Source organism: Fervidobacterium riparium (genome assembly GCF_025370035.1).
GTDB classification, from domain to species: domain Bacteria; phylum Thermotogota; class Thermotogae; order Thermotogales; family Fervidobacteriaceae; genus Fervidobacterium; species Fervidobacterium gondwanense.
Genome location: NZ_CP009277.1, coordinates 1,472,501 through 1,703,186 on the forward strand (window position 1 = coordinate 1,472,501; position 230,686 = coordinate 1,703,186).

Sequence of the window (230,686 nt, forward strand, 5' to 3'; positions counted from 1 at the left end):
TACCTTTAGTTAAAGTACCTGTCTTATCGAAAACAACTGTTTCCACATTGTTCAACGCGTCAAGATAGTTACTGCCTTTTACTAATATACCTCTCTTCGCTGCTCCACCAATCCCTCCGAAGAAGCCCAATGGTATTGAAATTACTAACGCACATGGACAAGATATAACTAAGAACACTAAGGCTCGATATATCCATGTAGAGAAAGTTGCACCGGGGATCACCAATGGAGGTATGATTGCTAAGGCTAATGCTCCAAAGACTACAATCGGAGTATAGAAACGGGCAAATTTTGTTATAAATTTTTCTGTAGGAGCCTTCTTACTGCTGGCATTCTGAACCAGATCCAAAATTTTAGATACAGTTGAATCACCAAAATCCTTTGTTACCTCTATTGTCAAAACGCCATTTTTATTAATGAATCCGCTCAATGCATCGTCTCCTGGCCCGAGTTCACGAGGAACAGATTCCCCTGTTAACGCTGCAGTGTCAACCATTGAGTTTCCTTCTATAACCTTGCCATCGAGGGGAACTTTTTCTCCTGGCTTAACAATAATGATGTCACCTATGTTTACCTCTTCAGGAGATACTTTCCTGATCTCATCGCCAACTTTAAGATTTGCATAGTCAGGACGAATATCCATCAAAGCACGTATTGATTTTCTGGAGTGACCTACAGCTATATCCTGAAACAATTCACCTACCAGATAGAATAGCATAACTGCTACACCTTCTGGATACTCTCCAACGAAGAAAGCACCAATGGTAGCAATACTCATCAAAAAATGCTCACTGAATACCTGACCGCGGGCAATACCTTTTATTGCTCTTAAGACAACCTCTCCACCAACTATGATATAACTAATAATAAACAAGGTAAGCTCAAGCCAATTTTGGAAATTAAAGATGATTCCCACGGCAAATATTGCTCCACCGACCACAAGTCTTATGATTTCTTTTTTGTTGACACCTTCTTCTTCCTCTTCATTATTTTCGTTTATTTTGGTCTTGGAGTTGTTCTCCTCAAAAATGACCTTTACATCTGGCTCTATTTTCTTTACTATGCCTTCAATCTTCTCATTTAACTCAGAGCGGTTGACTTTCGGACTTATTTCCAGTGTTAGTTTCTTCGAAACAAAATCTACTGCAGCAAATTCAACTCCTTCTAGACCGCTTATTTCTTTTTCCATTTTAGCTGCACAATTCGCGCAGCCAAGTCCTTCAAGTATTAATACTTTTTTATTGCTCTTGTTAACGGATTTTTCTTTCACTACCACATCCGGTTCGTGCTTGTGCACTATGGTTTTAACTTGCTGTAATATATTCTTATACTCTTGCTCTGATTCAATTTCTAAAGTCAATGTCTTGTTCATGAAGTTCATATAGGCTTTGACTCCATTTAATTTATTAACCTCTTCTTCAATTTTAGCTGCACAATTTGCGCAATCTAAACCTTCTAAAATTACTTCCTTCTTTAACATTACTGACCCTCCTTTACTTACTTTCTTCTGAAATATGAATTAATCCCTGGTCAAATATTTGCTTTACATGTTCATCTTCAAGAGAGTAGAATACAATCTTTCCTTCTCTTCTGCTCTTTACTAGTCCAGCCTGCTTTAAGACTCTTAGCTGATGTGAAATTGCTGATTGGGTCATATTTAATAAGAATGCAATATCGCAAACGCACATCTCTGATTCATCTAATGCCCAGAGTATCTTAATTCTTGTTGAATCTCCAAAAACTTTAAATAGTTCTGCTAGATCATATAGAGTTTCTTCTTGAGGCATTTTTTCTCGCACTTTATTTACAATTTCCTCATGTATTACATCACAGTCGCATCTTTCAATTGGTTGAATTTTTTTTGCCATATTTATATCACCTCCTTATCATTCAATTGAACACTTGAATAAGCTTTCATATGTATTATAAACCTCAATTCTCCGTTTGTCAATAAAAACATATGAGTAATTGTTCAAGTGTGTTTATCTTTTAGCTTTACGGTCAAGACCGCCACCTCTAAGCGCAGCGTAGGTGGGTTTTAATCAGGTGGAGTAGACTCTCCATCTGATTCCCCGATGTTTCAGCTTGCTGAAACGAGTTCACTTATTAGATTATCCCCAAGTATAAATAGAAAAGAACCGCCCATCAAGAAGTATTTCTCCTCAATCGGCGGTCAAATTCGTTTTATTTTTCTATATCAATTTCTACACCAGATTTAAATTCAATAGTTAGTTTGTCATCATAAACCGTTATTTTCTCTATAAGTCTCCTTACTAGTTGCTCATCATACTCCTCAAGGAGGGTGGATTGTTCATTTAGGAACTTTTCCATATCTTCTAGTCTTTGCTTGGAGCCTTTTTTGCCAGCTTCTTCTGCTAAAGCCTTATGTCTTTCCTCTCTGAGCCTGTAAATCTCATCGGCTATATCGTTATAATCCTCTTTGGAATTGGCCAGTCTCAAAAGGTCTTTTTGTAATTCCTCTAGCTTTTTATCTATCTCGGAAACAACATTATTGCCCGTTTCACTTATCACTGTTTCTATATTTTCCTTTAAGATAGTTAAAAAGCCATCCTTTTGCCCTATTAGTTTATTAATTGCCTCTACCGTAGCAATACCTATCATATCCTCCAGCACGGTTCGGGAATGACAAGTTAACCCTGTATTCTCAAGTCTACTGACGCATCTCCAAACAATCGATTTTTTACCTCGATTATTCCAATGAACTCTACGGTATATTTCGCCACACTCACCACAGAAGATAATTTGCGAAAATACATGATTTGAACTAAAGTTTCTTTTCTTTCCACTAGTACTTATATGTCCTCTACTTCTACGAACTAACTCTTCTTGTACCTGCATGAAAATTTCACGCGGGATAATGGCTTCATGGTTATTCTCTACATAATACTGAGGTACGATTCCGTTATTCACAACCCTCTTTTTTGTAAGAAAATCTACCGTATAAGTTTTTTGGAGCAATGCATCACCAATGTATTTTTCATTGCTTAATATTTTCCTTATAGTACTGGTATGCCACCTTTTTTTCCCCGCTCCCGTAAGTATGCCATCAGTTTCAAGTCCTTTTTTGATTTTATCCATACTGGAGCCTTCAAGATACTCTCGGTAAATCCTTTTAACAATTTCAGCTTCCTCCGGCACAATTACTAATCGCTTATTTTCATCTTTGGTATATCCTAAAAACCTAGAACAATTGACCATTACCTCTCCCTGTTGGTATCGGTATTGGTAACCAAGCTTTACATTCTGGCTTAGTGACTGGCTCTCTTGTTGCGCTAAGGATGCCATAATGGTAAGCATAATTTCACCTTTGGCATCCAGTGTATTGATATTTTCTTTCTCAAAATATACCGCAACATTTTTATCTTTAAGTTTTCTGATGTATTGTAGACAGTCCAAGGTATTTCTAGCAAATCGGCTTATTGATTTGGTAATAACCATATCAATTTTCCCAGCCATACACTCATCAATCATTCGATTAAATTCATCACGATTTTTTGTATTTGTACCGCTGATACCATCATCAGCAAAGATCCCTGCAAATTCCCACTCTGAATTTTTCTTAATAAATTCAGTATAATGTTCAATCTGCACTTCGTAACTACTAGCTTGTTCATCGCTGTCGGTAGAAACTCGACAATAAGCAGCAACCCGAAGTTTTGGTGTTTCATCTTCTTTTCGATTGTTGCCCATGCGTTTTATTGCAGGTATAATCATTACATTTTTACTAACTGCCATCTTACTGTCCCTCACTTTCTATTAAGCTATAAACATACTCCGCTTGTGTAAAAGGATTTGTATACTTCTGAATTACTTGTCCTATGGTAAACTTCTTAGAAATAGTAGGTTTGTCTTCTTTCTTGGGTTCAAAGATTCTACCTAGCTTTTTCGCTCTCTTTACCCTCTCTGCTTCTGCTTTTTCGTAGGTCTCTTTATCAATGATGGCAGGGTAATAATCATCACCAAGATAACGTTCGTTTCTTAGCATCCTTCCAGCAGTTCCATGATAAGCATCTATTCCAGCAGTCTTTGCTGCGACCGATAAAGAAAGGCCTGATAAGTATCCCCTATACAAACTCCTAACCTTTTCAGCTTTTTCTTCATCGATAACTGCTCTACCATTCTCTATCCTATAGCCGTAAGGCGTATGTGCCACTTTTCTCACATCCTTTCCCTTAGTGTGATTCCGCATTTTAAAATGAAACCTATCTCTACTCTTGAGAAGACAATTATTTTTTCAACATAATCATTAAAAAGTTGGTCGTTAAAGTCACTTAACATTTCAGCCTTATTTGTAAATTTTATTAAGTTACTGACTTCCTGCACCTTTGATAATTCTCCATTTAAGGCATGAATTAATGCTTCTTTTTGCTCCATATAGTTGTTTGCTTCCATTTGCAGTTCATTGTTTTCTCGATTAAAAAGGGCAGGTTCTAGATATCCCTTCGCCATAAGCTTTACAAGCAGTTCTCTCTGTTCCGCGTTTTTTTCAATTTGCTTCTCTAATTCCTGAATTCTTGAAAGGTTATCAGACTTGTTCATTCCACGTAAAGCCTCTAATAGTGGTTGTAGAATAAGTTTTCTGCCGAAAATCAGCTTATTCATCATCGTAACAAATGCCTTCTTTATATCCTCATCTCGAATAAACTGCATGGAACATTCTGTTATCTGCTTTAAGTGTTTGCTACAACACCAGGCTACGTATTTTCTTGCACCAGATGAATGAATTCGCCTTTTAAAGGTACTACCACATTCCGAGCAAATAATTTTTCCAGAGAAAGAATACCGGTTTTGGTATTTATTGTTACGCTTTTCTATGCCCTTTTCTTTTGCCCTTTGATTTAAGGCAGCTTCTACTGCTTCAAATACTTCATGGCTGATAATTGCCTCATGGTGATTTTCTATTAAATATTTATTTTTCTCACCATAATTGGTGCGCTTATTAAATCGGGAATCTGTATAAGTTTTTTGCAGTATAGCATCCCCAGTATATTTCTCATTTTTTAATATCCCTCGAATTGTAGTAGCAGTCCAACGAGCACCTCTTTTAGTAGGTATACCCATTTGATTAAGATCATCTGCAACTTTCTGTGTACCTTTGCCCGATAATACTTCTGCGAAAATATACTTCACGATTTCTGCCTGCTCAGGGTTTACCACCAAAGGTTGATTGACTTGTTCACACCGATAGGTAAAGGACAAAGGGGAATGATCGTCGCTCCACCGAAGACCGGTAAGACCACGATACTCAAAGAAATTGCCAACGGAATTGCAACTAACCATCCTGATACAATTAGAATCGTATTACTCATCGATGAACGACCTGAAGAAGTTACAGATATCAAAGAATCGGTAGATGCAAAGGTTATAGCAGCCCCGTTTGATATGCCTTCCGATAAGCAGATAAAAATTGCTGAACTTACGCTTGAAATGTGCAAAAGACTTGTTGAATATGGAAATCACGTTGTTGTGCTCCTTGATAGTCTTACACGACTTGGAAGGGTTTATAACATAACCGTTCCACCAAGTGGTAAACTGTTGACTGGTGGTGTTGATCCGGCTGCACTTTACAAACCCAAACATTTCTTCGGTGCTGCAAGAAACACAAGAGAAGGTGGAAGTTTAACCATCATCGCAACCGCACTCATAGAGACTGGATCGAAGATGGATGAAGTGATATTTGAAGAATTCAAAGGTACAGGTAATATGGAACTTGTGCTTTCAAGACAGCTTGCTAACAAAAGGATTTTCCCAGCCATCAATCTTGCACTTTCGGGTACAAGAAAAGAAGAATTATTGATTGGGCAAAACGAATTGAAGAAAGTGTGGATCCTTAGGCGTATGTTGAGCTCTATGTCTGAAGAAGAAGGTCTCAAACTCATACTTTCAAAATTGAAAGAAACGAAATCGAACGAAGAGTTCTTAGCTTTAATAGACGCCCAGAAAACAGTATAACAATACATTTTTTTCTTTGCTCACCTAAGTATAGGAGGAATTATCAATGAACCAAGAAGAGCTTAACAACGTGATATTGCGTAAGCGTAAATTAGCCTACGGAGTTCATGATGTCTGGATTAAAAATGATCTCATTGGTAGACAAGCTAAACCTGGTCAGTTTGTTATAGTGAGGATAAGTGAAAAAGGCGAACGCATACCTCTAACGATAGCCGAGTCCAATGGTGAAGCGTTCAGAATCGTTGTCAAAGCGGTTGGGAAATCCACATACGAACTGTGCTCGCTCAACGAAGGCGATATACTTTACGATGTAGTTGGACCACTCGGTAAGCCAAGTGAAATTAAGTATCATGGAAACGTACTAATAATCGGTGGTGGAGTTGGAATAGCCGCTATATTACCAATTGCAAAAGCGCTAAAAAGTGCAGGCAACAACATAACAGTTATAATTGGAGCAAGAACAATCCAAGATTTGATATTAAGAGATGAATTCACATTTGCCGATAAACTTTTACCAACAACAGACGATGGAAGTTTCGGATACAAAGGTAACGTGATAGATGCCATGAAAATCGAGCTTGAAAAAGAAAATTACAACGTAATTTGGTCGATAGGACCAGCTATCATGATGAAACTTTCAAGTGAAATTGCCACAAAATACAACATTCCCATTTGGGTTTCGTTGAATTCTATCATGATAGATGGTACTGGTATGTGTGGTGGTTGCCGAACGGTGATAAAAACTGATAATTCCGAAAAGATACAGTACGTATGCGTTGATGGACCAGAATTCGATGGTAGATACGTTGATTGGGATAGCTTCATCAAAAGGCTAAACCAATACAAAGAACAAGAAAAATTGGCTCTTGAAAGATATCTGAAAGAAGTTGGTGAACCTACATGGCTGTGAAAGACAGAGTCCACGTGCCAGAACAACCTGCTGAAATAAGAAAAACTAACTTTTTGGAAGTATCGCTCGGTTACACACCAGAATTGGCGCAACAGGAAGCCTCACGATGCTTACAATGTAAAATACCAACGTGTATATCCGGTTGTCCGGTCGGTATCGATATACCGGGCTTTATTAAAGAGATAGCTAAGGGTAATTTCGAAGGTTCGTATAAGATTTTAAAATCTTACAATTATCTGCCAGCAATATGTGGACGTGTATGTCCACAAGAGGTACAATGCGAGGGGTTATGCATTTTAAATAAAATTGGAAGATCAATCAACATAGGTGCACTTGAACGATTCGTCGCAGATTGGGCGGATGAAAACAACATCGAATACGAAAATGAAAATACTAAATTTCAATTCAACATAAGCAAAGCAAAAGATAAGAAAGTGGCTATAATCGGCTCTGGACCAGCCGGATTGACGGTTGCATCTGAACTTGGTAGATATGGTTTCACCGTGGATATATACGAAGCCCTGCACGAATTCGGCGGTGTATTGACGTACGGTATACCAGAATTCAGATTACCAAAATCGATAGTCAAAAAAGAAATTGCCGCACTTGAAAAACTCGATGTGCGATTTTTCAAGAATATACCAGTTGGATACGCTATATCCGTTAAGGAAATCCTCGAATCTTACGATGCCGTTTTCATCGGTGTCGGTGCTGGCACACCTAAATTTATGGGCATACCCGGAAGTGAGTTGAACGGTGTGTATTCTGCCAACGAATTTTTAACAAGGATAAACCTTATGAGAGCGTACAAATTCCCGGAGTACGATACACCTATACGAATCGGCAAAAAAGTGGCTGTAATCGGTGGTGGAAACACCGCAATGGATGCAGCAAGAAGTGCTCTAAGACTTGGTGCAGACGTCACTATAATATACCGTCGAACAGAAGCAGAAATGCCAGCGAGAAAAGCGGAAATCGAACATGCGAAAGAAGAGGGTGTTAAATTTTACACACTCGCAACACCTGTCAAGTACATCGGTGATGAAAATGGTAATTTGGTAGCTATCGAATGTATCAGGATGGAACTTGGCGCGCCTGATGAAAGTGGTAGAAGACGACCTGTTGAGATTCCAAACAGTAACTTTATCTTGGAAATGGATACAGTTATCGAAGCGATAGGTACTGAAGCGAATAAATTTCTGCTCAGTCAATTTCCAGATTTAAAGACAAACAAATACGGTTACATAATAACAGACGAATACGGTCAGACAAGTAATCCGAAAGTCTTCGCTGGAGGAGATATTGTAACAGGTTCAGCAACAGTTATCTTAGCCATGGGAGCTGGTAAAAAAGCTGCGCAAGGTATAATGAAATTCCTATCAGAAAACAGATGAAGGTGAAGATGATGTGATTTACATCGAAATACTATCTGCGATAATTGTTCTTCTAATACTCGTTGCAATAGTCTTATCAACTATCCCCATGCAAAGAAACATGCTTGAAGAAGCACTAAGGCAAGAGAAAGCCCAATTAAAAGCGGAAAATATCTTTTGGGAAACGATCGATGACACGGTTTTGAAAAACCTACCTGATACTTTTTCGATAAATTACCAAGTTGAAGTTGATGGCAACAAATACATCGTCACCATCAGTGCGGAAAAATTTCAAAGGCAAAAGTAATTGAGAAATGAACATCCCCCGGAAACACATTTAACTTCGTCGGGGGATTTTTTATATCTTATAGGTGATTTTATTTCTATTCAACGAATATGGTGTTACAGTATTGACTTTTTTTTTTGATATAATTAAAATAACTCTGCGCAGAGTAAATCGTGTTAAAAATTATTGATTCTTACAAGGAGGTATAACAGATGAATATTTTGAAAAGATTAATCAATGGTAATGTTCCACTTGGTGGTTGTATAAATAGAAGTCAAAGATGTGCGAGCATTGAGATTAGTAAAAAATAACCTAATGGTTTAATGTTACTAGACCCGGGTCTAATATTTTATTGGATCGAATTAGAAGACTTGAATTTCAGAATAAATAACTGAAATTCGAAATAGGGAGGAACCGAAATGAGTAGATTTGTTGTAAAAATTGATAAATATGATAAGATAATATATTATGATCTTTTAATGCGTGAAATTAAGATAGTAAATAAGAACTCATTGAACACAAAATTCGAAAGTTATGATTCAGATGAAAGAATTGCATTAATGAATTATATTAATAATAAGATAAAATATTCAAACGATACTTTGTCAATAACAGATGCAATTACCTATGATTGTAATTTAAGTTGTGTATATTGCATGCAAAATGGACCAAAAATAGACAAAACCCAACTGGAAATTGAAACTGTGAAGAAAGTGGAACTTTACAGAAAACTTCTCAGTATCTTCAATCCAAAATCATTTATTATTACATTTTTTGGCGGGGAACCTTCGCTAAAAATTGATTATTTGCAGCAGGTTCTTGAACAAATTGAATCTGAAGAAAAGTTTAAACAGTTTAATATAATATCAAATGGAAATTTTGTTTTTGATGATTTGTTTTCAATATTAAACCACAGAAAATTTGGAGTTATTCAGTTGACATTAGATGGTCCAAGAGAGCTCCATAATGCAAGACGTCCACGAAAAGATGGGGCAAGTAGTTGGGACAGAATAATGGATAACATGAGTAAAATATTTTGTTATTCAAATTCAACTGTGGTGATTCATACCGTTTTAGATGAGACAAACTCTAATTTTTATTACAAGAAGATGCTAGACGAGCTCGTTGAGATATTCGGAGTGAAAGTATTATCAGAAAGGGTTATTTTTAATATTGGTTTATTAACGAATCCAGAAAATGGTGGATTATCATTAAAAGGAATCAATATTTGTCAAAAAGAGTACGCCGAAAAATACGTTGAAGCAGTCAAATCTGTGATTAATTTTGGCTTTAGGATCATCGATTTTCTAAATGTTTGGCCTTGCACATACAAAAAAGAATCCGACCTTGTCTTAGCTCCGAATGGTGATGTATACAATTGTATTTCTGGAATTGGAGTAAGTAATTTCAAAATCGCAAATTACGAAGAGATAATGTCTAACGAAGAGATATTCATTAAAAAATATGCTAATTTCTTAGAATCCATTTCTCATGATAAAACTTGTATGAGTTGTACTTTTCTTCCAATTTGTGATGGTGGCTGTAAATACAACTCATTTTTAAAGCAAACTCCGAAAGATTGTTGGAAAGAATTTTTAGAAACATTGTATAGTTCAGATTTAATTGAATTATATGTATTAAATCAAGAAAGGGTGATCGTTCCTTGAGTCTTGTTTTATTGAAAGGTGTTAGTAAATCCTTTGGAGACCAAAGAGTGCTTGAAAATGTAAGTTTGAACATTTCAGAAGGTGAATTCACCGTATTGGTAGGTCCAAACGGCGCTGGTAAGAGTACGCTTTTGCGAATCATGGTAGGTTTACTTTTACCAGATGAAGGTGAAGTGAACATCTTAGGTTTTGACGTAAAAAAGCACTGGAAAAAACTCGCAAGGTATATCGGTGTTGTGCTTGCTAACGAAAGAAGTTTATATTGGAAGCTAACGGCTTGGGAAAACCTTGACATATTCGGTGGAATTTACAATGTTCCAAAAAAGAAGCGAATAGAACGTGCCGAAGAGTTACTTAACTTTTTTGGTTTATACGATGACAAAGATAAGCTCGTTGAAGATTATTCAACTGGAATGCGTAAGAAATTGTTACTTTGTAAAGCTTTAATTCATCAACCAAAGATTCTCTTCATAGATGAGATTTTGAATGGTCTCGATGTTAACGCCGTCATTCAGGTTAATTCTTTTTTAGAAAAGTCGAGCAAAGATGGTGTGACTGTCGTTATGGTAAGTCACATACTGCACAATTTGAGTGAGGATGCAAAGATAGTACTTCTGAAAAATGGAAAAATTGAGCTTATTTCAAGGTACGGTGATATTTTCGCAAGTAAAGATGTTTACAACCAGCTTTCTGAACTCTTTTTGCAATCTTCCGAATATGCTGAAAACGAATGAAGGTGAAGAACGTGCTGGATACTTTAAAAAGTGTGTTTATCTTAGCGATGAAAGACTTGAAAGTGCGTAGGAAGTACAAATTTGTCTGGATAAATATGGCGCTCACTCCATTTTTTATGATTGCACCGTACGTTTTCAGTGCAAAGATAACAACTCAGCAAGATATAGTAAACAACATACTTATTGGTACACTCCTTTGGTATTGGTTGAATCAATACTTTTTCGGTGTTGGTGATGGCTTTTCGGAAGAACGTATGGAAGGAACACTTGTAACAATTGTTTTATCACCGATTTCCACAGTTGCATTTTTATTTTCAAAAGCAATTGATACATTCATTATGAATTTGTACATAACACTTTTCACACTCTTGTTTTTTTGGTTGCTTGGCATAGATATTTATTTATCGTTCTATTTCTTTTTATTGTTACTTGTGAGTGGGCTTTATATTACTTTCTTTTCGATATTTTTTGCTGGTTTGAATCTTCTGTACAAACGCATCGGAACTTTAAATTATTCGATTCAGTACGGAATAGGTCTTCTATCTGGTATGGTAAATCCTGTTAGCAATTTCCCGTTCTATATTCGTATAGCAAGTTACTTACTGCCATTAACGTATTTAATCGAAGCTGGAAGGGTAATCTTAAACTCCAACGATGTTACGAAGTTTTTCTTTAATTTACTTACAGTGAGTATCATTAGTGTAGTGTATCTTGTTGTCGGTGTTGCGATGTTGAAAAAAGCAGAACACTTGATAAGGCAAAAAGGAGAATGGGAAGAATGGTAAGAGGTTTGTACTTGATTAAAGCACAATTTCTTTCGGCTAAAAGGTACAAGATAGATTTTTACGGTTCGTTCTTCGTGCCATTGCTCACAATAATTCCGTTATTATTCTTGTACTATCTTGGTAGTAAATCGAATATCGTAAAGTTTTTCTATGGGACATCGAATACAACGAATATCTTCGGTTACCTTGCGCTTGGTGCTGCCTACTGGAATTACGTTGAAATTCTGTGGGGAGTAATCTTCACATTGAGACGTTACATGAGAATAGGACAATTTGAAGAAATTTTCTTAACACCAGTGAGCGGACTTGAGTACATTCTATCTTGGAGTGTGTTCGGCATTTCAAGAGTAACCATAGAATCTGTACCTATATTAATACTTGCACTTTTGAGCAATTTATTGACAATAAAACCACTAAACTTGTTACTTTTTATATGTTCATTTGTTATTTCCATTATTGCATCGTTCGGATTTGTCTTCCTTTTCTTTGGGTTAACGTTACTTTTAAAGGACGCCGATGAACTGGTAAGCTTGGTAGGAAACGCTGCACCTTTGATAGGTGGGATGTTCTTTCCAGTGACCGTATTACCGAAGTTCTTACGTTACGTTTCGTACGTCTTTCCTTTTACGTGGGGCTTAGATTTATCAAGACATTTTCTGATGGGTACAAAAACGATTTTTGATTTGAAAAGTGAGTTTATGATTTTCACAGTGATATCTTTTCTCTATATTATCGCTGGTTACTTGAGTTACGTTATACTCCAACACAAAGCACGCCAAAAAGGAGTACATGGGTTTTAAAATGTTTGCAAAAATAAACCATCCCCAGAGACTATCAAACAATCTTTCCGGGGATGGTTTTGTTTTCATATGATCACATTATCTTTTTCACAGATTCTCGTTCGATTATTTTTGTGGGTAATATAACGTTTCTTGGTAATCTGAGATGTTTGTCAAGGATACGTTCTATCAAAAGTTGTGCTGCGGTTGTGCCCATCTGTTGATGATAAAATAAAAATGTACTGAAAGTGGAATATAAGGATGTACAAAATTGTACATTGATATGATATCCTTTCTCATAGTGAGGAGGGATATCAAATGCAGAACTTAACAGCACATTTAAACATGATAAGGGCGATGAAAATGAAACCTAACTTTTCAGAACTTGCAAGAATATATGGGATAGACAGAAGAACAGTAAAAAAGTATTATGAGGGTTATGAAGGAAAACCTAAGAATAGAAATAAACCAAGTAAATTGGACAAATACTATGATGAGATAAAATCAAAGCTTGCTATCAAAGGAGTTACAGTCAAGGGTGTTTATGAGTATTTAAAATCAAAAGATGAGACAATAGGAACATACTCAAATTTCAATAAGTATGTTAAGAAAAAAGGATTAAAGCCAGAGAAGAAAGTAAAAGGTCACCCAAGATTTGAGACAGATCCAGGTGAGCAAGCGCAAGTTGATTGGAAAGAGAATATAAAGCTTGTCTCAAGAAATGGAGAGGAGTTTGTTATTAATGTTCTTGATTTTAAATTAGGTTATTCAAGATATTGCTGCTTTGAGATAAACAGGACAAAAACTCAAGAAGAATTAATAGAAAGTCTAATAAGAATATTCAAAGATATAGGCGGAGTACCTAAAGAGATTTTATTTGACAATGCAGCAGCAGTTGTTGATATAACAGGTGAGAAAATTAAAGTAAATTCAAGATTTAAAAGTTTTGCAAAAGACTTTGGGTTTGAAGTGAAACTGTGCAAACCAAGACATTCGTACACAAAAGGAAAAGTTGAAGCAGCAAACAAGTTTATATATTGGATACTGCCATATCAGGGTGAATTTGAAACAGAAGAGGACTTAGTAAGGATAATAAAAGAGATAAACGCAAAGGTCAATATGCAGCCAAATCAAACAACTCAAGTCCCACCTGCTCTTCTGTTTCAAAAAGAAAAAGAGTATTTACAACCCTTGCCAGACAAAAGGTTAATAGAGAGTTACCTAAATTCCTACAAGTCAGTTAAAGTCCAAAAGGACTCTCTGATTTACTACAAGGGAAGTAAATACTCTGTTCCACCCGAATACATAGGAAAGACAGTCCAAGTAAAGGAGGTGGAAAACAAAATTTATATTTATTATAACACAAACCTGTTAAGGATACATGTTATTGATGAAAAAAGTATCAATTATCACGATGAAGATTACAAACAGCTAATGCTAATGAGAGTTGGTCAAAAAGAAGAGCTTAACAAGATATGTGAGGAGAACCTAAAGAAATTTGATAATCTGTTGAAAAACTAAAGAAAGGAGAAAATCTAAAAATGAGCAACTATGTGAAACTACTTAACAACTTAGAAGAGTTAGGTCTTCACAACATAAAGAATAACCTTGACAAATACTTAGATTTAGTGGCAAGCGGAGAAAAGAGTATGACAGATGCATTATATGAACTTAGTAATTTAGAGATAAAAGCCAAAGAAGAAAGGGCGATATTAGGATGTGTGAGGGTAGCAAATTTCCCATTTATAAAAGGTATAGAAGATTTTGATTTTTCATTTCAGCCAAGTATAAACAAGCAACAGATAATGGACTTAATGAGTTTGAGATTTTTAGAGGGTAATGAAAATATACTATTTGTCGGAACACCAGGGGTAGGGAAAACGCATCTAGCCACAGCAATAGGTATAGAGTGTGCAAAACGAAGGTATTCAACATATTTTATACATTTTCAAGAGTTAATAGCTCAGCTAAAAAAAGCACTGTTAGAGAACAGATTAGAGTACAGACTTAAGCATTTTTCGAAATACAAAGTTTTAATAATAGATGAGATAGGTTATTTGCCTATAGACAATGATGGAGCGAATTTATTTTTCCAGCTGATATCAAGCAGATATGAGAAGAGCAGCACAATAATAACAACTAATGTTGTATTTTCAGAGTGGGGAGAGATATTTGGTGGAGCGACGATAGCAAATGCAATTTTGGATAGGCTACTCCATCATTCTTACGTGATTTTCATAAAAGGTCCTTCATACAGATTGCAGTCAAAAACAGTATATTTTAGCAACACAAACCAGCAAAACTAAGTTTATTTTTTGTACATTTTTATTTTCGATTTTTTGTTCATTTTGATATTGACATTTACATTTTATGGTGTAAAATTGTAGACATAACTCACGTTCGCATGGGGGTGATTCTTGTGATGAAAGGTGGCAAGAAAGTTTTTTTGGTGTTTATTTTGAGTACGGTGCTTCTTCTTTCGATTTTCAGTATTTCCAGTTGTACAGCTTTGCAGGGAATCAAACCTCTTCCAACGGAGCCTGTATCTGATTCGACAAAGTTAGAACCGAGTGATCCAAGATACGCTGTCGAATTGCTTGCAGCTACCGAGACCCAGCAAATTTTAGAACAGGCGATGAGTCTTGGATTTGCTCAAAAGAGTTTCGGATTTTCAACAAAACAAGTAAATTTAGACGAGCTTCCGTTCGATCCGAGCGAAGTCTTATCTTTGCTTGACGGTTATGAGGCTTTCGTCAAGAAGATAGAAGAGTATCTAAGAGCAGGTGCAAAAGAGTTTTTCAACCATCCGAATAGGAAGAATTACATAATCGAGGTTCATGGTGCAAGAAAACAAAAAATTTTTGAACTCGCTAAGAAGATTAATCCGTCCATTTCAGAACCAGACAAACTGTATTTTGACTACAGGGATTTCACCATTAGTTATGGAGTGCTTGCAAGTCTATACTATTTCTACAACGTTGCAGTCCAGAACAAGAACTTAGCAAAGGCTTGGGAAGAAGTTGCTGAGAGTTCCGGAACGGCTCTGGTAAATGAAAGTGCAGCACAGCTTATTTCAGAAATCGAGAACGAGCTTGGCAAAGATCCGTTTGCACTCAATTATGAATTGCTGCGCAACAAATTCAACCAGTTGCTTGCGATAGGCAATCCAAAGGATTTCCTGAACATGGTAGATGTATTCAAACTTGAACCTTTCAAATTAACAAACGTCAAGGAAGTTCTTGATAGTCTGAAATGGCTTGTTAACAGCTATCTTGAAATTGGTGACTTTGAGAATGACAACAACATAGTGACCGATAAAGGATTCAGAAAGGACGGAAAGGAAACATTTACAACGCTTATGGCGAAAGCTGCGGAAACTGAGGAGTGTTTTGTAGCAAAGACTGTTTTAGAAGAGCCTGTTGATGCGAATTTCAAAATCAACGGTAAGACACCAATCAAGGTCAAAGATATACTCTCTGAGTTAAATGACGCTCTGCCAAACAAAAAGAAAGTAGATATAACTTGGGAGCTAATTTTACCTGTTGTAACTCAAGAAAGCGAAACAGAAGCAACTACAACGTTGAATTTAATCATGATGTATGACTTCACAAAGATGTATAAGGAATACATTGACTACCGCGACAACAACATCGGTGTAAAGAGAGGGTTCTTCGATGAAGTGTTCAACGATTCGGCAAGTTATATTAAATTTGTTCTTGTATTACTACAAATCTTTTCAGGTCAAGAACCAACGCAAGAGAATTTGGAATGGCTCGCAAACTTGTTCCTCAATAATGTGCCTATGATTAACATAGACAAACAGAACAAGAAAGTAACGCTCAAATTCGCTTATAACAACAACTACACCCTTAACGATGATATGATGAAAATTGAGCTTACAGCGAGTATAGATGATGCTGTTCGTGCGATACCTTCTGAATTTAGAGCGAAGATTCTCAGAGAGTTTGCAAAGAGCAAGATATACGAATATATGGACAAGCTCAATAAAAGCAAATAATTGGAACACAAAAGAAAGCCGGTTTAAGACCGGCTTTCTTTCTTGTTGTCGGCATTTGATTTTGATTAGATGTCGTACATTTTGAAATCACACGTTGTGCTATTTAGTCTTTCCAAAGTTTCTAACACTTCATCCTTCGCCGTAAAGTACACAAACTGCCAGCCTTGTTTGGAGAGTTCTAAGAGTTTCTCGAGTTGTTTGCTTAATCTGTATTTGTCGTATTTTATAAACGGGTCATCAAGTATGAAAAATGCCTTTTCTTGTCCGAAGAGTTGTTCAGCTAACGCAAGACGAATCGAAAAGTAGAGTTGGTCGTACGTGCCGGCAGATAATTGTTCCGGCTTTAAGACTTGGCTTTTTTGATCTTTTACAATAACGTCGGTTGTTTCAGAATTGTACATAAGTTCATACTTATTGTCTGTTAGCTCGTGGAATATATTTATCAATTTGCTATTTTCAAATATTGATGCTATATTCTCTTTTTCTTCCTTCTCAATTTCTTCAAGTATGGCAAGCGCTAATTTGTCTTCTTCACTCAATGTTCTAATCTTTTCGACGTACTTTTTTAGACCCTCTATTATTCTTTCCATATCTGAGATGTAGAGGTTGTTAATATCATCTACAGGAACACATTCATTTAATCCAACGTCAAGAAGCTTTTTAACAATATCTCTCATCTGGTTTTGTGCAAGGTTTTGAATCGTGATAAGTTTTTCGATCGTTTCTGATATGTTTTTGCACTCCGACTTTAACTTTTCTTCAGATAGACTCTGTAAGGATTCCATGTCTTTTTCGTTTAGCTTCACTGGGTAGGAAAATATCGTTTCAGCGGCTTCATTTAAGACATTTTCAAACGTTTCTAAGTTTTCGCTTTCAATAATTCTTTTTTGGTTCAGAATTCTAAGATTTTGCACAAGTTTTCCTCTAAGGTTTTCTTGTCTATTTTTTAATTTGTTCCGAAGTTCTATGTTGTTTTTTAATTCCTCTGTGTTTTCTACATTGAGAGAAAGTTTAATTCTATTTAGCTCTGTTTGTGCCTTGCTTATTGCTTCTATTAATTCAAGTTGCTTTCTTTCATAATCGTTTTTCTTCTTTTTCCACTCGCTTTCTTGAACTTCTAGTTCTGTTATTTCTTTTTCTAATTGTCTGTGTTCGTTTTTGAATTTTGAAATCTTTTCTTCCAACTGGGACTGCGTATCGAATGTTTGGAAAAATATTGTACCACCATGTTTCCTCAAATCCTCTTCTATTTTAGCTAAAAAATGTATTTGTTTCCTGTTGTTTGCAGAAAGTGTGAATGAGACAAGAGAAAGTATAGAAAAAGCGGTCATTAGGGAGAGTTTGAAAAACAGAGGGAGAGTATCAAATCTTAACAGCACAAGTACAGAAAATATAAGAGCAACTGTTAAACTGGTTACGGCAATGCCTTTCCATACTTTAACTTTTCTCTTAGTTTCGGCGCTTTTTCTCTCGTATTCATTTTTGTATTCGTCAATTTGCTTTTCCAGTTTATTAACTTCATCTAGCTTAATCTTAGATTCTCTTAACAAGCTTTCTTTTTTTCGAAGAAAATCTGCCACTGAGTTGAGTTTTTCAATTGCTTTTTCTGTTTCTGATTTGATAAATTGAAGCTGGCTTTCAAGATTTTTTATTTCGTTCTCTTGGTTGATGTATTTTTGAAGAGCTTCGGAAGAATAAATGCTGAGTTTGTCCATGTTTATTTCAATTGATTTTAGCTCTTCAAGAATGGTTTTACATTCTTCGTAAGCAATTTTTTTCTTAAGTTGGTTCAACTTCTCTAATTTTATTTCGCACTCTTCTTTTTGTTTTTTTAGATTGTGAAGTTTGGTTTCTATGTTGTCATATCCTCTTTGGTGTAGATCATTTAGTAACCTTTCAATATCCTCAATTGATTGTTGAGCAGTTTCGGCTTTTTCTTTATAGTTTTGTCCCTCTTTATCCTTAAGTTTCCCTGTTTCTGTTGTTATCGAGCTTTTCAATAGAGCTTTTTTCAGTTCTTGGAGCTTCGAAAGCTTTGTTCCTACCAGTTTTTCTGAAGTCAGTGAATAAAAATTTTTCTTTTCTTTCAGTTCCTTGGCAACGTTTAAGTCGCTGTTTCGAACGACTATGACGCCTCTTAATTCTTCATAGTGTATATTGAGAAGCTCTGTGAATTCTCCTTTGCTTACTTTTAATTCTTTTCCATCGTTTTCTATTATTAGATATCCTTCAGGATGTTCTTCAACTCTGTCGATACTATCGAAAGCTTTGAGGTATCCCTTTTTCTTTCCCAACAAGAACTTCACAATCGCATCTACTACCATCGTCTTCCCGCTTTCATTTGGTCCGTAGAATAGCGTAAAATTACCGAGCTTGTATGACTTGTTTTCGAGAGGTCCGTACTTTTTTATGTTTATTTCCTTTATTTTCATTCTTATCTCCCCCATTTCTATTTGATTTCCAAGAATGCATCAACAAATCTTTTAATGAGGGCATATCGTCGCTCTTCGCCTAATTCCTTACCATTTATTTTTTCAATGATTCTATACAGTAGTCTGTTGCTAGCAATTATATTACCTATATCTTTGGCATTAAATTGGAATTCGATGTTGTACGTTTCTACTAAGGTGTATATGTGTTTTGTTAATAATTGTTCTGTGATAGAAAATTTAGCTCCGTCAAAATATCCGGTTATGTTAACCAAAAGAGAGCAGTTACTGTCTACAAGTTCTTTTTGAACGGCTCTGTTGATCTTGTCAATTGGATTTTCGTTATCATCTATATTCAGACGCACTTCTTTTTCAATATAGTGAAATGAATTTAGTTCCACTGATCTCGGTTTTTCGCCTACTTCGATTACGTTAATTTTCCGCCTGCCTTTTTCTTTTCGAGATATTGAAACGGGTGAACCGGGATAGACAAAGTAACGATTCTCACTCTCTTTGACATCATACCGCGTGTGGAAGTGTCCAGCAAGGATGTAATTGAAGCCTAAGGAATCTAAGATTTCGAATGAAACAGGCATGTATCTACCCTTTTCGTAGAAGTCATTGGTGCTATCGTAAGCTTTACTGAGCAGTTCACCATGAAAGAGCAATATGTTGCATTTGTTGCTTTTTCTTTTCTCAGAAGCTTGCAGCAATCTCGCGTAAACTTTTTCGGGTGTTTGTAAACCGTCTTCGTAAGGTAATCCTATGAACACCACTTCCTCAAAATCTAATACTTCTTCGCCGTTTCTTATTACAGTAACGTTCTTGCCTAAATCCATGCCTTCCCTGTAAGCTTCTTTATCATGGTTTCCAGGTAAGATTACGACCTGTAAGTTGTCAAATATCTCCCTCAACCTTTCGTAAGTTTTTCTGGAGTCTTTGATAGAATCAAACAAATCGCCTACAATTACCAAAATATCGGCTTCTTCCTTCTTGAAAACTTCTACTATTTCTTTTAGCGCATCCCATCTGTGCTGGTATTTTTCATCGTCAGTTAAGTGGATGTCCGAGGTGTGAATTACTTTCATAATATCCCCCCTTACTCGCATCTTTTGAGTTTCTATAGGAATAAAACTGCGTTTTCAGTGATATAATAATCGCACAATATAATGCAAAAGAATTTAAGAAGGGAGATCATATATGAGACACTTATTTATTTCTTTACTTTTTTTAATTATACTACTCGTTTTCCAAATAACGGCATTTTCTTGGAGCTCGCACGGTGTTTTTACTTTTCTCGTTGTCACTTCGATCGATGGCTTTGATTATAGCAAGTTGGTGGAGATTTCAGAATATTCTTATTCTGAATCTCGAAATTACAAAGCCGGAAGGTACATTACTCATGACTTAGTCCAAAAAGGTGAAAAGAAGATTGATAGAGAAGACGACGTACTGCAAGAGACAGATATTGAGATTGTACCAGATTTGGTCCTTTCCGATGGCAAGATTCCAGTTTGGATGATTTTCTTAGTTTATTCCTCACTGCCGGATAATGGTATGGACTTTGTTGAGGACAACTTTCTTGCTTCTCTTTTCCTTGGAGAGACACAAGCAAATAGACATGGATATTTTAAAGTCTCGTTCTTCGAATATTTTGAAGGTGATAAGTCATTCTTGCATTTCTTAAGAATGTCGAAGAATGCTTTTAATAAAGGCGATATGTATTGGGGGTACAGATTCTTAGCTTATGCATTGCACTATTTAGAAGACCTGATGCAGCCGTATCATGTTAGACCCGGGACAGTTCCGGAGATGCTAACTTATCTGTTCGATGGAAGGATGAAAACATTTTTAAGAAATGCACATTTTGCTTATGATGATTATATGACATTTCTTTTATATTTCTCAAAACACAAGTATGCCTTTCGCGAGTTGGTTAAATCTACAAAACCATTGATTCTCCCTGTTTCAGATGATCAACTGATTTATGAGGCTATTGTTTACTCTTACACATCGTTTTTCGCGATACATGAAGAGATAAAGAAAGCGTTTGGAACAATTCTTTCCGAAAGAAGAGTTCGCATTGAAGACTTTCAAAAAGCCGAAGAAGAAGGAAAGCTCGATAATCTGTACAAATTAACAAAAAAGCTTGTGAGCGCGCTCACAAGCTTGGCTAAAGGAATTATTATTACGACCGTCCCAATTCCTAAATAGTGAAAATGTTTATCCCGTTTTCACCGCACATCTTTTTAAACACAGTATCCACCGGACCATTTACGTATACGTTTATTATCTTTACAGGCGTCTTTTCTAATATCTTTTCAAGAGCTTCTGTTGGACTTAGCAGGTCAACTTCGAATTTAAAGAATCCATCCTCTAATTCCGCGATGATGCTATACTTCGGCATTAATGATAACAGAAGTTGAGGTGCGTTGGAAACATTTACTGTTGTTCTTAAAAGTATGTTTTCTAACATCGATGCTGTTTTTATATTTTCAAGGTTATCTAACGATTTTAAGTAAGAGTACGTTATTATCTTCTTATTTTTTAGGCTTTCTCTTGCAAAGTCTATGTCCTCTATTTCCTCACAGGCGATAGTCTTGAACGTACTTTCCTTAAGTTTCCTTGCAATGTCGTTTGTCAACCTTCTGAGCACAACGGTTGTACCTGTTAAATCGCACAACCTACCACCTGAGTTTCGTATGTTTACCATAGAAGTTGGTGTGGAATCGTTGAAACCGACTATAAGGCTATGGTCAAGTGAAACAACGATGGCGCCCAATGTGATAGCTAACGATTCTGATGTGTGCTCACTGAGTTTTATTAATTTGTCATCAACTTTGTCAAGAACCTCGTAATCTACGTGTGGATTGGAAAATCTTTCGAACGTCATGTGTTCAAATTTTTCCGAAGCAAACAGCTCAGATAGCACTCTATGGATTGTCGCATCGTATTTCATAGTATAGTAAAATGCTTTGAGTGCCAAGATTCTTCTATCATGCAACTGCACGTCTCCACATAAGTCAAGTGATTTGATAATTTTCTCGTAGTCTGCCGGATCACAGACAACGACAACGTTTCGATGGTTTTTTGCTGACGCTCTCAGCAGTGCAACTCCACCGATGTCTATGTTTTCGATGAGCACGTCCTCGTCTCTTGTTTGTTTTTGAATTTCTTCAAATGGGTACAGATTAACAACTACCATATCTATTGGGGTTATGTTGTGCCTTTCAAGGTCTTGTATGTGGGATTTTTCGTCAAAATTTGCAAGTATTCCTCCGAAAATGAACGGATGAAGAGTTTTGACCCTGCCTCCCAATATTTCTGGAAACCCTGTTACGTCAGATACTTGCTTGACATTTATTCCAGATTCAGAAAGGAGATGAGCAGTTCCGCCAGTGCTGATTACTTCAACACCTCGTTTCTCAAGTTCCTTCGCAAATTCTACAATACCTGTTTTGTCCGATACGCTTATCAATGCGCGTTTGATATTCATCCATCTGCCCCCCAGTAATGAGTCGCTAACTATCATTTTGTCTTCTTACTAACTAATAGATAAACCGGAACCATTCGTCACCATTCAATAGTATTTCCTTGGTAGTCCAAGAAAACTCCCGTCTTGTTAAGCTTTCGTATTATACTAATTATACCCGATGCTGAGTCCTCAGGCAATATCGGAGCATTTTCTCCTCCCATATCCGTCTTTACCCATCCGGGATGCATAGAAATAACGTACATATTTTTCAACTTGTGAGCCATCAATTTCGTAACCATATTGAGCGCTGCTTTTGAAATCGAATATGGCACGGAAGTCGTGCCCCCGGTGTTCGTGATGCTTCCAAGGATACTTGAGATATTGACAATTTTTGCACCATCTTTCAGCTTGTTCAGCTTGAAGCACTCTTGGATAAGCATATAGGGACCCATCGTGTTGACTTTGAACGACAATAGCATACCTTCTTCAGTGACATCTGGAAATCTTTCCTCAATAAGTATTCCTGCGTTGTTTATTAAAACATCAATAGGATCGTTTATCTTTTCAGCAAATTCCGATATAGAGACAGGGTTTGACGTATCGACTCTTAGAACTGTTAGGTTAACGTGTTCAATAGGCATGGATGTTCTGATGCCCGCAGTAACTTTTTCGCCTTCTTCTAACAATTGTTTTGTAATGGCAAGCCCTATACCACGATTTGCACCAGTTATAACCCAGTGCATCATCACACCCCCAGTACCAAAGAATTACTCTTCTTTATAATTTGGATTCTCATTTTTTAACTGTTCAAGATATTTCTCTGCTGCTTCATCGTCTCCTAAAACTTTATACATCTTGTAGAGATACTCAAGAGCGGTTTGTCTAATTAAGGAATCTGATGAACGACTCAAGCTTTCCAATTCCATGAGGTTGTTGTATATATATTGCATTACAGAGAGTGTGTCTCCATTTTCAATGTAAGAAATAAGTATTTTGGAAAGTTCGACGTTGTATTCAATTGACACCTTTTCTGAATTATCGTACTGCCTTAACCTTGCCAAGATTAAGAAAGATTTGTTGCCCAAATCATAGAGTTTACGGATACCATTTTCGTATTCTTTCGAAAATTCATCTTGAAGTTTTGCGTCCTCTATAACAGTTAGAATCGCAGATATGGTCCAAGGTTCTTCAGTGGTTAAATTACCGGTGGAGTCAAACACATCTTTAATGTGCTGGCTCAATATTTCTTCAGCTGGAACTCCTCGGACTATCTTTGCCCAGATTTCATACTCTTTAGCAGCGACGTAGTTAACCTTCTCACTATTGACCTTTTCTTCTATGTATTTTTGGAACTTATTCTGTGAAAGGTTTGATTGAACTTCCGCATAGAGTGGAGAATTTTTGAATTTCTCAAAGGTTGAAAGGTCGTTCAAATTTCTTATGTAGAAAACAAAGTTCCCATTTTCTGTCGAGTGTAGTCTCACTTTATTTTCGTACTTGCCAAAGAGAATGTCTATGAACGCATCTCCTGTTTCTGATTTTTTCAACCCTTCATATGTATCTGTTTCATGTGTCGAAGTTTCTGGGAGAGACTCCAATGCTTTTTCAAAACCCAGTTTTTGCGCCAGTTCGTAGAATGAGGTCGCTTCTTCTTGTGTTTCGAAAACAGCGTAATCAAAGTCAACATATTGTTCTTTCATGATTTCTTCACGATTTTCATCATAATATGCTGCCATGTCCTCATCACTAACTTCTGAATACTTTTCTTCAAATTCTTCAATGTTTAGTCCTTCCTTTTCTGAAAGATACTTTATAAATCTATCTCTCAAAATTTGGTCTATTACCAACGCTTTAACGTAGGGTTCTTCGAAAATGTGATCGAAAGAACCGTAATAGTCAAGATATGCTTGGTAAATAGCTTCAACGTCGCTTTCTGTTATTTGCGAACCTTCAAGTGCTTTTCCGTCCTTTTCTAAGTACCCAACAATTTTAACTTCATTAGATTGTTGTTCAGAAAGAGCAATGACGGGAAACAAAACAACAGACAAAAGTACTAAAAATGAAAACACTCTTCTCAGATTAAACATACACACACCTCCAGATTTTGAAGTAGTAGCTCAATAAATAATCCCCCGCACTCCTTATGCGGGGGATTTTTTAATTACTTGTTATTCTGTGTTGTCTGCGTTGCTTCGCTGGTTTCTGTTTCTTTTTGTTTTATCATGTCTTCAAGTTCTTTCTCAGCGGTTTCGAAGTTAATACTGTAATCAGGTTTAATCTCTTTAAGTTTTGCAAGGTACTCCTTTGCCGTTCTTGGATCATCGAGTTGTTTGTTCATATCGTATAGCTTGTAGTAAGAATCTGCACGTATCTTTACATCTGTCGAAGTGGATTCAGCAAGGTCTGCGAAACCTTGATAAATTTCAAAGAGCTGGTTCATTACGTAGTATGCTCCACCTACTGAGAGGTATGGTTTTATTTGGTCATAGAGCTTTGAGTAGTAATCATATGCGATATCTTTCTTTTCAGGATAGTATTCCTTCATTCTTCTTAATATCTCGAGCGAAGAACCTTTTATTTGGTCGTATATGGACTGAACGATCTTTTTCTCAAATTCTTTGACATCTGCTTTTACTACTTCTAATGCTGTGTCGGTGCTTGCTGCGATCCTATCAGCAACTACTATGAACGCCGCTTTTTGCTCATATGGAAGATCCGTTCTAACACTTTCATCTTCACTGAAAAGTTCTTCATACAATTTCTTGTAAGCATTTAATAAACCTTTTTCTTCAGAAGATAATGCAGTATACCAGGTCTTGTAAACCGGATCGTTAAATGCTATGTCTACCTTGTTTTCTTCTTTCCATTTGTTTAAATTCTCAGCAAATTTCTTGTTTTGTAATTCTCCGAGCACTTCACTGTAAGCGCTTGAAGCCTTGAAGCTGTCAAATGTGTCGACTTTCTGCACACTCTTTACATTAAAAACGAAATATGTCTCATTGTATGGGAACGAAACGATGGTTGATGTTGCATCGAATATTTGTGATTCAAGTTCTTCTGGCAGAGTACCCTTCGTAAGTGTGTAATCTGTGAACGTAACCGATGCTTCAGAAGCAGCAGCTGTTATGCCTTTATCCATTGCGAGTGCAACAAAATCCTGCATCTTTTCTTTTGTATCAAATGTAGCGTATGCGACTTCCGCTTTTGTATATTTGGTGATTACGTCTTCCTTATTCTCTTCGTAGTATTTCTTCATCTCTTCATCAGAAACTGCGCCGAGTTTATCTTTAACAGCCTGGATTGTTAGTTCTACTTCCTTTTGAGCCTTGAATTCTTTTTCGTAGTTCGATATGCTTCCGTACTGTGTCTTAATCTGCTGAGATTTTGTTTGGTCTTTCTTCACTGCGTCTATTTCTTTTTTCACTTCTTCTTTTACTTTGGCTGGATCAGCTTTGATCTTATTTTGTTCGGCGTAGTAAAGTATAACTTTCTTGTTAAGTAGGTCTACTGCTACAAGCGTTTTAACATATGGCTGTTCAAATGCTGGATCCAATGTTGGATTGTTGTACTGTGCAAGAAGGTCACCGTATGTCTGTTCAACTTCTTCTGGGAAAATCCAATACTTTTCGTTTTTCACTGGTGTACCGTCTACTGTCAGGTACCCGACAGATTCTTCAAACGTTCTTTTTGCTTTCTTTGCACTGGGTGAGTAGTTAACTGCCAAAGCCCAGAGTGCTATACCTGCGATAAATGCGATAGCTATAACCCAGATGAAAATCTGTTGCCACTTGCTGATAGTTTTCCTAAGTTTTACGTCTTTACTTTCCTTGCTCATCTTCTTTCTCCCCCTTCTTTTGCTTCCTCAGAAATTTCGATTTCTTCAATATCTACATCGCCTTCAGGCCTCACAAGCGGAAATGCTATGACGTCTCTGATGTTTGCACTGTCTGTGAGCAGCATAACAAGCCTGTCTATGCCAATTCCCAATCCACCTGTTGGTGGCATTCCGTACTCGAGAGCCCTGATGAAGTCTTTATCCATCATGTGTGCTTCCTCATCGCCAAGGTCTCTCAATTTGAGTTGGTTCATGAACCTTTCAAGCTGGTCAACAGGATCGTTGAGCTCACTGAATGCGTTTGCCATCTCTCTACCGTAAATTATTAATTCAAATCTCTCCGTAACTCTCGGGTCTTCTCTGTGCTTTTTCGCAAGCGGTGAAATCTCAACTGGGTGTTCCAACAAGAACGTAGGCTGCACGACCTTGTCCTCAACAAGGTCCCACAGTTTTTCAATCATATGGCCTCTATCGTTTATGTCTATCTCTACACCTCTTGATTTCAGGAACTCAGCCATTTTTTCGTCGCTATCTTCGAGAATATCGATGCCCAAATTTTCCTTGATGAAATCGCGCATCTTAACTCTGCGCCACGGTCTTGTGAAATCTATTTCTTGTCCTTGGTATGTGATTTTAGTCGTTCCGTAAAGCTTCTCAACAAGGTATGTGATGAGTTCTTCTGTAAGGTTCATCATATCTTCGTAGTCGGCATATGCTTGATACAGCTCAATAGACGTAAATTCTGGATGATGCTTGTAAGAAATACCTTCGTTTCTGAATATTTTTCCTATTTCGTATACTTTATCAAAACCACCGACGATAAATCTCTTCAGATGGAGTTCAGTAGCTATTCTCAAGTACATCTCGATATCAAGAGCGTTGAGGTGTGTGATAAAGGGCCTTGCTGATGCACCGCCAGTCAAATATTGTAAAATAGGCGTCTCAACTTCAAAGAAACCTTTTTGTGTTAAGAATTCTCTTATCATTCTTATTATATCAGAACGCATCCTAAATCTCTTTATTGTCTCATCGTTTGCGATCATATCAACGTATCTTTGTCTGTAAAGTATTTCCTTATCTTTTATTCCGTGCCATTTTTCTGGCATTGGTCTGAGTGGTTTATTGAGCAATTCGAACTTCTCAACAAGGATAGTAATCTCTCCGGTATTACTCTTAAAAACGACGCCTTCTACACCTATTATATCGCCCATCGTTATATGTTCTTTGAAAAATTCATAGTTTTCAGTTTTATCTTTTCTTACGTAAGCCTGTATACGACCAAAAGTGTCCTTTATGTGGAAGAACGCACTCTTACCGTGTTCGCGGATGGACATGATTCTTCCAGCTGTCGATACTTTTTTGTCTGTGACTTCACCATTGGCTAAGTGTTCGAAATCTTTTTTTATTTCCTCTGTTGTGTGTGTTTTGTTATATGAATAAGGATACGGGTTGATTCCAAGCTTCCTGATTTCTTCAATTTCCCTAATTCGCTGCTCCCTAAAGTCCTTTAACAAGATAAATCCCTCCTATGAATTTACTAATTAAAGACGAGATTATTCGGCGGTTATATCCATTATCTGGTACTTCACTATGCCTTTTGGCGCTTTAATCTTTATCGTCTGGCCCTTCTTAGCACCGTTTATTCCTCTTCCGAGAGGTGAATCTATGCTTATCTTATTTGCGAAAATATCAGCTTCCTGAGGATTGACAAGCTGTACTTTCATTTCGCTACCGTTATCAAGATTCTTGAGAAGGACCCAGTCTCCCAATCCCACAGTTGAAGAGTCAAAGTTATCGCTTATTATCTCTGCGTTCATAAGCATCTGTTCGAGTTCATTTATCCTTGAAGCTATTCTTCCCTGCTCGTTTTTTGCTTCTTGATATTCGGAGTTTTCTGACAAGTCTCCTAGCTCTCTTGCCGCTTTGATTCTCTCAGGAATTTCAAACATGAGTTGTCTTTTTAATTCATCGAGTTCTTGTTTGAGTTTTTCATAACCTGCTTTCGTGAGTTTCACTTTTTCCATCCGTAAATCCCTCCTACGCGCTCTTTCGCATTTTAAAACTATTAGAATTTACTTTGATTCTCGTTTCTAAGTTCTTTAATGACTTCTATGAACTGATCAATTTCCCTGAAATCTTTGTAAACAGACGCAAATCTCACATATGCAACTTGGTCTATTTTCCTCAGTTCTTCCATCACTATTTTCCCTATCAGTTCAGTGCTGATTTCTATCGAGCCACTTTTTTGAAGGGCGGAAACTACATTATCAACAATTCTTTCTATATCTTCAGTTGTGACTGGCCGTTTTTCAAATGCTTTCAACAGTCCGTTTAAAATTTTCCTTCTGTCGAATTTTTCTCTTCGACCATCTTTTTTTACAACGGTTATTGGACCTGTTTCGTATCGCTCGTATGTGGTGAATCGCGCATGACAATTTGGACATTCGCGCCTTCTTCGAGTGGCTCTCCCTTCGCTAAGTTCTCTGGAATCTAAAACTCTTGTATCTTCGTAACCACAGAATGGGCATCTCACTTACCTCACCACTCTTGTCTGTATTTATGCTTTTTTATACATCCTTTTCTTTCACAAGATTATCAAGTTGATCGTATATCTTCATCAATTTCTTCACCTTTGTGTACACCATGCTTTTTGTAAGCGGTGGATCATATAATTCGCCAATTTCTGTAAGTGATAATTCTTCGTTTTCTAATCTCAGATGAGCAAATAGTCTTAAATCCTCAGGAAGATTTTCAAGCCCGACAGTTTCTTTGATCTTGTTTATAATCTCTATCTGCTTTGCGTTGCTTTCACCAGTTCTTTTGGCATTAGCGCTTAAAAAATTAAGCGTGCGGTTTATATCCGCCTTTATTTCTCTTGATGTTATTATCTTTTCCATGTGAGCGGCTGCCCTTATAGCTCCCATCAATTCAAACAACTCTTGTATGTCTTGTCCGCTCTTGAGGTAGTATCTATAATTATACCTCAATTTTGTGATATTACCATACACACCAAGAATTTCATCTAAGCTATTTTGGATATAATACAGCAGCTGTTCGCTGTACGAGACGATCTCAAAATGGTAACTTCTCAGCGGATCTGTCACAGAACCAGTTGAAACAAACAGCCCACGCAAAAATGCCCCAAAAAGACCTATATCTTTTTCTATGCCTTCCGGAACAGCGATGATTGAAATCTCAAGTTTTTCAAGAATGTCAGTAGGGATAAAAATCTGCACTCTCTTTCTTTGTAACCGGTTTTTGATTAGTGTAAGTTTTTTCTTGTCTGTCCCAAGTGTATGCATTAAATTCATTATTCTACGAGCTGCTGGAATAAATCCGACTTCTAATGATATATAGCTATCAACAGAAGTTTTTACATATGTTCCCCTACCTTTTAAATAACCACTAAGCTCAGCACGAGCTTCCTCGATGCTGAGTATTTCGACTTGGCACAATTCACCTTTAACTTCCTCCGAAAACGTGTATTTCACATTGTCACCTCTGATTGCACTTTATCAATATTTTCTATTTTGGCTGTGAGCAGATTAAAAATAGCATTTGCTACTGCGAAAGAGTCATGCCTTATCCTGTGCTCTGTCTCGTAAAGTACTCGTGAAAAGTGTCCAACGACAAGTCTTGTGTCATCGATGTCAATCTTTACGGGATACGAGCTCTTCTGTGCATATCTTTCAAGTACATTAGATTCAGGCGGTAATGAATGTATTATATAATCTAAATTTGTACCAAGATATCTCTCTATTTCATAAACGTGGTCTTTCAATGTATAACCTTCTGTTTCACCTGGCTGAGTCATTATGTTGCTCACATAAATCTTCAAGGCTTTCGATTTTTTGACTGCGTTTGAAAAACCGTCCACCACAAAGTTGGCGATGATACTTGTATACAAACTTCCCGGTCCAAAAATAATCGCATCACTTTCGACTATTGCGTGCTCAACTTCAGGATTGATTTCAACAGGATCTTCAAGCGTTAACTTTCTTATTTTCTTTCCTGAGCTCTTGCAGTATTCCACTATATTTGTCTCACCGCAAATTTCTTGGCCATCTTCAAATACAGCCAAAAGCCTTGCCATCTTTAACGAGACTGGCAAGACTTTCCCTTTAATTGCCAAAATGTCTGATACTTTTGAAATGGCTTCGGTAAAACTACCAGTCATCTTTGTTAAAGCGGCCAACAATATATTTCCAACAGTGTGTCCTGCCAAAGATCCGTTTTCAAATCTGTAGTTCAACACTGCGCTAAGTATGTTTTCAGAACTTGCCAGTGCAACAAGATTATTCCTGATATCACCAGGTGGTGGAACGTTTAGCTCTTCGCGAAGTATTCCTGAACTTCCGCCCTCGTCGGTTATAGTAACAACCGCGGTTAGATTGCAATCAAAATTTTTAAGCCCTCTCAGTAGTGTAGAAAGTCCAGTCCCTCCGCCTACAGTAACTATCTTCATCCAAGTGCCACATCCCTATGCTCAACTGTTGTCTCGTATCCTGCATTTTCAAAGGCTTTTGATAATTCCTCAGCAAAGTATACAGACCTATGACGTCCCCCTGTACAGCCTATAGCAACCGTGATTTCTTTTCTGCCTTCGGTTCTGTAACGGGATATAGCAAATTCTAAGATGTTTTTGATCTTTTCTACGTATTCTTTTACCCCATCAATGTTTCTTAGGAACTCTTTCACTTCCTCATCGCGTCCATCTTTTGAGCGAAGTTCTTGAATATAGAATGGATTTGGGAAAAATCTTGCGTCAAAAACAAAATCGGCATCCAACGGTATGCCGTATTTGAAACCAAAGCTTATTACGTGCACGGTGAAACCAGTTGGCTTTTTACTTTCAAGCAACATCGTAAGCTTTTCACGAAACTGATGAGGGTTGAGTTGAGAAGTATCTATAACGATATCGGCGATATCGAAAACATCTTTCATCATTTCAATTTCCAGATCTATTGCTTCAGATATGGAAGTTGTCTGTTTAGAAAGTGGGTGAGAGCGTCTGGTGTGCGCAAAGCGTTGGATAAGGATTTCCTTTTTAGTTGTGAGAAAGACAATCTTCGTGAATGGATACCTATCTTTCACATCTCTTATCGCTTTAATAACATTGCCAAACATGAAACCTCTTACGTCGATAACTATTGCAAGCTTTTCAACACTTGGTATTACAATACTTGCAACTTGATAAACAACTTCCGGTGGAAGATTATCTATGCAGAAAAAACCAAGATCTTCAAGAAGTCCAGCGGCGGTTGACTTACCCGCTCCCGAGTACCCTGTCAATATCACAAGCTCTTTCAAAGTAGATCACCTTCTGTTCAAGTTGAGACACCTCTAAGTGTTTGACTTGGTATGGGTGCCTGAACCCTATTTTCTTCAATTTCTTTTCAAACTCCTCAGGGTTTCCAGTAACATAAAATTCTACGAAAGGTTTTCCACTTCCGACAAGATGTATCACTTCTCTCACCATCTCATCGGCAGGATCTATGATCCTAACATTTTCCATAACCCTTGATATTATGTCTTTCAAGAAAGGAAAATGCGTACAGCCCAAAATTAGCTCATCAGGTTTAAATCTTCTGAAAGGTTCAAGATAGAACTTTACAACAGCCTCTACCATATTTCCATAAAAGATACCTTCTTCAACGAGAGATACGAACAACTGAGCTGGTCTTTGCGATACCTTTTTGCCTCTCTCTTCCAATGCATGTTTGTAGATGCCACTTTGAACTGTTGTGTGAGTACCTATGACTGCAACGCGGTCATATTTAGATGCGTTAACGCCAGCTTGTATTATACTGTGGTATGGTATTTTGAACGCGTGCCTGTATTTTGCTAACGTTGAGTCAGACGTATTACAAGCGGCAAATATCCGCTCGACTTTTCGTTCCACCAAAAAGCCGATTATTTCACGGCTAAAAGTTTCTATTGTCTCTTTTGATTTCGTACCGTATGGGGCACGAAGGGTATCCGCTACGTAAATATAATGGGCCGGTAGCGTCTCAATTAGCTTTTTTAAAACCGAGAGACCACCAATTCCTGAGTCAAACAATCCAATAGTCATCTATCTTATCTTCCCTCCAGAAGCTTTATTTTTTCTTTTACTCGCATGTATAGTTCGTCAATTTGTCTTTGTGAGTTGTATTCTTGTTCAAGCAGGTCACAGACGATTAACACCAAGAGTTCATCAAAAGGAATTTCTTCGTAAAGTGATCTATAAGTCACTTGAAGTTCTCTGAGCCTCTTTTGTACATAATCTATCAATTCATCAGAACCGTCAGTGGCGAACTCATAGTCTTTTCCAAAAACCGATATTTTAACTTTCCTCATGTTCGCTCACTTCCAATATCCTCATCAGGTCTTTAACCCTGACGACCAATTTGTTTATTATTTCCTCATTGTTCCTGAGCAAACTTTCCAGATGATTCTTTTCGCGCTCCAACTCACTTATCTTCTCAATAGCTCTATTGAGCTCATTCCAGAGCTTTTCATTTTCCTTCTTAAGTTCCGTATAACTCGTAACAATACCTTCAACCAATCTCTCGAGTTCTTGCGCTTTTTCATTCATTATACCACGCCCCCTTGCGTTTTACCAGTTTCCAAAAACAATATAGTTTGTAACAGTTGTGATAAAAATGACTAACGGCTGCATTATCAGTGGCAAAATCCACAATACCAGTAGTCCAAGCATAAATATAATACCATAGACATTGAATTTTATGTACCATTCGTACGATTTAGTTGGAAGAAAAGCCAAGAGCAACCTTGAACCATCGAGTGGTGGTACTGGGAGGATAGAGATTAACCCGTAAGTGAAACTCCATAAAGACGCTCTGTATAAGACATCAAAAAATACGGGATTAGCAATCCGTGCTAAAAAACCATACAAGAATGCAAGAACAAAACTTGAAAGTATTCCGAACGAAGCATATGTGAAGAGCTTTTTCTTTCTCATCTTTGTAAAATCTATGAACGGAGCTCTCGTCCAGCCGAAGTTAAAAAATATGAATGCGAAAATTCCAACAGGGTCTATGTAACGAAATGGATTCAAGGAAGGCAATGTTTTTCGGCTTTCCTTAGGTGTTAAAAAATTATAGAACAAGCACCGTAATATCTCTCGAGGTAGGCTGATCAGAACGTAAGCAATTAGACCGTACAGTAAATTCTTAGTAACGGAAAGAAATAATTCTTTCAGAGAATCCCCCTCCCCTTTACATGCTTCTTAATATTTCAATTATTTCCAGCCAAGTTCCTGTTTTTTATTCTTAGCATATTCTTTTACTTCGTGGATTTGTTCGTATGTCATATTATTCCACCAATAAGGCAAGACAGTATTGTTAAGTAACAAGGGATCTTCCAAACCTGTTAACCTTCCAGAGTTCACCAAATCAAGCCAAATATCTGTCCCAACAATTGGCGTAAACTCATTTACGGAGAAATCAATATCGACCGAGGCACAAACATCTATTGCATTTGTAACATCTTCTGGCGACTGTCCCGGCAGATTGATCATTATATACGCGCTCACTTCATTGTGCGTAAATCCGGCTTTGTGAAGAATTTCTGAAGCTCTCACGAGATCTTCATCACGCACTTTTCCGCCAGTGGTTATCTGAAGTTTTCCAGATGTTTCATACCCAAGCTTTATAGTTTTAAAATTCGCTTCGTAAAGCAAATGCGCAGTTTCGTCATCAAGCAATCTTGCATGTATGCCGTTTGGAAGATGGAATCTTAGACGCTTATTCAATCCTTTTTCTAAAATCAACCTGAGAATTGGTTTAAAATGTCTTTCTTTACTTATTAGAATCGCATCATCAAAGAAAACTATATCTTTTACGCCATGCATTTGCGAAAAGGTTTCAATCTCTTCTATAACCTTCTCTGGACTTTTGAATTTCATCTTTTCCCAATTTCTGTGTGCTATACAATAAGTACATCTGTAAGGGCAACCAATCGTCGTCAAAAGCACTACATAACCGATTCGTTGATAAAGTTCATAAGCTGGTGAGAGTTCAGTAAACCAGTCAATATTCGTTTCAGGGATGTTCCAGTCCAAAACATCGTTTAAAAATCTTGGCAAAAACCTCAAATCAGTTTTTGTGAAAATGTAGGCTCCTGAGTTCAATGCTATACGAGGTTGATTTCTGACAAAAAAACCGCCGAAGAATACTGGCACGTCGAGTTCTTCTTTTATTACCCTTATCGTATCGAAATAACCGGGATACCAGTAAGTCAGTGTAGAAGTTACAAAAGCTGAGCCTACTTCTCCTCTATGCTCTCTCAAGATTTTTCTGAATAATTCTTCAGGCATTCCGTATCTTTTGTATCTTCTTGGCATGAAGCTAAGAATTTTTGGTTTTGGTATGACCGTGTGTGGAAACTTACCAGTTCCATAGAACTTATCTCTTGGCACGGTCACTTCACTTTGGAGTAAAGGATCATATCTATTCATCAAATCTATTAACTCAACTTCTATGCCGAGCTTTTTAAGAAAACTCCCAACATACAACAAACCTACCGGTTTGAGCCAAAAGTCGTAAGCTGCAAAGTCCTCTATCCAAGGATTAACGAGTAGGATTTTTCGTTTCCTCATAAAAATAGTACATCCCTTTCAAAGTCAGATCTTTATCGACTATTCCTTCGACAATATCTTTCACAAAAACAGACTGACCGCCCGTATGAATTATAACTGGCTGAGTCTGATATTCTCTCACAATGTTTTCGATAACGTATTTAATAGCTCCCACGGTTGCATTAATTGTTCCTATTTGTATGTTTGATTCTGTATCCTTCCCTATGAACCCTCTGTATGGTTTAATTTCGACAAGAGGTAACTTAGCTGTACCCTTGAAAAGTGCATTTATCATCATTGCAAAGCCAGGTAATATCACACCACCTTCATACGAACCGTCTTTGATAACTTCGATAGTTATTGCTGTACCGTAGTCAATGACGATACAATTTTCTCCATAGTCTTTGTAAGCGGCTATGACATCGGCAACCCTATCAGCGCCAATTTCCTTTGGATAAGACACATTCCACCTTATTTTATCGTAGCCAAGTGCGCTGACGAAATATACCTGCCCGTTTCCGTACTTTTCTGCAAAATACTCAAAAATCACGTTCATAGAAGGCACGACAGAAGAAACAACAATAGGAATGTTTTCAATATATTCTTTGTAAAAGCTCTTCAAGAATGCATACAGCTCATCTTCTGTCTCATAGCGTACCGTTGATAGTCTATATTTCTCAAATTCCTTGCCGTTTCGAGTTAAGGCAACCGTTGTATGAGTATTGCCAACGTCAAAGAGGAGGACCATTTAACCAACCACCTTTTTCAAGATTTTTCCAACTTACCAGCGAGTTGTTATTTCCATAGTTGTCTCTGGCAAGATTTTGTATTTTTCAAGAATTTCCCTTATGTCTTTTGTAACATAAATTCTTATTATTTGAATAAGATTACTCTTCATGAAATTATATGCGGGATATGAACGGACGTACTCTTCAAAAGTCATGAGATGATGTTTCTTGATTATGTATATATTGCTTCTCAAAAATTCTTCCGGATGCACAACTGTGAGTTTGTATGGTGTATCGATTCTGAATATCTCATCGAAATTGCTCATGACATGTTTTATAACTTTCTTGTCCTCTTCATCAGCTATTTCGATTGCTCTTTCAAGCCTTAAACGAATCTTTTGGAGCAAGTCGCTTGCGATTCCTTGACTCACCAATGTTGGATCTACACCCTCAATGGAAAACGGCGTTTCCAGAACAACCTTCCAGAGATTTCTCGATTTTAATCTTTCGATGATTTCATAAGCCATGACTATATCAAGTTCAAGTGGTTGTAGATCGATTTCATACTTTAACAGTGCTTGCTTTGTTTCCTCATCTCCACCGTACTGCTGGACAAGGTTGTAAAAGTTGAATATCACTTCATTGATAATTGTTTGGTCTGTTAGATCGAGGAAAGTTTCCAAATTTGGCACTCTTTCATCTAATCTGAGTGCTTTGTAAGAGAGATCCAAAAGTTCTTGTATCATCATATCTGCGGCTCTGGAAGTCTTATGAAAATAGACATTTTTGTACATCATAAATCTTCCAAAAAGTATTGTATAAATTTCGTCCACAACTTTTGAATCATAGGCCAAAATTTCCTTTCCATCGCGTTCAACTATCATTGAGTTGCGTATCAGCCTATCTATTGCACCAGTGCCAAACCCTCTTGTTCCGGCATAATATGAATCCCTCAGCACAAAATCTAGCCTATCAGCACCGAGTGGTCCTTGGACAATAGCGAAATCTATTGTTCCAGAACTCTCTCCTTCATATACTTTGATTATCTCTTCCATCAATTGTGCGAAGTTCTCTGTCATATTTTCGGAAATCTGCCCGAGTGTTATTTCTAAGTCTTCAACTATTGCTCTCTTTAACTGAGAAGGGGCCTCTTCATACTTTCTTGTCAATTCTTTTGGAAAATATTCTCTCAGGAGTCTCATCCTAAAATCATCATGTCCATCTTTGAAGCCCAACCTTTTGTAAACAACATCATCGAATTGATGGCTAAAAGGACCATGTCCTATGTCGTGGAGCAAACCGGCAAGGCGTAAAACTCTTACTTTGTCAGGTGTGTCATATAGATGCTCAGCATAAACACCGGATAAGTGCATAACACCCAAGGAATGAGCGAACCTCGTATGCGTTGCGCCTGGATACACATATTCAGCTCCAACAAGCTGACTAAGATATCTTAACCTTTGCATCGCTTTGGTGTCTATTGTTATTATTTCAATAGGGTACAGCATGATTTCCGAATAAATTGGATCGCGAGAAACTTTGTAATACACACCCACCACCTCCAATTCACGCTTTTATTTTACCACAAAAGTTGGAAATATAAAAACGTAATGCAATAATTCTTGCTATTTTCTGTATAATATTGTTTGTTCAAGTAAACATATTTGCATTACGGGACGAATTTGTAGTATAATATCACTGTACCAAAAAAGATACGGCTTTGTAAAATTGGGGGGCTACACCGTTTCCACACCATTTAAAAGGAGGGGTTAGCTGTGAAGAAGGTTCTTGTAGCACTTTTTGTATTGGCAGCACTTTCGCTATTTGCAGTTCAGATCAACTACGGTATATTTGCTGACCTAACAACCACCAACATCTGGAACTTGCTCGGTTCAGGTTCTTCCTCTTGGAACTTTGCGGTCCAACTTTGGAAATATCCTTCACTGCTTGGCATGAACAAAGAAGGTCAACTCATTCCATCCGCGGCCGCTGAAATTCCAAAAATCGTTAAAGAAGGAAATATGTACACAGTTACGGTGAAGCTGAGAAAAGACATGCGCTGGTCGAACGGTGCTCCGTTTACAGCAGATGATGTTGTTTTCACATACTCGACAGTTAAAGAAATGGAAATTCCTGGTGGAAACTGGGGCGGAGCGTATGAGCCAGAAAAAGTAGAAAAAATAGACCAATGGACAGTCAAGTTCTACTTCAAAGAAAAGAATACAATGACAATCTACTATGACACGCTCATGACAGCTATTGTATGCAGCAACTACTGGAAGCCAATTGTTGACAAGGCAAAGAAACAAAAAGATCCAGTTCGGTGGCTGCTTTCGCAAGAAGTTATCGACCCAGGTATAACAGCTCTGAACCTTGGAAAAGTTGAAAAAGGCGCATTTGTACAAGTTGTAAAACAAATTGCAAACGATAAATATTGGAGCTATGGAGAAAAGAACATATACTACAAAAACGGAGGATTCTCTATAGTCAATCCAAAGACAGGTTTCAAATGGTCAACAGACAACCCGAAACCAGCTGGAGATGTCGCACTTGAAGTTGTAAACGGTCCATTTGTTGATACGATCGTCTACAAGATCTACGGTAACAAACAAGTTGCAATCCAGGCGCTTATCGCAGGTGACATCGACTACATTTTCAACCCGGTTGGATTGACAGCAGGAGAAGCGGAACAACTCAAAGGGCAGAAAGACATAAAGGTTGTCTCCAACCCACAACTTGGCTTCAGATACCTCGCATTCAACATGAGGAAATTCCCAATGAACGTGAAAGAATTCAGACAGGCGATAGCTGCACTTATCGACCGCGACTTCATCTGTAACCAAGTTCTCCAAGGCAGAGCGATTCCACTTGCAACGCCAGTTCCACCGGCAAACAGCTTCTGGTACAACTCAGCCGTGAAGACGATTGGTGAAGGCTTGAGCATGGGTGAAAGATATCAACTTGCAGTCAGCTTGCTCAAGAAAGCAGGGTTCAAATGGGATACAGAACCAGTTATAGATCCAAAAGATACGAAGAACCCAATTAAAACGCCTGGTAAAGGCTTGAAAGGTCCAGATGGAAAGGCAGTACCAACAGTCACACTTATGTCACCTGGTATGGACTACGACCCAATGAGAGCACAGACAGCTATGTACATCGAACAGTGGGCAAAAAACATCGGTATTCCTCTTAACCTAAAACTCACAGACTTCAACGAAATCGTCACAAAAGCATTTGATGATGTTGACTTTGATATGTACATGCTTGGTTGGGGTATCGGAAGAGTTCCAACATACTTCAAATCATTCTGGCATAGCTCAGAAATGGCACCAGAAGGCTTCAACACACCTGGTTACAACAACCCAGAATTCGACGCACTTGTCGAAGAATTTGAATACGCTGACACATTTGAACAGGCAAGAAAAGCAATATTCGAAGCGCAGAGATTGCTTGCTGAAGATCTTCCATACATAATCCTCTTCACGAATCCAATGATCGAAGCATACAGAACATCGATCAAATTCCCATTCGACAACATGCTTGATGGTATACAAGGTTATTATGGATTCCCAGAAGGAGTAAGAAAAGTTCAATAATCGTCATATAGTTTGAAATTTTTAAAAGCGAAATTGAATACGTTACTGTCCCCCCGTTCAGGGGGGACTATTAAATGAAAGGATAACAAACGTCCTCTAACGACTCTTTAAAAGATAATAGACAAAAAGGAGAGGTGAAGATGAGCGGTCTGGAGTTGTTTATATTCGCTGTTCTTATCCCTGCAGTAGGTGTTTACTTTTCGCTATGGAAGGGTAAAAAGCCGAAAAATTATATTTTCTTAGCAATCAGTATTTTATTGTACTATGGTGCACTTTTCAACATTAAATACCTTTACCTTTTCAGCCCAAGATTTAATTTTATAATCGCACCAATCGTCTATTTTTATGCATTTGACTTACCGGGATTGGCGAAGTTCATTCGAAACAGAGTTGCACAAATAGTGTTGTTACTTGTTATATATGTAACACTTGTCTTCTTTATCTTCCTTGCCATGCCAGGTGACTATACTACTAAATTTTTGGATCCAAAAATCATGAGAAATCCAGAGATGTACGAGAGAATTAAAAAGATGTTCGGAGTAGATGACCCGTGGTATGTTAAGTACTATAAGCACATGAAGAATTTCTTTAACTTGGAAATGGGAATATCGTTTAGCGAATATCCAAAAAAGGTTGAAGAGATAATTGCAGAGAGATTACCACGAACATTGTTCTTGTTCTTGGCAAGTTCTGTTCTTTCGTTCCTTTTAGGGTTTGACCTTGGAAAAAGAATTGCATGGAAACGAGGTGGTTTGGTAGACAAGGCTGCAACGTTTGTAGGTATAGTATTCTGGACAATATTCACCCCGTTTTACATGCTCATAATAATATGGCTATTCGGTGTTACATTAAAATGGTTCCCGCTTTCTGGATTCATAACCCCATCAAAATGGTTTGATGCTCCTTTCAGTGCTCAAGACGTATTCTTGAAGCTTTTGTGGACTGAACTCTTCTTGTTAGTAATGTGGATACTTGGTGTTGCGGTTGCTTCTAAACTAAAAACTATTAAGGCGAAGAAAACAGCAATATGGTCTTTTGTCGCGTTAGGTATTGTTCTGGCGATACTGTATTGGGCAACTAACAAAATGGGAACCTACGCTCTCGATATAGTTTACCATCTCGCACTTCCAGTCATAGCGCTTGTTACACTGCACTTTGCTGGTGATATGTTGGTCATGAGAGACACGATGCTCGAAGTTATTAAAGAAGACTACATAACAACAGCCCGAGCTAAAGGCTTACCAGACAAAGTTATCAGAGACAAGCACGCAGCAAGGACAGCACTATTACCTCTCATGACGAGCTTTGTCATCGGGCTTGCATCGACTGTAAGTGGTGGTGTCATTACAGAAACGATGTTCTCTTGGAAAGGTATGGGACTTACCTTACTTGAAGCGACCACATCGCAAGACACACCACTTGCAATAGGTTGTCTTGTCTTTACAGGTGTTCTCGTACTCTTTGCCCACTTGGTTGCCGATATATTGTATGCATTCTTAGACCCACGAATCAGATATTAAGTGAGGTGAGGATAATGGCTCAAATAAATAATAATCAAGCACGCGAATCAATTGCAAAAATCAAGTTTAAACTATTCATAAAGAATTTCAAGAAGAATTGGGCTCTATTCAGAGAAAGCAAGATGGGAATGTTCGGTCTTTGGGCAATAATAGCATTCGGTATATTCGGCGCACTCTCTCCGATTGTACTAAATATCCTTGACCCAAACATTTACGATCCAGTAACGGGGCTCGATTCAAGGATACTATCGAGTAAATACATCACAGATTACCTTTCAACTCAAAACATCGTAAAAGGTATAGAAATACCAACAGCGCAGATATGGGTCTATTCATTCATGGATAAAGGTGAGGCATTTAAAACTTCAATGGAAAATGTAGCAAGAAACGCGCAGTACGATATAATGACAACGTACGCACCTGACAGTATGAGGCATTTTCTTGATACTATTGCCGACAGCTATATACCCGCAAAGGAAAGACTTTACTTCCAAAATGGTTTATCTGAACTCATAAACGCTGGATTCATAAAGTTCTCATCTATCACTTCCCCAAAAGATGTCGGAAACAGGGACAAATTTTCGTTCCAAAATTTCTCAGAACTTCTGCAGAAGATAGATCATAAAACTTTGGCAATCGCACTATCTCCTTATGTTGATAGCGATGAAGTTTCAAGAGTCCAACTGTGGTACAGAAGTCTTAATAGGGACAATGATCAAGCTGTGGAAGAATTTAACTCAGCTCTCTTTGGACAGTACAGTGAGGATGAAGTAAAAGACGCTCAGCAAAAAGTAATTGAAATAGCCAAGACCATCGCAGGTGGCGATACGACTGCGCAACTTTACGTACAATCAGACCAACAACTGGCCGAAGTAATAGAGAACGGTATCGTCAGCGTTTCTGATCTTGTCAACAGTGCCGTGTTTAGATTACTTCCAGATATTTTGGTTTTGGCAAGAGAAGATGAAAAACTTTTGGAACAGCTTAAAAATTCTAAATTTTCAAACCTTATTGAGATATCTGAGAAAAAGTTATCGAATTTAGATGACAAGAATATATATGACCAAGCCTACAAGAAGGCAAAGACAGAAATTGAGAACATAGAAAATGAAATGAAGACTATAGGAATAGAGCAATCATATGATGATGTTGAAAAGTTTTTAGAAGTATACGCTGGTATGGTTCTGGCAAAGGTATCTGTGGATATTGATGTAAGTACAAGGGCAAAGCTTGAAAATCAAATTGCAGAGTATTCAGACACAGTTCATACGGGTTTCATCTATGAGCTCAACGATATATTCAAGAAGATAGCAATTGCAAGGACCATGATGTCTAAACTCTTGAATGATGAGAATGTACCAGACGTGTACGAAAGGCTCGGAAGTGAAGTGATAAAAGTTCTATCTGACCCAGTTTCATCTTTGATGGCGTATGCTTTTGGAGGTACGAACAAACTTTCCAAAGTTATAACAAATATCGAAAACTCACAACTTGACGATTTCAGAAGATACGACATAGTCGAGAAGCTTAAGGAATACGAGAATAAAGAACCTATCGAAGCAGCAAGTTTCTTAATAGGCGAAGGCGACATCAATGAGAACATATATCAAAGAATGATCGATGAGCATAAGATGAATCTGAATGATACTTCCAAATGGGATGAAATATCGAACAAGACAATTTCGAGTTTAGTAAGTAAGAAGACGACTTGGAACAAAGAATTTGCGGAGAAGAAGCTTGTAGAATTATTCAATACATTGTCTCTCACTAATAAGATAGGTGTCGGTCATCCGCTCCCACCGAGCAGATGGCACTGGCTTGGTACGGATCCAGTTGGAAGAGACATATTCGTACAATTGATGGTCAGTACTCCGAGCGAATTTGTTCTCGGTGTTCTTGCAGCACTCATAACCGTTGTAATCGGAACTATCATAGGAACTGCGGCGGCGTACTATGGTGGAGTTGTTGATGTAATATTCATGAGGATTGCTGATATAATGATGCTTTTCCCATCGATAGCATTTTTAATAGTTCTTTCTGGTTTTATGACGATGAACTTATTCAAACTGGCCCTCATACTTGGTTTGCTCGGTGGTTTTGGTGGAATCACGCTTGTTTTGAAAGCACAGGCACTGACAATCAAAGTGAAACCATATATAGACGCTGCAAGAGTTTCAGGTGGTAGCCATGGATACATCATATTCAACCACATAATCCCAAACGTAATGCCACTTTCATTCCTCTACATGATGTTCAACGTTACAGGTGCAGTCTTTTCAGAAGCTGTGTTGAGTTTCTTCGGATTGATGAAAGTCAGAATGTCTTGGGGATTGATGATAAACACCGTTTGGAGTTCTGGATACCTGGGATCAGGTAACATCGGTGCTTACTGGTGGATGTGGGTACCAGCTGGCGGTGCAATTACGCTCTTGTGTTCAGCCTTCTACTTCCTCGGAAGAGGACTTGAAGAAATCGTAAACCCAAGACTTAGGAAGAGGTGATAACCATGTCGGTGCTAAAAGTTGAAGATTTGAAGATGCATTACAAAACGAAAATGGGCTATGTCAAAGCCGTTGATGGTATATCTTTTGAATTGGAAGCCGGAGAGAGCCTCGGAATCGTTGGAGAATCAGGTTGCGGTAAGACATCGGTTTCAATGACCTTGCTGAGAATACTTCCAGAGAATGCCAAATTCATGGGCGGACACGTGTGGTTCAACGACAACGGCAAGATGGTCGACCTTGTCAGCTTGGAAGAGGAACAGATGAGACACTACAGGTGGAAAGGCATCTCGATGGTCTTCCAGGCGGCGATGAATTCTTTGAACCCAGTTTACAGAATCAGCGACCAAATCGTTGAAGCGATACTCAACCACTATCCAGACACTCCAATTGATGAAGCACGTTCAAAAGTTGCTAAACTCTTTGAACTTGTGACGCTTGATCCAAAGAGGATGGACCAATACCCGCACCAATACAGCGGTGGTATGAAGCAGAGGGCAGTCATTGCTCTATCTCTATCATGTGATCCGAAGGTGATAATAGCGGACGAACCAACGACTGCTTTGGACGTTATAGTACAAGATAAAATACTCAGAGAAATGAAAAAGATACAGAAGGAACTCAACATGGCGATGATTTATATTTCACACGATATTGCCGTTATCGCTGAAGTCAGCGACAAAATAGCAGTCATGTACGCCGGAAAATTCGTAGAACAAGCTGACTCGACAACCGTTTTCAAACGCCCAATGCACCCATACACATTCTTGCTCATGAACGCATTCCCAAGCCACGTTGGAGAAAAGAAAAAGCTCTTCACAATTCCAGGTGAGCCACCTAACTTGTTGAATCCACCGACCGGATGCCGATTTGCACCAAGATGTCCATGGGCAACGGACAAATGTAGAAACGAAGAACCCCCATACCAGGAGGTCGAAAAAGGACACTACTTAGCATGTTGGCATCCGCTTACAGAAGAGGTGAGAAAAGATGCGTTCAGAAAATAAAAATGTACTTCTTGAGATAAAGAACTTGAAAAAGTACTTCCCAGCAGAAAGAACACTGTTTTCAAGAGCCAAACACTTCGTGCACGCAGTCGACGATGTATCGTTTGAAATACTCGAGGGTGAATCTATTGGTCTTGTTGGTGAATCAGGTTGTGGAAAAACAACTACAGGAAGAATGGTTGTAAGACTTGAAACCCCAACTGCGGGAAGTATAAGAGTACTTGGGAAACCAATAGAAGAATACGAAAGAATGGAATATCACGGCATGGTGCAGATGATATTCCAAGACCCGTACGAATCGCTCAACCCGAGGATGACGATATTTGACATAATCGCAGAACCGCTGAACATCCACAATGTTGGCACGCTTGAAGAAAGGGAGGACAAAGTAGCGAGCTTGCTTCAGGAAGTCGGTCTAACGCCACCTGACAGTTTCTTGTGGAGATACCCGCACGAGTTGTCCGGTGGACAAAGGCAAAGAGTAGCTATCGCAAGAGCACTCGTTCTGAACCCAAAACTCATAGTTGCAGACGAACCGACATCGATGTTGGACGTCTCAGTCAGGACTGCTGTTATGGACTTGATGATGGAACTCCAACAGACGCACAAAATGAGCTATCTGTACATTACACATGATTTGGCGGTTGCAAGGTACATGGTCAACAGGATAGCGGTAATGTATCTTGGAAAAATAGTTGAGCTTGCAGAAACCGAAGAGCTTCTTCATAACCCGATGCATCCATACACAAGAGCGCTTATGGACGCAGTTCCAGTGCCTGATCCAGAGTACAAGAGAAACGAACCGAACATCATAGGCAACATCAGTGCACCAATCGACCCACCACCGATATGCAGATTCTACGACAGATGTCCATTCAAAGAAGAAAGGTGCAAAACAGACCCGCATCCTGAACTCAAAGAAGTTTCTTCTGGACACTATGTGGCTTGTTATCCAGTGCAGGAAGGGAAATTGAAATAAAAAGATGTAAAATGATAAAATCCCCCGGAGAAGAAAACCGGGGGATTTTTGTTTGGAAATGGGATTGTAATTGTTCAAATACTCTCAAAAATCATATAATAATAACTAGTCAGAAAAAGGAGGGACAATGCGGATGAAGAAAAATTTCTTGTATCTTATTGTGGTACTTTCCATCATTCTAATATTGACGCATTCGTGTGTGTTACTACAGGTTATAGGAAAGACAGAAATTCCAGAACCGTCTTCGAACACGATGTATTCGCTCCTCATACGTTCCTTCTACGATTCAGACGGAGATGGAATAGGGGACTTTCGCGGGGTAGCTCAGAAAGTTGAGTATTTCAAAGAATTGGGTATCGATACAATCTGGTTTTTGCCGTTTAACAAGGCAAAGTCTTATCACGGATACGACGTAGAAGATTACTATGATGTTGAGCCGGATTACGGAACTTTCGAAGAGTTCAAAGAAATGTTGAAGATATTGAATGAGAATGGAATAAGGGTTGTAATGGACCTTGTTGTCAATCACACAGCAGACACGCATCCGTGGTTCAAAGATGCTATTGAGAACACAACAAGCTCACCATACTGGAACTACTATATAATGACACTTGAGGACAAAACGGGTCAAAGCCACTGGCATTGGAAAATGAACTCAAAAGGTCAGAAAGTTTGGTATTTCGGATTGTTTGATGTGTCAATGCCGGATTTGAATTTCAGCAACCCGGCAGTAATGAAAGAAGTTAAAAAGATAATCGATTTCTGGTATTTGGTTGGTGTTGATGGATTCAGGCTCGACGCTCCAAAGCACTACATGGGGTGGGACTGGGATGATGGAATTACCCAATCCGCTCAAGTAGCGAGGCAGATAGAAAGTTATATCAGAACCAAGTATGGAAACGACGTAATACTTGTGGGTGAAGTCTTCGATGGCAATCCATCTGTTTTGTCACAGTTCGCACCACTGCCAGTGTTCAACTTCACATTTATGTACAACATAAGGTCAAACTACGAAGGACAAGACAACATACTCCGAAACACAACAAGCTGGGTCAATCCAAACAACTACAATCTGTCATCTAATCATTTCCCATTCATCGACAACCACGATTTGGATAGATGGATATCTGTTCTGATGGACCAAAAGTACTCTGGAAACGTCACTAACGGTACCAAGCAATATTTACTAACAAATGCTGTTTTGCTATCTTTGAAAGGAATCCCAACGATCTACTATGGCTGTGAAATAGGATTAAGGGGCTGGAAATGGGGACAAGATCCTTGGGACATGCCAGTTAGAGAACCTATGCAGTGGTACACAACACAATCAGGTACAGGACAAACTTACTGGACAAAGTCCGTTTATCAAGCAAAGAACATAACCTTTGGCAACGCAAATGCAGATGGTGCGATGTACGATGAACCAAACGACGGAGTTTCAGTTCAAGAGCAAGAAACAGGGTATACAATTCTAAACTTCTTCAGGCAGTTCATAAACCTTAGAAAAGAATATCCAGCATTATCGAAAGGGACGATAACGATTGAAAGGGACTGGAAGAATCTGATAGCGATTAAGAGAACTTACGGTTCACAGGAAATTCTTGTGTTAATAAACCTTGACCCGCAATATTCAAACAACTTCTCTGTCCCTGCAGGATACAAATGGATTTGGTATGCGTTCTTCAACGGTAGTAACTTTGAATTTGGTCCGAAAAATGAATTGCCACTGAGCCAAAACACGAACTGGACAGTAAACCCAAGGCAGATATACGTGTTTGTTAAGAACTAAAAATACAGTCACGACATGACTGTGGAAATTGTTCCACAAAAAATTTAAATCCATAATAAAAGTGTTAAAATTCAATTTGGTTGTGAAAATTTGAGTCTTACAACAACTCTATGTATGGGATTTTGAGAACAAGTTTCTTAAAACTTTTGAAAAGGGGAGGTAGAAGGTATGAAAAAGGTACTGTGGGTATTTGCGGTTGTTCTTGTTGGCTTGATGATTGCAAGTTGTGATTTACTGCAAAAACCACCATTGCTCAAGACTGTAACAGTTGACGGAAACTTGTCGGATTGGGAAAGTTACGTTTACACTGACGGTGCGACAGACTCACAATGGGGAGTAAACAAAGAAATACATAAAGCGGGTATACTCTTTGATGCCACGAACTTGTATATTGCCGGAGAGTTTACGAAAGAAGGATATGACAACTTCATGGTTATGGTTGATCTTTCCGGTGTAACAGGCGCAGCCGATACGGAAAAGCATCGATGGATAAGAAAATACAAATTCGAAAAAGGAGACGTAGACTTTGTTCTTGAGACTTGGGGAGATGGACTGGAAGCTTGGAGGTTTACAGCTACAGATTCCGCAACGATAACAAGTAAGGTTACGCAACAATCGCGCACAGTAGATGGTAGAAACGTGGTTGAGATTGCAGTTCCGCTTAAAGAACTTGGGGTGACTGATGCATCTAAGTTGTCTCTAAAAGCTGTTTTTGTCTTGACTGGAGGATTTACTGATAAGGAAAATAAACAATGGGCAGGAGACTTCTATCCGAATCAAGGATTTGAAACGGGCAACGGTGGCTATACTGGACCAATAGTTATAAAGAAGACAATATCAAACCCAACAAAGCAATGAGAAAACAATAAACTGGAATTTGTGATGTTCATCTTTAATCAAGAAGGGGCTTATGCCCCTTCTTTAATAGTAAATGCATACCGTTTATTGAAAAGGGGTGATCTTCTTTGAGAAACCTAAACAAAAATACTAAGAGAATCATATACATGGTTTTGGTTTTTGTACTATTTTTATTTCTTCTTGGAACCGCTTCAAGTTGTATGAGGATTCTCAATTTGCAGTTGCCAGATGGTGTATACGTCGTTGGGGAATGGAACGGCTGGGTTCCAACAGAAAGTGATAGGATGAGTTACAGCAGCACAGAAAATGCATATGTGTTCGAACTGCCTGTAGCGTCCATTACGTTTAACCCAAGCCGATCAGGGAGTGAATTTTCTATTGGTTGGTACAAGGTTATTTATAAATCTGATGGTGTTACGAAGGTTTCTTCCGCAATTCCTGTTTGGAAAGAAAACCTTGGCTCTGATGCAAAACTGACGATATATGCAACACCAACAACAATGGAAAATGGTCTAGCAAAGGGCGTCGGGGATAGCGAAAAGTTCAAAACAATTCAAAAAACTTGGTCAATAGGCGGGGAACTCAATAACTGGACGTTAGCTCAGGGCGTTATGACCTGGGACGATACTAACAAGGTCTTCGTATACGAGAAAACAAACTTCAGTGTGACCAAGAGTGAGTACAAATTCAAGCTTTCGAGAACCGATAATGATTGGAAACCTTGGGAATTGAATTTTGATGGCAAAAAATACGATGCCGGTATGGGGCAGGATGGTTCTGTTACTTTCCCAGAGAATGGCACTTATGATATCAAAATCACATATAACCCGAAATTTTCATTGCTGAAAGTTGAATACACGAAGAAATAATGTAGATAATTTTCTATGAGATTTAAAAGAGATTGAAGAGTGACTTGCTATTTTGCGAGGTGATGATGGCGTGAGAAATTTCAAAGTCATGAGTAAGAAGTTTGCACTGCTTTTGTGTATATTCTTCTCAGTAGTAAGTGTCTTCGCTTTGCAGTCGACGTTTTCTGCTAATTTCTCACTTGGTATTGACTTTTCAAACGGCTTTGGCGCACTGACAACATCTCTTTCAACAGAGTTCAGGATGAATCCAACTGCTTTTGGTAGAGATTTTGACCTTTCGGTGAGTTTGAAGGACGGCAATCTAGAATCTGCAAAGCTTTCGTTAAAGCTGGCCGATGTAAAGCTTAATCTGTACAAGAATGTTGGATTTATTACCACAAATGACCCTGTTGTGTTGTACAAAGTAGACGGGGGTAGGGATGGGATAGATATAAACTCAGCTATTGGCAAGCTTCTTTTAAGTGGAGATGTAATGTATTTAGAACTGCCAGTACCAGCCGTTCAAAATCACAACCTCATTTTCGGTAAAAGGAACAACAAATTTGATGTAGCCTTTGCGGGCTATCAAAAGGTAGTAGGGCTTAATTTGAATTATGAATTAATCCAGCAAGACGTTCTAAATTTCGAAACTAAGAATAGCTTTTTGTTCTTCTCAGTTGCTGAAGGTAATTACAACTGGGGCGTTAGGTACATCCTCGCCGGAGCGCCCGATTCAAGATTAGCTCTCAGCCCAACATATGTGAGCAATCAGAACGTTGTCACTGCGTGGTACAAATTTGGTACCACTCCTGCATTTAATGCTTATTTGAACACGAACTTCGATTTTGAGAATACTTTAGATGATTTACTCAACAATTCTGAAGCAGGTGTTGACATAAGCTATGGAATGTTTTTTATAAACCTTAAAAAGACAGATTTTTCAAGTATTACCGGCTTAATGCCGACCGAGTGGGGTAAGTTCTTAGTTACCTTTGGAAGCACCTTTACTTTGATGGATTTCTCTGGTAAAGCATCATACTCTTTTGGAAAACCTATCCATGGCTCAGTGAATACAATAGGGGAATTGTACTACATTGAGCTTGGCAAATCATTCGGTAACGTCTCTACATTTGCAAAATACCAGAAGATAATCGGATACTACGAGGAAAAAGATTTCTTCTTTGGTGAGCTGAAACTGACAGGATTCCAAAATGCCCAAGTTTCAGTTCAGGTTGGAAATGGAGATTTTGCAGGGAACAATCCTTTCAAACCAGTTCTAAACATCAATATAAATACCTGGTGGTAATCAATAATTATGAGAAAAATCGGGAGGTGTGTTAATTAATGAGGAGTTTGAGGCTGTTGAGAAACCTTATCATTGTTGTCATCTTACTCGCGTTTTCTCTCGTCTTTGCAGCTGTTGAGTACAGAGACGGGAAAGTTGTCTTCACATTTAAAGCACAAGCACAGGTTGTTTATCTTGCAGGGACGTTCAACAACTGGAGTCCAACCGCTTGGCCCATGAAACTTGTTGGTGATACATGGGTTTATGAAGTTGAATTGAAGCCGGGAACGTACCAGTATAAGTACGTTATAGACGGAAAAACCTGGAAAGAAGACCCCGAGGCTCCTGCTTATACAGACGATGGTTTCGGTGGCAAAAATGGGTTGTTCACGCTTACTCCAGAAGGGAAAATATTGGGAATGAGTGGTACTTCTACAGCAGGTAAAGATACTGGTAAGAAATATATTCTCAACGAAAAGCGACAAGATACTATATTTGTAGATGTCGATGGCTATGTAATTATCAGATACTACAACAAAGGTGCAAAGCAACCTTTCATCGCAGGTTCATTCAATAATTGGAAAGCCGACGATATGGCACTCTATTTCATTGAAGATGGCTGGTGGGAAGCTGTTGTTGAGCTCCAGCCTGGTATTTATGAATACAAGTTTGTTGTTGACGGAAACTGGATTGTTGATCCTAATGCGTTTGCTTTTGTAGACGATGGTTTCGGTGGTCAAAACGGTGTCTTTGAGGTTGTAAGAGAAGGTGGAAAATTAATTGTCAGGGCACCGGCGGGTGCCGTATCAGAAAGCGCCGAAAAACCAGAGAAGCCACAAACAACAGAGACCAGAGTAACAAAAGTAGAACAGACGAAACATCAAGTTTTAAAACCGGGACTCTCAATTGTCGATGGTAAGGTTATGTTCGTTGCTAAGAAGGATAACGCGCAGGAAGCCTACCTTGCAGGAACATTCAATGGATGGAATCCAAGAGGCCAGAAAATGCAGCTTATTGATGGTTACTGGGTAACGACACTTGCACTCCAGCCTGGCATCCACAAATACAAGTTCGTTTTTGTTATAGGCGGAAATGATGTCTGGGAAGAAGACCCGTATGCACCAGGGTACGAACCAGATGGATACGGTGGCAAGAACGGTGTTTTCAATCTCGTGCAGAAAGATGGAACTCTAAAAATAGAAGGAGCGGAGGCTCAGACCGATGGACTGCCCGTGAAAGGAAAATACGAATTCTCTTATTCGTTCCAAACAAACTCAACTAACTATCTTGTTTTCACAGGTGCGACAAGTAAGCTTACGCTTTCTTTCAATCCCAACCCAGACTTTTCAATTTCTTTGACCTACGGGGGAGCGGTGATCTCTAATGCATTGCTAACACTCAAGAATAACGGTCTGCTCGTAAGTTTTCACTATAGACAGGCATGGGCACTACCCGTTGAAGGAAAAGATACCGGAATAGTTCTTTCTTATGATCTATTTAAAGACACCAAATTTGTTCTTGGCTTGGGACACGAGAACAACAAACTTCCGTTTATAGCCGGTCTTGAATTTGGCGGCTTGAAGGTTTACGGTGCAAAAGATTATTATACTGATGATTATTCAGCTGTTGGTGAATTTTCTTTGCAATCTCCAGTGAACATCTCAGTAGTTGGACTTTACAGCCTTGACAACAGCTACTATTTTGCTTTCGGCTTGGAAGCAGAACAGTTCGGTTTTTCAGCCGATTTCGATGGTGAAAAGGTTGGAGTTGTCGGAACTTTGGCTCTTGGGAATGAGACTTTAAAGGCGTCAGGTTCATTTGGTATTTTTTCATTAGATATAAGTGCAGAAGTCACGTATATTGCTGAAAATTACAAGATTGGAGCGGGATACGAATCGCCAGCTAAGTTTTACCTGCTGCTCGGTTTATTTAACAAAGAAAAAGGTATCAACCTTAGAATCGAAAATCCAGACATTTCTAACATAATGTCTAATACCATAACTCTTAGCGGTTACGTGAATTTTTAGATTTCTAAGTGCATGCATAAAAGTTAGTAGAATATAAACCAAGATCAGCTCCGAGGGGAAATCCTCGGGGCTTTTGTTTATTCTTTTTCTTTTTATGGTAAAATATCGATAAGTATTTCTGTTCAGAAACTGCAGGAGATTATGGGGGTGTTCGTGTTATGAAAGCTTTGTACGCACAGTCGGGTGGGGTAACAAGCGTTATCAACGCAAGTGCATATGGGGTACTTGATGAAGCTCGCAAGAATGGTCTTGAGATATACGTCGGAATCAACGGCGTCACAGGTATTTTGAAGGAGAAGTTCTTAGATGCCAATGATTTAGATATTGAGTTCTTAAAATACACTCCGGCCGGTGCTTTTGGCTCGTGCCGAAAGAAATTGAAGAATGATGCTGATGTAGAGAAATTATTCGAGATTTTCCGAAAAAACGATATTAGATATTTCTTCTATAACGGCGGTAACGACTCTATGGACACCGCTTGGCGTTTGCAATTGGAGGCACAAAAGCGTGGGTACGAGCTGAAAGTTGTTGGTGTACCGAAGACAATCGATAACGACCTGCCTCACATGGACCACTGTCCAGGATTTGGGTCGGCAGCAAAATACGTAGCTATTGCAATGATGGAAGCAGCACTCGACTTGAGGAGCATGTATGTAGATTCAACTCAAGTTTTCGTCATGGAAATCATGGGAAGACACGCAGGTTGGCTGGCAGCATCAGCAGGACTGGGATGGATTAACGGAATAGGTGCTGATGTGATATTACTTCCTGAGCAACCATTTAACAAAGATGAATTTCTCGGAGCGGTTGAACGCGTAATTTCGCAAAAGGGATACTGTGCGATAGCTGTGGCTGAGGGTATAAAATATCCTGATGGGTTCTTTGTTTCCGATATGGGATTCACCGATAGTTTCGGTAATAGGCAGCTTGGTGGTGTTGGATTTACCATTGCAGGTATGGTTAGGTCAGAGCTCGGCTTAAAGACACACGTTGCGATTCCTGATTATTTGCAAAGAAGCGGTAGGCATATAGCGAGCGCAACAGACGTGGAGGAAGCAGAGATGTGCGGTAGGATGGCTGTCAGATACGCTCTCGAAGACAATTACGGTGTCATGGTCACGATGGAGCGCGTAAATGATGAACCTTATCAGATAAGATATTCATCTGTCCCGCTGAACTTGGTAGCCGAGCAGACGAAGATGTTACCAAAAGACTTCTTTGATAAATATGCGGTGACTGATAAATTCTTCAAGTACGCATTGCCGTTGATAAAAGGTGAGCCATATCCACCATTTAGAAACGGACTACCTGAATACAAGCTATTGAACTTGAAATAATTAAAAACTGGAGAGAAGGTGCAGAAACAATGTGGATATTCACCCTGATAGGTATCTTAGTGGTGTTGCTTGTACTGATAACGTTTTTGCCATTTCTTGCACCGCTATTGGTGTGGGTAATAGGTATAATCCTCTTTTTAATACTTTTGGCAATAGTGTATTTCTTCTTCATTGCGCTCCTTCCAGTAGTGGCAATTGGATTTTTAGTATGGATTATCTATAATGCCGTGAAAGTTTGGAGAAAAAAGAAATAAAATAATTTCAGATGAAGAACTGTTAAAGGGTTCGGATTCTTCCGAACCCTTAATTTTTTATTAAAGTGGGTCCTCGGGGAGATACATCTATTTGCCTGCGCAGGCAAGCGGAACAAGGGAAAAAGGAAACAAAGAAACATAGAGAATCAAAGTGGGGGTGCAAGAATGAAGAGGTTGGTTTTGCGTTGGATAGTCGGATATGATGAACTAAATAATCGTATCTACAGAAGGCAGACAATCAACGTAGATGATTCTTTTACTCAAGAGAATGCTCAAACAGTTGTAGACATTCTTGACAAATACTCAAAGTACGTTTGCGAAAGTGCACAAGTGGTAACAACGGAAGAAGTGGGTGATATTATATGAAAAGACTTACACTGATGTACAGAAAACCAGATGGAAATAGAACAAGAACTTACAGGATAAACATTCCAGAACCAGTAGATGCGATAAGTCCTTCAGAACTACAATCTGATATGCTGTTGCTCAAGCAACTTGGAGTAGTTCCATCAGATTCTGAACCAGACGAAGCAAGGCTCACAGAGACAAACGTGCAAATCCTTGTCAACTTTATTCAGTAATTAGCAAATAGTGGTGAGTCATATGAAATGGGTATGGGACATTCTAAAGCTCTTTATGTACCTTGTTGAAAGACCAGGCGAAGGTGAAAAGAAGAAAGCCGAAGTTATGGAGTTAATGGACGAGTTATACGATGAGTTAAATATTCAAATTCCAAGGGAAGTTTATCACCTAATTGTTTCTTCAGCAATAGATTATCTTGCTATTGTGCTCTTCTGATTTTATCACTAAGCGATTAAAATCGGGGTGTGTTAAAACACCCCGATTTTCATTTTCCAAAATTAGAATATTTCTCTCCACTTTTCCTCTTCTGAAACGTGAATGAACTTTATTCCTACCTTTTCACAAGCCTTGTCAAAGTCAGAATCGCCTATCATAACGCACTCGGCTGGGTGGAGTTTCAGCTTTTCGATAATCTCCTTGAAAAACAGAGGATTTGGTTTCGCGTACGTGCTGTTTTCCATGTGAGCGATGTAGTAGAACATTTCTGGATAGAGTCCGGAAAATTGTATTCGCTTATATGTCGCGATCCTTGGGAACAGTGGGTTAGATGCAAAAATAAGGGACTTGTTTGTCTTGTTAACGACGTCGATCAACTCTTTATTTGGTTGTGTGATTTGCTGTAGCTGGTCAAAATCTGTGTTGTAGAATTCTAAGAATTTATCAATCCAATGCTCTTTCAATTTTCCACTTCTTCTTGAAATTGCATTTCCGAATTTTTCGAATAGATTTGCGGAATTGTTAGGATCGGTGACCGCATCCTGAACAGAGCTCATGACCAAATTGAGAGTCTCTTCAAAACTCATGTTCAGCCTCTTGGATAAAAGGTCAAAATAGTTCTTTAAAAATTCATCTTCAGCGTTTTTGATTATCGTACCATCGTAGTCCAAAAAGATATAATTTATTTGAGAAACCTGCATACAATCACCTCATCTTTTTGAAAAATTATCACACGACCGCCTTTTTCCAATTTGAAAATTTGAAAAACGCATAAGTCACGAAGAAGACAATCAGATTGCTGATGATCATACCTATGAATACACCTTTGAATCCCAAAGTTACGGAAAGTAGAGCGATTATAGGAATTCTTATCGCCCACAATCTAAGTATATCACCTATCATTGTTAAGATGGTCTTTCCTGCACCGATGAGTGCGTTGTTGTAAATCATGTAAGCTGTGAATATGGGCATTGAAAACGATATGTATTTAAAGAAAATATCGCCCATCTCGATTACACCCGGGTCGTTTATGAAGAATTTCGTAACCTCTTTTCCATATATGAATGTGAGGAGAGAAAGCACGCCGATTATTGTGATGTTCCACCAAAAAGCTCGCTTAACAGTCTCTTCTGCGTCTTTGTACCTTCCGGCTCCAACGAATTGTCCAACCATTGCCGATACCGCACCTGCAAGTCCAAACGAAATCATTGAGACAAGGTTGGTCACTCTGTTACCGATACCGTAAGCGCTTATGACTATTGGCCCAAACATTGAAACATACTTCATTATCACCGCAAACCCTGCTGACGTTATAGACATACCAAGGGCGCTTGGTAGACCTAATTTAAGTATGAGTTTTATCAATTTCCAATCTGGCTTGAAGTCTTTCTTTTCAACTTTGATGTGTGCCCTTTTGGAAAAAACATGCCAGATGCTTATTCCTGCCGCAATGAACCTTCCGATATTTGTCGCCCAAGCTGCACCTGAAACTCCGAGTCTTGGGAAAGGACCTATACCGAATATTAATAGTGGGTCAAAAAGCATATTTATAAGATTCATATAAAGTGTGATCCGCATGCCGAATTGCGAGTCTCCAACCGCACGCATTGCCGAAGTAGTGGTGTTTATGACAAAGACGAGAGGAAGACCTATCATATCAACAATGTAATAGCTAATTGCATATGGTATTACTTCAATGCTTTTTTGACCTGCGATACCGTAAATTATTGGCTTGGTGAGAGCTATACCAATACTTGTAGACAATAGCCCAGCGACTATTGTCACCAAATACAATTGCCCCATCGATTTCTTCACTGCATTCAAATCCCGCCTGCCGTAATTTTGCGATACAATTGCTATCCCTGCATGAGAGAATCCCATTGCCAATGATATGAAGGTAAATATCACAGGCCACGTGATAGTTGAAGCTGAAAACTGGACAGGACCAAGCTTTCCAAGGAAATAGGAATCAACAATGTTGTATATCGTTTGAAGCGCGTTTGAAACAACAAGTGGCCAAGCTAAATGAAACAATGAATATTCAATTCTATGCGATAATACATCAACTTTTGCCAATTTCCTCACTCCCGAGAACTATAGTGATAATAATTCGTAATACGAACAATTCTAAGATTATTATATCACCAATTTTTTCCTAATCAACGTTTTTAAAAGCTCCCTGTAGAAAGAAAAAAACTAAAAATCTCTGAATTTCTTGAAAAGTTTGGGAATTATCATATAATTAACACATGGCAGCTGAACAAAGTCAATTTATATTTTCAAGAAAATTTTCGAGGGGAGTGGACAGGCGCGGGCAGTTGCACACGACTGACCTGAGGAAAGTCCGGACTCCGTGGGAAGGATGCTGGCTAACGGCCAGGTGGCGTGAGCCATGGATAGGGCCATAGAAACGGAAACCGCCTGAAAGGTGTAAGCTGAGTAAGGCAAGGGTGGAAAGGTGAGGTAAGAGCTCACCAGCAGTGCAGTGATGCACTGGCTTGGCAACCCACATCCGGAGCAAGGTCAAACAGGGGGTTGGGTGTCCCGCCCTTATTCCCCCGGGTAGACCGCATAGACAGATGCCTGTCGAAACAGAATCCGGCTTACGGCTCCCCTCGAATTATGAATAGAATATTTATAGAAAAATAAAAAGGGTGCCGTGCACCCCGCTTCGACGAGCCCAGACCCGGTCGCACACATCCTGCGTGGCTCCAGCCGGGCACTCCCACGGCACACACTTGCCTACTTAGGGCTGCTTCCTTCCGGACCTGACCCGGTTCGCAGGTAGTTGTTGCGTGGGACCCAACCTTCAACGTCACCGGATGTGCCGATACCGAACCCAGGGAGCCTCAGACGAGGAATTCAGCCCCGCATAAGGTGGGTTTCGGGTATAGGGGACCACCAGCCCCCCGCTTAGCACGGCACCGGAGATATTTTACCACACACTTTTTATTTTTCAATTGTGTAATTTGTGATATAATAAACTCAGGGAACGATTTTTTCTTGTAGGTTCTCTTTGTGCAGATTTAACTAGATTAGAAAATTCGCAAGGAGGGGGTTTTATGGATATAAGAAAATTGTCGGTTGAAGAACTTTGTAATAAAGTTAAAGAGAAGACGCCAGTGCCTGGCGGCGGAGCAGTTGGTGCGGTTGTAGCAGCACTTGGCGCTTCTTTAAATTCTATGGTTGCTAATCTTACTTTAGGCAAGAAAAAATACGAGAACTACGAAGGTTTGATGCAAGAAGTATTGGAAAACATGGAGCTCGTTTTGGAAAGAAGCTTAAGGATTGCTAACGAAGACGTTAAGGCGTTTGATAAAGTCATGGAGGCGTACAAACTGCCGAAAGAAGACCCAACTAAAGAGGAAAAGATACAGGCCGCGCTTAAAGAGGCAGTTGCAACTCCTTTCGAATTGATTGAATGTGCTCGTGATGTTTTGAAGTATGCAGAGATTGTTGCAAAATGGGGTAATCAGAATGCTGTTTCCGATGCGTTCAGTGCGGCCGAACTTGCAAGAGCGGCATGTAAAATAGGCGAATACAACGTTATGATTAACTTGAAATCTATGGTCGATGAATCTTTTAAAAAGAAGATAATGGACGAAATGTATGAAGTGATGGGAGAAGCAAAAGTTTACTACGAAAGAATACAGGAGCTGATAAAAGAAAATGGGTTTACTAAAATTTGAACTTTTGAAAACTGTTGGGCAAGCAAGAAGGGGAAGGATGCACCTTCCCCATGGTGTAGTTGAAACACCGACATTTATGCCTGTCGGTACAAATGCTAATGTAAAGCTTGTAACCCCGCATATTTTGAAAGAGAACGACGTACAGATAATTCTTTCGAATGCTTTCCACCTTTATCTTAAACCCGGTTTAGACGTCATTAGAGATTTTGGTGGGCTGCATAACTTCATGAATTGGGATAGACCGATACTTACAGACAGCGGCGGGTTTCAAGTCTTCAGCCTGAAAAAAGGTCAGAAAATCACAGACGATGGCGTGTGGATAATGTCTCCGCTTGATGGTTCCAAGCATTTTATAACCCCCGAACTTTCGATGGAAATTCAAGCAACTCTTGGCTCAGACATAGTGATGGCTTTTGACTATTGTGCAGACCCGAAAGACGGGTATGAGGAGTCTAAGAAGTCTGTTAAATTGACTACTAAATGGGCAAAGCGCAGTCTTGAACATCTCAGGAGGATATCCCATCAGGCGCTCTTCGGTATAATTCAAGGTGCAATTTATGAAGATTTACGTGAACAGAGTTTGAGTGATATCACGCAGTACGATTTTGATGGATTTGCAATCGGTGGCCTGAGTGTTGGCGAACCTCGTGAAGTAACAATGAAGATAGTCGAATTCACAGCTCCGAAAATGCCATATGATAAGCCGAGGTACTTCATGGGCGGTGGTTCTCCTGATCTTTTAGTCGATTTGGTGGCAAACGGTGTAGACATATTCGATAGTGTATTTCCAACGCGTGTTGCAAGACATGGATTGGCTGTTACGTGGAATGGTAAGTTCAACATACGCTCAGCAAGGTACAAGTACGATAAGACTCCGATAGATGAGAACTGCACCTGTTATACGTGCAGAAACTTTTCGAAAGGATATTTAAGACATCTGTTCGATAGGGAAGAAGTGCTTGGTCAGATATTGCTCACAATACACGATGTCCATTTCATGATGGAATTTGGAAAAAAGATGCGTGAAAGTATCGAGAACGGTACTTTCGAGGTGTTCCGCGAAAGGGTGAAAAAGGCCTATGAGAAAAAAGATAACACTAATAATTAGTGTACTCTTTGTTTTCCTGTCAGTCTCGATAAGCGCATCTTTTTACCAGAATCCGGTTTATATACTGAGCGGTAAAAATTCTCTTGTTTTGTCGTTCGATACGGATGAATCTTTTTATTACAACACAGGCTTTTACTGGCGTCAAAGAGAAGGGAATCTCATTGGAGAACTTGGTTATACGACCGATTCTTCTTACGCTACGGGTACAATCAACTACAGACTTATTGATGTTTCTAAATTGTACTCCGTTAACTTCAAACTTAGGGTGTTACCAGCGGATGCAAAGGCTTTGGTAATTGACGTTGGCGGACTAATGAGGATTCTTGATAAGTTAAATATGAGTTTTTCAGCATATGATGTAATGTTTTACAACGAGAAGAGCGAGAGATTAGCACCTAAATTTCAAGTAATTTTCGACTATGTATTCAATGTATTCGGTATGAATTTTGAAATTCTAAGTTTCGGCGCAGATGTCCTAAGGTTTGGCCTTGGAGTGTCTCTTAATAACCTCGACTCATTAAAAACCTTAGTGGTTTCATATTCTCCGCTCTATGATTTGCGAAGTGCGAAACTCAGCAACGCACTCAATTTTAATGGTACATTTGCAATGTCTAATTACTTTTTTGAAATTAGTGGCTATTACAATTTTGAAACAATAGATAATATCCCTGAGCTATCAAAAACATTTGGTGTCAAAATTTCTGTGGGATTTAATATGTGAAACTGTGAAACATAGAAATATTAGAAATAAGGAAGTGGTATGGTGGTTAAGATATTGGGAGAAGACGATATCCGCAGGTCACTTATGAGAATATCGCACGAGATTTTGGAAAAAAACAAAGGAGCACAAGAGTTAGTTCTTATAGGTATTATTACAAGAGGTTGGTACTTGGCTCAGCGAATAGGTAAGAATATATCGATGATAGAAGGTGTTGAGATTCCAGTTGGTGCGTTAGACGTTTCTCCTTTTCGTGATGATGAGAAAAGAACTCCAAAGGATAGTGACAGGAGTAAAATAGATTTTGATATCACCGACAAGCATGTTGTATTAGTTGATGACGTTCTATTCACAGGCAGGACGATAAGGGCAGCGATGGATGGTATTATTTCGCGCGGAAGGCCAAAGTCTATAAAGCTCGCGGTACTTGTCGATAGAGGACATAGGGAATTCCCAATAAGACCTGATTTTGTTGGTAAGAACATTCCGAGTGCTAAGGATTCTGAAATTATCAAGGTGCGCTTGAAAGAGTTCGACGGAGAAGACGGTGTCTACATCTTGAAAGTGGGTGAAGCTCTGTGAACGGGAACATTGAATTTAAGGGTAGCTACGCGTTGTTAAAAGTTTCTCTCGGACCTGGCGAACAAGTTAAAGTAGAACCTGGAGCAATGGTATATATGAAAGGTCCAATAGAAGTGCAGACATCAACCGGAGGTGTCTGGAAAGCTTTGAAGAGAACGCTTCTTGGTGGCGAGAGCTTCTTCATGAACACGTATGTATCGCGCGGTGATGGCGAAATTGGCATTGCCCCAGAATTGCCCGGAGATATAGAAATTGTTCAAACAAATGGCACACTTTTCGTTCAGTCGACATCATTCTTAGCAAGTGACCCTCAAATTGACATGGACGTCTCGTTTGGCGGTTTTAAATCGTTCTTCTCTGGTGAAGGTATATTCTTGTTGAAACTGGAAGGATACGGACAGGTTGCAATATCTTCTTTTGGTGCCATAAAGATGTTAGAACTTGGACCGGGTGATAGCATTACGATAGATACTGGTCATGTCGTTGCGTTCGATGGAAGTGTTAATTGGAATGTACGAACCTTCGGAGGTTTTAAATCAACTCTCTTCGGGGGAGAGGGTTTAGTTTGCGACTTTAGAGGTCCAGGCAGAGTTTTTGTACAAACTCGAAATTACCCAGCATTTGTTGAATGGATAAGGTCCCTTCTGCCACGAGAAACTGGTAGTCGCTAATATTGAGTAACGCAGAGCGTAAGAAATCAACAAACTTAGGGAGGCATAAATATGCGGCTTTTTGGGACGGACGGTATAAGAGGTGTTGTAAACGAAGAATTGACCGCTGAGATTGCGTTTAGACTTGGAAATGCTGTTGGGAAGTACATAAGCAACAGGGTTTTTATAGCGAAAGACACAAGAGCAAGTGGAGATATGCTTGAAGCGGCGTTAATTGCAGGTGCAACATCGGCGGGAGCAACAGTTTACAGATGTGGCGTTCTTCCGACACCGGCGTTAGCTATTATTACAAAATTGGAAGATGCAGTTGGAATAATGATTTCTGCGTCGCACAATCCACCAGAATTCAATGGATTAAAGGTTATATCAAGAGGGTTCAAACTGCCAGACGAGGTAGAAGAGAATCTTGAAAAGCGTATGAAAGAACTGCACTACGCAAACTACAACGAAATTGGCTGTGTGATAGACTACAAACTCGCTTTCGAAGAATACACAAACTACGTGCTTGAGCAATTCGCAGACTTGGATTTGAGTGGCATGAAGATATTGGTTGATGCAGGAAACGGTGCTGCGTATGAGACAACGCCGTACGCCTTGAAAAAATTGGGAGCCAAAGTTGATGTAATCAACAACTCACCCGATGGATACAACATCAATGTCAATTGTGGTTCTACAGAACCAAACGCTGCAAGAGAGAAGATGACGAACCACAACCTTGCTATCCTCCACGATGGAGATGCTGATAGATGTATCCTTCTTGATGAGAAAAAGAACGAAGTTCACGGAGACAGGATAATGGGAATTTCTGCAGTGTTGATGAAAGAAGAAGGCAGGCTTAAAAACGACACAGTCGTCGGGACTGTACTATCAAACAAAGGCTTGGAAGTATTTTTGAAAGAGAGAGGAATAAACCTGCTAAGAGCCAAGGTTGGAGATAGGTATGTTTTAGAAAAGATGCAGGAAGTCGGAGCTGTTATAGGCGGAGAAAGAAGCGGACATATTATATATCTTGATAAATCCACGACCGGAGATGGATTGATTACAGCACTTGAGGTACTGAGAACAATGGTGCGTGCTGATAAACCGCTCTCAGAACTCTCAGAGAGCATACCAGATTATCCACAGATAATGATAAACGTTAAGTGCAAGAACAAGCTCATTGTTGAGAAGCCAGAGATTCGCGAGCTTGTTGAAAAATACAAACGCGAAGATACAGACATCGTCGTTAGACCATCCGGTACTGAACCTCTTGCAAGAGTATTCGTGCAAGGACCGGACGAAGAATACATCTCTAATGTAGCGTACGAAATAGCTGGAAAGATAGAGGAACTTTCTAAAGAAGAGGAAGGAGAGAAATAAGATGACAAAGGAAGAACTCAGAACGGCGGTTTGGAATAAGCTAAAAGAAGTCATCGACTGGGAAATAGGTCTTGATGTTGTGACGCTCGGGCTTGTTTACGATATAAACATAGATGACCAGAACAATGTCAAGATAACTATGACAATGACAACGCCCATGTGTCCGTTAGCAGGAGGGATTATGGGCGATGCCGAAATGAAAGTAAGGACAGTTGAAGGCGTAAACAACGTCGAGGTTGAACTTACATTCGATCCACCATGGACACCTGATAGGATAGACCCAGTTGTAAGAAAACAGCTTGGAATTTAACAGAATCATTCGGGAACGAAATTGAGCATGAAGATCTCAGAAGTTATCGCTGTTTACAAGAGAAAAGGGCTTCCCGAGCGGGAGGCTCTTATTTTGATAGCTAAGTATTTTGAAAAAACGAAAGAGTACATACTTGCACACAACGATATTGAATGTCCAGATGAAGTACTAAAACTCTTAGATAAAAGGCTCTCAGGTTACCCGCTCCAATATATCTTGGGCGAAGCAGAATTTTACGGTAGAGCATTCTACATATCTGAAGGTGTGCTTATTCCGAGATGGGAAACGGAAGGGCTTGTCGAATTGGCAATTGGGTACATAAAAGAATACAATCTGAAGAACCTGATTGACATTGGGTTGGGCAGTGGAATTATAGCAGTTACATTAGCACTTGAAACGGGTGTATTCATTTATGGAACAGACGTAAGCAAGAAGGCATTAGAAGTTGCTCAGAAAAACGCGGATAGATACGGTATAAAATGTGATTTCCGACTCGGTGCCTTTGCAGATCCGTTTGTGGAAATATGGGATAATATAGAAATGGTTGTCAGCAATCCACCGTATGTTAGAAGCGATGCGAAACTTCAAAAAGAACTTTCTTACGAGCCGCCTGAAGCTCTCTTTGCAGGTCCAGAAGGACTCGACTTTTACAAAGAGTTCTTTAAAAAGTACAATATTGACGGTAAAATAGTCTTGATGGAAATAGGTCATGACCAGGGAAACGCGCTAAGAGAACTCACAGGTGGGCAGATAATAAAAGATCTTGCGGGCAAAGATAGATATCTCGTTGTGAATAGGAAAGAATAGAACTAAGGAGGTATTAGCATGAAAGTAGTATTAATTCAAGATGTTCCAAAACTTGGCAAGAAGGGACAAGTTGTAAATGTGTCAGATGGTTATGCGAGAAACTTCCTAATGCCAAAAGGGCTTGCGAAGGAAGCAACGCCAGAAGTGCTTAAAGAACTCGAAAGACAAAAACAAGAAGAGCAGAGGAAATTCGAGGAACAGAAAAAAGAAAGCGAAGCTCTTCTTTCTGAATTGCACAAGCACGTTTTCAAAATCAAAGCCAAAGCTGGTGAAGGAGGAAAACTCTTCGGTTCGCTTACGAATGCGAATATTGCCGAAGAAATAACGAAAGTGATTGGGAAAGAATTCGACAAAAAATGGGTAGTTCTCGATTCGCCTATAAAGAGTCTTGGACTGTACGACATAGCTGTTAAACTTCCAGCAGGGGTTTCTGGAAAGGTGAAAGTTGAGGTTGAAAAAGAGTAATTTGAAGAGCAAAAAAGCGTCACAAAGGAGTGGAAATTTTGAATATCATCGCATTCTCCAAGGCACTTTACTCGACATGGGTATATTACTCGCCGGAAAGATTACTCTTTGACTCAGGCGAGGGTGTTTCCACGATGTTAAGCAACAAAATATATGCTGTCAGGAGTGTATTCTTGACACATGGACACGTAGACCATATAGCCGGTTTGTGGTCGATAATAAACACCAGAAACAACGCAATGGGGGACAGAGAAAAGCCGTTGACGGTATACTACCCAGCCGGCAACCGTGGAATAGAACTCTACGCAGATTTTCTCAAAAGGGCGAATAATGAATTGAGATTCAAACTTGAATTTGTTCCTGTTAAACAGAATGAGAGAATACCAATCAGAGAACAGAGCTCCACTACTAGATACATAAAACCTTTCAGTGTAGTCCACACTTATAGTGAAACAGCTTACGGATATCACCTGATAGAAGTTCGGAGGCGCTTGAAGGAAGAATACAGGAGTTTACCGAAAGAAGAAATAACAAGACTCGTAAAATCAATAGGAAGTGATGAAATAACAGAAACTTATGAAAAAAAGGTGCTCACAATATCAGGAGACACAGTGCTGTTGAAGAAAGAAGACATAATCGATACGGAGATACTGTTTCATGAGTGTACATTCCTAAAAAAAGAAGATAGGAAATTCAACAACCATGCTTCACTCGATGAAGTTATAGAGCTGGTAAAAGAAGCCAACGTACAAACGCTCATACTTTATCATATATCCTCGAGATACGTCAGATCACTTGAAAGAACATTGAGAAAAGTAAATATCCCAGGCACAAGAATCCTTTTTGTGCATCCGGAAAAAATTTTCGAATACTGAATTTCAGGGGGAAGCAAGTGAGGAACATAATATTTATAAGCGATTTGCACGTGGGTGACGGGACCGGAAAAGACGATTTCAATCAGGATGAACTTTTTGAATCACTTATTGAAGACTGGGGTCGATTTGAAAACCCAGAGCTTGTTATTGTTGGGGATGGATTTGAAATTCTCGAAACACAAGAAGTGCACAAAAACGGATTGAAACCATTCTGGGAACTTGTAAACTCTTTGGATGAACGTGTGATCGAAAGTATTGAAAAAGCACATCCGAAGGTTTTCGATTCGCTTTCAAAATTTAGCGGAAAGGTGCACTATGTTATTGGGAATCACGATTACTATATACTGAAAAATAAAAAGATCCAAGAATTTCTGAAGAATAGATTTCGAAACATCAATATCGTTCCCTACTATTATGATGAAGAAACGGGGATCTTAGCGGTTCACGGAAATCAGTACGATGCAGTAAACAGATTTTCGGAAGTAAATGGAGAAGTAATACCTCCGCTTGGTGACTTCATAGCAAGGTACATGATGATAAATTTCGACAGCACACTTAAAGAATTCTTACCCGAAGAAATTTTAAGCGATTATGATAATATCAGGCCCACTCTTGATGTTTTCCATTGGCTTGAAAAAATATCTGACGTGTACGAAACAAGTGTAAACTTATTAAACCTTTGGATAGATAACTTTATCAAAATGATGAGGGAAGACGAAGCAAAATACTGGATGAAAAAGAACTATCCATTAATGAGTAAGCTTTCTATACTGTTTTTGAACAAACTCGGCGGAATAAAACTCGGAGAGATATTAGTCCGAACGGTGATGAAACTCCGAAAAGTTCGGAAGACAGACTATTTGAAAAGGGCTTCCATCAGAATCTTTGAAAACCCAAAATCCTTTTCTAAATCTCTCCAGGGATACTTAGAAAATGGTCATAGAGAACTTATAAACCTCAAGAATCTGAATGGAATTGTGATGGGACACAATCACCATCCAGGGTTTGAAATACTGAAAGTCCGCAATGAACTTAAATTCTATTTGAACTGCGGTTCTTGGAAACCAGTTGTTGAAAGGAAGCCAAAAGGCATCTTTCAGCGATACTTAGAGATATTCTATGCGATTGCGAAGATAGACAGCCATGGGGAACTGGAAATTGTAACTGGTTCTGTTAACAAACTCAAAAAGCGGGAAGTGATTAGGTGAAAGTTATTACAACTCACATTAATCCAGATTTTGATGGCTTCGCATCATGCATAGGGATTAAAAAGCTATATCCGGACTTTGAAATCGTTGTCTCAGGCGTTCCGCTCCAGAACCTCAAAGAATATCTGCGCATCTACGAGGATAACTTCCTGTACATCACTTCCGAACAACTGAAAAAAATAAACGAGAAAATAGAAGAGCTTATAATAGTCGATACTCCAGGGCTTGAAAGAATTGGCGATGAAATAAAACAGAAACTAAGCAAGAAAGCTAAAATTACAGTGATCGACCACCATCCTGATATACGCGACGAAGTAATTGAAGAATACACTTTTAACAAGATCATCAGGCAAACTGGCGCTGCCACAACAATTGTTGTAAAAATGCTTAAAGAACGAGGAATAAAACTAACTAAAGAGGAAGCAACGCTTCTGGGTATAGCGATATATGAAGATACAGGAAGTTTCTTATTCTCGAGTACTACACTTGAAGATTTTGAGGCAATACACTACATCTACTCGCATGGGCTTTCGCTTGAAACAATCTCAGAATATATACGCTTTGACCTTACAATTGACCAAAAAACTTTACTGCATAACCTTTTGCAGAACAGCAAAACATATAATATAGAGAACCATAACGTAACTATTGCGCATGATGAGACTGAGAAATTTATTGGAAGTCTGTCCGCCGTTGTTTCGAAATATTGGTACGCCCAAGAGCCAGAAACGCTTATCGTTGTCGTGAGAATGGGTAAGAAAATTTTCATTGTTGGAAGAACAAAATCTCAAGATGTAGATATAAGGGGTTTAATGGCCGAGTTTGGCGGTGGAGGTCACAGACAGGCAGCGTCAGCAAGTGTATCGATGGCCTCTGTTGAGGAAGTGATTTACAAGATACTGAATACAATTCCAAAGTACATATCTTCCGGTTTAAAAGCAAAAGACATAATGTCATTTCCTGTTCGAACTGCTCTGGCCTCAGAAACGATAGAACAAGTTAACAGGATAATGGAAGTCACTGGTCACAGTGGGATACCTGTAGTGGAAGAGAACAAGCTTGTAGGCATAGTAACTAAGAAAACAGTAGAGAAAGCCATAAACCATGGACTTGGGAAAAGACCTATTAAATCAATAATGAGCTCGAAACTAATCACAGCAAAGACCGAAACTCCGGTAAATACTCTAAAGAAACTCATGATTGAAAACGATGTTGGTCGAATACCAATACTTGACGAAAATAACATACTTGTCGGTATCGTTACAAGGTCTGACATTATTAGAGCAACACACAGCCAAACAATTATTCGTGAGGCAGAAACCAATCCATCATTTGTCAACATAAAAGACTTGATGAACAAACGACTACCTCGTAGACTGGTTAATCTTCTCAGACTGCTTGGAGCTTATGGCAATGAATTGAAGATGTCGGTCTACGTTGTCGGTGGATTTGTAAGGGATTTGTTGCTTGATATAGAGAACTACGATGTTGATATAGTAGTTGAGGGAAACGGTATAGAATTTGCAAAATACATAGGCCAACAATTTGATGCGATAGTTGTGCCGTACGAAAAATTCTACACGGCATCTGTAATATTCAGGGACGGATTCAAAATAGACGTTGCGACCGCAAGAACGGAATACTATGAAAAACCAGCTGAGCTTCCACAAGTTGACATAAGCACGATAAAAAAAGACCTTTACAGAAGAGATTTTACAATCAACGCGATGGCCATAAAACTCAATCCTTCTGAATATGGCATGTTATACGATTTCTTCAACTGTCAGAAGGACCTTGAGCAGGGAATCATAAGAATCTTACATAACTTGAGTTTCATCGAGGATCCGACGCGTATGATACGCGGTGTAAGATTCGAAATGCGATACAACTTCAAAATGGAAGAACACACGCTCGAGGTTTTGAAACAAAACCTCGAAGGAGGATATTTAGAAAGAGTAACCGGGGCAAGGATAAGGCAGGAGATAGAGAAAATTCTCGAGGAAGACAACCCGATGAAAGCTATAAGAAGAATGACAAATTTGAACATGATAAAACACATCTTTCCGAAAACTTATTACACACAAACAATGGATGAAAAACTTGCAAGACTCTTCAAATTCTTGCCAAAAATAAAAGAAAGATACCAATCAGTCAGTGATTTTTATGCCATCTCGACAATACTATTAGAATACTATGACAAACAAACTCTCGAAACCGTGAGAGCAAGGTACGGGTATCCAAAAAAGTTTATAGAGAGCATTAAGTTCACTGAGAACATAATGCTACCTTTGAAAGAAATGATAGAACTGAGATTAAATTTTTCTGATATATACAAAGTTCTTGGAAAAGCAAATCCTTATGTTTACCTCCACCTATCAGCTTATCTGACAGACGAAGGACAAAGTTATCTACTCCAGTACATAGATACAATCTCGTCAACAAAACTTCAGACAGTAACCGGTAAATACTTGATGGGAAAGTACAGTCTAAAATCTGGGCCGCAGATCAACGAGATTCTTGAAAAACTTTTTGCCATGAAGCTTGACAATCCAAACATCGATGAGGAAAAAGTTGTGAGTGAAATAATAGAGATGTATAACAGTAAATTGGAAAAGGAAACAGAAAATCAACCGGAGCGTGAATAAAAGTGTCCAATAGAACTTCAAGTGTGCGAGCATACATACCTTTTATACTATTTGCCCTCATGTTTGTTTATGTAATCTACGGGTTGATAAAAGTTCAGATTATTGACCAATCTAAACACAAAGTATTTTTTAATGAACTAATGGGAAGAAGTACATACACAAAAGGATTGAGAGGTACGATCTATTCATCCGACGGTACCAAACTTGCGTGGAGTGAAAGAGTACCGACGTTGGTTGTGAAATCCTACACTGCAGACGACGAAAAGATTCTCAGAAAATACATAACCGATGATCAACTTGCAATTTTGAAAAACACAGGCAGTGTGGAGATAACATGGGAACAAGCGTTCTTACTACAGAGCCTCAAGTACAATATTGTTCTAAAAGAAGTGCGCAAATCATACGGCTTTTTGTACCACTTAGTTGGAAGTATCAACAAAGACGGTGAAGGAATGTCTGGGTTAGAATATGTATATAATGAAGTTTTAAAAGGAAGATTTGCAGTGTCGTACGGTATAAAATCACCGGGCGGGGGTTTTGAACAAGGAGTAATAGAGGGAATAGGTGAAAACGGACTCGATTTAGAAACTACCATAAATTTCCAGCTTCAGAAATATACATACGATTTACTCACGCAACTTGCATCACCATCGGTTATAATCGTATCAAAAGTAAAAACAGGGGACATACTTGCAATGGTGTCGTATCCAGCTCCTGAGGTTGATTTAAATAATCTTGATCCAGTTACTTGGGATAAACTGCTAAACGATCCCCTCAAGCCACTTTTAAACAGGGCGATTTCCAGTGTCTATCCTCCAGGATCAACATTCAAAGTCATAACGGCAATAGCTGAGCTTTTGTACGGAGATATCGGCAGTGTTAACTGCGGAGGAATATACTATTATAGAGACTCGAAAGGACGGATAACCGGAAAATACAAAGACTGGCACTTGCCTGGGCATGGTTTAGTCGACCTGAAAAAAGCATTGAGAGTATCGTGCAACGTCTATTTCTACAACGCTGCGCTTGACGTTGGGGTAGACAAGATTGTTGAGGTAGCTAAGGCTTTCTACTTTGATCAAAAAACAGGAATAAAGATACCAGGAGAAGTTGCCGGAACCTTACCTACCCCGCAGTGGAAAGAAGAAGCGCTCAATGAAAAATGGTACCCGGGAGATACAATACTTTACGGAATCGGGCAAGGTTTTCTGTCCGTTACGCCCATACAGATGCTCTTTTTGTACAACACAATAGCAAACAAAGGTTTGTACGTTGCACCAAGGTTAGCACTAAACGAGGAAATTCAAACTAAACAAGTCGAGCTAAAGATAAGCGAAGGACAATGGGATATCATAATTGATGGTCTTGAGCAAGTGACAACGGTACAAGGCAGCGCTGCAAACGGTGGAACAGCTGCATCATCTTTCAAAGGCTTTCCCATTGTAGTTGCTGGGAAAACAGGTACTGCTCAGACACACAGTGGATCACCTCACGCATGGTTTATAGGCTTTGCACCGTCGAGAAACCCAGAATATTCTGTCTTAGTACTTATAGAAAACGGAGAAAGCGGGGGACATTACGCTGCACCGATAGCTCGCAAAGTGTTTGATTTTATGTACCAAAATGGATTTTTCAATAAAAACAACGAAGAAAAGAAGAAAGGAGAGTAAAGATGGCAAAGATAAGAGCTTTGTATTTTAAAAACGACAAATGTGGAGTGTGTGTCGCGTTCTTACCGAAGATGGAAAGAATTGCTCAGGATTACAACCTACCGCTTGAGGTTATAGATGTAATACAAAACCCAGACGTTGCAGGTCAAAACATGGTCTTCACAGTACCGACGATACTCTTCCAAGACGAAGAAGGGAACGAGCTGAAAAGGTTTGCAAGAAATTTTTCTGAGTATGAAATAAGGGAATATATCCAGCGGATGTATGATATACTTGGAATAGAATAACCATTTCCAAGACTTCACAACTTCCGAGGGGGTGAGAGCATGGAAAAAATAATCGGTATTCTGAGGTTTGCTTTAATGAGAGAAATTGAAGGCAGGGAATTCTACAAAGAGAAGGCAAAAAAGGTTTCAAGCAAAGACATCAAAGATATCTTAGAAGGCCTTGCTAATATGGAAAATGATCACGTGCACTTTATTGAAGGACTTATGAAAAAAGCGCAGAACAATATAGAAATAACAATCGAAGACACGGAAGTGGCGATGGCAAAGAGTGACTTCTTCGAAGAAAGGGAAAAAAGCGAAACTGTTACAGGCACGCTCGATGAAATGGCGAACGACTTAGCGATACTGAGAATGGCGTACCTTATTGAAGAAGATTTTGAAAAATTCTACCGCCAAAGCGCTGAGAAAGTAGCAGACGAAGAGATGAAGAAGATACTGAATATCTTAGCAATATGGGAAGAAGGGCACAAGAAAGTACTGCTTGAAGCTTACGACGAGGCAAGGAAGACATACTGGAACCAGCAGGGGTTTGAGCCACTTTTCTAAAGTGAATAGAAAGATAGCAAAAACGGAGGCGGAATGCCTCCGTCTGTTCTTTTATTTTAAGCACTCACATACACTTCACACAATCTCCGCCCATACATTCACAACAAGTGTCTGCGCTCCAAATGCAGCAGAAGGCTTCTAATATATCGTTATCACAGCAGCATCCACCTCTGCGGTAATAGGCGTATCCGGGCCTGTAACCAAGGGGTATATGAGAAACGTTTTCAAAACTTTTAGTTTCCGATTTATTCGATTTAGAGTATTCCTCGTAAGCACGTATAAGTTCATCATACCTTTGCTGAGCGACATTTCTCAGCGGATGGTTTTCGTATTTTGCAGGTGAATATTTTTCGAGAGTTTCCTTATACATTTTTTCAACTTCTTGTTTTGGAGTGTCCTCTGGTATATTCAATATTTCAAAAACACTGCGCATAATAATCCCCCTTTGATATTTGGAAATCGACTACAAGAGTATTTTATCACATAAAATGGAAGTAATAGTTTAGAGCAATTTTATTCTCTCTTTGCAATACTTTTAATCCACTTGTGAGTATATCTCATAACCTTTTCAAAAAGTATTTCATACGCGGTGAAAAAGAGATTTCCAAATACAATTACTGCAATCAGTGCAAAAGTATTACTCATCTGAATGTTTATCGACAATACTTCAAGCAAACGATTTATCGACTTTGAAGTGTCAACTATAATATCTATTCCAAGCAGAGCGCTTTCGATTTTAAGCCACACGAAAAATGCAAAGTTATAGTACGCATATCTTGTTGACCATCCAAGTATCGGATTTTTATTTCTGACAAGCCATCGAACGGGTATGTACAGAGAGATGAATGAGAAAGTAATAACATACGTTAGCCTTGGGATAAATACATAGCCAAGTATGTTGACAGCCAAAACGGTGCTCAATCCGGAGAAGAATGTGTCAGCAAAAAGGTATGGTATGTAGCAACCATATGAGACCAATATCAGAACCGTCCATTCACTTGGAGTTAAATGCCCAACATACAATAGGACAAATAACAAGGCGCTTATCATACCGTTTATGGTTATGATTCTTATTCGTTCAATGTTTTTCATTCCAGATTTCGCAGACATCAAAGCACCACCTTGCATCCAGTTACTTTCATTTTTTGAGTATATCACAAAATAGTGATAAAATAGCTTTGATGTTAGCTAAGAGGAGTGTTCATATGTTCGGATATGTAAAACCGTTGAGGTATGAATTGAAACTAAGAGAACTTGACGAATTCAGAGGATTCTACTGCGGTGTGTGTACGAGTATGCAAAAGATGAAATATATCTCAAAATTCTTTCTCACATATGATGCAGTTTTTTTGGCACTTGTGATTTCCGGTTTGAAAGCGAAGAGGTACGGGTACAATAAAAAGTTCTGCATTGAAACTCTTAAAAGGGTAAAATACTTTTCTGGTGATGACATAGATTTTGCTGCAACAAGATTCTTGAAACTTTTGGAGTACAAACTTATCGATGATTACGAAGACGACAAGAACTTTGTAAAACTCTTACTTGCAAAATCGATTCATAGGGCAGATGATTCAAACGATTTTGAACACCAGCTCGTTGGTTTATTAAAAGAGCTTAGAGATTTTGAAAAGAATAAAGTTGGAAATGTTGAAAGGGCTTCCGATGTCTTTGGAAGGATTTTGCAACTACTTGTATCAGATATAGACGGCATTGATGAGATGAACATGATTGTTCTCAAGAATATGGCGTATAATCTTGGAAAGTGGATTTACGTCCTCGATGCTTTCGATGATATCAAAAAGGATGCAAAGAAAAACAACTATAACCCGATCCTTCTTGAGCATGGGTTTAATAGTGGCGACAGTATTGACGCATTCGTTGACAGAGTGCGACCTAACATTAGAAAAACTCTCTACCGCATTCTGGATGATACTGTTTTATCTTACAATTTGTTAGAAATAAAGAGCTACAAATCCATAACGGATAATATAGTTTACCAAGGACTTTTCAACGAGACAGAGCGTATCTTAATGGGAAATAACAGAACTTGTCCAAAGAAAGTATAGAAGATTTAGTTCTGACTAAATCTGTAGTAACTCTTGCCGTTCTTCGAGATTTTCTTTATCCTGCCTTCTTTCACTAATACGTCGAGCAACTGGACGAACGTTAGTTTTTCTTTGCTTTTCTCGCTTTGCCAGACTTGGTTTTTCTCCACCGTGATTTGCTCTATCTCTTCTGCTGAGAGTGCCTTTTGGTTTTTCGATAGGATATTAACAATAAAGTTCTTATATCCTTGGACGTATACGCTGTTTTTCCTTTCATTATCGCTTGGGTTGTGAACGGTTTGTGGTGTTACATTTTTAATTTCTCTGTAGAAGAAATCCTTTATATCACTGGCTCTGTACTTGTCATCTATCTTTTCCAAAACCCCATACCGGACACTATCATCCAAAAGAATTTCGAGAGGTCTATCCAAAAGTGATTTTGCCTTGTCGTATTTTATCCCGGATTCAGCAATCACTGCTTCTATATCACAAACCCTCCAACAATTATCGGTATTTCTTAATAGAGTAAAAACTTCTTTTAGGTATTCATATTCATGTATGGAGAAAATATGCGATGGAATGTATGCAAAATCGGATTTATTCTGACTGTTGGGTGCACTTCTTAATTCTTGAAAGTTGTTTTGAATTACCGCTCGTTTATTGATTATCTTAAAAATAGCAGAATCAAGTTGGTTGTGAGTTGGATGTTCGTGTCCTTTTACAGTCTCGAATGATACTCTGCAATTCAAGGAGCTAACTATTTCTTTTGCTGATTCTCTACATTTAGAAAAGAAATTTCTTTCTTCATCACTGACGTGATCGTTTTCCTCTTTTTCATTTAATCCTTGGTAAATCCTCTTGCATTCCTCAAGATCACACGCGATTATAACTGTATCCCCTTGTAGGTTTAGGTATAGTTCTTTTAGTTTCCTAAAGGCTGCTAAGACAGCCAATATTTCACCTTCAACGTTCTTAAGAGAAGTCTGCGGACGTCTTACCGTGACGCTTTTTGCTACAAGTTCGACCCCGTCGAATATCATGTAACCGTATCCAACAAGTCCATGTTTATAGCTCCCATCTGTATAAACCTTTATCATACTATCCCCCCATTTTTCTCTTTTAATTACACGCATCCCTACATGATAAATTTTAACATAATCTATCCTTATATAATTAAATATTGGTTATTTTACACAGTGTGTTAAACATAGGGATGCTGTGGTATAATACTAACTGTATCTGCCGAAAATATCGAAAATCGTAGGTATTGTTATGAGTATCTGAGAAAATTGAAAAGTTTTTTCACAGCGCAATAGTTTTACAGGTGATGCGTACAACCAATACCTCTGGTCAATTAACCTTAGATAAATTTCTATTGTCTATCTGAGACATTTAAAGGCGAGTGTACAAAACTTAGGGTGTAAGCTCTTAAAACGTGCGGGGATAATACTCACATATTGATAAGTTTCCTAAAATTAAACAGAAAACCTGAAAATTAAACAGAAAACCTGGCCTCTGAAGTGAAAGCTGTTACCTTCAGGTGGCTGAGAGAAAGTCAAATAGTTTGTATGGGGGGATAGTGATGAATGAATCAATGAAGAATAGAAGAAAAGTTGTATTTTTTCTTTTTTTGCTCTTAGTTATCTTAAACGCAGACCAGATGGTAATGAGTCCGGTTATTGGAATGATAGAAAAGGAATTCAAAGTTACGGACTCACACATCGGTCTTGTTGGCGGTGTTTTTAGCATTGTAGGGGCGCTTGTCAGCCTTGTATGGGGTTATTTGTCTGATAGATATAACAGAAAAGCCTTGCTTGTCGCTTCGATTCTTGTCGGAGAGATTCCTTGTTTGTTGTCGGCAATATCTGGGACTTTCGGGCAGTTGTTCTTCTGGCGTGTGCTGACCGGTATTGGTATTGGTGCTTCGTTCCCGATTTCTTATTCTCTTGTTGGGGATATGTTTGGGCACAAAGAAAGGGGAAAGGTTGTTTCGATTCTTGGGCTCGCTTCAACTGTTGGGGGTATAGTTGGTATGCTTGTGGCGGGTTACAGCGCAGGCATATTTGGTTGGAGAATACCATTTATTCTTGTGTCCGCACCTAATTTGATAATAATCCCATTGATAATTAATTATTTGGAAGAACCGAAAAGGGGCTCACACGAGGAAGGCTTTGTTGAAAGTAGTGCGGAATATGTAGCTAATGTAAAATTATCAGATTATGCTCAGCTTGTGAGAGTTAAGACTAATCTGCTGTTATTCTTGCAAGGAATCGCCGGTACAGTACCATGGGGTGCGATACCTTATTTCATGATTGAATTTTTCAGAAGGGAAAAAATGATGGACTTGAACCAAGCAACGACGATGTTCCTGCTCTTTGCATTGGGGAGCATAGCGGGTAACATCATTGGTGGATTCGTCGGAGAAAAGGTTTACCAGAAGTCTAAAAGGCTTGTCCCACTTCTTTCGGCTATAACAACAATTCTCGGGGTTTTCTTCACAGTCTTAGTGTTTCGATACCCATACTTCCCAACCGGACTGGGAGCGTTTCTTACGTTCGGCTTGCTCGGTTTCATCGCTGCTGCAATGGATTCGTACACAGGTCCTAATGTGAAAATGATGCTCTTAAACGTCAACGAACCGAAAGATAGAGGAAGGATATTCTCTATATTCAACCTTACAGATTCCGTAGGAACAGGAATTGGAAGGTTTTTTGGAGGTTCGATGTCTGTTGCGCTTGGCACACTCGGTGCAGCCCTTGAGGTCAGTGCGTATTTCTGGTTTATCTGCGGCTTCTTGTTGATGCTGTCTGCTTGGTACTTTGACAAGGAAGTCGAAGTGTTGAATGATAAGATGCGAAAATTGGCGGCGGAAGCGTCTGGTGAAGTTAGGAGGCTATAGAATAAAAAATGGCGGAGGCGGTGGGACTCGAACCCACACGGTGGTTTGACCACCACCGATTTTCAAGACCGGCTCCTTAGCCAGTTCGGACACGCCTCCGTCCCGCGTGAAAGATTATACAATATATCTTGAATCTCGTCAATACGTGAATGATATGAAGCGTACGCTAAAGTATAGGAGGTATGTGTATGAAAGAATTGAAGGAACTTAGCAAGTATTTGAAAAAGAAAATCACAGGAAAAACACTTTATGCTATCCCGTCACACTGGCTTATTTCAAATTATTCTGGAAAGCTTTCCATGAAGGATGGAAGATACTTTGTCGATCCATACGAATATTTCGCTGCTGTTATTGATTCGATTTTAGAAAACGATAAGGGACTGGATTATTCCAAGTCACTTGCCCAAATCAACGGTGAGAGCGATGCAAGTTGGCTCAGAAAGGCAAAGATGTATGGAGCGTTGCCAAGAGCAACAGTAGCTTACAACCACAAAGGATTTGGCGCATTCGAACCGGAGGACATTTTTGGCTACAAAGAGTCTGGGACGTTTTTGAAGATGATAGGCTTGCTCCCATATCTTAAAGAATTGGGCATCAATGTTCTGTACATGCTACCGATTTCAAAGATGAGCGATGTTTTTAAGAAAGGCGAGGTTGGTTCACCGTACGCTGTCAAGAATCCTGTTGAACTTGACGAGAGCTACGCAGATCCTCTCTTGGAAGGCATCAAACTTGAAGAACAGTTCAAAGCGCTCGTTCAGGCAGCACACATGCTTGGAATACGCGTAGTCCTTGATTTCATACCAAGGACAGCAGCGAGAGATAGTGACTTGATTAAAACTCACCCAGACTGGTTCTACTGGATAAAGATAGAAGAGGTCGCAAACTATAAGCCACCTCACATACCAGAACTGCCATTCAAAATTCCAGACCCAGAAGACCTTGAAATAATTTATTCTTCGGAAGAAGTGAAACAACACCTTAAGAAATTCACGTTATCGCCTGATAAATTAGACCCTGAAAAATGGGAAAAGGTTAAGAAGATGGAAGGAGATATACTTTCAAATATAGCCAAAGAGTTTGGGATAATAACACCTCCGGGCTTCTCAGACTGGGTAAATGACCCGCAACCGACTTGGGATGATGTTACATTCTTCAGGCTGTACCTCGACCATCCCGAAGCGAGTCAGAAATACGTTTCAAAAGACCAACCACCGTATGTGTTATTCGACGTAATAAAATCAAGCAAATTTCCAGGCAAGAAGCCAAACAAAAGGCTGTGGGAATATATTGCAAACATAGTACCAACTTATCAGAAGAAATTTGGAATAGATGGCGCAAGAATCGATATGGGACATGCATTGCCATCGGAACTTCAAGACATGATAATCTCAGCGGCAAAGGCAATTGACCCAGCATTCGGATTCATCGCTGAGGAGCTTGAGATGAAGAATGATAAGAAAGCTAAGAGTGAAGGGTACGAATGTATACTCGGAAACAGCTGGTACGCTTCGGCACGACCGAGTGAATTTTACAAGTTCATAGAAGAAATAGTGCCAAATTTAGAGGTTCCTTACATCGCATCTTGTGAAACACCAGACACTCCGAGGGTTGTGGCAAGGGAAAATGGAAATAAGTTAAAATACCTTGCACCAGCATTACTGTACTTGTCGCCGAATTCTATACCGTACATCAACAGCGGTCAGGAAATAGAAGAAATACAACCGATGAATCTTGGGTTAGATAACACCATTTATGGTAAGACAGTCCTACCACCCGATGACCAATTCTATGGTAAACTTGCGTTCTTCGACTATTACGCAATGCACTGGGACAAAGCAAGCAAAGATATGTACAACTATTTAAGATGGCTCTTGGGATTGAGAGAAGAGATTGAAAAAGTTATGGATGGAGTATTTAGATATGTTTATCTAAGCTATCAAGATGGCACAACCGCTAACTACAGCTACTGGAAAGGAGATATAGGCGCAATTGTGCTTGGAAATCTTAATCTTGTTCATGAAAAATATGTTGAAGTATTTCTGAAAGAGACAGTTGGAAGAGATATCAAAGCCAAAGATGTAAGACTGATAACAAGGTTCGGTAAGAGAAAGCTTGGCTTTGAGCTCGGAAACACTATACCAGTTAACCTCCAACCCGGCGAGTTCGCAGTTATCTTAGTGAACTGGAAAGATTAATATACTCACATTTTAATGCACATTAATATACAGGCACCCTTTTAAGGGTGCCTATATTATTATGCAAAACTTAGGTTAGACAAAGTAACTAAGTTGTGATATAATAAAACTTAGGAACGGAGGTGATATTTATGAAGATTAGTGTATACGGAGCGGGAAGAGTTGGTGTGAGTGTTGCTTACTCTATACTTCATACGTCTATTGCAGACGAGATAGTACTGATAGACATAGACAAACAAAGAGCGGCAGGAGAAGCATACGACCTTTTTCACGCTTCAGCGATGTTCAAATATTGCAAAATATATGCTGGCGAGCCGAAAGATATTAAAGACAGTGATTTTGTGATTATAACGGCAGGCAGAGCACAAAGGCCTGGTGAGACAAGGCTGGATCTTCTTTTAGATAACGTCAGGATCATTCGGCAGATTTCGGAAGAGATAAAGACTTACGCACCTGATAGCATAGTAATCAATGTTACTAATCCTGTTGATGTCCTGACGTATTTCATTTGGAAATTCACAGGCTTTGATTCGCAGAAGGTAATCGGAAGCGGTACAACATTAGACACAGCTCGACTACGCAGTATATTGTCGCAGCACTGCGGAGTCTCGCCGGCGAATATCCATGCCTATATAATCGGTGAACACGGTGATAGTGAATTTATGCCCGTCTCGAACGCAACAATAGGTGGTGTACTCCTCTCTGATTACTGCGCCGACTGCAAAGTTAGGAGTCAAAAACCGTGTATCGATTTCAATGAAATAGTTAACGAGGTCAGAAAAGCGGCGTACAAGATAATCGAAAAGAAGGGTGCAACAAATCTGGCAATTGGTGCAGTCGTTGCGAGGCTTGTTGAGAGTATGTGGAAGAACGAAAAAAGAGTTTGGACTCCGTCTGTGTTTTTGGACGATGTTTATATAGGATACCCTGCGATTCTCGGAAAGTCCGGTGTTGAGAGAATAATTCAGTTGAAGTTGAGTCCTGAAGAGGAGAAACTATTTGAGTATTCAAAAGGTGTTATAAAATCGGCTATTGAAGAGATAGAACGAGCAATTTAACACGAAAAACAAATAAACCCCTTGACAGAATATCCAATACATAGTAAAATGTGTATCGCTTAGTATGAGTGGGTGCGTAGCTCAGTGGGAGAGCGCTTCCTTGACGCGGAAGAGGTCGTAGGTTCAATCCCTGCCGCACCCACCAACTTTTTGTAGCCAAAGTCACAAATGAAGTCAAACTTAGCGCTGGGGCGTCGTCTAATTGGCAGGACCCTGGACTTTGGCTCCAGTTGTGTAGGTTCGAGTCCTACCGCCCCAGCCAAGATAAAAAGTAGGGCGCATATGCGCCCTTTATTTTGGATTCTATAAACCAATAGTATCTTCATACAACGAACAAAAACGCCCGACTAAGTGTTCGAAACAAAAAATTCACACGGGCTTTATTGTATTTTCGAAAATGCGTGGTTATAATATCTCACGAATGTAGAGTTTGAAGGGAGGGTTAAGATGCCTACGATTAATCAATTGGTAAGACACGGAAGGCAAAAGGTTCAGGAAAAATCCAAATCACCAGCACTTCAAGGACATCCCCAGAAAAGAGGAGTGTGTGTCAGGGTCTCCACAATGACACCGAAGAAACCAAACTCAGCTCTTAGAAAGATAGCAAAGGTAAGACTTTCAAACGGTATTGAAGTTACCGCTTACATCCCTGGCATTGGACACAACTTGCAGGAACACTCAATAGTTCTTGTAAGAGGTGGAAGGGTTAAGGACTTGCCAGGTGTCAGATATAAAATAATCCGCGGTACGCTTGATGCAGCAGGTGTTGAAAATAGACGCCAGAGCAGAAGTAAGTACGGTGCAAAGAGACCAAAAGCAGGTGCTGCAGCAGGTGCGAAGGGCAAGAAATAAGGAGGGAATTGAATGAGGCGAAGAAGAGCCGAGGTTAGAGTAGTTCCACCAGATCCAGTTTACGGAGAAGTGCTCGTAACAAAGATGATCAACAAGATTATGTGGGATGGAAAGAAATCAATAGCACAGAAGATCGTTTACGGAGCAATCGATATTCTTGCTCAGAAAACTGGAAAAGACGGACTTGAAGTTTTCAAACAGGCCGTTGAAAATGTTAAACCAATCGTTGAGGTAAGGCCAAGGAGAATCGGTGGTGCAACTTACCAAGTTCCAGTTGAAGTCCAGGAACCAAGGAAAACAACTCTTGCTATCAGATGGATAGTAGACGTTGCAAGGTCAAAGAAAGGTAAACCAATGCAGGAGAAATTGGCAGAAGAACTTTTGAACGCATACAACAACACTGGTGCAGCTATTAAGAAGAGAGAAGACGTCCACAAGATGGCTGAAGCAAACAGAGCGTTTGCACACTTCAGATGGTAATCTTGATGCATTGACATTTTTATGTCTTCGAGGAGGAAGTTATGGAAGAGATAAAGGCTTTATATGTCGACCTGAATAAGTTAAGAAACATTGGTATAATGGCACATATCGATGCCGGTAAGACGACAACTACCGAGCGTATTTTGTTTTTCACTGGAAGAAAACACAACATCGGTAGCGTCGATGACGGCACAGCAACGATGGACTGGATGATACAAGAAAAGGAAAGAGGTATCACCATAACATCAGCAGCAACAACGTGTTTTTGGAAGGAGCACCGTATTAATATTATAGACACACCGGGGCACGTTGATTTCACTATCGAAGTTGAAAGGTCCTTGAGAGTTTTGGATGGCGCCATTGCTGTTTTTGATGCGACAGCCGGCGTTGAACCACAGTCCGAAACTGTCTGGAGACAAGCAGACAAGTACAATGTTCCGAGAATTGCATTCATGAACAAGATGGACAAAACTGGTGCCGATTTTGAGATGGCAGTTCAGACGATGGTTGACAGGCTTGGTGCACACCCAATCCCTGTCCAGCTTCCGATGGGTGCCGAGAGCGATTTTAAAGGTGTTATCGACCTCATACAGATGAAGGCTATCAGATGGCTTAATTCCGAAGGCACTGACATGGTTTACGAAGAAATTCCAGCAGAGTGGCGCGAAAAGGCTGAAGAAGCTCGAGAAGATATGATAGAAAAGATCGCAGAGGTAGACGATGAAATAATGGAACTCTACCTCGAAGGTGAAGAACCAACTGAAGAACAGCTCCATCAAGCACTCAGGAGAATCACAATCGGAAACCTCGGGACGCCAGTTTTCTGTGGTTCGGCAAAGATGAACGTTGGAATTCAACCTCTGCTGGATGGCGTTGTCAGGTATCTCCCATCACCTCTTGACCTTCCACCAGTTCGTGGATTTGACAAGGAAGGAAATGAAGTTCAAGTTTTCCCAACGGAAGACGGTCCTTTTGTAGCATACGCGTTCAAAATCCAGACAGACCCATACGTTGGAAAACTCACCTTCCTTAGAGTCTACAGTGGAAGGCTCGAAAAGGGAAGTTACGTAATCAACACAACGAAGAATGTAAAGGAACGCGTCTCAAGGCTTATATTTATGCACGCAGACAAGAGGGAAGACGTTGAATACGTCAGAGCTGGAGATATCGTCGGTGTCATCGGAATGAAGAGTACAATAACTGCGGATACGGTTTGTCAAGAAGGAACTCACATCATTCTTGAGAAGATGGAATTCCCGGAACCGGTTATTTCCATAGCTATCGAGCCTGAAACGAAAGATGACGAAACGAAGCTTTCTAAGGCTCTCCAATCTTTACTCGATGAAGACCCGTCTTTGAGGGCTTATGTTGACCAAGAAACAGGTGAAACGATCCTTTCGGGTATGGGCGAGCTTCACCTCGAGATTATAGTCGACAGGCTCAAGAGGGAGTTTAACGTAAATGTAAGGGTTGGTAAGCCACAGGTTGCATACAGAGAAACAATTACAAGAGATGTCAAGATTGAAGGTAAATACATTAGGCAGAGCGGTGGTAGAGGTCAGTACGGTCATGTGGTAATGACATTCGAGCCACTTAGCTTGGATAAGACGTTTGAATTCGAGGACAAGACAGTTGGCGGTGTCATACCGAAACAGTACATACCGGCAATTGAAGAAGGCGTAAAAGAAGCGATGCAGGTTGGAGTTCTCGCAGGTTACCCGGTTGTTGGTGTTAAGGCTACACTGATTGACGGTTCATACCACGAAGTAGACTCCTCGGAAATGGCATTTAAGATCGCCGCAAGCATGGCATTCAAAGATGCTATGGAAAAGGGAAGCCCAGTACTTCTCGAACCGATCATGAAAGTAGAAGTGACGACACCAGAAGAATACATGGGTAACGTCATAGCGGACCTCAATTCAAGAAGAGCACATATCGATGCTCTTGAAAACAGAGGACATTTAAGGGTAATAAGGGCTCTTGTTCCACTAAGTGAAATGTTTGGATACGCAACGACGCTCAGGTCACTTTCTCAAGGTAGAGCGAACTATATAATGGTTCTCTCCCATTACGATAAAGTACCTGACAAAGTTGCAGAGAAAATTTTGAAAAAATAACGAAAACATTACTCCACCACAGGTGAAGAAGGAGGGTCAAAAGTATGGCAAAGGAAAAATTTGTAAGGACCAAACCCCACATGAACGTCGGTACGATTGGACACATTGACCACGGAAAGACAACACTCACAGCAGCTATCACAAAGTACTGTTCACTCTTCGGATGGGCAGACTACACACCATACGAAATGATCGACAAGGCACCAGAAGAAAGAGCAAGAGGTATCACCATCAACATTACACACGTTGAATATCAAACAGAAAAGAGACACTACGCACACATCGACTGTCCAGGTCACGCTGACTACATTAAGAACATGATCACCGGTGCAGCTCAGATGGACGGTGCAATCCTTGTTGTTGCAGCAACAGACGGGCCAATGCCACAAACAAGAGAACACGTTCTTCTCGCAAGACAGGTTAACGTTCCTGCAATAATTGTTTACATCAACAAAGTTGACATGGTTGATGACGCAGAACTTGTTGACCTTGTTGAAATGGAAGTAAGAGACCTTCTCAGCAAATACGAATTCCCTGGCGATGAACTTCCAGTTGTAAGAGGTTCCGCTCTTAAAGCAGTCGAAGCACCAAACGATCCAAATCACCCAGATCTCGCATCAATAAAGGAACTTCTCGATGCAATGGACAACTACTTCCCAGAACCAGTTCGTGAAGTCGACAAACCATTCCTCATGCCAGTTGAAGACGTCTTCTCAATCACTGGTAGAGGTACAGTTGTTACAGGAAGAATCGAACGTGGCGTTATCAAACCAGGTGTTGAAGCAGAAATCATCGGTATGAGCTACGAAACAAGAAAGACAGTTATCACAAGCGTTGAAATGTTCAGAAAAGAACTCGACGAAGCAATGGCTGGAGACAACGTTGGTTGTCTGTTGAGAGGTATTGACAAAGACGAGGTTGAAAGAGGACAAGTCTTGGCAAAGCCAGGATCAATCACACCACACAAGAAGTTCAAAGCAAACATTTACGTTCTCAAGAAAGAAGAAGGCGGAAGACACACGCCATTCACAAAAGGTTACAAACCACAATTCTACATCAGAACAGCTGACGTTACAGGCGAAATCGTTGACCTCCAAGCAGGAGCAGAAATGGTCATGCCTGGTGACAACCTTGAAATGACAGTTGAACTCATCTACCCAGTCGCAATCGAAAAAGGTATGAGATTCGCAGTTCGTGAAGGTGGAAGAACGGTTGGAGCAGGTGTCGTTTCTGAAATAATTGAGTAATTCAGACCTGATTATACAATTATAAAAACGGTAATCGGGGGGGTTCCCCCCCTTTTCTAAGAAGGAGGGTAAGGCATGCCAGGACAAAAGATTAGAATCAGGCTAAGGGCATATGATCATAGATTACTCGATGAATCAGCAAAGAAAATAGTTGAAGTGGCAAAGCAGACAAATGCGAAGGTCTCAGGACCAATTCCACTTCCAACGGAAAGAACGTTATACGTTGTTTTAAGGTCACCATTGAAACATAAGGATTCACGAGAGCAATTTGAAAAGAAAGTACACAAAAGACTTATAGATATAATCGAACCGAACTCAAAAACGATTGACGCTCTGATGAAGATAAATCTTCCAGCAGGTGTCGACGTTGAAATCAATCTGTGAGTCCTCGGAGGTGTTTTGCGATGAAATTTATACTTGCAAGAAAAATCGGAATGACCAGATTGTGGAAAGATGATAAGGTTGTTCCAGTAACAGTTCTTAAGGCAGGACCATGTTACGTTGTGCAAAAGAAAACGGTAGAAAAAGATGGATATAACGCTGTTCAGCTCGGTTTTGAGGAAGTCAGCGAAAAGAAAGTAACGAAACCACTTCTTGGAGTTTTTAAGAAGGCAAACGTAAAGCCAATGAGGGTGCTTAAAGAATTCAGAGTCGAAAATGTTGATCAATATTCAGTTGGTCAAGAAATAACAGTTGCAATTTTCCAAGAAGGCGATAAAATTGATATTACGGGTTGGACAAAAGGTAGAGGATACACTGGTGCAATGAAGAGATGGAACTTCCAAGGTGGTCCAAAAGCACACGGTGCGAAATTCCACCGCGAACTTGGTTCTGTCGGTCAACACACTGAACCAGCAAGAATATTTAAAGGCAAGAGGATGCCTGGAAGGTACGGAAACGAAAGAGTTACCGTACTCAATTCAGAGATTGTTAAAGTAGACACAGAGAACAACCTAATAGCAGTTAAAGGTGGAGTGCCAGGAGCGAGGGGCAGCCTTGTTCTTATCAGAAGCGCTGTGAAGGCATAATTTTTTTTGCTTTCACAGTCCTTGCATGAGATGAAGAACGGGGACGTGCTCCGAAAATGGAGTAAGGGAGGAAGAAGATTATGGCACGTATAGCACTTTTGAATATCAAAGGTGAACAGATTGGCAACATCGAAATAAGCGACGAAGTATTCAACATCGAGCCTAACTATGATGTCATGTGGCGCTATGTCGACATGCAGCTCACAAACTCGAGAGCTGGAACAGCATCTACCAAGACACGCGGAGAGGTAGCTGGTGGTGGAAGAAAACCATGGCCACAAAAACACACAGGTAGAGCGAGACAAGGCTCTATCAGAGCTATCCACTGGAGACACGGTGGTGTGGCACACGGTCCACAGCCAAGAAATTACTTAAAGAGAATGAACAAGAAGATGAAGAGACTCGCTCTTAAGTCAGCTCTCTCGGTAAGATTCCAGGAAGGTAACCTCATTGTCGTAAGCGACATACGATTTGATAAACCTCAAACGAAACAGATGAGGGAAGTATTAAAGGCTCTTGGAATCGCTAACGAAAAGGTATTGTTCGTTATCGCCAAGAAAGAAGAAGCGTACGAGAATGTCAAACTTTCAGGAAGAAACATTCCTGGCGTAAAGGTTATACTTGCTAATAACCCGAATAACAACAACGGAGATAACATCGATGGATTAAACGTTTACGATATAATAAATGCCTCAAAGGTTGTCCTTACAGAGGGCACCGTTCGCAAAATTGAGGAGGTGCTCGGAAAATGAGAAAAGAATACTCCGATATCATAATAAGACCAATAATCAGTGAAAAGTCAATGAACTTGAGAGCAGAAAGAGAATACGTCTTTGAAGTGGACAAGAATGCTAATAAAGAACAGATAAAAGAAGCTGTTGAAAAACTTTTCAACGTTAAAGTAGAAAGAGTAAACACTTTGATTGTGAAGCCAAAACCAAAAAGAGACCTCAGAAGAGGTTACATGGCGAGAGAAGGATACACAAAAGAATGGAAAAAAGCCATAGTCAAGTTAGCAGAAGGCTACACAATTAAAGAACTCCAGGCGTAAGGGGTGAATAATAATGGGTCTCAAGAGATTTAAACCAGCAACTCCAGGTAGACGCTTCATGATTATTCCAGACTTTTCGGAAATTACAAAAACAGAACCCGAAAAGTCACTTGTTGTTCCTTTGAAAAAGACCGCTGGAAGAAACCACCACGGTAGGGTTACAGTAAGATTCAGAGGCGGTGGTCACAAGAGACTTTACAGGATAGTCGATTTCAGAAGATGGGAAAAAGAAAATATCCCCGCTAAGGTTGCCTCAATAGAATACGATCCAAACAGAACCGCAAGAATAGCATTGCTTGTTTACGCAGACGGTGAAAAAAGGTACATACTTGCCCCAAACGGTTTAAATGTTGGAGATACAGTACTCTCTGGACCTCAGGCTGAAATCAAACCAGGTAACGCATTGCCATTGGAAAACATACCAGTCGGTACAATAGTTCACAGCATAGAATTCTACCCAAGAGGCGGGGCAAAAATCGCCAGAAGTGCTGGTATGGCATGTCAATTAATGGCAAAAGAAGGCGACTATGCATTGTTAAGGATGCCATCTGGTGAACTTAGAAAGGTTCACGTAAGATGCTACGCAACAATAGGAGTAGTTGGAAACGAAGATCACAAAAACGAAGTTTCTGGTAAAGCTGGTAGAACAAGATGGCTTGGTAAAAAGCCACACGTTCGTGGTGTTGTTATGAACCCAGTTGATCACCCACACGGTGGTGGAGAAGGTAGAGGAAAAGGTCACCACCCACAGAGTCCATGGGGAGTTCCAGCAAAGGGTTACAAGACCAGAAGAGGTAAGAGAGCAAGCGATAAATTCATCGTTAGAAGAAGAAACGGTTAATCAGGAGGTGTAATAAATGAGCCGTTCCAGTAAAAAGGGACCATTTGTAGACCCCAAACTCTTGAAGAAAATCAGATTACTAAACGAAACTGGCGAAAAGAAAATAATAAAGACATGGAGCAGAGCAAGCACAATAGTTCCTGAGATGGTAGGTCACACAATTGCAGTTTACAACGGAATGAAGCACATACCAGTTTACATCACAGAAAACATGGTTGGCCACAAACTTGGTGAATTTTCCTTCACAAGAAGATTTGGTGGACATACGAACAAGTCAGCCAAAAAAGGTGAGGTAAAGAAATAAGGAGGGATTAAATAATGCAAACCGTCATCAAAAGAGAAGGGCTCAAGAGGTCCAAGTTCCACGCGAAGCGTAAAGAAACACTCGCTACGTTACCAAAATATGAAGCAAGGGCCGTCGCAAGGTTTGTTCGCATATCTCCAAGAAAAGCGAGAGCTGTTGTGAACTCCATAAGGGGTAAGAATGTTTCAGAAGCGTATAATCTTCTTGAATTTTCTCCTAAAAAGGCTGCACGACTCGTATATAATGTGTTAAAATCTGCTGTAGCGAATGCAGTGAATAACCTCGGACTTTCCGAAGAAAATCTTTACGTAGCTGCATGTTATGTAAATGATGGTCCAAGAATGAAAAGGGTATGGCCACGCGGACGCGGAAGAGCTGACATCATTCAAAAGAGGATGTCACATATAACTGTTGTTGTTAGAGACAGAGAAAAGGAAAATAGTGCAAAATAATACGTTGTGAGGTGATATAGGTGGGTCAAAAAGTTCATCCAAAGGGTTTTAGGCTCGGTATAACAACTCAGTGGGATGCTCAGTGGTTCAATGAGAAGAAGTACAGCGAATATATCCTTGAAGACGAAGCGATTAGGGATTTTGTTAAGAAGACTTACAATCAAGCTGGAATTGCAAGAGTTTTTGTACAAAGACCAGACGCAGAGAGAGTTCTTATAACAATCTACGCAGCAAGACCTGGAATACTCATCGGAAAGAAGGGTGCTGGCATTACTGAATTGAGACAGGCACTCGAAAGCAAGTTCAACAGAAAATTCGGTGTCGATATAGTTGAAGTAAAAACGCCCGAAACAGAGGCAAGTCTTGTAGCAGAATCGATCGCACAGAAGATAGAAAAGAGGGCAAGCTACAAGATAGTCATGAAGAGAGCAATAACAGCTGCACTCAAAAGAGGAGCAAAGGGTATAAAGATAATGGTTGCAGGAAGACTTGCTGGAGCAGAAATTGCAAGAACCGAATGGTACCTTAAGGGAAGACTTCCACTCCAGACACTCAGATCAGTTATCGATTACTCAACAGCAAGGGCAGAGACAAAGTACGGTACAATCGGTATAAAGGTCTGGATTTACAAAGGAGACGCCCAACTCTAATTTTGAACACGATGAAGCGATAAAATCAATAAAATGGTAGAAGAGAAGCTCTAAATGAAAAGAAACGTACAAGTTAATCGAGGCATTCTCGAGACGGTCACAAGATAGTGTGAAGAAGGAGGTTAGCAAAACCATGTTGATGCCAAAAAGAGTTAAATACAGAAAACAACATCGAGGCAGAACAAAGGGCGAAGCAAAAGGCGGAGCTTTGGTAGTTTTCGGTGAATACGGTTTGAAAGCCCTTGAACCTGCGTGGATCACAGCTCAGCAGATAGAAGCATGTAGGCTCGCAATCACAAGGACATTGAAGAAAGAAGGAAAACTTTGGATAAAGATATTCCCAGACAAATCATACACAAAACACCCACCTGAAACAAAACTCGGTAAAGGTAAGGGTAACGTTGAAGGTTGGGTTGCAGTAGTAAAACCTGGAAAAGTAATGTTCGAAATCGGCGGAGTTGACGAAGAAACAGCATTGAAAGCTTTAGAATACGCAGCGACAAAACTTCCTATAAAAACGAAAATAGTTACGAGACATCACATAGGTGGTGAAGCAGTATGACACCAGTGGAAATCAGAAATATGAATAATGAAGAATTGGCAAAATTGTTAGAAGAGAAGAAAAGAACGTTGATGAACCTCAGATTCCAAAACGCGATGGGCGAACTCAGAGACTCCAGCTTGATACAGAAGACAAAGAGAGACATTGCAAGAATCAAAACAATCCTTCGCGAACGTGAACTTGGTATAAGGAGGTAATACACATGCCTAAGAAAAGATTAATCGGTGTTGTGGTAAGTGATAAAATGGACAAGACAGTAACGGTCAAAGTTGAACGCCTTGTGAAACACCCAAAATTTGGCAAGTACGTAAAAAGATCCAAGAAATTTTATGCTCACGATGAAAACAACACATGCAAGATCGGTGATGTGGTAGAAATCGAAGAATCCAGACCACTCAGCAAACTCAAGAGATGGGTTGTTGTTCAAATTCTTGAGCACTCAAAACTTGCAGAAACGCCAGAGACAGAGGATATTATCGAAGGGGGTAGTGACCAATGATACAGAACGAAAGCTACCTCGTAGCAGCGGACAATTCAGGTGCAAAAGTACTGAGAGTTATAAGGGTACTTGGCGGTTCACACAAACAATTCGGTTCAATCGGTGATATAGTTGTTTGCAGCGTTAGAGAAGCTGTGCCCAACACAGATATAAAGAAGGGTGACGTAGTTAAGGCAGTTGTAGTTAGAACAAGAAAAGAAATAAGAAGACCAGATGGAAGCTACATCAGATTCGATGATAACGCAGCAGTTGTCCTTGACAAGTTTAATCAACCAAAAGGTACACGTGTATTCGGACCAGTTGCAAGAGAACTCAGAGAAAAAGGTTTCATGAAGATAGTCTCTCTTGCACCAGAAGTATGGTAAGGGGTGGTAATCGATGGCACAGAAGATAAAAAAAGGTGACACAGTGCAAGTTATCTCTGGTAAAGATAAAGGCAAAAGGGGAGAAGTCATCCAAGTTCTTCCAAAAGAAGAAAAGTTGCTCGTTAGAGGTGTCAATGTTGTAAAAAGGCACCAAAGACCGACAGGACAGATGAGACAGGGTGGTATAATCGAAAAGGAATCCCCACTTTACTGGTCAAAAGTAATGCTCGTGTGTCCAAGCTGTGACAAGCCAACGAGAGTAGGATTCAAGGTGCTCGAAGACGGTTCAAAGGTGAGATTCTGCAAGAAATGTGGAGAAATCATAGATAAGAAGTAAGGAGGAGTAAAAAATGGCCTACGAATTCGTACCGCTGAAAGATAGGTATCTGAACGAAGTGGTACCAACATTAATGAAAGAATTCGGATACAAAAACATTCACGAAGTTCCAAGACTCGTTAAAGTTGTTATAAATATGGGTGTTGGCGAAGGTTCAAGGAATAAAGAAATCGTTGAGGCGCATGCAAAAGAACTTACTATGATTGCTGGTCAAAAAGCTTTGATAACGAAAGCGAAGAAGAGTATATCAAACTTCAAAGTTAGAAAAGGCATGACCGTCGGTGTTAAAGTAACTCTTAGAGGTCCAAGAATGTACAATTTCGTCTACAAGCTTGTTAACCTCGTTCTTCCAAAAGTTAGGGACTTCAGAGGTCTCAATCCAAACTCCTTCGATGGAAAAGGAAACTACAGCTTCGGTTTAACAGAACAACTCGTTTTCCCAGAAATCTCTCCAGACCAGATAAAGAGAATACAAGGTATGGATATTGTTGTTGTAACAACGGCTAAGAGGGATGAAGAAGCAAGAAGGTTACTCGAGCTACTCGGTTTCCCATTCAAAAAGCAATAAGGAGGTAATATTAAATGGCACGAAAAGCAATGGTTGAAAAATGGAAGAGGCCAAAGAAATACAAGGTAAGAGAATATACAAGATGCAGCATATGCGGTAGAGTTCATTCAGTCTATCAGGAATTTGGAATATGCAGAGTTTGTTTCAGAAAACTTGCTAACGAGGGAAAACTCCCGGGCGTTAGGAAAGCAAGCTGGTAATAGTGGAGGTGTTAACCGTGTGGAGCGATCCAATAGCTGACATGCTTACAAGAATAAGGAATGCGAATCTTGTTTTCAAAGATCAGATAGATGTCCCTGCGTCTAATTTGAAAAAAGCAATTGCTGATATTCTTGTAAGAGAAGGATTCATTAAGGGATATACATATATCGAAGATGGAAAACAGGGAATTCTCAGACTACAGCTCAAGTACAAAGGCTCAAGAAAAAATAGGGAAAGAGTTATCCACGGAATCGTCCGTGTTTCAAAACCTGGCAGAAGAATCTACGTTGGTTCTAATAATCTTCCAAGAGTTAAAAATGGACTTGGAATAGCGATTATATCCACATCAAAAGGCGTGCTCACCGACAAAGAAGCTGCAGAACATGGAGTCGGTGGAGAAGTAATTGCCTACATCTGGTAAGGAGGTGTAGTCCATGTCTCGTATAGCTAAGAAGCCAGTTGTACTACCTGCAAATGTTCAGTTAACAATCACCGACTCTGAAATAAAGGTAAAAGGTCCAAAAGGCGAGTTGAAACTCGCAACTCATCCATATGTCAACATTAAAGTCGAAGGTAACGAAGTTTGGTTTGAACCAAATCTCGAGGTCGCAAAGAGAAAATCCGACGAAAGAAAGTTCAAAGCAATGGTAGGAACGTACTGGAGACTTGTAAGAAACATGGTTATCGGCGTAACAGAAGGATTCAAGAAAGAACTTGAAATCGTTGGTGTCGGTTACAGGGCGCAACTTCAAGGCAACAAGCTCGTGATGAGCCTCGGTTACGCACACCCAGTTGAAATGGATATACCAGGTGATATAAAAGTCGAAGTTCCCGCACCAAACAAAATAATTGTTAGCGGAATCGATAAACAGAGAGTTGGACAGTACGCCGCAGATGTAAGAAAGTGGAGAGAACCGAACCCATATAGCGGTAAAGGAATCAAGTACGTAGACGAAGTCATCAACCTCAAAGAAGGAAAGAAAGCATAAGGGGGTATAAGACGTGATAAAGAGAGAAGACCGCAAACAATTAAGGCTTGTTAGGCACAGAAGAATAAGAAAGAGAATATCAGGAACGCCTGAAAGACCAAGATTGTCTGTTTACAGAAGCGAAAAGCACATCTATGCTCAGATTATAGATGATGTTGCTGGCAAAACTATAGTCGCCGCTTCCACAGTTGAGAAGGAACTCAGGGAGAAACTCCAGAAGACGTGGAACGTGGCAGCAGCCAAAGAGGTTGGAAAACTCATTGCTGAAAGGGCTATCGCAAAAGGAGTAAAGGAAGTTGTTTTCGATAGAGGAGGATTCAAGTACCATGGTAGAATAAAGGCTCTTGCTGATGCAGCAAGAGAAGCCGGATTGAAATTCTAATTTGGTAATGTTAGGAGGTGCTCACAGTGTCAGAAATTGTTGAAAAGATAAAACAATCAGCTGAAACATTCGAAGAGAGAATTATAGAAATAAGAAGGACGACAAAAGTAACTAAGGGTGGAAAAAACCTTTCTTTCAGAGTTTTAGCAGTCGTTGGAAATAGAGAAGGAAAAGTTGGCGTCGGTGTTGGAAAGGCAAGGGAAGTACCCGATGCAATTAGGAAAGCTCTTGTCAGTGCTAAAAGGAACATAATAGAAGTTCCAGTTGTGAAGGGTACAATTCCTCACGAAGTTGTTGGAAGACAAGACGCAGCAAAGATTCTCATGAAACCTGCAGCGCCAGGTACTGGTATCATTGCAAACGGAACAGTCCGTGCAATTCTCGAGTTGGCTGGTGTTCAGAACGTTCTTACAAAAGCAATGGGTTCAACAAATCCAGTTGTCATTGCTCAAGCAACAGTTGATGGAATAAAGAACCTCTTCTCAATTGAGAAAGTTGCTGCTCTAAGGGACATAACACCTGCTCAAGTAGTACGCGGTGTTAAGAAGGAGGGCTAATGTATGAAGAAGCTTAAGATAACACTTGTGAGAAGTCCAATTGGGTACAAATACGATCAGAAAGATACGGTCAGAAGACTCGGTTTAAGAAAGATGCACCAGACAGTAGTCAAAGATGACAACCCGCAGATAAGAGGAATGGTAGAAAAAGTAAAGCATCTTCTCAAAGTAGAAGAAGTTGAAGAATAAGGAGGGGAAATGAAATGCTTACTATAGACGATCTTAAACCAACCCCTGGTTCAAACAAAAAGTACAAAAGACTCGGTAGAGGTCAAGGTTCAGGAAAAGGTAAGACAGCAGGAAAGGGTCACAAAGGTCAAAAATCAAGAGGAACTGGCAAGGTAAGACCATGGATGGAAGGTGGTCAGACACCACTTCACAGAAGGCTTCCAAAGTTCGGCTTCAATAACTTTGCGAAGAAAGTATATGCTGTGGTAAATCTTGAAACTCTTGAAGCAAAATTTGATAACAACGATGTAGTAACGCCAGAAGCTCTCCTTGAAAAGGGTATAATCAACAAAGTATACGATGGTGTCAAGATTCTTGCAAGAGGAGAAATTACAAAACCTCTCACAGTAAAGGCTCACAAGTTCAGTGAAAAGGCTAAGGAGAAGATCGAAAAAGTCGGCGGTAAAATAGAGGTGATCTAATAATGTGGAAAGCGCTGCGGAATGCAATGAAGATTCCAGAGGTTAGGGATAGGGTTATCTTTACATTCTTAATGTTACTCGTTTTCAGGCTTGGTATTTATGTCCCAGTACCGGGAGTTAACATAAAAGCTTGGGGGGAAGCGCTTTCCAAGCAGGGCACCGGCTTGGCCGGTGGCGTTCTTAGTTTCTACGACGTCTTTACCGGTGGTGCGTTCAGCAGATTTTCAGTATTCTCAATGAGCGTTACGCCATACATCAACGCATCGATTATCATGCAATTACTTGCTTCAATAATTCCTTCTTTGAAAGAACTACTTAAAGAAGGAGAACAGGGAAGAAAGAAATTCCAGCACTATACCAAGAATCTCACACTTGGGCTTGCAGCACTGCAATCGTTCGTTGTTTCTTTCGGTTTGGCAAGGAGCTATCAAGGAATAATTGCTGTCAACGCATGGCTCTTCTCGTTTGTTTCAACAGTATCACTTGTTGCAGGTACGATGTTCCTCCTTTGGATAGGTGATAGAATTACGGAAAAAGGTATCGGAAACGGCGTCAGTATAATGATTTTCGCAGGTATTGTTTCGAGATACCCAGCATATTTTAGAACAGCAGTCCTCGGAAATCTTAACATCTTTGGTTGGATATTCTTAGTTGCAGTTGCAATATTCATGATCATAGCGATAATCTACGTGCAGCAAGCAGAGAGAAGAATAAAGATAGAATACGCAACAAGAATGGTAGGAAGAAGAATATACGGTGGCACAAGCACGCACCTGCCAATAAAGGTAAACCACTCTGGCGTTATTCCTATAATCTTCGCATGGGCAATCGTCAGCATACCGGAAGCGATCGCTCAGATTACTGGTGCGCAGTGGGCAATTAAGCTTTTCGGAATGCAGAACCCACTCATGATAGTCGTATACGCACTCTTAATATTCTTCTTCACATATTTCTACAGCGTAGTTGTGATAGATCCAAAGGATATATCTGAAAACATAAAGAGATACGGTGGATTTATCCCTGGAATCAGGGCAGGTAAGCCAACAGAAGAGTACATCACGTACGTGCTCAACAGAGTTACGTTCCTTGGCGCGATATTCTTGGTTGGCATTTCTCTGCTCCCATACTTGGTTGAAGGCATAACAAGAGTTAACATCTGGCTCGGTGGTACGAGTGCGCTTATCGCTGTCGGTGTTGCACTTGATATAGCACAGCAGTTAGAGGCGCACTTGATAATGAGAAATTACGAAGGTTTCGTTAAGAAGGGTAAAATAGCTGGCAGAAAGTAACCTAAAGTAATCTGCGGCACGAGAAGGTGAAATGCATGAACCTGATTTTTTTAGGACCTCCGGGCGCAGGTAAGGGAACCTACGCGAAGAGGGTAGTAGAAAAGTACAGCATACCACACATCTCAACAGGAGACATATTCAGAGAAGCAATTGCGAAGGGTACGGAGTTGGGTAAAAAGGTTCAGGATATAGTCAATTCAGGAAACCTTGTACCAGATGAGCTCACAAACGCACTTGTGGAAGAAAGACTACAACAGCCGGACTGCGACAAAGGTTTCATACTCGATGGATATCCAAGGACACTCAACCAGGCTCAGGCACTCGACAATATGCTTACCAAGATGGGAAAGGCGTTGACGGGAGCACTATATTTCGAAGTAGATGAAGAGACGGTTGTACAAAGGATATCGACAAGGAGAGTATGCTCAAAGTGCGGTAAGGTCTACAACCTCATAACACTTCCATCAAAGGTAGAGGGAATTTGCGATGACTGCGGTGGACATTTGATACAGAGAGACGATGACAAGGAAGATGTTGTGAGAGGTAGATTCAGAGTCTACATCGAGAAAACATCGCCCTTAATCGAATATTATAGAAATCAAAACAAACTTTTTACCTTAGATGGTAGAAAAAGTGTAGAAGAAGTAATGAAAATGTTGTTTAATATATTAGGTGGTTTGGAATAAGAATGATAAGAATCAAGACAAAAGATGAAATTGAAAAGATGAAGATAGCCGGGCGGGCGGTTGCTGAAATTCTCAAAAGGGCAAAAGACTATGTCGTTAAAGGATCAACCGCTTTCGATATAGAGCTCATGGCAGAAAAGACGTTGAAGGAAATGAATTGCAAGCCCGCTTTTAAAGGGTACGGAGGCTATCCATACATAACAACAGTATCAGTTAACAACGAGGTTATTCACGGTTTTCCGCTCAAGTCGAAAATCTTTAAAGATGGCGACATCGTTTCGATTGACGTAGGCGCTGTTTATGAAGGATATTACGGAGACGGTGCGGTAACCTACGTAGTCGGTGAAACAGATGAACGAGGAAAAGAACTTGTGAAAGTAACTTACGAGTCATTGCTTGAAGCAATCAAGACAGTCAAAGCAGGTGTTAGATTAGGTGATGTATCTTACGCTGTACAGAATTATGTAGAAAAGCACGGATTTGGAGTTGTAAGAGATTTTGTAGGCCACGGCGTTGGAAAGGCTCTTCACGAAGACCCACAAGTACCAAACTATGGAAAGCCGGGTACAGGAATAGTTCTAAAAGCTGGAATGACAATTGCAATAGAACCTATGGTTACTGAAGGCGGCTGGCACGTAGTAATTTTAGATGATGGTTGGACAGTTGTTACGGTTGATGGAAAGAGGTCTGCACACTTCGAACACACGGTCTTAGTAACGGACGACGGTTGTGAAATTTTAACACTAAGTGAGCGTTGTTAAGTGTTTAAGTTTCCTTGGGAATTTGAGAGGTGATTTTTCTGAAAAACAAGGAAGACGTCATACGAATGGAAGGAACAATAGTTGAAGCACTGCCAAATGCTATGTTCAGAGTCCAGTTAGACAACGGATTTAAAGTTTTAGCCCACGTATCAGGAAAGATGAGAAAGAACTTCATCAGGTTAGTTCCTGGAGACAGGGTGGTTGTTGAGTTAACTATTTACGATCTCACCCGTGGGCGCATAGTTTACAGAAAGAAGATAGACGCAAAAGGCGAAGAAGAAATTTTGGACGACGAAGAATAAGGAAAATTGAAATTAATAAATCTCTGAAAGGAGCGATAAACATGAAAGTAAAAGCATCTGTGGGAAAAAGATGTGAACACTGCAAGATTATCAAAAGAAGAGGTAAAGTATTTGTAGTCTGTAAGGTAAATCCAAAACACAATCAAAGACAAGGATAAGTTATAATTAGGAAAAAGTTTGAGGAGGGAGATTAATGGCTCGTATCGTTGGTGTTGAAATACCGAGCAATAAGAAAGTACACATCGCATTGAGATACCTTTACGGTATAGGTCCAACAAGAGCGCTTGAAATCTGTCAAGGAACAGGCGTAGACCCAGATAAGAGAGTTAAAGACCTCACAGAAGATGAAATAAGTAAAATCGCATCGTTCATTCAGCAGAACTACAAAGTTGAAGGTGAACTCAGAACGGAAGTAATGAGGAATATAAAGAGGTTAATGGATATAGGGTGTTACCGCGGCTTAAGGCACAAACTCGGACTTCCGGTAAGAGGTCAGAGGACAAGGTCAAATTCAAGGACTCGTAAAGGTCCAAGACCAAGCAGGATTAAGAAAAAAGGTAAATAAGTAGCACGAACGAGTTGAAGAGGTTTAAAGGAGGGAAAATCAAATGGCGAAAGGTCGTTCAAAAGCAAAGCCAAAAAAGAGAGCTGCCGTTGACCACGGTGTAGTTCACATCAAATCAACGTACAATAACACAATTATCAGTTTAACAGACCCGAACGGTCATGTTCTGAGCTGGGGAAGCGGAGGAACCGCAGGTTTTGAAGGAACGAGAAAAGGTACTCCATACGCAGCACAGCTCGCTGCTGATAAAGTAGCAAAAGACGCAGTTAAGATGGGAATCAAGAGGGTCGACGTAGTTGTTAAAGGACCTGGTGCTGGAAGAGAGACAGCGATAAGAACACTACAAGCAGCGGGTTTAGAAGTTGAAAACATCAGGGATGCAACACCAATTCCATTCAACGGTTGCAGACCACCAAAAAGAAGAAGAGTATAACCTTTTGGTGCTCAATAGGGAGGGAAAATAATGGCACGACATACAGGACCTTTGTGCAAACTTTGTAGAAGAGAAGGAATGAAGCTCTACCTCAAAGGCGACAGATGCTTCGGCGAAAAGTGTCCATTTGACAAAAGACCTTTCGCACCTGGACAACACGGTAGGGAAAAGAAAAAGTTGACACAATACGGATTGCAACTTAGAGCAAAACAAACGATGAAGAGAATATACGGCGTTCTTGAAAAACAGTTCAGAATTTATTATGAGAGAGCAGCAAAACAATCTGGCGACACCCGTGAAAACTTGGTTGCCCAGGTTGAAAGAAGACTTGATAACGTGGTATATAGACTTGGATTTGCCATCAATAGACGCACGGCAAGACAACTTGTCTCACACGGCCACATACTTGTAAACGGTAAGAAAGTTGACATTCCTTCTTACCAAGTAAGACCGGGCGATGTAATATCAATAAAAGACAACAGCAGGAGCATTGAGCCAGTAAAACAGGCTATAGAACTCAACAAAGGCAAAGCAATCGCTCCTTGGCTTGAAGCAGATTACGAACAATTCAAAGGCGTATACGTTAGAAATCCAAAACTCGAAGAGGTTACAGACCTACCAGTCAACGTACAAGCTATTGTTGAATTCTACTCGAGGTGATATTAATGCTTCAAACTTTTGGAAGAAAGTTCAAACTCGAAGAGCAGGCGGAACACGAAGACCATTACTATGCAAGGTATTCCATGTCCCCGCTTGAAAAGGGGTACGCGGTTACTATAGGCAATACTCTCAGAAGAGTCCTGCTCTCATCTATTCCAAGTTTTGCAATCACTGACGTGAGGTTCATCAACCCAGAAAAGTACCACGAGTTCGACACAATCGATGGTGTTAAGGAGGATATAATGGAAATACTCCTTAACCTCAAAAAAGTACAGCTGCGTGTTGAGTCCTACGTCGAATCACCTGTTAAGTTGACAATTAACAAAAAAGGACCGGGCATACTTACTGCGAAAGATATTAACTGCCCAGCCGGTGTCGTGGTGGTAAATCCGAATCATTACTTAGCCACGCTTAATGAAGATGCTGATGTTGAAATAGAGTTGTATGCAACTTCTGGAAAAGGTTTTATTCCGGCAAGCGAAAGAAACGAGAGACCAGAAATAGGCTGGATTGTGCTTGACGGAGTATACAGTCCAGTTATCAAAGTGAACTGGCTTGTGGAAAATGTCCGTGTTGATAAGAGAACAGACTTTGAAAAGCTTGTTCTTGAGATATGGACGAAGAAGAGTGTCAAGCCTTCAGAGGCGCTCAAGCACTCACTTAAGATAATTCTTGACCACTTCAACTTCATAGAACAGAGCCTTAGCGATGTTGAAGAACTGCCAATCCCGACTTATCAAGAGGCAATACCCGTTTCAGAAGAATTTGCATCAACGGAAGACGTTGCGTCTAAGAAAATAGAAGAGCTTGACCTCTCCGCAAGGTCGCTGAACTGCCTGAAGAGAGATAAAATAGAAACAATTGGAGATTTGCTCGATAGAACAGAAGAAGAACTACTCAAGATAAAGAATTTTGGTACCAAATCACTTGACGAAGTAAAAGAAAAACTCCGCGAAAAATTCGGTCTTTCGCTAAGAAAGGGGGACAAATGAAATGAGACACAGGATGAAGAGAAATAAACTGAATAGATACGGTACTCACAGGGTATCGTTGATGAGAAACCTCGCAAAAGAAATCATCGAGCACGGAACGATAATGACCACAACAGTAAAAGCAAAAGTAGGTAAAGAATACGTTGAAAAGCTCATTACAAAAGCAGTTAAAGCGTACAAGATCAAGAATGAAAACAAAGATGAAAGCGTAGCGATCAGAAGACAAATATTTGCAGAACTTGGAGATAGGCAGCTTGTTAACAAACTTGTTGACGAAATAGCTCCAAAATACGCTTCAAGAAACGGTGGATACACAAGAGTTATAAAAGTCGGTGCGAGAAGAGGAGACGGTGCTGAACTATCAGTTCTCCAGCTTGTAGAGGAGTAATCGAGAATAATAGTGAATTGATTAGTCGTATTTAAAAGGAGGGGCTGAACGCCCCTTTTTAAAGTGATAGTGGAAAACGGGAAAATGGAGGTGCAAGAATGGAAGTCAAAGAAATCAGCAAAGAGGAAAATGTTATAATCCGCGAATACACATTCGACAGTGCGGACATAAAAAGACTCGAAGACAAAACAGTTGAAGAATTGAATAAGAGAAAATACCATATCGAAGGATTCAGACCTGGCAGAGTTCCAAAGGAAGTTTACAAACTCAGACTCAAAGAAGCATTCTACGATATCTATGTTGCAGATGAGGCAATCAAAGAAGCAGAAAAGGAACTCGACAAGGAAAGTGTTAGTCTGCTCCTTCCCCCAGTTATAGCAGACGTGAAGATTTCACCAGAAGGTGGCAAAGTCACCGTTGAACTCCACCTCGAGCCAGAAGTTAACTTTGACCCGGCTCAGTTGAAGATTAGAAAAGCCAAGGAAGAAGAAGTACTTGAAGGATATGTCGACATGAGGGTAAAATACGTCATAGAAGAACACGCAATATTGGAACCAAAGGAAGATGAGGCCAAAGAAGGTGACATGGTTAAGGTTAAGGAAACCGTCTTGCTCGGTGAAAAGAAAGTTAGAGACGGCGAAGAAAGGGAATATGTGCTCCTCAAAGATGACGAACGTGATGTTGTGAAACAACTTTACGGAAAGAAAAAAGGCGATGTTGTTGAATTTGAAAAGACATTCGAAAAAGGCGAAGAGAAGATAGTTTACAAATACATCCTTGAAGTTCAGGAAGTGTACAACAGAATACTTCCAGAACTTACAGACGAATTCGTCAAATCTTTGGCTGTTGAAAACGTTGAAACAGTTGACCAACTTAAAGACAAATTTAAGAGTGAAGGAAAAGAAATATACGACAGAGAACTCGGAGATTCATATAGAGTGCAGATAATTGACCAGATACCATCAATTGCACAGATAAATATCAGTGAAAGAACAATACAGCGAGCTGTTGAAAATATCATCGACAATCTGAAAGAAGAAGGAAAGTACGATGCATATGTCCAGAACTATGGAAGCGAAGAAAAGCTCGTTGAGGAGTTAAGAAGCTATTACATAAACATGATTAAGAAAGACCTTGTTGTCAAGAAAGTTGCCGAAGAAAATGATATAAAGGTTGACAATGAAGATATAAAGGCATACGCAGAAAGAGTTTCTGTCGAGTGGGGAGTCAGCCCGGACAGAGCAGAAGCGATAATCAAAGGAAGGCAGGACATCAGGAATGAAGTAATAATGGAAATAGTGGAGTCAAAGGTTGCAAAGATACTTTCTGAGAAAGCACAGATTGAGGAAGTTTCCTTCAAAGAAAAAGAAGAGGGAAAAGAGGAATAAATAACAAGATTTTAAGCCTCTCAAGAGGGGATGATATTTGATGGATAAAGAAATGAAAAAGATTTTTGACCAGTATGTGCCCATAGTTATAGAGACAACTGGGAGATACGAAAGAGCATACGACATTTACTCAAGGTTGTTGAAAGACAGGATTATATTCCTCGGCAGTGCGATCGATGATCACGTTGCGAACCTCGTCGTTGCTCAGTTACTTTTCTTAGAAGCAGAAAACCCTGATAAAGACATCCAGCTTTACATCAACTCGCCTGGCGGATTGGTGACAGCAGGACTTGCGATATACGACACAATGCAGTACGTGAAATGCGATGTTGCAACCATATGTGTCGGTCAAGCTGCTTCAATGGGGGCAGTTCTTCTTGCTGCCGGTGCGAAAGGTAAGCGTTTCGCATTGCCAAACAGCAGGATTATGATACACCAACCACTCGGCGGAGCGGAAGGTACTGCCAAAGATGTGGAGATACTCACGAAGGAACTACTCAGAATCAAGCACATAATTAACGATATTCTAAGCAAGCATACTGGGCAAGACATTGAAAGAATAGAAAAAGACACCGACAGGGACTTTTTCATGAGTGCTCAAGAAGCACAGGAATATGGTATAATAGATAAGGTAATAAAACCGGGAGAAAGATAATTTTAAATGAAAATTTTTTAAGGAGGAAGAGAGTATGTCAGGTCACAATAAGTGGGCGAATATTAAACACAGGAAGGCTGCACAGGACGCGAAAAGATCGAAGATATTCACAAAGTTGATTAGAGAAATCATCGTAGCAGCAAGAGAAGGCGGTGGAAATCCAGATACGAACCCAAGACTAAGAGCAGTTTTAGAAAAAGCAAGAGATGCGAACATGCCAAAAGACACCGTTGAAAGATCAATCAAAAAAGGTACGGGTGAACTCGAAGGCGAAAGATATGAAGAAATAATTTACGAAGCATATGCACCAGGTGGAGTAGCACTTTACATACTTGCACTCACAGATAACAAGAACAGGACAGCTCAAGAACTCAGGCACATCCTCAGCAAGAACGGCGGTTCACTAGCAGAAAGCGGTTCAGTTGCATGGATATTTGAAAGAAAGGGAGTTATTGAAATTCCTGCAGAGAAGATCTCTGACATGGATGAATTCACGCTTCTTGCAATCGATGCAGGTGCAGAAGATATAGAAGAGGGAGATCCAGTACTCGTTTACGCAGCTCCAGAATCTCTAACAAGTGTGAAAGAAGCACTTGCAAGCAACGGATTTACAGGAGAAGCAAAGATTACGTACAAACCAAAGAACAGCGTTAAGGTAACAGGTTCGGAAGCAGAAAAGGTTCTCAAACTTATAGATGCACTCGAAGACAACGACGATGTTCAAGAAGTATTTGGCAACTTCGATATTGATGATGCAGAACTCGAAGCGATAATGGCGAAACTCGAAGGCTAAAACTTAAACCAAAACTAACTTGGGGTTGGAACTTTTGAAAAAGGCAAAAGACTATCCAGGGAAGAAATTCAGGAAAAGAATTCCTATTTTTGTGATGACGTTTGCATTTTTAATACTACTTAACCAGATATCAAATGGAGAGACGCTCTACTTTGGCGTCTCTCCGTTTGATACTACGATGAAGTTAAATGCTAAGTACGATTTTTCTTTCTGGAAATTCAAAGCCAAGTTCGATGTGGATATACCTCTAACAGAGAACGCTGGTTTTATACTTATAAAGCCTGATATCTCAAATCTTTTCGAATCGTTTGAATTCATCGAGGCTCCGTATAAGGTTACTTACACCGCTTTTAATACCTCTATTCCTTTCTCAACTTTTTTCAACCCTGCTCAGAAAGTTTGGTATGCCACGTGGGCAGGCACAGGATACGCAGGTAGCGGACTAATCCATAAAACCGAGAATTTTTCGATCTTAGGTTCCGCGTCGGCAGTCAACGCCTCTATAAGAATCCCCATAGGCTCAGCTAATTTGTACGCGTTTGTAGAACGCACACAATATGGGTTTAACTTTGGAATCGGCAACATAGTTTACCTTTTCACAGGAGAAAAGACAGGTGTAGGTTTCTTTTTATCAGAAAAGAACATCGTTCTTTATACGCTAATTTATCACTCATTAGATAGTGCAAACAGCTTCGATTTAGTAAACGGAATAGCTCTGAAAGCGGATAACTTTGAAATCAATATTGTAAACGATAATATAGATGGAAACGATACTATAATTGGAAGAGTGATTTGGAAGGTAGGTGGAGTCTATGTCGTTGGACGACTTCAAGGAAAAGAAGTTCGCCTGGATGTCGAGTTTCCAGTCTGGTGATATTCCAGAACTTCCTTGGGATCAGTTTGAATGGTTTGTTGGCAAGATAAAAGAAACGATGGGGCTCGACCTTTCCGGCTACAAGCCTGAGAGAATGAAGAGACGCATTGAAATGCTAATAAGAAAGTACAACTGCAAGAGTTATAAAGAATACTTTGACTTGATTATGAAAGATAATAAGAAAAAAGACGAATTCCTTGACAAACTAACAATAAACGTGACGGAATTCTTCAGAAATCCAGAAAAATGGGAAGAACTTAAGAAGACATTCCTGCCTGAACTTTTAAAAGAAAGCGGTGCAAGATTTAAAGCTTGGAGTGCCGGTTGTTCTTCTGGCGAAGAGCCGTACACGCTCGCCATACTTCTTGAAGAATTAAAAGCTCCACCAACAGCAAAGGTACTTGCAACCGATATAGATATGGGCGTTCTAACGAGAGCGCAAATTGGTGAATACGAAGAAAGATCAATGGTGAGCACACCGTTAGAGTACATACAGAAGTACTTTATCGTAAGAGATGGCAAATACATCGTGAAACCAAACGTAAAAGCTCGCGTTCAATTTAAGAGGCACAACTTGTTGCAGGATCCATTTGAAAAAGGACTCGACCTGATAATGTGCAGGAACGTTGTAATATATTTTGAAATGGAGGCAAAAGACCAACTCTACAGAAAATTTGCGGAAAGCTTAAGACCTGGTGGAATATTATTTGTAGGAAATACGGAAAGGATATTCAATTACAGAAATTTGGGTCTCGAAGTGGCGAGTCCTTTCATCTACAGAAAAATCTGAAGTACTCATTTCAAATATTTTTGATAGGGAATGATTAGATGTTCTGGCTTGTTTTAGCACTTACGCTTGATCAAATAACCAAGCATCTCACGACTTTATACATACCGCTTGGAACGATTAAGAGAATCTACGGCATATTCTTCTTAACACATGCTACAAACAGAGGCATTTCGTTTGGACTGTTTGCGGGTGTGAAAGAGATTGTCATTTACCTCACCCTCGTTATTATAATTGGACTGTCAACTATACCTCTGTTTTTCAAACTTAACAAATTCACCCAAACAATGCTTGGTTTTATATTAGGCGGTGCGCTCGGGAATCTCATAGATAGAATCCGATACGGTTATGTTGTTGATTTCATAACCCTTCTGGGTTGGCCCACTGTTTTCAACGTTGCCGATATATTCATTACGATAGGTACAGTTGGCTTAGGCATGTGGTTTATTAGGGAAGAACTTAAACACGGACCGATTTTCTCGCATCGGAAAAGTAAAGATAGATCAAAAAGTGCAGGTGAGACGTTAACAGATGGCACAATTTCAAGAGGTATATACAGAAGATACAGACCGAACAGAACTGATGGACATACAAGTGACGAACAGAGAAGACGGCTGGAGACTCGACAAATTCGTAATGGAAAAGACTCCAGACTGGATCTCGAGGACTTACATACAGAAGGCTATCAAAAGCGGGGAAGTGCTGGTCAATGGGACTTCGAAGAAGCCGAGCTACAAGGTGAAGTCTGGGGATATAATTACCTTGAAGGTTCCGGAGAAACCGAAACTTCCGGAGATTCTCCCGGAGAATATACCGCTTGACATAATCTATGAAGATAAAGATATACTGGTGATAAACAAACAGCCAGGCATAATCACCCATCCAATTCCTTCGCACACATCAGGAACCATTGTTAATGCAGTGCTGTATCATTGCAAGGACTTGCAAGGTATAGGCGGGGTAATGAGGCCTGGGATAGTGCACAGACTTGATAAAGATACAAGCGGAGTGATGGTGATAGCTAAGAATGATTTAGCGCACCAATCACTTACAAAGCAATTCAAAGACAGATTGACTGAAAAACTTTATGTTTGCCTTGTTAAGGGTGTTCCTGCAAGACCTGAGGGTGATATTGAGATAAGCATAGCGAGAAACCCTGTGCTTAGAGTCAAGATGACAACGACACAGTCTGAATATGGAAAACCTGCACTCACGCATTATAAAGTTGTTAGGAGATTTGGAAATATTGGCTCTCTGGTTTTTGCATATCCGAAAACGGGCAGGACTCATCAGATAAGGGTGCACATGAAATACATAGGACATCCGCTGATGGGCGATGAAGTTTATGGAAGAGCGAAAGAAGACGAGCAATTTGAAATATACAGGCAGATGCTCCATGCACTTAGCCTATCATTTTACCACCCAAGGACAGGCGAAAAGATGAGATTCATAGCACGACTCCCAAAAGATTTTGCCAAAGCTATTGAAAATCTAAACAGATTTGTTGAAAATCTTCAAAGCAGTGATTAGAAAGTGTCTTCACTTTGTCTATCCTGAACAATTTGTACAAAGTCTCTTAAATGCCTGTTAAACAGTTCTATGAGCCACGGGTCGAACTGTTTTCCTTTCATATCGTTCATATATTCTATGGCTTTTTCAAGCGACCATGCGGGTCTATAACACCTGTCATGAGTTAATGCTTCGAAAACGTCGGCAATCTGAGCTATTCTAGATTCGAGTGTGATTTGCTCACCTTCCAAACCATATGGGTAGCCTGTTCCATCCCATCTCTCGTGGTGTTCCAAAGCTATGACGGCACCCAGTTGAAAGATCTTGAGCGATGAATTTCTCAGAAGCTCAAAACCTATCAAAGTATGTTCTTTCATTATTGCGAACTCCTTATCATCAAGCTTAGCGGGCTTATTGAGTATATAGTCTGGAATTCCAACTTTTCCTATGTCATGCAGTGCGGCAGCACCGTGAATTAACTTCACATCCCTCGAATTGTGACCAGAAAGTTGTGCCAAAAACTTTGCAATTTCCGATACTCTATTAACATGCTCTCCTGTTTCTTCGGACCTTGCCTCGACGAGCTTGGAAATCATCAAGACGAATTCATCTTCAACATCAAATCCTTCCTTCTGAACAAAAGCGCTTTCTATATTCTTTAGTAAAGAATTTACATAAGCAGACTCGAAAGCCTTCAAATCACGCGAAGTGTACAAGGAGAACTTTACAGCATTATGTTTAATGTTGATCTTATAGTTGTATTGGTTTGGAAGGTAGTGATTTTCTACTCTTATGTTTTTTGGAGGGAAGATCCTTTCTCCATTGACAAAGATTTCAGAAGTGATATTCAGCTTTGAATCACGGAGTGACAAAAACGTCCTGATTTGAAAAAATGCATTTATGAGAAGTTCCGAAAGATTCATCTCGGGAGCTTCTTTCACAATTTTCTCCAATGAAGTCATCGCCTTCTCTAGTGAGCATATATCCTTGTAAGTTTTGAGCATTGAAATCACTGTAAGCTTGGTCATAAAATCGCTTGTTTTATTTTTGTCTATGTATGCGTTGATATCGTAATCTCTCGTTAGTAGATCGGGCGGAATCTTCTCAGGATTTGCCGTCATGAGAACAATTCTCGTTCTTGAATCATTACATATATGTCTAATATGGTTTATTACTTCTATGCCTGAATCATCCTTTTCCATAACTAAGTCTGTCATTACAAGAGCGTACTTTTCCGGTACAAATATCTTTCGGAAGTCTTCGTAACCATACGCCTGCTCTATTTCAAGATCTTCGCTTTCAAAGTTGATTTCACTCAAAATTGATTTCAATTCAGTATGGACAGTCTTGGAGTCGTCAACTATCAGAACCTTGTAATGTGGCACGTCAACACCTCCAGTATTTGCAAACCATAATATCTAAGAAGCGATACACTAATATTATATCACGGTACTATGCAGATTAATCAAAAGACAAAAATTCCATCATTAAATGACGATTCATTATATGTCCATCTTGATAAAACGGATTTCTATGATAAAATAATTTACAGAATACAAACAACTCTGGGCGTAGTTCAGATGGCTAGAACGCCAGAATCGGGATCTGGTGGTCGTGGGTTCAAGTCCCACCGCCCAGACCAATAGTTACATTCAACGCCACGGTTTTTCCGTGGCGTTTTTGTTTTTTTAAATTTTGGTTCGTCATTTTTTAATCAAATCGAGAATCCATATGCTAAAATAATATAAGAAAAAACCACGTTAAATTATTAAAAAGAGGTGAAAAAACGAATGTTCAGCCGAAAAAAGCCGAAGGAAAGCATTAAAATGAGACATTTTTTAGAATTGAGATTTACTCAGATGGTAGCTATCACTCTTGCTTTACTTACTGTTGCTTATATTTCAGTTTCTGCAGTTGTAGTGTCGATGTACAGGGATAGACTCGACAACTTGCAGAAAAACACCTGGAGAATTATTGATGATGAAGTTGATAGAATTACTCGAATGAGAAACTTAGCAATTGCAAGAGGTATTCAAGAATTCATAAATGAAAGAGTAATGACAGGTTACTTCTCAATGACAGAAAGCAATTTTTTCAGCTGTTCGATTTCGACACCTGAAAGTGTAGAGAACATAATTTTTGAACGAGCCACCGAAATTCCGAATGAAGTTAAAAAATATCTCAAAGATGATTATCAACACTATATAAGCATGGTGGTTTATGAAGACACAATTTTGAAGTACATATACCTCAAGCTACCTCAAGGTTACTATGTAGGAAAATTGACGGATAAGCTTGGCGAGAATCTTTTCGAACATATTGAAATTATATTGAACTCGCTTGATGTAAAAGAGTTTCATGTTTACTCCTTTGTCAAGGAAGGTGAAATCAAGCAGGTCTACGCCATCGAAAAGTATAAAGAACCACTAAGTGAGGTTGAAAAGATAGTTTGGGATGTTATTAGGAGCGGAAAGAGATATTTTAAGAAGGCTTTTGCAGAGGTAGAGTTTGCTGACATATTCAAGTACGAGGATGAGAAGATTAGCATATCACCTGTGGTACTCCACGTCAAATTTAATTTAACACCATTCTTGGTGCCGGTATTGGTGGGGCTTGTTCTCATGATATTAATAACACTTTTCGTTCTGCTTCTTTTAAAATTCGTAGCTAGAAAGATTGCGTATCAATTTTCTTTGCCGTTTGAGTCGATTGTATCATCCATGAAAGAATTTTCGAGGACCCATATGTACACACCTGTTGACGAAACATGCAATGTTCTTGAAATATCTGAGATGGTTCGAGAATATGGAAACTTGGCGGAGGATTTGTCAGCAACTTTGCAGGAATTAAAAGCTACTAATGAAGAGCTCGAAGATGCATATGTGAATCTGGAAAGCCTTTCAAAAGAAGTAGAAGATTCGTACCTTTCTTTCGCTCGTCAACTATCGATGATTGCAGAAAGCTACGACGAAGTGACAGGCAACCATATCGAACGTGTTGGGGAACTTTCGGCATATTTTGCTGGTAAGCTTGGGTTAGAGAAGGATTTTGTTGAAAAGATAAGAATATTTGCACCATTGCATGATATAGGGAAAATTTTAGTGCCGAAGGAGATATTGACTAAGCCAGGCAAATTGACAGATGAAGAATTCGAGACGATGAAGCGCCACGTAGAGCATGGAGCTAAGCTACTTGGGGATTCAAAATATTTCGAAGTGGCGAGGAACATAGCGAAATACCACCATGAAAAGTGGGATGGAACTGGATATGTGGAAGGGCTGAAGGGCGAAGAGATACCGATAGAAGCGAGGATAGTGGCGTTAGTTGATGTATACGATGCATTGAGATCAGAAAGACCGTACAAAAAGGCGTTATCGCACGAAGAGGCGGTGAAGATAATCTTGGAGGGAGATGGAAGGACGAGACCAGTGCATTTTGATCCGAGATTGCTCGAGATTTTAAGAGAAAATTCTGAGGAAATAAAGAGTTTATGGGACGAAATTAATACAAAATACTAAAAAATAAAGGGGCGGGTAACCGCCCCTTTCTATTCTTATTTTAAAGTTTCACTTGCCAACTCTTTGATTCAAGTCGCGTATCATCGTTTCTAAGAGCGATACTTTCCCTGCGAGCTTTTGTACTTCTTCTGCGAGTTTCGAAACTGAATTGTACAGTTTCAAGATATCTATCTCTTGCGAGTTGAACTTTGTGGAAAGTGCGGACAGCTTTGATGACAGGTCAGCGATATCGTCTTTTAGTGGCGATATCATGTCTTGTACTTCTTCGACAGATGGTTTTTCGCTTGTAGCATCGTATACCATGTTTACATATTCTTCAAGCAAATCCATCCTGTCACTTAGTGAATTCATACCCTCAGTCTTAAGAGGTGCTAACATATCTTCCACATCTTCAAACGATGGTTTACTGCCTACAATCTCGTATATTATGTTTGTATACTCTTCGAGAAGGGCTATACGACCAATCATAGCCGTAAAATCAAACTCTTTGATAAGTTCCAACGTTTCAATTTTAGATGCGAGTTCTTCGACTTGCGTTGCATCGGCTTTTGTAGAAAGAATGTCGAAAATATTTACTATGTCTTGGTCGTGCATGTCTATGCGCAAACTGAGCGTTTCGAGTTCTTCGAATACTTTTTCTTTATCTGCTATCGCATCTTCAATGTTCAACAATTTATCAGACAGTGTTCCAACAAGATCATAAATTTTCAAAATATCCCCATCGTGAATATCAAGGGTTACGAATACATCTTCAAGATTTGCAGAAAGGCTTTCGATATTCAAAACCTTTGCCTCAAGTTCGTTCAGTCGTTCTTCTGTAAAATCTGAAAACCCATAAAAGTCATCCACTGATAACTTTGCATCTGCCAGTTCGTAAAGCAGTGCCACTAATTCCTCCAACTCTGAAATTTTCTGATACAACTCTTCATGTGTGTCGAGGAGTATATCTGGCTGTTCTTGAGATACGTCAATCTCCCTGCTATCTAGAACTTCGCAAGTACACTCTTCACCTTCTGCATGGGTGTGTTCTGTTGTTCCTTCAGCAAAAGTAACTGTCATGATTAAGCTCAGAAAGACCGCAAGAGTTATTCTTAAATACCACTTCATACAACTTCCCCCCTTCTTTAGAAGAATAGCAATCTATTGAAATTATACTACACAAGTTACAAAAAAAGGCAACAGAAAAATTATTATCGAAAATTATAGCGGTACCTTCCCTGGTACCGCTATTTATTAACTACCATTAATAAGTCTAAATGAGTATCAATAACAAAATCCTATTCTCTTAACAGGAAGGGCTGTTTTCGGTTCTCCAAAAACGAGAATCATTTGGTGGATCGGTTCGGTCCTTGGAACTGATAATTTCAGGTTGTATCCAAGTTTTCTCAGAGCAGACCTCAAAGTTTCATTTCTGCTGAAATCGTGCATTGAAACAATGAATAAGCCCTGCCTTGAAATGTTTTTTATTTCATCTTGGAAATGCTTTTCTCTGCCTAATTCAAAATCGTGGTATCCGACAGCGTAAATAGGTCCTTTCTTGGGTCTGGGAATATTCATATTTCCCACTTTCCCAACCATTCCAACAACGAGAGTTGGCGGGATGCCTTTTCCCTTGTACGTGTTGTAAAGAGAGGCGTTACCCGATGCAACAGGTACGTTGAAAGCTTCACAAACATCTTTCAAGCCCCTCATCTGTGCGGCTAATCCCATCGGCTCTACGTCAGGATCTGCATAATTTATACCATCTGTTATCGCTATTGGTTCTCCACCAACTGATAGTGTTTTCCTTATCGCTTCGAGGACAGTTATGTAAGCTCCCCAGTATGGACTCTGTGTGCTAATATCTGCTCGACTGTGTATAGCCAGAGAATATCCCACAGATGACTTCATATTGGAGTAGTCTTTAACTCTCATGACAGCTGGTCCTAAGCCGGGTGGCAATATCGTATCTGTGCCTACCATGTAGTCGTATCTCTCAAAAACATCATGTGCATCGACTTCTTTAAATCTGAGCCATTTGAATTTCGGCATTTCGGAAGGAGTGTATTCGTATATCGGCTCTTCGGGTGATTCCTCAAGCAGTGAAGCTGGTACATCGAGCACAGTTTCATCTTTATATTTTGCTACATAACGACCACCGTCAGTGACTTCTGCTACTATTTCTCCAAAGAGTAAGTGTTTTCTTGCGATTTCCAAAACCTTCTGTGCTCTTTCTGGCGAAGTTACAACTGCCATTCGCTCTTGGCTTTCGCTTATGAGAATCTCTATCGGTATCATATCTGGTTCCCTTAAAGGCACTTTATCAAGGTGTACTATAGCGCCAAGCCCACCTCTTGCAACGAGCTCGCTTGTCGCTGAAAGAACACCGCCTGCGCCAAGATCCTGAGCTCCCTCAACTAAATCCTTTTCAACCATTTCTAAGAATGCTTCAATGAGCAATTTCTCAGCAAATGGGTCTCCAACTTGGATAGACAATTTATTTGCCTTCTCGCCCGTTAAATCTTCCGAAGCGAATGAAGCACCATGTATACCATCTCTTCCTGTTGCTCCGCCGAATATGACGATAACTTGTCCAGGACGTGATGCTTTCGATTCGATTAAATGCTCATTCCTGCCGACACCAACAGCCATGACATTCACAAGAGGATTGTGTTTGTAAAAATTTGAGATGCGCAGTTCTCCTCCGACTGTTGGAACTCCAATTGAATTTCCATAATCAGAAATCCCTTCGATTATCCCGTCTACGATTCTATCCATATGGAGCGAGTCCAAAATAGCGGTCGGACGTGCTCCCATCGCAAGCACATCCCTAATGATGCCGCCAACACCAGTTGCCGCACCGTTAAACGGTTCTATAGCACTCGGGTGGTTGTGGCTCTCCACTTTGAATGCGAGAAAGTTGTAATCATCGAGTGGCACAACACCTGCGTTGCCGCCCTTGCCTGCTTTTGGTAATTTCCTTATGTACCCCTTCGTATGTGAATATCCACAATGTTCACTCCACATCACAGTGAATGCTTCTATCTCTTCTCTCGTTGCTTTCCTGCCAAGTTTGGATTCAAGAATCTCGAGGTATTTCATTTCCTACACCACCTAAGTAAGCATTATTTCTTGTTTTTTATGTAGTTATACACCGATAGGAATACTCTAAGACCGTCGTCAGACCCCAGAATCTTTTCAATCGCTCTTTCCGGATGTGGCATCAAGCCGAATACGTTCTTTTGCTCGTTTGTTATACCGGCTATAAATTCATCGCTACCGTTCACATCTTCAGTATATTTAAGCGTTGTATTAGTTTCCGCAGTTTTAATGAACCTACCAAAACCATGTGCGATTGGTAGTCTTATCTTTTCACCTTTCAAATAATATCTTGTAAAAGGCGTATCGTTGTCCATGACTTCTAATTCAACGGTTCTGCATATGAACCTTCCATTGCTGTTTTGTAAGAGAGCTCCAGGAAGAAGCCCCATCTCGACAAGAATCTGGAAACCGTTACAGATACCAATGACAAGCCCCCCACGGCTAATGAAATCCTTTATCTTTTGGGAGATAGGTTCTCTTGCAGCGACAGCACCAACTCTGAGATAATCGCCATACGAAAAGCCACCGGGTAAGACGAGCAAGTCGGCATCTATATCTGAATGAACATCTACAAACTCTGTCTCGAAACCTACGTATTTACACGCCCAAAGAGCGTCTCTATCACAGTTGCTACCCGGATAGACTACAACCTGTGCTTTTGGAGCGTTTATTTTCATTTGAGTTTCACCTCATACGTTTCAGTCACAGGGTTAACAAGCAATTCTTTACACGCTCTTTCAACGAGTACCTGCGCTTCATTTTCATTTTCAGCCTCGATCTCCAAATGTATAGATTTCCCGAGCCGAAGAGTCGAAACCGGGATGTTATGTTCATCGTTCAAAACCCTCTTGATAGTTTCGCCTCTCGGGTCTCTTACGTTACTTTTGTACTGGATATCTATCACAAAAGAATACTTTGGCATACTCCCAACACCACCTCGTATTTTTCCATAGGATTTCCAAGATCCCTTCTATATATATCTTTGTCGAATATCTCGCCCGCTTTTCTCAACCTCATAGTATCCGGTGAAATCTCATCTCCAAGGCAGATGTTCCCTTCGCTGTCCGTCCCATACTCGAACTTTATATCCCACAGCTCAAAGTTGTGGATTTCGAAAAACTCTTTAAGAAGTTTTGCAGATTCTTTTGCAGATTCTATGACTTTCAGTGCAGTGTTTCTATCTACGATGCCAAGCACTTCGAGGTGTTCGATACACATAAGTGGATCGTGCATGACATCACTCTTGTATGTGAACTCAACCAAAGGAGACTGTAAATCTTCTCCTTCTTGTCCGCCATATCTTCTCACAAACGAACCAGCCTTCTTAAACCTTACGATTACTTCCAGCGGAATCATCTTGAGCTTCTTTGCACGTATTTTATTGGGCGGGATGTAGTTCATGAACATTGTATTGACACCTTTCGTGTTGAGATAGTGCATGAGCCTCGATGTTATCTCAGAACACATTTGCCCTTTTTTCTGCATCACATCGTGCTTTGCACCATCGCCCGCTGTGATGTCGTCCTTAAATGTTAAAATAACGCTATCATCGTCTATTGCCTCGACGATTTTTGTCTTACCTTCGTAAAGGAATCCTTCACCCTCCATTTTTTCACTCCCTTTTCATTCTTTACTTTCTTTACTTTTTAGATATTCGGCATAACCCATATCTTCCAAATCTTGTGCCTTCTTGATAACGTCACGTCGCATATCTTCTTTATATTTGATGAGCTTTTCTCTAAGTTCTGGATATTTCACAGAGAGTATTGAGACAGCGAGTAAACCAGCATTTTTTGCGTTGTTTATTGCGACCGTTGCAACAGGCACGCCTTTTGGCATTTGAACTATTGAAAGTAACGAATCGAGACCTTCGAGGCATGATGATTTTATAGGAACGCCTATTACAGGTAAGGGAGTAATAGAAGCGGTCATACCGGGAAGGTGTGCCGCTCCGCCAGCACCAGCGATTATAACTTCTATACCGCGCTCATGGGCTGTATGGGCGTATTCGAACATCCTCTCAGGCGTTCTGTGAGCAGAGACGATAGTCAGCTCATATGGTACACCGAATTCTTCAAGCACTTCTGCGGCATCTTTCATTATCTTCAAGTCAGAATCACTTCCCATTATTATGCCAACAATAGGCTTTTCCATGCGCACACCCCCACAAAAGAAGAACAGTATTCAAGATTCCGAAATGATCTTAACCCTGTCTTTTAAAAACTTCGCCTTCTCTATTGCCGAATCGATATCTTTATCAACAATGGTTATATGCCCCATCTTTCTGAATGGTGCAGTTAATCTCTTACCGTACAAATGCAGATAAGCGCCGGGTGTTTTGAATACTTCTTCGCCCCCTATGATTTTTGGAGTACCTTTGTAGCCAGGTTCGCCGAGCAGGTTTATCATGACAGCGGGAGAATGTTGTGTGGTTAGTCCGAGAGGTAGATTTAAAATAGCGCGGATATGTTGTTCGAATTGACTTGTGTAGCACGATTCTATGGTGTGGTGTCCTGAGTTGTGAACCCTGGGAGCTATTTCGTTTACCAAAATCTCGCCGTTTTTTGTTAAAAACATCTCAATTGCGAAAACCCCCACGGCTCCGAAAGGTATAAGAGATTCCAAAGTCCTTAATGCAATTTCTTTAGCTTTTTGTGCTGTTTCATCCGAAATCCTTGCTGGTGATATAAGCATGTCCAATATGTTGGATGATTTATTGAAGACCATTTCCACAACTGGATAAATTGCAATCTCACCAGATTCGGAGCGTACCAGCAAGACAGAGAGTTCCTTTTCGATTTCCACGTATTCTTCAAAGTAAGAAGGAGAGCTCAGAATATTTCTCTTGTCACCAACATCTCTTAAAACAGCGACCCCTCTACCGTCGTATCCCCCACTTCTCGATTTTTGTACCACAGGAAGATACTTCTCTATCTCGTCTTTCCTAATTTCCTCGTCTGTTCCTAATATCCTCGATGTCGGTATGCCGTTGTTAACAAGGTGCGTTTTCTGTGCGTATTTATCGTTTATAAGTGCTAATAACTCAGGTGAGGGTTTTATATTAAATCCGGCTAATTTGATATTTTTCAGGGTATCCGTGCTTGTATGCTCAATTTCGTATGTCACAACATCAGACTTTTTCGCAAGTTCGAGAAGTTTTTCAGAATCGTACAAGTCCCCCACAATTAATTCATCACACACCGGAGCTATTGGACAGCTTGGGTCTTTGTCGAGGGCAACGACCCTTAGATCCATTTGCTTAGCTTTTAATGCCAACATCTTTCCGAGTTGTCCGCCACCTATAATTCCAAGAGTCTTCATCATACCTAACCCCTCGAGTAACCAAATTTTTCTTTATTCTTCTGAATAAAAATCCCCCACGGCTCTATGCGGTTATCTCTACATTATTCTATATTCTATTATTTTTCCAATTTTTCAGGTATGAGCAGATTTGCGATTATTCCAACTATAGCAGCCAATGCCATACCTTTGAGCTCGACGTTTCCAATTTTAACGCTTGCTCCTCCTATCCCCAAAGTAAGTATGAGTGCGGCTATTATGAGGTTTCTTGACTTGGCGAAATCGACTTTTGCTTCAACAAGCGTTCTCACACCAATTGATGCGATCATACCGAAGAGTATGAGGCTCACGCCACCTATGACTGCTGTTGGAATCGTTTGAAGAACTGCACCGAATTTAGAGAAGAACGCAACGAGCATTGCAAGAAGAGCAGCACCGCGCAGTATTGAAGGATCATACACTTTTGTTATTGCTAAAACACCCGTATTTTCACTGTATGTTGTGTTAGCGGGCCCACCGAGGAATGCAGCCATCATGGTTGCAAGTCCGTCGCCGAGGAGCGTTCTGTGGATTCCAGGCTTTTCGAAGAAGTTCTTGCCAACGACTGCGCCGTTTGTTGTGATATCGCCTATGTGCTCCATAACGGTTACGAAAGCAACGGGTGCTATCAAGCTTATTGCGCCTATATCAAACTTTGGGAAAATGAAGTTGGGAACTGAGAACCAGGCAGAGGATGTTATAGGTGTGTAATCAACTATACCAGAGAGTGCTGAGGTGATGTAACCTACGAGAACACCCATCAGAACAGGAATTAGTGAGAAGAAACCTTTGAAAATCGTAGCAGATGCTATGACTGTTAGGATTACGACGAAGGCGATGGACCAATTTGAAGAAGCCATATTGACTGCTACTGGGCTTAGACCGAGGCCGATTACCATTATCATCGGACCTGTTACTACCGGCGGGAAGAGTTTCTTAATCACGTTCGTCCCAACAAGTTTTACGATCAGAGAGAATATCAGATAAACCGTCCCAGCTACGACAATTCCACCGAGTGAGTACCTAATGTCTCCGTACTTTTCCTTAACGAGAATTATAGGTGCGATAAATGCGAAACTTGAACCTAAGAAGACAGGGACGATACCGCCTGTGATGGAGTGGAAAAGAAGAGTTCCTAAACCTGCTGTGAAGAGTGCTACAAGAGGGTCTAATCCAGTTAAGAGTGGAACTAAAACCGTGGCACCGAACATCGCTACGAAATGTTGTAAGCTGAGAACGAATTTCTTTGAGGTGGGTAATGATGAAACGGCTACAGAGTCTGAGGAAACGGAAGAAATAGGCTGTGAATCAACAAAAATAGCATCTTTTTCCATCTTTTCTCCTCCTTTCTCGCCTCTCTGGACGAGTTTAAAGGTCTTCGACCTACTACAACCTTATCTTATCACAACGCAGTGCAGAAAGTCAACGTTAACAAAAAGTGACTTTTGTGACATGTGAACGAGATAATTTTTCAAATAATTATCAATGGATAATTCACATTAGGGACAGGGTTTGATATGACCTTAAGTGATATATTGTAAACCTCGCTCAGCAGTTTTTCGGTTATCACTTCAGCTGGTCTACCCATACTCACTATTTTCCCATCTTTCATAACGACTATGTAATCACAGTACTTCACGGCTAAAGGAATGTCGTGAAACGTGCCGACGACAGTTTTACCGTTTTCGGTTAGCTTTTTGAGGTAATCAAGAACCCGAACAGACTGACCTATGTCGAGATGATTAACAAGCTCATCGGCTAAGATGATGGGAGTATCTTGGTATATAGCACGGGCAATTAATACTCGCCTTTGCTGTCCACCGCTCAGTGTGGAGAATATGCGTTTTCTGTAGTCAAGCAAATCAACGGTACTCAGTGCACTTGTAAGTTTTTCTTCATCCACAGCGGATTCGAAAAACGAACCGTGGGCAATACCTCCCATTTCGACGATTTCCTCAACCGTGAAATCGTAAGCTGGGTTGAAATCTTGTGCAATGTAAGCTATCAATTGTGCAACTTTTCTGTGAGATAACTTAGAAATGTCCAGTCCATTTACAAGTATCTTCCCTGATTTTGGCTTAAGAAACTTCATTATTAGTGATAGAAGCGTGGTTTTGCCAGAACCGTTAGGACCTATAATACCAAAGAATGAACCTTTCGGCACGTCGAAAGAGATATCTTTAAGTTCGAAAGTTGGGTATTCGAAATTTATTTTATTGATCTTCATTATTGCTTTGTTTTCCATAATTTGCACCTCGATTTGAGAATCATTTCGTTCCAAACAACGGCGGTATCGATGGTGGAACAATAACAGGAATATCGTTGACAGTACTTGTGTCCGGATTTGTTGAGGTAATTGTTGAAGAACCTTTCTCTGTTATTTCTAAACTTGTTGCTTCAAGTGTTGTCGATGTTGCTGATTGCTCAACGTTTTTTTGAACAACACTTGCCAGATTTTGTTCTGCTTTCTGTTTCATCTCACTTGTATGGAGTGAATCGTAGAAGCTGTACTGTTTCATTATTGTCTGTGCGTATGTGACTTTATTTTTGCCATTGTTGTAGTACTCCAACGCTTTTTGCAGTGAACCGTGCTTTTTGAAAAGGTATGAAAGGTATGCTGTTCCATAAGTTATATTTAATTCATAATTTGTGAGCAATTCGTTCCAGCCATTTTTCGGTACATCGAGTTTTAATAGTTTTGCTATACTCTGAGCTGTCGAAGGAAGAATCTGCATCATTCCAAGCACTCCGCCAGCACCTTTTGCATTTGTGAAGTTGCTCTCAACCGCGATGACTGCTGCGATATATGTTGGTGGAAGCTCGTATTTTGTGCTTACTGTGTAAATCACTCTCCAAAGGTCGTCAACAAATTCCTGGGTGGTCTGTTGACCAACGTTTTTTCTTCTTTTCTGAACTTGTTCCTTGAACCAGTCTGGGGTCTGGATTTCGACTAATTGCGCAAAAAGTATCGAAGCTCCAAATAGAACGAATAGTACGACTGCTACTAGAACAGGCTTTCTGACAGAACTCTTTGACAAAACCACACCTCCGCATTTAGTCAAATTTTTACGCTTTCCACACTTAAACTTTGTACAGTTTAGTTGTTAAAATTGCGACCACCCAACCAAGTAAAAAACCATAGATGACTTCCATCAATGTGTGTCCCTTATTTGGATCAACGTTTCTTCTCAGTCCTACAGCATCAGCGGTTGTAATAGCTAAAAAAATGGCAGCTATCGCTGTCATCGGTGAGTTGAATCCTGTTTGATATCCGACCGCCCAAGCGAGCGCTGACGTTGTTGCGACGTGAGCACTCGGCATTCCACCGTATCTTCCAAACACTCGGATATCTTTGTATATAAATACCTTTACAACCTGAGCGGAGAAGAAACCGAAAAAGGCGGACATAAACGATGGATTTTTAATAAGACCTAAAAACCAGCTCACACTATTTCCTCCTTAGGTATGCTCTTCCTTCTTTGGTGGAATCAAAAATGAACGTTTCAGATAAAGCAAATTGCCTTCCTTAACATTTCTGAATTCCATAACCTCAAAAATTCTCTGAATTATATAAACACCCAATCCGCCGGGACGTATGTCGTTCAAATCGCGCGATCTGATTTTTGAAGGATCAACTTTAGGACCGAAATCTCGCAAAATAACTTCGAGAGTATTGGGTTCTATCCAGTTTAACGTCATTATTATGTACTTTGGGTCGCCATTATAAGTATGTTGTATGATATTCGCAATAGCTTCGTTTATTGCCAGCTCGGTATCAAATATATCTTTATCAAAGACATTTCGGAACGATAAAAATGTGTGTATTACAACTCTTGCCAATTTAATATTCTCAGTTAATCCACTAAATGATATCGTAACTGTCTGATTCAATGTATCCTCCCCCTAATTTTGTTAGAATTATGCCAAGCGCAACCATTTCTATTCTATTCAAAGGGTTGAAATATGTCTCTTTTCGAAATTCGTTTAGCTTTTTTATTATACCACCAAAGTACTCATTATCGAAATTCGAAACTAATATATACTTAATGAAATCTTTCCATTTTATCATATCATCGTATTTTCCGCTCTCGTGCGCAAGTTTCGGCAAATCTGTGTAAGCACCTTTCCCAAACCATTTAGCGAGTAACAAAGCCTGCCTTATACCTTCTTCAGAAGTTACTACAACATCCGATACACAATAGCCTTCCTTTTCTCTTACCTTCACATTGCTCGGTATTAGATGTATATCTAAGCCATTATACGCAACAACGCCGAATGTAATGTTAGAAAGCGAGTATCTGGAAAATTCCTTCTCTTCAACCGAGCTATATTTTACCACTAAAATCTTAAAATTTTTTAATTCTGTCTTAAAATGCTTAGATATTTCTTTTATTTCATCCGAGTAAATAAATGTATTGAGCAGTGAATCCTTGACATATTCTTTGAGAAGCAGGTCAAAAACTTCTTTTTCATCCGATATTTCGACCAAAACCGTTACGTCGCCTACTGTATATGGAATAAGCGTGTACTTCTGGCTCTGGAGCGTAAAATCGACCTTAACTTTTGTTGATAAGGCGATTGTTCCGTACAATTTCTTTTCACTTTCCATTTCTTCGATTGAGTAATACAGCCTCATTTAAATTCCACACCCTTCTTGCTTTCCTGATTTTTCAAAGAAAACACGCAACCACAATAGTTCTGCCTGTATATGCCGAGCTGTTTTATAAGTTTCTGTGCTGAATTGTACAGCGGGCTCTTTCTGTAAACATTTGGGATATACTGAACAGAATTACTTTTCGATATATTAAAACCAAGATTATTGATCATCTCTACTGACTTTTTGGGTGAAGCTGTGAGCGTTGTTGAAAAGGACCTGTATCCGTTCTCGTTTGCAAATTCTAAAGTTTTTTCAAGTCGCATCTTTATGCAGATTTCACAACGCTTTCTGCCTTCCGGCTCGTTTTCTAATCCTTTTGTTTTTTCAAAAAACGTCTCAGGGTCGTATGGAACTTCTACAACATTCATTTCGAAAAATTCCGCAGCCTTCAGAACTTCCTTGTACCTTTTTTCGTATTCAGACCTTGGGTGTATGTTTGGATTGTAGAAAAAAACATCTCCGCGCGCCCCGGCAAGGTATGAGATAACCAAATCGGGAGCACAGCAAACATGCAACAAGTGGCAACTTGGAGTATCGTTTTTCAAAACGTACCTATCTTTTTCCATTTACAACCAGCTCTCAAAATACCTTAGAATACCTTTTTTGAATCAAGAAGCAGAGTCACAGGTCCGTCGTTGTGTATCTCCACGAGCATGTGTGCAGCGAATATCCCGGTTTCAACACGAATGTTGTAATTTCTCACCAATTCTACGAATTTCTTGTACAATTCATTGGCAATATCCGGAGAAGCGCTATCGGAATACGAAGGCCTCCTTCCCCTTCTGCAATCTCCGTAGAGCGTGAACTGAGAGATAATCAGCGCCTCACCTTTGACATCGAGCAAAGACAAGTTCATCTTGCCCTCTCCGTCGTCGAATATTCTCAGGTTAACAATCTTTTCGGCAAGATATTCTGCATCCTCTAACGTATCGTCCTTCCCAACACCGAGCAGAACGACGATTCCGCTTGATATTTTGCCGACTATCTGACTATCGACGCTGACGCTTGCTTTTGTAACTCGTTGCACAACTGCCCTCATCTCAGCCGCGTACCACCTTTCTAACACCTGGGAATGATTTGAAGTAAGTCATAATTTCTTCCAATTCTTCCAAAGAAGAAACTGTTACACTGAGCGAAACAATAACAAAATCTTCCTGGATATTTTCGAATTTAAAGTTCTTTATTTCTATCTTCTTCTCCATTGTCTTTGAAAGTATTTCCGGCACTCTCTCTTTCTTATCAAGTTCGAGTTTCATCAACACTCCAAATTGTGCGGTGACATCTGATCTCCAAACGGCAGGAAATTTCCTGTCAGAACCAAGAGACAAAACATTTTGACAATTAGAACGATGTATGACCAAACCTCTCTTGCTTGTTACTCCGACGATTCTATCACCTGGTATCGGATTGCAACACTTTGCAAAGAGCGTCTCGAGACCGTCAAGTCCATCGACGATGACCAATGAAGCAGGTGATTTCTTCTTGTGCTTAACTTCTTTCTTTTTCTGAGGTTCTCTATATCCGAGTAGTGTTAACAATTCATCTTGCGTTAAGGTCTTATCACCGAGCCTTGTGATGAATTCCTCTTCATCGATCTGGTGCGCCGAGAGATATTTTTTAATCTCCGGTCTTTCCAAAAGCTCTTCGATAGCGATATTTAGTCTTTTTGCAACCCTTCTGAGCACATCCTTACCGCGTTCGATGAGCTGTTCTCTTTCCTTTTCTTTGAAAAATCTCTTTATCTTAGCTTTTGTTCTTGGGCTTTTTGCATATTTCAGCCAGTCGAGGCTTGGACCCGGAGACGATTTGTTTACTATTATCTCCACAACATCCCCATTGTTTAACTGATAATCGATAGGCACGATTTTGCCATTTACCTTTGCACCAGCGTAGTGGTGTCCCACTTCTGTATGAACCGCATAAGCAAAGTCAATGGGAGTTGCGCCGTACGGAAGGTGGATGATCTCCCCTTTCGGCGTTAGGACAAAAACCTCTGACATTTGGAGTTCTTTCTTTAAATCATCGACACTTGTGTAACCTTGTGAAAGTTCCTTTCGCCATTCTGTAAGCCTCAACAACCATTTCTGCTTTATATCTACAACACCTTCACCGCTCTTGTATGCCCAGTGAGCTATGAGACCATATTCCGCCTCTTCGTGCATATTTTTGTCTCTGATTTGTATCTCAATCGGTTCACCGAACTGCGTAATAACAGTCGTATGGATTGACCTGTACCCGTTCGATTTTGGCGCAGCTATGTAGTCCTTAAAACGTCCGGGAAGTGGTACCCAGAGGTTGTGGACAATACCTACCGCAGTGTAACATGTCGTAACATCTGGCACAATAGACCTCAAGCCTATTAAATCGTACAGCTCGTTAAAATCCTTGCCTTTCTGGATCATCTTTTTCCATATGCTGTAGTAATGCTTGTATCTACCTTCTACTTTGGCATCGATATTGTGTTCTTGGAACGCAGATGTTAATTGCTGTACGTAAGTTTTTAACCTCTCTTCTCGCTCTGTCCTTTTTTGCGCGACGAGTTGTTTTATCTTCTGGTATTCATCGTAGTGCAATACCTTGAAGCATAGGTCTTCAAGTTCGGATTTTATGATGTTTATGCCGAGCTTATGGGCAATTGGGGCATATACTTCCAACGTTTCCAGAGCCTTGTAACGTTTCTTTTCCGAGTCTTCTACAAATTCAATGGTACGCATGTTGTGTAGCCTGTCTGCGAGTTTTACGAATATTACCCGAACGTCTTCAGCCATTGCAAAAAGCATCTTTTGAATAGTCTCAAGCTTTTTCTTCTGTTCGACATTTCCAACAGGCGCGTTGATCCTACTGACTTTCGTTACTCCATCGACAATTAGTGCTATCTCGTTTCCAAACTGCTTTTCTACCATTTCGTACGTAACTCTTCCTTCGCTATCTTCGATCGCATCGTGCAACAGAGCAGCGATTATGCTATCCGCGTCCAATTTGAGCGATGCTACAATTTTCGCAACTTCCATCGGATGAGTAATAAACGGTTCGCCTGATTTTCTGTAAAGCCCGTCGTATGCAACCATTGCCAAATCGAAAGCACGAGATATCTTCTCTCGTTCTTCAGGAAAAAAATTAGAACCGAGCAATCTTTCCAATTCATTTATGAAATTTTCCTTATTGTGAGTATCATCACCATTTGAAACCTGCCTATGAATTAACAAACTCTTATCTTCATCCCTTCGCACATTCTTACCTCGCTTTAGCGAGCTTCTTTAGAGCTCAAAGTTCTAAATGACAAGTTTCTTGACTGCATCGAACTTCTCCTTATCCGCAACGTGCAAATAGATGCTTGTTGTGCTAAGATTTGTGTGCCCCAATAATTCTTGCACGATTTTGACGTTAACGTTGTTCATCACAAGGTGTGTTGCGAAAGTATGTCTCAAAGTGTGTGGGTGTATCTGTTTTGTTATGCCAGCTTTTTGTGCAGCTCTCTTGACTATTCTGAAAACAGTCGAAGGATGCACTTGTCTTCCATTGTTTTCGAAAAAATAAATTCTTGGCTTGTACCTTTCAACGTATTTTTCTAAAAGCGGAACGATATTTTCGCTTATTGGAACCAACCTATCTTTATTTCCCTTTCCCATCACGACCTTAACATACGCAGGGTAGAAAGAAACATCTTCGGTTCTTAGATTACAGAGCTCACTTACTCGGAGTCCACAGAAATAAAGCATCGAAAGTATAGTCTTGTACTTTAGTTTCTTCTTTTCGTCGTACACGTTCAAAAGATTTCTCACTTCTTCCAGCGTTAGAAAACTTGGTATCTTCTTTCTGAGTCGTGGGTGTCGCACGCGCTCCATAGGATTTTCGTCGATAGAACCTATCAATTCGAGGTAATCAAAAAGCCCTTTAAGTGAAGAAATGTATCTCGACACAGTGGTCTCAGTTACGGCACTACCTGTTATCTCACCTTTCGACAGAGCCTTTATGAACTTTTCCACATCTGCTCTCTCTATATCACGTGGCGGTTTTCCAACGTATTCCAAAAACCGCCTGATATCTTTCATATATGCCTTTACTGTGTTTTCTGAACCTCTTCTCACGTGTTTTAGATAATCTTCGTAAGTTCGGAGGAATAATTCTACGTCGATATTGATCCCCCCAAATTCCAAGCTGAAGAAATCTATTCAGAGTTTGTTGTTAGATAATCATACGCTTTTCTTGCCGCATCCTTTTCCGCATCCTTTTTTGAAGAGCCGGTACCTGTTGCCACTTTTTTGCCTTGTAAGTAGAGTTCAACTATGAACTTTCCATTGTCATCAACCTTAACCGTGCGGTATTCTGGCAATTCTCTGTACCGCTCTTGCGTAATTTCCTGCAAGGCGGTTTTATAGTCGAATATACGTTGCCCAGAAAGGAAGATCTCAATAAATCCCTCAAAATCTTTCAAAAAGACTTTTTTGACAGCGTCAAGACCACCGTCAAGGTAGATTGCAGCGCAAACAGCTTCGAACGTATCTGCAATGATACTGCTTCTTGTTCTACCTCCCGTTTTCTCCTCGCCTTTGCCAAGGAAGATGTACTTACCCAACTCGTACCTGCTGGCAATTTCGGTAAGCACTTCTTCGCTGGCAACGGCACCTTTGACCTTTGCCATCTCTCCTTCCGAAGCTTCTGGATATTTTTGGAACAGTATATCACACACCACGAGTTCTACGACTGCGTCCCCAAGGAATTCAAGCCTTTCGTTGTTTTTGATGTCCCTTCCAAGCTGATTCACTTCGTAAGCGTAACTCGAGTGGCAGAGGGCATTGAACAAGAGCACTTGATCTTTGAAATTATATCCAAGTTTCTGTTGTAGTTCGCCCAGTATTCTTCTTTCTCTGTCTCGTAAGTCGTCCATTCACGCACCTCCACGACGTGAAAAGTTCTCAATTTGTTGTTTTTAGACTCGTGCCATTCAACCTTGATAGGTACCGCAAATTCAGGCTTTAGTTTTCCCTCGACTATCCAAAATCTCGACTCCTCGACGCGATATATCGACGGATTAGCGACGATAGTCAATATCAATGGTTTGTCAGCAACAATCACTTCGCTGATAACATCAACTTCTTGGAGTTTCTTGGCTAAATCGTAAACCTCGTCTCTGAAAGGCTTGACATTGATTATAGCTATGTTCTTTGAAAGAGGACCTACAATCTTCACATTCGCAATTTCATTTCCATATGGAAAATACTCGAGAACCATTTCATTGGCTATCGCAGTAGCTTGTCCGTGGAATGAAGGGTTGGTCATCGGTTTGAGTAGGTGCTTTAGTTTGCATCCTTCCCTTGTAGCGTGTTCACCTATTCTTCTTATCTTAACTCCGTAGCTTTCGAGTATCTTCCGGATTTCGTCCTTTCCAACGTCACCAAGTGGGGCGTACATTCCATTGAAGACCCTAAGTCCAGTTTGACCCCAAGTGTCTGAAGAATTTGAGCCTGTAACCACTATGCGCCCTTTGGCGTATTCAAGCACAGTTCCCATCTTGACTTTCTTTGTGCACATATTGCAAGATGGTCCATATTTCCATATCTTTTCCTGATCCAAATTTTTCAGTAGGGTAAGCTTAAAACCATACATTTCAGCGAATTCGCTCACGATTTTCAGACTGTTATTGTACGTGTAAGGTCCGTAAACGACATGTGCGAGCTCGACGTGATCTTTTCCAACAACTTCAGCACAGAGCAGTGCGGCTGCCGTGCTGTCCATTCCACCTGAGAAGGCAATTACAAAATCCCGTCCAAAAACTCTTGCAACGTACTTAATGTCTTCTATAATCTCTTCGCGAGTCTCTATCCTTCCGTTCACTAAGCAAGGCACCTCCAATGAAATATCTTCGCTATTTTCCATATATTTTATCACATATTTTGACAAAAATAAAGAGAAACGCATGGTTGTGAAAAAAATAAGTGTATACGATGAAATAGAATCATTAAATAAAACCTTTTGTGAGTTTCAAACCTTCACAAATTATGTTAAACTAAGTATGGAGGTGATAGTATGTTGTCAGATATTGAAATAGCAAAGGGTGCAAGGTTAGTTGATATCAGGGAAATCGCTAAGAAGCTACGAATTCCTGAAGAAAAACTCAAACTTTACGGAAATCATATCGCAAAAGTAGATCACAGGTATTTGAAGGAATTGAATGGGAAGAAAGGCAAGTTAATATTAGTTACCGCCATAACGCCAACACCGGCTGGCGAAGGAAAGACAACAACAAGCATCGGTTTGTCGATGGCACTCAACAGAATTGGCAAAAAATCTATTGTCACTTTGAGAGAGCCGTCTTTGGGACCGGTGTTTGGTGTGAAGGGCGGAGCTGCAGGTGGTGGATATTCCCAAGTATTGCCGATGGAGGACATAAACCTGCACTTTACAGGGGATATACATGCGGTAACAACAGCGCACAACCTCGTTTCCGCCGTTATCGATGCACATATAAACCACGGAAACGAGCTGGGGATAGATATCCGAAAGATATATTGGAAGAGAGCTATCGATATGAACGACAGAGCTCTCAGGCAGATAGTCATCGCACTCGGCGGAAGTGCGAATGGGTATCCGAGGGAAGATGGATTCTTGATAACAGCGGCATCTGAAATCATGGCGACGCTTTGTTTAGCCTCTGACCTTGCAGATTTAAAGAGGAGAGTTGGTGAGATAGTTGTTGCACAAAGCGAGAAAAAAGGACTTGTTAGGATCAAAGACCTTGGGATTCAAGGAGCGGTTGCTGCACTGCTGAAAGATGCGATAAATCCGAATCTTGTGCAGACGATAGAAAACACTCCCGCGTTTGTTCACGGTGGACCGTTTGCGAACATCGCACACGGAACGAATACACTGATAGCAACGAAGATGGCGCTTGGACTTGCAGACTACGTTGTAACAGAAGCAGGGTTTGCAGCTGACCTTGGAGCGCAAAAATTCCTTGATTTCGTAGCGCCGACTGGAAATCTCACAGTCGATACAGTTGTGCTTGTAGCTTCTATCAGAGCCCTGAAATACCACGGTGGCGTAGCTAAGGATGAACTGTCGAAAGAAAACGTTGAAGCCGTTATTAAAGGTATGGAAAATCTCAAAGTGCATGTCGAGAATCTACAAAAGTACGGCGTACCGATTGTAGTTGCACTGAATAGATTTGAAACTGACACACCAGCTGAAATTGAAGTCGTCTTGAGAGAAAGCCCTGTTAAGTGTGTTTTAAACGAAGCCTACGCAAAAGGTTCAGAAGGTGCAGTGGAGTTAGCACAAGCGGTCGTTGAAACCGTAGAGAAGATACCGACAAATTACAGACCATTAGTGCCTGCGGAATTATCGATCGAAGAGAAGATAGACATAATAGCAAAACAAATTTACAGGGCAGGAAAAGTTATATACACAGATACGGCAAAAACGAAACTCAGCATGCTCAAAAAGAACGGATATGGCAATTATCCAGTTATCATCGCTAAGACCCAGAATAGTATCTCTGATGATCCGAAGAAAATAAATGCTCCAAAGGGTTATGAATTCACAGTTAGAGATTTCCAAATAAGTGCGGGAGCAGGTTTTGTCGTTGCGTTGGCTGGAGAGATAATGCTCATGCCGGGTCTTCCCAAAGTGCCGGCGGCGGTTAACATAGATATCGATGAGAACGGGGAGATAACAGGGCTGTTCTAAAGATGTGAACAGACAAAACATATAGATGCATAAATGAACATCTTTAAGAAAAAGAGAGATTTCAGTAATTTTTCAAGATTAAAAGTGATACTATTCACAAAACGCAGGTTGATATCTTACGTTGGTTGAATGATAATAGTTTTGACAATCGCTGGTGAACCAGCCAGCACTAAAAATCAGGGAGGTTGTGAAGAGATGAAACTCAGCACTATGGGAAACCTCAAACCATTCGGACCGATATATGAAAACGCTCAGAAGCAGTTCCTGAAAGCTGCAGAAATCATGGATCTCGATCCAAACATAGGTAACTTCCTCCTTTGGCCACAGAGAATTTTGGAAGTCCACTTCCCAGTTGTAATGGACGATGGCAGAGTAGAAATATTCGAAGGTTACAGGGTACAGCACAATACAGCAAGGGGTCCAGCAAAAGGTGGAATTAGGTATCACGAAGATACAAACCTCGACGAAGTTGCATCACTTGCATTCTGGATGACATGGAAATGTGCTGTTATGAACCTTCCATACGGTGGAGGTAAGGGTGGAGTAAAGGTTGACGTCTCAAAACTTTCCGAAAAAGAACTCGAAAGGCTCAGCAGAAGGTTCTTCTCAGAAATTCAGATGATGGTTGGTCCACAAAAAGATATTCCAGCACCAGACGTAAACACAAACGCAAAGATAATGGCATGGTACATGGATACATACAGCATGAACGTTGGCTACACAGCACTCGGTGTTGTCACAGGTAAACCACTTGACCTCGGTGGTTCAGAAGGTAGGCCAGAAGCAACAGGTAGGGGCGTTGCAATAACAGCAAACGAAGCTTGCAAAGCACTCGGAAAAGACATTTCCAAAGCAACGGTAGCAATTCAAGGATTCGGTAACGTCGGTTCTTACAGTGCGAAGATTCTCAGCGAAGAATTCGGCGCAAAGATAGTCGCTGTCAGCGATGTCAGCGGTGGAATTTACAACGAAAACGGACTCGATGTTAACGACGTTATCGCCTACAGAGATGCAAACAAGGGAATAATCAAGGGATATCCGAAAGCAAAACCAATCACGAACGAAGAGCTTCTTGAACTTGACGTTGACATCCTTGTTCCGGCGGCACTTGAAAACGCAATAACAGAGAAGAACGCTGACAGGATTAGAGCAAAGATAATAGTCGAAGGAGCAAACGGTCCAACAACACCAGAGGCAGAAGAAGTGCTTATAAAGAAAGGCGTACTTATCGTTCCTGACATCCTTGCAAACGCTGGTGGTGTTACAGTCTCTTACTTCGAATGGGTACAAGACTTGCAGACATTCTTCTGGGATATAGACGATATAAGAAAGAAACTAACAAAGATGATGGTCAACTCATTTGCAGAAGTTTACAAGACAAAAGAAAAATACAACACAGACATGAGAACGGCAGCATATATCGTTGCAATCAGCAGAGTTGCCAACGCCGTCAAAGAAAGAGGATACTACCCAATGTAATTCCAATAAAGGGAATAGACAAAATGGAGCCCAAAAAAGGGCTCCATTTTTTGTATGCTGTGGTATAATAACCTTAGAATGTTCGCAATGCAAACCATCATGACAAAAAATCTCTGGAGGTGTTCAAATTGCTTAGGGAATTTCTGAAAAAGCGATGGTACTTTTACATATTTGGTATTATTTCACTAATTGTGATAGATCTGCTACAACTATTTGTTCCGAGGGTAATTTCGAAAGCAATCAATACCATTCAGGTGTTAGATAACGTAAATACGCTGAATGAAGTAAAGACTCTCGTGTTATCGATTCTCGGTCTTGCTTTTGGAATGCTCTTTGGCAGATTTTGGTGGCGGTACTTCATTATGGGAAGTTCAAGGTTTTTCGACTACTCAGCTAAGAAGCAGCTCTTCGATAAAGTCTTAGGTTTAGACATGCACTTTTTTGACAAGCACCGTTCCGGAGACATCATGGCGTACTTTACAAACGATGTGAGCACGGTTGAAAGGATGCTTGGCATCGGTGTCGTGCAACTCACAGATGCAGTATTCATGACCTCTATGACCATATTCTTCATGGCGAGGTCTACGAACTGGAAACTGACTCTAATTGCACTTATACCGCTTCCTGGCATAATTCTCGTCTCACTCACATTTGGCAGATTGATATTTAAAAGGTCACGACGAACACAGGACGTTTATATGGATCTAAGTGGTTATACTGAAGAGACGATGGACGGAATAAGGATAATCAAGAGCTTTTCGATTTTACCGAAGATAGAAGAGTTGTTTGAAAAGAAGGCAAAGGAACACTTCCATGCAACGATGTCTCTGATAAGGGTTTGGGGCGTTATGTGGCCGCTTGTGCATTTTATCGGAACTCTTTCGTTCTTCTTGGCTTTGGCAGTTGGAGGTCCCATGGTTATAAGAGGTACCGTTACGCTTGGAGATTACATAGCGTTTAACAGCTACATAGGTATGTTAGTCTGGCCACTCACGGCATACGGTATGGTTATGAATGTCATCCAGCAAGGACGCGCTTCACTCCAAAGACTTAAAGAGCTGAACGAAGCGAAACCTGTTGTTGTAGAGCCACAAAATCCTGCAAAGGTGGAAAGGATAGAATCTATATCTATTAAGGACTTATGGTTCAGATATCCAGGCACTGAGAGAGAGGTACTTAAAGGAGTAGATTTTGAAGTTAAAAAGGGACAATTTGTAGGTATCGTTGGAACAGTTGGAAGCGGCAAGTCTACTCTTGTAAAACTCATCAGTAAGCTTTATCCAGTTGAACGAGGGAAGATTTTCATCAACGATCTTGACATTAACGACCTACATTCGCAAAATATACGGGACTTGATATCATACGTTCCGCAGGAGACATTCTTGTTCTCAAATTCAGTTTCGCAGAATGTCGCGTTTGCAATGGAGAAATACGATTTAGAAGAAGTAAAAAAATATGTCCAGCTTGCGGCAATTGACGATGATGTGGAAAAATTCCCAGACAAATACGATACAGTGGTTGGTCAGAGAGGTGTTATGCTCTCAGGTGGACAGAAGCAGAGGTTAACAATAGCAAGGGCTCTCATGAAAAAAGCGGATGTCTACATATTCGATGATTGTCTATCCGCCGTTGACCCTGAAACGGAAGAAGAAATCATCAGGACATTGAGAACCGAGATGAAAGGCACTACGATGATTATAATCACCCACAGATTAAAGGTGTTGCAGAACGCAGATGTTATATATGTATTCGACCAAGGCAGGATATTGGAAAAGGGAACACATTACGAACTGCTTGAAAACGAAGGATTGTATGCAAGGATGTTCAAGAAACAACTTGTTTTAGAAGATTAAGAATGTCGTTATAAACGTTTACGACGCAATTAAGTAGATTTGGTATACGGATTTATGTGATAAAATATGCTAAGGTGTGAGCTTTAGCATATTTTTGTGTTTCTTTTACAGGGGAGTGATTCGATGTCAGAAAGCGTTCTTACTATTTTATTTCTATCGGGCGCTCTTATTTTTTTTGCAATCCTTATCGTTCGATATGTAATAAAATACAATAGTCTGAGAAATGAAAACAAAGCTCTGAACACTTTGCTTCAAAGCATGGGAATAATTGTTAGTGCAGAAAATCTTGGCCTTGCAGTCTGGGCGGATGACGAACTGATCTATATAAACAGCCCAATAATTCAAGATGCAGCAAAGGTTGGTATTGAACTAAGAAACAGAGAGGAAATCGATGATTTGTTACAGCATCCTGAGAAAAATATGATCCTGTACGATTTCTTGAAAGAGGTTAAAAAACAAATCGATTCTGGAACGAAAGATTATGTCGGAGTATGGAAGAAAGAAATTCAAAGATCATTCATTGAGATCAAATATGTTCGAAAGTACGTAGACGGCAAGCAGTTCAGAGTGGTTATAACAAGGAACGTAACCTACGAGTTTACAAGTATTGAAAGTTCAATTCTCCAAAGTCTTACAGAAATCCTCGATGAAGAGATTTCAAAAGATGTTGTTGACATAAAGCGCATAGGCGAGAAGATAAGAGAACTGCTTATAAAATACGGACTTGCGGATGTTTTTGGCATTGGACTGTTGAATCCCGGTGGAGAGATTTATTATCCATACTTCAAGTATAAAGACGATGATGACAGAAGCGGATTAGTGATGAAACCTTCCGAAAAGACGCTTTCTCGATATATTATAGACAAAGGAATCAGAGTTCATATAAGAAACAGTGTAACTGAAGAACGGTTAGCTGATGGTTATTACTTAAAAGAATTGCGTGGAAATGTTTATTCCATATACGGTGTACCCATTATATTCAGAGGACTTTCGCGTGGTGTGATTCTTTTTGAAAAAGAAGGGGAAAACCAGTTTTCTGATCTGACACTCAGCGTTTTTGACAAGATGGCAAGCGTAGTTTCTTTATCGCTGCGCTTTATGGATATAATAGAAGAGCTCGAAGTTGAAAAGCGAAAATTGTTTGAAGTGTCGATAAAAGACTACTTAACCGGTGCTTACAGTAGGTTGTTCTTAGATCAATTCTTAGAGAAGGAGTTGAGCAAATCCAAACGTACACAACATCCAACGTCGGTGATTTTTTTAGATGTCAACGACTTTAAGAGGATAAACGATGTTTATGGGCACATATATGGTGACAATGTTTTGAAAATGCTTGTGGAAACGATAAATAAAACTATACGATCAATGGATATCGTTGCGCGTTACGGCGGAGATGAGTTCGTCATTGTTCTACCTGAAACAGATGCTCAGAACGCGGAAAGCGTGATGAAACGCATAACAGAAAACCTAAAGGAGCATAATATTTTTGTTTCGTACGGCATTATTAACATATCTGGCTACAACAGAATTGAAGACATTTACAAAGATGTTGATGAAAAGATGTACGAAATGAAAAAATCGAAGAACAAAGATGTTCAATAGGGGGTTCAGATAATTCATGAAATCCAAACTCTTGTTGAGTAACAAAAAATATACTTTCAATTTGAAGAGCTTGCTTTGGAAAAGCAAGCTTGTTTTTGTATTTCTCATTATAGGTTTGGTTATATCCATCGCAACATCTTGTACCAACAGTCGTTCTGGGAGAATTGATAATGGTAGCACTTCTGATTTATCTGAAAACTTAAGTCTAACAAATGATGATTACTTTCCAGATAGAGTCCTCGTAGGTTACGAAGATGAGGATGACTTGGACAAAATTGCCGAATTGATAGAAGGAAGGTTGTTGCTAAACATTCCGCAGATTCGTGTTGCCTCATTCAAAGTCGAGAAAGTGGAAAAAGTGCTCCAAATTTTTCAAGATGAGGAAAGTATCCAAAAAGTGAAAATTAGGTACGCAGAACCTGTGTACAAAAGAAGCATAATTCCTTACAGTGTTGGTCAAGGTTATTCTAACCAAAAGGTTGTCTTGAATTATACAATTTACGAGAATTACACAAGTGAATCGTTAGATTTTTATCTCTGGGGACTAAGGGCGATTGATGTTAAAAAAGTTTGGAACGACGGATATGATGGAACTGGGATTATCGTCGCCGTACTCGACACGGGCGTTGATGGAACGCACCCTGATTTGCAGGGACAGGTAACACGCGGGTATAGACCAATTATCAATCAAGAAATTCCTGAAGGAACTGATTCTTCATACGGCGGTTCTCATGGCACGCACGTTGCTGGGACCATAGCAGCAAAGAGGGATGGTAAGGGTGTAGTCGGCGTGGCTCCTGGAGTAAAGATAATGCCAATAGTTCTCTTTGACAGTGGTGGCTGGTATGTTGGCGATGATTACGCAGCGAAGGGAATAATATGGGCAGTTGATCATGGGGCAAAGGTACTTAGCAATTCCTGGGGTGGAGCAGGTTATTCGCAGACACTAAAAGATGCGTTTGATTACGCTTTAGCTCATGGGGTTGTTGTTGTTGCAGCGGCTGGGAATTCAAAGTCTTCGCAGTCTTTTCAATACCCAGCAAATTATCCAGGGGTGATACAAGTCGGTGCTGTTGAATACTTAGGCAATAAATATGATATCGCTGATTTTTCGAGCGGAAGCCCGATGCTCAGCGTTTCAGCGCCAGGCGTGAATATAATCTCGACGATGCCTCAGAAAACTTCTGTCGGCTATGACAAAAGGTCATTTCAAATAGCAGAAAACAGCGGTTATTATGGATTCATGTCCGGAACCTCAATGGCAACACCACACGTGTCTGGATTTGTTGCGCTCTTGCTCCAGGAATATCCGAATGCTAAGCCATGGCAGATAAGAAGACTTCTGGAAAACGGGGCTATTGATATAGGAGAGCCGGGGATAGATGAAAGGTCAGGTTATGGAATGATAAATCAAAGAAGTGTAAGCTCAGAACTACCTGACAACGGAGGGTTAAATTTAGACGTTGAAGTGACCGACGCATACGGTGATTGGAAGATACCATCAGTTAGTGTGTCACTGATTGGCACTTCGAACACAGATAGAAGAGTTAGGTACTTTTCAAAGACAAATGGAGATGGTGTCGCGAAATTTCTGAATATCGACACAGGAAAATACGATGTAATCATCAGCGGACCGGATTCTCGTGAAAACAGTGAAGGTCTATCAAACGTCGTTTATAGAAAGGCAGAAGAGCGAGTGTATTATGCTAACCGTAGTTTTACGAATGATTCTTCGATCACCTTTAATTTTTCTTCACAGGCGAGGATTAAGTTCAAAAACGTGAGCGGAAATGAATTTTTGATCTTGCAAAGCAAGGACGGAAGTACTTCCACCACAATTGAACTCTTGTCTAACCAAATTGATATTTCACATTTAAGTGGAAGGTACTTTATAAAATTTGGCTATCCAAGTCCTGTCTTGCATAATACTACGGTTAATGCCACTATAACACTTAACGGTTACGACATAAGACTGAGTGGTTACATAACCGCCGGTTCGACCTTGACGACCCTGTATGACGCATATGGCAGAAATTCTCATTGGACATTTTTCGGAAAGACGGAGTGATGGAGATGAGTAAAAATATTAGACTTGGATATTTGATCTTTGTAATCATGTCGATTGGTATCATCTTCTTTCTATCAAGTTGCTCAATTATACCGTTTAAAGCCTCAAGAACAGATTTTACTGTTAATATCTATGTTGCCGAATACAATTCTGGACCTACGGTTGATGATGCCACTGTAACTTTGCTAAAAGACGGGCAGATTTTGGAAGAAAAGACCACGCAGAGCAATGGAACTGTATCTTTTACTCTGAGAGGATATTCTGGACCATATGACATTCGTGTAAGGAAAGATGGATTTGCCAATACCGACATAAGGCTTTTAAACGTACATTCCGATATTAACCTTAACACGACTTTGAGAAGGCCGAAATTCTCTGCTGCTATTGATAACGATATAAGCATAAATTTTAAACTTTACGAAAGCGACAAAATGTTTGTTAGATATAGCTCCAACTCGTCAGGTGTATATGAACTCTTAAATCTCAGAATGATCTATATAGATGCTGAGGCAACTGCTTCAAAGCTTGGAATTTCGCACATGTATGCAAAGCTTGGAACACCGCCTGGTGCTGAGTACTTAACAGCTCCGAGATTATACAGCGAATCAGATAGATTGAGTGGTGAAATATCCCTAGAGGCTCATTCAGGAAAGACGTACCTTTTTTTAGATGCATATGATTTGAACGATAACAGATTTGAATTGATTATTCCCGTTGAAATAAGGCGCTTTTCAGAATTGACGACATCTTATTATAGAGTTGAATATCCATCGCCGGCTGTATATTCCTATCATCTCAACACCTCGACCAAGTACTACACTTTGTCATCTGAAAAACAGCGTACAGATCTCTACAACGTTATTAAATGGTATACATTGTCTGAAAGTACGCAAAGATTTGTCGCAAAAGAACCGACGGGATACAACATCTACAAGTCTTACGACGGAAACAAGTTCTTTAAGATTACTACGCTGCCATCTAATGTGAAGAGTTACATCGATACATACAACAACCAGGCTGGTAAAAGAGTTTGGTACGCTGTAAGCTCGGACTACTCAGGCATTGAAGGACCTCGCGTGGTATTAGGAAGCGTTGAACCACTGCCAATGGTTAAGATTTCGAATGTTGAACCAACAGACAGCGCAACTGAAGTATCTACAAAGCCAGCTTTCAGATGGAAATTTGTTGGTTTGGAAGATTATGAAGGAAAAGTGAAGTACTTGTACGACATATGGATATACGACCTGACAGTCAACAGTGGAACGTACCACTATCCGTTGATTGAAGAGCCGTTCTTTGAAAGTGGCAATACGGAAGTTGAGATTAGGTTCAGCGACTATAACTGGTACAACTTACCAGGGAACGAATTACAAACAGGCAAGCCATACGAATGGGGTCCTGAATTGGTAGCAGCAAAATGGGAGGACGCTGAAAACAATTCGGTCGCACTTTCGGTTAACTGCGACTACAATTTCAAAATATCGCCGGTAGTTATAGAACCTGAAAGGTACTATCTCTTCATTACGGGAGATAAATAAAAAAGGGCAGATAAAGAAATCTGCCCTTTTTTACGAAAAATTTATACTTTGAATTTCTCAATTTCGCGAATCATGTCATTTACTTTGTTCTTCAGTTCTTCAATTTCGCTTTTAATGTTTTGAATTTCGCTTAAAGACTCATGAGAACTTTCGAGTATATTCGAACCATTTTCTTCGATTTGCTGGATCCCATGAACGATTTCAGACGAAGCACTTCTCATTTCTTCTGCACTTGCTGTTTGCTCCTGCGAATGCGCAGCAACGTTGTCAATTATGTTTGCAAGTTCTGTAATCGCTTTTGATATTTCTTCAAAACTACTCGATACTTTTTTATATCCTTTCTCTGTTTCGTCGACTTCTTTGTACAGCTTTTCGATCTTTTCCTCGAGTGATTTTGAGTACATATCAACTGCTGATATCGTACTTGTTATGGTATCTGTAGACGATTTAGTTTGTTCGGCGAGCTTCCTAATCTCGTCTGCAACGACTGCAAAACCTCTCCCGGCTTCTCCTGCTCTTGCTGCTTCTATTGCTGCGTTAAGTGCCAGCAAGTTTGTTTGTTCTGCTATCTGCCTTACCGTTTCTATGATACTCCCGATATTCTTTGTTGCGTCTGCTAATTTCTCGATTCCATCACGCAGTTCTTCGTATTCTTTTACAAATCCTGAAGTAATTTCTCTTACATTTTCAAGCTCTTTGCTACCTTCAGAGGCTTTTTCCTCTAAGTTCTTGGAAAGATTTGAGGCGTTTAATGCCAAGCTGCTGAGACCTTGCGATTGGTGTGAAAGCTCTTCGACGTTTGCATTAATCTCTTCTACTGAAGAAGATATTCTTTCTATGTCTCTTTGTTGCTTTTCTATGGTCTCAACAAAGGATCTTGATAAACTTTCAAAATTTGAAAACTTTTTCTCAAATATATCCAGCGTACGATTTGTCTTTTCTGCTGTTGCCTTAGAACCGGCGATGAGTTTTGAAATCTCAATATTCGCGATGTTCAGCATAGTTGCGATTTTTCTAAACTCATCTAAGGAATCGGAAGCAGCTCGGTGGGTCAAATCACCCGAAGAAACTTTTTCGAATACGTATAAGAGTGATGGAACGCTTTTCAGAATGCCTCTTACAAGCATTACTGTTACAACACCAATTACTACGTTAAAAAACAAGCTTATTAGGACTAAGTTGGTTTGTGTACCTTTATCAAGATTAAACTTTGTAACTCCATACTTAAGAAGTGCTGGACCAATCCAGAGCGAAATAGACATAATCCCTACACTTAGTTTAGTTATGGCTGAGATCATGAATTTTTCAAACAATGGATTATCAATACTCTCAACGATTCCCAGTTTTGAATAAATGTACAATAGTATTGCAACAATATTCATATTAATTGCTAATGCACCTGCTAATCGCAAAATCAAAGTTCCTTCTGGGAGCGGTAACAATCTGTTAGCAATAAATCCAATTAGCGTTGCGGCCACAACATTTGCTACGAACAGCACTACAGAGATAAATATTGGAATATTAAACCCTGAGCCTTTGTAAATGCGCGATACATTCATTCTTACTAAGAATAACACTACTGGAAAAATTGTCGATACTGCTATCAGATAGCCGAATATCATGTTCCAAATAGGGTATCTTCCTATGCCGGCGAATACGTAGTAGGAAAACAGAAGGGCAGGTAAGTCAACAGCGGTTATGATAATAAGAATCAGCCTCGTAAGTTTGTTCTTTACTGCGCTTTCGGTAATAGAAAAGTGAGTCATGATGTTTAACCTCCCTGAATACACATTTGAACAACCCATACGTATTATAATTTCCAAGAGATAATCAGTCAAGTAATTTGTTGACTTTTCACTACTTTTATTAAATTTTGATTGCTTAAGCTTAAAAGACATGTTTGGTGTTGAGATTAATAATGGTTTTAGAGACCCTGGCCAAAGTGGGATGTGAAATTGGAGGGATGAGTTAACAAATAAAAAAGAGAGTTAACAAAAAGGGGGAACCGTGCCAAAATTGTATCGAACACCAATCAATACGAAAGGAGGCACAGTTCCCCGTGATCAAAGTTATTATACCAGAAAAATCATTAGAAGCTATTGCGAAAATTGTCTTTAAGAGGTCAAGGAGGATGTTTACGAGGAAATATTCGGATTTAGACATATTAAGAGTCATCATTGCAATGTGTTTGACGAAATGTCAGTATGTGAGGGAGTTCTACGATGAAGTCAAGAGAGGGAATATCTATTATCCATACAAGTTACCAACTCGGCAGACGTTAACGTATCGGATGAAATATATAGACAAAGCGAAGATATCAGGAATAATGAAGAAGGTAGCAGGGAGCATACTTGCGATAGATTCGAGCGAGTTGAGAAATAAGAAAGAGAGATTGCATGCGTTGTACAACAGCAAAGAGAAAGTAGTAGTGGACTTCGAGGTAAGTGAGAGGCGAGAATGGGACGTAGGGATAGAAATGACGAAAGGGTGCAAAGGTAGTTTAATAATAGGAGACAGGGGATATCACGTTAAAAAGTTCAGGGCAGAAGGGGAAGGAGAAAAGATAATCAGGCCGAGGGGAAAAGCTGGTGAAGAATTCATGAAAAGTGAGCTGATGAGGGCGATATACAGGAAGAGGTGGGAGATAGAGTACTATTTTGAAAGGTTGAAACTGGGATTAGTGATAGAGAAGATAAACAAAGCGACGTTGTTTACGAAGTTAACGATAAGGTTAATTGGGCAGGAGTTAACATACTTGATAGGGATGCTGAAGAAACAACCGAAGCTATACACAGTTCTGTTCACTTAGATTTTACATTGGCCAGGGTGTGAGATTAATAATGGGTTTTAGATGACGTAGGTGATTCCTTCTTCCGAGTTCTTTTTTTGTAAATTCTAGTGCTGTAACAACAAAAGCCATCGGAGCTTTTATCACTCGTAAGATATTATTCCCCAGATGTATTTGAGAAATTAAAATTTTATGAAGTGTTCTTTGAAGTGGAAGGATTGAAAGGGATTATAGCGAACTATCAAGAAGGTTATCTCTTTTAAAATAGGGCTATAAATACAACAAAGGCGAGCAAAACGAAGCCAGAATTTTGAAGACTGAACACGTTAAAATTTGAAGGCTTAGATTAGCCAGCTTATGAGTTCATAATTTGGAAGAGCGCTGCTAAATCGTGTGAAAGTGATTAATATATCTTGGTAAATTCCAATGAGGTAAGAAATTTAACCTCTGAAAGAGAACCCTGTCACTTTTAGCAGATTTTTAATCAGTGAACTATCCCAACAACTTTAAGCGATATTGTGCCAGACTTTGTTGGTGTTCCGTCCGGCTGATAAGCCCCTGTTAAAATGCGTGGGTCATATGAGTAAGTTTTGTAATAACCGGTTGTTGTTTGACCGGTAAAAGGGTTGAAAGTCCCGACAGGTCCTCTGTAATTCTGCATTATACTACCCAGTACAAACAGCTGTCCAGCAGATGAGCCTGTGTTGTAACCATCAACTTGGAATGAACCATCAAATGCGTATATACTGGCAAATATCTTCATATCATCCAATTTTTGCCCTATTCTAACGTTGTTGATTGCTACCAAGTTCAACGATGAAGTTTCGTTAGAACTTACAAAGTTCTTGATGTCCTGAACCTGAGCGTTGCTAACTGGATCGCCGTTATTTCCGTGCTCATTTGCGGTGAATTTGTTGGTGTATGTATTGTATGGTATTATTCTGTCCTTAAGGATTATGTCACCCTCTGCGAATAAAGTGTAATTACCTTTGTAGGTTGATAAAGCTGTAGGACCGTCTACGGTTATATTTCCGGTTGCAGATATTATCCCATTAAAGAGTATATCAGTTTCTTCTGCAGATCCACCGCCTTGTTTTCGCAGCCTTGCGTTTGGTGGAGAAGGATTCCAGGTGATAATGTAATCAGTAGTTCCTTGGGATATTTTAACGTCGTAATTGCTACCACTCTGCCCATGGTTGAAACTGACGGTAACATCACCTGTGAACTTGATACCGCTCAGAACACTTGGACTGGCTTTTATAGCACTGTAATCTCTCACGAGAGTCTGTAGTTTAGTTTTATAATCGTTTTTGATTGAGGAAAAGTCGAGTCTGCTTATGTCGTCATTATTCAGTATCCTATACGCTGGATTTCCCTGCAAATTTGCAAAGTTGCTGTATTGACCTTCAGGCACAACCTGTCCCTGTGGGTTTTTGATACCCAGAAACTCAACGGTACTTGTAAAAACTGGCACTCCACCGGCGTTGTTGATGTTTATATAATCGTGTGTTCGCATGGGACCATCGATGAGTTCCCCGGATTTGAAGTATATAGTTCCAAAAGTTGATGAGGTTTCTCTGTTAGTGAAATAAACATACTGATTAAGCAACTTTGAAGTTATGACCCCGTAAGCGTATGCAGTCTGGTTGTTCTTTTCAATTCTCGATACTATGAAGACTTTTAATGGGTTATTCATTCTGAAAACGGAGATCGTAACCCTAGATAATTTTCGGTCGTTAAAATAAGTTCTGAGTTCGTTAACAGGGAAATCACCTTGGGAGTTATTAGTACTATCTGTAATATCAATAACAGTGAAATGAGAATTTCTCAGCACGGATGTATTTATGAAATTTTTCCATTCTTGGGAGAGTTTACCATAGAAATCGTTAAACCAAGTTGGTGTTAAACTTTGAAAGGTGACATTGAAGCCGAGAACACCGGCGGATTTTGTCCTCATATATCCAATGCCTGTGTTGAGAGTATTTAACGCATCGACTTCTAATTGTGAAGACACGCTCATACGAACCGCGTTCGTTCTATAGTTACCGATTATTTCATACACCGTCAATAAAAGCACACTTGCAATAGATAGAAACACAAGAACAATTGCTATCATGAAGCCATTTTTGTAATTGGACCTATTATTGTTCTCCATAGTAACAGGATTTATTCCTTTCACATCGAGCCCTCCTTTCAATGTTAAGCATGTTTATCTATTTCACGAAGCTTCGCTTAGAGCGGAAAGCATGGGGAGCGAGTATCGCCACTTTCCATTCTTGTGCTTAAAAGTGATCATTATGAAACTCACTCTTGAAGAAACATATTCGAACTCTATACTATCTATCTTATCGGCCTTAGCTATTGTTTTTCCATCAAAAACTAATGTTTTGTTGTTTGGCTTAAATTGGAGAACCTTTCTCTGCGTAACCACATCGTTGTACTGCTGAGTGGGTCTGTAAGATGGTACTTGAATAGAATGAAGACTCACGTCTTCCGCTTTTATACTGGAAACACTGTTAGTGAATATGTTATTTATAATATCCGAGATGTGTTGTATTTCTGAATAAAAACTCGTGTATTCCTGCCGTTCGTTTAACACCCTTAGCGTTATATCAAATATCAATCCGAGCATCGCCATGACAACTACAACCACAACCAAGCTTGAAATCAGTCCTGACAACGTAATGTCCATCTTATCACCCCATTTTTAGTACTTCAGTACTGCACGTACTGATAAACAGTAAAACTCTTCGCTTTTCCGGGAGCTGTTTCTATTTGGAACGTATGTTTTACGAAGAGTTGACCAACTGTTATGGAATTAATCTGTACGATTCTTGGATAGCCTATTGGATTGTTCTTATAAAACGCATTGTTAATCTGGTTTATATCAATTCCCGATTGTACCGAACCTGATGATGTTTGTGGAGAAAGACCGAGGACATAAACATATCGAGCTATAAAATTTTCAAACTCAGTAACCTTTTGAAAGTTCTGAAGGACCGCGAGTGACTGAATTGCCGAAGACAACCCCGTCGCTATTATCATGAAAACTATACTGATCAGCAATAGAGAAACAACAGCCTCTGTGAGCGAGAAGCCATCTCTGTATATTGTGACTGACGCATTGTGTCTCATGGGCAATCCCTCCTAAAAGTTTCTCTAATTTCATTATATCACTATCACTAAATAATTAGACTCATTTAGGCGATAATCTGTTTAGAAAGGATAAGAAGTGAAAAATTTGAGGTGATAGAATGAGAATTGTTGAAAGCCTTGGCATTAAAGAACCATCAGAAGCGTCTCTCTTAACATTGTCTATAATCGATTTTATTAACACCTTAGACGAATGGGAATTCGTCGACAAGTTATCTAAGGCAATTTTTTTTCATACTAATCTTTCTGGTGTGCGCGTAATGACGAAAAATTGCATAAAAATAATAGGAAAGGCGAGAGGTGAACAGCTGAATTTCGATTCGGAAAATATAAAGATCCACGTTTACTACGATACCGAAAATCGCCAAGATTTATCGTTTGTGAATTCTATATCTGTAATAGCGGAGCTCCACCTAAGAAATATCTATAAACACACTGAAATCACAAAGCTGGCTTTTTACGACGAGCTCACCGGTGCGTTTACAAGAACTGCAGGAATGCGGTTCCTGGAAAGTGCCTGCGAAAGTGTAAAGAGGTCTGGAAGAAAAGCGTACCTTACATTCATAGACATCGATAACTTGAAAACATTCAACGATACTTACGGGCATAAAGCAGGCGATGAGATACTTAGAGAATTTGCTCAAGCTTGTTTAAGCAATATGAGAAGAAACGATTTGCTCGTCAGATACGGCGGGGATGAATTCTTGCTCTTCATCGATTCTGATAGGCCTGATGCTTTAATTGATAGGATAATTCATTCTTCACCAGTTACATTCTCTTTTGGAATAATTGATATCGACAGCAGAAATTTAGATGAACTTATAAGACGTGTAGATGAAAAAATGTATGAGATGAAATATCAAAGAAAAGAGAAAGCTTCAAAGCAAGCGTGAGTAAAGAATTCAATTTATCAAATCATTGGTTAGCATAGCGAAATAGTTCCAACTGAGAATATATGAAACGTTCCCTTTCCCTAAAATGCTATGGTATAATCAAATAGGGGTGGTGTTCTTGGGAAAGGGAACGTTTCTTTTTTCTTTGACAAACCTTTTTACAATACAGCGCTGGAACAACAGGCCTGCCTTGATAAGGTTCACAGAGGCAGATAATTCTTTTAATACCTTTTTTCTTTCTTTCATTTTTCATTCCTTAGAGCAACAGAGCGATTGGTCACAAAACATAGAGAACAGCCTACGTTGGCGTCTTTCGAGGGAATTGCCTAAGATCGTGCTATCCGACGTCTCGTTGCAACTGAAAGAGCGCATCGAACGATTTGCACCGGATGTATGGAATAAGGTTAAATTAAAGGCCATCGATGAGCTGAAAAATGTCGCAGACGAGCAGACGGTGAATATTTTAATAAATGTTGATAGTTACAGTAGATTAGACAAACTTGCGGATCTCTACATAAGCTACCTTGAAGCTCGCGAAAACGGAAAATTGTACGACTTCAGCCAACCGCTGAGAGAATTGAGCGAAAAAATAGATGAAATATCACAATTCTTTCCAAAAGAACGGATAGAAAAGTACTGGCAGATTGCTCAATATGTTTGGTCACCACTGCTCAACCTCACTTCGATGGTGCGATGGAACAGAACGCACAGAAACGTTCGTACCAGCGTCAGCGGTCATTCCTTTATCGTTGTGACAATTTCGTATTTATTGAGCAAACTTTTGGAATTTGATAAAACAACTGAGGTTATTGTACGGAGCATACTTCACGATTTACCAGAAGCGTTCACCGGAGATGTGATTACTCCTACTAAAAAGAAAGTCCAAGGCTTAGATGAACTTGTGGCGCTCGTTGAAAGGGAGATGCTCGTTGAGTGGATATCTGAAAACCCAAATCTTGAGTTCGTGAAGAATTTTGTAGACTTTGCAGTTGAACCTTTCGAAAAAGATGCTGGTAGAATAGTCAGAACAGCGGACTATTTGGCAGCACTGCTTGAATGCGCAGTTGAAATACATTCTGGAAACAGGCTTGAGGTTTTTAGGGAGAATTTCTTCAACTTCAAAAAAGCTATCAAAGAGATTTCTCCGCTCGACGTTTCATCTTGGATTGATGAAATTGAGACGATCGTTTTCTGAATTTATTGGGGAAGAACTTAGATAACGGAGGATATGAATATGGTGGACTTCAAAATGACTAAGGATGGCCTGGTTTTGTACATAAGAGATTACACGGACATTGTCGATGTTCTCCAGAAAATTGAAGACAAAATCAAATCGATGGGAAATTTCTTTGCACAGGGCGATAAAATTATGCTTTTGGTGGAAGAGCACGAGAAGCACATATCAGACATACCCAGGATCGTTTCTCGCGTTCAGGAACTTGGCCTCACGATTTCGCACGTGCTTATGGGTTCTGAAGGAAAAGATGACGTCATTGTGAGAAAGAAAGTCGACATGGTCAATCAAGGCGATACGAAATCTGGAACAAAACTTGTGAAGAAGAACCTAAGGAGTGGGCAGAGCATAATACATTCTGGGGATGTAATACTCATTGGTAATTTACATGCCGGCGCGGAAATTGTTGCTGGTGGTAGCGTAGTCATTTTCGGAAGGTGTCAAGGTACTGTAAGGGCTGGGATAAGCGAAGGAAGAGAGGCTGTTGTTGTCGCTCTGACTTTTGAAGCACCTTTTGTGCAACTTGCGGATTTGAAGGGAACATTCTCCGAAAAGTACGACTACCCAGTTGTGCTGTACGCGAAATCTGGAAGGATAGAGATAGCTAAGTACGATAAAAAGATTGGAGGGATAGAGATTGGGTAATAAAGAACTGAACACAAAAGAACTGCTTTTAAAATTGTCATCTATTTCGGGACCGTCTGGCTATGAGGACGAGGTTCTGAAAGAAATTGAGCAGATAATGAAACCGTACTGTGATGAATCGTTCAGAACGCCCATGGGCAGTCTTGTTTGCGTGAAAAATGGAACTGGACCAAGCATCGGCTTTTTTGCACACGCTGATCAAATTGCGTTTGTTGTCACAAAGATCTACGAAGAAGGTTTTCTAAGACTATCTGGTGTTGGTGGATGGGATCCGAAGGCAGTAGTTAGCCAAAAGGTGTGGGTACACACGAAGAATGGTAAGCTGAGGGGTGTTGTAGGATTCATGCCACCGCATCTGCAAACCACGGAAGAATCAAAGAAAGTCCCAGACTACGATCATCTGTTTGTCGACGTTACGATGAATCCAAATTGGAAAGACATATCGATTGGAGATTTGGTAACGATAGAAGCTGAAGGATTTGATAAAAACGGAACGCTCTTCGCACCAGCACTTGACAACAGGGCAAGTTGCGTAGCTATAATCAAAGCGGCTGAATTACTGAGCAAAATGAAGACAGATGCGAAAGTCTATTACATATTCTCTACACAGGAAGAAATCGGTGGACCTGGGGCAAGGAGTGGCGCTTACATCTCGGAGATAGAATACGGCGTAGTTATCGATGTGACACACGGCGACGAAGACATTCCAGGTTATCCGAAGATTAAGATGGGCGAAGGACCGGCGATTGCAGTTGGACCTGTCACAAACAAGAAATTTGTCGAGCATGTAAAGAAAGTTGCCGGGAAATACAACATAAAGACCCAGATTGAAGCTATTGCAGGCAGGTCAGGAACTGACACCGACGAAGTCCAGCTCACAAGAATTGGAGTCAAAACGGCATTGGTTTCAATCCCTCTGAGATACATGCACAATCCATACGAAAAGCTCGTGATTAAAGATGTAGAAGACACTGCAAAACTCCTTGCATTCACAGCAACGGAGTTAGCGGAAGTTCAGGAAACAACAGACCAGCCAAAGGAGGAGAAAACATGCTGAAATACCTCAAAGAACTAACGGAGATAAAAGGACCTTCCGGAAATGAGGATGGAGTAAGGGAGTTCATAATGTCCAAAATTAAGGATAAAGTCGATGAATTCTTTGTCGACAGAATGGGTAATTTGATAGCTTTGAAGAAAGGAAGCAAAGGAGGTAAGAAAATCCTCCTCGATGCGCACATGGACGAAGTCGGTTTCATGGTGACGAACATTAACGAGGATGGAACTCTGTCGTTTGCGCCAGTTGGTGGTGTAGATACGAGAGTGATTATAGGCAAGAAAGTTCAAGTTGGTAAAGACGTAATCGGCGTAATCGGTTATAAGGCAATTCACCTTCAAAAAGATGGCTATCTGACAACACCTAAATACAGCGAACTCAAGATAGACATCGGCGCTAAGTCGAAGGCTGAGGTAGAGAAAGTTGTCCAGATTGGCGATTACGTGGCGTTCACGACACAATACGAAGAGAGTGGAGATTTCATCATAGCAAAGGCACTCGACGACAGGTGTGGGTGCAGTGTGCTTATGGATTTAATCGATGAGGGGATAGAAACGAAGAACGATGTATACTTTGCGTTCACAGTTCAAGAAGAAACAGGCTTGAGGGGACCTGCGATCATCGCAGAACAGCTGAAAGTAGACCTTGCGATAGCCGTTGAGACGACAACGAGTGGCGATGACCCAGAACTTGAAAAACAGCTCTGGTCAACGCACCTTGGTGATGGACCTGCGATAACGTTCATGCACAGTGGATATGTTGTCCACCAAGAGGTATTCGAAAAACTCGTATCGATTGCAAGAAAAGAAGGTATACCGTTCCAGTACAAAATGCGAACTGTTGGTGGAACGAACGCAAGAAGATACGCAACAACAGGAATACCCGCAGGAGTTGTCTCAGTGCCTGCAAGATACATCCACAGCCCTGTTTCGATGATTCACAAGAAAGATTACGAAAATACACTTAAGCTGCTGAAAAAATTTATATCTGAAGAATAATCTTCAAGTATATAAACAGAAAGGGCAGGTAAAAACCTGCCCTTTCACTTTTCAAAAATCCTTAAAATTTACATTCATGCACTTCTTTGAGAATTGGAAATGCCTCTGTCGTCCCCTTCCGAGTACATGTTATCGCTCCGCACTTGTTCGCAAATCTTAAAATATATTCTTCTGAGAAATTGTTTAGAATACCGTATATACACCCGGCACTGAACGAATCACCTGCGCCTGTTGTGTCGACAACATTGACTTTGTACGCATCAGCAAAGACTTTTTTCATCTCGCTTGCGTACAGACTTCCCCTACCCCCAATTTTAACAAAAATGTTTCTAATGCCGAGCGAAAGAAGACTGTTTATCGCATCGTCTACGGCTTGCCTATTGGTGACTCGCAAAGCCTCTTCTTCATTGAGTGAAACAAATTCTACACCTTCTAAAATCTCTGGTGGTAAAGGTTCTGTGTATTCTACAAAAACTTTTCTTTTTAACCTTTTCAGATAAACTAACAACTCAGGACCAAGACCAGATTGATAAAAAATAATCTCGGAACTTAACAAATCGGCTTCATAAATCTGCAAATCCTCGACAGTCAATAAAGCATTTGCACCGAGATAATTAAACATCGTGTTGTTTCCGTATCTATCAACAACTATGAAGGTGAAACCTGTTTTTGTACCAGATTTTCTTGATACGAGGGGAGAAACGCCGTAATCTCTGAGTTTCGATAACACAAAATCTCCGAATTCGTCATCGCCAATAGCACTAACTAAATTTGTCTGAATACCGAGCTTTCTCAAAGCGACTGAAACATTAGCAGCCTTCCCGCCGAGCGAGAAGGCTGTGCTGTCTGATACGTGATTATTATTTATCTTTATTTCATCAACAGAATAGAATATATCAACATTAACCTTACCTACGCAGCTAACGGTTAAGGGATTCATTTCAGCTTTTCCAACTCTTTCGTCGCATCTTTTACAGCTTCTTCACGAGTCTTAACAAGCCATGGGTGTGGCTGCATTGATATGACTTTTTGGAACATTTCTTTCGCTTTCGCCTTATCGCCAGTTTTTAGGTATAGATAACCGAGTTCGAGGTATATATTTGAGTAATTTGGCGTTAGCTTCAACGCTGTGTTCAACAATTCTTCGGACTTCTTGTAGTTATACAGTGGCCACGGAACGTCTCTGTATCTCATACCAGAAGCTATGTATGCAAATGTTTTGTAGAGCTTCTGCTCCTCATCATTCTCATTCAAAAGTTTAATCGCATTGTCTATGAATCTGTCGAAATCTCCGAGCATGAACAGACTCTGGATGATGCCCTTGTACTGTGCAAGGCGTCCAATAGAAGCGCCGGCTATGTATGATGCTCGACCGTTTTTTGAATCGAGCTTTAAAGCCATCTCGGCGTAAGCTCTGGCTTTTTCGTATGTCTTTTCCTTTTGCTTTTCGTCAACGCCCCAAAGACCGTATTCAAGATACGCATCGGCGAGGATTGTCAGAAGCCTTGAATCTTTGTCGTACCCGGACGTACCTTCGATAGTTTTGATAACCGACTGAATCTTCTCCACATCTCTGTCCCTTCTTCCTTCGTAGAACAACTTGTTCAATTGCTCAGAATCAGCAGCAAAGCTCAGCGTAGAAATAAGTATCAAAAGCGAAAGAAGTAAAACAATGTACTTTCTCATATCCTACCCCTCCTTGGAAAGATTTGGTACAATTATTCTACCACAGATGTTATAATTTTCTTCCGAGATGATTATTGTCAGAAATCAAAGGAGGTACAGCGATGGATAATTCAAGAAACGGCAAGGATTTACGAATCCTATTCCTCGGAACACCGGAATTTGCGGCACTTCACCTCGAATTTCTTCTAAAAAATGGGCACAACGTTGTGGCGGTCATATCCCAAGCTGACAAGCCAAGAGGCAGAGGACAGAAACTGCTACCTACGCCTGTCAAAGAGGTTGCTTTGAGATACAACATACCGGTATTTCAGCCCAAGAACTTGACGAAAGAAGGCGTTGAGATAATTAACGAGTATAAGCCCGACATAGGTATCGTTGTTGCCTATGGAAGGCTTTTGAAAAAGCCGTTTTTAGATGCCATACCCTTTTACAACATCCATACCTCACTGCTTCCTAAATATAGGGGTGCGGCGCCTATGCAAAGATGCTTGGAAAATGGTGAAAAATTGACAGGAGTCACTATCTTCAAAATCTCGGAAGGAATGGACGACGGAGATATAGCGCTCCAGAAAGCTTTTGAGGTAGGGGAGTGCGAAACATTAGGCGAACTTTACGAAAAGATGACGATTAATGGAACTAAACTTCTTGACGAGTTCTTGAAAAACTATCCTGTACAGCTCACGCCTCAAGACCACTCTCAGGCAACTTATGCACCTAAGATAGAAAAGGAAGATTTATACGTTGACTTTTCAAAGAGCGCAGGGCAGGTGAGAAACAAAATCAGGTCATATGATCCAGTGCCTGGTGCGAAGACAGTAATAAATGGTGTAGAAGTCAAATTGTACGGTGCTTGCGAGGTAGAGGAAAGTGTAGAAAGGTGGGAGATTGGAGAAATAATAGAAATATCGAGAGAATGTGGCGGATTGATAAAGTGTGGTGAGAACGCCTTGTGGGTGAAGTACATTCAGTTCCCGGGCAAATCGAAAATCACGTTTGCGGATGGAAAAAATGGTGGTATGATTAAGGAAGGAATGTTGTTTCAAAGAACTGTGAAATTTTCAGAAGGTGGCAGAAATGAGTAACTTAATGTTATAATTCTTGTTGGGATTGACGTACATTTAAAGATATTCAGCTTTATACTCTTGACTATGAAAAGAAAAATTTGGTATAATTTTTTGATGTAAACGTAACACGGGGGGTAATGCCACATCTCACATAGAGGGGGGATTAAGGTGAAGAAGGCAGTATTTTTAACCACGGCTGTTCTATTTGTGTTTGTTTTCTTGCTTACAGCATGTACACCTCCGAACAAGTTACCTACCTGGACGAAGGCAGTCTACACGGTAGCTGCAACTGTTTCTGAACAGCTTGTTTTCAACTTAGCTGACAAAGTGTCAGACGAAGATGACAACACACTTACGATCGAGATTGTCGACGATGCGCGCGGTGCGAAGATTGAAGACATGAAATTCAAGTGGACACCGACCAGCAGTGGAACGTTTGAATTTACGCTAAAGGCAAAGGATTCGAAAGGCGGAGAGGCAACAGCAGGTTTGGTTGTAGTTGTTGGCGAAAAGCCGAACAAGGCACCAGTTTGGAATTTACCAACAGATGCTGTTCAGGTCCAAAAAGGCCAGTTGTTCCAGTACAGTTTGGCTGATAAGGTATCAGATCCTGATGAAGATCCAGTAACGATCGAGATAGTGGGCGATACTCGCGGAGCAATAATTGATGAGGCAAATAAATTTGTATGGACTCCAGCAAATACTGGTGTATATACATTTACACTGAAAGCAAAAGACGACAGAGGTGGCGAAGCAATTGGAACATTGGTTTTGAATGTCACTGACTCACCAAATAACGCACCCGTTTGGAACCTGCCAACTGATGCTGTCCAGGTCCAAAAAGGACAATTGTTACAGTATAATTTGGCCGACAAAGTCTCTGATCCAGACGGAGATGAAGTTACGATAGCTGTTGTCGGTGGTCCTTCAGGATATGAGCTGGTCGGTAACGTATTGAAGTGGAATACAACCGCCTTTTCTGAAAATCTTTATGAATTCGTGCTTAAGGCAACGGATGCAAGAGGAGCTTCGGCGTTCGGTGTACTAAAAGTGAGTATTACACCAGCACCCGTAACCAATAACCCACCAAGGGTTTTACCAGTACCAGATAAGATAGTTAAAGTTGGCGAACAAATTGTTATTGAACTCTCAAATTATGTCTCAGACCCAGATGGTGATGCTTTGACATTGACACTTAAGTCTGGACCAGGATACCTAATTGGCACTAAATACTACTGGTTCCCAAAGAACAAGCTTAGCACACTGACAACAGTTAGTATCGATGTTACAGATAGCAAAGGTGCAACCAAGACATTGAGTTTCAAGGTAAGTGCACCATACGATGGAAATTCGAATCTCACAATATATGTCACGGATTATAAATCGGGATCCGCAACGCAGGGCGCAACAGTCCAATTGAAACAAGGTAACACTGTTGTAACTCAACAAACAGACGCAAGTGGAAAAGTGGTCTTTACAAACATAGTACTTTCATCCTCGACAGATTTTGACGTTGTGATTTCAAAGAATGGCTATGCAAAGACATACATTGAAGGTATAAGATTGCAGCATAATCAAACCACAAAATTCGAGACCCAGCTTAGAATTGCAAGGCTTGGTCCAACAACAAATGACAAACCATTTGAGCTTGAGTTGGAAATGTACGATTCAAGCGGGAATCCACTTATGCCTGATTCAAACGTAATTACAAATAGCATCAATGTATTAGGAGCTGCTACTTCAACAGAATATACATTCAACCTATGGTACGTAAAAGTTGGTGGAGTTCCTGGAGCAGGAACGTTTGCAGCACCACGTGCAATTGGGTATGGTGGACAAATTATGACTTCGCAATCTGTAAGAGAATTCGAAGGAATGACACCAGTATTCATAGATGTTTACGACCAAAACGACAACCGATACGAGAAAATAGTATATCTAACTGTTATTAGAACACCATCTGTTATTGTTAGTCCATACGTGGTTCAAAAATATACAGCAGCTGTGCCAAGTAGCTACAATATCATCGCTTATACAAGAGCTCAAGGAATTGAATACTACAAGAAGGGCACTAATCCAACTGCTGCACCAAAAGGAACAAACCTTTACATAGAAGTTAGGTGGAGACCTTGGTACTCGGCTTCAGGTACATCTGCGCCAAAAGCGTACAAAGTTTACAGATCGTTTGACGGCGTTAGCTTTGAGCCAATTGCAACTCTACCTTCAACGTCTTACTTCTATCGCGATTATTCGGCAGAGCTTGAACCAGACAGGAAGGTCTGGTACGCTGTCTCCTCGGTGTACGATGGCTATGAAGGACCATACACGATTATTGGTGACGTCATTCCACTACGTCTGGTTGATGTTACCTACAACGGACCTGTAAATGGTTCAACGAATGTTTCAAGGAATCCGACGTTTAGCTGGACTTTCAGCGAAATTACTTCACCTGAAGGTCCAATCTCTTATCTCTACGATATCTGGCTATATGATGTGGTTGTAAATGACTACGGTTACTATTCTCTCGGTTATGTCAGTGGAGGAAGTGCTTACTACTGGACGTTTGCTTCCACAACAAGAACGATAAATATAAAATTCAGTGATTATGCCTATGGAAAAGTTACTAACACATACTGGGTAGATTTTGCTGCAGCTGCACCGTATCCATATGACAAACTTCAAGCTAACAAAGTTTACGAGTGGGGTAACGAGCTCCTTGCTGCAAGAGTCATAGATGCGGCAGATAGGAGTATTGCTTACTCGATCAGAGTTGATGACGCAAACAAAATTGGTGCTGGAGCCATTCCGTCTGAGATTTACCACAGATTCGTGACTGGCACAAACTGAGAAGGGGGGGATAGCGATGAAGAAGATGCTTGTTATTGTTTCGTTGGTAATAGCGCTCCTTGTGTTTTTCTCTTGTACTTCTAGCAAAACATTCGAGCCGAGGGTGAAGACGTTTGAACTTCCTACAAGAACAGTAAAATCGACAGGGTTCAATATAATCTTTGGAGAACTTAAAGATGGGGAGTACACTGAAGGTAAAATTCTCGTCGGATACAACGACAGAACAGAAGTTAACAAGATCGTCAAGGCACTCAACGGTAAAATTGTTCTGGAGATACCGGAAATAAAGGTCGTTTCAATAAAATTCAGCGGAACGGTAAAGAGTGCGTACGAGAAAATTAGAAAACTCAACCTCACAGGCATCCGCTACGTGGAGCCGAGCTACAAGAGAAAACTCATCGAACCGACAGTAGTGAAACCAAATCCAGAGCTTTTCAAAAATGGCGGTAAAGGCTTGATGAATCATAGCGCTTATGGCGAAGAACTTTCCAACGAGCTCTGGGGACTTGGAGCGCTTGGAGTTACCGAAGAACTTTGGGATGAAGCTTCTGGAACTGATATAGTTGTCGCAGTTGTTGATACTGGTGTAGACGGAACCCACCCAGACCTTCAAGGACAAGTGACCAAAGGATACAGGCCAGCGTTTGATGAAGAACTTCCAGCAGGTACAGATTCATCCTACGGTGGTGCACACGGTACACATGTTGCAGGTACGATTGCAGCAAAGAAAGATGGAAAAGGAATTATTGGTGTAGCCCCAAATGCGAAGATAATGCCGATAGTGATATTCGATGATCCAGCACTTGTTGGTGGAAATGGATATGTAGGCGATGACTTTGTTGCAGCAGGTATTGTTTGGGCAGTTGAAAATGGTGCAAAGGTTATGAACCACTCATGGGGCGGCTGGGGTTACAGTCATACGATGAAGGAAGCATTTGACTATGCCCTTGAACACAACGTAGTAATGGTAGTGTCGGCTGGAAACAACACATCAGATTCTCACCATCAATATCCGGCAGGTTATCCTGGCGTTATCCAGGTTGCTGCACTTTCCTACAGTGGTGGAGCATACGGGGTTGCAGGGTTCTCAAGCAGAAGCGACGGTGTATCGGTTGGTGCGCCCGGCGTTATGATTCTTTCGACCGTTCCCGGTGAAAATAGTTTAGGTTACGAAGGCCATAATCCAAACGTGCGAGCAACAAACGGTGGAACTTACGATTACTACCAAGGTACATCAATGGCAGCCCCACATGTAACAGGTGCAGTAGCTGTCTTGTTGCAGAAGTTCCCGAATGCAAAACCGTGGCAAATCAGAAGAATACTTGAAACAACAGCATATGACTTCAATGGCAACGGTTGGGATCACGATACAGGATACGGACTTGTGAAATTGAATTCAGCATTGCAAAATTCATTGCCAAACGCGGGTGGGGTAGACGAATTTCAGGTTGTCGTAAAGGATGCTTACGGCGAATACGGTATACCAACAGTATTTGTTCAGCTGATGAGAAGTAATGGTTCATGCTACTATGCAAAGACAGGTTTAGATGGCATTGCAAGATTCCCACATATCGACGAAGGAACTTACAAAGTCATTGTTGGTGGACCAGACCATATGGACAGAGCTCTTGCTGGTTACCCAGAGAGTGTAATAGGTGGATATACAGTTTCTTGGAGAATGGAAGAGGAACGACAATGGTCCAACAACTCATATACAATTAGCGCAGCTGCAACAATGATTGAAATTCCATTCTCTTCGGAATTTAAAGCTGAATTTGGTACTGATTTGAAAGGATTAAAGGATCCGAGAATAGTGATAGTTGATCCAATGGTTACAGGCGTTTATGAAGATTTCTCTTACTTGCCATACGCAACAGGAACGATTTACAACTTCTCAGGACTGTCAGGACAGTGTGTAATTGGAATTCAGACGCTTCTTCCATCGACTAAGGATGTTACAATTCAGGGAACAGTTACGCTTAACGGTCATGAAATACCAGTTTCGGGTATACTGAAGAAAGGTACGAGCTGGACCATTGTTGATGATTATGGCGGACTGAATTTTGGAACTGACGAGCAGCCACTTTACTTGTGGTGGACAGTCTTCGGAAAGGCTAACTAATAGCTAACATACTAGAATTCAGCCCCGCGTCTGTTACAGACGCGGGGTTTTTTATCTAAAAAACCCCCACACCAAAACGGCGTGGGGGATAATGAATTGTTCAATTACTCACAGGTATGGGGAGGGTGGGAACTATTTTTGTCATTTCTTGGCATTGTTTCCTATCCTGAAGTAGTTCAAATTTTCGTCGTGTTCTATCTTTTTGTATCTGTGCTGGGCTGTTTCGTACATGCGGTTTATTATCGCTTTCAAGTCGCTTTGGAAACCTATTTCTTCAACTATTTTCGCAAGTTCACCTGTAAATTCGTATTTTAATTCCTTTTCGTCGAATTTTATCTCATGCACAAGTGACGCAGGTACGTCGGGATTGATTTTTTTGAGCAGTCTTATAATATATTCTGCAAAGACTTCTCTTACGTCGCTCTTCCTTTTTGCCTCGGCAAGCTTTTCTCTGTATTCAGTCTCAAGTTCGTGCTCGTGCTTAACGAAACTCAACATCTTTTCCCTGCTCTCCATATCCTTCCCCCCTAAGAGAAAGAGTTTTGGAAATTAGAAGCTGCCAAAAACTTCCAAAAAGGAATTCTCTTTTTGCATTAATTTAGACATGTACTGGGTAAATTTCGTTCAATGATAGGCAAAAGATGCATAAAAGCGTTTAAATTCAATCATTTTTCGTCTTTTTACCGATGAGGTAGGCGTACCAGACAGCACCGAGGATTATGAGCAGTATGCTCACTACCTGCGCAGCCCTCAATCCGCCTGCCATGAGGCTATCTAACCTGAGCGATTCTATCCAGAATCTGCCGAGCGAGTACATTATCAAATAGAGTGCGGTCGTTTCGCCATAGTATTTCTTCTTTTTTTCTATTAGAAAATACAGAACGCAAAAGACAGCTATGTTCCAAAGGCTTTCGTACAAGAATGTAGGGTGGAAAAATCGCTCAATATCGTACCCCGGCATGCGCCTTTCAGGTGGGACGAACATGCCCCAGGGAAGCGTTGTAGGTCTTCCGTACGCTTCGTAGTTGAAGAAGTTCCCCCACCTGCCTAGAGCTTGTGCAAGTGGTAATACTGAGGTGAAAAGGTCTGTTGCTTGGAAGAACGAGAAGTACTTTTTGATTTTAGAATAGACAAATATCGTTGCGAAAGCGGCAAAGATTCCACCGTGTATCGCAAGTCCGCCGTGCCAGATTTTCCAAATCTCCGATGGATAGCGGGAATAGTACGACCAGTTGAATACCACATAGTACGTTCTCGCACCGAGGATGCCGAAGATTATCCCCCAGAAGAGCCCCTCGTCGAGGTCTTCAGGTTTCAAAGTGTAAGGCAGTTTAAGGTTTGAATCTCTCAGTCTTCTTCTGCCAAGGAAATATGCAATCAAAATGCCTGAGGCTATGCATACGCTGTACCATCTCAGCTGAAACTTGCCGATTTTGAAGATGTAGTCTCTAAGGATGATGTTGCCGGCGAATACTTCTTTGAGGAATAAGAAAAGAAAAACTGTCGCTGCAAGCAAAAAAATTAAGGTGATTAGCACCTTTCTTGTAAGAAGCTTTTTCACACGCCTACCCCCTTTATTATCTGTCATTTTAATAGTTTTCTCTCTGTTTTCTTCTTAAATCTTTCTCCCAGAGTTGCTGGTATATGTAGCTTTTCTTCGATAACGCTTCTTTTATTGTGTCGTCGAACGGTATGTATCTCCAAAAGATTTCTCTGATTTCTTTGTCGACTTTCTGGATTCCTTGCACTTCCTTGGTTACCCACAGGATGTAGTCTTTAAGAAAGTACTCAGTCGGTTGTCCTTTTAGTTTGTTTTCTTCAAGGTATTTGTAATATTCACCGGTCAATCCTTCTTCCATCCACCTTCCGAACGAGAGTTCTTTTTCAAGCTTCCAGCGGTACTCACCGAATGCTTGGTAGAAAGGTTCAATACCTTTGCGGGAGAATATAGGGATGACAACCCTGCCCCTGCCGTATATGTTTGTTCCTTCTATTGGTTCCCAGCAAAATCCCGTTTCTCCATAGCCGGGTACCAATATAACGTACGGTGGCATGAATATTTGAGTGCTTCTGATGTTTCTTTCGAGAGTCTTTGCATCAATGAGTTTGAATTCGTTGAAGAGCTTTTCAACATAGGTCTTTGAGAAAATGGTGTTGACGTTGGACAAAAATTTTGACGCGAGTGCTGGATACTGTATGCCGAGTTTTCCAATGGCTTTTTTCACCATCTGACGTATGACGAGCGGTTCGGTGAACTGGACTTCTTTGTTTTCACCCGTTTTCACCGTCATTTGTGCAACTTGAAGGCTTCTTTCTTTCGCCAAGTCTAACGTTTCTTTAAGCGTTTTGATATCAGCGTCCATTTTTTTAAGTTTTCCTATGCTTTTGATTATCTCGCCGAATATGGTGTACACAGCCTTCGAATACGGACCTTTTCCTTGGACACCTTTGACTAAATCTCTTAGTTTTTCCTCTTCGATTGTTCTTTCGAATACTTTACGCTCGTATTCTTTTTCCATCCAGGTTGTGTCTAATGGCTTTTGAGATGAACCTGATTCTTGGATTACATCTTCAAATGTCGACTGCGGAATTTTTCCTTTTTTCAATTCTATTATCCATTCGTCAACGTAATAGAATACATCGCTTGGGACATTTTGAAATACTTCTCTCAGCTTTTCAAAATCTTCTTTACTAATATACCTCGGGTCTGCGATTCCGAGCCTTATGAACATCTTCTGCTCAGCTGGGGATTTTTCTTCGAGCTTTTGAGCGATTTCTATGTAAATATTCCAAAAAATCTCTGAGAACTGGTCTTTGTACTCGTTAAAATTCTCTTCGTGCTGTTTTTTTATTTTTAGAAATTCTTCCACTAACGCCCTGTCAATGCCGTCGAAGAGTTTTTCAAAGTACGGTTCCATATATTCAACCTCTCCACACAAGTTTTAGTTTCCCTTCCGAGAAATCGACGGTGTATACATTTCGATAACCTTTGCTTAGCAACTTTTCAGCCATCTTTTGTGCGTTTTTGAACGACGCGACGATGTACGCATCGGCTTGGATTTTTGTATCGATGGGCATCACAGGTATTCCTTCCACTTTCGAGTTTATTTTCTCGTCCTTTTCATCTAAAAACGCGACGATGTTATGCGATTGTCTTGTTGAAATCAATCTTGCTAACATCGTTCCAACCACGCCTGCACCGAATATGCATATGTCTCGTTTTCCAACGAGTTTCAAAAATATGTCTTGGAACTTGAGCTCTATGCTTTTATACATCTGTGATGTTTCGGACAGATAGCTCAGTCTCAGGTAATTGAGCTTGATTTGACCATTTTCAGTCAGCAGATATTTGTTCCCTGATTTTTGCACCAGTCCTTCTGATTCGAACGATTTCAGGTATTTGTTCACCAGAGACGGGACTATCCCAGCTTTGAGTGCAATTTCTGAGTGTTTCGTGATGCCTTCAGAAAGGGCCTGTAAGATAGCCATCTGCCTGTAAAGTGGTGAGTATTCAAAGAAAGCAAATTCGCCCATTTTGTATCCCCCTCAAGACGTTACCCAAAATTAATTCTCAGATAACGAATTTTGAAATAGCTTCTGCGAATTTTTCGATTTCAAACTTTATATTATTCATTGCCTCCTCCAGTTGTTCGATACCTGCGTAAAGCTCTTCAACTGCGTCATGGTTAGTCTTTGACACATTTACTAGTTTGTCGACGTTGTTTGTTGATGCAGCAGTAACTTGTTGTATTACGTTAAGCGAATCTCTTACAGAAGAAATGTTTTTTGTAATCTTCTCGGTAATGAGGATTGTTGACGTAACGATTTTTTCAACGTCAGATAGCGACTGTTTGCTCTCTTTTGCGAGGTTTCTTGTGGAGTTGGACAGTTCCATAATCATTTCGGCTATACGTGAGAGTCCATCTCTGTCTATGTTCTGTTTGCTCGTTTCGATTGATGCGTTTATCGCAAGAACGGTTATGTTGTCCGATATATCGGTGATTCTGTCAGTCACCTTCGAGAGCGTTTCGGTAAGCGTGGCAAGTTTAGAAGTGTATTCCGTTATCTGTTCTATCGTATCGGTGAATTCGCTCAAACTAAGTAATGTGTTCTCAATTTCAGCCCTGCTTTCTTCCATGTATGCTGCAAACTCCTCCATGGACTTGTCAAGTTCCATCGATGCTCTTTCTGTGTTTTCTGCCATTGCTTTTATTTCGGAAGCCGATGATGATGTCTGAATAACGCTTTCTGACACATTCTTCACAAGTGTCTTAGAATCGGAAATCTGTTTTCTTGGACCCCGTAACAAGAACTCCCCAACAAAAAAGCCAAGAACTATTGTTGAGACAATAAGGATAGGGAATGATACGGAGAAGAATTTTTTTCTAAATTCGTTCAGTTTACCGAACAGCTCATCTTCTGTTGCAGCATGTGCGATGTAATAATTGCCATCGTATGAAAAAGCTACATATCTTTTAATCCCTTGATAATCGTATGAATAGACACCTGCCTTTTTTTCTTGCATGTATTCAAACAATCCCGGTACTTGTTCTTTTGCATTTAGCCCTATTTTACTTGGATCATTGTGATATGCAACTATCGCGTTGCTGTCTAGTACATAGTAATACCCAAACTCGGGCTTTTGAGTGAAAAGCACGTCGTAATTTTTGAATCTCGTGAGTATCTTCACTTCGTCTAAGAACGCCTGGAGCGTCATTTCTGAAATTATCTTAGACGACTGAGGAAAGACGAGGAATAGCGTGAGCGCTACCAAAGACATGACCAATAACGATAAGGTTAAGGCATATACTACTGAAAGTCTTGCTTTCATACCTGATCCCTCCATTTTATAGTTGTTTAAATCACTAGGAAAGTATCTGCCCTACAGTCTCCCCGTTCCACTCCGAAACTTTAACTAAAAGCTCAAGACCAAGCGAACTGAATTCTTGAGAAAGTCTTGAAATACTTTCAAGGAATTCTTCCACGTGTTCCTTTTTCTTGCCAAGAAGAACAGCTATAAACTCACTTGTGCTGATTCGCCCCACCATATCTGGCGATGAAGCTTTTAACGTGTCAGCGAGCAAACTGATCAAAGTCTCCAAGTGTTTAGAAGAATGCGCGTAGCTATTCCGAATGCCTTTGACTTTTACTCTTAAAAACGTCAGCGATATTTCATTTCTTTTTGCAAAGTCTATAGCGTTTATTATCTTGCTGATCATTATCGGTAATGTATAAGTGCCTGTCTGCTTATCTATCTCTTTCTGGTTCTTAAGTAAGTGATATTGGTTGAGGAGTTGCAAGAGGTTTGTAATTGGATAATTTGCCAGTGCGAGTGTGTGATCGACTATTTCTAATATCTTGGGTTTCTCTACCAGCACAAAACCGATTAGGTTTTCGTCTTTAAATACAAGTTCTATGATATGCGAGTCTATTTCTTGCCTTTTGCTTGTATAGTTCGTTTCTAACAGTTCAAATCTCGTATTAAGACCGGCTTCTTTCAGTGTTCTTAGAATAATCTCGCTATTTGCGAGACGAGTCTCATCCCCTGATGAAAAACCGTACAATCTCATCTCTGAATAGCATACTGTACCTATGTACAGGTTCATAAATTCGAAAAGTTCTGAAAAGAGTTCATAGAGCTTTTTCATAACAAGGCTTTCATCGTATGCCAGACTTGTTAGTTGGAGTATTTCTCTTACAAGCGTGGATTCTTTTAAACTTTCCTCAAGTATGTCAACTAATTCTCCGTATGGTTCTATGTGCAATTTGTACAATTCCCGAGACCACTCCATACTGAACGGCTTTTCAACAAAATTCAAAAGCTCTCTTTCTATATCACTCTGCGGTAATGTCTTCTTTAAGAAGGCGTTAGCTCCGCTTTTCTTTGCCCAGAATGGATTTATCGTTTCTTCGGCGCCGGTAAGCATTAGTATCCCTACGTTTCTAAAAACGTTGAAGCTCCTTATAAACTTTGTAAAGTGTACGCCGTTTAGCCTAGGCATGACATAATCGACTATGACCACGTCCGGTAGGAAGGTAAAGAATTTATTTAAGCCGTCCAAACCATCTTTTGCCACTTCTACGGTGTGACCGTTCAATTCGAGTAAGTTTCTTAAAAATGTCTGCCATACGACGGAGTCATCTACAACGAGGACCTTCTTCAAACTGTTCGCCTCCATGCTAATATATTTATTATATGTTGTTTAATTCACTTAGAACTGAGCGTATTTTTTCAATCTCAAATTTCTCATATCGCTCCCCAAGGTTTTGAGCAATGTTGTTTGGCAAATATGGAAATCTCGGTAATTTTTCTATAATAAACCTAACCCCCCGCTTCTTCAGCTCGGATGCTTCCTTTGCCCCGTCATCTCCAAGGCCGCCGAGCACAGCGATAACGGTTTCGGAGCTTCCATAGCGGATTAGTGATTTGAAAAGTGCTGATATTGAAGGATGAATTGATTTGCCGGTTGCCTCGCCATCCACAACGGAGACAACATTTTCGCTAATGAATACTATATCTTTATTTCCCTGCGGCAAGTATATCTTGTTTTCCAACTTTGTTGGCTTTGTAACAATTTCAACGTCGTGTCCCGTGTCACTTCTAAGATGTTCCGCGAACGTCTCCATGACGGACGCGGTGAAATGGATGCAGATAATTACCGGAATATTTAACCTTTCTTCTATTTTCAATATTTCAACTGCTTGGGAAGGGCTTCCAGCTGAGCCGACGATGATGAATTTTCTCATTTTGTAACCTCCGGTTTCCTTTGGCAAAAGCTAAGATTCTCGTATTAATTTTTCAATCAATCGCAAGAGCCTTTCAGGTGGTTCGTCTTTTGATATGTACGCATCAGCACCTACTTCAAGCCCTTTTTTTAATTGCTCGTGTGTTAGTGTGCTGAACAAAATCACGGGTGTCTTTGGCTTCTGTTCTTTAATTCTCTTTGTTGTCTCGAACCCATCGATTCCCGGCATTTCAATGTCGCAGATGACAGCATCTGGATTTGATTTTTTAATTACTTCGAGAGCTTCAATACCACTGCTTGCTTCAATAGTTTCGTATCCGAAATTCTTGAGAAACTTCGACACAATTGTCCTTGTGACCACTGAGTCATCTACTATGAGAATCCTCTTCGTGTCTTGCTGTTTGGTCAGCACTTTCGTGAAACTCTCAGGGGCAATGATGGGAAGCGGATACACAAATATATTCTTCACAAACCCTTTTACAGCTCCATAACTCTCGTTTGAAATCTGACCATCGAATATGCCAAGTATGTTATCTACTAAAATCGCTTTGCCGCTGTTTGTAATTATTCCGAATCTCGGATTTTGACACGCATACGCAATGTCGTATAGATTGCTCTTATGGACAATCTTTTCGTTGTTATCGTTAGCCATTCTTGGCTGACTCACAACTTCAAGAACATCTCGGCTATCTATACAGAACTGTGTACCATCTCCACTTGCGACTATTACTCTTACTAAGAATGACTTCACTGGGAAGTGAACGATGAATTTTGTGCCTTTTCCAGGCGAAGTAACAAGTTCGACATCTCCGCCACGTGCCGTGGAAAAGTTTTTCACTACATCAAGCCCAATGCCACGCCCTGATGTACCGTCTGCTTGTTCTTTTGTTGAGAAGCCTGGTACGAATATAACGTCTTCTGGTCTTAGATGAGATAGGTTCTTTTCTGCGGCCTTCTTTCTTATCTTTTCAAAATCGATTCCATTACCATCGTCTTCGATTTCTAAATATAGCTCGCTTCCTCTGATGTAACTTCTTAGAGTAATAGTTCCAACTTCTGACTTTCTTCTCTGAATTCTAACTTCAGGTGATTCAATGCCGTGAGCTATTGCGTTTCGTACCAAGTGTACAAGCATATCTATGAGCATTTGAGAATCCTTCTTTTCTATGTGCTCTTCCCCAAGCTCAAGGTTCAACCTTACCTTCTTTTTATTAAGTGTTGCCTCTTGCAATACTAACGCATCGAAATTTGCTAACAGTTTCTTTAGCTTCACATAATAAGAGTTCTCGACCATCGATATGAGCTTAGACTTTAATATTCGTACTTCTCTGAGGGCGTTCTTGGTGTCTGTTCTCATAAGGCTGTTCTCTGCTGAAAGGGTTTTGGAGAGAAGTTCCTGCAAGATTTCAATTGGAAACGCTTCCGTTGCTACCGAGGCAACGGAAGAGGTTGTTTCTGACTTTCCCTCAATTATTGATTTGTATTTTTCGAGTTCTTCGTCTGATAAGTCTGTATTCTTCTTTAATAATTCCGGCATTACTGAGAGAATGCGTGCTAATACATCATCCGTGAGTACTTCTTCCCCTGCTGTTTGCCTTTTGAAGAACTCTTCGATGAAGTGGAAAAGTTCTTTGAAACCAGAAAAACCCACAAGACTGGCCGAGCCTTTGATCGTGTGAAATAACCTGTAAAGTTCGTTTAGAATAGCGTGTTCCTTTTCTTGAAGGTATGATTTGATTAGTTCAATAGATTGCTGTCCCTTTTCCAATAACTCTTGAATAAAAACGTCAACAAAGTCCATGGTTACACACTTCCTTCACACTATTCGATTAATTTGTACATTCCGCTTGGTGTTTCTAAGTACGTTTCGAAGCCATCCGCCGTTTTGTGTGTAAGCACATTGCCAAAAGTTAATCTTATATTGTCCGTCCTATATCCCAAATTTTCGATGATAACGATGAATTTTCCGCCATCCAAATCCTTAACCGGTAGAACTTTTTCATAATCGACGAATCCGTCAAATTCATCAGTTTTGAAGTGAATCATAATGTTCGATGGCAGTATATTTTTGACTTTCTTAAATGAGACTGCCAGTTTTTCTCCAATAATAATGTATTCTTCGGTAATACTGAAACGAGAAAGTTTTTGGTTGGATTTGGGTTCTTTGCTTTCTACCGTGCCTGAGAGCATGTCCTTATCAATTACCCTTGCGTTTGTTGGGAGCTGTACAAAATACGTGTTATAGACATAGTACGTGCTATCTTTGTGCAAAATTACGCCTGAGTATTCAGAGAATTTTTCGAAACCCCTGTCGTGTGGTATGTTGTGTGTTACTGGAATTGGTGTGGTATCTATTTCTTCTACGATACGGGTTACTCCAAGTGCAAATTCCCGGAGTATAAGGAAAAATTTAAAGAGCGGATTATTCAGATTTGTATGTGTTACAACAGGATAGAGTTGCTGTCCGTAAATCGCAAAGCCAAAAATTCCGACCTCTTCATGCCCTTTCAGGAATTTGTCGGTTATTCCAATTACTAAATCCTTTTGAATAGAAATTCTTACGTTACCATTGTCATGCTCAATTTCGCAAAGGTAATATTTCAAATTGATCACCTCTTACTATTTTCCCTTTTGTGTGTTAAGTAGATATTTGAGTTGCCATACCTCTTCATCGGCATGATTCAAGAATATAGCCTTCTGTAAAGATTTTTCAGCCTCTGATGTCATTCCAAGCTGCAACTCAGCGAGAGCCTTATATTTCCAAAATATGAAGTTAGTATGGTTCTTTGCGATTTCTTTTTTCAGCTTTTCGTATGCGTCTTTATATAACTTTTGGTTTAAGAAGGATTCGATGACTCTAACGTTTTCCTCAATTTCCAATGATTTAGCGTCTGCTTTTAAGATTTTTCCTAACTTTTCTTTTGTGACGAGTTCTGTCGTGTCCAAGATTTTCTCCGGTTTTCTGGAGTGTTCAGATACCTTCTCTTTTTTCAGGTAGTAAGTGGATTTAACCTTTTCTTTTTCAGCCGCAGAGATTTTTTTCAATATAGCTCCGGAATCCGAAAAGACTGGTGTGAAGTATTCGAAAAGCTTAGGAAAGTATTCGCCTAATCCAATTACTAAATATCCTCTATCTTTGAGCATGTTTACTATTTTGGTTATAACTTCGTCTACTCGATCAAAGTATATGAGCACCCTTCTGAGGAAAATTATATCAAATTTGTGTTCACGTTCAAAATTGCACTCAGGAGAGTTTATGTTGCAGTGCACGAAATTTACGTTTCCTTTGTATTCTTCCTTTATGCAAAAATGGTCGCCAACTTGCGTAAAGTATTTACATATTTGTTCTTCGTTCAAAAATCTGATGCTCCAGAACCTATAACATCCTTTTTCGGCTTGAAGTATTCTTTGCAAATTGACATCAATGCCCGTTATTTTGCACTTCACACCACATTCTTTTGCAACAATGGATACTGTGTAAACTTCTTCACCAGCTGAGCAACCTACAGACAAAATGTTCCAGAATGGTTTCTCTTTAAAAATGCGCTTCAGTTTTTCAAATGTTTGGATATCTCTGAAAAAATAGGATTCTCCAATTGTTAGGTTCTCTATAACAAGGCTTTCCAAAAGTTCATCATTCAGGATATCTGATATATCCTTTATGTTTCTAAGAAATCTATCGACGAGTCTTTGTTCAACTTTGAGGTTGTGCTTTTTTAGTATAATTTCGACTCTTGACTTTAACTCGTTAATTGTCCTTGATTCACTTTTTTGGACGTCCAAAACGTTACACCTCTTTTTCTCGACGTTCTTTTTTCCTTACATGTCAGTTAACTTTCCATGTGCAATTTTCTATTTTATTATACCACCATATATGATATACTTGTGAATAGAAAGTTCAGATTTCAAAGGATGGTGAACATTTAAATGCAAGATAGGATTAATAGTTTGAATGATAGTTTAAAAGTCGGGGTCATAGGTTACTCAGGAGATACAGACAAGCCTCCCGTTTCAGATATCTCTGAGATTTGTACAGAGCTTGGAAAAGAACTTGGCAAGCGATATACGGTCTTTACGGGCGGAAGAGACGGAGTTATGGAGCTCGTTTGTAAAGGGGCTCGAGAAGTCGGAGGAGTAACTGTTGGTGTACTGCCTTGGGAAGGCGATGATGCCAATGAGTACAATTCTTTTGTAATCAAGACAGGACTTGATTTTCAAATGCGCTCATTTATCCTTGTTAAGAGTGTGGATGTGGTTGTGGCTGTTGGCGGGGAGATAGGAACCGCTATTGAGATTTTGGCAGCTTACGCAAATAGAAAACCCGTGATACTGCTGAGAGGCACTGGTGGATGGACGGATAGGATTGCGCAGGTTTTGATCGATGGAGAGTATCTCGATAACAGGAAATTGGCACGGGTTTATCAGGCTCGTAGCGTTCAGGAAGTTATCGATATTATAGAGGCTATGTAGTTTATTCTGATGCATCATTTATCGCCTTTCATCACCTTAGGAGGGAAGAGGTTTGGAGAAGATTAGAGCTCTTGTAAGGACAGGTACGTACGTCAGTTACTTACCTGTTGTTATTGTTACAATTTTTTGGGGTGCTTCGTTTGTTGCGACAAAGTACGTCGTTCAGAGCTATTTCCCATTCCCTGCAGCACTTTACAGGTTTATCATTGCACTTGCAGTGCTTTTTCCAATAACGAAGAAAAAGAAGATTAAAGATATAAACGCTTTCTGGTCGGGTTTTTGGGGTATTACTATGTACTTCGTTTTCGAAAACACTGCTTTGAAGTATACTTCCCCGACAAATGCGGCGGTGATAGTCTCAAGTGCACCATTGTTGTACGTGCTCTTTACACACTTATTTCACAGGACTAAGACAAACAAGTTGCACTATTTGGGTTCACTTCTTGCATTCCTCGGTGTTGCTCTTGTTATACTGAACGGCAGGATATTAAAATTGAATCCTTTGGGTGATATACTTGCTTTTGGCTCTGCAATCGCTTGGGTTTTGTACACGCACTATGTGATAAAGATGAAGGATATTTCAGGAATTGACCAAGTCTTTTCGATAACTTTCTGGGGGGTTGTGACTCTGATACCTTTTGCACTGTTGCAAGATATGAGTATCAAGTTTGAGCCGAAGAGTTTTGTTAGTCTCATTTATCTTGGGATAATTTGCTCGGCTGTTGGTTATGTGCTGTGGAATAAGTCAATTGAACTGATCGGAGATAGAAAAACTACTAATTTCATATATTTCATTCCGTTGGTAACTGTCGTATCAGAGATTTTGTTAATGGGCTCAAAACTTACGGTGTATAATGTTTTAGGTGTCACACTGCTTATAATAGGATTATATACATTTGAAAGGGGAGAAGAGTATGGCAAAGAACGACTTAGGGATTGACTTGGGAACAGCGAATTTTATTGTCTACCAACAAGGTAAAGGCATCGTATTGAACGAACCGTCGGTTGTGGCAATTGAGAAGAGAACGAACAAGATACTTGCGATAGGTACGGAAGCAAAAGAGATGTTCGGTAAGACGCCAGAGGACAAAGTGATGGCTGTAAAGCCAATGAGAGACGGAGTCATCGCCGACTACACGATTATTTCCGAAGTTCTTAAGTACTTCATGAAGAAGCTTAACAAAGGTCTATTTTTCAAGTGCAATATGGTTATAGGCATTCCAACGAAGACAACGAGTGTAGAACAGAGGGCGGTGTACGACGCAGCGCTTAAAGCCGGGGCTAAGAGAGTTCATATCGTTCTTGAACCGACTGCCGCTGCGATAGGCATTGGGCTCGATGTTATGAAGCCTATGGGGAATATGGTTGTAGATATCGGTGGAGGCACAACGGATATTGCTGTAATAAGCATGGGAGGTATCGTTGTCGGTGATTCAATAAAGCTTGCAGGTAATGCTATCGATGAAGCGATTGTGAAAGGCGTCAGGAGAAATTTCGGGCTCATAATAGGTGACACTACTGCGGAAGAGATTAAAGTCAAGATAGGAAAGGTGCACGTTGATGTAGAAGATTTAGAATTGGAGATAAGAGGTAGAGACGCGGTAACGGGACTCCCGAGGACAGAACTCGTGAATTCAACGGACGTTTACAGGATGATTAGGCCTGTCGTTGATAATATGATTTCTCGAATAAAATTCGTTCTTGAAAAGACGCCACCTGAGCTATCAGCCGATATTGTAGAACACGGTATCGTCCTTACCGGTGGCGGTGCTCTCTTAAGAGGCATAGATAAGGCAATCCAAGAAGAAATTGGCGTACCGTGTAAGATAGCAGAAGACCCATTATTGTGTGTGGCTAAAGGAACGGGAAGATTGCTTGAGGACGAGGAGTTACTGAAACACGTGGCAGTCACTTACGAAAGGTAATAGATTGATTATAGATTTTTCAAAGGAGTGGTTTTCTTGTACAGAGGTGTGTACACCGCAGCGATGGGGATGCTTGCAGATTTGACGAAGATAGATACTCTTTCCAACAACTTGGCAAATGTTGAAACGAACGGCTATAAGTCCGATTCGCCGGCGTTTAGAACTTACTTGGAACGTGAAATTTATAGGATCAAGCCTGAACCGGAGAACAGGAGAGTTGAGGTTGCCAAGATTGGAAACGTTGAGCAAGCCATCATCGTTGATGAGGTACGCACGCTCTTCACGCAGGGAAATCTCGAGCAGACAAACGTTCAGACACATCTTGCCATATCGGGCGATGGTTTCTTCGCTGTCCAGAAAAATGGTAAGACGCTTTACACGAGGAATGGTGAATTCGTCATTGATAACGAACGAAGGTTGGTAAATACTCAAGGATATTATCTGTTAGATAATAATGGACAGATCGTTAGATTTCCGGAGAATGGTTCTATCGATGAGAAAGGTAATGTAAGGGATGCGAATGGAAATTTGGTTGCAACGGTACCTATTTATTCTATACAAAATCCCGAAAAGGTTGGCGAAACCCTCTTCACAGGTCAAGCACAGGTTATTGATATGAATACTCCAAATGATATTAGGATTTTGCAAGGTTTTGTAGAAAAATCAAATGTGAACGCTGTGAGAGAAATGGTTAGAATGATAGAAGCACACAGGCATTACGATGCAACGTCTAAAACGATAGCAGTGCACGATGAACTACTCAACAAGCTTATAAACAACGTAGGGGCGCTGAGATAAGAAGTGAGATGAACTATCGTGAGGAGGGATATAGATGATTAACAGTCTTTACACTGCAGCAACAGGTATGTGGGCTCAACAGTTCAAAATGGATACAGTTTCTAACAACATAGCGAATGTTGATACTGCAGGGTACAAGAAGGTAAAATCAGAATTCCAAGACCTGATTTACAGCTATTCAAAGAACGCAGGAGCTGCAACAGCTCAGAACTCAACGACACCAACGGGTATCTATGTCGGTCACGGTGTTAGATTGGCTGCAACGACAAGGATATTTACTCAAGGAAATGTCGAAAATACAGGCAATGCTTTAGATCTTGCCATCAGTGGCGATGGGTTTTTCCAGATTCAGCTCCAAGATGGTAGGATCGCCTACACGCGAGATGGTCAATTCAAAATCGACAGTGATGGAAGAGTCGTTACAGCTAACGGACTTCTACTATCGCCCGCTTTGGTTGTGCCACAAAACGCGACATCACTAACGGTTTCTCCAGATGGAATAGTCTCGGTTGAGCTCGCAGACGGCACGATACAACAGCTCGGCACTATCACTTTGGTAAGGTTTGTCAACCCGGCAGGCTTGAAGTCGATAGGTGATAACCTCTACGTGCAGACAGCGGCGAGTGGAGATCCAATAGAAGGTGTTGCGGGTCAAGATGGATTTGGGACAATCCTACAAGGTTACGTAGAGAAATCGAATGTCGACGTTGTAAAAGAAATGGTTGATATGATCAGTGCAATGAGGGCTTACGAATTCAATTCAAGATCTATAATGACAGCGGATCAAATGCTCCAAACGGCAAGTAACTTGAGAAGGTAATGAAGATAATGTAGTTAGCACAGTTAAGATCTGAATTGAGAAACCTCCTGAGCGAAAGTCTCAGGGGGTTATTTTTTATTTCACTGTCATATGGTATAATAATTTGGAAAATTCAAAGGAAATCTCAAAGGGAGTGGAGAGTTTGAGAGGAGAAGATATTAGAAATGAGCAAACCGAACAAGAAAGCAGAGAACGTGAAAAGGTTATTGAGAGGATTATAAGCGAAAAGGGCAAAAACGCTTTTGAGGATATGATAAGACTACTTTCTGATGAAGACCCAAAGGTGTGCGATATAGCCACAGAGGTACTCTACAGGCTTTCAGAAAGTTATGAGGAGGTTAAGGAGAAATTAAAAGACACTATTAAGCAGAGGATTTTAAGTGGAGTTAAAAATGATATAAGTTTACTGTACCTGATAGATCTTGCAGGAGACCTCGGGCTTAAATTAGGAAACGAACTTTTGAAAGCTTTAGAACTGTACGATTTTGAAGAAGCTCAACTTGTGATTTACGAAGCGCTTGCAAAATTAGGAAGAGGCGAAGAATTTTATCCTTTGTTAAGATACATGCTTTTGGAAGGCGAAGAGCGTTTCATGTACGGGGCACAGGTGGCTATGGTGCTTTCTTACCTTGATATTCCAGAGATTGTCCATGATTTAGTTCAAGCGATAGATAGTGAGGATTTTAAAGGAGAGGATCTTGAGACTATCAAACAAGCTTTAAGTAATGTGATCAATTTAAGACCTTCATACAAGGAGATTTTGATCGCATTAGTCGGTGAAGAAAATTTTGAAAAGTATGTCAGATGATTGGAAATTTTGCTTCGGAGGGATGTTAGTATGGAGTTGTTTTGGGCGGCCGTTGTAGGTTATTTTTTTGGAGCAATTCCGTTTAGCTATATAATACCAAAACTGAAAGGTGTTGATATAACAAAAGTCGGTAGTGGAAATGTCGGTGGGACTAATGTTTTAAGAAATATGGGAACAAAGTACGGAGCACTGGCGATGTTCTTGGATATAGTCAAAGCAGTTATAGCAGTCATCTTGTTCAGAGCATATGGAGAGCATCCAATGGTAATGGCCGGTGCCATGTCGGTTATAGGGCATTGTTACTCTCCATTTGTCAAGTTTAAAGGCGGAAAAGGTGTTGCGACGACACTCGGTACGTTTTTTGGAATCTTTCCTCAAGCTGGGATGTTTGCTTTGGGTGTTTGGATAGCTATCGTGGCTTTGACTCAGTACGTTTCGCTTGGCTCAATAGTCGGATTGTTGGCTGGTACGCTTTTTGCGCTATTTTTTGGTAAAGACTACTGGATAGTCTTTCTGGCACTATCTTTATTCTCGGTGTTAAGGCATAAAGAAAATATCAAGCGCCTAGTTGACGGAAACGAGCGAAAGACGAATATAGTAGATTATTTCTTGGGCTGGATGGACAAATTGGAAAAGAAGAGAGATTTGTAAGAAAATTCAGCTATGAGGGTGGAGGAGAGTAAAAGGGTGAAGAAATTGCCGTTAAAAGATGTCAAGTATCTGTTATTGATAGCGTTTTTACTTCTAACATCGCTAACTTTTGGTGTTATAGATGAAGAAACTGCAAGACTCTATTTCACACAAGCACTGAAAAGCACTTACAAAGGTGATTTTGCGAAAGCCTTTGAGCTATCACAGAAGGCACTATCCGGACGTGTGTACGTCCAGGAGCTGCCGTACTTCTGGTATCTGAGAAGTCGCTTGAGGATAATTAACAATCAGGTTGATAAAGCACTCGAAGAGCTGAAGAATTTCACAATGCTTGTCAGAAGTGATGACATAGACAATCTCATAGCAAAAGTTAATTATTTTAGAAAGCTGAATCTTTCCCCATCCTCCACGTTTGTAATGGGATATGTCAATTCTTTGAACGGGTACGTCAAGGGAATAGAATATTTTCAAACCCCGATGAGTTTAACAGTTTACGGTGATAAGTTCGCTTTACTGGACTCTAAAAATAGAAGAATAGTTGTTGCAAAACAAAACAGAATTTTTAGTATAAAAAAGGTTTCGAAGGACTTAAAGCAAGTGTTTTTTGACAGAAGCGGGCAGCTATATCTACTTGGGGAAAAGGCTTTGTACAATGAAAGCGAAGCAGAGATAATAAGTGGGTTGAAAGTACCATATATAGCCGGACAGGATAGAGAAGGTTATATATACATAGTCGATTTCGATAGATTAATAAAGTACAATCCAAATACGAATAAGAGTCTGGAATTCAGACTTGAAAGGATGACTTTTGTACTCGACGCTGAGATGACCGTCGACAAGCTTTATATACTTGATGCCTTATCTCAAGAAATTTATGTGTATTCTTTGGATAAATTGCAGAGGATTGACGTTGTAAGAGTACCTGAAAAGATATGGAATTTTGAAGTTACACCCTACGGTGATATCATTTATCTTGGAAAAGATAAGATAGTTGCGGGCGGAGTAGAATTTCAAATGAAAGGTGTTAACTTCATAGAATATTCTTACCCAACGCTTTTCCTGATTAAATGGAAGGGAAATGTCATAGATCAGTATTGGTTGAAGGATGACAAACCAATTTTTGTTAACATAGATAGTTTGCATTTTGATGACAGTAATGCATATGCTTATATCAGAGTCGAAGATTTGTACGGTGATGAGATCCATTATATAGGTTACGCGCTCTCAATGTTTGAACAAGATGTCTATGTGCCTTCCGATGCTTATATCGAACAAAGAGAATCGAAGAATATTTTGTTAAATACGTGCATCAATGAACTGGTAAATTACAGGCTCGCAGGCACAAGAGTATTTGGCAAGTGTTCTATACTCTCAAAATTCACTGGCGGGCTGTCAGTTCAGACTATTCAGGATACGATGAAAAGTAGACTTTATTGGGTGACGAGATGGACGTACTTAAAGCCTGTCCCCCCTGGTGTTATAAAACTCAGTGCTAAAGTCGCTTTCAAAGAGCAGGTTTATTATGACACGATGTTTTATACAAACTTGCTTATTAACGCTATGAATAGTGCAAGCGAAGGAAAATAGTTTCCGATTAATCGATATTGAATTCGAGCCGATAAAATTTACAGGGGTGAATGTGTTATGAAAGAAATCCATAATGAAATCGTGCAACAGATAAAAAGAGCGGTGGAATTGACAGAAAACGGATTGTACGACGAAGCACTTAAAATATACAACGAATTGCTCAATAAAGATATTCCTGATGTTTATAATAATGTTGGGAACATATACAGGCGCCAGGGGATGCTCGGTAAGGCAATAGAGATGTACCGGAGGGCTATACAATCTGACCCTTATTTTTCACTTGCATATTTTAACCTCGCGTGCGCCTTGATGGAAATGGAGAGGTACAGCGATGCTGTTATGTTCTTTGAAAAAGCAGAAAAACTTGGACTGCAGGGATTTGAAACAGATGTGCAAATCGCATTGTGCTATATAGCGCTCGGAAACAAAAGGAAGGCTTCCGAGCGGATGAGGGATGAAAGAGTAAAGGCTGAAGTGCAGAATTACATAGATGGGAGGATTGATTTGTAGTGGGGCTTTCGAGTATCCAGTATATTAACGATTTAAAAGCCTTGGGGGAACTGGTACTTTCTAACTGGTACATAATCCTTCCTTTCTCTGTTTTTCTGCTTTTCTTCTCAAATTTTGTGGAGTTTCTAAGTTTATGTTTTATTGGATTTCTTGTGGGGTTCAGTTATATAAGTCCTATACTTTATACGTTCATTGAAAAATATCTGCCAAATGCGTTTGCGGTGGTAAGCAAAAATGAGATAATTTTCTCTATATCGATTTCTATCATCTTTGCTGTGATATTTTATGGACTTTATAAATCTATAATCTTCCTCGGGAGTTTCTTTATCGGTTTTTTCGCGGTGAATTTTATAGTGAACTCGTTTGCACAAACGTACGTGTCTCTTCCGTGGTACGCATATGTTGTCATTGGAGCTATAGTTGGTTTGGTAGCAGGGTTTTATGCCACAAAGAATAGTGCAAAATTCATCGGATTCCTCTCAATGTTGTTGGGATCTTTCTTTGTGGCTCTGACTCTAACAACACTTTTCAATCGATATGTGATAAAATTAAATGAGATGGTCTTTTCATATACGGCTTTCATTATAGCACTCGTTGTCTTTCTTGTGCGCGTGCGTAAGTTGTAACATCAATCGATATTGGAGGTTTCGATGATGCGCATTATGGGAAAATTGCTGAGTGTTATGAGAAGCATCTGGTTTTTGATAGGTGCTTTTTTGTATATTTTTGTTTATGGTTCGTTGGTGCTCCTAATAGGGGTGATTCTCGGAAAAGAAAGAGGACGGAATTTTGTCACGAAGCAGATAGAGGTTTTTGGTAGGGCTGCTTTCAAGCTTCTTGGAGTGAAAGTGTTTGTTTGCGGAAAAAAGCCGGATGTGAAGAGCAATTATATCGTCGTGGCAAATCACCAAAGTATTTTGGATATACCAATGATAATCGGCTTTGTTGGACCGACACCGTTCTTGGCAAAGAAAGAACTTGGGAAATTTCCAATTATAAACTTGTACCTCAAGTACCTGGGAAGTGAACTTATTGATAGAGGGAATATACGGCAGACCGCAACGGCGATTAGAGAAGTTATGAAGAAGCTCCAAGAAGGGTATCATTTTGTTATCTTTCCAGAGGGTACTCGTTCGCCGGATGGAACTGTCTTGCCTTTTAAGAACAGAAGTTTGGAAATAGCTTTCAAATCAAAGGTTCCAGTGCTTCCTGTGGCTATGTGGGGAAACCACTTGGTCATACCCAAACACAGCCTTTTGGTTAAAAGTAACAAAACTGCCATGAAATTCTGTGAGCTTGTGTATCCGGAGAATTTTTCAAGTGAAGAGGAACTGAGATTGCACGTCGAAAATGTTATTCGCAATAGTGTTGAAGAGTTAAAAGAGGTGATTAAGAATGAAAAAAGCGGTAGTTAAGGCGTTAGTTTTGGATAAAGTTTCAAATACGCCCGTTGTTTTGCTTGGTATAGAGAATACCAAAAAGATATTGCCTATATGGATTGGGGCATGTGAAGCAAGTGTTATGGCAATTGCCATAGAAAGAGTACCTTTTGAAAGGCCTCTCACTCACGATTTGATGATAAGGATAATCGATGAACTGAGTTTGAAAATAGAAAGATTTGTTATCCATTCGATAAAGGATAATGTTTTTTACGCAAAGATAGTTTTGAGAGATTTAACGGTGTCCGAACAAGAGGCTTCGGAAGGTGTTAATCCTTTCATTGAAATCGATGCGAGACCGTCAGATTGTATTATACTTTCGCTGAAAACCGGAGCGCCACTTTACGTAGCAAATGAGATAATAGCTACGGAAGCTATTACTTTGGAAGAGATCGGAGAGAGTGAAGAAGAATTCAAGAAATTTGTTGAAGATTTAGACATAAGTGAATTCAAAAAGCTACTGAACGAACATCCAGAGAAATTCGAAGACTCTTCAAATGAACCAGATGAGCCTAATGATGAATAGTTATTATAATTTGATATTATCGAGGCAGGGGATGGCGTGTGCCAAAAGTGCCAAAGATTCCAAAGATAGATCTTGGAAAAGTTTTTGGTTTTTTGAAGTTTGGGAAGAAGAAAAGCGAGAGCTCAAAAGAAGGAACAGGAGAAGCAACGGAAAAAGTGAGCAAAGAGCCTATTAAGGGATTCAAAGGTATAATCGATAAAGTCAAGACGCTACTGTTAACTATATGGAGGCGAAAGTTGCTTTTTTATTCTCTTGTAGGTGTAATTGCAGTTACTTCGGTTGTGATCTTCTTAATGATGCGTCCGAAAACACCTGAGGCGGTTTTATCTGAAGGGACGCAAACTGTTGAAAATTTAGTTATCTCAATTCCATTTGGAGCTTTTCCATATGAGAAGTCGTTTAAGGTAAGAGTGGTACCGCAAGGTGCTGTTCAGGGCGTGTTAAGTACTGGGAATTTTATTAGTCCAATCTTCGAGTTGATTCCAAGCGATGGGAATTATAACATGGCGACAGTGCCGATAAAGGTGAGGTATTATTTCCCTTCAAGTCTTTTAGGTAGCAACGATTCAAATGCGATTGCGTTCGCGGGTTTAAGCAGTGATGGACAGGTTTACAATATAATCCCGGGTAGTTCCATCGATAAAGACAGTAGGGGTTACTATGTCGAGGCAAGTTTTTTCGTTATCCCCAAATGGCTTGGCGTTGTTTCCGTGCCTGGACAAGTGTTGAAAACTGGGATTTTGGAAGTTTATCGTAAAGTTTCAGCTTATCCTTCTTTGCTTATTGTTCCCGGAAGCGATGCGAATTTCTCAGGGTATTATGAATCTGCAAAGGTTTCACCACTCTCGTTGTGGCAAGGTGTTTTCCCTGAAAGGTCAATATATGTTTATCAATACCCTTTAAATAGTTCGAAATCTTACAACTACAGCAGGGCACTGAAGACATTCCAGGAAGCAAATCCACTACCAAGTCCTATAATATTCGAAGCAGAAAGGTTAGCACAAGAGCTCAAAAGATTTGAGAATGTTGAGTTTGATATTATCACCCACGAAATTGGAGGACTAATAGTTTATTATTGCCTTGCAACCCATCCGGAAATTAAGAACGTTAGAAAGGTTGCTTATATATCTGTTCCATTTTACGGGACCAATATAGCGGATCCGAGGCTTGCAACAACTGTTTACGCGTCAAAACCTTCAGCTGCTTCATTGCTTTACAACCTTCCAGAAGGTATTGTTGCGGCTTTGCAAGGCTATTTAAAATCCTACATAGAAGCGATTAACGGTTATTATTCTGAAGTTCTACCAAATTCTGATTTCTTGAAAAAATTGCGCTACCTTCCTTATAGAACTGATGTAGACGTAATGGCTTATATGGGAAATACCCCACCTCTTGCGATAGATGTTACTTCGAGTTTGCTCGAGAAATTCTATCCGGAATTAGTTCTGAACACGGGTGATGGCGTTGTTACAAAAAATGCGGCAAGGTTGCCTTACATGACGCTGAAAATCTTTAATGGAAGTTGGAATGACTTTTACTCATCAGATGCTTTCGTTCAGGAGTTAAAAAAATTCTTGGCTTACGAAATTCCTGAATTACCACAATACAAAGATGATACCTTTGCTGAATACGTCACTACTGAGCAGGAAAAAGTCTTTGAAAGGTTCCTAACATCAAAAACAATAGAGGGATTCTATACGGAAGAATGGAAGATAGGGAACAACCCATTTGTGAAATTTTTGAAGTCATTTACTTACCCAGGGAATCAAATTGCCGTGTATGGTGGAATAATATACACAGCTGATGAAAAAGGTCTTTACGTAGGCGGAACAAAAGTCTGGGAAGAGAGTGTTCAAAATCTAAAAGAGACCATAGATGGAATCAGCTACGGAACGCAGGTTAAGGTTTTTTACAGGAAACTTGCCGATAGCGTTTCCTATGATCAGGTGTCATCTGACGATTATTTGGTGACAAAAGATTTCGCGATATTCGCAAAACCAAGAAGCGACGATAAAGTTGATTTCGTAGATAACACCGGAAACGTAATTGCAACGCTGAAAGGTATATATGGCAGGGTTATATACGATGGAAAAGAAATTCTTCTACTTACAAACAGGGAAGTGTATAGATATTATTACAACATCAAATACACCGCCCCTGTTGGGTTACAGCGAAGCTATGATATGACGTATGCTATAGTTATCGATGATTACATACTTGCTACTACAAGAGCCTACGGTCTTCTCATATTCGACAAGCTTGGTAATTACGCATACACTGCGGAAGGGTGGATGGGAAATCTCGGTCTATATTCTTCCGGAAATTATGTTGTGGCTGTGGGCGATAGTTTTATAACGTTCATAGATTTTGCAAACAGGCGAATTAACCGTATAGTCGAAGATGTGGAAGGTATAGTCTACGATGCAACAGTTTGGGAAAATAATTTATACTTGATGACAAGCGAAGGTGTGCTTGTGTACAAGATTGGGTGAGGTTCCTTGCTTTATTACATTAAACACTTATTATGATCTACGAAGGAGGCATTTGGATGATACATCTTTTTTTAGCGCACTTTGTTGCGGACCACGGTTTCACGGATAACGCAAAAATACGGCACTACAAAGGTTACAAACTCCTGGAACATATCGTTTGGTCAATATTCGCGCTACTTGCATTTACTTTTGATACACTTTTGAAAAGCAGAACAGGGATAATTGTGCTTGTTTCTATGATGGCAATTCATGTGCTCGGAGATGTTATGCGAACTAAAATAGCGAACATTACAAGAATCCATATTTTGGAAGTTGGCTTGCTTTCCATAGCTTTCGTGCTCAATTTATTCGTAGCTGATGAATTTGTAAATTCCTACATATCAAAAGAATTTGCAATGTACTTATTGGGTATGGCTGTTGTCAGTATGGCGGTTACTTATTTCTTCAAGAATTTCTATCCTGGTAATGAAGAATACAACGACTTAGACGGTATTTCTGAAAGGTTGGCGTTTTATGTTTTCTTCTTAGGTAACAATTACCTTCTCGCTTTCTTGTCGCTCGGCTTAGGTCTTCTATACAGATTTTGGAAGACAAAGCCATCGCACGTGTGGTGGATTAGTCCAATGTCCGCCGTATTGATAAGTATACTATGGAAGGTTTTAATATTTTAAAAAGTATTAGAGAGAATTGTGAAGGGATAATTGGGAGGTGTCTTTTGTGAAGATTTCTTTGGATTGGTTGAACGATTATATACAGGTTACGAAGGAAGAAGTCAACGAGGCGTTGCCGAGGTTGGGATTTGACATAGGTGAAAATGGTCCTGTTTTTCCAGTCGTAGGTCCAATCGTTGTTGGGAAGATAGAGAGTATCGAAAAGCATCCGCAAGCTGACAAATTGCTTGTTTGTCAGGTGAATATCGGGAATGAAACGAAGACAATACTAACGGCAGACTTATCGGTTCAATCAGGTAAATATGTCTACGTTGCGTTAAAAGGTGCTAAATTAGCCAATGGAATAGAGATCCAAGAGAGAGCTATGCGAGGAGTTGTTTCTGAAGGTATGATGTGCTCGCTTGAAGAGCTTGGGCTGGAACAGAAAAGCGAACATGTTTTTACGTTCGACGGTCCTGCACAGCTCGGGGAAGACGTTGTAAAATTGCTTGGCCTTCATGATTGGTATTTCGATATGGAGATCACGCCAAACCGCCCAGATGCGCTGTCTTACTTTGGTGTCACAAGAGAGCTCTCAGCTGGATTGAAGAGGACCCCGAAGTTCCCTATCCCAAGAGTTAGGAACGCTGTCAATGAAGATAAGATAGATGTTTTCATTGAAACAGATGGATGCTGGCGATACACGGCAAGAGTGATAAGGGATGTAAAGGTTGGACCGAGCCCTCTTTGGCTGCAAAAAAGATTGATAGCTTCTGGTTTGAGACCGATTAATAACATCGTTGATATAACAAACTACGTCATGCTTGAAACGGGACACCCCGTCCATGCATTTGACCTCAAGAAACTTGCTGGAAAGATTGTCGTCAGAGATGCAAAACCAGGAGAGAAGATGCTGCTTTTGGACGGTAAAACCTACGAATTTTCAGGTGGTGAGGTTCTCATAACCGATGGTGAGAAGCTGCTCGCTCTTGGTGGAATCATGGGTGGAGAGGAATCAGGAATAACAAATGAAACAACGGATGTCTTACTCGAAGTTGCAATGTTTGATCCTGTTAGGATTAGAAGAACTTCGAGAAGATTGGGTGTATCGTCAGATTCTTCTTACAGATTTGAGCGCGGAGTTGATTTCGATGATGCTGTTTTTGTCATAGAACGATTGTCGCAGCTCATAGAAGAGTTAGCCGATGGTAAAGCATCTAAGGAGATAGTGGATAATTACCCAAGAAGAATCGAGCAGAGAAGAATTTTTGTGCCAAAGTCTTTGCCTAAGAAGGTCTTGGGAATCGATGTCAAACATATAGGCGAATACATCGAGCCACTTGGATTTGAAGTTGAAGAGACGAAGGAAGGATACGAAGTCTATGTCCCATCGTTTAGGTATTTCGACGTGTCGATACCTGAGGACATCATGGAAGAGGTGGGAAGGATTCATGGCTACGAACACTTGCACTCAGAAGCGCCTCGAATGCCGGCACTCGAACATGGCAGAAGTAAGAATCATAAAAGGAGAATTGAACTGAAATACTTCATGACAGGTCTCGGCTTCAACGAAGCAAACACGCTTTCTTTCACTTCGAGCAAGATAGTTGAAAGCTTCGAGGTTGCAGGAAGAGGTCTTCCCGTAAGCAATCCAATTATCTCTGATTTCGATGTAATGAGACCTTCACTGCTTTACGGATTACTCGAGTCGCTCTCGTACAATTACAAAAGGCAGATTAAAGATGTAAAACTCTTCGAAGTAGGGAAGGTATTTGCTGTTAAAGATGGGAAGCCATTTGAGCAGGAAGCTCTTGGCTTCGTGCTTACTGGCAGAGAATCTCCAAGGGACTATACAGATAAAAGAAACATAAGTCTCTACACTGTCAAAGGCGTTGTCGATGAGCTGTTTGAAAAGTTCGGATTAGAAATGACATACAGGAAGTTGGAAAAGAAGGGAATAGTTCCGACAAGGGGTGCGGAGATTTACCATAAAGATAAGTATGTCGGCTTTATCGGAATGCTTGAACCAGAACTTGTTGACAAACTTTACGACGTGAAAGACGAAGTCTATGTTGGCGAGATTTATCTCGAATTTATTTTCAAGGCTGATGAGAGAAGAGTTTACAAAAGCATACCGCAGTTCCCGTACATTCGTAGAGATGTTTCTTACCTTATTCCTATTGGATATGAGATTGAGAGTTTGCTTAAGATATACAAAGAATGCCCACTTGTTGAAGAAGTTGGAATAGATGATATTTACAGGCAAGTCGGTGAAGATCTTTACAGCGTGACTATATACGCTAAGTTCAGGGATTCTGAAAGAACACTCAGCGATGAAGAAGTTGACTTGGCACTTGACGATATCAAGTCCCGTATAAAAAAAGAGTGCGGTGTCTCCACAAGGTTTTAAGTGAAGTTTTGCTAACGTGTTGGATTCCAGACTCCAAGGGGGGATTTCATGAGAAGCAATGACTTTACAGATTTCACAAAGTCAAGAACGCTTTTAAAATCAAACTGGGAAGCACTTGAGAATTTTAAGAGCGACCAGCAAAAAGGCGAACCGATGCCGCCTTTTGAAAAGCCCATTTCTGAGGGAGTTCACTTGGTGAAATTGCCTGAATTTAAGGATAGCATCGTAGTTAAATCACCAAACGTTTTTGAGGCTATTGCTAATAGGAGAAGTCATAGAAAATACCTTAAAATGCCTTTAACTCTTGAGGAGCTTTCATTTTTGTTATGGGCAACGCAAGGTGTGAAGAATGTAACTCCGAAAGCCACTTTTAGAACGGTGCCATCAGCCGGAGCGAGGCATCCTTTTGAAACATATGTGTACGTTCGAAATGTGGAAGGGCTGAACGAGGCAGTTTACAGATACTTACCTATTGAACACAGTTTAGTCTTACATCGGTCGGACAGATACTTGCGTGAAGAAATTATACGCGCAACTCTTGAACAAACATTTGTTGGAGAAGCTGCTGCGGTTTTCATTTGGACAGCTATGCCATATAGAACTGAGTGGAGGTATGGTCCGGCGTCTCACAAGGTAATACTTTTGGATGCAGGACATGTCTGTCAGAATCTCTACATCGCCTGCGAAGCTATAAAGGCAGGTACTTGCGCAATTGCAGCGTACAGTCAAGAATTGATGGACAAATTCTTAAGACTTGATGGCACAGATGAATTTGTAGTCTATCTTGCGCCGGTTGGAAAAGTACAGTAATGGTGATTCTGTGGTAAGTGATTAAAATAAAGATTGATGAGATTCTGGAGGCAATATGGAAAATCTTGATGGCAAGATTTCTTATACACTGAAGAAAAAGTTCATTGCGACGTTCTGGTTGCTCTTTTTGACATTTTTGTGGGGGCTTACCTTCCCTATACAGAAGCTCATTCTGACAGAAGAAGTTTCACCTTTTTTGTACAACGCAATCCGATTTTGGATTGCCACCTTCCTGTCAGCTATAATCTTTAAGAACTCCGATTGGAAAAGAGGTTTCATACTTGGAATTGTCATGGCGCTTGCCTATGCGACTCAAACTTGGGGATTAACGATCACTACATCTACGAAGAGTGGATTCATAACGTCTCTTTATATAGTAATAGTCCCATTTTTTGCGTATGTTCTTGAACGCGAGAAAATAAAACTTTTGCAGGCTGTTGGATTTGTTGGTGCGCTTGTTGGTATGTATCTATTGAGTGGTGGTATAAGCGGTTACAATTTTGGAGATTTCCTAACGACGATCTGCGGCATCATGTATGCCCTACACGTGGTGCTTATAACGAAATTCTCTCGCCAGGTGAGTGAGTATGCACTTTTGACACCACAATTTTTCACAGTAGCGTTGCTGAATACAATATTCAACTTCTTCCATGCTGGTAGCAACCAATCTTCGTGGACTTTCTCTCTCAATGCGCTCTTTGTTGCCGGCTTCACAGCGGTTACAGCAACGATAGCTGCGATAATAATACAAGCAAAGTATCAAAAGGTCGTAGGGAACAACGTTTCGGCACTCATATTCGTTGGAGAACCGATATTCGCGATGCTGCTTTCGATGTTGATTCTAAAAGAGTCTCTCACATTTACTCAAATCTTTGGTGTGATATTGATGATAATGTCTATAATTGCGGGGGTTTTAAATGTCAACCGAAATGAGACAGATAAACGCTAAAGGAGAAAGGGAACGCCTGCATTGGATTGATTACGCACGTGGACTCGGGCTTGTGTTAGTTCTATTGGCACATTCGCAGTTGCCGTTCAAAATTTTTGGGATTGCTTCGTACATTATAGTGATTTTTCCATTCATTTCGGGTTATTTATATAAAGAGATGAATTTAAACGAATTTTTCAAAAAAAGGATACCACTTATTTACAGTTATTACTACATAGGTTTTATTGGCCTTGTACTTTGGATCTTTTTAGTTCCGGTGGAATTAAAGAAAGCTGATAATCTGAGCTATGTTATTAACTACATTTTTGTCAGAACTGTTGACATGGATTCTGTACCGCTAACGATCGTTCCGTTGTGGTATTTGTTCTTTTTGTTTCTGGCTGAGTTTGTTTATCAATTTTCTAATAAGTTGAACATTTTGTATTACGTCATAGCATTAGGTATAGCAAAACGCTTCATCGGGTTTGAAATTCACAGTTTTAAGATAGGTGTTGCACTTTCTGGATTGTATATGTTTCATCTTGGCAGGGTTTTTAAAGAAAAGAATGTGCGTATCAACAACATTGTTGGGATTATTTCCTTCTTTGGCTGGATTATAATTGGTTGGTTTTTTGGAGAGACTGGCTGGAACTTTGATTGCTATGGAAAGAACGCAATTGGCAAGTTTTTTGTTATAATTGGCGAGATACTCTGCGCTATATTCTTCTATTGGTTCGCTAAGATTTTGGAGAAAGCGGTAAATCAAAAAGGATTTTTGCATTTAGTTTCAGTGTATATAACTAAATTTTTGAAGGAGTTATCCGATAATGCGATATTTGTCTTTGGTTACCATATAACAATCGGAGGTTTAATTTTTGCATTACTCAGGGTATTTGGACTCAATGTTAGCATTGAAACCGTAAGTAAGTATTGGTATATAACATTCTTGTTTATGATAGCATCTGTGTATTTACTCATCAAATGCTTACCAAAACCTGTTAAGTTATTTTTATCCCAACCAGATGCTTTCCTCAAGAGTATTCGAAAAAATAAGGCATAATCAAAGGTAATTAGCATGTGATTTTCTCTTGCAGTAAATGTGGCTATCTGAAAGGATAGCCATTTTTTGTCTCATGTTTCTAAGAATAGTTTAAAAGGATACTTAGATATGGTACAATTAATAAAGCAATGGCCTGAAGTGAAAAATGGTGTAAAGCACTGCGAAAGGGTGTTGCAACAGATGATAACTATTAGCAATCTTTCAATATCTTTTCCCGAAAAGGCTCTTTTTCAGAATTTCAATGTAAGTGTGTATCCTAATGAAAAGATAGGTCTCATGGGAAAGAATGGTTGTGGAAAGAGTACTCTCTTAAAAGCCATAGCCGGTAGTTTTAACGACTACTCAGGCGAGATATCCGTACAAGGCAAGGTTTTGTATATGGACCAGTACAGAACATTCGATGCGAGGACTCCGTACGAATACTACATGAAAATCGCTGACACGCCAGAGAAAGAAAAGAGTGCGCGAAGTATTTTAAAAGGACTCGGCTTTTCAGAAGAAGATTGGCACCGCGATATTTCTACATTTAGCGGTGGTGAAAAAACAAAGTTGCACATCGGAAGGCTCTTTGTGGAAGAGCCAGACTTTTTATTACTTGACGAGCCAACGAATTTTCTCGATATTGAAAGTATAGAGTTTTTGAAAGAGCTCTTGAATAAATTCCGTGGCGGTTATATAGTGATATCGCACGACAGGGATTTTTTGAGGAATGTTTGTAAGAAGTTCTGGGAGATAAACAATGAACGCGTATGGGTATTCGACACGGATTTTGACCACTACCATATCGAAAGGCAGAGAATTATAGAAACTCAAAGGCGGCAAGTTGCCAATATCCAAAGAGAAGTTGAAAGATTGAGGACAATAATAGACAGATACAAGAAGTGGGGAAGGGAAAAGTTCGTAAAACAGGCAAAGAGTAAAGAAAAGATGCTTGAAAAGATGCTCGAGGAACTCGAAAATATGCCAAACTTGTATTTAGAGGAGGAAGATAAGAAGATAGAAATTCCAACTCCTGAGAACACTGGGTATGTTGTGCTGGATGTTAAGAACGTTTCTTGGGAAAACCTTTTGAGAGATGTCAATTTTACTGTATACAACGGTGACAAGATAGCCATAGTGGGACCTAATGGTTCAGGGAAGACGACGCTCCTCAAGATTATTACAAACAAAATAAATTACGTGGGCAATGTTTTAGTTGGCTATAATGTAAAGATGGTTTATCTTGAGCAATTCGTTGACCAGCTTGATTTAGAGAATACGGTTTTCGATGAAATATTTGAAGAAATGCCGGACAGACCTGATTACGTTATCCGTGCCTATGCGGGGAGGTTCGGTTTCAAAGGCGAAGCGGTGTTTAAGAGCGTTAGTGAACTGAGTGGTGGTGAACGGCAGATACTTGCGCTTGCAAAAGTCCTGCTGAGAAAGCCGAATGTGCTCATCTTAGACGAGCCAACTAATCATATGGACCTCGAGACTGTTGAGGCACTCGAAGAAGCGTTAAAAGAATACAGGGGCTGTGTTATAATGGTCTCACATGACTTAGAGCTCATAAGAAACGTATGCAACAGGTTTTTGACTATCAAGAGCGGGACGATTGTCGAGGTAAACGAGCCTATCTTTTATTCCAAAGAGCGTGAAAGGGTTGAGAAAGAGAAAAACGTAGATTTTGAAGAGCGTAAAAAGCTTAAGAATCAGCTCAAGAGCATGAAGAGGCAGATGGAGGAACTGAAAACCAGAGAAGAGGAGCTTTACAAGGCAATATCTGAAATTGAATCAGAGATGCATATGCATACAGATTATGTCAAGCTCATGGAACTGATGAGTAAGAAAGAGGCTTGTGAACAAGAGTTACTGAGTATAATTGAGAAATTAGATGAACTTCAAGTAAGGGTTTCAGAACTCGAGAGTAATGATTAAGGTAATTGAATTTTTCTTAGGAGCTGTCAATGTATGGACGAACTCGTTTACAAAACTTCGAATGAAGATAGCTTGCAGAAATTTAAAATAGTTTCAGACGATATCGCATACTTCTCAGAACAAAAAATAACAAAAGCACAACCTGTTGTGCTTGTATTTTCTGTCAATGGCGAGGACATCGGATTTGTGAAATTCGATTTGCGGGTCTTCAACAGAAATGCTTATATAACCTACTATGTTATTCCAAAATATAGAGGGCAAGGCTATGGAAAGGCGATGTTGCAAAAGGCAATCGGATTCGCATTTGGTGAGATGAATCTGCACAGGTTGACAGCAGAAGTCTATGCGTACAATGAAAAATCTATAAAACTTCTTGAATCACTTGGTTTTATGAGGGAAGGCTTGCTAAGAGAGGCAAAATTCCATGATAATAAATATTGGGATATACTCATAATGGGAATTTTGAAAGAAGAGTATCGTAAGTAAATTTAAAATTTGCTGCGGATAAGAGGTGAAACGCATGGACAAAGATGAAATAAAAGTTAGAGAATTAATAATAGGAGCTCACATGCCAATCGGCGGTGGGTTTGCAAGAGTACCAAAAGAGACGGTTGAAATACGCGGGAACGCGTTTCAAATATTCCCGCACAATCCAAGGCAGTGGCAGGCAAAACTACCGTCAGATGATGATATTGTCCATTTTCTGAGAGATGTGAAGAAATACAATCTCAATCCAGAATATTTCCTTTGCCATGCTGGTTATCTTGTGAACATCGCAAGTCCGAAAGAAGACATTTGGGAAAAGTCTGTCGAGCTGATGGAAATCGAAGCTAAAATCTGCAATAAGCTCGGCATTAAGTATCTTAACATACATCCTGGCAGTCACCTTGGGCTTGGTGAAAAGGAAGGAATAGAAAGAATAGCCCGTGCACTTAATACTGTAATGAAGAAAGACAAAAATATACATATCCTGCTCGAAAATGTCGTCAAGAAGGGTGGAAATATAGGGTATAATTACCATCAGATGAGAGAGATTATACAGCTCTGCGAGTATGAAGAGAGGATAGGATTAACGTTTGACACGTGCCATGGATTTGATGCGGGATACGATGTAACAAGTGGTGAAGGTTTAGATGCACTAGTTAAGGAGATCGAAAACACTGTAGGTGTCAAGAGGCTAAAATTCGTGCACTTGAACGATACTAAGAATACACTCGGTTCTAACAAAGATAGACACGAAAACATAGGTGTTGGAAACATAGGACCGAAATTGGATGTCTTCCTCTCAAATCCTATATTTGCAAGTCTGCCACTTATACTCGAAACTCCGGGAGATAATCCTGAACATGCAGAGGATATAGCGAAGGTTAGAGAGATATGGGAAAAAATAACCAGATAAAAGGATAGGTGACAGTTAATGAGTGAGAGAATTGGAATAAGCAATCAAGAGATGGAATTTCACGAACGTATTAAAGCCCCATTAGAAGTAGTCTGGAAGGCGTTCTACAATCCAAACGGTTGGGACCCGTGGTTTACCGATGGGATGAAGATTGACGAAGAGAGCGGCGAAATTTACTTCAGATGGTTCAGGCTCACCGATGGACAAGTTGTTACAGATAATGGCAGGATAGTTAGTGTTATTCATAAGCGCTTGTTTTCTTTCTGGTGGTATGAGTATGAAGATGGGTACAGGTCTTTTGTAGAGTTTTCTTTCCAACCAACCGATGAAGACGAGACTATAGTTACCGTCAAAGACAAGACATTTGTTAAAGACGAGAGTGAGCTCTCCATCAGGTATGGATGTGCGTATGGTTGGGGACAGATGCTCTTACTCGCAAAACTTTATATCGAGAAAGGATTAGTGGTTATTTAATGTTTTTAATGGGGGGATGCTAAGTGAAGGCTTCTATTATCTTGAATGGCAATTCTAATGGCACTATGTACATAACTGGTGAGTTGATAGTTGCGTGTGATGGTGGAGCAGAAGAACTCAGAAGAAGGAGAATTGTGCCACATGTACTCATAGGAGATATGGATTCAATATCCGACGACACGCTTGAATACTTTGAATCGAAAGGCGTCAAAATACAAGTTTATCCTCACGAGAAAGATGAAACAGATTTTGAACTCGCACTTAATTATATCTTTAAGCACGGAGCAACGGAGGTTGAGATACTCAATTGGCAAGGCGAAAGGATAGATATGATACTCGCAATGATAGGCCTTATGAGCAAGTACGATAACGTTACTGCGATATCTGATAATTGCGAAGTTGGCGTGATAAGAGCAGGTGAAAACAGCGATCGTACATTAAAAGCAATACATGGTGAAATCTGGTCTTTCATACCTCTTTGCAGTGCGGAATTTTCGATAGAGGGTTTCAAATACAAATTTGACGGTAATATGGAGATAACATCTCCGATAGGTGTGAGCAACATAGCTCTAAACAATGAAGTGAAAGTAAATGTTAGACAAGGTAAGGTGGTGTACGTACGTTGGAAGAAAAGACCGTTGTAATACTCGGCGCAACAGGTTCGATAGGAACTCAAACCGTTGATGTTATTAAAACGCTCAAGGGTTTCAAAGTAGTCGGCATCTCTTTTGGAAGAAATGTATCATTAGCTGAGAAGATAATTGATGAACTTGATGTGAAGTATTACATTTCTGAGAGAGAGGCTTCGAAGGGTGTTAGAATTGAAACTTTGGAAGAGCTTCTTTCGATAACAGAGCCAGATATTGTTGTATGTGCAATTCCAGGTTTTGAAGGCGTTAAGGCTGCGTTGGAAAGCTTAAAATACACCAAACGACTTGCTCTCGCAACGAAAGAGGCGCTTGTATGCGCAGGACCGTTTGTTAGAGAAATCGCTCGGGAAAACGGGGTAGAAATAATACCAATCGACAGCGAACATTCCGCTATATTCCAGCTTTACGAACCTCACGTTGATCATATACTCATAACGGCTTCCGGTGGTGCGGTGAGAGATGTTTCGTTTGATGACATACCTTCACTAACTCCTTCTCAAATTTTAAGACATCCAACATGGAGCATGGGCGGAAGGATAACTGTGGACTCGGCAACGATGGTCAATAAGCTGTTTGAGGTTATAGAAGCACACGAACTTTTTAATCTTGATTATGACAAGATAGATGTTAAACTCAATCGTTCGAGTTTCGTTCATGGGATTGTTTTCTTAAAAGATGGGGTTATAAAGATACATGCCGGAAAGCCTGACATGAGAATTCCTATTGCGTATTCTCTCACTTATCCCGAACGGATTTATGAAAGTTACATTGCCGATGTCAAAGAGTTTGATCTCAGCTTGTACGATGTTGAAAAAGAACGCTACCCAATCTTTCATTACGGACTCGAGCTGGCAAGAACGCAGTCAGGATTGTCGTGGAGGATAGCACTGAATGCAAGTGACGAAATCGCCGTTGAATACTTCTTACGAGAAAAGATCACGTTTGGACAGATTGAGACCGTTGTCAAGAAAACGGTGGATTACGTAATCGAGGCAGATAAATCTGTCGAAAGCATAAACGACGTGTACGAAATAGACAATATCTCTCGAGATTACGCAGAAAAGGTTGTAAAAGAGTTTTTGAGTAAATAAGAAATGAACTAAGGAGGTTGAAATATATGACTTTAGTTGTTAACATCATCGCTTTCTTGCTGGTATTCATGTTCATCGTTGTTGTGCACGAATTCGGTCACTTTTTGTTTGCAAGGCTTTTTGGAGTTAAAGTTCACGAATTTGCGATAGGATTTGGACCACAGATTTATAGGAGAAAAGGGAAGAAGACGGATTTCAGGATAAATATCTTTCCGCTTGGAGGTTATGTGAGGCTTAAAGGTGAAGACCCGAGCGAGGAAGAAGATTCAGATTCACTTTACGGGGTCTCCGCATGGAAGAGGTTTTTAATAGTCCTCGCAGGTCCTGTCTTCTCGATATTGGCTGGATACCTCTTGTTTATACTTATTATCTCAAATTGGGGATACACGCCGATTATAGTCGACAAGGTTATTCCAAACTCACCAGCAGAGGAAGCTGGTTTGAGATCGGATGATATAGTCATGAAAATTAACGGTAAATATGTTTTTGATACGCTTGACATGACCGGAATAATAAGGCAGGGTAAACCAATAACGCTTGAGGTCAAGCGTGGAGACGAGAGACTTATATTAACTGTTCAGCCAGAATTAACACAGAAAGAGTACTATATCTATCTGAAAGATGTTAAAGGCGAAATAGGGCAAGAAATAGAAAGCATCAACAACGTACCATTTGAAAATTACATGGAGAAATATTCGAAAGGGTATGTCACGATAAAGACAGATTCAGGTGAAATTAGCGGGATATTAGACAACGTTTCCATTCTACCTAAACGATACGCAATTGGTATTTACTATGGGCAATTTTCCAACGTTTTTGCGAAAGATATAGACGTATTTTCAAAAGGTGACAAGTTGCTAAGTATTGGAGACATGGAAATTCGCTCTTCCAACGAATTGTTAGACGCGGTAACGGCACTGAGTTTGAAAGCCGATGAACTATACTTCAAAGTCAGCGGAAATAGAGTTGAGAGTGTTATTAGACCAATGGATACGATTGTAATGGTCAAATACGAAACCAATGGTGAGTTGAAAGAAATAGAATTCGAGAAAGATAAACTTGTTCAGATACTCTCCACGCCCGGTATTCTGGAAGAGAAGGCACAAAAGATTAAGCCGAGAGGATTTGAAGCGATTTCGATAGCTATTGCAAGGAGCAACAGATTGGCTCTTTATATTTGGAAGACTTTACCGGGGATATTCATAGGTAGAAACTTACAAGATGTGTCTGGACCAGTGGGAATAGTTCAGATAGTCGGGCAAGCTGTCCAGTTTGGATTTGAGACAGTGCTCATCGTTGTGGCCGTCATCACTATAAATCTCGGTATATTCAATTTGTTCCCACTTCCTGCACTCGATGGTGGGCGGATAATATTTGCACTGATCGAAATGATAACGAGAAGGAAGATAAACAGAAACGTTGAAAACCTCATACATACTATTGGATTTTTCTTGCTTTTGGGATTTGTGTTTTTCATGACGTTTATAGATATCGGAAGGTTTTTGACAAGATAGTGAATTTCGAAACAGATGAGAGAAAGAGGTGTATTTGTTTGATCAAAAGAAGGTTTTCTAAACCGGTAAAGGTGGGTAATTTAACAATTGGTGGAGATGCACCGATAACGATACAATCGATGACGAACACAAATACGAAAGACGTTGCTTCGACCGTTAATCAGATTAAGTCACTCGTTGAAGCTGGTTGTGAAATAGTTAGGATTTCTCTGCCAGATATTGAAAGTGCAAAGGCGGTTAAGTATATAAAAGACGGTCTAAAGTCTTTCGGTATAGATATTCCAATCGTTGGGGATATACATTTCGATTACAGAATAGCGATTGAGGCCATAAAGGAAGGCATAGATAAAGTTAGAATTAATCCGGGGAACATAGGTGATGAAAATAAAGTTGCAGAAGTTGTGAAATATGCGAAGGAATTCGGAGTGCCTATAAGAGTCGGTGCAAACAGTGGTTCGTTGCCGAAAGATTTAGAGAATTTGCCTAGGCACAAAGCCCTTGGAGAGGCGGCTTTGCGGGAAGTTCGTGTACTTGAAAAGCATGGCTTTGAAGATATAGTTATATCCGTAAAGAGTTCGGATGTCATTGAAACTATAGAAGCGAACAGGTACGTAGTGAGTTTAGTTGATTATCCGCTGCACGTTGGCGTTACGGAAGCCGGAACGCTCTACAATTCTCTCATAAAATCTTCTGCTGCCCTTGGAGTCCTGATTCTCGAAGGGCTTGTGGATACATTGAGGATATCTATTGCAGGAGACCCTGTGAACGAAGTTATAGCTGCTAAGAAACTGTTGACCGCACTCCACCTGAGAAAAGGACCGAATATCGTTGCGTGTCCGACTTGCGCAAGGGCGGTTTTTGATGTAGAAAGTGTTGCACTTGAGGTGGAGAAGCTTGTTTCGAACATTCGAGAAGATATTACCATATCCGTTCTCGGCTGTGTTGTAAATGGTATTGGTGAAGGCAAAGAGGCGGATGTTGGTATCGCTGGTGTAAAAGATGGTGTTGTTTTGTTCAGAAAAGGTGAGATAGTTGGTACGTACAAATTTGAAGAAGGTTTGAGAGAACTGAAAAGGCTTATTGATGGCGTATTGAGTGAAAAACACGGTTGATATGTCTGAACAATTTGAGCCAAGAAAACGAAAGAAAATGAAAGTTTTGAGGTGAGGAGGATTCAATAGATGAACATACTATTAGTTAACGACGATGGTGTAACAGCGCCCGGTATTCTGTGTGCGGCGCGATATCTTAGCAAGGAACATTACGTTGTGGTTAGTGCGCCTGAGTCAGAGCAAAGTGCTGTGGGGCATGGTATAACTTTAAGATTTCCTCTATGGGCAAGGAAACTCGATATAAACGAGCCATTTGAAATGTACGCGGTTTCCGGCACTCCGGCAGATTGCGTAAAGATAGGGCTTGATGTGATTTATAAAGAGAAAGGAATTGTACCAGATGTTGTCATCAGCGGCATAAATCGCGGCGAGAATTTGGGAACTGACGTTGTTTATTCTGGTACAGTCAGCGGTGCGTTGGAAGGTGCGATTGCAGGTATCCCTTCAATCGCGATATCAGTCGCCGATTTCAAAGCCCCAATTTACGATTCGGCTGCACTATTTTTACTCCAATTTTTAAAGGAATTTGATATAGGGAAAATCCCGAGGTTTACTGCGTTGAATATCAACGTGCCTTCGTTGCCGTTTGAATCTATAAAAGGTTGGAGATTCACCCGCCAGAGCAAAAGAAGGTATGAAGATTACTTTGAAAAGCGCATAGATCCGTCTGGAAGAGAGTACTACTGGATGCTCGGTGATATAATAGAAGATGATCCGGACCCGAAAGCTGATTATAAAGCGCTTGCTGAAAAGTACATTTCTGTAACGCCTATTACAATATTCATGACAAACGAAGAGCTTTTAAAAGAATTGGAGGGAATATACGGTGAAGGTAAGAGTCTTAGGTGATCCAGTTTTAAGAAAAAAAGCAGTGCCAGTGACTGATTTTGCATCGGTTAGAGCTATACTTGAAGAGTTTAAAATGACTATGTATTCTGAAGATGGTGTAGGCCTTGCTGCTCCTCAAGTCGGCATTTCTCAAAGGTTTTTTGGAATGGACGACGGGAGTGGTTTTAAGATGATTGTAAATCCTGAAATAATAGAGCACTCTGACGAGAAAGAGTTTGGGGAAGAAGGGTGTCTAAGTGTTCCTGGTGTTTTTGCTGATGTTGCGAGATACAAGTGGGTTCGGGTAAGATACCAAGATGAACACGGAAGCTACCATGAAGAACTTTTAGAAGGTTATCCTGCCAGAATATTCCAGCACGAGTACGACCATCTCAATGGTGTACTTTTTATAGACCACCTTGACAGCAAGACAAGAGTCGCATTGTCCCAGCAATTGAAGAAGATAATGGAAGAAAGACAGAAAGAAATGAAGAAATAAGGTGTAATATAGTAAAATATATTTCTTATGAACTATAGTTGCAGATAATTGACATTAAACGTAGTTTAGGATATAATAGTAGTAGTGGTGCAACCATTGTTTTTACTAATCCACCCTGGAGGTGACAAACATGGAAGGAAAATTAATAAAAGACTTTGCCATTAGATACGAACTCGACATCCTCAGTAAGAAAATCAAGATCAACGGAGAGCCTGAGGAGGATGTAAAATCTTTTCTTAGCGAACTCAAAGCTAAGGACGACCCAATCTCAAAACGGCTTTACAGAGACATTATAGAGAGTGCAATAACAGAGATGCGAACGATGGGATGGCAAGGAATGGATATCAAGAACTGGCTAAGAGATGTGGGATTTGAAGAATGAAAGCCGATTTAAATCATTTCTTTGAAAAAAGGTGAGAAGGGCACAAGTTTCTCACCTTTTCTTTTATCTTCCGTGAAGTGCAAATGGTATAATTAAAATGAAAATCCTCGATTAAGGGGGGAGTAGTGATGAATAATGGCAAGAGTTATTCTAACTTAATTTTTTCCACAGTCCTCGGTGTTTCGTTTATTGTCGGTATGGCGGTCTTTGGTTATTTCTTTTACCTTTCAAAACTTCCGCAAAAGGCTCTAACGGTAACTGGCAGTGCGCGGGAGATGGTGGTTTCAGACATTGCCAAATGGTCGTCGAACTTTTCAGTTAAGGTTTCGGAATCAAAATTGAACGAGGGATTCAAAAGTATGAAAATATCTGAAAGGCGTGTTCTGGAAATATTCAAAGAAAATGGAATAGAAGATGATGAAATTAGCCTTTCTGCGATAAGTGTTTCCGAACTATACACAGATCCTGAAAGGGTTACCGAAAGGCAGTATGTGCTTGCCCAATATATAACGGTTCAAACAGATGATGTTGAGAGGATCGCTCAGAAGGCAAAGGAGATAACGCAAAAAATCCTTGATTCTGGATTAGTATTTCAATCGAACCCAGTTGAATATTATTATTCTAAACTGCCAGAGAAACGAATTCAGTTACTTTCCGAAGCTGTCAGGGATGCAAGAAGGAGAGCGGAAGAAATTGCAAAAAGTAGCAATTTAAGAGTGGGAAAAGTTATCAGCGCAAGGAGTGGAGTTGTTCAAGTCCTCGCTCCAAACAGCGTAGAAGTTAGCGACTATGGTACGTACGATACTTCAACGCGTGAAAAGGAAGTTATGGTGACTGTTAACGTTGTTTTTGAAGCTAAATGAACATGTTTTCTGTTAAGAATCTCACTTGGAGCTTATCAAAATCATCAAGTGTGGTAAAATAAGACGTAGACTCGAAAATATTAAGCGGGAACACTTGGTAAAGTATAAGGAGGTATTGATATGAGAGATTACTTGGCAGAGTACAGAAAGTGGTTGGAAAGTCCGCATATAGACGAAGCAACAAAAGCTGAGTTGAAGGCTATTGAAGGAAATGACGAAGAAATAAAAGAGAGGTTTTTGCTTGAACTTGAATTTGGGACAGCAGGCTTAAGAGGAAAGATCGGTGCTGGAACGAACAGAATGAATATCTACACAGTGGCAAGAGCAACTCAAGGGCTTGCGGATTACATCAACAGCCGAGGAGAAGAATACGCAAAAAGAGGTGTGGTCATAGCCTACGATGTGCGAAGGATGTCTCGGGAATTTGCTCGAATAACTGCTCAGGTGTTCGCAGGCAACGGCGTGCAGGTTTATCTGTTCGATGATATAAGACCTACGCCTGTGCTTTCCTTTGCCGTGAGGTATTTGAAGACAGCCTCTGGTATAGTTATTACTGCAAGCCACAATCCTCCGGAATACAATGGATACAAAGTGTACTGGGAGCACGGCTCACAGATAATGGACGATATAGCTAAACCTGTTGAAGAAAACATCAGGAAGATAGAGGATTTTGGAACGATCAAGAAAATGGACTTCGATGAGGCAATAGCAAAAGGCTTAATAAAGATAATTGGAAAAGAAGTTGACGAGGCGTATTTTGAAAAAGTCTTGTCTTTGGCTCTTTGCGATGATATTGATAAGAATATTTCAATTGTTTACACACCACTCCATGGAACAGGTGGGAAGTTCGTAAGGTATGTTTTTGATAAACGTGGGTTTACGAACTATATCATCGTTCCAGAGCAAGAGATTCCAAATGGTGAATTCCCAACAGTTGAATATCCGAATCCAGAAGATTTAAAAGCGTTCAATTTGGCGCTTGATTATGCTAAAAAGCACAACGCGGACATAATCCTTGCAACTGACCCTGATGCTGACAGAAATGCCGTTATGGTGAAACACAACGGTGAGTATGTACCACTAAATGGAAACCAAACTGGTGCTCTCTTGATAGAATATTTGCTCTCTCAAAGGAAGAAGAAGGGTATACTTCCTAAGAACGGAGTCGTGATTAAGTCTATAGTAACCGGAGACCTCGGCAAGCTCATCGCTAAACAGTACGGTGTGGAAACTTTCGAGACCTTGACAGGATTCAAGAACATTTGCGGTCTTGAGAACGAATTGGAAGGTAGATACTCATTCCAATTTGGGTATGAGGAAAGCATCGGATATGTGACTGGAGATTTTGTGAGGGACAAAGACGGCGTTATGATGTCCATGTTGATCTCTGAAATGGCTGCGTACTACAAAAAACAGGGCAAGACGCTGATTGACGTACTTGAATCGCTTTATAGAAATTTCGGCTATTACCTCGAAGATAATTTCTCGCTTGTGTACGAAGGACTCAAAGGAATGGAAAAAATAAGAAGGATTATGGAAGTTTTCAGGAAGAAATTTCCACGGGTTATTGGTACGTTGGATTTAGTAGAATATATCGATTACAAAGAACGAAAACTGTACGATCGCAACGGAAAAGAGATAGGTGAAATCGAGCCACACATCCCTGCGTCGAACGTCTTGAGATTTTTCTTGAGCGACGGTTCTTGGTATGCAATAAGACCATCCGGTACAGAGCCGAAGCTCAAAGTGTACATATACACTGTGGACAAAGTTAAAGAAGAGGCAAGTAGGAAACTAACGGTTATCAAAGATACAATATTGAAAATTGTGAGCGAGGCATAAGTTAGAATAACCGATAATTGCATAGATAGGCTTGACAAATTCGTTTGCTCAGTGATATAATATCTACCGGAGCCGGGGTGGCGGAATTGGCAGACGCAGCGGACTTAAAATCCGCTGGGAAGTGGATTCCCGTGTCGGTTCGACTCCGATCCCCGGCACCAGGTGGATGCAATTAAATGAATTATGGAATAGAAATATGCGTCGCGGGGTAGAGCAGTCTGGCAGCTCGTTGGGCTCATAACCCAAAGGTCGTGGGTTCAAATCCCACCCCCGCTACCAGAAAAAACAGGGAGCTTAAAGCTCCCTGTTTTGTTTTGTAATCAAATCTTTGTGAGCTATTGGCGACCAGGAATGTACAGAGAGAATTTGGAGGCTATGTTTTCGTAAGTTTGTTCGTTGAGTTGAACCACTTTCGTTGGATGGAATCTGAGACCAACACCGAAAAATAGTAAATAGACTCGTCCCGTTTTTCCAACCGACACAGTAGCTTCCGGTGGTATTATTATATCGTACTTGGTCTTTATGCGCGGTTCCTTGTAATAGAAAAACCTATAGCTCGCAAGCCCTGGTTTTAATTCACCACTGAAGTATGTTGTGTCTTTATATTTGATCGTAAACCAGGAATTCTCATTTCCAACGACGAACACCATGAAGTAACCTGTGGTTGGATCATCGTTTAAAGCGACTAAAATTCTGTCGAAATCGTATCCGAAGTTTTGTAAATAGTTTGCTGCGGCGATGTACTTATCTAAAAGTGAATTTGGAGCTAACATGTTTTTCAAATTCTCGTTTTCCGATTTCATCTCAGATACTTTACTGTCGACGTATCTCTTCATCTCTTCGTATTGTTTCAAAAGGGTAGTGTAGCGCACAAAATTACCTATGGATAAGATAACCGATATGATGACTATCAGGAAAAAGAACATTCCGAAAAAAGATGAGAAGTCCCTTGTTTTTTTCTTTTTGGTTATTGGCACTTTTATCACCCCTGGTTTATTGTGAAATTATCTTGGAAATAAATTAGTCGATTACCTGCCTTGCTTTCTTTGAAATCGCTCTCGCTTTTATGAGCAAGCCAGCGATTGCAGAGAAGACCACGGTAGATGTACCTCCGTAACTTATGAATGGCAATGGTATGCCTGTGACAGGCAACATACCAAGGTTCATACCTATATTTTCGAAGACGTGAAATGAAAAAACGGCACAGACACCGATCGCTACGAATTCCCAAAATCTGTCCTTATACCTTCCGATATAGCTCAATCCAGCAAATATTATTGTACCATAAAGTACCAGCAAAATGATAGAACCTATTAGTCCAAATTGCTCTGCATAAGCTGAAAAGATGAAGTCGGTATACTGCATCGGGACTATGTGCATATTTGTTCCCGTGCCCAATCCGTAGCCCGTACCTGTCACTCCGCCATTTGCTATAACCGTCTTCGACATAATTGTATTGTATGCTCCGTACTGAAAGTGTTCTTGCGGATTAAATATAGCCAATATTCTTGCTCGTTGATAGTCTTTTAGCAGAAAGAAAAAAGCTAATGGCGCTATCAGCAGTCCGGCGCCAATTATTGCGAAAATGTATTTCTTATCAACATCGCTCGATAGTAGCATTGTAAACCATATGAAGAGCATCAAAATAGTCATACCTAAATCAGGTTCAAGAAAGATAAGCACGGCCGGAGAGACAGCTAACATGGATAGCAAGAACGCCTTTTCTTTTTGGTATTTTGAAAATATGTAAGCCATAAGAAGAATGATTGAAAATTTAAAAATTTCAGACGGTTGTAAATCAAATACACCAATGTCTATCCACCTTTTGGCACCGTACACAGATTTGCCTATGAACAGGACTAAAATTAGCAGTACCACTGAGGCACCGTATATGTATTTCAGATATTTTTGTATCCTTGTTTCCTTCTCGAATATTATGTAGAACATCACTACTATTGATACTAAGTCCCAAATCAACTGTTTCAGAAAGCGAGATTCTTGCGAAGTGCCAAGCACAACGCTTCTGAGTGTCAGTAAGCCTATTATCATTAATACTATGACATCTAAAATTATTATTATATCGAAAATCGAATATTCATTTTCTTTCATTTTCACTAACTTTGACTTGTACCTATGCATCTTTGCCTCCTTGTTTATGAGATTCACATAAGTTTTCGTTAACCCTTTCGACAAGCTTGCAGTATTGACACTTTTCCTCAGTTGTTGGAAATCCACAAACGGAACATTCCTTTAGCTCAACGGTATTCTCCGCTCTGAGAGTATTTCTTAGATTGTCAAAGTATCCAAAAAGTAGTCTGTGCTTAGCCCCGGGCTGCTCGTATTCAATTGCGTTTAAGTGTTTTTTATATGTTGAGCTCGTGGCTCCTTTGGAAAATGGACACTTCTGTTCCATAAATGGTATATCATTAAGGAACACATAAGCATACGTCTCTCGTTCAGAGACGTATATCAGCGGTTTCGCTTTTCTTACGAATTTATCGTGTGTTTTCTCCAACACGGGCCACTGTCTTGCCATGTATTCAACCTGCCAATTCAATATATTTCCGAAAAGAAAAGTCGCTTCGTCATCCATATTGTGTCCAGTTACAAGAACAGTAAAACCGTTTTCTACAGCATATCTGTTCATCCAATGGCGTCTAACAATGCCACATATACTGCAGACAGGCCTCTTAACGATTTGTGCCATCTCGCCTGTACCAAGCCCACCGAAGTGCTGTGTCACGTCGTATATGTTCACGCGAATTCCGGTGCGTTCTGCAAGTGCTCGGACAATTCTTTCAGCCGCATTCGTGTGTCGCCCCATTTTCAGAAATAATCCTTCTACGTTGTACCCGAGCTTATGAAGTGCATGTAATACTGCTGAGCTATCTTTTCCACTCGAGACAGCAACGAGAATTTTATCTTCCTTTGTAAACATTTTGAATTTATCTATGGCCCTTTGGACGCGTTTTTCAAAAAATTCAATGAAATGTTCTTTACACAGTCCAATGTTGTGTGCTCTAAGGTGAATAACAGCCTGATTCGAACACTTTTTACACTTCATGACCTGCCTCCTCAGTTTCGTTGTTGTAACCAAGTATAATTATACACAAAACCCCTGCTTTTGAACAGCAGGGGTTTGCCTTTTAACCAGTTATTGGAATCTTATATCAATATCTGAAGGAAAACACAGTGTTAACACCGTTGTAGTAATAGAATATCCCTATGTAATCGCCTTTCTTCACATTTTCAACAACTTTGTTCCAGTCATTTACGCTTTTCACATCGTACGAGTATCCGTTGACCGATATCCTGTAAATCACCGCGCCAACTTTTATGTAAGAATTTGTAGACTGCTTCACAATAACTCCGTCCAGACCAGCTGGAATCTTGTATGTAGACCTATCATTTGCCGTAATATCGCTGACTTTCATGTTGAAAAATTCCTTAGCGCTTTCAGACACGCCAGAACTTGTCTGTGATGGCAATTTTCCGAGCGTTACGTCGATTATCAGTTCTTTTCCTGAACGGTTTACTACAATTTTGACCTTAGTGCCTGGCGTGTAGTTTCTTGTCATTGATGTCAATTCTTCGGCGCTCTCTACAATGTTTCCGTTGAACTTTACTATTACGTCACCTTCTTTAATTCCTGCCTTTTCAGCTGGCGAACCCTTTTCAACTTGTGAGATGTAAACGCCCTTTGACACTTTTAATCCAAGGCTCTTTGCAAGTGCTTCAGTAACCGTTTGGATATACACTCCAAGATAAGCTTTCTCTACTTTTCCAGTTGCAATGATTTGATTTATGAATCTCTTAGCGGTGTTGATAGGAATCGCAAAACCTATGTTAGAAGCTTGGGTTGGGTTGATTATCGCAGTGTTGATGCCTATGACTTGTCCGTATATGTTTAGCAGAGGACCTCCACTATTGCCCGGATTTATTGCAGCGTCCGTTTGGATGAGACCAGTGTAATATCCACTTCCATCTGGTTTGGGGATTTTCCTGCCTGTTGCTGAAACAACACCAACTGTTACGGTATGTTGGAATCCGAGAGGATTTCCAATTGCTATCGCCCATTCACCGATATTAAGCTTATCAGAGTCGCCCAACTCAAGTACCGGAAGTGTCTTTGTTGGTTTTATTTTGATTACAGCTAGGTCAAGTTCTTCATCTCCTCCAATGTATTCAGCATCATACACGGAGCCGTCGAGCATCGTTACCGTTATTTTTTTCGCACCCTGAATAACGTGGAAGTTCGTCACGATGTAACCCTCTTTGCTGATTATGAATCCGGAACCAACACTGTTTGATTCTTCAAACTGTCGTGGTATATCTCCAAAGAACTGTTTATAGAACTCTCTGATGAAAGGGTCAATGTAAATCTCAGTTTGTGACACAACGTCAATCTTCACAACCGCTGGTGCTGTTGCTTTAACAACGTTGACAATCGGGCTTTGATAATCGGCGTTTACAATAGCGAATGTGCTTAGAGAAAGAATAATGAGTATACTCAAAAGTAGTTTTCTCATATAAAAACACCTCCTCTTTTGTTTTTGTTATATTGTGCAATTATATTATATCACCAGCAAGCTTAGAAAATTCTTAGAATGAAGAGTTTAAAAGAAATAGCTAAACAGTCATTTGTAAAATTTCGTAGTATTCACTTAAAATTCATTTTTGGCTATCTTATTTCAGCATGAAAGGTTTATTGCACACAGTTTTTTGCTGTTGCAACTATTTACTTTTATGAAAAAATATGATACAATGTAAATGGTACGTTACAAAACAGGAGGTGTTGTTAATGGTTATAAGACTCATCTTGGGCTCAAAAAGCGATATGTATTTCGATATTGATGAAGAAACGCCTATGCTGGTAATCTTACGTGATCTTTTCTATTCTGGTGATTGGCGTAACATGAAAAAGGATTTTGAGGATATTCAGCATCTGTACGATCAAATTCAAATGCTTGAAGCACTCGAGGAAAGGATAGCTTCTCTAAATGAAATCGTTTATGAACCGATTGTTTGGACCGAAGTTGTGGAGTTCCTTGAAAAATATGATTTGACACCTGAAAAATTACTTCATGCTACGGCTGACGGTTTGTACGAATTGGCCGTTGAATACTCTGATAAAAATTTGAACGAAGTTGCAAAAGATATTTTGAGGTTTATAATGAGATTGGACAAGAATTACGCCCCTGCGTATGAATTATACGGCAGTTTCTTACTTGAAGAAGGTGACATCGAGGGGGCTATCAAGTATTTAAATAGATCTATCGAACTGGATCCTTGGTTGATACAATCTTATTCGATAATCGGTGAAGCATACTACAACATGGGTAAATACGATAAGGCTGTGGAATACTGGGAAAAGGAGATCAAACTTTCGCCATCTAACACATTTACATATTTTATGCTCGCCGATGCTTACACAAAAATCAATGAGATTCAAAAAGCTATCGAAGTGCTCGAAAACTTCAGGAAAACATCTGAGAACAACATCATCGCTCTTTACGAACTTTCAGAGCTCTACGCAAAAGCAGGAAATGATGGAAAGGCTCGCGAATATGAAAGCTTGATACTTGAAATGGATCCAAAGAGCGATCCAAACGGTGTTGAGATTTGGGCAAAAGTGCACTTGAAGAAAGGAAATTACGAAAAAGTCATACAGACTGTTGAAACTATAATTAACGCCAACCCAGACGCAAGACATCTCAACCTGATACTCGCTGTTGCATATATAAAGATGAATCAAATCGAAAAGGCAAGAAGGATCGTCGATGAGTTGAAGAGTGATAACTTCTGGTATTTGTACGGCAAGAGAGAGTTCTTTGATGAACTACTTACTCAGTCGGAGAAAGAGCTATGTGGGATAAAATAGTGCTTTTGTTTTCATTTGTTATAGGCACGGTATTCGGTAGTTTTGCGAATGTTTTAATATATAGACCAATTGCGGGGCTCAAGATAAATGAGCCCCGTTTTTCAATGTGTCCAGTTTGCAAAAAAAGGATAGCTTGGTACGATAATATTCCGTTGCTGAGTTACATCATTCTCCGTGGGCGCTGTAGAACTTGCGGTAGCAAGATTTCTCTCAGGTACCCAATTATAGAGCTCGTCTTTGGTATAGTTTTCCTTCTTAACCATATCATCTTTCCTTTGGATATAGCTACCTGTTTTGATTTATTGTTCTTAGTAAATTTGCCAGCTGTATTTACAGATTTGAAGATGATGCTTCTTCCGGATTACACGTGGATTGTAACGCTTGGGGTTGGGATATACTTAAACATACAATATTTTCGTTCGTTCATACTTCTTGACCTTATAGGTGGTATACTTGCTCTATCCATACTTCTTTTTTTAAGATGGAGATACAAAGGAGGTATCGGAGAGGGCGATATTTTCCTTTTCCCGGTTTATTCTTTCGCTGTAGGTTTTTTGTTCATGCCATTCTTGATGTTTATTTCCTCCATAAGTGGGCTTCTTTTTTCCAAGTTCCGTAAAAGCAGAGTTGTACCATTTGGTCCTTTCATTATAGCGACCGGATACTTATTTTTGATGATAAGGTTAATAAATAATATATAGGAAATTTTTAAGCATATCTAAAATTGTCCAATGAAGTGTGATGTGTTATAATTTAAGTCAGTGGAAAGATCCGAAAAAACTTATACCAATTTTCAGGAGGCCAAGTAATGCGAGTAACAATCGCAATTTTACTTTTTGGTATTATAATTTTCTTTTCTTTTTTTGTTAGAATCATGCCCTTGAAGTATTATGACATAGTTGTTCAGTACTCTGGAAAATTGGATCCGTTACTTGTTGTAAGTGTCATAAGGACAGAAAGCAGTTTTAGACCAGATGCTGTTTCAAATATGGGAGCCTACGGTTTAATGCAGCTTATGCCGTCAACAGCAGAATGGGTGAACAAAAAGTTCAAAACAAACTATGACTACACAACCATTGAAGGAAATATTGCCTTAGGCTGTCTTTATTTGAACTACTTGCTTGAAAAAGATGGAGATTTGAAGACTGCACTTGTACATTACAACACAGGCCCGTACGCTCCGGACGATGTAAAAAGTGATGCGGGTGAGCGATATGTTTTTAAAGTGATGCGATATTACAAGCTTTACACCTTCCTTTATGGAAGGTTGGGGGGAATGAGAAGATGATTGTGCTGACAAGTGCTCAAATGAAAGAGCTTGAAAAGAAGACTATCGAAGATTTTGAAATCTCTGAAGAGATTTTAATGGAGAGAGCGGGCATATCGGTTGTCCAGTCGATATGGAATGAATACGGCGACTTAACTTCAAAGAGTTTTGTCGTTGTTTGCGGTACAGGCAATAATGGTGGAGATGGATATGTTATCGCGAGAGATTTGCTCAACTATACGGAAGCCGTCAGAGTTATTTCTTTGGGTGAGCCAAAAACTGACATAAGCAGGAAAAATCATAGCAGGTATCTTAAACATGGTGGTGTTTGCTACAACTTTAATGATATAGGAATTGAGGAAACCTCAAAAATCATATCAGAAGCTGATATCGTTATCGATGCGCTTTTCGGAACAGGTCTGAATAAAGATATCACTGACGAAAAGATAACAAGCTTAATAGAACTTATGAACATTTATTCAAAGTGCATTGTTTCGGTTGATATACCATCCGGCGTTTGTGCTGATAGCGGAAAGATAATGGGAAGTGCGATTCAAGCTGATTTGACAGTTACATTTGGCTATGCCAAACCCGGTCATTTGCTTTTCCCTGGTCGTGAACTCACAGGCAAGTTAAAGGTAGCACGCATTGGCATTCCTACCTTAGACATATTGTATACAGGTATTCAACGCCATCTTCTTACAGAAGACGAAATAAAATTGCCAGAAAGGCCAAGATGGGCGAACAAAAGCACTTTTGCCGAAGTTATAATAATAGGAGGTTCAAAGAAGTACGTTGGAGCCCCAATACTGACGGCTCTTGCCGCACAAAGAAGTGGGGCCGGAATGGTGAAGATATTATCACAAAAAGAGGTTTGCCGGTGTGCACTTAACCATGATCCCTCACTTATCTGTGTCGATATTGGTGAGAGCTTTAACGGTAAACATGTCTTGGAGTATCTTGAAAATTTGAAAAATAACACTGTTATTGTAGTGGGACCTGGATGGGACTTAGAAAATCTTGAAGAGAAGCTTAATATTCTTGATTATCTGATCAGGTTGCCGAATCCACTTATAATAGATGCTGATGGTTTGAATATCCTTTCGAACAAGACAAGCATGCTAAAAATGAAGAGTTTTGAGAAGAACATTATACTGACGCCTCACCCAGGTGAATTCTCAAGATTGACCGGAGAAACTATCAAAGAAGTGAAGCAGAATTACGAAAGGGTCGAAAGTTTTTCACGAAATTATAATGTGATCACCGTTTTGAAAGATTCAACATCGATAATTTCAGATGGAGCCAATACCTATTTCAATATAACCGGAAACACGTCCCTTTCAAAAGCAGGCAGCGGCGATATTCTTTCAGGAATCATAAGCGCTCTCTTATCGCAGCATCTTGAATCCATTGAAGCAGTTAAGACTGCTGTTTATAAGCTTGGCTTAGCTGCGGAACTCGTGCCAAACGAAGGTATGAATAGTGCGTTTCAATTACTGAACCTTATACCTAATACCATGGCGAAACATACGAAATAAGAGGTACAACATCTTGGGGGGAATGTAAATGGATTTTGGAACTTTCAACTCTCAGAATGGAAATGGTTTTTCGAATCTTTCCGAGTCAGTTGAACGGTTTATAAGAACACTTATAGCTAATAATGAACTATCTCTTGCCAGAAACATCCTTAGCGCACTCGGTAAGAATTACAATCACCTCCTTTTTGAGCTCGAAGTAAAGGCTGGAAATTACTCAAAAGCTGTTGAGATATTCAACTACCTTTCCGAACAGCATCAGCGTTCTTACTTACATATAGTTGACGCGATTGAAAAAGACTCTTCACGTATTTCGGAAGCCTTGGAGAAAATACTTAAAGAGGTACAAGCAGAGAATTATCCAATAGCGATTGCAGAATTGCAGAAGGTAAAGAAAGAATTCCCGCAAGTAACCGAGATAGTAGCAACGGAATTGCTTGCTGCAATGAGACGTGGAGATTCTAAAAAAATCCAACTCCTAAAAGATATCCTAAGACAACTTGATAAAGGGCATCCAGTTCTGTTGCAGATAAAGAAGGGCAAATCTTTTTCAAATTTGCTATTGCCATTAGCCGTGATATTGCTTTTTGTCATTGTATTTGCTAATTTTATAATCTCTTTCATAGACTTTACTCATCCTGGCGGGCTGGAGCTTTCCGGCGTTATGAAGAGGCTTGATTCTCTTAGTAAACAACTCGAAGAATACAATGGAAGAATTGACGAACAGTACAAAAAGCTCTCAGAAACTGTCGAGAGCATTAGAGCAAGTCTCGAATACCTCGATAAGAAGTTGGACATACAATTACAGACCAGTACCTCCGGAAATGTAGATCCAAGTAATTTGGTGAATGCACTATATGATCAGCTTGGCTACATAAAATCGAAGCTTGTAACTGTTGAGAGCGAGATTTCAAATCTATCAAGAAGTATTACCTCTGTCAAAGCTAATACCACAATAGAAAAGGAGCCGGAGCAGACAGTAGTTTATAATACATATAACTCGATAGATACTTCTATGATCCAGAAGTTAGTAAACCAAGTCCAATTACTGAACGGTAAAGTAGAACAAGTGGAAGCTAAAATGAACAAGATACAAGACTTCTTAGTGTCAAAAGTTCAAACACAGGCTGATTCACAAAGTGTTTCTCAAACTAATGTTGAAGACGTGAATGATGAAATCATTCTAAAGCTTGATGCAGAATTTAAGACCTTAAAAGAGAGAATATCTAATCTTGAGGTTGCCATGATTGAACTTTCAAGAAAAGTGACTGAGAATAACGTGGCTGCCTTGGAAAAGAAAATCGATGCAATCTTCCAACAGCTGAGTGACATAACCTCGGTCATCTTGAGAGGAAACTCGGCAAGTGAAAGAGGCGATACGTTACAATCGTACGATATAGTGAGCAGACTGAGTAATATTGAGTTAGAAATTGTTTCTATCACATCTGAAATGAAAGAAATCAAAAATGCAATGTCTTTACTCAGAAGTAGTGTTGAAGAGAACCAGAAAAACCTTTCTGCATCACGTAATAGCGATTCTCAGCTGTTATCTTTAGACCAAAAGGTGTCTGAACTCCTGAAGCTGACAAATTCTATGAAAGACTCTATAGATGAGCTGAGCAACCAAGATAACACGTACAAATCTGATAAGACAACACAAACTGACTTAACTGTATTGAAAAAAAAGATAGATGATATTTCTAAACAGCTCACGGAATTAAGCTCGAGCATTGCAAGAATAAGTGCATCAGCCGAGAACGGAAAGGACTCCGAGATATCTAACATAACCGATAAATTGAATAGTATTGAGTCAGGAATTCTCACAAGGGTAGAGGATATATCTAAACAGTTGGCTCAGCTGAGTACGAAAATTTCAGAGATAAGTACCGTGAAAAGTGATGAGGTTAATCCAGAAGTATCTGGTATGATCGACAGACTAAACAACATAGAATCACAAATTAACGCAATTACGTCCGAAATAAAAGAAGTTAAAGACAGTGTTGGAACACTGAGCAAAGATGTTCGAGAGAAGACTGCAACATCATTAAGTGATAGTTCTGAATTACAAGCTCTAAGTCAGAAAGTATTTGAGCTTTCGAAACAGGTAAATGAGATAAAGAATTCTTTAAATTCGCTAAGTGGGCAAAATGAGACTTACAGGTCTAACTTATCTAGTATGGATACTAAACTCTCATCTCTTTCTGAAAGTATTACAGATTTGAGAAACCAGTTATCAAAAATGTCGAGTGAATTTGATAGTTTGAAAGCCAGCCTTTCAACATTATCGTCAAAGGTAGATTCATTGTCCCAGAAAGTTATAGATAGTAATTCTTCTAACACTGTGAAAAAAGAAAATGACAGCAGCCAAACGAACAAAACTACAAGTAACGGAAGCGTAAGCGCAGATACCAACAATTCTAATGGTAGCCAACAAAATGTACAAGAAATAATAAGGCAGACAAAGGATTTAAGAGAACTGTTCTTGATTGGTCTGCGCTTCTACACAAACGGAAATTACAGCAACGCGAGTGTTATATTTGATTATCTAGAAGTTCAGCTAAAGGACATTGACGTTTATTTCAAAGAAGACGTATATTATTACAACATACTTTGTTACATAAATCAGGGTAAGGTGGACTTAGCTCGCCAGAAATACGAAACATACAAGAAAGTGTATCCCACAGGTCAGTACAGAAGCGAGCTTGCAAGTTATTTCAAATAGTTAAATAAATGCAATGTGAGGTGTTAGTCTTGAGTAGTGTTTTTGAGGGAAAATCATCTTCAAATCTTTACGTTCGCGAGATAAAGCCTGCTGATTTCGATTACCTACCGTTAGATTGGAGTAAGATATTTGGAAACAATAACAATTTGATTGTCGAAATAGGGTTCGGTGGCGGAGAATTTTTGCAACGTTATGCGTCGAAACATCCTGAGAAAAATTTCGTTGGATTTGAAGTCTCAATTACATCTATGAAAAAAGCACACAATAGAATAAAGGATCTTGAAAATGTTAGGTTAGTAATTACAGATGCGCGATTTGGAATGCGTGAATTCTTTGGACCAAAGAGTGTTGAAAAGGTGATAATGAACTTTCCAATTCCTTGGGATAAAAAATCGCACGAAAGAAGAAGGGTTATAGTTCCGGAGTTCTTTGAGACACTTTCAAATGTACTCGAAGATGACGGAACTTTCGAACTTGCGACCGATGTCGAATGGTATGCACGGCAAACTATAGAGATAGCCCAGGAAAAAGGTTTTGAATTGATGAGTTTTGTGGAGAATCCGGACAGAGAGATTAAGACAAGGTACGAGCAGAAGTGGATAAAGTACGGAAGAAATATTTATTCTGTAATCTTGAGAAAAAAGACTCATCTTGAGGTCGAAAGATTGATAGGAGGGCATCATGAAATGCCACATGCAAAATGTGCGGTCAACGAAAGCAAATTTGATGAACTGAAAGGAAAAGTGTTCAAGGACAGGTCAAAGGTAGTGGTTGTAAAGGGCTTGTACAAACAGATGGAAGGAAAGGCTTATTTGATAAAGATAATCTCAACCGATGGTGAATTTCAGCAGCACTATTATTTAGTAGCGTATCCAGAAGACCTTTCGGAAGAAAATTCAAAAGAATGGATTATAAAACTTGACAGCGCTTCAAATCCTTACAGAACACCGGCTGTTAAGTGGTCTGTACAAGTTTTGGCTGACTTTCTGTCGCAATGATGCTGCATAGTATTGTAACATTATCTTTGAATTCTTTATGGGGTGGGTATTTATGAAATACTTTGTCCTTGGTGCAGGCAGTTGGGGGTGTACTATCGCCCAACTTCTCAAAGACAACGGTCACGATGTAATGCTGTGGGCTCATACAAAGGAACATGCTGACGATTTAAATAAAAGAAAAACGATGCCACACATTCCGGATGCGAAATTGGACGTATTAGTCACGAACGATATAAATGAAGGGAAAACTGCAGATGTCATAGTCCTTGCAGTTCCTGTCCAATACATAAGAGGAGTGCTTGAAAAGATAAATTTCAAAGTTAACGTTATTCTGAACTTGTCGAAGGGTATTGAGATATCTTCGGGGAAGAGAGTTTCAGAAATTGTTGATGAAGTATTGAAATGTCCGTATGCGATCCTTTCAGGTCCTTCACACGCTGAGGAAGTAGCGTTACACCTGCCTACCGCAGTTGTAGTTGCTGGGCACATGGCTGAAGTATTCCAAAAAGAGTTCTCGAACGAGTATTTTAGAGTCTACGTGCACGATGATGTAGCAGGTGTAGAGCTGGCGGGTGCATTAAAGAACGTTATAGCGATAGCGGCTGGTATAGTTGATGGGCTGGGCGGTTGGGACAATGCAAAAGCGGCGTTAATTACGAGAGGGTTGTACGAGATTGCGAAGTTCTCAGCAGCGTTCGGAGCTAATCCACTAACGTTTATGGGACTTGCTGGAATTGGTGATCTTGTTGTCACCTGTGGAAGTAAGCACAGCCGAAATAGAAGATATGGCGAAATGGTGGCAAAAGGGTATGACCCTATACACTTGCTGGAAGCAAGTAAAGAGATTGTAGAAGGTGCTTACACTTGTAAGGCAATAATAGAGAACTACGGCGATAAATTCGATCTTCCGATAATATCGGAAGTATACCAAGTTATCTACAACAGAAAATCACCTGTTGAGTCGATAAAATCGTTGATGAACAGGAGTTTAAAAGTAGAGATGGGGGAAGTAATGAAATGGCTGGAAGAGAATTTGAAAGATTAGTGGAGATAATGGCAACACTCCGTGGCGAAAATGGATGCGATTGGGACAAAGCACAAACTCACGAAACTCTTAAACCATACTTGATTGAAGAAGCGTACGAAGTCCTAAACGCTATTGACTTAAATGACGACGAAGAATTAAAAGAAGAACTTGGCGATGTGCTTCTGCAAGTTGTTTTTCACTCGCAAATCGCTTCAGAACGCGGTGCTTTTACGATAAAGGACGTAATCGATACACTGAACGATAAACTCATTAGAAGGCATCCACATGTATTTGGAGATGCGCAAGGGTACTCTTATGCTCGTTGGGAAGAGATAAAGGCAAAAGAGAAAGGCGAAAAGAGAAGAACGAGCATAGGAGACGTGAATCACGCACTACCGGGATTGTCTCTGGCACGCAGAGTGCAAGAAAATGCAGCGGGCGTGGGATTTGATTGGACGAAAATCGAGGACGTCTGGGATAAAGTTGAAGAAGAGATAGAAGAACTACGAAGAGCAAAAAACCAAGAAGAAATAGAAGAAGAATTTGGCGACTTGCTATTTGCGATTGTGAATCTTGCGAGGTTTATGAATGTTGATCCTGAGAGTGCTATCAGAAAGGCTACAGAAAAGTTTATCCTAAGGTTTGAAAAGATGGAAAAGATGATAGAAAACGACGGGAAAAAGTTAGAGGGCATGACTTTGGAAGAGATGGACAGTTACTGGAACTCAGTCAAAAGTAAAGAAGAGAAAGAAGAGGATGAGAACGCATGATAGTTTATGGAAGGAACGTGCTTAGAGAATTGCTTCTCAGCTCACAACCTGTTAAAATGATTTACTTTTCAGATTCACACGATAAAGACCTCGACGAGCTGATTGAAAAAGTCAAAGAGAAAAGACTGCCTTTTACGATAGCGCCTAAGCAGGTTCTCAAAAGACTCTGTGGAGAAGAGAAGAATCAAGGTGTTGTTATAGATATAGGCGAATTTCAGTATTATGACGAATCATATCTTCCGGAGAATCCGTTCATCGTTTTGCTTGATCAAGTTCAAGATCCACAGAACCTTGGCTCGATAGTTAGAACATGTGTGGCTGCTGGTGTTGATATGGTCGTCTTGACGAAAGATAACAGTGCACACGTAACACCGGGTGCAATAAAAGCATCTGCAGGTACGATATTTCGTATACCGATAGTCATAGTGGTCAACTTAGCACGTTATATTGAGAAACTCAAAGAAAAAGGGGTTTGGATTTACGGAGCGCACATGCAAGGAAAACCCATCTGGGATATAGAACTTTCAAGACCACTTGGTATAGTTCTGGGTAATGAGGGAAGTGGCATTCGGCAGCTTGTGAAGGAATCTTGCGATGATTTGATAGCGATACCTATGAAGACACCAATCGATTCTCTAAACGTCTCTGTGAGTGCTGGTATAATAATTTATGAAGTCTTGAGAAGAGAGATGAGATAAGTGAAAATTTTATCTGGAAGTCACTTTATCTCGAGCGAATACGATGTTGACATACTTATAACAACAGATGTAAAAGGCTATAATTTCTCAGTACCTTATACTTTTTATTTCGATGGCAACAAAGTGTATATTTATCAATACGGAATACTCAAATACACGATCGATAAGAAAATCGATGTCAAATTTGAAGACTTCATACTAAGAGTACTAATAGGAAACGAGATAGGCATAATTGAAAATTACGATAAAGCAAAACCAGACTTGTTTGTCTGCTTCGAAAAGACTAACTATCCGTCGAAGTTCTTTTACAGAAAAGCGCAGATGTGGGTAGGTGCTCAAGTTAGTAATGTGAATGTTTTTGGGCATATAATATACAATGGTGTTGTTAACAGAATGTTATTTTCCTCAAAATCTCAAGACGGAAGGTTATTTGAAGGCACGACGTACGTGTTATTAAATAACGAAGAGCTCGTCTTCGGCAATCAGGAGTGATTATTTTGTTCGAATCGGACAATTCTAACTTAGTCACCTTAGTTGCTTTCTGTACTTCAGGGTTGGAAGGTGCGGTGGCCGTTGAGCTCAGAAAATACGGATATAAAATCGTATATTCCTCCTCAGGGAGGATATTTTTTACTGCGCCATTAAATGATATACCTTTTCTAAATATGAAAATAAAATCAGCAGACAGGATCACAATACTTGTCGCAAAATTCCATGCTGAAACGTTTGATGAGTTATTTGCCGGCGTTAGGAGTTCGAATCTGAATAAGTATGTTGAAAAAAACGCCAAAATTGTTATTGAAAAATTAAAGATAACAAATTCTAAGCTAAGCGCCACAGGTGCTGTTGCATCAGTGGCAAAAAAAGCGATGATGGAAAACATAGGTGGCAGCAACGAAAGTGGTCCGATATATGAGGTGATATTGCTCATAAAAGACAATGAAGTGCATCTGATTTTGGACACAACAGGAAGCGATTCACTTTCAAAGCGCGGATATAGAATAAAGAGTGGTAAAGCGCCACTAAGGGAAACGATCGCGGCTGGTATCATTCTTCTTTCAAGGTGGAGTGGAGGTCCACTATTTGACCTGTTCTGCGGTAGTGGAACTATACCTATTGAGGCATCAACTTTGGAACTTCCGAATGTTCGTCGAAAGTATTCATCAGAAGAATGGAAAATTCTGAAAGAGATTTGGAAGAGGACGAAAAGAGATCTTAGAGATGAATTCAAAGCGTATGATGTGAATGATGGCATAATTGTTGGAAGCGACAAAGATTGCAAGGTGATTCAAATAGCTCGAGAAAATTACAGGCGAGCGATAGAGGTTTTTGGCTCGGCGCGCAATGCTGAATTCAGATGCTCTGACTTTAAAGATTTAACAGTTTTCGAAGATAGGGCGTGGGTTATTTCCAACTTACCTTATGGAGAACGCCTCAAAGGAGAAGAAATATTATCATTCCTTCCAAAATTGAGAGAAAAATTCCCAAATTCGAACTTCTACCTTCTGCACCCGAGCGGAGAGCTCGAAAAACTCTTGGGGAAGGCAAGTAAGAAAATCAGGTTCCAGAACAGTGGTATATGGACTTACCTTTATATGTATTATTAAAGCAATGTTAAGTGGCATAGCGAAAGAGGTGGCCTGATGCTACTTATTGAGGAATTCATGGATAATTGTTATGAGCTGTCTGGCGATATAACAGAAAATAATCTTAAAGCACTCATCGAATATATAGATGATAATTTTGAACGCATTGATGATCCTTTGTTAAGTGATTTTGTGGTAAGGAAAAAGCTTGAAGAGTTTAGGGATTACATTGTCAGTGCTGAAAAATTACCTACTCAGAGAGTTTTGAACAGACTGTCGCAAGTTAGAGGTATGGTAGAGAGATTTAAGTATAATTATTTAACATATAAAATTGAGTGCCTTGATGGTTACAACCCGCTCGATGTAGCAATCAAGTATGCGAAAGGTGTTGGGCCATCGAGAGAAAGACTTCTCAGAAAGCTTGGGATTGAAACGATAAATGATTTGATCAATTATTTTCCGAGAGATTATGAAGACAGAAGAAAAATCATCCCTTTGATGTACCTGCGAGAAAATGAGAAAGTCACGACTAAGGGCATAATAAAGAGTGTTGAAAAGACAAGAAAGGATAACCTCGTTATAATCAGTGCATTACTGCAAGACGGGATAAGCCAAGTATTGTTAAAATGGTTCAATCAGGAATTCAGAGAACTTGAGATCAAACAGCTCATAGGCAGAGAAGTCTACGTCACGGGCACGACAAAGAGAGGGTTCTTCGGAGCTATGGAGATCCAGAACCCAGAAGTATCGATCAGCGATACACCCGAACGCACAATACTGCCGATATATCCATTAACCGAAAATCTTAGCCAAAAGGTTATAAGGAAAATAGTGTCGGACAATATTGGAAGTGCTTGCAACTTGAGAGAAGTTATTCCACAGGAAGTTTTAGAAGAGAGAAAGCTCGTGGATATCCACACGGCATATGCTGGGATGCACTTCCCAAAAAGCGTCTTCCACCAAAAGATCTCCAGAAGGCGATTAGCGTACGAGGAACTCTTGCTCTTTCAAATTGCGCTCTTCTTATCAAAAGCCAATATCCAGCAAATTGGAGGTATTGCTAAGGAATTTACAGGCGAGTTGAGTAAGAAATTCATTTCTCAACTTCCATTTAAATTGACAAATGCTCAAGTTAGAGCCCACGTGGAAATACAAAATGACTTGAAAAGTCAGAATCCGATGAATAGACTGCTCCAAGGTGACGTTGGAAGCGGTAAGACATTGGTTGCAGAGCTTGCGATTGTTGATAACTACGAGGCAGGGTATCAAAGTGCTTTTATGGTTCCAACATCCATACTTGCAATGCAACATTTCCAGAAAGTATTCACTCATTTAACGAACCTTGGAATAAGGGTAGCTCTTCTTATCGGATCAACATCTCAAAGAGAAAAAGAACGGATAAAGTTCGGATTGAAAAACGGGGATATAGATGTGGTGATAGGCACTCATGCGCTCATACAAGAAGATGTGCACTTTGCGAACTTAGGGCTTGTAATCATAGATGAACAACACAGATTCGGTGTTAAACAACGCGAAGAGCTTATATCCAAAGGCAAAGTAGTCGATACGCTGATCATGACAGCTACTCCGATACCGAGAACACTTTCGCTAACGTTATATGGCGACCTCGATGTTTCAGTCATCGACGAGATGCCACCTGGAAGAAAGGAAATCAAGACATTTACGATGAGGCACACACGTGCGAAAGATGTGTATAAGTTTGTCAGAGAACAGGTGACCGAAAATGGTGACCAAGCCTATATAGTTTATCCTCTCATAGAACAGTCGGATGCTATCAATGCAAAGGCGGCGGAAGAGATGTATAGAATGCTTACAAAAGACATCTTTGCCGATATTCCAACAGGATTAATTCACGGTAGAATGTCTGACGATGAAAAAAACGAAGTGATGGTAAAATTCGCAAGCGGAGAATTGAAGATTCTAATCTCAACATCGGTCATAGAAGTTGGAGTAGACGTTCCGAATGCCACCATTATGGTGATTGAAAATGCAGAAAGATTTGGGCTTGCGCAACTCCATCAATTAAGGGGAAGGGTAGGAAGGGGAGAAAAGCAAAGTTACTGCTTCCTTATAGTCAGCGAAGCTGGGGAAGAGGCTTGGGATAGGTTACAGTTCTTTGCGAGCACAAATGACGGATTCAAGATTTCAGAGTACGATTTAAAATTGAGAGGACCTGGAGAATTTTTCGGTACACGTCAGCACGGTTTACCAGAATTCAGAGTAGCTGATATAATTTCTGATACTGAATTGATGCTCTTAGCACGTGAAGATGCAAAAAGGATAGTCGAGAACTATTCAGATAGTGATATAATTAGCAAGGTTTTTGAGTTATACAGAGATAGAATAAAATTTTTAGATGTTGGATAATTACTGTCTGTGTGATATAATGAAAAATGGTTATTAATCTTGAATTTAAAAAGGGGAGGTATCTTTCAATGAAAAGGTTTGCGAAAACGCACGAATGGTATGATAACGAGACAGGATATGTTGGCGTAAGCCAGTACGCGCAAGAGCAACTCGGGGATATTGTCTACGTTGACCTTCCAGCAGTTGGAAAAGAAGTAAAGAAGGGTGATGTAATAGTTTCTTTGGAAAGTGTTAAAGCAGCTGGTGATGTTTACGCTCCAGTCAGTGGCAAAATCGTGGCAGTTAACGACAAAGTCAATACGAATCCTGAAATTATAAACCAAGACCCAGAAGGGGAAGGCTGGCTTGTGAAGATTGAAGCATCAAACCCTGCGGAATTCGATGAACTCATGAGTGAAGAAGAGTACAGAAAATCACTCTAAGGAGATGTGATACATAGATGACAAATGTCAACGCTTATTCAGTATTGATGTTTATAGCAAACATCGTTCTTGCGGTTCCCATCATACTTTCTGTTATACAGCAATCAAAGGCTTCTATGAATATTGCAAATGTAGTCTCTATGGTTTACATACTCATCTCCGTTTCCTTCTTCTCAGGAGATTTTAAGACATTCTTTACAAAGCTTGGCTTGTCGATTTCACCAGTAGCTTACGTGATATTAGCTGTTTTGACTTTCATAATAGCTCGAGATTTCGGAGAGCTCAGAGTAAGGCAAGGCATGCACAAGACAGTCTACATGAGCATTCTAATGATTGCTTTGAATGTCATAGACTTCTTCTGGGTAAAAAGTGCGGCGTTTATACCTCTGTTCTCGATTACTTGGGCGTTTGTTGTTGTTCTAATAATAGGTATTACGAAGTGGAACATCGATTAACAGACAATAGTTGCTTTTGAAACCCCTGCATGAAAAGGTGCAGGGGTTTTTCTTTATAGTTAAATACTTGAATCTACGAAGGATGTGATATAATAGCATACGGTCTAAAAGGTGAGAAATAATTAGATTGGAGGTGCAAAAATGAGAAAAACAAAAATCGTTGCCACTATTGGACCTGCAAGCGAATCGGAAGAGAATATAACCAAACTGGTGCAGTGCGGCGTTAATGTTTTCAGGCTCAATTCATCTCACGAGACTATTGAGGTTCACGGGGAGCGTATAAAAAGGCTAAAAAGAGTGAGAGAAAAAGGTTATCCTTTGGCGATACTACTTGACCTTGCAGGACCAAAGATAAGAACGGGAAAATTCGAAAGTGACTACGTGACTTTAAAAGAAGGGGAATACTGTGAAATCGTGTGTGGTGAAGAATTTGTTGGAAGTGAAAAGAGATTTTGGATTAACTACGATAAGCTTTATCAAGAGATAAAATCTGGTGAAAAGATACTTATAAACGATGGAGCTGTTGCGTTGACGGTTGACAGTGTCGATGTCGAAAAAAAGACTATAACATGTATCATCGAAAGGGGCGGTACTATAACACATAAGCGTGGCGTTAATCTTCCTGGGGTTGATGTATCCATTCCTTCGATTACGGAGCGGGATAAGGAATTCATAAAACTCGGAAATGAGGAGAGAATAGATTACTTTGCTCTCTCCTTTGTGAGGAAGGCAAAAGATATAGAAGATGCGAAAAAGCTTACTGATATCCCCATTGTAGCAAAGATAGAAACGGTTCAAGCCCTCGACAATTTGGAAGAAATAATAATAAAATCAGATGCCGTAATGGTAGCAAGGGGAGACCTTGGTGTCGAGATACCAATTTCGCAAGTACCAATTGCTCAGAAGAGAATTATTGAAATATCTAATCTTTACAAGAAACCCGTCATAACTGCGACCCAGATGCTTGAGAGTATGATAAACAACGCGACGCCTACAAGAGCGGAAGTTACCGATATCTCGAACGCAATACTTGATGGCACTGATGCGATAATGCTTTCAGCGGAAACATCTATAGGTAAATATCCTTGCGAAGCTGTTAAGGTTATGGACGAGGTAGCGCAGAATACGGAAAAATATATGGAAGAATACGAGACATTCAAATTGGACTGGTTAAAAGAGTATTCGTCCAGCTTGGATCTGCCGAGCGCCATCTCTTACTCTGCTACTACTCTGGCGAAGAATATAGACGCGAAGATGATCATAACAGCTACAAGTACCGGTTCAACGGCGATACACGTTTCTAAATTCAAACCGGCAATACCAATAATGGCAGCAACGAATTCGTATGAAACATACTGCAGGCTTTCACTTGTTTGGGGTGTTTTACCAGTTATGCTTGAAGAAAATTTGTCAACCGATGAGATGATCGAGAGCGTTACAGAAAAAGCCAAGAAACTTGGATTTGTGAATTCGGGTGATAAAGTAGTCATCGTTGCTGGAATACCGTGGGGTAAACCAGGAACGACTAATACCGTACAGGTGCAGGAAATAAAATAAGAAAATGTAATAAAAATACCACTTGAATTTACAGGGAGAATTGGTATAATATACCACGTAGCAGTCTTTTCTGTTAGCATTGTCATAACACGGGAATGCTAAAAAGCGATGAAGCAATTAATATTGGAATAAAGGAGGAAGCGGTCATGGCAAAGTGCGAAATATGCGGGAAAGAACCAAGAGCAGGAAAGAATGTCAGCCACTCGAACAGACACACGAACAGATGGTTCAAGCCAAATGTTCAGAAAGTTAGGGTTCTTCTTGACGATGGTACAGTCAAGAGAATGAGTGTTTGTACAAGCTGTCTCAAGGCCGGTAAGGTAAAGAGATACGTTAGCAGATCTCAATCAGTTGAAGTAGAAGCATAAAAAGCGGGGACATCCCCGCTTTTTTTAAAGCTGTAAAAGACTGAAAGCTTATGTGAAGTGATTATATGGTGCTAAAAGTTAAAAAATGGTACAAGATATTGAATCTATTAGTTCTATCATCGAGCACACCGTTCGTGCTCTATCTTTTTTCTCTTCCGTTATCTGATTTCGTAACTTTCGTGATTATCTTAGCTTATTTTATTTTAGTCATAATGTTTGCCGAAAGCCTGATTTTTAAAATAGAAATAAAAGGTAGCAAATTGAAATCGATGTACTTTTCAATAGACTTGAGTGATATAATTGGTGTGAAGAGTGGAATTTTAGAAACTGTCATAAGAACGAGATGGAGGATTTACAGAATACCTCCCGTGGATGGTGTTAATAAAATTGGCCGGATGACAAACATGTTAGTTGTTGAAAGAAAAGAATAATAATTGAACGATTACCAAGGGGGCAGGGCAAGTGGAGAGTAGAAGAACATACGCGGTGATAAATGTAAGGAACTATTTGAGCAATCTGAAATTTTTTCAAGAGCACTGTGCTCCTGCTAAGGTTATGCCTGTGGTGAAAGCGAATGCATACGGGCACGGAGCCGTTGCGCTTTCGAAAGCAGCGGAGCGCTTCGGAATAGACTTTCTTGCTGTTGCGTTTTTGGAAGAGGGCGTAGAACTAAGAAAGCACGGCATAAAATCCGAAATACTCGTCTTTAACTACGTTGCACCAGATATGCTCCATGTGGCCGAGCAGTACAATTTAACGATTACCCTTTACTCTTGGGAACAATTATGGAGATATACAAAATATGCTTTTAGGCCGAAATGCCATATAAAAATCGACACAGGTATGAGAAGATTAGGAGTTTTCCCATCTGAAGCGAAAGAATTTCTGTTAGCCGCAAGGAAGGCGAATTTTGTAATTGACGGTGCTTACACGCATTTTGCGGTTGCCGATAGTTCGGAAGAAGGCGATGTGGAATTTACTGAAAAGCAAGCTGAGGAATTCAGAAAATTGGACTTAGATGTAAGAATTAAACACGTATGCAACAGTGGCGCCGCACTGTCTAAGGTTGTTAATTGCTTTGATTACGTAAGAGTCGGTATAGCAAGCTATGGGCTTCAACCTAGCGATACAGTTCGGAGCGACTCACTAAAACCTGTTTTGGCCTGGAAATCGGTTGTTTCGCATGTCAAAAACATCCAGCCAGGCGACACTGTGAGTTATGGCAGAACATTCACCGCTTTCAGTGAAATGAAAATAGCCACAATTCCTGTTGGATATGCGGACGGTTATTGGAGAAGCCTTTCGAACAAAGGATACGTACTGATACACGGCGAGAGATGCCCCATAGTTGGGCGAGTGTGCATGGATCAATTCATGGTTGACGTATCACATTTGCCAGAGGTCAATATTGGTGACGAGGTTGTTTTGATAGGAAGACAAGGAGATAAAATCATAACAGCCGAAGAGATCGCACAACTTGTTGGTACTATAAATTACGAGGTAACATGCCGGATATCTGAAAGAGTTCCGAGAAAATACGAGGGGATGGAACTGTGAGTAATCTGAGAGAAGCACTGGAAAAGTTGAGACCGCCTTACGCGGAAGAGTTGAGGAATTTTGTTGATAGGGAAATCGATGGAGTGTTCAAAGTAAAAAGTAAACGACTCCAAGAGACAAAGGACGGGAAAAAGTTTCTACTACTGACCCTTGAAGACAGAACAGGAAGCGTAAGGGCAATAGATTGGTACAATGCAGAACTTAACGACCAAGTTTTGCAACCTGGCAACGTTGTCAGCGTTTCGGGAAAAGTAGTTTATTTCGAAGAGAAAGTTCAAATAAACATCTTGAATTCACAAAGCGCTGTTAGGAAATTGACCGAGAACGAGTACGATGTTGAGAGATTTGTTGGAAGTGTAAAGAACGTTGAAGAGCTCTATAAGACGCTATTGAGGCTCGTTGATAAAGTACGCGATAACGACTATAAAGAAATTCTGAAAAGGTTTTTTGTGGAAGATGTGAGTTTTGCAGAGGCGTTTAAGAACGCCCCTGCTGGTATGAAAATCCACCATGCCTACAGGGGCGGATTGTTGGAACACTCGGTTAATGTTGCAAAGATAGTTGAGAGTGTTTGCAACATCTACGATGACCTCGATAAAGACCTGCTCATAACTGGAGCACTACTTCACGATATTGGAAAAGTAAAAGAATACGTTATAAACCAAAAAGGTATAGAGGTAACCACCGATGGTGAATTGATGGGACATATCCTGATGGGCGTTGAGATGCTCTCTCAAAAAGCAAGGGGCATAAGTTACGACAAAATTCTGCGCTTAAAACACTTAATAGCTTCGCACCATGGGGAATTCGAGTGGGGTGCACCAGTGCTCCCGAAAACGCCGGAGGCATTAGTTCTTCATTTTGTAGAGAACATGGACTCCAAGATAAATAGAGTCTTTCAAATAATAGATAAGGAAGACAGAGAGAAAGAATGGAGCGAATATGACTCGAACTTGAGCAGAAGATTTTTCCTTAGGTAATTCTTTGATAATGTCTTTTCAGCAGTTTCATCTAATCGAAGAACTATGGTGAAAGTAAATTGTTAAGTGGGTGATAATATGAGCGATGCAACAAAGAACAAGAAAAGGACAAAAACACAATCTTCAGGCGAGATTGAAAACGAAACGGGCAGCGGCAAAAGAAAGGTAATAATTGTTGAATCGCCTGCGAAGGCTAAGACTATAGAGGGAATACTTGGAAAGGATTATCAGGTTATCTCTTCAAAAGGACACATAAGAGATTTGCCTCAAAAACAGTTTGGCGTTGACTTAAATTCACTTAAGTTGGATTTCGAAATTATACCAGGCAAGGAATCAGTAGTTGAGCAGATTAAAAAGACCACTGAAGGAAAGGAAGTGTATTTGGCATCCGACCAGGACAGAGAAGGAGAAGCCATTGCTTGGCATTTGGCAACAATTCTCGGAGTGAAGGGGAAGAATAGAATTACTTTCTCCGAAATCACTCCTCGCGCAATACAGGAAGCTGTTAAAAATCCGCGAGAGATAGATATGAACAAAGTAAACGCTCAACTCGCCAGAAGAGTGTTAGACAGGATAGTGGGTTATAAGATAAGCCCACTTCTGTGGCGTATCATAAAAGACGCGCGAAGTGCTGGAAGAGTTCAGTCAGCAGCACTCAAAATTATATGCGAAAAAGAAAGAGAAAGATACAGGTTTGTTCCACAGAAGTATTATAAAGTTTGGATTGAGATAGCCGAACTGAAGGCTTATCTTACGAAAATCAACGGTAAAAAAATAAAACCAACTGATGTAACGAAAGAAATTGCTGATGACGTTTTGAAGGATGTTAAAAATGTGAAGTTAATAGACATAGAAATCAAAGAGGTCAGGAAGAATCCTCCACCCCCATTTATTACAAGTACGCTCCAACAAGATGCGGCGAGCAAACTTGGATTTCCAGTCTCCAAGACGATGAAAATCGCCCAAGAACTTTACGAAGGTATCGATATTAAGAACGGACACAGGGCGTTCATAACTTACATGAGAACAGATTCTACGAGAGTATCCGAAGAGGCTCAGGAGGCAGCAGAGGAGTTTATTTTGAATAATTTTGGCAAAGAGTACTTGGGAAATCTACAACCAAAAAAATCTTCATCAAAAACGAAGACTAAAGTTCAAGACGCTCACGAATGTATAAGACCGGTCGATATAAGTTTGACACCGGAAAAGGCTAAGGAATTACTTGATAAGGACCACTACAAGATTTACGAACTCATATGGAAAAGATTCATCGCTTCTCAGATGAGCAGTGCAGTTTACAAGCAATACAGTTATGACTTTCAATCAGACAAATACATATTCGAAGCTACTATCAGAGAAAGAATATTTGACGGATTTGAAAAGGTCTACACAATCGATAACGAAGCTAGCGAGGAGCACAAAGAACTGAGGATAGGTGAAGTATACAACGTGGAGCCGAAAACAGTTGAATCGGAAACCACGCCACCGGACAGATACAGCGAAGCATCAATTGTTAAGACGCTTGAGGCTGAAGGGATCGGACGGCCGAGTACATACGCTACCATAATTCAAACACTTTTAGATAGGAAATACGTTGTCAAAAACAAAAGAACATTAGTTCCAACGATATTAGGTTTTGTTGTCAATCATTACCTCGAGCAGAGATTTCCTGACATAGTGGATAAGAATTTTACAGCGGAAATGGAGAAACAACTCGACGAGGTGGAGAATGGAAAGAAGGACTGGAAAGAAGTTGTTAGAATGTTCTTGTCCGAATTCGGAAAGGATCTGCAGAAAGCTGAAAAGGAATTCTTCAGCATAGATTTTGATACTGATTTGAAATGTGAAGACTGCGAGGGAAACTATAAACTTAAGGTAGGGAAATTTGGACTTTATCTCCATTGTCCAAAATGCAAGACGAATAAATCTTTGAAAAACGATATTTTCGGAGTTATCGATAATGGAAAGTTGTACGTTTTGAAAGAAGCACAAGAACCTGAATCAACAGATGAAGAAGGCTCAACTGGGGAAGAGAAAAGAAAAAGATACACAAAGCCAAATAAAGCAAAAGGTTCAAAAACACCTAAAACATCGAAAGCGTCGAAATCTAAAAAGACGGCTGGAAAATAGGAATAATCTGGTGGTAAATCGACATGAGTCTATGGGCAGTGGGTGATATCCACGGTTGTCTCAGAAGTTTAGAAAGATTGATTTCTGAGATTTCACCAAAACCAGAGGATAAACTCGTGTTCCTCGGTGATTATATTGATAGAGGACCCGATTCAAAAGGCGTTGTCGATTATTTGATCTCACTTTCAAAGCAAACGCAGTGTATATTTCTTCGTGGGAATCACGAGCAGATGCTCCTTGATGTGATAGATGGAAATGACGACACATACTTGTGGTTAATAAACGGTGCGCAGGCTACGTGGAGAAGTTATGGAAATCTGAACGAACTGGCTTTAAACGAGGAGCATATGAATTTCTTTAGAAATACTAAGTATTATCACATCGAAGATAGTTTCCTTTTTGTACACGCTGGAGTTCGACCGAATGTCCCTTTGGAAAGGCAAGACTCGAGGGACTTAATTTGGATAAGGGAAGAGTTCATACTTAAAAAACACAACCTCGGTTATATAGTGGTATTCGGGCATACTCCGATGGAAGACGTATATGTAGGCGAAGATAAAATAGGAATCGATGCGGGTTGCGTATACGGTGGTATGCTGACAGCGTACGAAGTCAAGAGTAGTAGAAAAGTACAAGTGAGGTGCTGAGAATTAAATGGTGCTGAATTTCTTTAGAACGGTTATAGCAGGTTTGCTGATGGGCTGGGCAAATGTGATTCCCGGCGTAAGTGGTGGAACGATAGCCGTTATAACAGGTGTCTTTGAAAGGCTCATAGAAGTTGTGAATGACGTAATGAAGCTCAAAATATCTAAGAAGGACCTGGTTTTCATATCACTTATAGCTCTTGGGTTGTTAATAGGAATATTGAGTGGCAGCAAAATATTGTCTTGGTCTTTTGAAAACTATCCATTTTACACATACAGTTTCTTCTACGGGTTGATATTGCTCTCTCTGATTAATTTTAAAGACGAAATTCGCACGTTTAAAATAGTTGAATTCTTGGTTGGGGTATTGATAGTTATTATTCCATACGTTGTGAGTAACGCGGTGAAACTGCAAGATACTCAAGTTTCAGATTCAATTAGCTATTTTGGGTTGTTCGTTTCAGGAGTTATAGCGGGAGGCTCAATGATACTCCCAGGTTTGAGTGGCTCTCTCATGCTCATGATTCTCGGTTTTTACGAAAAAGCGATTGCCACAGTTTCAAGATTTGCATCAAGAGATTTCACCGGTTCGGACATTCTTTTCATCATTGTGCTCGGCTCAGGTGTTCTGTTTGGCATAGGTTTGATTTCCAAACTACTGAAGATATGGTTGGAAAAGGCGAAGCAGTCGATTTTGAACTTCATCTTAGGACTCGTTGCTGGTTCGCTTTATCCGATAACCCCGGCGTTCCATGGTACAGGTACACTGATTGGAATGTTCCTATGGATAGCGCTTGGTGGGTTAGTAGTATATTCTCTTGGCAAAATACAAAAGTGAGAAGAATAATTGATTTTTAAAAAATAGAGGGGGAATTCACTATGCAAGAAAGAGAAGGCAAAGTCTATGAAGAAATGAGAGGTATCCTTGAAAGTGCTAAAAGCGATATAAGCAACGCACAGGACAGCAGAACACTGAACGATTTGAGGGTTAAGTACTTAGGAAAATCCGGTATAGTGACGGGCCTCATGAAGAAGCTCAAAGACATACCTGCCGAAGAAAAGCCGATATTTGGAAAGGTAGTCAACGAACTCAAAGAAGAAATTGAAAGCTTGCTTGAAGAGCAGAAGAATAGACTTGCTGAGATAGAAAGAGAAATAATTTACAAAAAACTCTGGGTTGACCACACGATGCCTGGAGCAAAAAGAGATGTCGGGCATCTTCACATAATCAGCCGAGTCCAGATGGAATTGGAAGACATATTCATTTCGATGGGCTTTTCAGTTGTAGAAGGTCCTGAGGTTGAACAGCCGTGGTTCAATTTCGATGCACTTAACACTCCTGAGTGGCACCCTGCGAGAGATTCGCACGACTCGTTTTACATAAACGAAGAATACATGTTGAGGACGCATACCTCACCAGTTCAGATAAGAACGATGCTTTCAAGAAAACCACCACTTGCAATCGTTGCACCTGGTAGGGTATACAGAAGAGACTACGATGCAACACACCTTCCGATGTTCACACAAATGGAAGGCTTGTACGTTGACCACGACGTTACAGTTAAGCATTTAAAATATTTCCTCGAAGAATTTGCGAGAAGATTGCTGGGCGAAAACACGAAAGTGAGGCTAAGACCAAGCTTCTTCCCATTCACTGAGCCGAGCTTTGAAGTCGACATATACTTCAACAACAGGTGGTTTGAAATACTCGGTGCTGGTATGGTGCACCCGAATGTTTTCAAAAACGTTGGGTATGATCCAGAACAATGGAGAGGTCTCGCGTTTGGGCTTGGTGTGGAAAGGATAGCGATGGTTAAGTACGGTGTTAGGGATATAAGAGACTTGGTCAGGAACGATATCAGATTCTTGGAAAATTGGTGAAAATAATCTAAAATCCGAATAAATATGGAGTGGTTTTGTGACTTCGACTGTTAATGGAATACTCTTGGTAGATAAAGAAAAAGGACCAACATCGCATGACATAGTCGACAGGGTGAGAAGACTCTTTTCTGTAAAACAAGTGGGCCATTCGGGGACTTTGGACCCATTCGCAACAGGGCTTTTGGTGATAGGTGTTGGCAAAGCGACACGATTACTTGAGTATCTCCAGCACGATACAAAGGTTTACAAAGTAAAATTTAAACTCGGCGTTATAACCGATACGTTCGATATTACTGGTCAAGTTATGGAAGAAAACCCAGTCGAAGTTTCTGAAATAGAAATTTTGGAGGCTGTAAAATCCTTTGTTGGAACTTACAAACAAGTTCCGCCTGCGTATTCAGCGAAGAAATACCAGGGTAAGAAGCTTTACGAACTCGCTCGCGAAGGGAAGATCATAAACCTTCCACCGAGAGAAGTAACGATATATGATATTTATGATATAAAAATAGCGCTTCCGTACGTGGAATTTACGACAAAAGTTTCTTCGGGAACATATATCCGGAGCCTTTGCATGGACATAGGATACAAGCTTGGCTGCGGCGCAACAGCTGTCGAATTGAGAAGGATAAGCGTAGGAAAATTCTCAGTTGATGATGCGATAAACATTCCGAAAATCGATAGAAATGAGAATGTTGATGAAATCCGGGAAAAAGCCATAAGGAGTTTGATACCGATAGAACAGGTGCTTGACTTTCCAAAAGTTGAGGTCAATAACGTTGAACGCATCTTTAACGGTGTACAGCCTACTGTTAATGATATAATTGAAATTGAAGATTTCGAAAAAGACGACTTGATACAGATATACTTTCAAGGAAAATTGATTGCTTTAGCTAAAGCGGAACGCAGTTCGAGTTTTATCAATACTCTCAAGAAGCAGAGCAGAAACGAAAGAATCGCTAAACTCATCAAAGTTTTCAAGGAGGAATAAGAATGAAAGTTGGAATAGTAGGGCTATCTCAAGTTGGAAAGACAACAATCTTCTCTTTGCTTACCGGTCTTGAAGTTGACCTTTTCTCTCAACAGCACGAGAAAGGCATAGCAAAGGTGCATGATAAGAGGGTTGATATACTTGCGAAGATGTACGAGCCGAAGAAAGTTACTTATGCAACACTGGAATTCTTTGATACCCCTGCTCTCAAAATAAAAGACGCTAAAGAAAGAACAGCCGTGTTCAATTCTATCCAGAATGCCGAAGCATTGCTTATTGTAGTAAGGGCATTTAAAAACGACGCAGTTCCTTATCCTGAGGTTGAAAAGCCTGTAGACCAGTTAAAGGCCACGTTGGACGAGTTCCTTTTCAGAGACCTTGATGTTGTTACAAACAGGATAGAAAGGCTCGAAAACGCAAAAAGGAAACTTGAACCGAAAGAAGAGATAGAACTAAAATTGCTGAAGCGATTGCAGGAAGCACTTGAAAACGAACAATTCTTGTCAAAGGTAGAATTGACAGAAGAAGAGAAGAAAATGCTCGGCGGTTTTTCATTCGCCACATTAAAACCCACCGCTGTTGTTGTAAATGTTGACGAAGAGCAATTTACAGAAAAGGCATATGATACAAAAGAACAGATAGTAAATCTCTGCAAAGAAAATGGCTTTGCATATGTCGAGCTCTGCGGTAAACTCGAAATGGAATTGAATGTGCTTAGCGAAGAAGAGAAGATGGAATTCTTGAAAGAACTTGGCACAGAGGAAACAGGCATAGAGAGACTTTCAAATGCGTTGTATTCACAGTGCGGGCTTATATCATTCTTCACGGTTGGTAAAGATGAAGTTAGAGCTTGGACACTGAGAAAGAATTCGACAGCGGTGGATGCGGCAGGTGCGATACACAGCGACTTGGCGAGAGGATTTATAAAGGCGGAGATTATAAAGTACGAGGACCTAATAAGGCTTGGATCAGAAAAGGCTGTCAAAGATGCAGGGCTCATGAAACTTGTAGGAAAAGAGCACATCGTAGAAGATGGAGATATAATAACAATAAGATTCAACGTTTAAAATTCAAGAAAATTCGAGAAAATATACCGTTATGGAGGTAATAGTATGGAACCTATCGTAAGAGCGAGTGAGAACGTCTATGTTGTGAAAGGTAGAGTTGTTGCTGTAGTGCCTGTCAGCTCTACGATTTCAAGGAGAATCAGAGCAAGTAACCAGATCGGAGGAAAGATAGTAAACTTAACGTACGGAAAAGAGTGCAATTCAATCATTTTCATGGACAGTGGCCATGTGTTGTTATTAGCTGACTCGGCAGCCGATGTTAAAAAGAGAATTTGGGGTTAGAGAGCATTGAATAGTAGATTCAAAAGAATAGTATTCAGAACCACGAAACACAACAGATACAGCGTAGCTGCAATTGTTGGTGCCATACTTAGCCGTTTAGATAACATAGAAGTTCTTGAAACTAAAGATGTGAACACAATACTGCAGTATCCGGCAACGGATACTGTAGTTGCTTTTTCTTTTATGACATTCGATATAGATACGATCTTGGCTGAGGTGCGATTTTTGAAAGAGAACGGGTACACAACGATTGCGGGTGGACCTCACGCAACCGCACTCCCACAAGAAATGCTCAACATCGGTTTCGATTACGTCTTCGTCGGTGATGGTGAAGAGAATATCGTAAAGTTCCTATGTGGCGAAATCCCTGAATCAAGGATATTCGATGGTATTAAGCAGAGGGTGAATCTCGATGATTTCCCAGCTGTTTGCGAAAAAAAGAAACTATTCATGCCAATAGAGATATCCCGTGGCTGCCCATTTGACTGTGGATACTGCCAAACGCCGAGACTTGCAGGAAAAATAGTGAGGCACAGGAGCATCGAGCAGATTGTAGAATATGAACGGATATCCGTCAAACACAACAAGACGACGGCAAGGTTTATAACACCAAACGCATTTGGATACGGTAGCAAAAACGGTGTAACTCCAAGGCCTGAGATTGTCGATGAATTGCTTTACAAAGTGAAATCGACGGGTGTAAAAGAGATATACTTTGGTACATTCCCATCTGACATTAGACCTGAGAGCATTACAGATGAGATGGTTAAAGTTGTCAAAAAGTATGTCAACCACGACTACGTTGTTATAGGTGCACAGAGCGGAAGCAACAGGATTTTGAACCTGATAAGGCGTGGACACACCGTCGAGAAAGTTGAGGAAGCTCTTGAAATACTTGCACAAAACGGCTTCTATGCCAAAGTAGATTTCATATTCGGCTTTCCTTTTGAAACAAAGGAAGACGTTGAAGAGACATTTAATTTCATAAACAAGATAGTCAAGAAATACAAAGCAAAGATACACGCGCACACATTCATGCCACTTCCAGGTACTCCCCTGTGGAATGCAGGTCCTGGGGTGCTCTACGATTACCATTACAAATTCTTAGGTCAACTGGCATCTCAGGGAATCCTTGACGGATACTGGGTTAAACAAGAAGAGCTTGCAAAAAAGGCAGCTATGTATAGCCAAAAAGTTGATAAACCGTGCAATTTTTGAACGAATTTCTGCTGATAGGGGGTATTAATGTGGTTATAACAAAGGAATATTCTCATTCTTTTGATAGAAAGAAGATATTTACCATCATGGAGCGTGAAATGGAACCGTACATTAAAAAGTATGGTGTAAAACTCTTCCGAACCGACGAATATTCCTACAGTGCCAAGGTTGGCTTTTTCGGAAGCGGTGAGGTAAGGGTTCTTGAAGATAAAATCGTGATAACTATAGATTCGCCATTTCTAAATTCATCGAACAAAGCCAAGGTTGAAAGTGAAATGGACAAATACGTTCAAAAGCTTTTTCAACAGGTTTTGGAAGACTGAATCTTTAAATATAGACAATCCATTGCCAATTTTTGTGGTTTGCTCGCGTATTGCCCCTAACAGCCACTCATTTTATAGCTCGATCATGTTCTGAATTCTCTGCACTTAGCCCGCATCCTCTCTTGTCATTGCCAACTATTTTTAATTCTTAAGTAATAAAAAGAATTCCCCAATATTATTTTTGAAGAAGGATTACTGTCATGGGTATATATGGATTTGACCTTCTCATAGCAGGCTTATGCTTATTATTTAAACAAATCACACAGCTTTCGTACGTCTTCTCATTCATTCTACTCTTTCTTAGCGGAAGCGTTATTCCATTTGAAAACCTTCCTGAGATAGTTAGGAAGATAGGTTTAATGCTTCCATTAACTCAAGGCGTCTTGCTTGGTAAAAAAATTGTGTTTGAAGATTTGAGCATGTCCGCAGCTACAGGTAGTTCTGACTTTTTGTGGCTGGTTATATCAAGCTTAGTTTATCTTACCTTAGGAGTATTGGGTTACAAAAAATGCGAGAAGATTGCCAAGGAGAAGGGGATTTTAAGCCATTACTGATGATTGGTGATAATCAAAATAGTTGACATTCAAAGAGAGGATGTGGTATAATCGGAAAAAATTATAACAGTGTACGGGGTGCGGCGTTGTGGATTTATGTGGTAGCTTATCGACATATTTGACGGTTGCAAAATCAAAAGAATTAAATAGTTCAGTTAACTTCTGGTGGTGGTGGACAACCGGTGGTTGTCCACCCCTTTGCTTGTGTTCTTAAGACGATATATTCAGTGAGCAAGGGTATAGCATAGGAAACAAGTGGACAATCGCCGGGTATGAGTAAAATTCATACCCGGCTTTTTTATTTTTAATTCAATAATTGTTCCCCACATCATTACATTGGTATAAGATTTCCGGTAATAAGTCAAGAGGAGAAAAAATAGAAAAATAAAAAACCTAGTCAACTCTTTGACTTTCAATAACTTAATATTTCACTTTCATTCTTCACATACTTGATTTCGTTCTTTTTACCTATTTCATCGGTACATACGGTACGTTGTTCTTTAGTAAATAATACACTAAATTTACTAATTTCCTTGCAGTTAATATTAGCGCTCTCATGTGTTTGTGTGTTGTTGCTTCTGCGTACTTTTTGCGATAATATTCTTTGTATACAGGATCGTATGTCTTTACTCCGTTCGCTGCCATTACTAGGTATGTTCTTAGATACTTGTTCCCTTTTTTCGTTAGTTGGTTGTTTTCTGATTTGTAATTTCCACTTTGATTGATTGTCCATACAAGCCCTGCGTATGATGCTAACGCTGAGGCTTTTTCGAAACGATTGATGTCTCCTATTTCGGCTATAATTCCAGCTGCAGTTATTTCTCCTATCCCTTTGACTGTTGTTAGTGTGTTCGGAATTACTTTAAGTAATTTACTTATTTCTTTCTTTACTAGTTCGATTTGTTTTTCATAGTGCTGTATCAAATCGATAGTGGAAACAATAGATATTCTCAGAGTGTTTGAAGGATTAACAGACAACCTCAAGGCATCTTTAGCAAGAGTTTGGAGTTTTTCTGCTAAGACTTGTGAAGAGACATTGTGTCTGGAAATTTTCGCAATATATTCAAATAACTCTTCAATTGGCATGTTTGCGATTTCTTCGATTGTATAATCTTTAAGCAGGCATTCGAAAGTCTTATTTAGTTTAAAGTCAAGT

General features: G+C 40.0%; 232 protein-coding genes, 6 tRNA genes, 2 other RNA genes and 3 pseudogenes (2 of these 243 cut by a window edge). 170 read left to right on the plus strand and 73 right to left on the minus strand.

The window, feature by feature from the left end:
* From IB67_RS06895 to IB67_RS06915, 5 genes are all read right to left on the minus strand, one after another.
* Positions 1-1,480, minus strand: partial view of a heavy metal translocating P-type ATPase gene (locus IB67_RS06895; RefSeq protein ID WP_498875189.1) — the 5' portion only. It extends 881 nt beyond the left edge of the window; the window shows 1,480 of its 2,361 coding nt (coding positions 1-1,480); it begins with the start codon at positions 1,478-1,480; its stop codon lies off the left edge, out of view.
* 13 nt (positions 1,481-1,493) lie between these two features.
* A complete protein-coding gene (locus IB67_RS06900) occupies positions 1,494-1,868 on the minus strand; it encodes an ArsR/SmtB family transcription factor (RefSeq protein WP_004103228.1) in 375 nt (124 codons plus the stop codon).
* 316 nt (positions 1,869-2,184) lie between these two features.
* Entirely contained in the window at positions 2,185-3,756 is a 1,572-nt protein-coding gene (locus tag IB67_RS06905) for a recombinase family protein (RefSeq protein ID WP_011994748.1), read from the minus strand.
* 1 nt (position 3,757) lies between these two features.
* Positions 3,758-4,183 (minus strand): recombinase family protein, encoded by a 426-nt coding sequence (locus tag IB67_RS06910; protein ID WP_011994747.1) that lies wholly within the window; start codon positions 4,181-4,183, stop codon positions 3,758-3,760.
* A complete protein-coding gene (locus tag IB67_RS06915; RefSeq protein ID WP_236938446.1) occupies positions 4,180-5,151 on the minus strand; it encodes a recombinase family protein in 972 nt (323 codons plus the stop codon). Before IB67_RS06915 ends, IB67_RS06910 begins: the two co-directional genes overlap by 4 nt.
* Before the next feature lie 15 nt (positions 5,152-5,166).
* On the opposite strand from IB67_RS06915, the pseudogene rho reads away from it, so the two are divergent.
* The 8 genes and pseudogenes from rho to IB67_RS06955 form a co-directional block, all read left to right on the plus strand.
* A pseudogene (gene rho / locus IB67_RS06920) lies at positions 5,167-5,973 on the plus strand (transcription termination factor Rho); the annotation flags it as partial.
* 46 nt (positions 5,974-6,019) lie between these two features.
* The gene (locus tag IB67_RS06925; protein WP_004103198.1) at positions 6,020-6,883 is read left to right on the plus strand and encodes a sulfide/dihydroorotate dehydrogenase-like FAD/NAD-binding protein; all 864 of its coding nucleotides are present in this window, start codon (positions 6,020-6,022) and stop codon (positions 6,881-6,883) included.
* On the plus strand, positions 6,874-8,277 hold the full coding sequence (gene gltA, locus IB67_RS06930; protein ID WP_004103199.1) for an NADPH-dependent glutamate synthase: 1,404 nt from the start codon (positions 6,874-6,876) through the stop codon (positions 8,275-8,277). Before IB67_RS06925 ends, gltA begins: the two co-directional genes overlap by 10 nt.
* 13 nt (positions 8,278-8,290) lie before the next feature.
* Entirely contained in the window at positions 8,291-8,563 is a 273-nt protein-coding gene (locus tag IB67_RS06935; protein WP_004103200.1) for a hypothetical protein, read from the plus strand.
* Between the two features lie 398 nt (positions 8,564-8,961).
* On the plus strand, positions 8,962-10,209 hold the full coding sequence (locus IB67_RS06940; protein ID WP_011994746.1) for a radical SAM/SPASM domain-containing protein: 1,248 nt from the start codon (positions 8,962-8,964) through the stop codon (positions 10,207-10,209).
* Complete coding sequence (locus IB67_RS06945; protein ID WP_004103201.1) at positions 10,206-10,943, plus strand: ABC transporter ATP-binding protein; 738 nt, start codon at positions 10,206-10,208, stop codon at positions 10,941-10,943. The genes IB67_RS06940 and IB67_RS06945 overlap by 4 nt, the downstream gene beginning before the upstream one ends.
* Positions 10,944-10,954: 11 nt before the next feature.
* Complete coding sequence (locus IB67_RS06950; protein ID WP_011994745.1) at positions 10,955-11,728, plus strand: ABC transporter permease; 774 nt, start codon at positions 10,955-10,957, stop codon at positions 11,726-11,728.
* The gene (locus IB67_RS06955) at positions 11,722-12,528 is read left to right on the plus strand and encodes an ABC transporter permease (protein WP_004103205.1); all 807 of its coding nucleotides are present in this window, start codon (positions 11,722-11,724) and stop codon (positions 12,526-12,528) included. Before IB67_RS06950 ends, IB67_RS06955 begins: the two co-directional genes overlap by 7 nt.
* A gap of 73 nt (positions 12,529-12,601) precedes the next feature.
* On the opposite strand, the pseudogene IB67_RS06960 reads toward IB67_RS06955, so the two are convergent.
* A pseudogene (locus IB67_RS06960) lies at positions 12,602-12,727 on the minus strand (LacI family transcriptional regulator); the annotation flags it as partial.
* Positions 12,728-12,825: 98 nt separating this feature from the next.
* Here IB67_RS06960 and istA point away from each other — a divergent pair.
* The 3 genes from istA to IB67_RS06975 all read left to right on the plus strand — a co-directional run bounded on the left by istA (position 12,826) and on the right by IB67_RS06975 (position 16,525).
* The gene (istA, locus tag IB67_RS06965; protein WP_214496180.1) at positions 12,826-14,028 is read left to right on the plus strand and encodes an IS21 family transposase; all 1,203 of its coding nucleotides are present in this window, start codon (positions 12,826-12,828) and stop codon (positions 14,026-14,028) included.
* A gap of 20 nt (positions 14,029-14,048) precedes the next feature.
* Complete coding sequence (istB, locus tag IB67_RS06970; protein WP_014451263.1) at positions 14,049-14,813, plus strand: IS21-like element ISCbe3 family helper ATPase IstB; 765 nt, start codon at positions 14,049-14,051, stop codon at positions 14,811-14,813.
* Between the two features lie 113 nt (positions 14,814-14,926).
* Positions 14,927-16,525 carry a hypothetical protein gene (locus IB67_RS06975; RefSeq protein ID WP_339747715.1) on the plus strand — a complete coding sequence of 533 codons (1,599 nt, stop codon included), beginning with the start codon at positions 14,927-14,929 and terminating at the stop codon, positions 16,523-16,525.
* A 65-nt stretch (positions 16,526-16,590) separates the two neighbouring features.
* Here IB67_RS06975 and IB67_RS06980 read toward each other — a convergent pair whose 3' ends face one another.
* Both IB67_RS06980 and IB67_RS06985 read right to left on the minus strand, forming a co-directional pair.
* Positions 16,591-18,957 (minus strand): ATP-binding protein, encoded by a 2,367-nt coding sequence (locus IB67_RS06980; RefSeq protein WP_339747718.1) that lies wholly within the window; start codon positions 18,955-18,957, stop codon positions 16,591-16,593.
* A 17-nt stretch (positions 18,958-18,974) separates the two neighbouring features.
* Positions 18,975-20,042: a metallophosphoesterase family protein gene (locus IB67_RS06985; RefSeq protein WP_339747721.1), complete on the minus strand. Its 1,068-nt coding sequence runs from the start codon at positions 20,040-20,042 to the stop codon at positions 18,975-18,977.
* Positions 20,043-20,154: 112 nt separating this feature from the next.
* Between IB67_RS06985 and IB67_RS06990 the strand changes: the two genes are divergently transcribed.
* Positions 20,155-21,168, plus strand: a complete 1,014-nt coding sequence (locus IB67_RS06990; protein ID WP_339747724.1) for a phospholipase C/P1 nuclease family protein — start codon at positions 20,155-20,157, stop codon at positions 21,166-21,168.
* On the opposite strand, the gene IB67_RS06995 is transcribed toward IB67_RS06990, so the two are convergent.
* The 17 genes from IB67_RS06995 to IB67_RS07075 all read right to left on the minus strand — a co-directional run bounded on the left by IB67_RS06995 (position 21,161) and on the right by IB67_RS07075 (position 37,123).
* Entirely contained in the window at positions 21,161-22,450 is a 1,290-nt protein-coding gene (locus IB67_RS06995; protein WP_339747727.1) for an IMP cyclohydrolase, read from the minus strand. The two genes, IB67_RS06990 and IB67_RS06995, sit on opposite strands and share 8 nt — an antisense overlap.
* Before the next feature lie 77 nt (positions 22,451-22,527).
* Positions 22,528-23,172 (minus strand): SDR family oxidoreductase, encoded by a 645-nt coding sequence (locus tag IB67_RS07000; protein WP_339747730.1) that lies wholly within the window; start codon positions 23,170-23,172, stop codon positions 22,528-22,530.
* A gap of 24 nt (positions 23,173-23,196) precedes the next feature.
* The gene (locus tag IB67_RS07005; protein WP_339747733.1) at positions 23,197-24,516 is read right to left on the minus strand and encodes a peptidylprolyl isomerase; all 1,320 of its coding nucleotides are present in this window, start codon (positions 24,514-24,516) and stop codon (positions 23,197-23,199) included.
* Positions 24,517-24,590: 74 nt separating this feature from the next.
* Complete coding sequence (locus IB67_RS07010) at positions 24,591-26,264, minus strand: peptidylprolyl isomerase (protein WP_339747736.1); 1,674 nt, start codon at positions 26,262-26,264, stop codon at positions 24,591-24,593.
* Positions 26,261-27,778 carry a lysine--tRNA ligase gene (gene lysS / locus IB67_RS07015; protein ID WP_339747739.1) on the minus strand — a complete coding sequence of 506 codons (1,518 nt, stop codon included), beginning with the start codon at positions 27,776-27,778 and terminating at the stop codon, positions 26,261-26,263. Before lysS ends, IB67_RS07010 begins: the two co-directional genes overlap by 4 nt.
* 39 nt (positions 27,779-27,817) lie before the next feature.
* Positions 27,818-28,288: a transcription elongation factor GreA gene (gene greA / locus IB67_RS07020; protein ID WP_339745679.1), complete on the minus strand. Its 471-nt coding sequence runs from the start codon at positions 28,286-28,288 to the stop codon at positions 27,818-27,820.
* Positions 28,289-28,329: 41 nt separating this feature from the next.
* The gene (nrdR, locus tag IB67_RS07025) at positions 28,330-28,797 is read right to left on the minus strand and encodes a transcriptional regulator NrdR (protein WP_498875190.1); all 468 of its coding nucleotides are present in this window, start codon (positions 28,795-28,797) and stop codon (positions 28,330-28,332) included.
* A 34-nt stretch (positions 28,798-28,831) separates the two neighbouring features.
* Positions 28,832-29,755, minus strand: a complete 924-nt coding sequence (gene whiA, locus IB67_RS07030) for a DNA-binding protein WhiA (RefSeq protein ID WP_424695448.1) — start codon at positions 29,753-29,755, stop codon at positions 28,832-28,834.
* On the minus strand, positions 29,752-30,729 hold the full coding sequence (locus IB67_RS07035; protein ID WP_498875191.1) for a gluconeogenesis factor YvcK family protein: 978 nt from the start codon (positions 30,727-30,729) through the stop codon (positions 29,752-29,754). The genes whiA and IB67_RS07035 overlap by 4 nt, the downstream gene beginning before the upstream one ends.
* The gene (gene rapZ, locus IB67_RS07040; RefSeq protein ID WP_498875192.1) at positions 30,726-31,574 is read right to left on the minus strand and encodes an RNase adapter RapZ; all 849 of its coding nucleotides are present in this window, start codon (positions 31,572-31,574) and stop codon (positions 30,726-30,728) included. Before rapZ ends, IB67_RS07035 begins: the two co-directional genes overlap by 4 nt.
* On the minus strand, positions 31,531-32,337 hold the full coding sequence (gene murI, locus IB67_RS07045) for a glutamate racemase (protein WP_072759492.1): 807 nt from the start codon (positions 32,335-32,337) through the stop codon (positions 31,531-31,533). The genes rapZ and murI overlap by 44 nt, the downstream gene beginning before the upstream one ends.
* 5 nt (positions 32,338-32,342) lie before the next feature.
* Complete coding sequence (locus IB67_RS07050) at positions 32,343-32,603, minus strand: cell division protein ZapA (protein ID WP_072759490.1); 261 nt, start codon at positions 32,601-32,603, stop codon at positions 32,343-32,345.
* Positions 32,590-32,841 carry a hypothetical protein gene (locus IB67_RS07055; RefSeq protein WP_072759488.1) on the minus strand — a complete coding sequence of 84 codons (252 nt, stop codon included), beginning with the start codon at positions 32,839-32,841 and terminating at the stop codon, positions 32,590-32,592. Before IB67_RS07055 ends, IB67_RS07050 begins: the two co-directional genes overlap by 14 nt.
* Positions 32,842-32,862: 21 nt before the next feature.
* Positions 32,863-33,375, minus strand: coding sequence for a site-2 protease family protein (locus tag IB67_RS07060; protein WP_245789580.1), 513 nt, complete (start codon positions 33,373-33,375; stop codon positions 32,863-32,865).
* A gap of 132 nt (positions 33,376-33,507) precedes the next feature.
* Positions 33,508-34,866 carry a B12-binding domain-containing radical SAM protein gene (locus tag IB67_RS07065; protein ID WP_498875193.1) on the minus strand — a complete coding sequence of 453 codons (1,359 nt, stop codon included), beginning with the start codon at positions 34,864-34,866 and terminating at the stop codon, positions 33,508-33,510.
* The gene (locus tag IB67_RS07070) at positions 34,838-35,593 is read right to left on the minus strand and encodes a type III pantothenate kinase (RefSeq protein WP_498875194.1); all 756 of its coding nucleotides are present in this window, start codon (positions 35,591-35,593) and stop codon (positions 34,838-34,840) included. Before IB67_RS07070 ends, IB67_RS07065 begins: the two co-directional genes overlap by 29 nt.
* A gap of 33 nt (positions 35,594-35,626) precedes the next feature.
* The gene (locus IB67_RS07075) at positions 35,627-37,123 is read right to left on the minus strand and encodes an HD domain-containing protein (RefSeq protein ID WP_072759480.1); all 1,497 of its coding nucleotides are present in this window, start codon (positions 37,121-37,123) and stop codon (positions 35,627-35,629) included.
* 225 nt (positions 37,124-37,348) lie between these two features.
* Here IB67_RS07075 and IB67_RS07080 point away from each other — a divergent pair, with 225 nt between their 5' ends.
* The 15 genes from IB67_RS07080 to IB67_RS07150 all read left to right on the plus strand — a co-directional run bounded on the left by IB67_RS07080 (position 37,349) and on the right by IB67_RS07150 (position 54,372).
* Positions 37,349-39,169, plus strand: a complete 1,821-nt coding sequence (locus IB67_RS07080) for an ABC transporter substrate-binding protein (protein WP_424695446.1) — start codon at positions 37,349-37,351, stop codon at positions 39,167-39,169.
* A gap of 140 nt (positions 39,170-39,309) precedes the next feature.
* Positions 39,310-40,689 (plus strand): ABC transporter permease, encoded by a 1,380-nt coding sequence (locus IB67_RS07085; RefSeq protein WP_072760573.1) that lies wholly within the window; start codon positions 39,310-39,312, stop codon positions 40,687-40,689.
* A 14-nt stretch (positions 40,690-40,703) separates the two neighbouring features.
* Positions 40,704-43,190 (plus strand): ABC transporter permease, encoded by a 2,487-nt coding sequence (locus IB67_RS07090; protein ID WP_498875195.1) that lies wholly within the window; start codon positions 40,704-40,706, stop codon positions 43,188-43,190.
* A gap of 5 nt (positions 43,191-43,195) precedes the next feature.
* Positions 43,196-44,197, plus strand: a complete 1,002-nt coding sequence (locus IB67_RS07095; protein WP_498875196.1) for an ABC transporter ATP-binding protein — start codon at positions 43,196-43,198, stop codon at positions 44,195-44,197.
* Positions 44,181-45,176, plus strand: coding sequence for an ABC transporter ATP-binding protein (locus tag IB67_RS07100; RefSeq protein ID WP_424695444.1), 996 nt, complete (start codon positions 44,181-44,183; stop codon positions 45,174-45,176). Before IB67_RS07095 ends, IB67_RS07100 begins: the two co-directional genes overlap by 17 nt.
* A 133-nt stretch (positions 45,177-45,309) precedes the next feature.
* Positions 45,310-46,965 (plus strand): alpha-amylase family glycosyl hydrolase, encoded by a 1,656-nt coding sequence (locus tag IB67_RS07105; RefSeq protein WP_498875197.1) that lies wholly within the window; start codon positions 45,310-45,312, stop codon positions 46,963-46,965.
* Positions 46,966-47,133: 168 nt separating this feature from the next.
* Entirely contained in the window at positions 47,134-47,823 is a 690-nt protein-coding gene (locus IB67_RS07110) for a hypothetical protein (protein ID WP_498875198.1), read from the plus strand.
* A 107-nt stretch (positions 47,824-47,930) separates the two neighbouring features.
* Positions 47,931-48,692 (plus strand): hypothetical protein, encoded by a 762-nt coding sequence (locus IB67_RS07115; protein WP_245789653.1) that lies wholly within the window; start codon positions 47,931-47,933, stop codon positions 48,690-48,692.
* Positions 48,693-48,762: 70 nt separating this feature from the next.
* The gene (locus IB67_RS07120; protein ID WP_072760550.1) at positions 48,763-49,977 is read left to right on the plus strand and encodes a hypothetical protein; all 1,215 of its coding nucleotides are present in this window, start codon (positions 48,763-48,765) and stop codon (positions 49,975-49,977) included.
* Positions 49,978-50,015: 38 nt separating this feature from the next.
* Positions 50,016-51,983: an early set domain-containing protein gene (locus IB67_RS07125; protein WP_072760548.1), complete on the plus strand. Its 1,968-nt coding sequence runs from the start codon at positions 50,016-50,018 to the stop codon at positions 51,981-51,983.
* Between the two features lie 158 nt (positions 51,984-52,141).
* Positions 52,142-53,320: a 6-phosphofructokinase gene (locus IB67_RS07130; RefSeq protein ID WP_498875199.1), complete on the plus strand. Its 1,179-nt coding sequence runs from the start codon at positions 52,142-52,144 to the stop codon at positions 53,318-53,320.
* 29 nt (positions 53,321-53,349) lie between these two features.
* Positions 53,350-53,574: a hypothetical protein gene (locus IB67_RS07135; RefSeq protein ID WP_339745624.1), complete on the plus strand. Its 225-nt coding sequence runs from the start codon at positions 53,350-53,352 to the stop codon at positions 53,572-53,574.
* Between the two features lie 165 nt (positions 53,575-53,739).
* Positions 53,740-53,940, plus strand: coding sequence for a DUF1659 domain-containing protein (locus IB67_RS07140; RefSeq protein ID WP_339745621.1), 201 nt, complete (start codon positions 53,740-53,742; stop codon positions 53,938-53,940).
* On the plus strand, positions 53,937-54,155 hold the full coding sequence (locus IB67_RS07145; protein ID WP_339745618.1) for a DUF2922 domain-containing protein: 219 nt from the start codon (positions 53,937-53,939) through the stop codon (positions 54,153-54,155). The genes IB67_RS07140 and IB67_RS07145 overlap by 4 nt, the downstream gene beginning before the upstream one ends.
* A gap of 22 nt (positions 54,156-54,177) precedes the next feature.
* Positions 54,178-54,372 (plus strand): hypothetical protein, encoded by a 195-nt coding sequence (locus IB67_RS07150; RefSeq protein WP_339745615.1) that lies wholly within the window; start codon positions 54,178-54,180, stop codon positions 54,370-54,372.
* A gap of 62 nt (positions 54,373-54,434) precedes the next feature.
* Here IB67_RS07150 and IB67_RS07155 read toward each other — a convergent pair whose 3' ends face one another.
* Together IB67_RS07155 and IB67_RS07160 are read right to left on the minus strand one after the other, a co-directional pair.
* The gene (locus IB67_RS07155) at positions 54,435-55,073 is read right to left on the minus strand and encodes an HAD family hydrolase (protein ID WP_339745612.1); all 639 of its coding nucleotides are present in this window, start codon (positions 55,071-55,073) and stop codon (positions 54,435-54,437) included.
* 28 nt (positions 55,074-55,101) lie between these two features.
* Positions 55,102-56,457 carry an MATE family efflux transporter gene (locus tag IB67_RS07160; protein ID WP_339745609.1) on the minus strand — a complete coding sequence of 452 codons (1,356 nt, stop codon included), beginning with the start codon at positions 56,455-56,457 and terminating at the stop codon, positions 55,102-55,104.
* Positions 56,458-56,664: 207 nt separating this feature from the next.
* Here IB67_RS07160 and rnpB point away from each other — a divergent pair.
* Positions 56,665-56,994: RNase P RNA component class A (rnpB, locus tag IB67_RS07165), an RNA gene on the plus strand.
* Positions 56,995-57,029: 35 nt separating this feature from the next.
* On the opposite strand, the gene ffs is transcribed toward rnpB, so the two are convergent.
* Positions 57,030-57,294, minus strand: an RNA gene (gene ffs / locus IB67_RS07170) — signal recognition particle sRNA large type.
* Positions 57,295-57,434: 140 nt separating this feature from the next.
* Here ffs and IB67_RS07175 point away from each other — a divergent pair.
* The 15 genes from IB67_RS07175 to IB67_RS07245 are packed head-to-tail and all read left to right on the plus strand — an operon-like array spanning position 57,435 to position 71,312.
* Positions 57,435-58,061 carry a cyclodeaminase/cyclohydrolase family protein gene (locus IB67_RS07175; RefSeq protein ID WP_424695216.1) on the plus strand — a complete coding sequence of 209 codons (627 nt, stop codon included), beginning with the start codon at positions 57,435-57,437 and terminating at the stop codon, positions 58,059-58,061.
* Complete coding sequence (gene tgt, locus IB67_RS07180; protein ID WP_072760529.1) at positions 58,042-59,169, plus strand: tRNA guanosine(34) transglycosylase Tgt; 1,128 nt, start codon at positions 58,042-58,044, stop codon at positions 59,167-59,169. The genes IB67_RS07175 and tgt overlap by 20 nt, the downstream gene beginning before the upstream one ends.
* Positions 59,141-59,890, plus strand: a complete 750-nt coding sequence (locus IB67_RS07185; RefSeq protein WP_072760527.1) for a hypothetical protein — start codon at positions 59,141-59,143, stop codon at positions 59,888-59,890. The genes tgt and IB67_RS07185 overlap by 29 nt, the downstream gene beginning before the upstream one ends.
* Positions 59,891-59,932: 42 nt before the next feature.
* Complete coding sequence (gene pyrR, locus IB67_RS07190; protein WP_281246571.1) at positions 59,933-60,469, plus strand: bifunctional pyr operon transcriptional regulator/uracil phosphoribosyltransferase PyrR; 537 nt, start codon at positions 59,933-59,935, stop codon at positions 60,467-60,469.
* The gene (locus IB67_RS07195) at positions 60,466-61,140 is read left to right on the plus strand and encodes a TIGR00266 family protein (RefSeq protein WP_339745592.1); all 675 of its coding nucleotides are present in this window, start codon (positions 60,466-60,468) and stop codon (positions 61,138-61,140) included. The genes pyrR and IB67_RS07195 overlap by 4 nt, the downstream gene beginning before the upstream one ends.
* Positions 61,141-61,191: 51 nt before the next feature.
* Positions 61,192-62,499 (plus strand): phosphoglucosamine mutase, encoded by a 1,308-nt coding sequence (gene glmM, locus IB67_RS07200; protein WP_498875200.1) that lies wholly within the window; start codon positions 61,192-61,194, stop codon positions 62,497-62,499.
* A gap of 1 nt (position 62,500) precedes the next feature.
* The gene (locus tag IB67_RS07205) at positions 62,501-62,809 is read left to right on the plus strand and encodes a metal-sulfur cluster assembly factor (protein WP_072760520.1); all 309 of its coding nucleotides are present in this window, start codon (positions 62,501-62,503) and stop codon (positions 62,807-62,809) included.
* 27 nt (positions 62,810-62,836) lie between these two features.
* Entirely contained in the window at positions 62,837-63,616 is a 780-nt protein-coding gene (gene prmC, locus IB67_RS07210; protein ID WP_339745588.1) for a peptide chain release factor N(5)-glutamine methyltransferase, read from the plus strand.
* 18 nt (positions 63,617-63,634) lie between these two features.
* Entirely contained in the window at positions 63,635-64,081 is a 447-nt protein-coding gene (gene rplI / locus IB67_RS07215) for a 50S ribosomal protein L9 (protein ID WP_339745585.1), read from the plus strand.
* A gap of 38 nt (positions 64,082-64,119) precedes the next feature.
* Positions 64,120-64,956: an MBL fold metallo-hydrolase gene (locus IB67_RS07220; protein ID WP_498875201.1), complete on the plus strand. Its 837-nt coding sequence runs from the start codon at positions 64,120-64,122 to the stop codon at positions 64,954-64,956.
* A gap of 17 nt (positions 64,957-64,973) precedes the next feature.
* Positions 64,974-66,164 carry a metallophosphoesterase gene (locus IB67_RS07225; protein WP_084634424.1) on the plus strand — a complete coding sequence of 397 codons (1,191 nt, stop codon included), beginning with the start codon at positions 64,974-64,976 and terminating at the stop codon, positions 66,162-66,164.
* A complete protein-coding gene (locus tag IB67_RS07230) occupies positions 66,161-68,809 on the plus strand; it encodes a CBS domain-containing protein (RefSeq protein WP_498875202.1) in 2,649 nt (882 codons plus the stop codon). The genes IB67_RS07225 and IB67_RS07230 overlap by 4 nt, the downstream gene beginning before the upstream one ends.
* A gap of 2 nt (positions 68,810-68,811) precedes the next feature.
* A complete protein-coding gene (locus IB67_RS07235) occupies positions 68,812-70,479 on the plus strand; it encodes a penicillin-binding transpeptidase domain-containing protein (RefSeq protein WP_498875203.1) in 1,668 nt (555 codons plus the stop codon).
* A gap of 2 nt (positions 70,480-70,481) precedes the next feature.
* Complete coding sequence (locus IB67_RS07240; protein WP_072760510.1) at positions 70,482-70,766, plus strand: thioredoxin family protein; 285 nt, start codon at positions 70,482-70,484, stop codon at positions 70,764-70,766.
* 39 nt (positions 70,767-70,805) lie between these two features.
* Positions 70,806-71,312 (plus strand): ferritin-like domain-containing protein, encoded by a 507-nt coding sequence (locus IB67_RS07245; RefSeq protein ID WP_072760508.1) that lies wholly within the window; start codon positions 70,806-70,808, stop codon positions 71,310-71,312.
* 64 nt (positions 71,313-71,376) lie between these two features.
* On the opposite strand, the gene IB67_RS07250 is transcribed toward IB67_RS07245, so the two are convergent.
* Both IB67_RS07250 and IB67_RS07255 read right to left on the minus strand, forming a co-directional pair.
* The gene (locus IB67_RS07250; protein ID WP_072760506.1) at positions 71,377-71,745 is read right to left on the minus strand and encodes a hypothetical protein; all 369 of its coding nucleotides are present in this window, start codon (positions 71,743-71,745) and stop codon (positions 71,377-71,379) included.
* 80 nt (positions 71,746-71,825) lie between these two features.
* The gene (locus IB67_RS07255; RefSeq protein WP_072760504.1) at positions 71,826-72,422 is read right to left on the minus strand and encodes a hypothetical protein; all 597 of its coding nucleotides are present in this window, start codon (positions 72,420-72,422) and stop codon (positions 71,826-71,828) included.
* Positions 72,423-72,517: 95 nt separating this feature from the next.
* Between IB67_RS07255 and IB67_RS07260 the strand changes: the two genes are divergently transcribed.
* Positions 72,518-73,378, plus strand: a complete 861-nt coding sequence (locus IB67_RS07260) for a DUF5685 family protein (RefSeq protein WP_072760502.1) — start codon at positions 72,518-72,520, stop codon at positions 73,376-73,378.
* A gap of 5 nt (positions 73,379-73,383) precedes the next feature.
* On the opposite strand, the gene IB67_RS07265 is transcribed toward IB67_RS07260, so the two are convergent.
* Positions 73,384-74,454, minus strand: a complete 1,071-nt coding sequence (locus tag IB67_RS07265; RefSeq protein ID WP_072760500.1) for a ribonuclease HI — start codon at positions 74,452-74,454, stop codon at positions 73,384-73,386.
* 485 nt (positions 74,455-74,939) lie between these two features.
* Here IB67_RS07265 and IB67_RS07270 point away from each other — a divergent pair, with 485 nt between their 5' ends.
* The gene (locus tag IB67_RS07270; protein ID WP_072760498.1) at positions 74,940-76,256 is read left to right on the plus strand and encodes an MFS transporter; all 1,317 of its coding nucleotides are present in this window, start codon (positions 74,940-74,942) and stop codon (positions 76,254-76,256) included.
* 9 nt (positions 76,257-76,265) lie between these two features.
* On the opposite strand, the gene IB67_RS07275 is transcribed toward IB67_RS07270, so the two are convergent.
* Positions 76,266-76,355, minus strand: a tRNA-Ser gene (locus IB67_RS07275).
* 89 nt (positions 76,356-76,444) lie between these two features.
* Between IB67_RS07275 and IB67_RS07280 the strand changes: the two genes are divergently transcribed.
* The 46 genes and pseudogenes from IB67_RS07280 (at position 76,445) to IB67_RS07505 (ending at position 105,747) form a co-directional block, all read left to right on the plus strand.
* Positions 76,445-78,454, plus strand: a complete 2,010-nt coding sequence (locus IB67_RS07280; protein ID WP_072760496.1) for an alpha-amylase family glycosyl hydrolase — start codon at positions 76,445-76,447, stop codon at positions 78,452-78,454.
* Positions 78,455-78,585: 131 nt separating this feature from the next.
* Positions 78,586-79,512, plus strand: a complete 927-nt coding sequence (locus IB67_RS07285) for an L-lactate dehydrogenase (protein ID WP_072760494.1) — start codon at positions 78,586-78,588, stop codon at positions 79,510-79,512.
* A 70-nt stretch (positions 79,513-79,582) separates the two neighbouring features.
* Positions 79,583-79,657, plus strand: a tRNA-Val gene (locus IB67_RS07290).
* Between the two features lie 42 nt (positions 79,658-79,699).
* A tRNA-Gln gene (locus IB67_RS07295) sits at positions 79,700-79,774 on the plus strand.
* A gap of 185 nt (positions 79,775-79,959) precedes the next feature.
* On the plus strand, positions 79,960-80,364 hold the full coding sequence (gene rpsL / locus IB67_RS07300; protein ID WP_072760491.1) for a 30S ribosomal protein S12: 405 nt from the start codon (positions 79,960-79,962) through the stop codon (positions 80,362-80,364).
* A gap of 12 nt (positions 80,365-80,376) precedes the next feature.
* Positions 80,377-80,844 (plus strand): 30S ribosomal protein S7, encoded by a 468-nt coding sequence (rpsG, locus tag IB67_RS07305; RefSeq protein WP_072760489.1) that lies wholly within the window; start codon positions 80,377-80,379, stop codon positions 80,842-80,844.
* A gap of 41 nt (positions 80,845-80,885) precedes the next feature.
* Complete coding sequence (fusA, locus tag IB67_RS07310) at positions 80,886-82,961, plus strand: elongation factor G (protein WP_072760487.1); 2,076 nt, start codon at positions 80,886-80,888, stop codon at positions 82,959-82,961.
* Between the two features lie 44 nt (positions 82,962-83,005).
* On the plus strand, positions 83,006-84,208 hold the full coding sequence (tuf, locus tag IB67_RS07315; RefSeq protein WP_072760485.1) for an elongation factor Tu: 1,203 nt from the start codon (positions 83,006-83,008) through the stop codon (positions 84,206-84,208).
* Between the two features lie 75 nt (positions 84,209-84,283).
* On the plus strand, positions 84,284-84,592 hold the full coding sequence (rpsJ, locus tag IB67_RS07320; protein ID WP_072760483.1) for a 30S ribosomal protein S10: 309 nt from the start codon (positions 84,284-84,286) through the stop codon (positions 84,590-84,592).
* A 20-nt stretch (positions 84,593-84,612) separates the two neighbouring features.
* Positions 84,613-85,236: a 50S ribosomal protein L3 gene (gene rplC / locus IB67_RS07325; RefSeq protein ID WP_072760481.1), complete on the plus strand. Its 624-nt coding sequence runs from the start codon at positions 84,613-84,615 to the stop codon at positions 85,234-85,236.
* Positions 85,237-85,316: 80 nt separating this feature from the next.
* A complete protein-coding gene (gene rplD, locus IB67_RS07330) occupies positions 85,317-85,988 on the plus strand; it encodes a 50S ribosomal protein L4 (RefSeq protein WP_072760479.1) in 672 nt (223 codons plus the stop codon).
* Positions 85,985-86,287, plus strand: a complete 303-nt coding sequence (gene rplW, locus IB67_RS07335) for a 50S ribosomal protein L23 (protein ID WP_072760467.1) — start codon at positions 85,985-85,987, stop codon at positions 86,285-86,287. The genes rplD and rplW overlap by 4 nt, the downstream gene beginning before the upstream one ends.
* 13 nt (positions 86,288-86,300) lie before the next feature.
* The gene (gene rplB / locus IB67_RS07340; RefSeq protein ID WP_072760465.1) at positions 86,301-87,128 is read left to right on the plus strand and encodes a 50S ribosomal protein L2; all 828 of its coding nucleotides are present in this window, start codon (positions 86,301-86,303) and stop codon (positions 87,126-87,128) included.
* Between the two features lie 16 nt (positions 87,129-87,144).
* Positions 87,145-87,432 (plus strand): 30S ribosomal protein S19, encoded by a 288-nt coding sequence (gene rpsS, locus IB67_RS07345; protein ID WP_072760463.1) that lies wholly within the window; start codon positions 87,145-87,147, stop codon positions 87,430-87,432.
* 14 nt (positions 87,433-87,446) lie between these two features.
* Entirely contained in the window at positions 87,447-87,884 is a 438-nt protein-coding gene (rplV, locus tag IB67_RS07350; protein WP_072760461.1) for a 50S ribosomal protein L22, read from the plus strand.
* Positions 87,885-87,904: 20 nt separating this feature from the next.
* On the plus strand, positions 87,905-88,534 hold the full coding sequence (gene rpsC, locus IB67_RS07355) for a 30S ribosomal protein S3 (protein ID WP_072760459.1): 630 nt from the start codon (positions 87,905-87,907) through the stop codon (positions 88,532-88,534).
* A 133-nt stretch (positions 88,535-88,667) separates the two neighbouring features.
* Positions 88,668-89,096: a 50S ribosomal protein L16 gene (gene rplP, locus IB67_RS07360; RefSeq protein ID WP_072760457.1), complete on the plus strand. Its 429-nt coding sequence runs from the start codon at positions 88,668-88,670 to the stop codon at positions 89,094-89,096.
* Positions 89,093-89,293, plus strand: a complete 201-nt coding sequence (gene rpmC, locus IB67_RS07365) for a 50S ribosomal protein L29 (RefSeq protein ID WP_072760455.1) — start codon at positions 89,093-89,095, stop codon at positions 89,291-89,293. Before rplP ends, rpmC begins: the two co-directional genes overlap by 4 nt.
* Positions 89,294-89,298: 5 nt before the next feature.
* Positions 89,299-89,595: a 30S ribosomal protein S17 gene (rpsQ, locus tag IB67_RS07370; protein ID WP_072760453.1), complete on the plus strand. Its 297-nt coding sequence runs from the start codon at positions 89,299-89,301 to the stop codon at positions 89,593-89,595.
* Positions 89,592-89,960, plus strand: a complete 369-nt coding sequence (gene rplN / locus IB67_RS07375) for a 50S ribosomal protein L14 (RefSeq protein ID WP_072760451.1) — start codon at positions 89,592-89,594, stop codon at positions 89,958-89,960. The genes rpsQ and rplN overlap by 4 nt, the downstream gene beginning before the upstream one ends.
* Positions 89,961-89,973: 13 nt before the next feature.
* On the plus strand, positions 89,974-90,297 hold the full coding sequence (gene rplX, locus IB67_RS07380) for a 50S ribosomal protein L24 (protein WP_072760449.1): 324 nt from the start codon (positions 89,974-89,976) through the stop codon (positions 90,295-90,297).
* Positions 90,298-90,310: 13 nt separating this feature from the next.
* On the plus strand, positions 90,311-90,865 hold the full coding sequence (gene rplE, locus IB67_RS07385; RefSeq protein WP_072760447.1) for a 50S ribosomal protein L5: 555 nt from the start codon (positions 90,311-90,313) through the stop codon (positions 90,863-90,865).
* Between the two features lie 14 nt (positions 90,866-90,879).
* Complete coding sequence (locus tag IB67_RS07390; protein ID WP_072760445.1) at positions 90,880-91,065, plus strand: type Z 30S ribosomal protein S14; 186 nt, start codon at positions 90,880-90,882, stop codon at positions 91,063-91,065.
* A 17-nt stretch (positions 91,066-91,082) separates the two neighbouring features.
* Complete coding sequence (rpsH, locus tag IB67_RS07395; protein ID WP_072760443.1) at positions 91,083-91,487, plus strand: 30S ribosomal protein S8; 405 nt, start codon at positions 91,083-91,085, stop codon at positions 91,485-91,487.
* Positions 91,488-91,500: 13 nt separating this feature from the next.
* On the plus strand, positions 91,501-92,055 hold the full coding sequence (rplF, locus tag IB67_RS07400; protein ID WP_339745519.1) for a 50S ribosomal protein L6: 555 nt from the start codon (positions 91,501-91,503) through the stop codon (positions 92,053-92,055).
* Positions 92,056-92,068: 13 nt separating this feature from the next.
* Positions 92,069-92,437 (plus strand): 50S ribosomal protein L18, encoded by a 369-nt coding sequence (gene rplR / locus IB67_RS07405; protein WP_339745516.1) that lies wholly within the window; start codon positions 92,069-92,071, stop codon positions 92,435-92,437.
* Positions 92,438-92,463: 26 nt separating this feature from the next.
* Complete coding sequence (rpsE, locus tag IB67_RS07410) at positions 92,464-92,994, plus strand: 30S ribosomal protein S5 (RefSeq protein ID WP_072760437.1); 531 nt, start codon at positions 92,464-92,466, stop codon at positions 92,992-92,994.
* Positions 92,995-92,997: 3 nt separating this feature from the next.
* Entirely contained in the window at positions 92,998-93,183 is a 186-nt protein-coding gene (gene rpmD, locus IB67_RS07415) for a 50S ribosomal protein L30 (RefSeq protein ID WP_339745512.1), read from the plus strand.
* Between the two features lie 14 nt (positions 93,184-93,197).
* Positions 93,198-93,644: a 50S ribosomal protein L15 gene (gene rplO / locus IB67_RS07420; protein WP_339745509.1), complete on the plus strand. Its 447-nt coding sequence runs from the start codon at positions 93,198-93,200 to the stop codon at positions 93,642-93,644.
* Between the two features lie 2 nt (positions 93,645-93,646).
* Positions 93,647-94,933 carry a preprotein translocase subunit SecY gene (gene secY / locus IB67_RS07425; protein WP_498875204.1) on the plus strand — a complete coding sequence of 429 codons (1,287 nt, stop codon included), beginning with the start codon at positions 93,647-93,649 and terminating at the stop codon, positions 94,931-94,933.
* 35 nt (positions 94,934-94,968) lie between these two features.
* Positions 94,969-95,619: an adenylate kinase gene (locus tag IB67_RS07430; protein WP_339745503.1), complete on the plus strand. Its 651-nt coding sequence runs from the start codon at positions 94,969-94,971 to the stop codon at positions 95,617-95,619.
* A gap of 2 nt (positions 95,620-95,621) precedes the next feature.
* A complete protein-coding gene (gene map / locus IB67_RS07435) occupies positions 95,622-96,380 on the plus strand; it encodes a type I methionyl aminopeptidase (protein WP_339745500.1) in 759 nt (252 codons plus the stop codon).
* A 38-nt stretch (positions 96,381-96,418) separates the two neighbouring features.
* On the plus strand, positions 96,419-96,682 hold the full coding sequence (gene infA / locus IB67_RS07440) for a translation initiation factor IF-1 (RefSeq protein WP_072760580.1): 264 nt from the start codon (positions 96,419-96,421) through the stop codon (positions 96,680-96,682).
* Between the two features lie 41 nt (positions 96,683-96,723).
* Entirely contained in the window at positions 96,724-96,840 is a 117-nt protein-coding gene (gene rpmJ / locus IB67_RS07445) for a 50S ribosomal protein L36 (RefSeq protein WP_072760424.1), read from the plus strand.
* A 35-nt stretch (positions 96,841-96,875) separates the two neighbouring features.
* Positions 96,876-97,247 carry a 30S ribosomal protein S13 gene (rpsM, locus tag IB67_RS07450; RefSeq protein ID WP_072760422.1) on the plus strand — a complete coding sequence of 124 codons (372 nt, stop codon included), beginning with the start codon at positions 96,876-96,878 and terminating at the stop codon, positions 97,245-97,247.
* Positions 97,248-97,290: 43 nt separating this feature from the next.
* Positions 97,291-97,680, plus strand: a complete 390-nt coding sequence (rpsK, locus tag IB67_RS07455; protein ID WP_072760420.1) for a 30S ribosomal protein S11 — start codon at positions 97,291-97,293, stop codon at positions 97,678-97,680.
* A 30-nt stretch (positions 97,681-97,710) separates the two neighbouring features.
* A complete protein-coding gene (gene rpsD, locus IB67_RS07460) occupies positions 97,711-98,340 on the plus strand; it encodes a 30S ribosomal protein S4 (protein WP_339745493.1) in 630 nt (209 codons plus the stop codon).
* Positions 98,341-98,345: 5 nt separating this feature from the next.
* Positions 98,346-99,332, plus strand: a complete 987-nt coding sequence (locus IB67_RS07465) for a DNA-directed RNA polymerase subunit alpha (protein ID WP_339745490.1) — start codon at positions 98,346-98,348, stop codon at positions 99,330-99,332.
* A gap of 1 nt (position 99,333) precedes the next feature.
* The gene (gene rplQ / locus IB67_RS07470; RefSeq protein ID WP_072760407.1) at positions 99,334-99,720 is read left to right on the plus strand and encodes a 50S ribosomal protein L17; all 387 of its coding nucleotides are present in this window, start codon (positions 99,334-99,336) and stop codon (positions 99,718-99,720) included.
* Between the two features lie 98 nt (positions 99,721-99,818).
* On the plus strand, positions 99,819-101,108 hold the full coding sequence (locus tag IB67_RS07475) for a trigger factor (protein WP_339745486.1): 1,290 nt from the start codon (positions 99,819-99,821) through the stop codon (positions 101,106-101,108).
* A 40-nt stretch (positions 101,109-101,148) separates the two neighbouring features.
* Positions 101,149-101,763 (plus strand): ATP-dependent Clp endopeptidase proteolytic subunit ClpP, encoded by a 615-nt coding sequence (clpP, locus tag IB67_RS07480; RefSeq protein ID WP_072760578.1) that lies wholly within the window; start codon positions 101,149-101,151, stop codon positions 101,761-101,763.
* Between the two features lie 34 nt (positions 101,764-101,797).
* The gene (locus tag IB67_RS07485; protein ID WP_072760403.1) at positions 101,798-102,556 is read left to right on the plus strand and encodes a YebC/PmpR family DNA-binding transcriptional regulator; all 759 of its coding nucleotides are present in this window, start codon (positions 101,798-101,800) and stop codon (positions 102,554-102,556) included.
* Between the two features lie 34 nt (positions 102,557-102,590).
* Complete coding sequence (locus IB67_RS07490; protein ID WP_339745481.1) at positions 102,591-103,430, plus strand: hypothetical protein; 840 nt, start codon at positions 102,591-102,593, stop codon at positions 103,428-103,430.
* Positions 103,369-104,220 (plus strand): CheR family methyltransferase, encoded by an 852-nt coding sequence (locus IB67_RS07495; RefSeq protein WP_339745477.1) that lies wholly within the window; start codon positions 103,369-103,371, stop codon positions 104,218-104,220. Before IB67_RS07490 ends, IB67_RS07495 begins: the two co-directional genes overlap by 62 nt.
* 38 nt (positions 104,221-104,258) lie before the next feature.
* A pseudogene (gene lspA / locus IB67_RS07500) lies at positions 104,259-104,648 on the plus strand (signal peptidase II); the annotation flags it as partial.
* A gap of 151 nt (positions 104,649-104,799) precedes the next feature.
* A complete protein-coding gene (locus IB67_RS07505; RefSeq protein WP_498875205.1) occupies positions 104,800-105,747 on the plus strand; it encodes an RluA family pseudouridine synthase in 948 nt (315 codons plus the stop codon).
* On the opposite strand, the gene IB67_RS07510 is transcribed toward IB67_RS07505, so the two are convergent.
* Positions 105,744-107,111, minus strand: a complete 1,368-nt coding sequence (locus IB67_RS07510) for an HD domain-containing phosphohydrolase (RefSeq protein ID WP_498875206.1) — start codon at positions 107,109-107,111, stop codon at positions 105,744-105,746. The two genes, IB67_RS07505 and IB67_RS07510, sit on opposite strands and share 4 nt — an antisense overlap.
* Before the next feature lie 180 nt (positions 107,112-107,291).
* Here IB67_RS07510 and IB67_RS07515 point away from each other — a divergent pair.
* Positions 107,292-107,368: transfer RNA gene (locus IB67_RS07515), tRNA-Pro, on the plus strand.
* A 148-nt stretch (positions 107,369-107,516) separates the two neighbouring features.
* Positions 107,517-109,244 carry an HD-GYP domain-containing protein gene (locus IB67_RS07520; RefSeq protein WP_498875207.1) on the plus strand — a complete coding sequence of 576 codons (1,728 nt, stop codon included), beginning with the start codon at positions 107,517-107,519 and terminating at the stop codon, positions 109,242-109,244.
* Positions 109,245-109,292: 48 nt separating this feature from the next.
* Here the strand turns inward: IB67_RS07520 and IB67_RS07525 are convergent, their stop codons facing one another.
* The 19 genes from IB67_RS07525 to IB67_RS07615 all read right to left on the minus strand — a co-directional run bounded on the left by IB67_RS07525 (position 109,293) and on the right by IB67_RS07615 (position 126,156).
* Positions 109,293-110,351, minus strand: coding sequence for a hypothetical protein (locus IB67_RS07525; protein WP_498875208.1), 1,059 nt, complete (start codon positions 110,349-110,351; stop codon positions 109,293-109,295).
* Between the two features lie 156 nt (positions 110,352-110,507).
* Positions 110,508-112,325, minus strand: a complete 1,818-nt coding sequence (purL, locus tag IB67_RS07530) for a phosphoribosylformylglycinamidine synthase subunit PurL (protein ID WP_498875209.1) — start codon at positions 112,323-112,325, stop codon at positions 110,508-110,510.
* Positions 112,326-112,348: 23 nt separating this feature from the next.
* Positions 112,349-113,002: a phosphoribosylformylglycinamidine synthase subunit PurQ gene (purQ, locus tag IB67_RS07535; protein WP_339745460.1), complete on the minus strand. Its 654-nt coding sequence runs from the start codon at positions 113,000-113,002 to the stop codon at positions 112,349-112,351.
* Positions 112,999-113,247, minus strand: a complete 249-nt coding sequence (gene purS / locus IB67_RS07540; protein WP_072760849.1) for a phosphoribosylformylglycinamidine synthase subunit PurS — start codon at positions 113,245-113,247, stop codon at positions 112,999-113,001. The genes purQ and purS overlap by 4 nt, the downstream gene beginning before the upstream one ends.
* On the minus strand, positions 113,226-113,933 hold the full coding sequence (locus tag IB67_RS07545) for a phosphoribosylaminoimidazolesuccinocarboxamide synthase (RefSeq protein ID WP_498875210.1): 708 nt from the start codon (positions 113,931-113,933) through the stop codon (positions 113,226-113,228). The genes purS and IB67_RS07545 overlap by 22 nt, the downstream gene beginning before the upstream one ends.
* A gap of 15 nt (positions 113,934-113,948) precedes the next feature.
* Entirely contained in the window at positions 113,949-114,479 is a 531-nt protein-coding gene (gene purE / locus IB67_RS07550; protein WP_339745453.1) for a 5-(carboxyamino)imidazole ribonucleotide mutase, read from the minus strand.
* A 30-nt stretch (positions 114,480-114,509) separates the two neighbouring features.
* Positions 114,510-115,649: a 5-(carboxyamino)imidazole ribonucleotide synthase gene (locus IB67_RS07555; RefSeq protein ID WP_498875211.1), complete on the minus strand. Its 1,140-nt coding sequence runs from the start codon at positions 115,647-115,649 to the stop codon at positions 114,510-114,512.
* 95 nt (positions 115,650-115,744) lie between these two features.
* Positions 115,745-116,998 (minus strand): uracil-xanthine permease family protein, encoded by a 1,254-nt coding sequence (locus IB67_RS07560; RefSeq protein WP_498875212.1) that lies wholly within the window; start codon positions 116,996-116,998, stop codon positions 115,745-115,747.
* A 137-nt stretch (positions 116,999-117,135) separates the two neighbouring features.
* Positions 117,136-117,909 (minus strand): ABC transporter ATP-binding protein, encoded by a 774-nt coding sequence (locus tag IB67_RS07565; RefSeq protein WP_498875213.1) that lies wholly within the window; start codon positions 117,907-117,909, stop codon positions 117,136-117,138.
* A 22-nt stretch (positions 117,910-117,931) separates the two neighbouring features.
* A complete protein-coding gene (locus IB67_RS07570) occupies positions 117,932-118,702 on the minus strand; it encodes a transglycosylase SLT domain-containing protein (protein WP_339745441.1) in 771 nt (256 codons plus the stop codon).
* Positions 118,703-118,745: 43 nt separating this feature from the next.
* Positions 118,746-119,111 carry a divergent PAP2 family protein gene (locus IB67_RS07575; protein WP_339745437.1) on the minus strand — a complete coding sequence of 122 codons (366 nt, stop codon included), beginning with the start codon at positions 119,109-119,111 and terminating at the stop codon, positions 118,746-118,748.
* A 12-nt stretch (positions 119,112-119,123) separates the two neighbouring features.
* Positions 119,124-119,555 (minus strand): ATP-binding protein, encoded by a 432-nt coding sequence (locus IB67_RS07580; RefSeq protein WP_339745434.1) that lies wholly within the window; start codon positions 119,553-119,555, stop codon positions 119,124-119,126.
* Positions 119,527-120,300: a DUF4940 domain-containing protein gene (locus IB67_RS07585; protein ID WP_498875214.1), complete on the minus strand. Its 774-nt coding sequence runs from the start codon at positions 120,298-120,300 to the stop codon at positions 119,527-119,529. Before IB67_RS07585 ends, IB67_RS07580 begins: the two co-directional genes overlap by 29 nt.
* Positions 120,297-120,887 (minus strand): epoxyqueuosine reductase QueH, encoded by a 591-nt coding sequence (locus IB67_RS07590; RefSeq protein WP_339745428.1) that lies wholly within the window; start codon positions 120,885-120,887, stop codon positions 120,297-120,299. The genes IB67_RS07585 and IB67_RS07590 overlap by 4 nt, the downstream gene beginning before the upstream one ends.
* A gap of 23 nt (positions 120,888-120,910) precedes the next feature.
* Entirely contained in the window at positions 120,911-121,360 is a 450-nt protein-coding gene (dtd, locus tag IB67_RS07595) for a D-aminoacyl-tRNA deacylase (RefSeq protein WP_339745425.1), read from the minus strand.
* A gap of 1 nt (position 121,361) precedes the next feature.
* Positions 121,362-123,527, minus strand: coding sequence for a RelA/SpoT family protein (locus tag IB67_RS07600; RefSeq protein ID WP_434223576.1), 2,166 nt, complete (start codon positions 123,525-123,527; stop codon positions 121,362-121,364).
* Between the two features lie 66 nt (positions 123,528-123,593).
* Entirely contained in the window at positions 123,594-124,478 is an 885-nt protein-coding gene (xerA, locus tag IB67_RS07605) for a site-specific tyrosine recombinase/integron integrase (RefSeq protein WP_339745422.1), read from the minus strand.
* Between the two features lie 11 nt (positions 124,479-124,489).
* Positions 124,490-125,131, minus strand: a complete 642-nt coding sequence (rnc, locus tag IB67_RS07610; protein ID WP_339745691.1) for a ribonuclease III — start codon at positions 125,129-125,131, stop codon at positions 124,490-124,492.
* Positions 125,083-126,156 (minus strand): adenine nucleotide alpha hydrolase family protein, encoded by a 1,074-nt coding sequence (locus IB67_RS07615; protein WP_339745419.1) that lies wholly within the window; start codon positions 126,154-126,156, stop codon positions 125,083-125,085. The genes rnc and IB67_RS07615 overlap by 49 nt, the downstream gene beginning before the upstream one ends.
* 192 nt (positions 126,157-126,348) lie before the next feature.
* Here IB67_RS07615 and IB67_RS07620 point away from each other — a divergent pair, with 192 nt between their 5' ends.
* From IB67_RS07620 to IB67_RS07645, 6 genes are all read left to right on the plus strand, one after another.
* Entirely contained in the window at positions 126,349-128,007 is a 1,659-nt protein-coding gene (locus IB67_RS07620) for a formate--tetrahydrofolate ligase (RefSeq protein WP_339745417.1), read from the plus strand.
* Between the two features lie 195 nt (positions 128,008-128,202).
* On the plus strand, positions 128,203-129,486 hold the full coding sequence (locus IB67_RS07625; protein ID WP_339745414.1) for a Glu/Leu/Phe/Val family dehydrogenase: 1,284 nt from the start codon (positions 128,203-128,205) through the stop codon (positions 129,484-129,486).
* A gap of 128 nt (positions 129,487-129,614) precedes the next feature.
* On the plus strand, positions 129,615-131,339 hold the full coding sequence (locus IB67_RS07630; RefSeq protein ID WP_339745411.1) for an ABC transporter ATP-binding protein: 1,725 nt from the start codon (positions 129,615-129,617) through the stop codon (positions 131,337-131,339).
* 123 nt (positions 131,340-131,462) lie between these two features.
* Positions 131,463-132,941 (plus strand): sensor domain-containing diguanylate cyclase, encoded by a 1,479-nt coding sequence (locus IB67_RS07635; RefSeq protein WP_339745408.1) that lies wholly within the window; start codon positions 131,463-131,465, stop codon positions 132,939-132,941.
* Positions 132,942-132,957: 16 nt separating this feature from the next.
* The gene (locus IB67_RS07640; RefSeq protein ID WP_498875215.1) at positions 132,958-135,009 is read left to right on the plus strand and encodes a S8 family serine peptidase; all 2,052 of its coding nucleotides are present in this window, start codon (positions 132,958-132,960) and stop codon (positions 135,007-135,009) included.
* Positions 135,010-135,014: 5 nt separating this feature from the next.
* The gene (locus IB67_RS07645; RefSeq protein ID WP_498875216.1) at positions 135,015-136,547 is read left to right on the plus strand and encodes a carboxypeptidase-like regulatory domain-containing protein; all 1,533 of its coding nucleotides are present in this window, start codon (positions 135,015-135,017) and stop codon (positions 136,545-136,547) included.
* Between the two features lie 41 nt (positions 136,548-136,588).
* Here the strand turns inward: IB67_RS07645 and IB67_RS07650 are convergent, their stop codons facing one another.
* Positions 136,589-138,313, minus strand: a complete 1,725-nt coding sequence (locus tag IB67_RS07650; RefSeq protein WP_498875217.1) for a methyl-accepting chemotaxis protein — start codon at positions 138,311-138,313, stop codon at positions 136,589-136,591.
* A 293-nt stretch (positions 138,314-138,606) separates the two neighbouring features.
* Here IB67_RS07650 and IB67_RS07655 point away from each other — a divergent pair, with 293 nt between their 5' ends.
* Positions 138,607-139,356 carry a transposase gene (locus IB67_RS07655; RefSeq protein WP_498875164.1) on the plus strand — a complete coding sequence of 250 codons (750 nt, stop codon included), beginning with the start codon at positions 138,607-138,609 and terminating at the stop codon, positions 139,354-139,356.
* A gap of 463 nt (positions 139,357-139,819) precedes the next feature.
* On the opposite strand, the gene IB67_RS07660 is transcribed toward IB67_RS07655, so the two are convergent.
* Genes IB67_RS07660 through IB67_RS07670 form a run of 3 tightly spaced genes read right to left on the minus strand, consistent with a single transcriptional unit; the run spans position 139,820 to position 142,470 of the window.
* A complete protein-coding gene (locus IB67_RS07660; protein WP_424695297.1) occupies positions 139,820-141,514 on the minus strand; it encodes a hypothetical protein in 1,695 nt (564 codons plus the stop codon).
* A 39-nt stretch (positions 141,515-141,553) separates the two neighbouring features.
* Positions 141,554-142,027, minus strand: coding sequence for a hypothetical protein (locus IB67_RS07665; RefSeq protein ID WP_072760809.1), 474 nt, complete (start codon positions 142,025-142,027; stop codon positions 141,554-141,556).
* Positions 142,028-142,050: 23 nt separating this feature from the next.
* Positions 142,051-142,470: a hypothetical protein gene (locus IB67_RS07670; protein WP_072760807.1), complete on the minus strand. Its 420-nt coding sequence runs from the start codon at positions 142,468-142,470 to the stop codon at positions 142,051-142,053.
* 119 nt (positions 142,471-142,589) lie between these two features.
* Between IB67_RS07670 and IB67_RS07675 the strand changes: the two genes are divergently transcribed.
* From IB67_RS07675 to IB67_RS07695, 5 genes are all read left to right on the plus strand, one after another.
* Complete coding sequence (locus tag IB67_RS07675) at positions 142,590-143,381, plus strand: GGDEF domain-containing protein (protein ID WP_072760806.1); 792 nt, start codon at positions 142,590-142,592, stop codon at positions 143,379-143,381.
* Positions 143,382-143,703: 322 nt separating this feature from the next.
* The gene (locus tag IB67_RS07680) at positions 143,704-144,576 is read left to right on the plus strand and encodes an HD domain-containing protein (protein WP_245789676.1); all 873 of its coding nucleotides are present in this window, start codon (positions 143,704-143,706) and stop codon (positions 144,574-144,576) included.
* Positions 144,577-144,615: 39 nt separating this feature from the next.
* The gene (gene minC, locus IB67_RS07685; RefSeq protein ID WP_072760802.1) at positions 144,616-145,260 is read left to right on the plus strand and encodes a septum site-determining protein MinC; all 645 of its coding nucleotides are present in this window, start codon (positions 144,616-144,618) and stop codon (positions 145,258-145,260) included.
* Complete coding sequence (locus IB67_RS07690; protein ID WP_084634436.1) at positions 145,253-146,317, plus strand: M20/M25/M40 family metallo-hydrolase; 1,065 nt, start codon at positions 145,253-145,255, stop codon at positions 146,315-146,317. The genes minC and IB67_RS07690 overlap by 8 nt, the downstream gene beginning before the upstream one ends.
* Entirely contained in the window at positions 146,311-147,312 is a 1,002-nt protein-coding gene (locus tag IB67_RS07695) for a M42 family metallopeptidase (RefSeq protein WP_339745382.1), read from the plus strand. Before IB67_RS07690 ends, IB67_RS07695 begins: the two co-directional genes overlap by 7 nt.
* A gap of 61 nt (positions 147,313-147,373) precedes the next feature.
* Here the strand turns inward: IB67_RS07695 and IB67_RS07700 are convergent, their stop codons facing one another.
* Positions 147,374-148,252 (minus strand): carbohydrate kinase family protein, encoded by an 879-nt coding sequence (locus IB67_RS07700; RefSeq protein WP_339745379.1) that lies wholly within the window; start codon positions 148,250-148,252, stop codon positions 147,374-147,376.
* Positions 148,249-148,998, minus strand: a complete 750-nt coding sequence (locus tag IB67_RS07705; RefSeq protein WP_339745376.1) for a tetratricopeptide repeat protein — start codon at positions 148,996-148,998, stop codon at positions 148,249-148,251. The genes IB67_RS07700 and IB67_RS07705 overlap by 4 nt, the downstream gene beginning before the upstream one ends.
* A 101-nt stretch (positions 148,999-149,099) precedes the next feature.
* Between IB67_RS07705 and fmt the strand changes: the two genes are divergently transcribed.
* From fmt to IB67_RS07720, 3 genes are all read left to right on the plus strand, one after another.
* A complete protein-coding gene (gene fmt / locus IB67_RS07710; protein ID WP_339745373.1) occupies positions 149,100-150,080 on the plus strand; it encodes a methionyl-tRNA formyltransferase in 981 nt (326 codons plus the stop codon).
* 150 nt (positions 150,081-150,230) lie between these two features.
* Positions 150,231-152,909, plus strand: a complete 2,679-nt coding sequence (locus IB67_RS07715; protein WP_339745370.1) for an Ig-like domain-containing protein — start codon at positions 150,231-150,233, stop codon at positions 152,907-152,909.
* A gap of 16 nt (positions 152,910-152,925) precedes the next feature.
* On the plus strand, positions 152,926-155,031 hold the full coding sequence (locus tag IB67_RS07720) for a S8 family serine peptidase (protein WP_339745368.1): 2,106 nt from the start codon (positions 152,926-152,928) through the stop codon (positions 155,029-155,031).
* Between the two features lie 141 nt (positions 155,032-155,172).
* Here the strand turns inward: IB67_RS07720 and IB67_RS07725 are convergent, their stop codons facing one another.
* From IB67_RS07725 to IB67_RS07770, 10 genes are all read right to left on the minus strand, one after another.
* Positions 155,173-155,547 (minus strand): hypothetical protein, encoded by a 375-nt coding sequence (locus IB67_RS07725; protein WP_339745365.1) that lies wholly within the window; start codon positions 155,545-155,547, stop codon positions 155,173-155,175.
* 145 nt (positions 155,548-155,692) lie between these two features.
* A complete protein-coding gene (gene lgt, locus IB67_RS07730) occupies positions 155,693-156,592 on the minus strand; it encodes a prolipoprotein diacylglyceryl transferase (protein ID WP_498875218.1) in 900 nt (299 codons plus the stop codon).
* 28 nt (positions 156,593-156,620) lie between these two features.
* Positions 156,621-157,949: a DUF8509 domain-containing protein gene (locus IB67_RS07735; RefSeq protein ID WP_498875219.1), complete on the minus strand. Its 1,329-nt coding sequence runs from the start codon at positions 157,947-157,949 to the stop codon at positions 156,621-156,623.
* Positions 157,950-157,953: 4 nt separating this feature from the next.
* The gene (locus IB67_RS07740; RefSeq protein WP_339745357.1) at positions 157,954-158,565 is read right to left on the minus strand and encodes a winged helix-turn-helix domain-containing protein; all 612 of its coding nucleotides are present in this window, start codon (positions 158,563-158,565) and stop codon (positions 157,954-157,956) included.
* Between the two features lie 37 nt (positions 158,566-158,602).
* Complete coding sequence (locus IB67_RS07745; RefSeq protein WP_339745353.1) at positions 158,603-159,862, minus strand: methyl-accepting chemotaxis protein; 1,260 nt, start codon at positions 159,860-159,862, stop codon at positions 158,603-158,605.
* A gap of 34 nt (positions 159,863-159,896) precedes the next feature.
* Complete coding sequence (locus IB67_RS07750; protein WP_339745350.1) at positions 159,897-161,195, minus strand: GGDEF domain-containing response regulator; 1,299 nt, start codon at positions 161,193-161,195, stop codon at positions 159,897-159,899.
* Positions 161,196-161,223: 28 nt separating this feature from the next.
* A complete protein-coding gene (locus tag IB67_RS07755; protein ID WP_339745347.1) occupies positions 161,224-161,778 on the minus strand; it encodes a chemotaxis protein CheB in 555 nt (184 codons plus the stop codon).
* Positions 161,779-161,808: 30 nt separating this feature from the next.
* Positions 161,809-163,578: an ATP-binding response regulator gene (locus IB67_RS07760; RefSeq protein WP_424695282.1), complete on the minus strand. Its 1,770-nt coding sequence runs from the start codon at positions 163,576-163,578 to the stop codon at positions 161,809-161,811.
* 20 nt (positions 163,579-163,598) lie between these two features.
* Positions 163,599-164,381, minus strand: a complete 783-nt coding sequence (locus IB67_RS07765; protein ID WP_498875220.1) for a hypothetical protein — start codon at positions 164,379-164,381, stop codon at positions 163,599-163,601.
* Between the two features lie 15 nt (positions 164,382-164,396).
* On the minus strand, positions 164,397-165,560 hold the full coding sequence (locus IB67_RS07770) for a CheR family methyltransferase (RefSeq protein WP_464309256.1): 1,164 nt from the start codon (positions 165,558-165,560) through the stop codon (positions 164,397-164,399).
* A 144-nt stretch (positions 165,561-165,704) separates the two neighbouring features.
* On the opposite strand from IB67_RS07770, the gene IB67_RS07775 reads away from it, so the two are divergent.
* The 33 genes from IB67_RS07775 to IB67_RS07935 all read left to right on the plus strand — a co-directional run bounded on the left by IB67_RS07775 (position 165,705) and on the right by IB67_RS07935 (position 196,511).
* Complete coding sequence (locus tag IB67_RS07775; RefSeq protein ID WP_072760899.1) at positions 165,705-166,247, plus strand: TIGR00725 family protein; 543 nt, start codon at positions 165,705-165,707, stop codon at positions 166,245-166,247.
* 52 nt (positions 166,248-166,299) lie between these two features.
* Positions 166,300-167,187, plus strand: coding sequence for a DMT family transporter (locus IB67_RS07780; RefSeq protein ID WP_245789713.1), 888 nt, complete (start codon positions 166,300-166,302; stop codon positions 167,185-167,187).
* Positions 167,162-168,172, plus strand: coding sequence for a rod shape-determining protein (locus IB67_RS07785; RefSeq protein ID WP_072760901.1), 1,011 nt, complete (start codon positions 167,162-167,164; stop codon positions 168,170-168,172). Before IB67_RS07780 ends, IB67_RS07785 begins: the two co-directional genes overlap by 26 nt.
* A gap of 27 nt (positions 168,173-168,199) precedes the next feature.
* Entirely contained in the window at positions 168,200-168,970 is a 771-nt protein-coding gene (locus IB67_RS07790) for a flagellar hook-basal body protein (RefSeq protein ID WP_498875221.1), read from the plus strand.
* Positions 168,971-169,004: 34 nt separating this feature from the next.
* On the plus strand, positions 169,005-169,790 hold the full coding sequence (gene flgG / locus IB67_RS07795; RefSeq protein ID WP_072760917.1) for a flagellar basal-body rod protein FlgG: 786 nt from the start codon (positions 169,005-169,007) through the stop codon (positions 169,788-169,790).
* 142 nt (positions 169,791-169,932) lie between these two features.
* Positions 169,933-170,598, plus strand: a complete 666-nt coding sequence (locus IB67_RS07800; protein ID WP_498875222.1) for a hypothetical protein — start codon at positions 169,933-169,935, stop codon at positions 170,596-170,598.
* A gap of 30 nt (positions 170,599-170,628) precedes the next feature.
* Positions 170,629-171,249: a glycerol-3-phosphate 1-O-acyltransferase PlsY gene (gene plsY, locus IB67_RS07805; protein ID WP_498875223.1), complete on the plus strand. Its 621-nt coding sequence runs from the start codon at positions 170,629-170,631 to the stop codon at positions 171,247-171,249.
* A 36-nt stretch (positions 171,250-171,285) separates the two neighbouring features.
* On the plus strand, positions 171,286-172,836 hold the full coding sequence (locus tag IB67_RS07810) for a hypothetical protein (RefSeq protein ID WP_498875224.1): 1,551 nt from the start codon (positions 171,286-171,288) through the stop codon (positions 172,834-172,836).
* 57 nt (positions 172,837-172,893) lie between these two features.
* Positions 172,894-173,346, plus strand: a complete 453-nt coding sequence (locus IB67_RS07815) for a tetratricopeptide repeat protein (protein ID WP_178137766.1) — start codon at positions 172,894-172,896, stop codon at positions 173,344-173,346.
* Positions 173,346-173,972 carry a hypothetical protein gene (locus IB67_RS07820; protein ID WP_498875225.1) on the plus strand — a complete coding sequence of 209 codons (627 nt, stop codon included), beginning with the start codon at positions 173,346-173,348 and terminating at the stop codon, positions 173,970-173,972. The genes IB67_RS07815 and IB67_RS07820 overlap by 1 nt, the downstream gene beginning before the upstream one ends.
* A 27-nt stretch (positions 173,973-173,999) precedes the next feature.
* A complete protein-coding gene (locus tag IB67_RS07825) occupies positions 174,000-174,761 on the plus strand; it encodes a lysophospholipid acyltransferase family protein (protein ID WP_424695276.1) in 762 nt (253 codons plus the stop codon).
* Positions 174,742-175,311 (plus strand): bifunctional nuclease family protein, encoded by a 570-nt coding sequence (locus IB67_RS07830; protein WP_072760925.1) that lies wholly within the window; start codon positions 174,742-174,744, stop codon positions 175,309-175,311. Before IB67_RS07825 ends, IB67_RS07830 begins: the two co-directional genes overlap by 20 nt.
* 38 nt (positions 175,312-175,349) lie before the next feature.
* Entirely contained in the window at positions 175,350-177,803 is a 2,454-nt protein-coding gene (locus tag IB67_RS07835) for a hypothetical protein (RefSeq protein ID WP_339745309.1), read from the plus strand.
* A gap of 56 nt (positions 177,804-177,859) precedes the next feature.
* Positions 177,860-178,474, plus strand: a complete 615-nt coding sequence (locus tag IB67_RS07840; protein WP_143145325.1) for a hypothetical protein — start codon at positions 177,860-177,862, stop codon at positions 178,472-178,474.
* A 46-nt stretch (positions 178,475-178,520) separates the two neighbouring features.
* Positions 178,521-180,863: a phenylalanine--tRNA ligase subunit beta gene (gene pheT / locus IB67_RS07845; protein WP_498875226.1), complete on the plus strand. Its 2,343-nt coding sequence runs from the start codon at positions 178,521-178,523 to the stop codon at positions 180,861-180,863.
* Between the two features lie 48 nt (positions 180,864-180,911).
* Positions 180,912-181,673, plus strand: a complete 762-nt coding sequence (locus IB67_RS07850; protein WP_339745301.1) for a SagB/ThcOx family dehydrogenase — start codon at positions 180,912-180,914, stop codon at positions 181,671-181,673.
* 55 nt (positions 181,674-181,728) lie between these two features.
* The gene (locus tag IB67_RS07855; RefSeq protein WP_339745299.1) at positions 181,729-182,622 is read left to right on the plus strand and encodes a DMT family transporter; all 894 of its coding nucleotides are present in this window, start codon (positions 181,729-181,731) and stop codon (positions 182,620-182,622) included.
* Complete coding sequence (locus tag IB67_RS07860; protein WP_339745296.1) at positions 182,591-183,661, plus strand: acyltransferase family protein; 1,071 nt, start codon at positions 182,591-182,593, stop codon at positions 183,659-183,661. The genes IB67_RS07855 and IB67_RS07860 overlap by 32 nt, the downstream gene beginning before the upstream one ends.
* 180 nt (positions 183,662-183,841) lie before the next feature.
* Complete coding sequence (locus IB67_RS07865; RefSeq protein ID WP_339745293.1) at positions 183,842-185,578, plus strand: ABC-F family ATP-binding cassette domain-containing protein; 1,737 nt, start codon at positions 183,842-183,844, stop codon at positions 185,576-185,578.
* Between the two features lie 33 nt (positions 185,579-185,611).
* Positions 185,612-186,064, plus strand: coding sequence for a GNAT family N-acetyltransferase (locus tag IB67_RS07870; protein ID WP_339745290.1), 453 nt, complete (start codon positions 185,612-185,614; stop codon positions 186,062-186,064).
* Between the two features lie 34 nt (positions 186,065-186,098).
* Positions 186,099-186,977, plus strand: a complete 879-nt coding sequence (locus IB67_RS07875; protein WP_339745286.1) for a deoxyribonuclease IV — start codon at positions 186,099-186,101, stop codon at positions 186,975-186,977.
* Between the two features lie 18 nt (positions 186,978-186,995).
* Positions 186,996-187,451, plus strand: coding sequence for an SRPBCC family protein (locus tag IB67_RS07880; RefSeq protein ID WP_339745283.1), 456 nt, complete (start codon positions 186,996-186,998; stop codon positions 187,449-187,451).
* A gap of 23 nt (positions 187,452-187,474) precedes the next feature.
* A complete protein-coding gene (locus IB67_RS07885; protein WP_339745280.1) occupies positions 187,475-188,095 on the plus strand; it encodes a thiamine diphosphokinase in 621 nt (206 codons plus the stop codon).
* Entirely contained in the window at positions 188,074-189,192 is a 1,119-nt protein-coding gene (dxr, locus tag IB67_RS07890) for a 1-deoxy-D-xylulose-5-phosphate reductoisomerase (protein WP_339745277.1), read from the plus strand. Before IB67_RS07885 ends, dxr begins: the two co-directional genes overlap by 22 nt.
* A 26-nt stretch (positions 189,193-189,218) precedes the next feature.
* A complete protein-coding gene (locus IB67_RS07895) occupies positions 189,219-190,706 on the plus strand; it encodes a M50 family metallopeptidase (protein WP_339745274.1) in 1,488 nt (495 codons plus the stop codon).
* Between the two features lie 41 nt (positions 190,707-190,747).
* Positions 190,748-191,818, plus strand: a complete 1,071-nt coding sequence (gene ispG / locus IB67_RS07900; RefSeq protein WP_424695301.1) for a flavodoxin-dependent (E)-4-hydroxy-3-methylbut-2-enyl-diphosphate synthase — start codon at positions 190,748-190,750, stop codon at positions 191,816-191,818.
* Between the two features lie 69 nt (positions 191,819-191,887).
* Entirely contained in the window at positions 191,888-192,667 is a 780-nt protein-coding gene (gene surE, locus IB67_RS07905; RefSeq protein WP_339745271.1) for a 5'/3'-nucleotidase SurE, read from the plus strand.
* Complete coding sequence (def, locus tag IB67_RS07910; RefSeq protein ID WP_339745268.1) at positions 192,645-193,145, plus strand: peptide deformylase; 501 nt, start codon at positions 192,645-192,647, stop codon at positions 193,143-193,145. The genes surE and def overlap by 23 nt, the downstream gene beginning before the upstream one ends.
* Before the next feature lie 130 nt (positions 193,146-193,275).
* Entirely contained in the window at positions 193,276-193,527 is a 252-nt protein-coding gene (locus tag IB67_RS07915; RefSeq protein WP_339745265.1) for a hypothetical protein, read from the plus strand.
* Positions 193,528-193,655: 128 nt separating this feature from the next.
* Positions 193,656-194,390, plus strand: coding sequence for an SIMPL domain-containing protein (locus tag IB67_RS07920; RefSeq protein WP_498875227.1), 735 nt, complete (start codon positions 193,656-193,658; stop codon positions 194,388-194,390).
* Between the two features lie 120 nt (positions 194,391-194,510).
* Entirely contained in the window at positions 194,511-196,232 is a 1,722-nt protein-coding gene (locus IB67_RS07925) for a phospho-sugar mutase (protein ID WP_498875228.1), read from the plus strand.
* 71 nt (positions 196,233-196,303) lie between these two features.
* Positions 196,304-196,393: transfer RNA gene (locus IB67_RS07930), tRNA-Leu, on the plus strand.
* Between the two features lie 41 nt (positions 196,394-196,434).
* A tRNA-Met gene (locus IB67_RS07935) sits at positions 196,435-196,511 on the plus strand.
* 56 nt (positions 196,512-196,567) lie between these two features.
* On the opposite strand, the gene IB67_RS07940 is transcribed toward IB67_RS07935, so the two are convergent.
* The 4 genes from IB67_RS07940 to IB67_RS07955 all read right to left on the minus strand — a co-directional run bounded on the left by IB67_RS07940 (position 196,568) and on the right by IB67_RS07955 (position 200,761).
* The gene (locus IB67_RS07940) at positions 196,568-197,209 is read right to left on the minus strand and encodes a hypothetical protein (protein WP_339747920.1); all 642 of its coding nucleotides are present in this window, start codon (positions 197,207-197,209) and stop codon (positions 196,568-196,570) included.
* A 43-nt stretch (positions 197,210-197,252) separates the two neighbouring features.
* Entirely contained in the window at positions 197,253-198,371 is a 1,119-nt protein-coding gene (locus tag IB67_RS07945) for an FtsW/RodA/SpoVE family cell cycle protein (protein ID WP_339747922.1), read from the minus strand.
* A complete protein-coding gene (locus tag IB67_RS07950) occupies positions 198,364-199,296 on the minus strand; it encodes a TIGR00269 family protein (RefSeq protein ID WP_072759157.1) in 933 nt (310 codons plus the stop codon). The genes IB67_RS07945 and IB67_RS07950 overlap by 8 nt, the downstream gene beginning before the upstream one ends.
* 106 nt (positions 199,297-199,402) lie before the next feature.
* Complete coding sequence (locus IB67_RS07955; RefSeq protein WP_072759155.1) at positions 199,403-200,761, minus strand: Do family serine endopeptidase; 1,359 nt, start codon at positions 200,759-200,761, stop codon at positions 199,403-199,405.
* A gap of 272 nt (positions 200,762-201,033) precedes the next feature.
* Between IB67_RS07955 and IB67_RS07960 the strand changes: the two genes are divergently transcribed.
* From IB67_RS07960 to IB67_RS08100, 29 genes are all read left to right on the plus strand, one after another.
* Positions 201,034-202,113 (plus strand): tetratricopeptide repeat protein, encoded by a 1,080-nt coding sequence (locus IB67_RS07960; RefSeq protein WP_072759153.1) that lies wholly within the window; start codon positions 201,034-201,036, stop codon positions 202,111-202,113.
* On the plus strand, positions 202,098-202,814 hold the full coding sequence (locus IB67_RS07965; RefSeq protein ID WP_072759151.1) for a prepilin peptidase: 717 nt from the start codon (positions 202,098-202,100) through the stop codon (positions 202,812-202,814). Before IB67_RS07960 ends, IB67_RS07965 begins: the two co-directional genes overlap by 16 nt.
* Before the next feature lie 107 nt (positions 202,815-202,921).
* On the plus strand, positions 202,922-203,401 hold the full coding sequence (locus IB67_RS07970) for a lytic transglycosylase domain-containing protein (RefSeq protein WP_072759149.1): 480 nt from the start codon (positions 202,922-202,924) through the stop codon (positions 203,399-203,401).
* Positions 203,398-204,918 carry a bifunctional ADP-dependent NAD(P)H-hydrate dehydratase/NAD(P)H-hydrate epimerase gene (locus tag IB67_RS07975; RefSeq protein ID WP_072759147.1) on the plus strand — a complete coding sequence of 507 codons (1,521 nt, stop codon included), beginning with the start codon at positions 203,398-203,400 and terminating at the stop codon, positions 204,916-204,918. Before IB67_RS07970 ends, IB67_RS07975 begins: the two co-directional genes overlap by 4 nt.
* A 28-nt stretch (positions 204,919-204,946) precedes the next feature.
* Positions 204,947-207,637, plus strand: a complete 2,691-nt coding sequence (locus IB67_RS07980) for a hypothetical protein (protein ID WP_072759145.1) — start codon at positions 204,947-204,949, stop codon at positions 207,635-207,637.
* 29 nt (positions 207,638-207,666) lie between these two features.
* On the plus strand, positions 207,667-208,635 hold the full coding sequence (gene trmB / locus IB67_RS07985; RefSeq protein WP_072759143.1) for a tRNA (guanosine(46)-N7)-methyltransferase TrmB: 969 nt from the start codon (positions 207,667-207,669) through the stop codon (positions 208,633-208,635).
* Between the two features lie 52 nt (positions 208,636-208,687).
* On the plus strand, positions 208,688-209,680 hold the full coding sequence (locus IB67_RS07990) for an NAD(P)H-dependent glycerol-3-phosphate dehydrogenase (RefSeq protein ID WP_072759141.1): 993 nt from the start codon (positions 208,688-208,690) through the stop codon (positions 209,678-209,680).
* Positions 209,653-210,432, plus strand: a complete 780-nt coding sequence (mazG, locus tag IB67_RS07995) for a nucleoside triphosphate pyrophosphohydrolase (RefSeq protein WP_072759139.1) — start codon at positions 209,653-209,655, stop codon at positions 210,430-210,432. Before IB67_RS07990 ends, mazG begins: the two co-directional genes overlap by 28 nt.
* Complete coding sequence (gene rlmB, locus IB67_RS08000; RefSeq protein ID WP_072759137.1) at positions 210,429-211,130, plus strand: 23S rRNA (guanosine(2251)-2'-O)-methyltransferase RlmB; 702 nt, start codon at positions 210,429-210,431, stop codon at positions 211,128-211,130. The genes mazG and rlmB overlap by 4 nt, the downstream gene beginning before the upstream one ends.
* Positions 211,131-211,622: a hypothetical protein gene (locus IB67_RS08005; protein WP_072759135.1), complete on the plus strand. Its 492-nt coding sequence runs from the start codon at positions 211,131-211,133 to the stop codon at positions 211,620-211,622.
* Positions 211,619-212,737, plus strand: coding sequence for a THUMP domain-containing class I SAM-dependent RNA methyltransferase (locus IB67_RS08010; protein WP_084634366.1), 1,119 nt, complete (start codon positions 211,619-211,621; stop codon positions 212,735-212,737). The genes IB67_RS08005 and IB67_RS08010 overlap by 4 nt, the downstream gene beginning before the upstream one ends.
* A 36-nt stretch (positions 212,738-212,773) precedes the next feature.
* Positions 212,774-215,104 carry an ATP-dependent DNA helicase RecG gene (recG, locus tag IB67_RS08015; protein ID WP_072759131.1) on the plus strand — a complete coding sequence of 777 codons (2,331 nt, stop codon included), beginning with the start codon at positions 212,774-212,776 and terminating at the stop codon, positions 215,102-215,104.
* A 68-nt stretch (positions 215,105-215,172) separates the two neighbouring features.
* Positions 215,173-215,526 (plus strand): glycine cleavage system protein GcvH, encoded by a 354-nt coding sequence (gene gcvH / locus IB67_RS08020; RefSeq protein ID WP_072759129.1) that lies wholly within the window; start codon positions 215,173-215,175, stop codon positions 215,524-215,526.
* 17 nt (positions 215,527-215,543) lie between these two features.
* On the plus strand, positions 215,544-215,981 hold the full coding sequence (locus tag IB67_RS08025) for a hypothetical protein (RefSeq protein WP_072759127.1): 438 nt from the start codon (positions 215,544-215,546) through the stop codon (positions 215,979-215,981).
* Positions 215,982-216,122: 141 nt separating this feature from the next.
* On the plus strand, positions 216,123-217,538 hold the full coding sequence (pyk, locus tag IB67_RS08030; protein ID WP_072759125.1) for a pyruvate kinase: 1,416 nt from the start codon (positions 216,123-216,125) through the stop codon (positions 217,536-217,538).
* A 146-nt stretch (positions 217,539-217,684) separates the two neighbouring features.
* A complete protein-coding gene (gene rpmB, locus IB67_RS08035; RefSeq protein WP_072759123.1) occupies positions 217,685-217,906 on the plus strand; it encodes a 50S ribosomal protein L28 in 222 nt (73 codons plus the stop codon).
* Between the two features lie 68 nt (positions 217,907-217,974).
* Positions 217,975-218,337, plus strand: coding sequence for a hypothetical protein (locus IB67_RS08040; RefSeq protein ID WP_143145284.1), 363 nt, complete (start codon positions 217,975-217,977; stop codon positions 218,335-218,337).
* A 31-nt stretch (positions 218,338-218,368) separates the two neighbouring features.
* Entirely contained in the window at positions 218,369-219,463 is a 1,095-nt protein-coding gene (gene alr, locus IB67_RS08045) for an alanine racemase (RefSeq protein WP_072759120.1), read from the plus strand.
* Positions 219,460-220,443 carry a 3'-5' exoribonuclease YhaM family protein gene (locus tag IB67_RS08050; RefSeq protein WP_072759118.1) on the plus strand — a complete coding sequence of 328 codons (984 nt, stop codon included), beginning with the start codon at positions 219,460-219,462 and terminating at the stop codon, positions 220,441-220,443. Before alr ends, IB67_RS08050 begins: the two co-directional genes overlap by 4 nt.
* A gap of 78 nt (positions 220,444-220,521) precedes the next feature.
* Positions 220,522-222,573 carry a type I DNA topoisomerase gene (gene topA, locus IB67_RS08055; protein ID WP_498875229.1) on the plus strand — a complete coding sequence of 684 codons (2,052 nt, stop codon included), beginning with the start codon at positions 220,522-220,524 and terminating at the stop codon, positions 222,571-222,573.
* A 23-nt stretch (positions 222,574-222,596) separates the two neighbouring features.
* A complete protein-coding gene (locus IB67_RS08060) occupies positions 222,597-223,220 on the plus strand; it encodes a metallophosphoesterase family protein (protein ID WP_339747937.1) in 624 nt (207 codons plus the stop codon).
* 7 nt (positions 223,221-223,227) lie between these two features.
* Positions 223,228-224,055 carry a DUF368 domain-containing protein gene (locus tag IB67_RS08065; RefSeq protein ID WP_434223420.1) on the plus strand — a complete coding sequence of 276 codons (828 nt, stop codon included), beginning with the start codon at positions 223,228-223,230 and terminating at the stop codon, positions 224,053-224,055.
* A gap of 41 nt (positions 224,056-224,096) precedes the next feature.
* The gene (gene pheS / locus IB67_RS08070) at positions 224,097-225,098 is read left to right on the plus strand and encodes a phenylalanine--tRNA ligase subunit alpha (RefSeq protein ID WP_072759111.1); all 1,002 of its coding nucleotides are present in this window, start codon (positions 224,097-224,099) and stop codon (positions 225,096-225,098) included.
* A gap of 37 nt (positions 225,099-225,135) precedes the next feature.
* On the plus strand, positions 225,136-226,086 hold the full coding sequence (gene truB / locus IB67_RS08075; protein WP_072759109.1) for a tRNA pseudouridine(55) synthase TruB: 951 nt from the start codon (positions 225,136-225,138) through the stop codon (positions 226,084-226,086).
* 2 nt (positions 226,087-226,088) lie between these two features.
* Positions 226,089-227,153, plus strand: coding sequence for a DUF933 domain-containing protein (locus tag IB67_RS08080; protein ID WP_072759107.1), 1,065 nt, complete (start codon positions 226,089-226,091; stop codon positions 227,151-227,153).
* 45 nt (positions 227,154-227,198) lie between these two features.
* Entirely contained in the window at positions 227,199-227,435 is a 237-nt protein-coding gene (locus IB67_RS08085; RefSeq protein ID WP_072759105.1) for an extracellular matrix/biofilm biosynthesis regulator RemA family protein, read from the plus strand.
* Positions 227,436-227,441: 6 nt separating this feature from the next.
* Complete coding sequence (locus IB67_RS08090; protein ID WP_143145283.1) at positions 227,442-228,653, plus strand: TIGR04013 family B12-binding domain/radical SAM domain-containing protein; 1,212 nt, start codon at positions 227,442-227,444, stop codon at positions 228,651-228,653.
* A 29-nt stretch (positions 228,654-228,682) separates the two neighbouring features.
* Positions 228,683-228,976, plus strand: coding sequence for a hypothetical protein (locus tag IB67_RS08095; protein WP_339747942.1), 294 nt, complete (start codon positions 228,683-228,685; stop codon positions 228,974-228,976).
* A gap of 200 nt (positions 228,977-229,176) precedes the next feature.
* A complete protein-coding gene (locus tag IB67_RS08100; RefSeq protein WP_072759101.1) occupies positions 229,177-229,530 on the plus strand; it encodes an ABC transporter permease in 354 nt (117 codons plus the stop codon).
* Positions 229,531-229,998: 468 nt separating this feature from the next.
* Here the strand turns inward: IB67_RS08100 and IB67_RS08105 are convergent, their stop codons facing one another.
* Positions 229,999-230,686, minus strand: partial view of an IS110 family RNA-guided transposase gene (locus IB67_RS08105; RefSeq protein WP_164542215.1) — the 3' portion only. Its footprint extends 461 nt past the window's final position; the window shows 688 of its 1,149 coding nt (coding positions 462-1,149); its start codon lies beyond the right edge, outside the window; it ends in the stop codon at positions 229,999-230,001.

Excerpts from the sequence above, each read along its gene's own strand:
- IB67_RS06900 (WP_004103228.1), bottom strand. The coding sequence starts at position 1,868 with ATGGCAAAAAAAATTCAACCAATTGAAAGATGCGACTGTGATGTAATA.
- IB67_RS06905 (WP_011994748.1), bottom strand. The coding sequence starts at position 3,756 with ATGGCAGTTAGTAAAAATGTAATGATTATACCTGCAATAAAACGCATG.
- IB67_RS06925 (WP_004103198.1), top strand. The coding sequence starts at position 6,020 with ATGAACCAAGAAGAGCTTAACAACGTGATATTGCGTAAGCGTAAATTA.
- gltA (WP_004103199.1), top strand. The coding sequence starts at position 6,874 with ATGGCTGTGAAAGACAGAGTCCACGTGCCAGAACAACCTGCTGAAATA.
- IB67_RS06940 (WP_011994746.1), top strand. The coding sequence starts at position 8,962 with ATGAGTAGATTTGTTGTAAAAATTGATAAATATGATAAGATAATATAT.
- IB67_RS06955 (WP_004103205.1), top strand. The coding sequence starts at position 11,722 with ATGGTAAGAGGTTTGTACTTGATTAAAGCACAATTTCTTTCGGCTAAA.
- istA (WP_214496180.1), top strand. The coding sequence starts at position 12,826 with ATGCAGAACTTAACAGCACATTTAAACATGATAAGGGCGATGAAAATG.
- istB (WP_014451263.1), top strand. The coding sequence starts at position 14,049 with ATGAGCAACTATGTGAAACTACTTAACAACTTAGAAGAGTTAGGTCTT.
- IB67_RS06980 (WP_339747718.1), bottom strand. The coding sequence starts at position 18,957 with ATGAAAATAAAGGAAATAAACATAAAAAAGTACGGACCTCTCGAAAAC.
- IB67_RS06985 (WP_339747721.1), bottom strand. The coding sequence starts at position 20,042 with ATGAAAGTAATTCACACCTCGGACATCCACTTAACTGACGATGAAAAA.
- IB67_RS06990 (WP_339747724.1), top strand. The coding sequence starts at position 20,155 with ATGAGACACTTATTTATTTCTTTACTTTTTTTAATTATACTACTCGTT.
- IB67_RS06995 (WP_339747727.1), bottom strand. The coding sequence starts at position 22,450 with ATGAATATCAAACGCGCATTGATAAGCGTATCGGACAAAACAGGTATT.
- IB67_RS07000 (WP_339747730.1), bottom strand. The coding sequence starts at position 23,172 with ATGCACTGGGTTATAACTGGTGCAAATCGTGGTATAGGGCTTGCCATT.
- IB67_RS07005 (WP_339747733.1), bottom strand. The coding sequence starts at position 24,516 with ATGTTTAATCTGAGAAGAGTGTTTTCATTTTTAGTACTTTTGTCTGTT.
- IB67_RS07010 (WP_339747736.1), bottom strand. The coding sequence starts at position 26,264 with ATGAGCAAGGAAAGTAAAGACGTAAAACTTAGGAAAACTATCAGCAAG.
- greA (WP_339745679.1), bottom strand. The coding sequence starts at position 28,288 with ATGGAAAAAGTGAAACTCACGAAAGCAGGTTATGAAAAACTCAAACAA.
- IB67_RS07035 (WP_498875191.1), bottom strand. The coding sequence starts at position 30,729 with ATGAAGATAGTTACTGTAGGCGGAGGGACTGGACTTTCTACACTACTG.
- murI (WP_072759492.1), bottom strand. The coding sequence starts at position 32,337 with ATGACTATTGGATTGTTTGACTCAGGAATTGGTGGTCTCTCGGTTTTA.
- IB67_RS07050 (WP_072759490.1), bottom strand. The coding sequence starts at position 32,603 with ATGAGGAAAGTTAAAATATCGGTTTTTGGAAAAGACTATGAGTTCGCC.
- IB67_RS07055 (WP_072759488.1), bottom strand. The coding sequence starts at position 32,841 with ATGAATGAAAAAGCGCAAGAACTCGAGAGATTGGTTGAAGGTATTGTT.
- IB67_RS07065 (WP_498875193.1), bottom strand. The coding sequence starts at position 34,866 with ATGAGGAAACGAAAAATCCTACTCGTTAATCCTTGGATAGAGGACTTT.
- IB67_RS07070 (WP_498875194.1), bottom strand. The coding sequence starts at position 35,593 with ATGGTCCTCCTCTTTGACGTTGGCAATACTCATACAACGGTTGCCTTA.
- IB67_RS07085 (WP_072760573.1), top strand. The coding sequence starts at position 39,310 with ATGAGCGGTCTGGAGTTGTTTATATTCGCTGTTCTTATCCCTGCAGTA.
- IB67_RS07090 (WP_498875195.1), top strand. The coding sequence starts at position 40,704 with ATGGCTCAAATAAATAATAATCAAGCACGCGAATCAATTGCAAAAATC.
- IB67_RS07095 (WP_498875196.1), top strand. The coding sequence starts at position 43,196 with ATGTCGGTGCTAAAAGTTGAAGATTTGAAGATGCATTACAAAACGAAA.
- IB67_RS07100 (WP_424695444.1), top strand. The coding sequence starts at position 44,181 with ATGCGTTCAGAAAATAAAAATGTACTTCTTGAGATAAAGAACTTGAAA.
- IB67_RS07105 (WP_498875197.1), top strand. The coding sequence starts at position 45,310 with ATGAAGAAAAATTTCTTGTATCTTATTGTGGTACTTTCCATCATTCTA.
- IB67_RS07110 (WP_498875198.1), top strand. The coding sequence starts at position 47,134 with ATGAAAAAGGTACTGTGGGTATTTGCGGTTGTTCTTGTTGGCTTGATG.
- IB67_RS07125 (WP_072760548.1), top strand. The coding sequence starts at position 50,016 with ATGAGGAGTTTGAGGCTGTTGAGAAACCTTATCATTGTTGTCATCTTA.
- IB67_RS07130 (WP_498875199.1), top strand. The coding sequence starts at position 52,142 with ATGAAAGCTTTGTACGCACAGTCGGGTGGGGTAACAAGCGTTATCAAC.
- IB67_RS07135 (WP_339745624.1), top strand. The coding sequence starts at position 53,350 with ATGTGGATATTCACCCTGATAGGTATCTTAGTGGTGTTGCTTGTACTG.
- IB67_RS07140 (WP_339745621.1), top strand. The coding sequence starts at position 53,740 with ATGAAGAGGTTGGTTTTGCGTTGGATAGTCGGATATGATGAACTAAAT.
- IB67_RS07145 (WP_339745618.1), top strand. The coding sequence starts at position 53,937 with ATGAAAAGACTTACACTGATGTACAGAAAACCAGATGGAAATAGAACA.
- IB67_RS07150 (WP_339745615.1), top strand. The coding sequence starts at position 54,178 with ATGAAATGGGTATGGGACATTCTAAAGCTCTTTATGTACCTTGTTGAA.
- IB67_RS07155 (WP_339745612.1), bottom strand. The coding sequence starts at position 55,073 with ATGCAGGTTTCTCAAATAAATTATATCTTTTTGGACTACGATGGTACG.
- IB67_RS07175 (WP_424695216.1), top strand. The coding sequence starts at position 57,435 with ATGGATATAAGAAAATTGTCGGTTGAAGAACTTTGTAATAAAGTTAAA.
- tgt (WP_072760529.1), top strand. The coding sequence starts at position 58,042 with ATGGGTTTACTAAAATTTGAACTTTTGAAAACTGTTGGGCAAGCAAGA.
- IB67_RS07185 (WP_072760527.1), top strand. The coding sequence starts at position 59,141 with ATGAGAAAAAAGATAACACTAATAATTAGTGTACTCTTTGTTTTCCTG.
- glmM (WP_498875200.1), top strand. The coding sequence starts at position 61,192 with ATGCGGCTTTTTGGGACGGACGGTATAAGAGGTGTTGTAAACGAAGAA.
- IB67_RS07205 (WP_072760520.1), top strand. The coding sequence starts at position 62,501 with ATGACAAAGGAAGAACTCAGAACGGCGGTTTGGAATAAGCTAAAAGAA.
- prmC (WP_339745588.1), top strand. The coding sequence starts at position 62,837 with ATGAAGATCTCAGAAGTTATCGCTGTTTACAAGAGAAAAGGGCTTCCC.
- rplI (WP_339745585.1), top strand. The coding sequence starts at position 63,635 with ATGAAAGTAGTATTAATTCAAGATGTTCCAAAACTTGGCAAGAAGGGA.
- IB67_RS07240 (WP_072760510.1), top strand. The coding sequence starts at position 70,482 with ATGGCAAAGATAAGAGCTTTGTATTTTAAAAACGACAAATGTGGAGTG.
- IB67_RS07245 (WP_072760508.1), top strand. The coding sequence starts at position 70,806 with ATGGAAAAAATAATCGGTATTCTGAGGTTTGCTTTAATGAGAGAAATT.
- IB67_RS07250 (WP_072760506.1), bottom strand. The coding sequence starts at position 71,745 with ATGCGCAGTGTTTTTGAAATATTGAATATACCAGAGGACACTCCAAAA.
- IB67_RS07255 (WP_072760504.1), bottom strand. The coding sequence starts at position 72,422 with ATGTCTGCGAAATCTGGAATGAAAAACATTGAACGAATAAGAATCATA.
- IB67_RS07260 (WP_072760502.1), top strand. The coding sequence starts at position 72,518 with ATGTTCGGATATGTAAAACCGTTGAGGTATGAATTGAAACTAAGAGAA.
- IB67_RS07265 (WP_072760500.1), bottom strand. The coding sequence starts at position 74,454 with ATGATAAAGGTTTATACAGATGGGAGCTATAAACATGGACTTGTTGGA.
- IB67_RS07270 (WP_072760498.1), top strand. The coding sequence starts at position 74,940 with ATGAATGAATCAATGAAGAATAGAAGAAAAGTTGTATTTTTTCTTTTT.
- IB67_RS07280 (WP_072760496.1), top strand. The coding sequence starts at position 76,445 with ATGAAAGAATTGAAGGAACTTAGCAAGTATTTGAAAAAGAAAATCACA.
- IB67_RS07285 (WP_072760494.1), top strand. The coding sequence starts at position 78,586 with ATGAAGATTAGTGTATACGGAGCGGGAAGAGTTGGTGTGAGTGTTGCT.
- rpsL (WP_072760491.1), top strand. The coding sequence starts at position 79,960 with ATGCCTACGATTAATCAATTGGTAAGACACGGAAGGCAAAAGGTTCAG.
- rpsG (WP_072760489.1), top strand. The coding sequence starts at position 80,377 with ATGAGGCGAAGAAGAGCCGAGGTTAGAGTAGTTCCACCAGATCCAGTT.
- fusA (WP_072760487.1), top strand. The coding sequence starts at position 80,886 with ATGGAAGAGATAAAGGCTTTATATGTCGACCTGAATAAGTTAAGAAAC.
- tuf (WP_072760485.1), top strand. The coding sequence starts at position 83,006 with ATGGCAAAGGAAAAATTTGTAAGGACCAAACCCCACATGAACGTCGGT.
- rpsJ (WP_072760483.1), top strand. The coding sequence starts at position 84,284 with ATGCCAGGACAAAAGATTAGAATCAGGCTAAGGGCATATGATCATAGA.
- rplC (WP_072760481.1), top strand. The coding sequence starts at position 84,613 with ATGAAATTTATACTTGCAAGAAAAATCGGAATGACCAGATTGTGGAAA.
- rplD (WP_072760479.1), top strand. The coding sequence starts at position 85,317 with ATGGCACGTATAGCACTTTTGAATATCAAAGGTGAACAGATTGGCAAC.
- rplW (WP_072760467.1), top strand. The coding sequence starts at position 85,985 with ATGAGAAAAGAATACTCCGATATCATAATAAGACCAATAATCAGTGAA.
- rplB (WP_072760465.1), top strand. The coding sequence starts at position 86,301 with ATGGGTCTCAAGAGATTTAAACCAGCAACTCCAGGTAGACGCTTCATG.
- rpsS (WP_072760463.1), top strand. The coding sequence starts at position 87,145 with ATGAGCCGTTCCAGTAAAAAGGGACCATTTGTAGACCCCAAACTCTTG.
- rplV (WP_072760461.1), top strand. The coding sequence starts at position 87,447 with ATGCAAACCGTCATCAAAAGAGAAGGGCTCAAGAGGTCCAAGTTCCAC.
- rplP (WP_072760457.1), top strand. The coding sequence starts at position 88,668 with ATGTTGATGCCAAAAAGAGTTAAATACAGAAAACAACATCGAGGCAGA.
- rpmC (WP_072760455.1), top strand. The coding sequence starts at position 89,093 with ATGACACCAGTGGAAATCAGAAATATGAATAATGAAGAATTGGCAAAA.
- rpsQ (WP_072760453.1), top strand. The coding sequence starts at position 89,299 with ATGCCTAAGAAAAGATTAATCGGTGTTGTGGTAAGTGATAAAATGGAC.
- rplN (WP_072760451.1), top strand. The coding sequence starts at position 89,592 with ATGATACAGAACGAAAGCTACCTCGTAGCAGCGGACAATTCAGGTGCA.
- rplX (WP_072760449.1), top strand. The coding sequence starts at position 89,974 with ATGGCACAGAAGATAAAAAAAGGTGACACAGTGCAAGTTATCTCTGGT.
- rplE (WP_072760447.1), top strand. The coding sequence starts at position 90,311 with ATGGCCTACGAATTCGTACCGCTGAAAGATAGGTATCTGAACGAAGTG.
- IB67_RS07390 (WP_072760445.1), top strand. The coding sequence starts at position 90,880 with ATGGCACGAAAAGCAATGGTTGAAAAATGGAAGAGGCCAAAGAAATAC.
- rplF (WP_339745519.1), top strand. The coding sequence starts at position 91,501 with ATGTCTCGTATAGCTAAGAAGCCAGTTGTACTACCTGCAAATGTTCAG.
- rpmD (WP_339745512.1), top strand. The coding sequence starts at position 92,998 with ATGAAGAAGCTTAAGATAACACTTGTGAGAAGTCCAATTGGGTACAAA.
- rplO (WP_339745509.1), top strand. The coding sequence starts at position 93,198 with ATGCTTACTATAGACGATCTTAAACCAACCCCTGGTTCAAACAAAAAG.
- secY (WP_498875204.1), top strand. The coding sequence starts at position 93,647 with ATGTGGAAAGCGCTGCGGAATGCAATGAAGATTCCAGAGGTTAGGGAT.
- IB67_RS07430 (WP_339745503.1), top strand. The coding sequence starts at position 94,969 with ATGAACCTGATTTTTTTAGGACCTCCGGGCGCAGGTAAGGGAACCTAC.
- map (WP_339745500.1), top strand. The coding sequence starts at position 95,622 with ATGATAAGAATCAAGACAAAAGATGAAATTGAAAAGATGAAGATAGCC.
- rpmJ (WP_072760424.1), top strand. The coding sequence starts at position 96,724 with ATGAAAGTAAAAGCATCTGTGGGAAAAAGATGTGAACACTGCAAGATT.
- rpsM (WP_072760422.1), top strand. The coding sequence starts at position 96,876 with ATGGCTCGTATCGTTGGTGTTGAAATACCGAGCAATAAGAAAGTACAC.
- rpsK (WP_072760420.1), top strand. The coding sequence starts at position 97,291 with ATGGCGAAAGGTCGTTCAAAAGCAAAGCCAAAAAAGAGAGCTGCCGTT.
- rpsD (WP_339745493.1), top strand. The coding sequence starts at position 97,711 with ATGGCACGACATACAGGACCTTTGTGCAAACTTTGTAGAAGAGAAGGA.
- IB67_RS07465 (WP_339745490.1), top strand. The coding sequence starts at position 98,346 with ATGCTTCAAACTTTTGGAAGAAAGTTCAAACTCGAAGAGCAGGCGGAA.
- rplQ (WP_072760407.1), top strand. The coding sequence starts at position 99,334 with ATGAGACACAGGATGAAGAGAAATAAACTGAATAGATACGGTACTCAC.
- IB67_RS07475 (WP_339745486.1), top strand. The coding sequence starts at position 99,819 with ATGGAAGTCAAAGAAATCAGCAAAGAGGAAAATGTTATAATCCGCGAA.
- clpP (WP_072760578.1), top strand. The coding sequence starts at position 101,149 with ATGGATAAAGAAATGAAAAAGATTTTTGACCAGTATGTGCCCATAGTT.
- IB67_RS07485 (WP_072760403.1), top strand. The coding sequence starts at position 101,798 with ATGTCAGGTCACAATAAGTGGGCGAATATTAAACACAGGAAGGCTGCA.
- IB67_RS07495 (WP_339745477.1), top strand. The coding sequence starts at position 103,369 with ATGTCGTTGGACGACTTCAAGGAAAAGAAGTTCGCCTGGATGTCGAGT.
- IB67_RS07505 (WP_498875205.1), top strand. The coding sequence starts at position 104,800 with ATGGACATACAAGTGACGAACAGAGAAGACGGCTGGAGACTCGACAAA.
- IB67_RS07520 (WP_498875207.1), top strand. The coding sequence starts at position 107,517 with ATGTTCAGCCGAAAAAAGCCGAAGGAAAGCATTAAAATGAGACATTTT.
- IB67_RS07525 (WP_498875208.1), bottom strand. The coding sequence starts at position 110,351 with ATGAAGTGGTATTTAAGAATAACTCTTGCGGTCTTTCTGAGCTTAATC.
- purL (WP_498875209.1), bottom strand. The coding sequence starts at position 112,325 with ATGAAATACCTCGAGATTCTTGAATCCAAACTTGGCAGGAAAGCAACG.
- purQ (WP_339745460.1), bottom strand. The coding sequence starts at position 113,002 with ATGAAAATAAACGCTCCAAAAGCACAGGTTGTAGTCTATCCGGGTAGC.
- purS (WP_072760849.1), bottom strand. The coding sequence starts at position 113,247 with ATGCCAAAGTATTCTTTTGTGATAGATATCCAGTACAAAAGTAACGTA.
- IB67_RS07545 (WP_498875210.1), bottom strand. The coding sequence starts at position 113,933 with ATGGAGGGTGAAGGATTCCTTTACGAAGGTAAGACAAAAATCGTCGAG.
- purE (WP_339745453.1), bottom strand. The coding sequence starts at position 114,479 with ATGGAAAAGCCTATTGTTGGCATAATAATGGGAAGTGATTCTGACTTG.
- IB67_RS07555 (WP_498875211.1), bottom strand. The coding sequence starts at position 115,649 with ATGATGAAGACTCTTGGAATTATAGGTGGCGGACAACTCGGAAAGATG.
- IB67_RS07560 (WP_498875212.1), bottom strand. The coding sequence starts at position 116,998 with ATGGAAAAAGATGCTATTTTTGTTGATTCACAGCCTATTTCTTCCGTT.
- IB67_RS07565 (WP_498875213.1), bottom strand. The coding sequence starts at position 117,909 with ATGGAAAACAAAGCAATAATGAAGATCAATAAAATAAATTTCGAATAC.
- IB67_RS07585 (WP_498875214.1), bottom strand. The coding sequence starts at position 120,300 with ATGAGGCTGTATTACTCAATCGAAGAAATGGAAAGTGAAAAGAAATTG.
- IB67_RS07590 (WP_339745428.1), bottom strand. The coding sequence starts at position 120,887 with ATGGAAAAAGATAGGTACGTTTTGAAAAACGATACTCCAAGTTGCCAC.
- dtd (WP_339745425.1), bottom strand. The coding sequence starts at position 121,360 with ATGAGGGCAGTTGTGCAACGAGTTACAAAAGCAAGCGTCAGCGTCGAT.
- IB67_RS07620 (WP_339745417.1), top strand. The coding sequence starts at position 126,349 with ATGTTGTCAGATATTGAAATAGCAAAGGGTGCAAGGTTAGTTGATATC.
- IB67_RS07625 (WP_339745414.1), top strand. The coding sequence starts at position 128,203 with ATGAAACTCAGCACTATGGGAAACCTCAAACCATTCGGACCGATATAT.
- IB67_RS07635 (WP_339745408.1), top strand. The coding sequence starts at position 131,463 with ATGTCAGAAAGCGTTCTTACTATTTTATTTCTATCGGGCGCTCTTATT.
- IB67_RS07640 (WP_498875215.1), top strand. The coding sequence starts at position 132,958 with ATGAAATCCAAACTCTTGTTGAGTAACAAAAAATATACTTTCAATTTG.
- IB67_RS07645 (WP_498875216.1), top strand. The coding sequence starts at position 135,015 with ATGAGTAAAAATATTAGACTTGGATATTTGATCTTTGTAATCATGTCG.
- IB67_RS07650 (WP_498875217.1), bottom strand. The coding sequence starts at position 138,313 with ATGACTCACTTTTCTATTACCGAAAGCGCAGTAAAGAACAAACTTACG.
- IB67_RS07665 (WP_072760809.1), bottom strand. The coding sequence starts at position 142,027 with ATGGACATTACGTTGTCAGGACTGATTTCAAGCTTGGTTGTGGTTGTA.
- IB67_RS07670 (WP_072760807.1), bottom strand. The coding sequence starts at position 142,470 with ATGAGACACAATGCGTCAGTCACAATATACAGAGATGGCTTCTCGCTC.
- IB67_RS07675 (WP_072760806.1), top strand. The coding sequence starts at position 142,590 with ATGAGAATTGTTGAAAGCCTTGGCATTAAAGAACCATCAGAAGCGTCT.
- minC (WP_072760802.1), top strand. The coding sequence starts at position 144,616 with ATGGTGGACTTCAAAATGACTAAGGATGGCCTGGTTTTGTACATAAGA.
- IB67_RS07695 (WP_339745382.1), top strand. The coding sequence starts at position 146,311 with ATGCTGAAATACCTCAAAGAACTAACGGAGATAAAAGGACCTTCCGGA.
- IB67_RS07700 (WP_339745379.1), bottom strand. The coding sequence starts at position 148,252 with ATGAATCCCTTAACCGTTAGCTGCGTAGGTAAGGTTAATGTTGATATA.
- IB67_RS07705 (WP_339745376.1), bottom strand. The coding sequence starts at position 148,998 with ATGAGAAAGTACATTGTTTTACTTCTTTCGCTTTTGATACTTATTTCT.
- fmt (WP_339745373.1), top strand. The coding sequence starts at position 149,100 with ATGGATAATTCAAGAAACGGCAAGGATTTACGAATCCTATTCCTCGGA.
- IB67_RS07720 (WP_339745368.1), top strand. The coding sequence starts at position 152,926 with ATGAAGAAGATGCTTGTTATTGTTTCGTTGGTAATAGCGCTCCTTGTG.
- IB67_RS07725 (WP_339745365.1), bottom strand. The coding sequence starts at position 155,547 with ATGGAGAGCAGGGAAAAGATGTTGAGTTTCGTTAAGCACGAGCACGAA.
- IB67_RS07735 (WP_498875219.1), bottom strand. The coding sequence starts at position 157,949 with ATGGAACCGTACTTTGAAAAACTCTTCGACGGCATTGACAGGGCGTTA.
- IB67_RS07740 (WP_339745357.1), bottom strand. The coding sequence starts at position 158,565 with ATGGGCGAATTTGCTTTCTTTGAATACTCACCACTTTACAGGCAGATG.
- IB67_RS07745 (WP_339745353.1), bottom strand. The coding sequence starts at position 159,862 with ATGAAAGCAAGACTTTCAGTAGTATATGCCTTAACCTTATCGTTATTG.
- IB67_RS07755 (WP_339745347.1), bottom strand. The coding sequence starts at position 161,778 with ATGAGAAAATTCATCATCGTCGGCTCAGCTGGAAGCCCTTCCCAAGCA.
- IB67_RS07760 (WP_424695282.1), bottom strand. The coding sequence starts at position 163,578 with ATGGACTTTGTTGACGTTTTTATTCAAGAGTTATTGGAAAAGGGACAG.
- IB67_RS07775 (WP_072760899.1), top strand. The coding sequence starts at position 165,705 with ATGCAAGATAGGATTAATAGTTTGAATGATAGTTTAAAAGTCGGGGTC.
- IB67_RS07785 (WP_072760901.1), top strand. The coding sequence starts at position 167,162 with ATGGCAAAGAACGACTTAGGGATTGACTTGGGAACAGCGAATTTTATT.
- flgG (WP_072760917.1), top strand. The coding sequence starts at position 169,005 with ATGATTAACAGTCTTTACACTGCAGCAACAGGTATGTGGGCTCAACAG.
- plsY (WP_498875223.1), top strand. The coding sequence starts at position 170,629 with ATGGAGTTGTTTTGGGCGGCCGTTGTAGGTTATTTTTTTGGAGCAATT.
- IB67_RS07815 (WP_178137766.1), top strand. The coding sequence starts at position 172,894 with ATGAAAGAAATCCATAATGAAATCGTGCAACAGATAAAAAGAGCGGTG.
- IB67_RS07825 (WP_424695276.1), top strand. The coding sequence starts at position 174,000 with ATGCGCATTATGGGAAAATTGCTGAGTGTTATGAGAAGCATCTGGTTT.
- IB67_RS07830 (WP_072760925.1), top strand. The coding sequence starts at position 174,742 with ATGAAAAAAGCGGTAGTTAAGGCGTTAGTTTTGGATAAAGTTTCAAAT.
- IB67_RS07840 (WP_143145325.1), top strand. The coding sequence starts at position 177,860 with ATGATACATCTTTTTTTAGCGCACTTTGTTGCGGACCACGGTTTCACG.
- IB67_RS07850 (WP_339745301.1), top strand. The coding sequence starts at position 180,912 with ATGAGAAGCAATGACTTTACAGATTTCACAAAGTCAAGAACGCTTTTA.
- IB67_RS07855 (WP_339745299.1), top strand. The coding sequence starts at position 181,729 with ATGGAAAATCTTGATGGCAAGATTTCTTATACACTGAAGAAAAAGTTC.
- IB67_RS07860 (WP_339745296.1), top strand. The coding sequence starts at position 182,591 with ATGTCAACCGAAATGAGACAGATAAACGCTAAAGGAGAAAGGGAACGC.
- IB67_RS07865 (WP_339745293.1), top strand. The coding sequence starts at position 183,842 with ATGATAACTATTAGCAATCTTTCAATATCTTTTCCCGAAAAGGCTCTT.
- IB67_RS07870 (WP_339745290.1), top strand. The coding sequence starts at position 185,612 with ATGGACGAACTCGTTTACAAAACTTCGAATGAAGATAGCTTGCAGAAA.
- IB67_RS07875 (WP_339745286.1), top strand. The coding sequence starts at position 186,099 with ATGGACAAAGATGAAATAAAAGTTAGAGAATTAATAATAGGAGCTCAC.
- IB67_RS07880 (WP_339745283.1), top strand. The coding sequence starts at position 186,996 with ATGAGTGAGAGAATTGGAATAAGCAATCAAGAGATGGAATTTCACGAA.
- IB67_RS07895 (WP_339745274.1), top strand. The coding sequence starts at position 189,219 with ATGACTTTAGTTGTTAACATCATCGCTTTCTTGCTGGTATTCATGTTC.
- surE (WP_339745271.1), top strand. The coding sequence starts at position 191,888 with ATGAACATACTATTAGTTAACGACGATGGTGTAACAGCGCCCGGTATT.
- IB67_RS07915 (WP_339745265.1), top strand. The coding sequence starts at position 193,276 with ATGGAAGGAAAATTAATAAAAGACTTTGCCATTAGATACGAACTCGAC.
- IB67_RS07920 (WP_498875227.1), top strand. The coding sequence starts at position 193,656 with ATGAATAATGGCAAGAGTTATTCTAACTTAATTTTTTCCACAGTCCTC.
- IB67_RS07925 (WP_498875228.1), top strand. The coding sequence starts at position 194,511 with ATGAGAGATTACTTGGCAGAGTACAGAAAGTGGTTGGAAAGTCCGCAT.
- IB67_RS07945 (WP_339747922.1), bottom strand. The coding sequence starts at position 198,371 with ATGCATAGGTACAAGTCAAAGTTAGTGAAAATGAAAGAAAATGAATAT.
- IB67_RS07950 (WP_072759157.1), bottom strand. The coding sequence starts at position 199,296 with ATGAAGTGTAAAAAGTGTTCGAATCAGGCTGTTATTCACCTTAGAGCA.
- IB67_RS07955 (WP_072759155.1), bottom strand. The coding sequence starts at position 200,761 with ATGAGAAAACTACTTTTGAGTATACTCATTATTCTTTCTCTAAGCACA.
- IB67_RS07960 (WP_072759153.1), top strand. The coding sequence starts at position 201,034 with ATGGTTATAAGACTCATCTTGGGCTCAAAAAGCGATATGTATTTCGAT.
- IB67_RS07965 (WP_072759151.1), top strand. The coding sequence starts at position 202,098 with ATGTGGGATAAAATAGTGCTTTTGTTTTCATTTGTTATAGGCACGGTA.
- IB67_RS07970 (WP_072759149.1), top strand. The coding sequence starts at position 202,922 with ATGCGAGTAACAATCGCAATTTTACTTTTTGGTATTATAATTTTCTTT.
- IB67_RS07975 (WP_072759147.1), top strand. The coding sequence starts at position 203,398 with ATGATTGTGCTGACAAGTGCTCAAATGAAAGAGCTTGAAAAGAAGACT.
- IB67_RS07980 (WP_072759145.1), top strand. The coding sequence starts at position 204,947 with ATGGATTTTGGAACTTTCAACTCTCAGAATGGAAATGGTTTTTCGAAT.
- IB67_RS07990 (WP_072759141.1), top strand. The coding sequence starts at position 208,688 with ATGAAATACTTTGTCCTTGGTGCAGGCAGTTGGGGGTGTACTATCGCC.
- mazG (WP_072759139.1), top strand. The coding sequence starts at position 209,653 with ATGGCTGGAAGAGAATTTGAAAGATTAGTGGAGATAATGGCAACACTC.
- rlmB (WP_072759137.1), top strand. The coding sequence starts at position 210,429 with ATGATAGTTTATGGAAGGAACGTGCTTAGAGAATTGCTTCTCAGCTCA.
- recG (WP_072759131.1), top strand. The coding sequence starts at position 212,774 with ATGCTACTTATTGAGGAATTCATGGATAATTGTTATGAGCTGTCTGGC.
- gcvH (WP_072759129.1), top strand. The coding sequence starts at position 215,173 with ATGAAAAGGTTTGCGAAAACGCACGAATGGTATGATAACGAGACAGGA.
- IB67_RS08025 (WP_072759127.1), top strand. The coding sequence starts at position 215,544 with ATGACAAATGTCAACGCTTATTCAGTATTGATGTTTATAGCAAACATC.
- pyk (WP_072759125.1), top strand. The coding sequence starts at position 216,123 with ATGAGAAAAACAAAAATCGTTGCCACTATTGGACCTGCAAGCGAATCG.
- rpmB (WP_072759123.1), top strand. The coding sequence starts at position 217,685 with ATGGCAAAGTGCGAAATATGCGGGAAAGAACCAAGAGCAGGAAAGAAT.
- topA (WP_498875229.1), top strand. The coding sequence starts at position 220,522 with ATGAGCGATGCAACAAAGAACAAGAAAAGGACAAAAACACAATCTTCA.
- IB67_RS08060 (WP_339747937.1), top strand. The coding sequence starts at position 222,597 with ATGAGTCTATGGGCAGTGGGTGATATCCACGGTTGTCTCAGAAGTTTA.
- IB67_RS08065 (WP_434223420.1), top strand. The coding sequence starts at position 223,228 with ATGGTGCTGAATTTCTTTAGAACGGTTATAGCAGGTTTGCTGATGGGC.
- pheS (WP_072759111.1), top strand. The coding sequence starts at position 224,097 with ATGCAAGAAAGAGAAGGCAAAGTCTATGAAGAAATGAGAGGTATCCTT.
- IB67_RS08080 (WP_072759107.1), top strand. The coding sequence starts at position 226,089 with ATGAAAGTTGGAATAGTAGGGCTATCTCAAGTTGGAAAGACAACAATC.
- IB67_RS08085 (WP_072759105.1), top strand. The coding sequence starts at position 227,199 with ATGGAACCTATCGTAAGAGCGAGTGAGAACGTCTATGTTGTGAAAGGT.
- IB67_RS08100 (WP_072759101.1), top strand. The coding sequence starts at position 229,177 with ATGGGTATATATGGATTTGACCTTCTCATAGCAGGCTTATGCTTATTA.